The following is a 230686-nucleotide window of genomic DNA, read 5'->3' on the forward strand; positions in this document are numbered from 1 at the left end:
GGGGCAGATCTCACCACAATTACAGAATCTAGACAACTTGCCAACCTAGAGCAGTATGATTATATCCTTGTTGATGATGATTGCTTTGGGCTAGATTCACAAGCCTATACAGACGCACTCAAAGACAAGCGGAAATGCCTTATTTACAACAAACAAGTCAAAAGGATTGAAGGGTTTGATGACTATGTGCAAAAGCCCTTTTTACCAACGAGTATTTTGGATATTTTCACCGCACAGCTTAGCAAACAAGCCCCCGCACAAAACCCTGAAAAAACGCCTTTAGACTCAGTAGATTCGGCACTTGGAGCAGAGCTTGATGCGGCATTAAATGGGGAAAATTTAGATAGCACAGAGAATGCCCCTATTGAGCTTGATAACCTAGATAAAGGGCTAGAAGAGATTGACAACTTGCTTGATGATAACCTTGAAAGCTCTAGCAGTGGGGATTCTAATGTAGATTCTAGCAATGTAATAAAACAGGAATCTATTGAAACAGAAAGTGGGGATAGTGGGGATTCTCAAGCAGAAAATATAGAGACTGAAGAGCCGACACTTGATATAGAACAAGCGACCGATGAGCTAAACCCCGAAGCGACTTTAGATGAGGGGCTAGATATTAACCTTGATTTGAGTGGGCTTGATGAGTCGGAGGGCTTCAGTGATGATGAAAATACTGAATCTATGGCAGATTCAGTAGAGACGGAAAAGAAAGCAGAGGCGGTAAGTGAAGCTGGAGATACGGCGGATTTAGATAATTTAGGGGATCTAAGCGGTTTAGATGACTTGACACAAGATGAAAGTTTGACTGAAAGCACTGCAGATTCCATAACTGAAGAGAATTCTACCGACACACAAGATGAAACAGAATCTTTAAGCTTAGATGATGAGCTTAACCTTGATGAGCTGGATTTGGCAAACGAGACAAAAGAAGATTCTAAAGATTCAACACAAGAAAACATAAAGACAGAATCTCAAGGATTAGATGATTTGGAGAATTTGGACGATGAGATGGCACATCTAGATTCTGCACAAGAAATTGCAGAAACACAAAGTGCCGAATCTACACAAGATGAGCTGGGCGGTTTAGATGATTTGGAAAATCTCAATGATGACGCAGGGGAAAATGACAATCTAGGGGAAACAAAACAAACACAAAACGCTGATGATTTGGGCGAGTTAGATAACTTAGATGATTTGGATAGTTTGGGAGATTTGGCAGGGCTTGAAAATGAGCTAGGACAAACAGAGTTAGACGACATAGAATCTCAAAACGAAATAGAACACAATATAGAATCTGCAGATTCTGCTGATGAAAACTTAGGTGGAGAATCTTTGAGCGAAGAGAATGAAAAAAATTTGGAAGCAGAAAATACAGAATCTTTAAGCGATTTGGGCGATGAAACACTTAGCCTTGATGAGTTAGATGAGCTAGATTCCCTTGACACAAATGATGAAACACAACAGGACGCCACACAAGAAGCCGCAGATTCACATATACCACTTGATGATGAGTTTTCAAGTGAAGGCTTACTAGAAAATGACTTGCTTGATAATGTGGAAAAAGTGAGCTTAGCTGAGCCTGTGCTTGATAAAGAACAAGTGAGTGAAGTTAGCAAAGCCCTTCAAGCCCTTGATGAAGAAAGTGCTGATTTTACTTCACTTAAAGAGCCACAAATCGCAGAAGCACTCGGCGAGGAACTCCCTAAAGAGTTGTTATCCCTTGATGAATTAAGTGAATCTAATAATGAAGCCCTTGAAAATATGTCCCTAGATTCACAAGATACAATAGAATCTGCCCCAGAATCTGCCCCGGCACAAAGCACTCGGCAGGATACACAGCCCCAAGAGATTGTCAAAAATATGATAGCAAACTCCGTGCAAAGTAGCATTTCAAGCTTAAGCTCAAATAATCTTAAATCAATGCTTGATGGGCTTGAAGTAACCATAAACATTAGCTTTAAGGATAAGAGCAAATGAGTAGGGAAACTCTAGGGCAAACAGGAGCGGTGCTTATCATATCTGGACCAAGCGGTTGTGGTAAAAGCACACTTACAAAGGCGATTATGGATTCTATCCCTGATGTGTATTTTTCAATCTCCACCACCACGCGTCCTATCCGCGATGGTGAGATTGATGGGGTGCATTATCACTTTGTTGATAAAGACAAATTTTTAACTGATATAAAAAACAATGTCTTTTTGGAATGGGCGGAGGTGCATACAAACTTTTATGGCACTTCATTAGAGCCTGTTAAAGTTGCTCTAGCACAAGATAAAATCGTGCTTTTTGATGTAGATGTGCAAGGACATCACAGCATTAAGGAATATTTTGGCGATTTTGCTAAATCCGTGTTTATCACCACAAAAAATAAAGAGATTCTAAAACAAAGGCTTGTGGCTAGGCAAACTGATGACTTGCAAACCATTGAGTTTCGCTTGATACAAGCACATAATGAAATGCAGCATATTGATGATTTTGACTATCTTATTATTAATGATGATATACATACCGCCAAAGAGGCTATGCTTGCCATTACGCGTTCGCTTAAATATCAGCAGATTGAGCGTTTTTCACATATTATCCAAAAATGGCAAGACTAATGGCAATATTCGGTATAATATCTCAATTTAACACAAAGGAGTTCCTATGACACCACCTAATCTATGGCAGATTGTTTTAATTTTAGTTATTGTGTTGTTACTTTTTGGTGGCAAGAAGATTCCAGAGCTTGCTAAAGGCTTAGGCAGTGGGATAAAAAACTTTAAAAAAGCAGTCAAAGAAGATGATGAAAGCGCAACAAACAAAGAAGAAATCTCGCAAGTAGGGGAAACTTCACAAATCAAGCAAACCCAAGCTACTGAATCTACCACACAAAATAAAGCAGATTCTTAAAAGCAAGAAGCCTAATGTATCAGCACATTAAAGCTATTTTAGCTCAAGCTTGTGGGCTTGAGAATGAAAGTGAGATTGTTTTAGAAAAGCCTAAAAATAAGGATTTTGGGCATTTAGCCACACCTCTTGCTTTTAGCCTTGCGAAAATAAAAAGGCAAAATCCCAAGCTTTTAGCTGAAGAGCTTTCAGTATCCCTAGCCCAAAATCCTGCCTTTAGCAAGGTAGAAGCACTCAATGGCTTTATTAATTTAACCCTTTCTGCCGATTTTCTTTTTGATATAAGTAAAGCAGAATCTACCGCACCACAAAGTAAGCAAAACAAAGAGAGCATTTTGCTTGAGTTTGTCAGTGCCAACCCAACGGGACCTTTGCATATAGGACACGCACGGGGGGCTGTGTATGGTGATGTATTATCGCGTGTGGGTAGGCATTTGGGCTATGAGATTACCACAGAGTATTATATCAATGACGCAGGTTCGCAGATTCAAATGCTTGGACTATCCTTACTTCTTGCAGGGCAGGAGCATATTTTAAAGCGTGAAGTGAAGTATCCAGAGAGCTATTATCGTGGGGAATACATTGTAGATTTAGCAAAAGAATGTGAAAAACACTTTGGGAAAAGCATTTTTGAGAGTGAAGATTCTATCCCCGCACTTGCGGATTTTGGCAAAAATGCAATGCTCCAAGAGATTAAGGATAATCTTTTACAAGTTGGCATTAGCTTTGATAATTTTGTCAGTGAAAAGGCTTTGTATGAACGCTGGAATAGCACACTGCAGACTTTAAAGCAAAATAATGGAATCTACACTCAAGATTCTAAAGTGTGGATTGCATCTTCAAAGCTTAATGATGAAAAAGACCGCGTGATTGTGCGTGAGAGCGGTGAGCCAACCTATCTAGCAGGGGATATTATCTATCATCAGGATAAGTTTCAAAGAGGCTTTGAACGCTACATTAATATTTGGGGAGCTGATCATCACGGCTATATTCAAAGAGTAAAGGCGGCGATACACTTTCTAGGCTATGATGAGAATAAGCTTGAGGTGCTACTCTCTCAAATGGTAAGTCTCCTTAAAGGCGGACAACCCTATAAGATGAGTAAAAGGGCTGGGAATTTTATCCTTATGAAAGATGTGGCTAGTGAGATTGGCAGTGATGCCCTGCGATTTATCTTTCTTTCCAAAAAGCCCGATACACACCTTGAATTTGATGTAGATGAGCTAAAAAAGCAAGATTCAAGCAATCCTATCTACTACATCAACTACGCTAATGCGAGAATCCATACGCTTTTTGAAAAAGCAGGTGTAAATATGCAGGATTTGGAAAAAAATATCCAAAGCTTGAGCTTTGATTCTCACATTAAAGATTCTGCTACACATTTGCTTTTTGAATCTTTGTGTCTTTCACATATCTTAGAATCAAGCTTCCGCGATAGAGAAATGCAAAAAATATGCGAGTATCTTAAAAATCTTGCCGCAAGTCTGCATAGCTTCTACAACACGCATAAAATCCTGCAAACTCCAAATCAAAATGATATTTTATATGCGTTAAAAGTCGTTAGTCAAACGCTCACGCTCGGATTAGCCCTGCTTGGCATTACAGCAAAAACAAGAATGTAGTAATGCCTAAAAATGCCTTAAATGTATTGTGGGCGTTAAAAGACGCTTTTCCACATACTATTCCTATTTTGGTTGGCTATGTTTTTATGGGTATGGTGTTTGGAATCTTGCTCCAAAAGGCGGGATATGGGGCATTGTGGGCGTTTATTATGGCGGTAGTTATTTATGGTGGGACGACACAATTTATCGCTGTTGGACTTATGGCAAGTGGAGCTGGGCTGTGGGAATCTTTCGTGCTTGTTTCAATGATTAATGCAAGGCAGATTTTTTACTCTATCAGTATGCTAGAGCGTTTTAAGCAAATGGGCAAAAAGTCTTACTATATGATTTACTCACTTACTGATGAAACTCTAGCCCTGCTTAATCTCAAAAGCCCAAAGCCACATATTGATAAGCATTGGTTTGATTTTTTTATCGCGTTATTAAATCATAGCTATTGGATTATAGGCTGCACACTTGGGGCGATTGTGGGGAGTTTTGCAGACTTTGAGCCAAAGGGGCTTGATTTTGTAATGAGTGCGATTTTTGTGGTGATTTTCATAGAGCAATGGCGGAATAAAACAATGAGAACACCCGCACTTATTGGGATTCTTGTTAGCCTTGCGTGTTTGTATATTTTTAAAGCCGAGCATTTTTTACTCCCAGCCCTTGTTGGAATCTGTATCGTTCTTACACTACGGAGAAAGTCTCTTGAATCCTGAAATCTACCACTCTATACTGCTTGTTACACTCATTGCTATCAATACTTTTTTGAGTAGATTTTTACCCTTTATCATTTTTGCTAAATCCACACCTGCTTATATCATCTTTTTGGGTAAAGTGCTACCTAGTGCGATTATTGCGATGCTTATTGTGTATTGTTTGAAAGATACAAATTTTTCACAAACGCCTTATGGGCTGAATGAAATTATCGCTGTGTTTGTTGTGAGTAGCACACATATTTTATTTAAGATTCCTGTTGTGAGTATTGTGTGCGGGACGATTGGCTATATGGCATTGGTGCAGAGTGAGATTCTTAGCTCCATAATAAGCACAATGTAAAAAATTAAGATTCTAACGCCAAAGCAAATTGGCGTTTTTAAAATTTAAGCAAAAGCGTTTTTTAGGCTATCAATCCACGCTGCAATTCTTTGCTCTGTATTTTCTTCTTGATTGACTTCATCAATGACTAATCCCACAAACTTACCATCAACTACCGCTTCGCTATCATCAAAGGTATAACCATCTGTGCTTGTTTGCCCTACGATTTTGCCTTGCTTTGAAACTTTTTTATAAATATGGGCTATCCCATTGCAAAAAGTATCGCTATAAATATCTTGATCGCCTAGTCCCAAAAGAGCGATTGTCTTGCCGCTAAAGGCACTTTCATCAAGGCTAGATAAGAAGCTATCCCAATCATCTTGCAAATCTCCAGAGCCATAAGTTGGCGTAGCAAGGATAAGATTATCAAATCCAGCTATATCTTCAGCACTACAAGATGCTACATCAAACATTTGGCAATCACCAAGCTTATCTGCAACTTTCTGTGCGACTTCCTGTGTCACCCCGCCATCACTTCCATAAAATAAACCGACTTTTTTCATAAATGCTCCTTAGTGTTAAAATAAAAAGTCTAGCTTATAGCATAAAAGATAATAAAAGTAAAATATTAAAATAAGAATTGTTTTTATAATAGTTTTAGAATCTTTATCCTACAATCCGCATTTTAATTTTGGAGCATCAATAATGAAAACAAATATTATTTATATAAAAGGATTTTTCTTCCTCTGTGCGATATGCTTTGTAAGTAATCTAAGCCTATACGCTACGCAAGATTCTAGCCCCATAGAGCAAAGCCCACAGCATAGAAATGTCAAATTTTCCACTTCTATCGTTACCGCAACACCAACCACAACAACCTACCAAAGCGGTTCAAAACTCAATAAAACTATGCTAGATTCTACGCCAAGTGGCAATGGCGATATTACATCAATATTAAAAATAATTCCTAATGTTCAATTTGATAACGCACAGCTCAAGTCCTCTACACCCGGCGAGATTGACCCAGCAAATATAAGCATTAGTGGCGGACTTTTCTATCAAAATAATTTCCAGCTTGATGGCTTTAATATGAATAATGACCTAGACCCAAATGGCGGGGCTACAAATGGACCAAATGCGTTAAGAAGTGGGAGAAGTCAAGGTTTAGCAGTGGATACAAGCCTTCTAGAATCTATCCAAGTGCAAGATTCTAATATCTCGGCTGCTTATGGGGGATTTACCGGTGGAGTGGTAGAAGCAAATGTGCGAAAGCCACGAGCTGATAAGGGCGGCTTATTTGGGTGGCACGGAGGAGTGAGCTATCAATTCACCGGCAGTGATTTAACGCAATATTTCATAGATGAAAGCCAAGAGGCAAACTTCATTACAAGCTCAAATGAAAACTATCAGCCAAATTTCACAAAACATTTAATCCGTGCCAATCTTGAGGGCTATGCTACGCAGAATCTAGGCATTATCACAAGCTTTTCTACCACGCGGAGCTTTATCCCACTTAAAGGTTATTCATTTGACATCGGCACAGAGGCAAATGCTACAAGAGAGCAGCATCGCTATATTGATAACTACTATATTAAAACACATTATAATCCAAGCGAAAAGCTAACGCTTGAAGCAAGTCTCGCCTATATGCCTCAAGATAATACCTACTACAGTAGCGTAGCAAAACATAGCTTTTATAGTATGAAAAGTGGGGGGATTCAAAGTGGGCTTAAAGCCCTCTATGATAGCAACATAGGGCTATGGAGCAATACTTTGAGCTACTCTTTTATGCAGAACTCAAGGGAGAGTGAGAAAAACTACTTTATGTCGTGGTATTATTCACAAGGCGATAAGGACTGGGCAGGGACAAATAGCAAAAAAAGTCCAAGGGCTAGTGAAGGTGGATATGGCGATATGGAGCAGATTCAAAATACACTCAATTATAAGTCAAATATGAACTTTGAATCTTGGGATTTATGGAAAAGCGAGCATACGCTCAACATAGGCTTTGAGGCAAACTACACTCACGCTTATCGCAATCGTAAAAATCCCTACTATTCTTTTGGAAATCCTGCTGAACTTAAAAAAACTTGTGGCACGGATAGTATGTTTGACTTTGCTACCTGCTCTAATACACAAACGCAAGGCGATGGTAAAAAACCACCTTGGCAAGGACAATATTTTAATCAAGTTACAGAATCTAAGAGCGGTGAAATAGCCCTTGATAACCTTGCGTATGGAATCTATGCTGAAGATTCTATTTTGCTTGACTTGGAGCAAATAGGCAAGATTCAAACACGGCTAGGATTGCGACTAGATGGCGATACCTATATGCAAAAGCACACCTTAGCTCCACGATTTAGTCTTAACTACACTGCCCCTTGGGAAGAGTATAAAAGTGAGCTTATCTTTGGAGCAAATCGCTACTATGGACGGAATCTCTTAAGCTACCGCCTCTATGAGCTTGTGGCAAATAGCACACAGGAATACAAAAGGACAGATTCTAATTCTAGCTGGACTCCAACCACAGCAAAAGAAGGCAAGTCAAGCTATGCTTTCCATAAGCTCAATGTCCCTTATAGCGATGAGCTTATGGGAGGCATAATGCAGAATCTTGGGCTTTTTAGCTTAAGTGCTAAATACATCTATCGCCACGGACAAGATGAAGTAATGAAAAAAAGTATTAAGCAAAATAAAAGCTCTATAACCACTTGGACGAATGATGGGGAAAGTCAAAGCCATATCATCACCCTTAGCCTACAAAGCACCGAACCCTTAGAGATATATAGCGTGAAAAATCACATACTTTTTGCTTTTGATTATACTAAGGTAGCACGAAGCTACAATCTCTACTCCACTGATGATGCCTATCTTAACAATGATGACATTATTTATAATGGTATCCAGATCAAGTATAAGGATCGACCAACTGAAAACTTCGCACGACCTTTTACCTTGAGGCTTTCCACAACACATACTTTTAAACTATGGAGGACAAAATGGCTTTTTAATAATTTCTTCCGCTATCGTGGCGGATATGATGCAATGGTGCTTTTAAACAAAACAAGCCCGGGCTATAAATCCAGCTCAACTTTAAAGCAATATGGTAAAATGCACTTTGATGGAGCTTTTAGCTGGGATATGCGTCTAGGCTTTGAGATGAGTATATGGAAAGATAATGTTGTATTTGTGAATTTTGATATATATAATGTGCTAAACACTCGCAACAAAGCTGCCCTTAGCGGAACAAATGGTGCTGTGATACCCGGTATCCCTTCAAGTGCATCTGTGGCGGTGTATGAGATAGGACGACAATTTTGGATTCAAGGGGGGTATAAATTTTGAAAAACTTTTTACATAATAGCAGACACAAGACAATCGCAATCGTTTGTGTGCTTGGCATAAGCTCAGCCTATGCTATGCCAAAAAATATACAAGCCCTGCGAAAAATGTATCTCTCTCCCAAATCTCAATGGCAAAAGCCACAAGTAGATTCTAGTGTGTTGTGGGAAGAGCTATCCGCCCTGCCAGATACACCGCCCTATCCAGAATCTAATCCCTATTCATTAGCTAAAGCAAAGCTTGGGGAAAGGCTCTTTTTTGACCCTATCCTCTCTCAAAGCAAACAAATTGCTTGTGCCACTTGCCACGATAAAGAACTAGGCTTTGCCGATGGGCGAAGCGTAAGCTATGGACATAATCGCCAACTAGGCAAACGCAACGCACCAAGCGTTGTAATGTCAGCATTTGGAAAGGAAAAGTTTTGGGACGGGAGGGCAAAAGACTTAGAATCTCAAGCTCTTTTTCCCATAGCTGACCCAAAGGAAATGGCGTATTCCCCACAAAAAGCAGTCAAAAGATTGGCTAAAGATGCTAGTTATAAAGCGATGTTTAAAGAGGCTTTTGGGAGTGATGAGATTACCACGGAGCGTTTAGCCCAAGCTATCGCCACTTATGAGCGAACGCTTATGCCAAAAAATAGCCGTTTTGATAAATTTATGAAAGGGCAATCCCAAGCCCTAAGCGATAAGGAAGTATGGGGGCTACATCTCTTCCGCACTAAAGCTCGTTGTATGAACTGCCATTATGGAGCGAGTTTTAGCGATGAGAGTTTTCACAATCTGGGGCTCACCTACTATGGAAGAAAATATGAGGATTTAGGCTTGTTTCACACTACGGGCAACACAGAGGATATAGGCAAGTTTAAAACGCCAAGCCTTAGAAATGTAGTCAAAACAGCACCCTATATGCACAATGGGCTTTTTCCACATCTGCGTGGAGTGCTGAATGCCTATAATGGAGGAATGTTCCACCCAAATGCAAACACCAAAGAGCTAGAAGATAAAACAAGGAAAAATCTCCCCTACCCTAAGACAGATTTACTTCTAAAGCCGCTAAACTTAAGTAGTGATGAGATTCAAGCACTTGAGGCATTCTTAAAAACACTCTAATTTTTGCTTAGGCTTTCAAGCAGAGAGTTTGAAGTCTGCTCCAAACTACTTACACTTTGAATAATCTCTGTAGAATTACTTTGTGTAATCTCTTCACCAATAAATGAGGTTGCCTTGGCAGAATCTGTAGAAAGTCTTTGAGCTATCTCATCTGCCCTGCTTTGTGGTAAAAGTGTATGAATCACACTTTGTGCATCTTCATTGTCAAGCAAACGAGAGATAGGATTAAGCGAGACAAGATTCTCATTTTTCTCTTGCGTGTTAAGACAGAGATAAAGATTTGATTTAAACAAAATATGATCAAGCTTTGTTACTGATAGCACTAACTGCTTATAAAGCTGGGCGAATATCTCATCTAAAGACGCACTATTAGCTTCCATTTTGTCAAACACCTCATTAAATGTATGGAGCTTAGATTCAGACACAGAAGCAATTTTGCTTACCTCATCACCACCCTGTTCAATACTCCCTACTTCTTGTTGCATACTTTGGATAGAGATGGAAATCTCATTTGTAGCTTTTTGCGTATTTTCAGCAAGTTTTCTTACCTCATCAGCAACAACTGCAAATCCTCTGCCGTGTTCTCCAGCACGAGCAGCTTCAATAGCAGCATTCAATGCTAAAAGATTAGTTTGATTAGCTATATCATCAATAAGTGCGACAATATTGCCAATCTCGCGTGATTTTTCAGCAAGGCTTTGAATAGATTGATTATTTCTCTCAATCAATGAAAGCAACTCACTAATAGATTCTGTCAAATTACTCACATCTTCGCGACTTTCAATTGACGCATCACGAATATCGCGGACATTTAAATCCACCTTCTTCATATAAACAATATCATCATTCAGCGTATTTGCTATGCTATTAAGATTTGCATTTTGACTTTTTAGACTAAGATTCATCAAATTTTTAGACAATGCGTTGCGAATAGAATCTTTAGCGTTTTCTTCAATCGCACTTAGAGCCTTATTAATCCCTTCTATGTTTTGAGCCAATGTCCCATTTAGCCCACCTGCAAAGCCTTTACGATAGTATCGCCCTTCCTGCGAGCTTTCAATAGAGCTTTTCACTTCACGCAAAAAAGCTTCCAAATGATCAGCAAAATCATTCAAATGCTCACAAATCTCTACAACAGCACCGCTCCCCTTAATATGTGTGATGCGTGAATCAAACTTGCCTAAAGCATATTCTTTTGTCGTATGAGCCAAAGTTTTGAAAAGTCGCTCATCGTGCCTTGCCATATAGAATCTCACACACACAATTCCAGCAAGGAGTGCAAAAATAAGACTTGCTAAACTAAATCCATTACAATAGCCATCAACACCAATGCCCACCAAAAGAAGCAACAAAGAAACAATATTAATCTTACTCATAAGTCCCCTTACGCCTTATCTTGCATTGTCAAAATCAGCTGATTGTAATCCATCTTGCTTTTATCTAAAATCTTATGAAGCACGGCTAAACTCGCCTCCATAGATTGAGATTCTGCATTTTTCATCTCTCTATATACTCCAGCAATTTTCTCCACTGCCTTTGCATTTGGCTTTCTCCGCACGGAATAATACCCCACAATTTGATTATTTGTATCAAATGAAGGCGTAACATTAGCAAACACCCAATAATGTCCGCCACTTTTAGTTTTATTTTTCACAAAAGCAAAAATCTCCTCTCCCCTTTGCACATAATCCCACAAAAGCTTAAAAACCGCCCTAGGCATATCACTATGTCGCACGATACTATGAGGTTTGCCAAAAATCTCTTCTTCTTTATAGCCGCTGTATTGGATAAAATCCTTATTGCAATACACGACCTTGCCTTTTAAATCTGTCTTAGAGGTTATCAATGTAGAATTTTTCAGTTCCTTACCTAAATCAATCATTCCCTATCCTTGAAATTGCTATGTTATATATCTATTGAAATAAAGGCGGGATTGTAACAAATGTTAATTAACTGATAAACTTTTTAGTTTGAAAGCAGAGTGGCGTCTTGCAGAATCTACAAAAGATTCTGCAATGTTTTAAAATGCAGGAACTATTTCCCCTTTGTATTGTGTTTGGATAAAATCTTTTACCTTTTGGCTTTGCAGTGCATTTTTAAGCTTTTGCAAGGTCTCATCATTCACCCTAGATTCCTGCACGACAAGGATATTGGCATAAGGAGATTCTTTACCCTCTAGCACCAACGCATCACCGCTTTTAAGCCCAGCTTGCAACGCGTAGTTGCCATTGATTACAGCTGCATCAACATCATCAAGTGTGCGAGGCAAAAGTGCGGCTTCAACGGGCTTAATTTTAATGTCTTTAGCATTTTCTACAATATCAAGCTCTGTTGAGGTGAGATTGCTAGAATCTTTAAGCTTAATCAAACCCTTTGCCTCAAGCAACAATAATGCTCTACCACCATTGCTTGGATCATTTGGGATAGCTATACTAGCCCCCTGTGGCAATTCATCAATACTCTTAAGTTTGCGAGAATACAGCCCAATTGGCTCAATGTGGATTGTTGCAATAGATTCTAACTTTAAGCCCTTATCCGCTTTAAGAGAATCTAAAAATGGCTTATGTTGATGAAAATTCGCATCAAGTGAGCCATCATTAAGGCTAATATTAGGCAAAACATAATCTGTAAAAGACACAATTTGCAAATCAATACCCTGCTCTGCCAAATCAGGCTTTACAAACTCCAAAATCTCTGCGTGTGGCACAGGCGTAGCACCGACTTTTAGCACGACTTTTTCTTGCTCTTGTGTCTTTTTAGGATATGTTTCCTTATCCCTATCATCACCACAGCCAACAAAGGCTAAACCTGCTGCAAAAACTAAAGCAAGTAACTTTTTCATTTTTTTCTCCTTTTATTTTGGTTATTTAAATTTTAGAATCTTTAGAATCTCACTCCAAGATTCACTTACGCCGCTTCACTTCTATTCTGCCACACTCACAGGGATAATCTCGCCCTTATATTTTGAAAGGATAAACTCACGCGTTTCCTTGCTTAAAAGCACTTCTTTGAGTTTAGCTATACGCTCATCGTCCTTGTTATCTTCCCTTGCCACAAGCACATTCACATACGCACTTTTATCATTTTCGTGGAAAATGGCAGACTTTATGCTCATTTTTGCCTGCAAAGCATAGTTTGCATTAATCACTGCACCATCAACGCTATCAAGCACTAGTGGCAAAGACGCTGCTTCCATAGGCTTAAACACGATTTTTTTAGGATTTTCTATGACATCAAGCTCGGTTGTATTGAGATTGCTAGGTTCTTTGATTTTTATCACACCATTATCGTGGAGCAAAATAAACGCCCTTGCCATATTTGAAGCATCGCCGGGAATGGCAATACTCGCCCCTTGTGGAATCTCATCAACACTTTTTGCCTTTTGTGAATAAAAACCCAAAGGCACGACATACACAGGTGCAATTGCTGTAAGCTTATACCCCTTTTCTTCATTAGTCTTATCCATAAAAGGCTTATGCTGATACAAGTTTGCATCACTGCTTCCCTCTGCCAAAGAAGTATTAGGCACAACATAATCAGTAAAGTTTTGAATCTGAATCTCCACGCCCTTTGCTTGAAGTTGCGGTTTAATAAAATCCAAAATCTCCGCAGCTGGCACAGGTGTTGCCCCTACTCTCAAGGGATCAGACCTACTCACTTCATCTTTGCTTGATTTGGCTTTTTCATCTCCACAAGCCACAAATCCCGCACTTAAGGCTACTACAAAAGCCAAACTCACAATTTTTCTCATTCACTACCTCCTTTTTTATGGTTTAAATGTTTAGATTCTAACGATATTGACGCAAACGCTTGACAAACAAGTCGCCACTTGATTGAATACATTGCACCATAACGATGATACATATAACCGCATAGGTCAAAACATCAGGCTTAAAAGACTGAAAGCCAATGCGATAAGCTAAATCCCCTAACCCACCAGCCCCCACAACACCAGCCATTGCAGAAAAGCCAACAAGGCTAACTGAAGTAATTGTGATAGCATTAACAATGGAAGGCAGAGTTTCAGAAATCATCATAAAAATCACCACTTTCTTACTTGCTCCCATACTCATTGTAGCTTCTACCAGCCCCTTATCCACCTCATCAAACGCCCCTTCAAAAAGCCGTGCGATAAAAGGTGTAGCGGCTATCACAAGAGGGATAATCGCCGCCGTGCTACCGATACTTGTGCCGATAAGGAGTTTTGAAAGCGGCAAAAGCAAAAAGATAAGCACAATAAAAGGAAAGGAACGCACCACATTCACAATAGCACTTAAGATTCTATATAAACTTGGGGTTGCCATAATACCAGAGGGCTTAATCGCACTTAAAAGCACACCCAAAGGCAATCCAAAAAGCACAGCAAAGAATGTAGAGAAAAGCACCATATAGAGTGTTTCGCAACAGGATTTAACAAGGCTAAAGGCGATAGGATCTGTAAAAACATTTCCCAAAAATACCAAAAAATGCCTTTCCCACATATTTAAAAAATCAAGCATTTTATTCCCCCTTGCTAGAATCTATGTAAGCAGAATGATGAGCTAGAGATTCCACACTCACGCCTTGTTCTTGTAGCCATTTGAGCGAATCTTGCAGAAGAGAATCTTGTGCGATAAACTTTAACACCAAATGCCCAACTTCCCCTGTGGCAAGTTCATCAATATTACCACTTAAAATATTCACATCAATATCAAATTTACGAATCATCTGTGAGATAAGAGGGCTTTGCGCATAAGGTCCTGTGAAAATAATCTTATACACATTGTCTTTATTTTGCAAATGCGAGATAACACGCCCTTCATCTTGAGGCAAAAATGAAATCAGTTCCTTTGTAATAGCGTGTTTTGGTGAAGCAAACACAGAATCCACGCTGCCCCGCTCCACTATCTCACCACCACTCACCACACACATCTTATTGCAAATCTCCCGCACCACTTCAATTTGATGTGTGATAAGCACCACACTTAGCCCGAGCTTTTGTTGTATATCACGCAAAAGGGAAAGAATGGATTTTGTTGTTTTTGTATCAAGTGCGGAAGTTGCCTCATCGCATAAAAGCACCTTTGGGTGATTAGCCAATGCCCTAGCAATCGCCACTCTCTGCTTTTGCCCTCCACTGAGCTGACTAGGATAGAATCCCGCTCTATCGCTTAAGCCCACAAGCTCTAATAGTTCATTCACACGCGGCTTAATCTCGCTACTTTTCCACTTAGCGATACGCAGGGCAAAGGCGACATTATCAAAGACACTTTTCGCACTCAAAAGATTAAAATGCTGAAAAATCATACCGATTTTTTGACGCTCCTTTTGCAATGCCTTTTCCTTAAGGTTTAAGAGATTCACACCATCAATATGAATCTCTCCACTTGTTGGCTCTTCAAGGCGATTGATAATGCGAATAAGAGTGCTTTTTCCCGCACCAGAATAGCCGATAATCCCCATAATATCGCCCTTTTCCACACTCAAATCTATATTTTTCAGTGCCACAAAACCATTAGGATAAGTCTTATTAATGCCACGAAGCTCTATCACATACACTCCTTGTGCTGTTTCATAAAGGCGGTATTATATCACTTTTTTTAAAAATACAATATGTAATAAAATTTATGTTTAAATTTCTTAAGAATGTTTTACCTTAGAATCTCACAAATCATCAAGTCAAATTGATACCTATCTCTCTTTGCTTTATCTCACGAAGTGTGTTTGAGAATTTTCGGAATGCTCTTAGGTGTTTTTGAAACTCCCAACAGGGCTTGTTCTTTTAAAAATGTATGTAGGCTCTTGTATTCTTCTTTTGTAAAATATCGCTTTTTGCCACAAGGCAAAGCATTAAGATTCACAAAGCCATAAGCTATACGGCGTAAGTCTAGCACCTCTCTACCAAATACTCCAAAAAACCGCCTTAACTCTCTATTTTTTCCCTCTGTGATACTTACTTTGAGTTTTGAATGTCTCTTATCATTTTTAAGAATCTCATAGTGTGCAAATGGGGCAAACTCCATTGCCACAATGTTACTTTTAATGTGCCCACCAGCCCTCGCATCTTCGCTTACCAAGCCCTTTTCCATAGCCTCTATGATTTCTTTTGTAATCTCACCATTAATTTTTACAAGATAGACCCGCTCTAAATGAGATTCCATTAATGCCTTAGCAACAGGTGTGCTATCAGTCAAAATAAGCAGTCCCTCACTTGCAAAGTCCAATCGCCCCACATACATAAAATGCTTAAAGCGACTTTCAAGGCTATCATAAATCACCTTCCGCCCACGCTCATCGCTTTTACTCACAAGCTCACCTTTTTGCTTATGATAGACAATGCAGGTAAATTGCTCCTTTGGCACAATTCTTTTGCCATCTATAAAAACACTCATACCCTCTCGTAATACACTCTGCAAACTCGCCTTGCTTTTTTCAATATTTACTCGCCCAGATTCTATAAGCTTATCCGCCTCTCTGCGAGAATATTTTGTATGATGAGCGATATATTGATTAAGACGCATTACTTCAAGCCAAAGAAGTTATTATTCCCCGCACTGACACTCCCTCTTGTTCTCATAAGCGAATAGCTGTTGCAACCAGATTCTATGCCATAATCACACGCCAAGCCAAAAAGCTCAATAGCCTTGCGTTTATCCTGCCTTACGCCAAAGCCACCATCATATAGCACACCTAGATTATTACAGCTTTGAATATGTCCGCTATCACACGCAAGGGTAAAATATTTTGCCGCATTATAGTAGCTCTTTTCCGCTCCACTTGATCCTGTGGCATACATCCAGCCCAGATTCCCACAGCCCACAATATCGCCCTGCTGACAAGCTACATAGTTCATCTCCACATAGCTCATTTTATCCTTTGTCATACCATAGACATTATAGGTGTTACTCATAAGCCCAAGGTTATAACAACCCAAATCGCTCCCTAGCTGACACGCACTATTATAATACGCCAACGCCTTTTGGTAGTCCTTTTTCACACCAACACCATTAGCATACATCCAGCCGATATTTGTGCAGCCTAGAGAATCTCCACCTTGACACGCCACTTCATAAAGCTGTGCAGCCTGATCTTTATCCTCTTTGACACCTTGCCCATTGTCATATGCCATAGCTAGATTAGCACACGCCACCGCATCGCCACCCACACAAGCTTTGTAATAATAATCTACTGCTTTTTGAGGATTAGGCACACCAGAGTTTGCCCCATACATATAGATAAGCCCCGAGCCAAAGCACCCTGCCGCATTACCCTGATCGCAAGATTGCATAAAGAGCTGCAACGCACTCTCATAATCCCCCTGCTTTGCAAAGCTCATTGCCGATTTAAGTGCGGTATTTGATTCATTAACATTTTCAAGCATATCATCAAGTGGTGCACCTGTGATTTGATGAGAAGGGGTGAGAGGCTGTGAGCCTAGAAGTCCGCTAGGTGTGTTATCCTGCCGTGGCGGAGTTGGTGCATTGACATTAGGGATAGAATCTTCTTGTGTGCTAGGAGCTTTACTCATCTCTCCAGCAGTCTCTTGTGGCTCTGCAAGTAGCACACTCATCGTTATTGCTATACAAAAAAGCATACAAAGTTTTTTCATCGTATATCCTAGACTAAGAAATTACCTAAAACATTCAAAGCAAAAATAATGCCATATTAAAGACAAGATTCTATCTCACTTACCAGAATCCGATTCTGCGTCAGCTTTTTTGCTAGAATCGGAGCTTTACGAGCCGAGTGCAAGGAGTTTATTAAATATATGCGGTGGCAAATCCACACTTGCCAAATGACGAAGCACGAGACGAAGTAATCGCCGATTCTAGAATCTAACAAACTCCACAATGTCTACTGCGGAAGTATCTTGTGATGACTTTTTGGGTTGTGAAGCTTTTTTTGCGAGAAGCTACCTAAGCGGTAGTGCCGAAGCAAAAAAGCAAACTCCCAAAAAAGCGTGCAAGAGACAACGCAGATTAATGCAATGCACTATTTAGCTCAATCTTACGATTACTCCTAAAGGCTATCATTTTGCCACTTTGAGAATCACATCTAAAGTGGATTCCGTGTTTGCCAGATAGCTCTTTGCCTTTGTAGAGATTGCTCTCTTTGACAGCAAAAGTATCATTAATCTCTGCAATTTTTACCGCCTCTTCAGGCTTAATGTAAAACACTCCACCAGCTAACACCGCGATACCGCCATCTACAATACAGCCATCGCCTAGACTTATGCCTGTGGCACTATTCACACCCAGTAGGCAGTTTTTACCAATGCTAATAGGCTCACTATTACCCCCGCTTAGCACACCTAAGATACTAGCCCCTCCGCCAATATCCGTGCCTTCCCCCACAACCACACTTGAGCTAATGCGTCCTTCATTCATACACGCCCCCATAGCCCCAGCGTTAAAATTCACATAACTAGCTCCGGGCATTTGCGTATAGCCACCACTGCCAAGATACGCACCAAAGCGAGTTTTCGCAGAATCTAATAAGCGGATATTATCATATTGTGGAATGACTTGCATTAAATAGCGTGGGAATTTATCCACAAAGTCAATATGTGGAAACTCACCCTCCATTTTTAAAGCAATTTCATTCTCTCTAAGCCATTCTAGCTCATAGGGTTTATTCCCACTCCAAGCGACATTTTGCAATAGCCCAAAGATTCCATCAAGTTGCAAGGAACGCAATGGGGCTTTGCCAAGTGAAAGGGCTAGAAGTTTAAGATACGCAGATTCTACACTCTCGCATTTCTCATCTTTATAAATCACGCAGAATCTGTATCTCGCCCTACCGCCTTTTGTCTTTAGCTTACCTTTGTTGGCTTGTTTTTTAAGCTCTAATATTACTTGAATATTTTTGTGTGCTGACAGATCACTTAAAGCCTCGCTTAAAAACGGCTCATATAGCTCTAAAGCCTTATTAACAAACTCTTGATTAATGCCATACACCGCTTCATTTTCAGTTGCAGAGATTTGCTCCGCCTCCTTTGCACTTTGACATAGCACCGCATAAGTGCCGAGATTTTCACCTTTCCAATTCATTGTAGGATAAGTCGCACAAAGCACCGCTTTAGACTTTTTGCCAATCTCCACGCGTGAGATTCCAAAGCCTAGTGGCTCTTTGTATTCCCCACTTTTTTGATACTCATCAACAAACACCTTAAATCGCTCTACGCCCATAATCTACTCCTTCGTTTTTAGCTTGTTTTAGCATTGTATAGAATCTAAACTACATTTTGGTATATTTATAGGCTTTTACCGCAAACATACCCAGCCCCACAAGCACCACAAATGCCACGCATAGCCCCACAAAAAACCATAGAAGAGAAAAGAATCTATAATGCAATAAAAACAAAATAAGCCCGGTAAAAATAATATATCCTAGCATTCTTAAAAGCGAAAAACTCATCTGTGTGCCAAGCACAAAGCGAGTAGAAAAGCTTGAATTTTCCTGCTTTTCTTGATTGTGAGATTTTTTAGTTTCTTCTGCAAGTTGCGAATCTTGCGTAAGACTTTGCTGCATATCTAAATCCTGCCGTGAATCTAAGGATATAGAATCTTGCTCCTGTGCTTTCACTCTTTTTAGCACCCCCGCAAACGATCCTCCCACAATAGACACAAAACCCAAAAATGCCACTTCAAAACTCAATAACGCCTCCATACCAAAAAGCAATGCCACAAGCCCACCAATCAACGCTACTCCCAACACTACCCCTGTAATGCCTAGCCCAAGCTTGCAGACATAATTTTTAGTAGTATTTGCCATTTTCATCTTCATCATCGTCATTTTGGGCTTTTTTTGAATCCTGTGGCTTATAGGCATAGCGTGGATTTTTAGCGAGTTCTTGTGCGTCTCTTTGCTGACGCTGATAGGCTTTGTAGATATTTAAAATCGCCGCTCCAATGCCCCAAGCTACACCAAGCCAAAAGCTCCATCTAGCCCCGCTTAGATATTCTAGCCCAATGCCTATGCCAATGCCTAAAGCCACTGCCACCACAATGGATATGCCCAAACTTAGCTCATTTGCACCGCTAACTACCGCACTTAAACGCGGTTTTTGCGATTCTTGTGTGGCTTTTTGTGTAGAATCTTGTATAGATTCTTGTGTGGATTCTAGGCTAGATACTTTTGAATCTTGTGAGTGTGAATCTAGCGTTGAGTGAGTTGCTTCAAGCTTAATAGAATCTAGATTCTGCTTTTTATCTATATTTTCCACTTTTTAGCCTTCAAAATGTATCTCTTTAAAGCTCTCTCTTGCCTTTTGTATCACTTCTTCAATCATCGCTTCATTCATCGCAGAGCAAATAAAACCTGTCTCAAACTGCGAGCAGGCAAAATATACACCCTTTTCTAGCATTTTTTGATGAAACTTCGCATATATCGCTACATCACTCTTTTTCGCATCATCAAAATTTTTTACCGCCCCTGCGTTAAAGAAAAAGCCAAACATACTGCCACGATAATCCACCTGCAATGGAATCTTATACTCCTGTGCGGCAGATTTTAAGCCCTGTGTCAAAGTTTTTGCTAAAGATTCTAGCTCATCATATAAATTTGGCTTTGATTTGATAAGTGAGAGTGTGGCTATCCCCGCACTTACGGCAATGGGATTCCCGCTTAAAGTCCCGGCTTGATACACGCCTCCAACGGGGGATAATATATCCATAATTTCAGCCCTCCCACCAAAAGCCGCCAAAGGCAACCCACCGCCTATCACCTTACCATAAGTAACCAAATCCGCTTCAATATCATAGATTCCCAATGCCCCATTCAACCTAGCCCTAAAGCCACTCATCACTTCATCTATGATTAAAAGGGCGTTATGCTCATCACATAACTTTCGCAATGCGTGGAGAAACTCCCTATCAGCAGGGACAAAGCCCATATTCCCAGCCAACGGCTCAATAATCACACACGCCACATTCTTACTTTGCTCAAAACACGCCTTCACAGAATCTATATCGTTATACCTTGCTACTAAAGTATGCTTTGAAATATCGCTTGGCACACCCGGTGAGCTAGGAGTCCCAAATGTCGCACAGCCACTGCCTGCAGAAACTAGTAAGCTATCGCTATGCCCGTGATAGCAACCCTCAAACTTGATAATATCATCTTTATTAGTAAATGCTCTAGCCAATCGCAACGCACTCATAGTAGCTTCCGTCCCCGAGCTTACAAGTCGCATTTTCTCCACACTATTCGTAAGTGAGATAATCTGCTTTACAAGTGTTGTTTCTTTCTCCGTTGGCGCACCAAAGCTAAGTCCATCTTTGAGGGCTAGAGTAAGGGCAGATTCTATAAACTCATCAGCGTGTCCAAATATCAGCGGTCCCCAGCTTTGCACAAAATCAATATAGGCATTATCATCTTCATCATAGATATATGCTCCCTTGCCCCTAGCGATAAATCGCGGTGTCCCGCCCACAGAGCCAAATGCCCTAACAGGCGAATTTACCCCACCGGGAATAACCTGCTTTGCTTCATTAAAGTCATTAATACTATGTAAAATCTCCATATTTGTCCTTTACTTGCAGAATTTTTGACATTATAACAAGATTCTGCTTACATTATTTGTGAGAGCCAATTTATGATACCCGCTATCAAACTGCTTTATAATTTTTATCGTTACTTCATTACTCACAATACTTGAAGTTTAAATAACATTAGAAGGCTATTTGCATTTTTAATGGAAAATAAATATCGCAAGTATTGCAATAAACTTTTTCAAAGGAGACAAAAATGAAAAAAATCATCATGGGAATAGCTCTCATAGGTAGCATAGCGTGTGCGGCAACTATTGATGCACAAAAGGCAGAAGTTCAATGGACAGCATTTAAAACACCAGCTAAAATAGGTGTAAAAGGTAAATTTGATGATGTGCAGTTTAAATTTGGCACACCAAACAAAACTCAAAGCCTAGAATCTCAACTCAATAACGCCACAGCGACTATTGATATTATGAAAGTCAATACCAATGACGCGGGTAGAGATGAGACTTTACGCAAAAACTTTTTTGATAATTTCAACAAAAAAGAGCCTATTAAAGTAACTTTCAAAGATGTAATTGAAGGCAAAGATAAAGGCACGATTTTGGCAAATGTGCGAATGAATGGCAAAAGTCAAAAAGTGCCGATGCAATATGAGATTGTAAGCAAAAAGCTCGTCGCAAAAGGTGTGCTTGATTTAAGTGAGTTTGGACTTGAAAATGCGCGTACAAGCTTGCAAAAAGCAGTGGCAGATTTACACGAGAATCTTACTTGGTCGCAGGTGGAAATCGCCCTTGAAGCCCCACTCAAATAATCTCTCAAATAAAACACCCCCAAAGGCTACTTAAAATAAGTAGCCTTAGATACACTTAGATTCCACAACAAAACTAGAAAACGAAAAAACATAGTTAGGCATTTTATGAATAGGCTAAAAAATGTATGGTGTCAAAGGGGGGACTTGAACCCCCGACCTCCGGCTTATGAGACCAGCACTCTAAACCAGCTGAGCTACTTTGACCTCTAAATCAAGAATCTATAAAGATTAAGAATCTAACAGAAAGCATTGAAGAAACAAAAGTCGCAATTCTAAGCAAAAAGCAACAATAAGTCAAGCACTTTCCCACAAAAGCTACTTCACACGCTATCACACTTTGCTACAATTCCTTTTTTTCACATAGCACCCGCACCCAACACAAAAACTACAAAATTTCTCATCTCTCACAGAAAATCATTTGGCACGGCCCCTAAAACGCGTGAAGTATATTGAGATTCTAGCACTTTATCATAGGCATTTTTATAGCGATTGATAAAATCATCAATATTCTTCTGCTCCACGCCAAAAGCCCTTTGTGCTTGAATCTTTTGATTATCAAGCCCATTTTGCTCCATATTTTTAGAATCTCTGCCTTGATAAAACTCTGTGAAGCGATACAGACTTTGAGCCATAAGCATTTTTTCCATCTCACTCATTCCTTCACTCGCCCATAAAAACGCCTTATATTCCTCATCACTCATTAACTCTAGCACCTTTAGCCCATAGGTAATGCGATTTTTATGCCCCTCTAAATCCTCCATTTTTGGGGCATTTGGCTCAATCTCGCTTGATTGCTTTACTTCTTGTGTGGTGCTTTCACCCACATTTTGCGTGTCAATTTTAGCAGCCGTGCTTTTTTGATGATACTCTTTTGTTTTTTCTTCTTTTAAAGATTTAGAATCTGTGGCATAAGATTCATTATTGCTGATACTAAAATTATCTTTATTCCTTACATAGCTCGTGTTTATGGGCATTTGAGAATGATTGAGATTCTGAATCTGCATTAAAGTCCTTTGGTATTCTGTGGCGTATTTCGCACAAAGCATTAGCAAAAATCGCTCCACATATCACAAAAAATTTAAACTCTTAATGTAAAATCAACACCTTTCATATCTTTAGTAAATGGGGGCAAGGTAATGGAATTTTCACATATACAAGGGCTTGACGAAGAATTTGTATTGCACACTTATTCGCGTTTTAAAGTCGCTTTCACACACGGAGAAAATGCGACACTCTATGACACGCAAAATAGAGATTATATTGACTTTGGCTCGGGCATTGGCGTAGTGAGTGTGGGACACAATAATCCAAAGCTCACTCAAGCCATCACCAAACAAGCTGCAAAGCTTTTGCACACTTCAAATCTCTACTATATTCAAAATCAAGCTGCCCTAGCTCACAATCTCATCACACTTTATCGTGATAACGCCCCTTTGCCTATGCGTGCGTTTTTTGCCAACTCCGGAGCAGAAGCAAATGAATGTGCTATAAAAATAGCTAGAAAATATGGCAAACAACGCAATGCCTATAAAATTATCACGCTAGATTCTAGCTTCCACGGACGCACAATCACTTCGCTCAAAGCCACCGCACAAGAGAAAATGCACGAGCATTTTGGTCCATTCCCTGATGGTTTTGTGTATGCAAAAGATGTGAGTGATATTTATAATCTTATAGATTCAAGCACCTGTGCAGTTTTACTAGAGCTTGTGCAGGGAGAGGGGGGTGTATGCCCCTTAGATAAGACCCAGATTCAAGCCCTTGCCTCGCATTTAAAGCAAAAGCAGATTCTCCTTATGATAGATGAAGTGCAGAGTGGAATCTACCGCTGCGGCGAGATTTTTGCCTCAAAAGTTTATGGCATTAGCCCTGAAGTTATCACAACGGCTAAGGGCTTAGGCGGAGGCGTGCCTATCGGTGCAGTTTTAACCACACTCACTGGTATTTTTGCCCCAAGCGATCACGGCTCAACTTTTGGGGGCAATGCTTTAAGCTGTGCGGCGGGGCTTTGTGTGCTTGAGATTCTAAGTCAAATGCACGAAAATGGGACATTGAAAGAGACTATCAGTTACTTTGATACCAAGCTAGATTCTCTTGTGGCGGCATTCCCGCAGATTTTTAGCCATAAAGTGGGTTTAGGGCTAATGTGTGGAATCCACACGCAAAATCCTAATTTACTCCCTAACATTGTAGAATCTGCCCTAAACCAAGGCGTTTTGGTGCTGAAATCGGGCAAGGGCGTTTTGCGTTTGCTCCCACCTTTAAGTATAAATAAAGATGAGATTGACTTAGGATTCTCTCGTTTAGAATCTGCCCTAAAAACCTTGTGAAAGCAATGCTCACTTTTAGCGAATTTATGTCCCAAAGCCTTTATGGAGAGAGCGGCTATTACGCAGATTCTAGCAGGGTAAGCAAAACAGGGGATTTCTACACTTCTGTGAGTGTGAGTAAGTTTTTTGGCGGCTCAATTGCCTCTTATATCCTTTCACTTTTAGAATCTAATGCCCTAAGTCTGCCCTTAAGGATTGTAGAAATCGGGGCGGATAAGGGCTATCTGCTAGGCGATATTGCCTTATTCCTTGATGCCTTGAGCGAAGTTTTGCCCCAATGTGAGTTCATTATCATTGAGCCACTCTCCACCTTAGCACAAACACAAAAGGCGTATTTGAGAGGCTTAAAGTTTTCTTGTGTTTTGGACTTTAAGATTGTTGAAAGCTTTGAAGCACTCTCGCAAAATAAAGATTCAAACCTTTTTATCATCAGCAATGAGCTTTTTGATAGCTTCCCTTGCGATGTGTTAGATTCAGGCAAAATGCTTTGTGTAAGCCAAGATTCTAAATGGTGTGGAATCTGGCAGAACCTAAATGCCAAAAATCTCTCCACCCTTTTACCGCGACAAAGCCTTGAGATTTTAGACAAACTCAAATGCAAGCCTTTGGAGTTTTGCGGTGTCCTGCCACAATGGCAGGATTTTATTTGCAATCTCTCACGCTTTGCTAAAGCCCATAAAAATAGCTATTTTGTGAGCTTTGACTATGGCAGGGAGAATCTTAGCCAAACGCAGAATCCTAACGCCAAATACTACAATCCGCTACATCATAACCCAAGATTCTATAAATCCCATCAAGTGCTAAGTTTAAAAGACTTTTTAGAGCAAGGTGGGGATTTTCACACACTTTATCAAAATGCGGATATAACCTACGATGTGGATTTTACACTGCTAGATTCCCTCCTGTGTGAGAATGGATTTCAAAAAATCTTTTGCGATACACAAGCAAAAGTGTTGATTGAAAAAATGCAGATTCTAGAATTATTACAGACTTTTTCACAACAATGCGGATATAATACTTATCTTAAAGAAATTCACAAGCTTAAAACGCTCTTGCATACGCTAGGAGAGCGGTTTTTAGGTATATGCTACACATTCTCTCAATAGTCTCTCAAAACACGCAAAAATATAAACAAAACTTAAACTTCAAAAAGATAGAATCCCGCCTTACAAAAATCTTACAAACAACAAACCTCAAGGAGACATTATGTTTCGTTCATTAAGTGGAAAGCTTACTATCGGGGCAGTAGCGATATTCTCTATCATCATTATTATCATCAGTGCCTTTAATTTTAATAAGACAAAAAATGATGTAACAGAAATCTATCAAGGTATTCAAGCACAAACACTAGAATCAGCCTATCATAGCATTATGATAACAATGGGCGATGAAGCACAGGAGCATTTAAGGGTATTAGCAAGAGATATTGTCAATACTGATAAAAATAATGTCGTGCAGCAAAGAATTATTCTTAATTCAGCTTCATCACTCATCAAATATCCCTTAATGTTTATCGTATATGAAGATGATGGAAAGGTGATTTTGCAGGATTATAATCAACACGGCACAATGTCCTTTTCATCAAATTGGGAAGATGTGGGCGGTATAGATTTACGCAAACGCCCTTGGTATGTAGAAACAAAGGCAAAACAAGCTGGGATCATCACACCTGTATATGTCAGTGAAGTAGGTAAGCACAAGGGAGAATCTTTTGCGACCGCTACAATGCCTCTCATCAAAAATGGCAAGTTTGTTGGCGTTGTGGGATTTGACATTGGTGTGAGTGATTTTCAGGCAAGATTTAGCTCCTTTAAGAATCCAGAATTGCCCTCAATGAGTGTGTTTTTAACAGATTCAAATGGAGCGATTTTCTCACACGAGGATATGGATTTTGTGAAAAGTGGCTTGTCAAAAGAAGTAGAGAATGCACTTAAAGATGCACTTACAAAAGATAAAAAAGGCTTTATTGATTATAACTTAACCTTGAGAAATGGGCAGGTGGTTGATGAGTTTGGATATTATAAGCAATTCCCATTTGGCTGGACTATCGTTTCTACCGCCGATAAAGCTGACTACACAGAAGCTATCAATAAAATTCTTGTAGAAACAATTATCTTAGCCACGATAATGATCGTGCTAGGAGCAGTGGCGATTTTCTTCCTTATTAGGGTTTTCACAAATCCTATCAATACGATTAAAGAGTCCTTGGTGGCATTCTTTAAATACCTTAACCACGAAACTAAAACTGCCCCACAAGCCTTGAAAATCAACACACACGATGAAATAGGCATTATGGCTCACGCCATTAACGAAAACATAGAAAAAACAAAGCTAGGCTTAGAATCCGACCAAGCCCTTGTGGCACAATCTCTTCAAGTCATAGACAAAGCAAAACAAGGTTATATTGATAGCCTTATAGAATCTAAAGGCAGTAATCCACAGCTTAATAATCTAAGAGATTCTGTAAATGAACTGCTTAAACTCTTAATGACAGGTGTGGGGAAAAGATTTAAATGAGATTAATCGTGTATTTGAATCTTATGTAAGCTTAGACTTCACCACAGAAGTAAATAATGCAAGTGGTAGAGTAGAAGTAGTTACAAATACTCTAGGAGAAGAGATTAGAAAAATGCTTCATACAAGCTCTAACTTTGCTCAAAATCTAAGTGAAGAGGCAAAAGCATTAGCAGAAGCAGTAAATAATCTTACAAATCTTACTAACTCTCAAGCAAGTAGCCTAGAACAAACAGCTCAAGCCGTAGAAGAGATTACTTCATCTATGCAAAATGTTAGTGGCAAGACAAGTGAAGTTATACAGCAAAGTGAAGATATTAAAAATGTTATAGGCATTATTAGAGATATAGCAGACCAAACAAATCTACTAGCTCTTAATGCTGCTATTGAAGCAGCTCGTGCTGGAGAACACGGAAGAGGATTTGCTGTTGTTGCTGATGAAGTGAGAAAACTAGCGGAGAGAACACAAAAATCTTTAGGTGAGATTGAAGCTAATACGAATCTCTTAGTGCAAAGTATTAATGATATGGGTGAATCTATAAGAGAACAAACAACAGGTGTAACTCAAATCAATGAAGCCATATCTCATTTAGAATCTGTAACACAAGAAAATGTAGAGATAGCTAACTCTAGTGCTGAAATAAGTCAAAGAGTAGATAGAGTAGCTAAAGATATATTAGATGATGTGAATAAGAAGAGGTTTTAGGATTTAGATTAGGTAAGTGGATTTTACATCTTAAGGGGTATTGAATACTCCTTTCTTTTTTAATCTCGCATTTTTGATTTATACACTCATTGACAGGAACTTGTTTGTAGCATATATTGGGGGGTGGGGAGGCATAAAATCTAATACTTTATTACAAAAACTACCCGCCAAAGTGTAAAAATGTAATTTTTCTTTAATTTACAAAAGAGCTACAAAAACCCTAGCGATAAATAAGGCTTTTACCTTATGCCTTGTCTCAAACAGATATTCTACCCACGACTTTGCATTCCGTGCTATCAGCTTTGCAAATAATGCTTGTATATTTGGCATAGGTTACCTGTGCGTTTTGGGAGAGCTTTACAAATCGCCTTTTTGTATAATCCACCACAAAGTCTCCGACACCCTTTCGTGCGATATATAGCCCTACGAGAATCTCCGCACTCTTATGTAGCACTTCATTTGGCGGGGTGTTTTTCCCACAATGGATAATCAAATGAGAGCTTGGCACATCTTTGATATGAAACCACAAATCTTCAGCCCTAGCCACTTCTAAAAGCCTTTGATTTTCCTTTGCGTTACGCCCCACACTGATTTTATACCCATCAATAAAAAAGCTCTCAAACTCCGCTTTTTCCGCCTTTTGCTTCGCCCCAGCATTTTTTAGCTTAGGATTCTTAGAAAACAGCTCAACTTCCCCAAATCGCTCCACAAACGCCATTTCATCGCATATAAAATTGATTTTATATTCTAAATTCTCTTGCTGCAAATGCAAATGTTTAGCCTTTTTATTAAGCTTTTTACTCTGTGTGTAATAAAAATTCCCCGCTTCTGTGAAATCCCGCACATTTTGTGGCAGCGGCACAAGCACATTTTTGCCATTGAAATCTTTTACTTCAACTTCTGCATTTTGGCATTTATAAGGTGGCAAGGTATGTAAATGTGTAAAAAGCAGTTCCCCATATTTCGCATACAACGCCGCAGATTCTATTAAGCTTTCATATTGTGGCAAATCTGCTAAAACCTGCTCTAGCTTTGCTTTTTTCGCTTTTAGGCTCATAATGGCATTGTGCTTTTTCTGCTCCTGCTTTGAAAGATAATGCTTTTGATAGGCTGCAATAAGCTCTTCTTGCGTCTCACTCTCGCTTAAAGATTCTATTTTCTCCCCCGCCCTTTGCGGCAGAGATTCTAACAATGCACCGACTTTCACTTCACGCCAAGACTTGCTTTGTGGGATATGCCGCAAAGCCTCAATCACAATGAGCTTTTCATCGCAAATAATCATATTAGTATGTTTGCCTGTAAATTCACACATTAGCCAAAAGCTCTGCTTTTTATATTTGCCTTTTTGGGTGAGTAAAAACTGCAAGATTCTATTCTCCCCATCAACACGCACCTTTTGAATCTCCGCATTTGTGGTGCATTGCGTGAGCTTGGTATCAAAAGGGGCGTTAAACTCACGCGTTTGCAAAATCTCTTTTGGAGCGATGAAAATATGACTTTGAGCCTTACTCATATCAAAATACAAACTCTGCCTTGCCCCGCTTGTATCCCTAAACACAAATAAAAAAAGATTAGAATCTTTGCGTTTAGCCACAGCAATGCTTTGCATCCCTTGCAAATACCGCTCCACACCTTTCAGCAATGCTAGATTCAAAACTTATTCCTTTAATGCTTTTAAATGCTTCCTAGCAAACTCCATTGCTTCATTTGTGATATTTGCTCCACTTATCATACGCGCAATTTCTTTTACCCTACCTTCAAAATCAAGCTTTGTAATCACACTAGAATCTTGAGCCTTTTCCACAAGGTAGTGCGTATCCGCAAGGGAGGGCATATGGGTTTGATGAGAAATCGCAAAGATTTGATAATCTTTTGAAAGCATTTTTAGAATCTTGGCCACCCCCTCGCTCTCTTCCCCGCTTAAATTCGCATCAATCTCATCAAGCACCAAAATCCCACTTCTGGGTGTAAGCTCGGTATCAATACACATTATCGCTAAACGCAAACGATTATACTCCCCAGAAGAGAGCACAGACACATCGGCATCGCCTAGTTTTAATATAAGCTCACAATTCCCACTTTTTTGCATTGCCACTTCTTGAAGCTTCAATACACTAGCCTTAAGCCGCAGTCTCTCACAAAGCTCTGTGATTTTAGTATTCAACGCTTCAAGGGACTTGGAGCGGTTATTAAATAGCTCCTTAGCCATATTTTCACAAGATTTACTTAAAATTGTAATTTGCTTTTCTAGCTCCTGCTTATTAAAATCTAAATTTTCATATTCTTTGAGTTTTTGCTTTTGCTCCTCCATATATGCCAATGATTCTTTTACCCCGCCAAATCGGCGGTTTAGCTCGGCATAAGCAGCAATTTTATCAAGCATAGATTCAGGATTTAGCCCCTCTATCTCGCTTAAACGCTCTTCTTGTGTCTCAATAATGGCTTCAAACTCACTTAGCCCTTCAAGCAAGGTGGGGCATTTCTCATCAATAAGGCTTAAAAACTCTTCAAAATGCTGTGTCGCATTTAACGCTTCTCGCACCTTATACATCTGCTCTTTAATCCGCTCTTGTTTGGATAGCATTTTTTTTAGGGCTAAAAGCTCTTCATACTCGCCCTCTTTTGGCTGGAGTGATTGTATTTTTTGTATTTCAAAAGTGGCAAATTCCTTGAGTGTGGCGATATTTGCCTCCTTAGATTCTAGCTCTTTGAGCTGTTTTTGAGCCTCTTGCAGTGCTAAAAAATCTCTCTCATAGTTTGTAAGCAACTCTAAATGTGCCTTATGCGTTTTAGCAATAAAATGATCTAAAATCCTTAAAAGATTTTGCGGGCTTAGCTCATCGCCACTTTTGGTGCTGATATGTTTAGCAAAGCCGCAAACAAGCTCATTAAGGCGTTTTTTTGAGCTTGAAGTGTGATTAAGAAAGTAGCGTGTTTTATCCTTTTTTACAATGCTTAGCACAATCTCATTTTCTAAATCATTAGGAATGCCATAATTATCCCAATCAAGTGCAATGTGCGATACATCAATATTTGCCTCTATCAAGTCCGCATTGCTCTCTTTAATCCCAAAAATAGCAGTCAAAGATTCCATAAAGACAGACTTTCCGCTACCACTTGCCCCACTAAAGACATTAAAGCCCCCTTGCAGATATAGCTCTACATCTTTAAACGCAGGGGAGTTGTGGATTAAGATTCTACTCATCATTCTATTTCCTTTTGTGTGCTTGGGCTAAGAATCTAACACTCTTTTGATGATCTTGCTAAATTAATGCTCCTGCCCCCAGCTAAACTTTTCTTTCAAAACGCTAAAGTAATCCCTATTTGGCGGATAAATTAGCATAGCACTTTGGGGCAAAGCACGAATCTGCACCTTGTAATGTGGCAAAATATCTAGCATTTCTTGCCCATCAATAATCAGCTTTGCTCTCTGCTTGACATAAAATTCTAACACAAATTCATCACTTAACACCAAAGGGCGTTGCGTTAAGGAATGCGGAGCTATGGGAGTAAGCAGAATATTGCGACAATATGGATAGATGACAGAACCTCCCGCACTGATATTATACGCCGTAGAGCCTGTGGGTGTGCCGATAATCAAGCCATCACAACGATAGGAGTTAAAATACATCTCATCAATATGTGCGTCAATCTGCACCATACCGCTTAACTCGTGCTTGTTAATAAGAAACTCATTAATCGCTAGAATGCTGTGCAGTGGCGTTGTAGAATCTTTGCTTTCAAACACAAGGGCTTGCAACACAAGATGAGATTCTAAAGCGTAGCTGCCATTTTGCAAATGCGGGATAAATGCTTGTAATTGATCTGGCATAAAAGCGGTTAAAAAGCCTAGCCGTCCTGTATTTATCCCCATACAAGGCAGATTATAAGCAAAAGCTCGTCTTAGCATTGAAATGAGCGTCCCATCGCCCCCAAGACTCATAAAGCCATCGCATTGCGAGGCGATTTTGGCAAAATCTCGCCCTAAAAGCTCTATCATTCCTCCGCTTATGCTTTCAAGCATTACTTCAATGCCTGAATCTTCAAGCATTTCACGCGTTTGTAAAAATACGCCTTTAAGCTCGGGGCTACTTGGTCGTAGCACAATGCCGACTTTGCGTATGGGCTTATTTTGCGTATCCATTACACTTCCTCTATTATCGGGCGATGTTCTTAGGCGAGATTGTGCTTATTGTAGCAAATATGGACTTAATTCTCTACATAAAACGCACGGACGACAAAACCCCGCTGATTTGCCCTCTGTTGAGATAATCCCTCAAATGCCGCTACACTTGGCATTTGCCGAGTGGCTATCATAATGGCTTCTTTTGCACGAAAACTCGCTAATCCTTCTTGCTTTAGCTCTGGGCTACGCCCCGCATAAGGACGCGTATCCACAATGCCTGAAATCTCAAACGCCACAATCGTATTATCTTGCTTAATTATCTCATTTATGCCACTTTTTAGCGATTCGGTGCAGTTTTTAGGCATAGCATAGTGTCCTACTTTCATATTGACACAATGAGCTACGATTTTATCCTTTGGCTTAATGGAGTAGCGTAGCTTCATCGGTGCGTTATCCTGCTGTTTTTGTAGGCTCTCTTTTTGAGCCTTTAAAAGCTTGATTTGTGAATTTGCAGAATCTAGCTGGGATTGCTTAGCGATATTATCCTGCTCTAAAAGTTTAGATTCTATATTTTGGGTTACTTCTTCTAAAGAATGCGTTGAGAACTCCACCATATAGTAATACACCCCGCCAAGTGTAGCAAGAAGCAAGAGCGCAAAACCCATAAGATAAAACTTCGCCTTTGATGACTTCCTTTCCATTGCGATACTCCTTTATCAAACACGCACATTCCGTGCTTTGAAGTAGGATTTAGCAAAAAGCATTCCTTTCATCGCCCTTGTTGTATTTGCCCTTTTTCATCTTCAAGGCGACTTTACTTATTCCTGCTAGAATCTGCTAAAAATCATAAGAAGTAAAAATGTCAAAACCCGAGTTCCAAGCCCTTTTTAGCCATAGTGTTATTGCTGTGCTTTTTGCTATTTTTGCCTATGGTTGTGCGAATGCTAGCCCAGAATCTATAAGCTTTTCTCAAAGCAAACAGCAGCTCAAACAAGCCTATAAGCAGCATAATTTCCACATGGAGTTTTATTGCGGAGTGGAGTTTGATATAGACAGGCTAAAGATTCTAGAATCTCCGCAATACACCCAAAGGAAGCCTTTTACAAGCAAGGGCAAGGCAAATATACGGGCAAAACGCATTGAGTTTGAACACATTATGCCAGCCCATCGCTTTGGTGGGAATCTTGAATGTTGGCAAAAGGGCGGTAGAAAAGCGTGTGCGAATGATGAAAATTTTAGAAAAATGGAAGCAGAAAAAAGAAATCTCGTCCCCGCCATAGGCGAGATAAATGCCGATAGAAGCAACTTTGCCTATGCTGAATCTAAGCAAGTCCCACAAGGGCAGTATGGCAAATGCCAAGCCTACACGGACTTTAAAAACAAAAGATTCTATCCACGCGATGAAGTCAAGGGCATAATCGCTAGAATCTGTTTGTATATGGCAAAGCAGTATAAAATCACCCTTACACAAGAAGAGCAAAGCCTAATGGAATCGTGGAATAAAGCCTATCCACCGACAGAATATGAGATAAGATTGCTTCAAACGCAGGGTTTTTAGGAAGTTAAAGCATTTAATAACTTAGACTATAATTTTGCTTTTCATCAACAAAGGATTTCACTATGGATAATTACGCATTTATGCTCGCTCAACAATGGGCAAATAAGATTCCAGCAGAGACAGCCTTCTCACTTCAACAGCAGCTTGATAAGTTCCCAAATGATAAGATTTCTTCCCTTGGCTTTTTACCGCTGAAAGATCCTGTGATTGGCTTGGTGCTAGGCTTGTTTTTGGGACATTTTGGAGCGGATAGATTCTATAAAGGCGATATTGGACTTGGAATCTTAAAGATAATTCTTGGGATTTTAGGCTTTGTTTTCTTTGCAGTATTTATTGTAGTTGGGGCAAGTATCGGTAGGACTGATGGAGATGAGTATTTTTTCATAGGATTTTTTTTGGGGTTGTTAGCCTTACTTGTGCCATTTATCTGGGTAATTGCGGATTGGTTTTTTGTGTGGAAGGGCATTAAGCAGGATAATTTTAATAAAATCACAAAATGTCTGTCTATGTTAGAAGCTGGGGATTCTAGCGGGATAAGGTAACTACATATCACAAAATTTAGGAGGCTTTGAGATAGGTTTTAATCTTTTCATACGCTTCTTGAATCTTCCTAAACCTATCATTATAGCTCTCTACAATCTGTGAATCTTGCCCAAAGACATTATCAGGGTGATATTCTTTAGCAAGTTTGAGATAGTTTTTCTTTACCAAGGCAAAGTCATCTTGGTAATGACACTCTAGCGTCATATAGCACCCTCGCAAGATTCTCTCCTCATCAGTCAAAAATGAACTCTCAAAGCTCCCTAACCCCCCGCGATTTTTAAAGCTATCATAATCAAAGTCTAAAATGACATTATGTATCACTTTGAAACTAATAAGATTCATTATGCTTTCCCAAAAATAGGGCTTTGTAGAATCTAGATAAATCTCATCTCTATCGCAGCCCACATAATATTCCTCAAACATTTGTGCGATATAGCGTCTAGCGACAGAATTTGCCTTATCCATTTTTAGCATTATGCGTTTTGTGTTGAGTAATCGTAGGGAGACTTTCACGCGTTCAATAAGAGAGTTTTTCCCCACAATCTTAATGCGTATAGGGAGATAGGTAAAATCAAGCAGATATTTTAAATCCTGCAACGGCTCTTCTATGGGTTGTTGCAATTCATTAGATTCTAGAGATTCTAGTGTGGGATTCTCACGCCCTTGATACTCGCCAAGCTCACCTTTAGAATCTAGCAGATGATGAAGCTTTTGGTGCTTTTCGTCTTGCCCAAAGGCGTGATACGCCCAATTTACAAGATAATCTTTCTTAAATCGCTCCCCATCATCAAGGATAAGAATCGTGCGGGATAGACGATAGCTTTTGGAGAAGTATTTTTCGGCATAGGCAAGGGCTTTGTGTAGGAACTCATTATCTTCTTCAACCGTGATTTGAATATATTTTTGCAGTAGTGTTACATTCATAGCCCTTGTGCCTCACTCTTTGTAGAATCTGCCCTTTAGAAATTATGTAAGATTCTATACTATCGGCAAAATAAGCAAATAAAGTTCCTAAGATTAATTTTAAAGACTATTCAAACCACCCAGATTCAGTTAAATAGACCAAAGAAAACAAGGTAGAATCCAAATCTACTTCACAAGATTTGAGACCGCCTTAAAATGTTCGTGTTTAGAATCTCCTAGCATTCTAAACAAAATCGCCTCTGTGGGTAGGACATTCACACCAATGGTGCGGAAAAACTCTAAGGCAAGGTCGTGATTGAGAGCATTGCGTGAGCTAGAAGCATCAGCTACAAAGTAGCATTCGTAGCCTAGATTCCTAGCTTCTACTATGCTTTGAAGCATACAAATATGACTTTCAATGCCAAAAAACACTAAAGTCTTACATTTGCTTTTAGCAATATGATTTTTTATGCCCTCACTCCCAAAGATTCCAAAGCTCGTTTTTTCTAAAATAGGCGTATTTGCTGGAATCTTAATTGCACTATGCGTTTTGCCTAGCCCCTTTGGATACTGCTCTGTAACCAAAAGTGGCGCTTGTAAAATCTGTGTAGCTTGAAGCAAGATATTCGCATTTTTTACCACACTCTCTTTATGAGCCATAAGCTCCAAAAGTCGCTCCTGTATATCCACGCATACAAAAAGCATTTTCTTTGCTTTTAATACCGTACGCATTTTCCCCTCCTAAGTAAGATTTAGCTAGTCTTTAAGCTGTGAAACGATAGTCTTTGTATCCCGCGCAATGACAAGCTCTTCATTTGTGGGGACAACACACACCTTGACTTTAGAATTTGGTGTTGAGATAATCGCCTCTTGTCCGCAGATATTATTTGCCTCTTCATCAAGCTCTACACCCAAAAACTCAAGCTGTTTTACTATCATACCGCGGATAAACTTCGCATTCTCACCTACACCGGCACAAAAACTCACCGCATCAACGCCATTCATCGCCGCACAATATGCTCCCACATACTTCATCACACGATAGGCAAAGGCTAGACGAGCGAGTTTTGCCCTTTCATTACCGCCCAAATCCGCATCAAGCAAATCTCTAAAATCACTTGAAACGCCCGAGATTCCAAGCACACCAGATTTTTTATTCAGCATATTTAAAATGCTTTGTATATCTAAATCCTCTCGTTTTGAGATGTATTCCAAAATGGCAGGGTCTAAATCCCCACTGCGAGTCCCCATAATCAACCCCTCCAGCGGAGTAAGCCCCATACTTGTATCCACACATTTACCATTTTTAACTGCTGAAATTGATGAGCCATTCCCCAAATGGCATACGATGATTTTAGAATTATGATAATCTAGCCCCAAAAACTCCGCTGTTTTTTGCGATACATACTTATGACTTGTCCCGTGGAATCCATATCTCCGCACCTTGTGCTTCTCATACCACTCATAAGGCACACCATAGATATAAGCTTGTGGGGACATAGTTTGATGAAATGCTGTGTCAAAAACAGCCACCATAGGCGTATTTGGCATTTTCTGCCGACAAACATCAATCCCCATAAGATTAGCTGGATTATGCAATGGGGCTAAGTCTGCACATTCCTTAATATGAGCAATAACCGTATCATTAATAAGCACAGATTCTTTAAAAAATTCTCCCCCGTGCACCACACGATGCCCCACAGCACGAATATCAGCAAGTGAGCTAATCGCACCATTTTGCTTATCAGTCAAAGCTTCTAGCACCATTTCAATAGCTTTTGTATGATTTGGCATTGGCTCTTTTTTCTCACGCTTTTTACCCTCACTATCTTTGTAGTTTAGCACACTGCCTTCAATGCCGATTCTATCGCAGATTCCACTTGCTAAAACTTTTTCCGTATCAGCATTAAAAAGCTGAAATTTTAAAGATGAACTCCCACAATTAATCACTAAAACATTCATTTTCTCTCCTTTAGATTCTAAAATTATTTAATATTTATTTGGCTTGAAGTGCTGTTAAAGCCACTACGCCCACTATATCATCAGCACTGCACCCACGCGAAAGATCATTAATTGGCGCACCCATACCCTGCGTGATTGGTCCATAGGCTTCTGCACGAGCAAATCTCTGCACGAGTTTATAGCCGATATTCCCCGCATCTAAATCTGGGAAAACAAGCACATTTGCCTTTCCTGCGACACTTGAGCCTTTTGCCTTAGATTCTCCCACACTTGGCACAATCGCCGCATCAAGCTGCAACTCCCCATCAATCTTAAGCTTAGGTGCTAAACTTTTAGCTATTTTCGTAGCCTCTACCACTTTATCCACATCGGCGTGCTTAGCGCTCCCATAAGTAGAATGACTAAGCATTGCTACCATAGCTTCACTATGCATAACAGATTCAAAACTTTTTGCACTTGAGATAGCAATGTGGGCGAGTTCTTCAGCGGTAGGATTTTGACATAAACCGCAATCAGAAAAGACAAATGTCCCATTCAAGCCATAATCACAATGTGGAATATCCATAATAAAAAAGCTTGAAACAAGCTTTGAATCTGCCGCTGTGCCAACAATCTGCAATGCCGCACGCAACACATCGGCTGTGGCGTGTATCGCTCCTGCAACCATACCATCAGCCCTGCCACTTTTGACAAGTGCTGCACCAAAATATAAGTTATCATTGACAAGTAGCTCTCTAGCCTGTGTGCTATCCATTCCCTTATGAGCACGAAGCTTCACAAGCAAGGCTGTTAGGTCATCAAGCAATGCACTGTCTTTAGCATTAAGAAAAGTGGCGTTATTTAAAGCTTCTATAAGCGGCAGGTGAGCTTGGCTCAAGCCTTTAGCTTGAGTAAGAATCTCATCTTTTTGCCCAACAAGAACAATGTCTGCAAAGCCCTCGCTCAAAATCTTTACAGCCGCTTCAATCGTCCGCAAATCAGTCACTTCAGGCAGGACGATTTTCTTTTTATTTGCTCGTGCTTGAGCTTTAATCGTGTCAATAAAACCCATTTTCTCCTCCCAAGATTCTAAAATATTGTAAAACTCAATCATAAACTAAGTGTGTTAAAAATATACATTATTGTTAAAATAGCTTTTATAAAATGTGTAAGAATGATACATATTTTTATGAGTTTATACAAGATTTTTTTATCTTTTTTGAGAGAATCTGCCCTATCTTAATGATATATTATATCAATACATCAAATTTTAAAAGTGCCAATCATCTCATCAAGCTCTTTTGTCTGTGTGCCTAAATTTTTAGAACTTTCCTGCATTTTTTCATTAATATCTACAATCTCATCAACGCACACTGCTATTTTTGCACCATTATCTAGTATTGCACTTGTATTGGCATTGACCTTTTTTGCACCCTCCAAGCTTGAGAGAGATTTTTCCATAGCTTCTTGCACAAGATGTATAAGTGCTTCTATATTACTATGCATAACCTCTGATTGCTCGGCAAGATGTTGCATTGATTTAGAACTATTTTCCATATCTGTGGAAATCTCATCAATAGACTGCAAGATAGATTGAATAATGCTACTTGTCTCCGTGATGGAATGCTGTGTGCGTTCAGCCAACTTTCTCACCTCATCAGCCACAACCGCAAAGCCCCGTCCGTGTTCCCCAGCACGAGCAGCTTCAATGGCGGCATTTAAAGCTAGTAGGTTTGTTTGATCTGCAATATCAGTAATCACGACAAGCACACCTTGAATATTTTTTGCTTCATTGGCAAGAGAGAGAATCTTATCGGCATTTTGGCTTTCTTTTATGGCATCATCACGAATCTCTTGATTAGTAGATTCTATAATTTCCCGTGTATGCCCTACATTATCCAACACAGATTCTAAAGCTTCTTTTGTCGCATTAGAAAGGGTGATATTCTGCTCTATAATGCTGCGACTTTTTTCTCCTAAGCTTTTGTTGTCTGCCGAAATTTGAGAAATATGCTTTGTGTTGCTATCAAGTTTGCTTGAAACATTAACAAGAGCTTGTGTGATAGAGAGATTGTTTTTAGCCTGTTTGGCAAACTCTACAAACACATCGTGAATATAACGGATAAAGGCATTTACAGAACGCACCATTGTAGATATCTCATCATTTGCCAACACCTTTATCTGCTCTTTTAAATCGCGATGTTCGGTGATATAAGAAAGCTTTGTATTGACATTATTAAGTCGTGTAAGAATGCTTCGCAGCACAAGCACACATAAAATAAGTACCAAAAGAATCAGGATTCCACTCACAATAAGCCAAGTTTTTAGCTCACTATAAAGCTCATTAAGATAAGAATTTATAAAGGTATCAAGACGACGAGAGATAAAATCCTCAATCTCTTTAAGCGTGTCAATCTTTGTTGTAATAGTATCAAACCACTCTTTTGCCTCCACGCCAAAATCCCTGCTATGTCGCTTTGTATGAAGTATCTCTCGCATTTCTTGCACTTTAGCAAAGCTTGGATGTTTAATAGCATTAAAATAAAATCTAATACTCTCTTGCGAAGCAAGGGAAACAAAAAGTTTCATAAACGCTTCTTGTTCAGCAACAAGCGATACAAACTTGTTGTAGTTTGTATCGCTTGGCACAACATTACTCGCAAAGATTCCATTTGCTGTGGCTCGCTCTAACCCCGCTCGCTCCTTTGCATACAAAAAAATCACATAAGCAACCATTGATTTTGCCAAAGTTGCATCGTGGATAAGCTTTGTAGATTCCAACACACTATCAAGCAAAAATGCTATTGTCGTGGTGTAGTATCCTATGACTTGCGGCGTTACATTGCTATGGCTTAATAGAGAATCATCAGCCATAGTGCGTATTTGCGTAATTTTAGAAACAGATTCTAATCCTTGATTAAGTTGAGCTTGGTAACTTTGTGGTAAATCCTTGCTTTGTGCGAATAAATCACTCAAATTCTTATATGCTTTATCCGTAAGAAGTCGTTGGGCTTGAAGCTCACTTGCAAACTTCTTACCCTTACTTGCGAGAAATCCCGCACTCATACCGCGTTCTTTTTGCATTTCGTGCACAAGGGCAGAGAGTTGCTCGGAGATTCTAATCTGCTCTTTTAGAATTTCAGCTGATGAAATGGAATGTAAAGTTTGGGAAAGTTGTACAAAAAATAAACACACAAGTGCAATAATTAGGAATGGCACAAGAGCGAGAACTTGCCCTTTGATGCCCAAATGACGAAGAAAGAACAACATAGAGAACCTCCTAAAAACGATATGCAAATTATAACACTCTATAACCTAAACTCTTAAAAAGAAACCTAGCAATACTAGCAAAATTTGTCAAAATGTGTAAATTTTGCTAGTTTTACAACTACAAACGCTCCAATGCCCTAGCGAAAAGAAAATCCTGCTTCTGCTCCGTGATAAGGATACGATAATAGCCTTCATCTAAAGGGAGCATTTGCCCTAAATTATCGCAAATCTCACTATCATTTATAAGAATCTCCCCATCAATATCCTTGCCCCACGGCTGCAAACGAGCTTTGTAAAAATACTCACTTATCTCACTTTTGCCCTCGCAAATAGCGATAACTTCCTGTCCTAGTAAGGCTTTACTGTGAGCTTTAAACTGCGATTTGACAATGCGGTTAAGCTTGTTAATGCGTTCATTTGTAGTTTTAGCACTCACACTTTGGGGCATATCATAAGCAAATGTTCCAACCTGTGGCGAGTAAGCAAAGAGATTAATCCTATCAAAGTTAAAGCCCTCCACAAAATCGTGTAATTCCCTAAACTCCTTTTCACCCTCCCCCGGATGTCCTATCACAAAGCTTGTGCGGATAAAACTCTTTGGAATCTTCCGCATAGATTCTAGCAATTCTATGTGTTTAGCCCTATTTGCCCCACGCCGCATAAGTTTCAGCATAGAATCCGCGATATGCTGAATGGGCATATCAAAATAAGGCAAAAAGCAAGTGGAATTAGCAATAGTCTCTATAAGCTCCAAAGTTGTGGTGGTGGGATAGAGATATAAGATTCTACAACTTATGGGTAATTGCAGATTGTCAATAGCTTTTATAAGCTCTATTAGTCCATCTTTTTGCCCCAAATCCCGCAAATACGAGCTAGAATCTTGAGCGATAAAGCTAAAATCTCTAAAGCCCCTTTCATACAGGCTTTGCAATTCCTTGATTGTAGAATCCAGTGTGCGGGAGTGGAGCTTACCTTTAAATGAGGGAATCGCACAAAAGCTACAACTTTGATTGCATCCTTCACTTAGCTTAATATAAGCGTGAAAAGATGAGCCTATAATCACGCGTTCATTAGATTCGGTCGCTAAAAACACCCTTTGAGATTGGAGAGATTTTAGCTCCTTTACCATTACATCAATCTTGTCATAATCCCCCACACCCGTGATAATATCAATCTCTGGAATCTCCTTTTTCAATTCCTTGGCATACCGCTCACTTAAACAGCCACTCACCACAAGCACTGCCCCGATCTTACGCAAAGCAGAAGCTTCAAGGATAGTTTGGATACTCTCCTGCTTGGCAGATTCTATAAATCCACAAGTATTGACAATGATAATGTCAGCTTTTGTAATTTCAGGGGTAAGTTGATAGCTTTTTAACTTCCCTAGCATCACTTCAGAATCTACAAGATTCTTCGTGCAGCCAAGGGAAATGAGATGAAGATAATTTGTAGAAAATTGCAAAAAGCCTACCTTTTTATTTGTGTTGATTGTATGAGCTATTTGCGAGTGTTAGCTGTGAGTATATCCCATCGTGGCGTTACCTTACCATCAATGCTTTCAGTAGCACACATACCCATAATGTTATATCCCGCATCAACATAATGCACCTCACCCGTAACGCCACTTGCCAAATCACTCAAAAGATACATAGCCGAGTTCCCCACCTGCTCAATGCTAACATTTTTACACAATGGTGCATTTGCCTCATTCCACTTAAGCATAATGTTAAAATCACTTATCCCACTTGCTGCAAGTGTTTTGATGGGACCAGCGGAGATGGCATTCACACGCACACCTTGTTTGCCTAAATCATAGGCAAGATAACGCACACTAGATTCTAACGCTGCCTTTGCCACACCCATAACATTATAGTTTGTTACATACTTCACACTGCCTAGGTAAGTCAAAGTCAATATAGACGCTCCATTATTCAGTAATGGAACAAGTGTGCGGACAAGCTCAATAAGAGAATACACAGAAATTTCCATTGCTGTGTTAAAGGCTTCCTTGCTTGTTTGGATAAAATCCCCCTCTAATGCATCTTTTGGTGCAAACGCCACAGAATGCACGATAAAATCAAAAGAGCCAAAATCTTTTTTAAGACTTGAAGCAAGAGAGCTAAAATGTGCTTCCTTGCCCACATCAAGCTCATATACACGCTCCTTTGCTCCTAATTCCTCAGCAATAGGACGCACACGCTTCTCTAATGCTTCATTCAAAAATGTAAAAGCAAGCTCTGCTCCTTGCTCTCTACACGCCTTAGCTATGCCATAAGCGATAGAGCGATTATTTGCCACACCAACGATAAGTCCCTTTTTGCCTTTTAAGATCATATTTGCCCCTTCTACATAGATTTTTGCACGAATTTTACAAAGTGTTTTAAAAGTGCAAATTATACTTCTTTTGCATTAATATTTTTCAGGCTTTTACAAGACTTTTAAAGAAAAAACAAGGAGAGAAAAATGAAAAAAGTTGGTTTTACCTATTATCTTATCGGTTTATCTTATCGGTGCGGTCCTACACCTCAAGCGGAGCTAGAGCAAAACTCTCAAGAAAATATCTACACTTACACAAAACCGAGCATTGATGAGCTATACAAAAAGATATTGAATGAAAAAGAATGAGAAAACCTTAATGCTTGTGTAGCTAAAGAAATGACAAAAAGGCTTTCACAAGATGAGAAATTTTTCCTTGGCGGTAACGCTCAAGAAAAACTCCAAGCCAAATGCACTAAATTCACTCAAAGACAAAGCTAAGCCTACAAGCAAAGAGATAAAAGAATCTATTGGGCTTTGCAGTGTGTGAGTATAGAAAAAGCTATTAAAAAGCTTAAATAAAGTTTCCTACAAGCCCTTTTAGTCTATCTTTGCGGGGGCTTGTAGCTTCTTTTACTTGATAGCAAATCCCCTAAAGTGCAGATTTAATAATCTTAGCAAAGCTTTCCATTTCCAAACTTGCCGAGCCTACAAGCACACCACTTACATTTGGAATCTTTAGAATTTCCCCCGCATTATCCGCATTCACACTCCCGCCATACAGCAATGGAGCTTGTGTCATCTCCGCTAGAATCTTATGTGTTTTTGCAATCTGCTCCGCCTTTGCACTTACCCCCGTGCCAATCGCCCAAATAGGTTCATAGGCTACAACCAGTTTAGGATAACTTACATCAATGTTTGCAAGTTGTGCATTCAAAAAGTTCTTTAACGCTTCTTCGCCTTTTTCACGCGTTTGCAAATCCTCCCCTATGCAGTAATAAATCTCAAATCCCGCTTCAGCATAGAATCTAAACTTTTTGGCAATACATTCACTATTTTCACCAAGCAGATTCCTACGCTCACTATGCCCAATCAAAATACGATGAATCTCAAATTCTTGTAATTGTAAAAGCCCAATTTCGCCCGTAAAACCTCCAGATAGAGCAAAATAGCCATTTTGTGTGCCAATGTGAAAATGCTTAAAATTATCCTCAAGTAACGCCGTGTATGAGGGGAAAATATCCACTTGTAGCTTATGATTTTTAATAGAATCTGCACATTGAGATTCTAAAAACTTCTCTAATCCTTGCGTATAAGCCGCCACCTGCTTTCGCGTTAGATTTGCCTTAAAGTTCCCAGCAATAATTGTTTTCATATTACTCCTTTACATCGCTTATTGCTCAAACATAAAAAGCCCAAATTCTACCCTAAAACCCCCAATCATTCAAATTTATCATTTTCAGCTACAATTCCCATCATCTCACTTTATCTCACAAAAGGCATTGTATGAATACTCTTCAAGCACATATTTTATTCCAACAGCACATTGCAAACATTTTTAGAATCTAAGCATATCCACTTACAAGCGTGGAGTCCTTTAGCCTGTGGGAAAAATGGCATTTTTACAAATGAGACTTTGCAAAGTATAGCAAAAGCTCATCATAAAAGCACTGCACAAATTGCTTTGAAATTTTTGCTAGATAAAGGAATGAGTATTATCCCAAAGGCTTCAAGCTTAAAGCGACTGCAAGAAAATCTCACGCTTTTTGACTTTAGCTTAACGCAAAAAGAGAGAGATTCTATCACGCAACTTGATAGGAATAAAAGCCTTTTTGGCTGGGACTGCTAAGGCTATCTCTATACACAAACTGCCCACAAAACGCTAGATTTTAGTATAGATTGCCACGAATTTGTTAATGCAAAATCTCGCAATGACAAAAATTTAGATGTCTCCCCTTGTCATACCAAGCCTTGCGAAGTATCTAAAAATACAGAATCTAAAAGAGATTTTTCGTTTGCTACGCAAACTCAAAGCGAAGCTTCTTTAGAAAATGACAAGGGATATTTCGCTAACGCTCAATATGACAAGCAAAGTGCGGTTTCTTAAAAAAACAAGCAAAGCAAAGTTTCTTTGAGAGAACAAAGCGTAAGTTTTTTTAGACACACAAAGCCTAGTTTCTTTGAGAAAATCCTGCAATTATCAATCTTTGGCTACAATTTTATGCAGTAATTACCAAGCTTTTAAAGGATACACAATGCAAAAAGCAACACACAAAGAGCATAATCTACTACAAACCTTGCAAGAGAAGTTTCAAAGCATAGAGAATCTTCGCACTCTAGCCATAGATTCTAATAGAGAGCTTTTAAGCTTTTTGCTAGAAAATGCCGAGTTTAGAGAGCGGTTTTTCACTAGAGTTGATAGCGTAGCAGTCTTTGAAAAGGATAAGTTTTTAGACTTTTTAAAGCTTAGAATGCTTAATAAATCCTACACTGCTTTTAGTAATAAAATCGGTTTGCAGTTAGAATCTAGCTTTGAAAACACTTCAAAAGTCGTGCTAAACTTCCCCTTTAAAGACTGCGTTTTAAAGGGCGCACAAAGCAAAGATGAGCAAAAGAGCAAGGAAATATTTTTTAATGAAGTGTTGGCTAGAAGTGAGATTGATATTTTATTTTCTCCAAAAGCTTTGCAAAATTTTGAGCTTATAGGGCAAGGGGATTTAAAAGAAAATCTTAACAATGCTAATCTCTTAATCAAAGGCAATAACCTTTTAGCTCTGCACTCTTTAAAAAAGAAGTTTGCAAATCAAGTAAAACTTATTTATATTGACCCACCTTATAATACAGGCAATGATAGCTTTAATTATAATGACAACTTCAATCACTCCACTTGGCTTACTTTTATGAAAAATCGCCTTGAAATCGCAAAAGAGTTTTTAAGAGATGATGGCGTGATATTTATACAATGCGATGACAACGAACAGGCTTATTTAAAAGTGCTAATGGACGAGATTTTCGGGCGGGAGAATTTTGTCGGTTGTATTGTATGGCTTAAAGGTAACGCACAAAATGATGCCGATACAATGCAAAGAAACCAAGAATATATCCTATGCTATGCTAAAAATATAGAATCTAAACCCCTTTATAAAATCAAGCAAAAAGTCAATGTAAAAGCCTTTAAAGATGAAAAAACAGGTAGATTCTACTACGAGGGAGCGGGACTTACCACAGGTGGAGCAGGTGGAACACTAAATGCAAGACCAAATTTAGGATTTAGCATTTATTATAATCCGCAAACAAAAGATTTTTTTGCAAAAGATGATTATGATAGAGAATTAGCAAAAATTAGTAATGATGAAAATGAAGTTTATACCAGCGATTCCACTTTTTTGGAGGGCGGTTATGAAATAATCCGTCCTCCAAAAAAGGGTGTTGGACTTGGGTGTTGGACTTGGGCGTTGGACTTGGGCGTTGGACAAATTTAACACTTCTAAAAATGATATTCTTATTCGTAGAAATAATAATGGCTATATTGTTGTAAAAAAAGAGTGGCTAGATTCTAAACAAGTCAAACAAGATGAAAATGGCAACTACTATGCGATAATAGAAAAGGAAAATCCGCCCAAAAGCTTTGCTGACTTTGTGGGAAGTGGCGTAGGAAGCAAGGAAAATAAAGCCCTTTTTGATACAAAAGTGTTTAATAATCCAAAACCAGAAGCACTTATGAAATATATTATTGAAATATCTACAAGGGCGGTGGCGGAAGGATTTTGTGATGATTTTGTGGGTTGTCAAGGTGGAGGCGAAGGGAGTTTATTAAACATAAATGACCGAGCCGACAACGCAGACTCCCGCAAAAGCACACAAAAGCCAACGCCTGATTTAGTAATGGACTTTTTTGCTGGAAGCGGCACAACGCTAGCAGTAGCTATGAAAATGAATAGACGCTGGATAGGGATAGAGCAAATGGACTATATAGAATCTATCACAAAAGAGCGGCTTAAAAAGGTGGTAGCAGGGGAGCAAGGAGGGATTAGTAAAGCGGTAAATTGGCAAGGAGGTGGGAGCTTTATCTACTGCAAGTTAATGCCTTTGAATGTGGTGTATAAAGAGAAAATACAAAATTTAGCTTGTCATACTGCCCCTTGTCATACCAAGCCTTGCGAAGTATCTAAAAATGTAGAATCTACAAAAGATTTGCATAAAGATATTTCGCTATCGCTCAATATGACAAGTATAGAAAAAGAGCTAGAAAAAATCTACAACGATTTAGAATCTAAAGCCTTTGTAGATTATAGAGTGGATATACAAGCAATGCTAAAGGATAAAGAATTTTGCGCATTAAGCCTTGATGAGAAGCGAAAGGTTTTATATGCGATTTTAGATTCTAATATGGATTATGTTTTGTATGATGATATAGATGATAGTGAGTATGGGGTAAGTGATGAACTAAGGGAGCTAAATAAAATCTTTTATGGGGAAAATGATGAGTGAAAATACACAAAAGCTACAAGACCAAATTGCAAAAGAATATGGCGAAAGGCATTTGAAAAAGCTTGAAATCCCAAGCTATATCACAGATAATCTAAGCAAAGAGCTAAGAGAGTATCAAAAAGAAGCATTAAAGTATTATCTCGCACAAAGGGAACTTATCGCTGATAGTGAGAGTAGCATAGGCAAAAGTGAGAGTAATCACTATGGCAATCACTTAATGTTTAATATGGCAACAGGCAGTGGGAAAACGCTCATAATGGCGGCGTTAATGCTGGACTTGTATAAAAGGGGATATAGGGAGTTTGTGTTTTTTGTGAATTCTAATGCGATTGTGGAAAAGACTAGGGATAATTTTTGCGATAAAACAAGTAGCAAATATCTCTTTAGTGAGAGTATTATCATAGATTCTAAACGCGTGGAAGTAAGGAGTGTGGATAGCTTTAGTGCGTGTGATAGTGAAAGCATAAATATAAGCTTTAATACCATTCAAGGACTGCATTCACTTTTTACCCAAGAGAGAGAAAATAGCCTAACTTTAGCGGATTTAAAAGGGCGTAAAATCGTGCTTATCGCTGATGAAGCACATCATCTAAACACAGATACCAAAAGTAGGCTAACTAAAGCACAAGAAATAGAAAAGCAAAGCTGGGAGGGGACGATAAAAAGTGCTTTAGGGCAAAATAGCGAAAATCTCTTGCTAGAATTTAGCGCGACAATCCCAAATGATGAAAGCGTCCTAAACAAATATAGAGATAAAATCGTGTATGAATACGCATTGAAGCAGTTTTATAACGATAGATATAGTAAGAAAATCTTTTTAGTCAAATATGAGAGCAGGGAGCTAAAGGAGCTATTTTTAGGAGCGTGTATTTTGAGCCTTTTTCGGCAGTTTGTAGGCAGAGATTCTAGCGTGTATGTCAAGCCTGTGATACTCTTTAAAAGTGGGAGTATCGCTAAGTCAAAAGAGAATGAAAAGGACTTTTATGAGTTTTTAGAAAAGCTAGATTCTAGAGAGATTGAGAGATTTTTGCAAAATGTGGATTCTAGTGGAGATGAGCTACTGCAAAGGGCAAAGGGCTACTTTGAAAAGGCGTTTGAAAACTACGCGTTCAAAGTAGCGGAGCATATAAAGGCTAGTTTTGATAAAAGCTACTGCATAAATATGAATGATGAAAAAGACTTAGAAGCAAATCAAAAAAGGGTCAATACTCTAGAATCTAGAGATAATGCTTTGCGTGTGATATTTGCCGTAGATAGGCTAAATGAGGGCTGGGATGTGCTAAATCTCTATGACATCGTGCGACTTGATAATGCTAAGGATAATAATAAAACAACGAGCAATGCCCAGCTTATAGGGAGAGGGGCAAGGTATTATCCCTTTTACTATAAAGAGGGCTATGAAGTGGATAAAAGGAAGTTTGACAATGAGCAAAATGCCTTAGATGTGCTAGAGGCTTTAAGCTATCATTCCTTTAATGAGAGTAGCTATATCACTGCTTTACAAAAAGAGCTAGAAAATCAAGGCACACCCGCACAAGATACAAGGAAACGCTATATTCTAACCCCACAAGAAAAGGCACTCACACTTGCAAGGGAGTTTGCTAAAAATGCGACACAAGATTCTAAAGATGTTGCTAAAGATATTGCAAGACACGATGAGAATCTAAGCTTACCTATAATGAGCAATGATATAAGAAAGCTTAAGGAAAATGAGAGTTTGTTCTACAAAGCAAAAGAGATAGAAAATACTATAAGCACACTCTCTATACCGCTACTAGGAAGCAGGGAAAAATCACAAGTAGAAGCCTATAAAAAGCAAGAATTTAGCGAAGATGAATTTGCTATAAAGAGCTTAAAATCTATCAATAAAGCCGTGTTTTTAAAAGCGATGAATAAAGAGAACATAGGCTTTAATATGCTAAAAAATCTGCGTGAAGTGGGGAGTAAGAGGGAGTTTATAGAGAAGCATTTATATACGCTAGAAGTGCGATTTCACAAAAAGCAGGAATTTAGCAGAGCATCGCAACTGCATATCGCAACTTTCATAGTAAAAAGGCTAAAAGAGATTCTAAACGCTAAGGGTGCAAAGTGGGAGATAGAGCCATTTAGGATAAAGTATTTTACGCTAAGGGCTAGAGATCTATGGAGTGAAAAAGAGCTAGAAAAAAGCAAATATCAATGGCTAGTGTATGACAAAATGCTAAAAGCGGATTCTAGCTATGAAGGGGCGTTTTTAGACTTTATCAATGGCTATAAAGATAGGCTAGATGAAACATATCAGCACTGGTGCGTGATACGCAATGAATGCTTTAGCGAATTTAAGCTTTTTGGCAGGGATAATGTGGGGGAAGTGCGGGGGTTTAACCCGGATTTTGTGTTTTTTGGTGTGAGTGGGGATAATAAGGAAGTGCTATTTGAATGCGTGATAGAGGCTAAGGGGGAGCAACTAGAATCTAATGATAAGTGGAAAGAGAATCTTTTGCTAGATTTAGAGAGTGAGCTTGTAAGCGTGAGAGAGAGGGAGAAGAATGCTAAGAATCTAAGGCTAAGGGGACTTGGGTTTTTTAGTAAAGCAAAAGAAGAAGATTTTAAAAAAGAATTTAGAAAAGTGGTGCTAGGGGCGTAAAAGGAATGAGAATCTATAAGGGTATAAATTTAGCTTAAATCTTTATGCGATAAAAATGCTATAAAGGACAACAAATGGCATATACAATCATAGAAGTTGAGAGAGCGACAAATATCCCTTCAAGAAAGATAAGATTCTGGCTTGATAAGGGGCTATTCCCCTTTGTGGAACGCGATGAAAATGGGGTGCGTTATTTTGCAAAAAGTGATATTGTGTGGGTGGAATGGGTGGATTGTTTGCGGAGTTGCAGTATGAGTATAGATGACATTAAGCATTATATTAAGCTTACAATGGGTGGCATAGAGACTGCAAAAGAGAGAAAAGAGCTATTAGAGCGGCATTTTGATTTGTTAAACAAAGAGCTTGAAATCCTGCATATCGCCCGTAAAAAAATGAAGATGAAAATCGCCCTGTATAATGAGATGATAAAAACAGGCATTGACTATCTAAATCCAAACAACACGACATATCAATGGTCCCTAGATTCTAAGGGTAGGGCAAAATAAACACGCTTTAGATTCTATATGCAGAATCTAAAAAACCCACGCAGGCAATGCTTACGCAAATATTGTATAATTTTGCTTTGATAATCTTTGCTTAGAATCTTTTAAATTGAAAGGCTATAATGTTTTCTCTCTCAAATCGCCGCTATACAGGAGCTAAAACAAAGCTTTTAAATGCCATTGATGAAAGCATTTTGCAAGTGTTTGATTATAAAATTAAGAAAAATCTTAGCTTTTTTGATGTGTTTGGTGGCACAGGGGTTGTGAGTGAGTATTTTGCTAAAAAGAAAGAGTTCAGTCATATTATCATCAATGACTTTTTACACTCAAATTTCATCATTTATCAAGGATTTTTTACGCAAGATTCTGTGGTATAATCCCTACAAAACACAAAGGCAAACAATGAATCTCTATATTCTCACAGAAGAGCGACCAAAACAGGAAGTGTTGCATACTGTCATTACGAGATTTTTACAGGATAAAAAGTTTTGTGCTTTTATAGATACGCTTAAGATTTTGCCCATTGTTAAAGAGAATTGCTTTACCTTTAGTTATGAGATTCTAGGCGTGTCGTGCAATGGGCTTAAAAAAATCTATGTCAAAATTGTAAGTGGGACGAGTAGTTTTGTAGATTATCTTGTGTTTTTTCAAGAGAATGAGCCTACTCCTAAAGATATTCCACTTTATGCGATTGAAGAGACAAAGACAAATGATAGTGAAAGCCGAAATACAGGCGTATATCAACGCATTACTAAATTTGTCTATCTTAACAATTTTTATCCACAGACAACAAAAATTATGCTTTATAATCTTAAAACTGAACTCAAAAAACCCACACAAACTTCAATTTTTGGCACAAGGATTTTACGCACTTTAGGTGTGGAGATTATGGGAAAAGACTTTGGAGAAAATAATGAGATTTTAAAACCTTTTGAAAACATTGAAGAATTGGTAGCCTATAAAAACTCAATGAGAAAACCACCAAAAAATAATACTCCACTTAACATCCACAAAATTAAAGATATAATCTTTATAAGTGCAAGACTTTTTAAAGCAAATACCTTATCTCACGACCCAAATATTGGGGCGATAAGTGGTATTTGTGCAGCGTTACGAAAGCTGGGGTTTAAAGAGAATCTTACTATCACACATCACGGCTTAGAACAAAAACATCTTGGTAAAAATAATAAATTTATACCCAAGTTGTATTTTAAAGCGAACTCTAAGTTTTAGGAGAAATGGAGCAATGAATGTCTTACATTTCCACCAAAGACTTGAACTTGGCATTAAAACGAGAGTTTATTCTCGCAAAAACTTATAAACTCTTACTTCCTTACTTCAAAGCATATAAGAATCCAAAAATATTTTTGTTTCTTATGTGGTTAATTGAAAAATCTTCTCTAAGAAGCACACGAAGAGTAATTTTCAATATTTTAGATACTTCCTATGAGTTTGATATTTGCGAAAAAACAATCAAATCTTGGCTAAAGCAATTAGAGAATCTTAACTTGCTTAAAGTCCAATCTAAGAAAGGACAGCTTTATGCAGTAGAGATTTTTGATTATGGAGCTGCAATCTCTAAGGCAGAAAATGCAGAGACAGAGACAGAACAAAAACAAACTCAAAGCACTTCATCTTGTGGAATCAACATTCCAACCCCAACAGCAGAAATACCAACGAGATTCTACAAGAATATACAAAACATCATTAACAAGATAATCAAAACTCAAGGGCTGCAAGAGAAAAAATTTAAGCTTGATGAAGAGCAATGGAGATTAGCCCCAAGTCAAACAAAAACAAAAAGCTACAAAAACATCATCGTTGAGTTTGAAAACACACACAATTCACAATTTACAGCACTTCTTACCTACGAGCAAATCACAGGTAAGAGTCTTCCTAGTCTTTCACCCCTATCATCAACAGATCATCAGGGCGAATCTCAAAAAATCACTCAAGCTGATGGCAGCTTAATTTTAATTTCGAAGGAGAAAAAAAATGAGACCGATCACAATGCAAGGACAAGATAGAAAATCTTTAGTGTTTAAATTTTTAGTTATCACAGCAATTTCAATGCTGCTCCCAGAAGTTGCACTATGTGCTGACTTAAATAGTATGGTTACAAAAATCTTTAGCTGGGTTAAAACAGCTCTTGTTGCCATAGGCACACTTATCATTGTCATTGGCGAAAGCGGCACAATCTATACCTTTTATATCTTTTCAACCCATTTTACTAATAGAAGAGACCCAGCATTTACAGTATTTGTAAGCAAAGATAGAAGTATAAGCAAGATTGCTATGACAAATCTTGAAGAAGATGAACACAACAAAAAGAGTCCCAGATTCTAGGCTTTGAGATTAAGGACTTAAGCTTTGAAGCTTTAAATATTTTAAAACAAGAAGCTTTAAGCATTGGTGGGGATTGTGCCACACCGCGAGGCTAACCCCATACTTTATGATAAAGATGGGAACAGAATCTACCTTGATGAGCAAGGCAGACCCTATACCTTAGATGAGAATGGCAATAGAAAATATCTTAAACCTGAAGAAAAGATATATTCTCAAAGTGGCGTGGAAGTCAAACGAGATGAGCAAGGCAATCTAGTTTTCTATGATAAGGATGGGAATAAGGTTATTGTAGATGATGGCAAAAGAATTACCACCGATAAGAATGGTAACAAGATTATAGAAGATGAAAATGGCAATTTTACAACACAAGACAAAGATGGCAATGTTATAGGTAGGGGTAAAAGAGACCCATTTGGGAAAGATAAAGATAAGAATCTACAAGAAAATACAACCCAAAATGAAAATGGAGCAAATAATCAAAAAAATCCTTATTTATTCTATGATGAGGATGGAAACCTTATAGGCGATGCCGTAGCAGTTGAAAATCAAAAATTTGATAGTAAAAAAGCTTCGCTAAAACAACAAAAAATCAATGATTTACTTGCTTCACGCTTTGAGATTCCACAGCCTGAAGAACCGCAACAAAACAAAGAATATGGGGTAGATAGTTTTACAAACCTAGATGCCAAAGATGAGGGATCAAATGAACATAAATTATTGAGAACTATTACAGCGGATAGAATGATACCTGCATTCTTAGTGCGCCCTATTTCGTCTCAACTTGCGGGTAATGTAGTCGCACAAGTAGAAAGTAATATTTACGGAGCTATGGGGCGTGCAGTGCTTATCCCTAAAGGCTCAAGAGTTATTGGCTTTTACCAAAACAACAATAAGATAGGAGAATATCGCTTACAAGTTATTTGGACACGCATTATCACGCCGCAAGGCATTAACATTATGCTAACAGATGCCAAAGGTGCTGATGTGAAAGGTTATAATGGCTTAGTAGGAGAAGTGCATAGTCGCAATTTTGAACGCTATGGCATACCACTTAGCCTTTCTACCCTATCAAATGGGCTTCTTTTAGCGGTTAATGCTATGAATCAGAATCCAGACAACAAAACAAGCAATACAGACATTGCAAACGCATATATGCAAAGTCAAATCCTATCAGGTATGCGACAAGATGTTTCTTCAATCATTCAACGCATAATCCAAGAACAAATTAAGATTCAGCCCATTATCACAATTAGAGAGGGATCACGAATCTTTATTGCACCAAGTCAGGATATTTTTATCCCCATACCAAAAAATAATGAGACTCTCGCGAGATTCTTCAATGAAGTTAAAGTTAAAGAGGTAGAAAAACCAACTTTAGAAGAATATCCTTATGAAGATTCCATTAGATAAAAGGAGATATGAATGAAAAAGCTACTTCTAGTTTTAGTGTTAGTCCTAAGTTTAGCGTATGCTAAGATAGAAATTGCTCTTGAAGATGAAATAAGCTTTAGAAATGCAAGTGGCACATTGACTGCCAATATTACATACGATAATCAAAAAATGCAAGGCATAGGCACATATCGTGTAAATAACAAGAAAGTCATCTTTAGCATTGATAGATTAAGCCAAAATGGCAGACTTTTTACATTAAAACAACCTCCCAGCATAGTAAGGCAATTAAAAAGTGAAAATGCAAAGCTGCCAAAAGGCTCTCTTATTACATTAAAGGGCGAGAATCCTAATGAATTTAAAGAATTTGCAACAATATTGCAAAATGATGCTAAAGGGGAAAGCAATAATCAAGCAGCTAAAAAAGCTCAACAATCTCAAAGCTCAAGCTCTCAAGGTTCTCAAGGCTCAAGTGTAGGAAATATATCTGTGGGAGGGCAAACCACATCAGGACAGATTCCATATATTCCTATTAGTTCAAGCACAACGGGCGATGATGGCACACAAACTGATTCAAAGTGGAGTGCTCAATATTGTAAAGTGCCTGAATTTTTAGAAAATCAAATCAAATTATCAATCGTTGATAAAGATGGGAATTGTGTAGAGAAAATGGCAGTGCGAGATGACACAAAATGCGAGTATCGCTTTGATTTTGTAAATAGCAAAGCCATTAAACAAACACAATTCTACTATGTAGATAATGAAAACAAGGTGCAGACCGTGGGTGATTGCGTGGATTTAGTTGGAGATGAATACAGAGTGGATCTCTACAAAGATGACGCACGATGTGAGCTAGAAACAACAGATAAAGACTATGGAGGGGGAAAGGGAAGCTTTTTTGTAACGCAGATTCTCTTTCGTGGCATTGATGGACTAATCCACGAGGCAACAGATTGTATCGCCTATGGCAATATCAAAGAAGAGCTAGTGGATTATGAAAAAAATGACAAAACCAAAAAAGCAAGAAGAATAGTCAATCAATACTATATAGATCCATACACAAAAGAGCAACACTACATTACAAAAGGCGTAAAAACTGATGCGGAGTTTGACTATGTAGAAAAAGCTTGTGGCGATTGGGAAATGGATGATGTGCTTTTACAAGGTAAGAAAAGGACAGAAATTACATTTTATGACCAAGTAGATTATAAAGAAGTGCCTGTTACAAGCTGTGATTTTTCAGTGCAAGGGGGCAAAAAGAGTGAATACATAATGAAATATCAAGATTTAAGCTCTACTTATAAGGAAAAGGAAATCAGTAGAGAGCCTCCTAAAAATTTTGTAATTAATAAAAAGCAAAATACCACATACACTTACACAGAAAAATGTGGATTTTTGAATCTAGATAGATGTAATAGAACTGCTTGCGGACAAAATCATCTAGGAACTACCAAATGGACAACCACCTATGTTTTAAAAGATGTAACTTCATATAAGGTGTATTTGCGACCTGATGGCAGTGAATATAAACAAAATCAAGATCCAAGCGGAGCTACATTTAAAAAGACATTTAGAGAAGTAAAAATAGGAGAAAACACTCTAAATCTTGATGAAAAAGCCCTTAATTACTATGAACTCAATGAGGGATTCTACAAAGATGAGCAAACAAAATTGAGTAAAGATTTTAATGATTGGATTACAAACTTTTATCAAAAAGGAGCAAATTGCCAAAATTTTAGCTGCTGGACTTGCACAAGCGAATTAAATTATAAATTTTAAGGAGGACACAATGAAGCAAGAATCATAAATCATAGGTATCACAGGCACAACAATAGGCAAAAAAATCTAAAAAAGGAGTAACAAATGGAAGAGTTAAATAAAATACCAAACAACAGCGTATCCACAAATGAGATTAATGCTCTTATGGAGGATATTAATGTGAAAAAAAGCAAGTTTAGCACAATGATTGTGATAGAAAAGGAGGTCAAAGAGCTAAAGGCTTTACAGGACAAGGTTGAAAAAAAGTATGCACGCATTAAAAAGCTCAATGAGCAAATACAACTCTAAGGATAATTATGCGTTCAAAAATACTTGAAACCCTTTTGGGAAAGCTTGATAAATATTTATCAATGACATCAATGAAATTGCCTTTAATCAGGAAAAAGAGCTTTGGATTGCCAAAAATGGCGTGTGGGAAAAAATTGTAGATGAAGAGTTTGATGAGCGTTTCTTGCTTAACTTCTGCGAGCAACTTGCCACTGCTAGAAACTTATTTTTCAATATTGATGTGTCGCATTTATCTTGCTCTATCCAAATTCTAGGTATCGTGTCAATGCTTTGCACCCAAGCATTACAGCTAATAATTGCATAAGTATTAATATAAGAATCCCAAGTGATAAAAAATTCCCACTTGAGAATTTTAAGATTAATCCACTGATGACCTAAAAGGTTTCATACGAGATAGAAAAAACATACTCATAAGCGGAGGAACAGCAACAGGCAAAACAAGTTTTGCAAACTCTTTGCTTGATGAGATTCCACTTGAAGATAGGATAATCACGGTAGAAGATTCTCCTGAACTACACATTCATAATCTCAATAAAGTGCAAATCGTTGTTTCAAAAAACGAAGCCACAAACTACACTTATGAAAAAACCTTAAATGATTGTGTGCGTATGTCGCCTGATAGATTATTGCTAGGAGAGATTGATACAAGAAACACAATGCTATTTTTAAGGCTTAATAACACAGGGCATAGCGGCTCAATCAGCACACTTCACGCCAATAGTGTAGAAGATGCTATCCACGCTATTACGATGAATGCTAAGTTTAGTGGAGCAGAGGCAACAAATGAAGCGATAGTAGAATATTTTATTGCTGCTATTGATTATGTGATTCAAATTAAGAGAACGGAGCAAGGAAGAGAAGTCCATAATGTGCTTGATGTCAAAAAAAGATTTAGCAAATATTCTAAAAAATAGTAAATAAGGAAACATAATGAGAGAATCTACATTCAAATCAAAATACATTACAGGCAAAAGACTAAATATACTTACCAGTAAAGATGCGTATAAAGCATTAGAAAAACAGAAAAAACAAATTAACACAACACGATATATAGAGCATTTACTTATTAAAGCTGATGAGAATCCAGAGAGTATAGCACAAAGCTTTGATACTCAAAACAAATATCTAGATCAAATCACGCAGCTTATTAACTTCAATAAAAAACTCTATCTTGATATTAATGCCACATTTAGCAATCTTAATCAAATTGCTTATCGCTTAAATCTCGCAAATCTTAATGACCCTAACGAACTCAAAGCTCTAACAGACAACAAAGAGTTTTTACTTGATACCAAACAGAATCTCATAGATACCAAAGAAGAGGTAATAAGCCTTAAAGAACTTCTAAAAACTTTTCTTAAGACAATGGAGAGGACAAAAAAGAATGCTCAACCACTCTATCCTAAAGAGCAACCCATAGAACAAAAATGATTTTTGGGAGCTTATAGACTTTGCAGAACTCATTATTGATAATATTGGACAACGCAGTATGAAGTTTGATGTTTATCTCGCCATTGGAGTATCATTCTTCCCACCTATCTTTATTTTTATGTTTCTTAAACCCAAAAAGAGCCTTGATTCTCACGGCAAGGCAAGATGGGCTAATCAACACGACATAGAAAAAAGCGATTTTCATTTGAATAAGCTTATAAAAGACTTTTTTGGCTTACTCAATCCCTTAAATTTCACGCCACAAAAATATTGGAAAGCTTTTAGAAAATTCTTAGATTTTGGATTTGTAACAACCACGCCTATGCTTGATACAAACTTTAGTAGAGGCGGTTTTCTCTTAGGTATTTATAAAGACTTATGGAAGCAAAGAAAAGTCTATTATGATGCCCCTCTATCAGCACTTATTGTAGCACCACCCGGAGCTGGTAAATCAGCAGCTGTGGCAATACCCAATCTATTGAATTTACCTACAAGTTGTGTGGTGCTTGATATTAAAGGGGAGCTTTGCGATCTCACAGCAGGATATAGACAAAAGGCGTTTAATAATGAAATATATATCTTTAACCCACTAGGCAAGGATAATAACCTTAAATTTAATCCTTTTGATAATAAAATCGTAAAAAAACTAGATTTTAATGCTAAAAAACGCCTTGTAGATGAGATTGCAAATACAATATTTGTAGAAGAACAAGACAGCGATCCGCATTGGATTGCAAAAGCAAGGGAGCTTTTTACATTTTATGCCCTTTATGATATTTGCACCAAAAATGAAAGCAATTTTTTTGATATTGCCACAGCCCCTGTTAAAGACTATAAACCTCTCATAGAAGAAAAGTCGCCCTATTATTCAAAACTTTGGGATTTTAATGAAAAAACTCAAAAAAGAGAGTTAAACCTTGATGCCAATCCTGAAAAGCTTTTTTACTCGCAATGTGCTGACCAAAAATATGCAGATGTTAAGAATCCTTTAAATTGGGAATATGAAAGCTTTGAGCAAATACAAGCCAACAAAGAAAAAGGCATTGAAACACTTGATGAAGTTGTAAGAAACTATGCAAGAGCGTGGGCAAATGCTGCTGATGAAGAGTTTTCAAGTATCAAATCTACATTTAATCGTGTAATGAGCGTGTTTGCAAGTTATCAAGTAAGAGATGCTACAAATGCTATGAGCTTTGAATATGATGACTTAAGAAGCAAGAACATTACACTCTACATTAAAATCGCACAAACTGATATTGATACGCTTAAATCGCTTATCCGTGTGCTTTTAGAATCTATTGCCAAAAATCTAATGACAAAAGAAAGTAAAAAATTAGATGAGAGAATTTATCTCGTGCTTGATGAGTTTATACGCTTTGGAAAAATGCCATTTTTGTTAGAAATGCCAGCTCTTTGTAGAAGCTATGGCATTGTACCGCTCTATATCACACAATCTTATGGACTAATTAAAAAATACTACGGCGAAGATGATTTAAAAACAATGACTGACACCATTGCCTTTCAAATCCTTTTTAAAATGAATGATGCGGATTCTGCGGAAAATGTCTCAAAACAAATAGGCAAATACACAAGAGAAGCAAGAAGTCATAGCACCAAAGATGGAGCTATCGCATTTGGAGGGAACAGAGCTTATTACCGCTCAAGATATTTTAAATATCCCAAATGATGAAATTATTATCCTTGTATCAGGGCATAAGGCAAAGCCCATTAAGATTAAAGCTGCTTATTACTTTAAAGAAAAAGATTCCTTAAGAAAGCTAAATTGGAAGTTTGACCCCACAAATGGAAAACCTATTGAAATAGAAAACAAACAAACTCAAATCATTGATATGAAAGAGACACCACAAGAAGCCCAACCTACTCCACCAAATCCACAAACAATGCAAACCACACAAGAGCCACAACAACAGGCTCAAGAATCACAAGAACCACAAATTTCAGAGCAGGAACAACAAGATATAAAACAAGCCCAAGAGAAACAAGCTCTCTATGAGTATGAAAAAGCCCTGCAAGAGCAAGAAGCATTGAAAGATAAATCACAAGAGGATTCACGCAACAACCCAAAACTATTAGCATTCCTAGAAGCAGAGATTCCTCCACACATAATGGAAGAATTACTGAAATATTCAAAGGTGAGAGTAGAGAGAACCAAGAGAGAATCAGACGAAGCGGAGCGATTAGCCGATATGGCGGAAGCATTGGAAGAAGAAGTGAGGAATATAAGGCAATCTATCAAGAAGCGGATGGATTCACAACAGCAGAAGCTAATCAACTCTTAAAAAGCGAAGAAAAATCTCAACTTCTTCATAAGCAATACCAAGGTCTTACCGAGCTTATAGAAAAAAACTTAGAAAATAATAGAGAAATACCACAAGAAATCAAAAGACAACAAGGCATAAGGGCTTACAAAGAATCCCAAAGCCTTGAATCTACAAAAATCTCTCCCCAAGAATCACACACCCAAAATAACACTCCACAACAAGACAAAAAGCCAAACAAAAAACCTAAAATCCACACAAGATAAATGTTTTATTTTTTAAGGGATAAAATGCGTATTAATGCCGTATTTTAGGGGTTTGTGGGCTTTGCTTTGTAATATAATACATGCATAAAAACAAAAGGAGTAAAGCAATGTTAAGTAAATTTGCTAAATTTAATATCGCTGTGGGTAAAGGCAGGGGTTGGATTAAGGATAAGAGCGAGGCAAAGGCTGAATTTAAAGGTGTGAGTGATATGCTTATAGATGAAGCGTTTGTGGCAAGTAATGGTTTGTCAATAGCTTATAACAACCCTTTTGCTCTGTTAGGGCAATAAGGGCTAAGAATAGGAGATAAAAATGTCAAAAAATGTATGGGTGGAAGCTGAAATTGATTTGGGAGATTTGCAAACTCGTGATTTATTAAGTGAAATTGCAGATAGAGCGGAAAGAAATCCCTCTATCCTTGATGAGTTGGAAGATACTTTGTCTCGTAGAAATTCAAGCAAGATTCTAGAGACAATCTCAATTTTGCACTCTTGGAAGAATCAAGACTATGCAAGAGAAGTATTTGAAAGGTTGGTTTCTAGTTTGAATCTCAAAGAATGGATTCTAAAAAATTATGGAGGTAAAAAATGAATGAAACAACAAAAGCTCTCTTAGAGAAGCTAAATAAAGGCTTAGAAACAAGTGATAGAGTGCAAATTGCTGAAGCTTTATGTGGCTCTTTGAGATTTGATATTACAGAAGCAATGCACCAAGATAAAAAGCGATACTTCCTAGAAGTAACACAAGGAGAGATTTTAGGCATTACAGATGATGGATTAATGCTAGATTATGCCTCAAGCTTTTGTGAGCCTTGTATTGCTTTATGGGTTGAAAGCAAGGAAGAAGCGGTGGAAAAGGTATGGGGATTGATTAATTTTTTAAAGGAGCAACAATGAAACTACAAGACTTTGATTTTAGGATTTGGGACAAGGGAGAAGAAACGCTCACTTATGCGAGTAAGGATTGGAAACTAAACATAGGCTTTTCTAATCCACAACAAGACAATGGAGAGACTGAAAGTGTGCTACACGCATACTATGATGGCGAACCTATGTGTCCTAGTGATTGTGAGATTGAGCTATGGAGTAGCTTTTGTGATAAAAAAGGTAAAAGGATTTATGAGAATGATATTTTGCTAGATAGTCAAGGGATAGGTATGTCGTAAGTATTTGTGATGAATCTAGGAGCTGGATATTGCTAAAACTTGATTTATCCCCTTGTTGTAGCCTTATAGAGATTTTACAAGAGGGTTATGTTGAAATAATAGGTAATATCCACGAGAATGCGGAGTTGTTAATCTAAATGAACATTGAAAATGGGGCGTTTAAATAGGCTTTTAAGGAGAAAAAGCCTATTTAAAATGTATTATTTGAATAAAAAAGGGAGCATATGAAAACAGCGTATATTTTTGCAGGTGTGAATGGTGCAGGGAAAAGCACATTGTATTGGAATGAAGTTGAAAAAGGCGAACGACTAGGACAAAGGATTAATATTGATGAGATTGTAAGTAGTTTTGGGGATTGGCGTAATAGCAAAGACCAAGCAAGAGCAGCAAGAATTGCCCTAAAACTGCAAAAAAGCTTTATTGACAATAACGAATCCTTTAATCAAGAAACCACACTTTGTGGCAAAGGTATTGTAAGGCTTTTTGAGAGATTAAAAGAGCAAGGCTTTAGAATCTGCCTTTATTATGTCGGCGTAGATAGTGTGGATATTGCTAAAGAGCGAGTGAAGATGCGTGTAGCAAAAGGAGGGCATAATATTGATGAAGCCCTGATTGAAAAGCGATACACTGCCTCATTTGAGAATCTTAAGCAGATTCTGCCATTATGCGATAAAATCTCCTTGTATGACAACTCAAAGGAACTAAGAAAAATAGGACAGATTGTAGATGGTAAGCTAGAATATGAAAGCACTCAATGGCTAGATTCTCTATGTTTAGAAGAATGCAATGAGACAAAGGATGCAAACAAGGCAGAAAAAGCAAAGGCAAAACCTAAATTAAGAAGATAAACTAAAACTATTAAGTAAGGAAAACAAAATGGATTCAATCAAATATTTCTTTTTAAACATCACCGAAACAGAATGGCTGTTTTTAAGCTTTGTGGCTTTAGCATTGTTTATATGTATCTCTTATCAAAAGATCTACTTACATAAGAACAGCAAAGAAACAAAAAGGCTAGATTTCATATTGCAATGTGGAAGTGTATTTTTTGCCATAATGTTTGCAAGTATGGGAATGCTATTCACGGAAAGGGTAAGCAAAGACTATAAGCAAGAATTGCAATCTCATTATTCTAAAACAATGCTTGCTTATATACAAAACAATATGCAAGAGAGTGGCACATTTGGCTTTAAACTTTGCAATGCAACACATTATCAAGGCAAAGAATGCACAAATTATTTAAATTTCTTAGAAGCAAGTATGTAGGCAATCCGCATACTTTGCATAATGAAGAGATAATCCATAGAGGGCATTACTACCTTGCTACATTGCTCTTTGGCTTTATGGGCTTAGGAGCAATACTTTTTATATCTCTATTGAGATTCTATCCCACACCAAAGGAGTCTAAGATGTGAAAAATCCTTTTTAATTCCTTTAGGGAAAATGGTTGCAGCTTAAGCTTGTCAAAAAAAACACCATACTTAAATCTTTCATAAAATACGACATAAGGAGAAAAAATGAAAGTTTCAAAAGCGTTAGTGGCATTAAGTCTTATAGACAGTTTAGCAAGTTTAGCAATAGCAGATGATATAGATTCTGAAATTGCAAAGCTTAAAAAGGAAAATGAGCTTTTAGAATTACAAAAGAAAAATCAAAATCTTAAAAAAGGTAGTGGTAGCTCATCTAGCTCACAAGATGGATTAGCAAGTGAATTGACAGGGTGGTTTGTAGGAGCAGAGCTTGGATATAGTCCTAGTGTTACAAATTATGTCAATCAAACAAATAATCCTGCATTCCCACTTCTAACAAACACAACCTTTGCCTTACCTATCAATCTAGGTTTTGGGTATCAATGGTATCCTTGGGATAATGCAGGATTCAAGTTTAGAGGTTATGTAGGCTATGCAAATTATAATTCTAAAATATCGCTTGGCAATGAAAAAGGCAATCAAAACTCACAAGCTATCCATTATGGACTTGAAGCAGAATATCTTTATGACTTTATTGCAAGTCAAATGCACACTTTTGGACTAAATATAGGCACAGGATATGAGTTTGGAAGTTTTATGGGGCAAAATATTACATCAAATGGGAATGATATAAACTTTAAAGGTTATACTTCATCTAGCTGGACTTCAAGTATAGGAATCCACTACTTCTATAATGTCAATCATCAGTTTGAGTTAAAATACCGCTATCGCTCGGGCTATGGATATGATGATGGCGGAAAGGTAGATGTTGATTATGGCTCAACTAGCGGAACTTCAACATTTCAATACGCCTCTACACCTAAAGGCTCAATTATCTTTGCTTACAATTATAAATTTTAGAATCTAAGTAACCTACCTTATCCTTGTATGGTAGGTTTTACTCATTGTTTCACATACTATCGCAATTCTGCATAAAGTAGAATACTAGGACTTATTGACACATAAACAAAAAAAATATAGAATAATCGCCAAATGGAGAACAAGACAATGAAAGCACAACAGATAGCAGAAGCATTTTTAAATAAAATACCCATAGAAGCAGTAGAGAGTGGTGAGGGTATGCACAAGGTAAAATTGCAAAAACTCCTTTTTTTTGCACAAGAGGAGTTTTTATACAGACATAACGAACCCTTATTTGATGATAAAATAGAGGCGTGGGAACACGGACCAGTGATAAGAGAGGTGTGGAATGTATATGCTGAAATTCCATATTATATTATTAAAAGTGTCCCGCAAGTTGTAGAGTTGCCACAAGAAGCACAAGAAGTGGTAGATGAGATTTGGGCAAGATATGGTGAAAAAGACACTTGGTATCTTAGGGACTTAAGCCATTCTTATGAAATATGGACAAACAAGCGAGATTCGCAGTATGATGGGCGAGGTGAGATTACATTAGATGAGATTTTGCAATACAAAAAGAAATGCGAGGGGGAGAAAAAAGAGGCAGCAGAATATATTAAAAATTTAGCAAAAGAACTTGTATGTTAAAGAAGTTTCAAAAGCACGAGTTAGATTCATTAGAGTCAGCCCTAGCCCAAAGCATAGAACAAGCACATACTCTTTTGCGGTATGATTGTGAAAAGGTATGCTTGTGTGTTTGTCTTTTAGCAGGTTATTTTTCAAATAAATTAGAGAGAAAAATGCAAGATGAGATGCTTTGTAATCTTTTTTGGAAACATATCGTAGATGAATTTCATTTTGAGATTAAAGAAAACTTGCTCTTAGAGGTTACGCAACTTAGAGAAAAAAACTTAAAGATGACATTTGAAAATTTAAAGCAAAAGTATTGTGTAAGCTAAAACTTATCTTTGACTTTTATGCACCTTGTAAAAGTCCTATGATAAAAGTTATCCCATTTTGTATTCTTTGTTTTGAAGCATTGTAACCTACCTTGTATAGTAGGTTTTACTCATTACTTCACATTATTATCGCAATTTTATATCTTTAAGGTTTGGAAGCTTATAAAATAAAAAGCTAAGTAGGGGCTGGATAAGACTTACTCACGCCCCTTAGTCAAGCGTGAGTATTGGATAATCTAAAATCTTAGTAGCACTTGACTACTATAAAACATAGTAGTATAATGGCAACTAAGATTTGTAGGAAAATCTTATCCATAGCAACCTCCTTTATAAAGAAGTAGGTTGCGACTCAAGGGGGTGTTTGCCCCTTGAGGCAACCCCTATCGCTATTATATCTCACTTTTCTTAACTTCAAATTCCCTTGTTTGCTTGTTTGTATTGTTTTTTTTATGATTCTCATCTCTTATTCATACACATCTTTTTCTCCCTTATATTTATGCAGTTTCTTATGATTGTAAAAATAGCTAAGATATGTAAAACTTTACTTTACAAGGATTGCCAATGCCTCTTATCATCATAGAATCACCCAACAAAGTAGAAAAGATTAAAAAATCACAGGTTATGAAGTCATAGCTACCATAGGACATTTTATGGACTTAAAAAGCTTTGATATTGACAAAGACTATAAGCCAAACTTTGAATATGCAGAATCTAAAAAGAAACGCATAATGAATGCTATCCAAAAAGCTAAAGGACAAGAAGTGTATATCGCCTCTGACCCTGATAGAGAGGGATATGCCATAGGCTATATGTTTTTTGAGAAAATCAAAAATGTAGCAAGTAAAATCTATCGTGCAGAATTTCACAATATCACACCAAGTGGCATAAAGCAAGGGCTTGAGAATGCTAAATTATTTGTAGATACAAATTTTAATTATTATCAATCATTCCTTGCTCGTAGGGTGTCTGACCAACTCATAGGTTTCCTTTTAAGCCCATATCTTACAAAATCCTTGCAATATAATAAAATGCTAAGTGCTGGTAGAGTGCAAACCCCTGCTCTTGGACTTATCACAAAAAGAGAACAAGAGATTAAAGACTTTGCTGCTTTAAGTGAGGAGCAAAAACAAGAATTTGGTATTGTAGCTAATGCTAATATTGATAATAAGCTTATTAGCTTTAAACATATAAGCGATGATTTAAAAGAGCTACGATTCCAAACGCAACAAGAGGCGCAAAATGTGTGTGATGAAATTGCCTCTATGGATAAGGTTTTGATTGATAAGATTGAAATAAACAATACTTCAAGCAAACCTGCAAAACCTTTTACAACAAGTAAATTGCTTAAAGCTGCAAGTAAAACCCTATCTCTCCCCACAAAAGACATTCAAAATCTAGCCCAAGAGCTATTTGCAGCAGGACTTATAACTTATATCCGCACAGATTCTGAATACATCTCTCCTGAGTTTTTAAAAGAAATGCAAAGCTTTTATGCAAGCATATACCCTAACACATATCAATACACAGAGTATAAAGCAGGTAAAAACTCTCAAGCAGAAGCACACGAAGCTATAAGAATCACACATTGCCACCGCTTTGAAGAATGTGAGAGCTTGTGTCAAAAGGAGAATCTAAAAGATAATCATATCGCCCTTTATAAGCTCATCTTTCAAAACACTATCCTTTCACAATCTAAACCTGCCATTTATGAAACAATGAATGTAACACTACGTGTAAAGATGAAAATGTTTAAAACAAGTTTCAAAAAACTTATTGATGAAGGCTATTTGGGCGTATTTGGTAAAAATGAAGCTATCAATGAAAATGGGGATAGTGAGAATGATGAGAGTGAAGAATCTCTTCATTCATTCCCTTACAAGCAAGGCGATATGATAGCTTTGCAAGATATAAGCATTAAAAGCATTAAGAAATCCGCTCCAAAACGCTATTTAGAAGCAGACTTCATAGAAGTAATGGAAAAATCAGGCATAGGCAGACCAAGCACCTATGCGACATTTTTACCATTATTACTTAATAAGGAATATATTGAAATCAGCAAGGATAAGAAAAGAGAGATTATTCCTACAACACTAGGAATGTCAGTAACTCAATTCTTTTCAAAGGATAATAATGCGTGGCTTTTAGATATTGCCTTTACAAGAGATATGGAAAATGAGCTTGATGAAATTGCAAATAGCTCAAAGAAGTATCTTGATTTTATGAAAACCATTCATTCAAAAATGAATTTTATGCCCCTAAAAGCAGAATCCAAAGAGAAAAAAGACTATCCCCCAAGTGAAAAGCAAATAAAATTTTGTAAAGACATATCCACCACCCTTAATATCCCATTGCCTGATGGGCTTGAAAAGGATTATCGCATTGCAAGGAAGTTTATAGACGAGAATGCTTCAAAAATGCCAAAGAAAGAAAACAAAGGAAATCCAAATGAAAAGAACTAAAAATCAAAGTGAATTATCCTACCTTGCTTATAAACTTATTCCTATCCTTGAAAGAGAAAAGACTAAGAATAAGCAAGACTACCATTATCGCTATCTTGTAGGCACTTTGCGTTATATTCTTAACAACTTTAATGCGACACATAAAGAAAATAGATATAGAAGAAAACATAATGGCCCAAGATTTAACTAAGCTCCCACTTCACGAAATCCTTATAGCTAATGGATTTACACTTCATAGAAGCAAAAGCTCAATCAACTATCCTATGCTATGCCATAAGGAAAGTGATTTAAAGCTTGTTGTATCTAAAAAGGGTGAGAATTACCTTTATTTTAATCCTCACGATCCTTTAGATAAGGGTAATATCATCTCTTTTGCAAGAATCCACAATAAAGACATAAAAGAATTAGTAGCAAACTTTGATCAGTCTATCAAAACAGCCCCTACATACAATCACTTCTTTTCAGAATCTCAAGTCAAAATGAGTGAGATGAATGCAGCTAAGGCATATAAAAAGTTTGCTCCAGCTGAAGTGAAAGAAAACAAGCTTTTAGTAATGCGTGGCTTTGATAAAGACTTTATTGCCAAATATCAAGGCTGTATTAAAGAAGATTCTTATCACAACCTTATCATTCCAAATTATAAATTCCAACAAATTGAGAAAGAGCTTACAAACGGACAAACAAAAGAAATGTTAGCAATATGTGGCTACACCAAACGCTTGATATTGCCAATCACACAAGATAAAATGGGTAATGCCCTTGAAAAGCCACTTAAAAACATTCAATATGGCAGCAAAGGTATAGAGATACTTAATATTGCTAAAGATTCTAAAGATATAAAGCATATCATCATTACAGAATCTATATTTGATTCACTTGCCCTTGCACAAATCAAAGATTATAATGCAAATAAAACACTGCTCCTATCAACCGCAGGGGCTTTTGGAGATGGTATCAAACAAAGTTTAAAGCACTTACTAGAGCAAGTCCATAACGCTCAAATTATGCTTGGGTTTGATAATGATGAAAAAGGCAGGGATTTAAGTAAGAATATGTCAAATTTCATACTTGAGATAAAAAAGCAATTCCCTATCACTTACACACCTTTTAGCAAAGATTGTAATGATGATTTAAAATTACAAAATATCACTTCCCTTAAAGAGCTTAATAAACAAACTTATCACGATTGGATTGATTTACAAATAGTCAAATACAAAAGAGAGACAAATACACAAAAAAGGGCAGATATACTTCAAAAGATTAGAAAGGTTGATAATCTTATGCCTATTCCACAAGAGAAAAAAGATATTTTTAATAAAATTCCAAAACATAAAACTATCAAATCACTCTAGAATCTTATATAAGAAGCTCTCTGCTTAACTTCATTCTTATGAAAATCTCATCTATTGAAATAGAAAAAAAGCTTTTATTTTTTAAGGGATAAAATGCGTTTAAATGGCGTATTTTATGGGTTTGTGGGCTTTGCTTTGTAATATAATACACGCATAAAAACAAAAGGAGCAGAGATGGGAAATCGTTGTGTGATTACAAATAATGAAAAAACAAGGGCTATCTACCAGCATTGGAATGGTGGGAGAGATTCTATTGAACCTTTACTTAAGGTCGCAAAGGATTTAGGCAAAGGCTTTGATGGGCTTGTGGAAGTATCAGCTAAGGTTTTTGATGGTGAAGAGATAGACTATGTGGAAAGGGAATTTTTAAGAGGGAGTGAGCAAAAACATTACAACCCTTTGCGTATGGAGATTTTCATAAGGCTTACTTATGAGCTAGGAGCTATGAAAAAGGAAGAGATTGAAAAGATAATGTCGCTAGTAGATGACTTTGCGTTAAATACTCTAAAAGGAGAGTAAAGATGAGAAAAACAGAGCAAGAGCTAAGAATCAAGAGCTAATAGCAAGGCAAGTGATGGCTTTTCTAGCGTCACTTGAATGTAGAGATGAGTTTCTTATAAAAAAGATAAAAAGAACAAAGGAATTTAAAAGCTTTGTTTATCAAAAAGAAGTTTTGGATTGTATTCCGCAACTTCCATATTTTAAGTGTTTTTAAAAGGAATTTGAGATGATAAAGGCACATTTAGCAAAAGAATACAGCGTTAAGTATGGGAGTGAGTTTTATATCTCACTTGATGATTTTACATCAATGCTTGAAAAAATGGAGATTGATTATTTTCATAATGATGAAAGCCCATTTGTAGAGATTGTGCAACACGATTTGCTAAACCTTGTAGAAAATAAGCTCACAAAAGCAAATGAGAATGAAAGAGAAATGCTTAAAGATTTAATCCATATTGCAAAAACATCTCACTACACACAAGCAGATGGTTATGTAAGGATAGATTGGTTTTAAGGAATCACAAATGAAAGTTACAAAACAAGATTTAAAACAATGCGTTGCATTTTTATTGCAATGCGATATTATGGCTTATCATCATAATGGAAAGGTATTTGTGGATGTGGAGAATGACACAAGCAGCCTTAGCCTTGAGATTAGCAAAGATAACATTTTACACCTATATCAAGGCTATATGATGAGGGAAAATTGGCAAATTAAGCAAAGATTTGCCATAATAGATAGAATCTAAACTAAAGGAATTAAAATTCTGCAAGATATAGATAATGAAAAGACTCTTACAGCCAAATTTGAGACTTGAAATGGCAGAATGTAAATCAGGTATGATTAAATGGATTGTAGGCGTTGGTATATCGGCAGCTCTCATTTCAACAAGTGCAAATGCTACCCTTATAATGTTTTTACTCCAACAGCTTAAGCCCTAAATAATACAGGGCTTACACTCTCTTAATTGTTCTTTTGTTTTCTTAGATTCACGCTCTACTTGTTTTTACTCCGCTTTTATACACATCTTTTTATCCCTTATATTTATGCAGTTTCTTATGATTGTGTTTTGTTTTAGAATTGCGATATTTTGACAAAAGGACACAATATGGCAATTACACTTGATGAGATTCAAAGCGATGAAATGATTAATGAGTTTAAGCGTTTTATGCACTTTTTAACTCCAAAAGATAAGGATATTTTTCTTAAAAAACTTATGGAGGAAATAGAAGAAGCTAAAAAGCGTGATTTTGAAGAGCAGCTAGAAGCTCCAAGTGAGCAAAATGCTAAAGAGCAACAGCAAACAGATGAATTTATTACAGATATGCAGCAAACAATCATAGAAGAATCTCAAAATATCGCTAAAGATTCCACGCAGGAGATTAAAGAAGAAGTAAATCAACCTACGCAAACACAAGAAGCCCAAGAATTAATCCAAGAAGCTAACACAGACACAATAGAGCAAAATCATCAGCCATTAGAACATACACAAAATCTTAGCTTTGAAGATAAGATTCAAAATGCCATTGAGAATATTGCTGAATCTCATCATAAAGAATTTGAAGAAATGGGTATTGTGCAAAACATTAAGCAAGGCGATGAAGTGTATAAAGTATATGATAATGAATTTATTCTCCCCAAAGAAGAACAAGAGGGATTAAAGCAAGAATATGACAAAGCTCCAAACAAAGAGCAATGGCAGCCAAATATCGCCTTTGATATTACACAAGCCAAAGCAAAACGTCAAGATTCACAAAATTTTATTAATAGCTTTATGGAAGAAGTCAAAAATGAAATAAATCCAAATGCACGATCAATGGAGCAAGACAAGAAACTTAACCCCAATACTTACTTCACAGACCTTATAGATTGGTTTGATAAAAAGAAAATGGAAAACCTTAATATGCCTATTAGCAAGGAAGACTTTAAAAAAGAGTTTTATGAGTATTGCAAAAATGGTATGAGTGAAAATGAGATGAAGATTCTACTTATCTTGCAAAATAAAAAACCCTCAATCTTAAGCAAAGAACACAAAGATATGTTAGAACAAGGCTTAAAATATAATCTAAGCAATAATAAACTTTTAGACAAAGGCTTAGAAACAGCCATTACCGCAAGTGTAGGCGAAAATGTAACAAATAATGCAGTCAATGATTTTGTAAAGACAGCTATCAAAATGGAAAAATCAGACAACGCCCTAGATAAGCGTATGAGCGAGGGAGTAAATCAAAAAATCGCCCAAAAGATAAAAGAGCATTCCCCAAATCTCTTAACAGAGAATGCAAAAAAGCTAGATGCTATCACTAACAATAAGATAGATACCCTTACACAATCTCAATCACAAGGCAAGGCTAAAGGTAGATAATGCAAGAAAACAAAACATCTCAAAACACAAACCAACAAGATTCACAAAATCAAAATCATTCAGCCAAAGATGGCAATGATTTTGTTAGAATATTGATTGAACTTTCACAACAAAGACAGGAGAAAAACAATGAATATGCAAATGCAAACACAACAGCCACACAAGAACGCACACATTCCAATACCCACAGAGGAGGGATTGGAAATGCTAGTCAAACTGCTTTACCACAACCGCCACAACCCCGAACAATTAGCATTCCTAGAATCAGAGATACCTCCACATATAATGGAAGCGGCAGCAGAATACTCGGAGCGGAAAGCAGAAGAGGAGGAGCGATTAACGAACGAAGCGAAACAATTAACGAACGAAGTCAAGAACTTGCGAATACAAGTGCAGAACTTCAGGCAATCACTCAAGAAGTAGCAGGATTCACACTCGCTGAAGCTAATCAGTTTTTGGAGCTACAAGATAAGCTCCAACACTATAAAAAAATCCACACAAACCTTGATAAACAAAAAGCCCTGCAAACTTACATAGATAATCAAAATATACTATCCCCTTTGGCTAACTCTTCACAGCAGCAAAAACAAGAGGATAGTCAAATCAAAGACAATTCACAACACAATAAAAAATCTCAAAGCATAAAACATCGTAGGTAACATAAACACAAGGAGAAAAACAATGCCTAAAAAACACATCACTCTTATCTTATCAATCCTAACAGCATTTGGTATTATTGCTAGTCAATTCAGTGGCCATAATCTTGCTTATCTAAGCGGAGAAAGTATAGAAGCAAAGGTGCTTAAAATCTATGATGGGGACACGGCTACACTCTTACATAATGGCAATACGCTTAAAGTAAGACTTTATGGCATAGATGCCCCTGAACTTAAACAAAAATTTGGCGTAGAATCTAGAAATAATCTCAAAAAGCTCTGCCCCATACAATCCAACATACAACTTCAAATAAAAGACAAAGATAAATATGGGAGAATTGTAGGCATATTAAAATGTAATAATCAAGATGCTAATGCTATGCAAGTAGCTCAAGGCTATGCGTGGGCATATAAGGAATATTCTTTAGCTTATATGCACTTAGAATTGAAAGCAAAGCTAGAATCTAAAGGCTTATGGAGTGAAGAAAACCCAATAAAACCAAGTCTATACAGAAAGCAAACATCTCAATACAAACAATGGGCAACAGCTCATATTCCACCTGAAGATTTAGAATAAGTTTTTAATTTAAGGGAATTAATGCTTGTGAATGGCGTATTTTAGGGGTTTGTGTGCTTTGCTTTGTATTATAATGCCTCTTGTCTTTAAAAGACAGATTCACAAAAAAAAGGAGTAACAGATGGAAGTTAATCAACAAGATTTAGAAAAATGTGTGTCATTCTTATTGCAACGCAATATTATGGCTTATCATCATCAAGGCAAAGTGTTTGTGGATATACAAAGTGATTGTGATGGTATTAGTGTGCAAATCACAAATGATAATATCTTACACTTTGCGGAATTGTATGATGAATCACAAAAACACAAAACTTCAATTCTTGCAATCTAATTTATACACATCTTTTTTACACAAAAAAAGATGTGTAACAATAAAATCAGCAAAATAGCTATAATCCCAGCGGGATAGTAGTCCAAAAACAAATCCCCCCTACTATCTCACAAATCAAATAAGGAGCAATAGCTATGGTGCGTTTATTGATGATTTGCATCTTAAGCATTTTTCCTATGAGGGCTTATTGTTTAGGTGCTTCAATCGTGGAATCCCCCTCGCTTTTAGCCCAGCTTGTGACTCAATATCAAAAATATGTAGAAATGATAGAAAAAGCTCAGGCTCAAGTGGATAAGCTTAATGCAATAAATGATGTAATGAACAAAGCAAATTCTCTTATGGAAAAAGATGGTTTAAAAATTGCCAATCCTATGGAAGTTATAGAAAATCTTAATAGCACAATAGAATCTATTAAATACAATGCAGAGCGGTTAAAAAGAACAGCTCAAGATTGGGATATAAGTCAAAACATTAGAAGAAGAAATTTACAAGAAAAATGCCCCTTTTTAGATTTAGAAAGCATAGATCCTGAAAGCACAAAAATAGAACTCACAAAGGTAGGAGAAGAAACACCATTACAAGCCGATATAAATGCAATGCTTACAGAATTTACAGATATTACAGCACACGATATATCCTCAATTAACAACAGCATTAAAGGTTTGCCTTTAGCAATGCTTATGTGTGAGAGATTAAAAAATTATGAAAATGCTATTAAAACCGCAGAGATAGATAATAAAATGAAAGAATCTCTTTTAAATGGAGATTTTGAAGAGTATAAGAGACAAGAGCAAGAAAAAATTAAGCAAATCGTAGCACAAGATAAGAAAGATCAACAAGAGATGGAAAAGAAACTTGCCCCACTTAAAATAAGAATGGAGCAAATGAAGCTATCTTTAGGAGTAACAGATCCAAGCCTAGCTTCAAAACATAATGTGGAATATTGTAGAAAAACAAAAAGTGGCGGTTGTGATCCTATCTTACTAAGCCTTGATTATGTAAAGAATAAAGAAAAAGAGATGTTAGAAAAAGCCAAAAAGAACTCTAATGGCGATAAATCCCAATCCCAAGCCGATAGAGAATTTATTATGATTGATTATTTGCGTGAAATTGCCACTCACATATCTTTTCTTAATGAAACAATGGCAATGACAGCAAATGTTATAGCAGAGGAGCAAGAAAAAATGGCAATGCAAGGTAAGAACAAGCTTGATGATGAAAGATACAAGGATAAAACACAAATTTTGCAAGAGCAAATCAATCAAAATGCAAATGCGGTGCTATTAAGCGAAAAACAACCAAAACTTGATGAGTTTGGCTTCCCCACATTTTAGTGAGAAAAGATACAATGAATTGCTACTTAGGATTAAGCAAAAAGAATGATGAATACTACACCCCTGCGTATGCAGTTAAGGCATTATTGCCTTATATCAAAGAAAAAAGCACTATATGGTGTCCTTTTGACAAGCAATGGAGTGAATTTGTAAGAATCTTAACAGAACATAATCATAAAGTCATATTCTCTCATATAGATGAGGGAAAGGACTTTTTTCATTATGAACCACAAGAATCTTATGACTACATTATCTCAAACCCTCCATTTTCTAAGAAAAGAGAGATTTTACAAAGACTAAATACACTCAATAAACCCTACGCTATGCTTTTACCGATTAATTTGCTTAATGATAATTACAGCAATGTGCTAGATTCTAATCTTGATCTTATCATTTTTGATAGAAGAATGGAATTTAAAGGCAGGAGCAACAATAGTAATCACATAAGCTTTAAAACAATCTATTTTTGTAAAAACTTCCTTAATCTCCCTCACTCTATTGTCTTTGCTCCGCTTAATAGAAATAAAGAAGATGAGAATCTTAGCTAAGGCTTTATACACATCTTTTTCTCCCTTAAAATTATGCAGTTTCTTATGATTGTAAAAATAGCTACACTTCATTATCCCAATTTAAAAGGAGTTTCAAATGAATGAAGTTGTAGAACTAAGCCAAACAGATGCGGCACAGCTCTATGCGTATGGCGTTACTCAACTCAGTGATGATGAGTTAAGAGACAAAAAAGATGCAGAGAATCAAGCCTTGCTTGAAGAACTTAATCTTGATTAAAGGAGAATAGTATGAGTGCAGTATATGAACAACAAAGAGAAGCTATCGCTACAAATGCGGTAGCAACAATCGCTAAAAGTATTAAGGAGCAATATGCACCTTTTTTCAAACATCATAGTGCAGATTCCTTTCAAAGGGCGTATAATCCAAGCACAGGCAATAGCTTTGAGGGATTAAATTCTTTAATGCTAGATATTAAACAAGCAGAAAAGAAGTATCCAAGTAATGAGTGGATAAGCTTAAGTGATGCCAAGTTTTTAGGAGCAAAATTTGAAGAGATTAATGCCATTAAAGAAAATTGGCAAGACAAGGCTGTGAAAATTCAATATATTCAAAAAAATGAATATGTAAATGTATTGAAAAAAGATGAGCAAGGCAAACCTATTCCATTGTTTGATAAAGACAACAATCAAAGAATAGGTAAGAACGGAGAGCCGTTGTATCAATTTGAGATGATTACTCAAAAAGATGCAAAAGGCAATGTGGCTATTAATCCAAAAACCAATGAACCCTACCTTAAAATCAAAACCGAGCTTGTGCCACTTAAAGAGCCAAAACTGTAAGCAGAGCTTATGTATAACATTGCAGAGTTTCCTAGTCTAGCTCAAAAGCTTAGTCTTGTCAAAGAAGTATGGAATAAAATGGCTAATGGTGAGCAGGTTAATGGCAATAATATTGCAGGATTTAACAAGTTTAAAGAGCTTGATAAAGAAAAGGAGTTTTCTCACATATACAAGAATCTCAAAAATTATGAAGCAAAAGTTTCTAAAGTCATTTTACAAGACATAGAATCAAGACTTAATCCTGTAACCGCAGAGCAGATTCAACAATACTTTAAAGCACAGAATCTTAAAGTGGATTATCAAGTGCCTAAAGGATTGAATGAAAGGCAAAAACAAGAAGTGCAAAATCTCATTGATAATGGTGCAATTAAACTAGATTCAAAACAACAAGAGAATGCAAAAGAAGCTAAAAACACAGAGCAAAAAGAAAGTAAGGCTCAAGAGCATACACAAGAGAAAGCTCAAGAAAAGGCAAATAAACCAAAAAGCAAAGCAAGAGGCAGATAATGAATAACATCAGCATTAATGGACATCTCACAGCAGATGCCCAAATCAAATATATAGGTAGCAAAAACACACCTTGCGTGAGTTTTTTAATAGGAAAGAATAGAAGTTTTACCAATGAGCGTGGTAATATTGAAAAAAAGGCAATATTTTTTGAAGTCATTGTTTATGGCAATTACGCTCAAAAACTTTACCCCAGCCTTAAAAAAGGCTCAAATGCTTTTATACAAGTCTCTCTTAATTGGGAATCTTGGGAAAAAGATGGGCAAAAGCATTCTAAAGTCAATATCATCGCTCAAAAAATCTATGTCTTTCAAAAACTAGAAACCAAAGACACACAAACACCGCCAACATATATGCAAAACTCTCAAGATTCTAACAATGATAGCAATACTTCTGTTAGCAATCAAATTGTTATTGATGGAGAAGAGTTTCTGCAACAAATGAATGATACACAAAATCAAAATTAGCTCATATTAAGATAGGAATCCCTATCTTAATTATAAGGGATTTAATGCGTGTGAATGGCGTATTTTGCCCCCACTCTCACTCTCTTTGCCGATATAATAACTCCAATACATTACATAAGGAGTTAAAAAATGAAACACTCACAACAAAAATCACAAACACTAAGTGAAAAAGAAATCATTACCCTTTTAGGAGAATTTTTTGTGCTTAAGGCTAAAACATATTCACAAAATTCTGTTGCAGATAAGTATAAAATGGCAATTTATCTTTCAATGAAGCACTCCTTTAATTCATTTACACAGCTAGATAAATTTTGTAGTGATTGTGTGAGATTGGGACTAATAAGCACACAGAATCTTAAATGTATCACGCAATTTATAAAGCACTTTGTTACAAGGAACACGCACTTTCAGCCAACAATGCCAGAGCAAGAATATATTCATTACTTTTTTAATCTCACAAAGCGATTAAAAATTTCAACCATTAATCAACATTACAGAATGATTAGTCTATTTTTGCGGTTTTTAGCACAAAAAGGCATTAACACAATAAATCTTAAAGGGATTCATATGAGTTTCTTAAAAGATAAGAAACTCCCCTCATTTTTAAATGATTTTCAATATAAGCAATTCTTAAATGAAATCAAAATGCTTAAAGAGAATACTCTCAAAGATAAGATTCACAAACTCGCCCTTTTGTTTGTAGCCTACACAGGCATACGCAGGAGAGAGTTAGGACATATTTGCAAGAATGATATACAAGAAAACGCCACGCAATATATCATTAAGATTAAAGGTAAATGCTCCCAAGAGCGTTTTGTATCTATTAAAAAGAGTTTTGTGGGGAATTTGTTAAATGATCTTTTGGAGCATAGGGAGAATATGGGGCTAAATCATCAATATGTATTTAGTTATAAGAAAGATAAACCCAATTTGCATATTCAAACCCCAATGAAACCCATTTTACAAAAAATCAAAGCGGTGCAGATAAGGGGTAATAATCTCCATTTATTGCGACATAGCTTTGCTTCATTTGTGTATAGAGAATCTAGAGATATTCTTTTAACGCAAAAGGCACTAGGACACGCCTCACTGAATAACACACAGATTTATGTGCATATGAATGAAGATGTGCATAATCAGGTGTCTAATTTCTTTTAATATCTTAATTGTATTGTATTGCTTTGTATTATATTTTCATATTATTAAATAATAATATTATTTTTATTTTATGTTATTATATTATATTAGATTATTTATAATATAACATAATATTTTTATTTAAATATATTAATATTAATAATAATATGTTATAATACATATAATATAACAAAAGGAGTTTCATATGATAAACATAGATTTGCAAAATGACATTGCGGAAATCAAGCAGCCAACGAATAAAAAGGAGCTTTTCATTCTAGAATCTGAAATGATGTATATACTTGGCAATTATTTAAATGCAAAAGAAGAGTTTGAGAATAAAACTTTTGAGCCACAAGAAATAATGCAAATGCTCCAAACCAAGATAATAATGGCAAAGGCATTTTTTGCAGGAATAAAGTAATCACAAGAGAAGAAACAGCAAGCTAATTAATCAAAAAAAGGAGTGAAGCAATGATAATTACCATAGCAAACCAAAAAGGCGGAAGTGGCAAAAGCACAATCGCTATTAATGCCGCCACAAAACTTTTAGAACAATCACAAAAAGTTTTATTACTTGATACAGATTCACAAAAAAATTGCGAGGGATTTACTAATATTAGAGAATCCCAAGAAAGGATTTTAATAGCAACCTTGAAGTGTATGTCGTTATTAACAAGGTAAGTCCCAATCCCTTTTTAACAAAAGAGCTAGAAGACTTTAAAGAAGCCTTGCTTGATTTATGTAAGGAAAGCTCCTTAGATGATATTCATATTTGTAAAAATATCATTTATGATAGAATCGCATACAAAAGGGCTATAAGTGAGGGCTTAGGCATTAATGAGTATAATGATGAAAAAGCAAAAAATGGATTTGAAGCAATGTTTAAAGAAGTGCTAGACAACTAAAAAACACAAAGGCAAAACACGATGAAATACAATAGAAAAAACAAACTTGAGCAGATAAGTCAGCTAGAAAACAACCAAGAAGCACAGGCAATGACTACAAACACGCAAGATAATGATTTTAAAAGCTCTTTTACAAACTCTGCACCCACAAAAACACAACCCCAAATAGAACAAAAAGTAGAGCAAAAACAAAGTGGTAAAAAGAGAATCTTTACTTTTTCTATCAATGAAGAACTAATGGGCGAAATTGATGAGTTTTTAAATGAGTTTGGAGAAAGGGGAGAATCTAAGAGTAGCTTTACAGAAGAAGCCCTAAGAGCATATCTAGCAGTCAAAAAGGCAAATATCAAAGATCGCCTACTTGATAAAATAAAAAAGCTTAATTCTTAATGCTTTTTCTTATAAAGAAAGGGGGCTTTTCTTGGTGTGAGAGACATCTTTATCTATCCCTTTACTTGCCCCTTGCTTATCTTGCTTTATTGCTTGATTAGAATCTTGCGTGAGAGCATTATTTGTAGGCTTTATATGTTCTTGTGAAGTCTTAGCTTGTATTTGCTCTTTAGCTCGTGCTACATTTTGTTTCTCACTTATGGCAGCAGAAGAAACAAGCTCTATGCCATATCGCTTTTGAAAACGCATAATGGCTTTAAGTGAAGATTCATAAAAATTTATTTTCTTATTCAATCTTACAGCAGCACGAGCAAAACTCATACTATCAAGCGTTCTATCTTGTTTTAAAGATTCAAGTGCAAATAAAGAATCTTCAATTTGCTTTGGAAGTTTTTGCAAATGAATACGCATAAGCTCAATAATTTGTTTTTCAAGCATTGCTAAGTCATCTATGCTCTTTTGTTTCTTATCCCTTAAGCTTTGATTATGGCTAAAATCTATACTTGAGACAATGCCTTTATAAAAAATCAATTTTGAATAGCTAGAAGAAAGCTTAAAAACATTGCTTTTTTCATTAAAATTACTTAGCCCCTTTATGACCCCCTCATTAACATTAGAAAAATTGTTTTTAAGGCTATTCTCGCTTTTTGCAATAGCCTTTTGTGTATCTCTTAACTTTTGGCTTAATTCCACTGATAAATATTTCTCATATCCAACAAAAGACTTCACAAAAGCCTTTTGCTTCTCTTTCTCTTGAAAATTCTTTGAAAATGTATTGAAATTAGCTTCCCAATCTAAAAAATGTCTCAATGCAGAATCTAAATCCGCAAGAGCTTTTTTCAATCTTTCTTGCTCTTTAGTATCTTCTAAGATTTGTGTTTGTAAAAGTTGCTGTTTTTGGTGTAACAATGTGGGATTTATGTTTTGCAGCATTAAAGATTCAATCTTTCTTTCTATATGACCAAGATAAATGCTTTTATTTTTGAGAGATTTAGTAACAGCGTTTAACTTTTGAGAATAGCCCTTGTGTCTATTTGAAAAGTCAAAAATTGCTCTTTTGTAGTTTGCCATAAAGTCAAGCTCTTTATTTGACTCTTTGATTGCTTGGAGTTTCTCTAAATTATCTATCTTAGAATCCAGCATATCTTGTCTAAAACTCTTATCAAATCTCACTTCATTTGTATAATCAAGCTTCCCCCTTGAGTATGTAAAGAGATTGTATTTAAAGTCTTCTCTTAGCTCTTCATAAAATTGAGCTATATCATTCTTATTGCCAAAGTGAAGTTTCTTTTTTGTAAAGATGTCAGTCTTGTTTAGAATGATATGGATATGAGGCTTGTTTTGATGAGAGTGGGGTATCATTACCCATTTGTAAGTAGGAAAATAACTTTGCATAGTTTGTCGTGCAGATTCAGTGAGTGTATCAAGGACAGATTGAGAATGTGATTCATTCAAAGAGAAGACAAGATGCAAAGCTTCATTTGTGTTAGGATTTGATGAAAAGTCTTGCTCCCAATCTCGCATAATATCATTGACATTAACAAACTCTCCCAAATAATCAATCCCCACTTGGCTATCACTATGGCTAATAGTATATTCAAGGGCATTTTTTAAATGAGCCTTTTTCATATTGCCAATATTTTTGATAACAACATTTTTCTTTGCGAATGCGGAAGTAGATTGAGAAGAGAATAAAGGCTTGCCTTGTCTTATGTTTGAAACAAAAAAGCTTTTAACCTTAGAGCGATAAATCTCTCGTGTTTTTCTAGCCCTTCTAAAAGAAACATACTCAAAGAGTTTGCTCTCTTTGTAAGGATATTCAGGCGGTAATTCAAGCATTACCCTTTGAAACTCATCTGCCATTTTTTGTCCCTTATAAAAGAATAAAAGACCCCAAAGACATTTTTAATTTTTGTCGCTCCAAAAACATTAGAGATTTTATAGATAAAAGGCAAAAGAAAAGCAAATAAAATCAAAAGAAGTAAAGTCAAAAAGGCAAAAAAGTGCAGGATAATCCTAAGAATGTGTATAAATACTCATTCTGTCCGCACAGGGCGGAGTTTCAAGTCAATTTATCAAAAAATGATAAATTTTAGGGATACAAAGCAAAAAGTTTCCAAGCTTCACAAGCAAACTTTGCAACCAAACAATAAGAGAAAAACAATTTTACTTTGAGTTATTGAAATGAACTTAAGAGCAAAAATATTTTCTCTTTAAAGCAATCTCTCACTCACTTCAAATCATCTTTGTTTTATCTTTGAAAGCTATTATCTTATATTCACTCTCAAAACAAAACTCATCTCTCACTTCAAGTCAAAATATTGATAACTTAGAATCTAAAATGCTTTTCACTCATCACACAGCGGCGTTTGTGGATAGCTTTTGGGCGTTGCTTATCTGTCGTGCTATCCCTGCATTTTTTCACCCTATTTATATTGCCCTTGCCTTAAGTATGGCTGCTTCACTTGCTACAACCAAAGAAGAATCTCTTAAAAACACTGCTAAAGTGTTTGCGGGAGTTTCTGCTGGTATGGTTTTGGGTGTGCCTATTGCAAGTTTTTTAGGAGGGAATTATTCCTTTGCTTTTGCTATGGGGTTTTTCGCCCTTTGCACAAGCCTTGCATTTATTGCTACCCTACTTTTCGTGCCAAATATGACAAACAATGAAGCCCCCAAAATCACTACGCAATTAGAGATTCTCAAATTCCCATTTTTATGGGTGTCTATCTTTGCGGTTGTGTGCGTGAATGCTGGGGTTTTTGGATTTTATTCTTATTTTTCGGACTTTTTACATAGCATTACACAAGTGTCGTTTGATTTTATTAGCGTTGTGCTTGCGGTATATGGCAGTATGAATATCGTGGGTAATATCATCGCTGGAAAGGCACTAGCTAAAAATGCAAACGCTACCATTCTTGCGACTTTGCTTGGAATGATATGTTTGTATGCGTTGATATTTGTGTTTGCAAAGCAAGGGGTTGTGCTGCTTATATTTGCGGTGCTGCTTGGAATCTTAGCAGGTGTTGTCAATAATGCCACACATTATGTGATAACACACCCCTATCCACAAGCCCCTGATTTTACCAATGGTTTATTTCTCTCAATCGCAAATATCGGCTTAAGCACAGGCGTGGCTCTATGCGGACTTTGCATTTCACTGCTTAATACGCAATACACCGCCCTTTGTGCCATTGTGCTTTTATCTATGGGTGTAGCTACAATGCTATTTAGAATGCGATTAGAGAAGGCATAAGGGCTAAGGGGGATTTAACTTTTGCTAGATTCCCCCTTGACAGACACTAGGTGTCAGGTTTCATAATATCATTCAAAATTATGTAAAAGGATTCAATATGCAAGCATTACTTATAAATGGCAGTAAAAAGTTTGGCAATGATGGCACAAGGCTTAATAGCACTTTGCAAAGCGTGGCAAAGGAGTTTTTAGAATCTAAGGGCTATAAGGTGCTAGAGACTATCATCGATAAAGGCTACACACCACGAGAGGAAATAACAAAAATTAAAGAATCTAGCCTTATTATTTATCAAATGCCTGCGTGGTGGATGGGTGAGCCTTGGATTGTGAAAAAATATATTGATGAAGTGTATCTTAATGGTGCTTCTATTTTGTTTGCAAATGATGGGCGAAGTCGTGCGAATGAGAGCTTAAAATATGGCAGTGGCGGACTAGCACGGGATAAAAAAGTAATGCTTAGTGTAACTTGGAATGCTCCAAAAGAAGCTTTTACAGAATCTAATGGCTTTTTTGAAGGCGTGGGCGTGGAAGGTGTATATTTGCATTTACGCAAGGCACACGAGTTTTGTGCTTTTGCGTGGTTGCCGATTTTTATGTGTAATGATGTGGTGAAAAATCCGCAAATAGAGCGATACATAAGCGAGTATAAAGCACATTTGCAAAAGTATGTGAAAGGCTAGAATCTTAAAGCTTTGTAGAATCTAGCCCTTAAACACATAGCCTAAATACACGCATAAGATTCCACATATATTGGAAAATAGCATATAAAGCATTGTGGTAAGGATACAATGATTTTGCAGGAGTTTTAGCACTTCTAGGCTAAAGGTAGAAAATGTGCTAAATCCCCCAAGCAAACCGATAGTAAGAAATGCAAATAAGAGTGAATCTTGCCCTTTTATCATCGCCACACATAGCCCTATGCCAAAACACGCTAACATATTGATACAAAATGTCGCTATGAAGCTATAATGCAGATATTGACTTGGCAAAATAGATACAACACCATAGCCTATACAAAAGCGTAACGCCGCCCCTATGCCACCACCTAAGCTGATAAGCGCGAGTTTGGTTAGCATTTGTGTCCTTTTGTGAGAATTGTTTAGTATAGTTAGAGTAGCACGATAAACTGAAGGGGCTTTTAGATTTGTAATTTACTCATCTTCTATTTTCGCCTCTCTTTTGCGATAGATTAAGATTCCAAAGCTTAGAAAAAGTAAAAAGGGCAGTAGCTCACACATTGTTTTTAACGCACTAAGAAAATCTATGCCATAGTTTGCCACCTGCACATAGAGTTTCAAATAATGGCTAATAGGCAAAATGATATGCCAAAAACTCGCAAAATTCCCCATAGAATTTACCGGAAAAGTAAGCCCTGCAAACGCAAAGCTAGGCGCACAATAAATCGCTGCCACAGCTAAAGCTCTCGTATGGTCTCTTAAAATCGCATAGGCAAACACGCCCACACTAGAATACGCTAAAATCGTAAGCAAAGCCCCGATGTAGAGTGTGATATAACTCCCACGAAAGCTAAAGCCAAGGAGATGAAAAAACAGCATCATCACACCCCACCAAAATGAAAAGATTCCCGCATAGGCAAAGACTTTGGTAAGGATATATAATCGTGCGTGGATTCCATCTGGCATTTGGGATTTTTTACCTTTGACAAAGCCCACATCAGCTTCATCTCTAGCTAGAGAGTTAATCACACATAAAATCACAAGCATAATAAGTGAGCAAGGCAGAATCCCTGTCAGCAGGAATTGCGCGTAGCTATTATTGATATTATAAAGTGGGGTGATTTGCATAAGGATAGGAGAGCTTTTTGCTAAAGCCGCATCAATATTATGCGTTTGGATAAGGTTTTTGCCAAGCTTTGCTTTGACATTACTTGTTAAAATAAGTTGCTTAAAAGCTCCTTCAATAGACTTTGCCACAAGCATAAGCTGGGCATTATAATAGATTGGAATCTCCGTTAAAATACCCTTTTTGCTATGAGATTCTAAGCCTTTTGGAAACACAACAATCGCATAAATCTGTGTGCTACTCATATCATCTTTAGCTTCACTTAGGCTAGAGTAGCTCCGCGTAACGCTAATAGCAGGAATGGCGGAGAGATTGCGTGTAAGCTCTTGGCTTAAAGGTGTTTTATCTAAATCCACTACGCCAATGGGTGCAGAACGCACAAAGCTTTGCGAAAATACCGCCCATATAAAAAGCCCTAAAAGCAAAGGTGCGAGTGTGCAAAGAAAGAGTGAAAATCTATCATTTAAAAAGCCATAAAATTCCCGCTTAAAAAAGCCTAAAATCGGCTTAAAATGCTCTCTCATTACATATCCTTGCTTAATTGAGCGTTTTTCTCACATTGCAAAAGCCATACAAACACTTCCACCACGGCATTATACATTTCAGGTGGGATATGTGAATCTAGCGGGATTTGTAGTAGAGACTGCACAAGCAGAGGGTTAGAAAATAATGGCACATCAAATTCCTTTGCTTTAGCAATAATCTTTAAAGCAATATCATTTTGCCCCTTTGCCACCACACGCGGGGCATTATCAAACTCCGCATTATAGGCTAGAGCCACAGCTTTTTTGTTCTTCAACTCATATTCCTTAATAGTTTAGATTCATCATATCAATATCACGCCACGAGAGTGCATTTTTGCTATTTCCACTCATATTCCGCAGGGTGCTTACCACGCTACGCGTGATGATATCAGATTCTAGATTCACTCTTCTGCCGATTTGATATTCACCAAAAAGCGTGTTTTTAAGCGTGTGTGGGATAATGGTAAGCTTAAAACCCTTTGTATTTGAAGTTGCAACTGAATCTACAATCGTTAAGCTTATGCCATCAACACACACCGAGCCTTTGGGTATCATAAGCTCAAGCATTACTTCATCTGTTTGTATAAAAAAATCACTTGAATCTGCATTGTGCGTAATGTGGTTAATTGTGCCTATGCCATCAATATGCCCTTGCACGATATGCCCATCAAATCTATCTCCAAGGCTTAGAGCCGGCTCCAAATGCACCTTTGCATTGGGAGTAAAATTTTCAATAGCGATGTGTTGTTTGGTGTGATTACTTAGCTCCATTGTAAGCCCCCCTTGAAAAAATGCAATAGCCGTTAGACACGCCCCATTAATCGCAATAGAATCCCCAAGCTTTGCTTGATAGTCTGTATAAATCTCAAGCGTGTTGTTAGTAAAGCTTTTTACCCTTGCGATTTCACGCACAAGTCCGCTAAACATTAATCTCCTTATTGTTTGTAAAGATATTTATGCTAAAATCTCGCCTTTTATTCTAACATAAATCTAGCACAAATAAACAAATTACAGGGTTGCAGAATGAGTATTCCATATATGATAGACACGCATTGTCATTTAGATTCTACGCGGTTTGATGAAGATTTAGATTCTGTCATACAAAGGGCGTTTTCACATAATGTCAAAAAAATCATCATTCCCGGAGCGGATATTCACACCTTGCCAAAGGCTAGGGAAATAGCTCGTAAATATGAGGGCGTGTATTTTGCCACTGGGGTACATCCAAATGATATGGGCGGTTTTGACTTGCAAACATTACAAGAATATGCCAAAGACGAAAAGTGTATTGCCATCGGGGAATGTGGGCTAGATTATTACCGCTTGGCTGAATCTATTGAATCTGGTGAGGTGGGGCAGAATCTTGAAGAGATAAAGTTAAGGCAAAAAGAAGTCTTTATTGCTCAAATAGAGCTTGCCCTAAGCTTAGATAAGCCCCTTATCGTGCATATACGAGAGGCAAGTAATGATAGCTTTGAGATTTTACAAGGCTATGAAAACGCTAGGGGGGTGTTGCACTGCTATAATGCGGATAGAATCTTGCTAGGGCTTAGTCAAAGATTCTATTATGGCATTGGTGGGGTTTGCACCTTTAAAAATGCAAGGCGACTCATTGAAGCCCTGCCGCTTATCCCAAAGGAACGCATTGTGCTTGAAACTGACGCACCCTACCTTACCCCGCACCCACATCGTGGGGAACGCAATGAGCCTTATTTCATTCCATTGATTATGACAAAACTCGCAAATGTGCTTGATATGAGCGAAGATGAAGTGATTGCCACAAGCACGAGCAATGCAGAACATCTCTTTAGAGAACTAAAAGGAGTATAAATGCGATTTGTAAAGATTCTTATTCTTTACGTAATGCTCCCTTGCCTAGCCTTTGCCACAGAAGATGACTTTTACACAATGACTTACAATAAAAATACAAATATTTTAAACTCATTTGGTGTGCATACAAGCTTTATGACAAGCATTGCCGATGATGAAAAGGCTCAAAGGATTAGAGATAGGTGGCAGTATTTTGTGCAGCGGTTTGCCCAAAGCTATGAGTTTATTCCAACGCTTAGAAATATGATAGCTAAAGAGCAGATTCCACAGGAATTTTTATTTCTTGCTATGGCTGAATCTGAATTTACACTCAATGCTAAAAGCTCAAAAAAAGCCATAGGGATTTGGCAGATTATGCCAGCAACCGCAAGGGGCTTGGGGCTAGAGATAAATGAATATATTGATGAGCGTAAAGACCCCATTAAAAGCACACAAGCAGCGACAAAATACTTAAAATATCTCTATGAATCCACAGGGGAGTGGTATCTTGCGGCAATGGCGTATAATTGTGGTTTGGGGCGGTTAAAAAGGGGTATTGAAGAAGCTGGAGGGGATTCTCGCATTGAAACACTGCTTGATGATGAAGCTCAATATATCCCTGCTGAAACGCGTAACTATATCCGCACGATTTTGGCAATGAGCCTACTTTTTAATGATGTAGATTTTTTGAAAGCTCAAAATGCGGATTATCTGCTTAATCGCGGTGCGACAGATAGCATTGCAAGTGTTGATGTAAGGGGCGGTATATCGCTTAGTGCCATTGCTAAGAGTGCTAAGATTCCATTAAGTGAATTGCAAAAATATAATCGCCATTTTACCCGCTCTTTTCTCCCGCCGGGCAATAAACGCTACAATGTCTATCTCCCCTATGATAAGCTCCGCACATTTAAGCAAAATTTTGATGAAAAAAAGCACTCTGAATCTGTGTTTGTTACACATATTGTGCAAAAAGGCGAGAGCCTTAGCACCATTGCGAGTAACTACAAGATTCCATTAAGTGAGCTTAAAGCAGTCAATAATATCAAAGGCTCACATATAAGCATTAATCAAAAGCTCACTATCCCAAAGCTTAAGGGCAAAACCGCTACAATTGCTGATGGGCGGTAAAAATTGATGACAAACAAAAGGAGTAGTATGAAATTTTCTTATGCTGTATGGATTTGTATCTTTGCTGGATTGAGCTTTTTAGGCTGTGTGGAGAAAAGTGCAGAATGGAGTGAAAGCAGCACAAAAGCAAAAGGCTTTAATGATAGCTTTGATGACTTAGATGCCTTTAATCAAGGCATAACGCCAAATATCGGCGGCAACTCTATGCGAGAATCTCCAGCCATTCAAGAAGCCACAATGCGTCCTTATCAAGTCGCTGGGAAATGGTATTACCCCGAAAAGGTGAGCCTTGGGGATAAATTTGATGGGTATGCGAGCTGGTATGGGGCTGACTTTCACGCTAAAAAAACTTCTAATGGCGAAACTTACAATATGCACGCTCACACTGCTGCACACAAGACTTTCCCTATAAATACCGTTGTAAAAGTGCTCAATGTTGAAAATGGCAAAAGCACGATTGTGCGGATTAATGATAGAGGTCCTTTTGTGGAGGGGCGGATTATTGATTTAAGCAACGCTGCAGCAGAAGATATTGATATGGTGAAAGTTGGCACAGCAAAGGTGCGGTTAGAGATTATCGGCTTTGGCGGTGTGATTAACAAAGACAATAAGCAAGAAGCCCAAAATGTGCAAAGTGATGATGTGCTAAGCAATGAATTTAAAGTAGATAGCACGCCAAAATCTGTGAGTGGTGGGGCATTTGCTATCCAAGTTGGGGCATTTAGACGCAAAGAAGGCGCACAAGTTACCCAAGAGCGATTTTCACATATCCCACCTTATCAAAGCGTGATTCAGGAATTTGAGCTAGATAATGCACCTATTTATCGTGTGTTTTTGCGAGGATTCCAAAGTGAGCAGGAAGCCAGGGATTTTTTAAAGAAAAACACACAGATTCAGGGAGGCTTTTTTATCCGCGATTAGAATCTAGTGCATTGATACTTTAAAAGGAGTAAGGGCGTATGGAAACACAAATAGAATTAACACGAAAGACAAAAGAGACAGATATTACTCTCTCTTTAAATCTCTATGGTAGTGGGAATGCGGAGATAGAAACAAGCATAGGCTTTTTTAATCATATGCTTGAATCGCTGACCAAGCACAGCCTTATGGATATAAGGCTTCACTGCAAGGGCGATACAGAAGTTGATGGACATCATAGTGTGGAAGATTGTGGCATACTCTTAGGCAAGGCATTACATCGGGCAATTTATCCAGCTAGTGGCATTGAGCGATTTGGCAATGCGAGTGTGGTAATGGACGAATCTTGTGTGGAATGTGATATTGATGTAAGCAATCGTGGATTCTTACTTTTTGACACTCACGCATACAAATTGCCCTTTAAAGGAATGGTTGGGGGCTTTGATGTGGAGTTAGCAGAAGAGTTTTTTAGGGCGTTATGTTTGAATGCTGGACTAAGTGTGCATATCGTGCTAAAACGCGGGAAAAATCTACATCACATTGTAGAGGCGATGTTTAAGGCTTTTGCAGTGAGTTTTAGACGCGCTATAAGTCAAAATCCTAGAATCTTAACACCTTCAACAAAGGGGATATTATGATAAAGCTACTTGTATTTGATGTAGATGGGACATTAAGCGATGGTAAGGTGTATTACTCTCAATCAGGTGAGGAGATAAAAAGCTTTGATATACGCGATGGATTAGCCATTAATGTGTGGAATAGACGCTTAAACTATCAAAGTGCCATTATCACGGGAAGAGAATCTCAAATGGTGAGAAAACGCGCAGAGGAGCTAGGCATTGAGCATATTTTTATGGGGATAGAAAATAAGGGAGAAGTGCTTACAGAGCTTATAGCAAAGCTAAATCTCAAAGCGAGTGAAGTGGCGTGTATAGGCGATGATCTCAATGATTTAAGTATGTTTAGAATCTGCCAAAAAGCCTATATGCCAAAAAATGGGGCTAAGGCGTTAAAAAAATATGCCTACAAAGTTTTAAAATCTAATGGTGGCAATGGGGCGGTGCGTGAGATGATAGAAGATGTGCTTAAACTCAATGGAGATAAAAAGCTTGAAAAATATTTCTTATAGAATCTATGGCTTTTTTTTCGCACTTTTATGCTTTAGCTTAAGCAGTATGGTGCTTTTCACACAGGATAATGACCTGCATAAAGCCATAGGCAAAGAAGTGCCAAATATAGAGATGACAAATTTCACACTCTATATGCTGACACCACAATATTGCCAAGCCATATCGGAAGGGACTTTAGCAATGCGGTTTGAAAATAGAGAGGAACTCTATGAGCTTTTTATCCATCAAGTGAATAATAAGCTTAATGAATATCTCTACGCTCCTTATGTGCTAAGCAAAAATAGAATCTACACTTTTTCTCAAGGGGCAGATTATCTGCGACTAGATGGACTAAGCTTTTGGAGCAAATGGGGTGTGTATGACTATAATAAACGCATTTTTCAAGGCAAAGAGGACTTTATCCTGCGGCATAACACCACACAAGCCACAGGACAAAATATTTTTTATGATTCTGTGTTGGGGGAAGTGAAGGCAGATACATTTAAAGCAGATATTCTGCTAGGGGAAAAATTATGACACATACCTTGCTAAAACTTATGCCTATACTGCTTTTATGTGCTTTTGCGTGGGGAAAAGAAGAAGTTTTGCAAGTGAGTGCAAAAAACTTCCAAAGTGATATGAAAAAGGGCATTACAGAGCTGAATGGTGAAGTTGTCGTAACAAAGGGCGGAGATACGCTATGGGCGGATAAGGTCATCATAGAAACAGATAAAAAAAACCGCCCACAAAAATACACCGCCATAGGCAATGTGAGATTCCACACTAAAATGCCCGATAAAGAGATGAAAGGTAAGGCAAAAAAGGCAATTTATGATGTAGCCAAAGATGAATATCAGCTTATTGATAATGCGATGATTGAAGAGATAGGCAAACAAAACACCATAAAAGGCAATGTGATTGTGTTTAATCCACAAACCCAAGAAGCCTCAATCAAAGGCTCAAATCAAAAGCCCGGTGTGATTACTTTCATCATTGAAGATAAAAAGCAAGACCAATGACACAGAATCTAAAAGAGACAAAAAAGCAAGATTCACCAAAAAATCTTACGCAAAATGGAATAAAGATTCTAGAATCTGCCTTTATAACAAGTGCGACAAATCCCAAAAATGCCTCCGCTCCTAGCATTACCGAAATAGTCTTTTTAGGACGCAGTAATGTCGGCAAAAGCTCACTTATTAATGCCTTGCTTAACGCTCCATTAGCCAAAAGCTCTTCAACACCCGGGAAAACACAGCTCATTAATTTTTTTTCATCATTATGGCTTAAGGAGAATCAAAAAATACCGCTTTGTTTTGTGGATTTGCCCGGATTTGGCTATGCAAAAGTGAGTAAAAGCATTAAAAAAGAGTGGGGGAAGAATCTGCTTTCATTTTTGCTTTCACGCCAAAGCATTAAGCTGTTTTTACATTTAGTGGATTCTCGTCATACGGATTTAGAGATTGATAAAAGTGTGGAGGCGTTTTTACAAGAGATTTGCAAGGGCGATCAAAAAATCTTAAGAATCTACACAAAAGCTGATAAGCTTAAGCAAAACGCTCTTAGCTCTTTGCAATGTAAGCTCACTCAACAAAATATACTAGATTCACAAACGCAAAGCTATTTGTGTAGTATCACTGCCAAAAATCACAAAATTACTTCAATTCCTGCGTTGCGTGAGAAAATCTTAGATTTTACTTTGGGGGTAGAAAATGGCATTTGAGTTTATAAAGCCCACATTGGCTGATATTAAGGAAATGCGGAATCTTGTCAGCGTGGAAGTGAAAAATGGCGTGATACTAGATAGAAGCGAAGATGAAATGGCAAATACCATTCGCTCTTATATCGTGGCTAGAGATAAGGGTAGTGGGGAGATTGCAGGATTCTGTGCGTTGTATGTGTATTCTGTGGATTTAGCTGAAGTGCGATCTTTAGTAGTGAAAGATTCTTATCGTGGCTCTGGGCTAGGCAGTGAGCTGGTAACAAGGGCATTGCAAGAGGGAAAAGAGCTTGGGATTAAAGAAGTGCTTGTTTTGACCTATAAGGCAAAGTTGTTCCAAAGGCTAGGTTTTGCTATAATAGAAAAATCTCTTTTACCAAATCACAAAATATGGGTGGATTGTATTAAATGCAAACATTTTCCAATATGCGACGAAGTGGCTCTTATAAACAAACTCTCTTAGGCATTGCCCTTTTTATCGGGCTATATGCGTATGAAAGCTTAGCAAGTATGACGATATGGCTGCCCCCACTTATTGGCGTGTGCTTGGTGCTATTTATGAAGTTTGATAAAGAGGATAGATTCTATTCTTTTATAGCCTTGCTTTTTGGTGTAGCCCTTATAGAATCTGAAAACAATCTTCCTTTAGGTATGCTTTTAGGGTTATTTTTATTTTTAGCCCTTTTAGTTGTGCCAAGCATTCAAACACTCCTTAATACCCCCAAACTTGCCAAAGCAAGCTATGTCGCCCTAGCGTATTTGGGATTATATATTGTGGCTGTGATGATTGATATAGCCACAGACAGTAATGTTACACCGCCTTTTTTTATCGTGCTGTATTATTTAGTGATTGAAATTGTGATAGTGATGTTTTTATGATGAGTTTGCGTTATAAATTCCTTATCATCTTTTTTGTTGTTGTGTGGCTTATTATCTGTATGCGTTTATTTGTGATAAATGTCATCAATCACGAGTATTATGAAAAATTTGCCGAGAAAAATGCCATACGCACAGAAGTGCTTTTACCTATGCGAGGGCTTATCCTTGATAGGAATAATGAACCTTTAGCCATTAATGAGATAGGTTTTTCTATCTCGCTTATTCCTAAGATTCGCAATAAGCAAATTATAGAATCTGAAGTGGATAAAATTGTCTCTTTTCTCCCACATCTAGATAAAGATGAGCTTATAGATACATATAACAAAAACAACCACGCTTATAATCACGCCCCTGTGGAGCTAGTAGGCTTTGTCCCTTATGCACAAATGCTCAATATCTATGCGTATTTGAAACGCTCTTCAAATATCATTATTACCGCTAATAGCAAACGACTTTATCCCAATGAGAGTGCGGCTTCACATGTGATTGGCTATGTGGCAAAGGCAAATGATAATGATATACAGAAAAATCCCCTTTCGCAATACAGTAAAGTCATAGGCAAAGATGGCATTGAAAAAACCTATAATACATATTTGCAAGGTGAAGCGGGGTATAGAAAATCTCAAATCAACTCCTTGTATAAACAAGTGCAACTTTTACAAGAAGATGATGTGCTAAAACGCAATGATTTGCGTCTCTCGCTTGATTTAAAATTGCAAGAAAGCATTGATAGGGACTTTGAGTTTCACTCTGGAGCAGTGATTGTAATGAATGTGCATAATGGCGAGATTCTAGCTGCTGGAAGCTACCCGGAGTATAATATTAATCTTTTTGTTGATGGTATTAGCCATAAAAATTGGCAGGAGCTTACAGAAAATATTCATAAACCTTTGATTAATAAGCTTGTGTATGGACGCTATCCGCCCGGCTCGGTTATCAAAATGGGTATGGTTTTAGCATTTTTAGAGTTTGCTGGGATAACTGAGCATAGTGTCATTCAAACACCGCCTTATATTGAGTTTGGCAATCGTAAATTCCGCGATTGGAAGGCTTCTGGACACGGTAGCTCTGATGCAATAAAGGCAATTAGAGAATCTGTTGATGTGTATTTTTACACGCTTTCACAAAGAGCAGGTATTGAAAATATGGCAAGTGTGCTAAGCCAAATGGGTATAGGCGAACTCACCGGCATTGACATTCCAAATGAAGTTAAAGGCATTCTGCCAAGTCCGGAGTGGAAGCTCCGCCGATATGGGGAGCAATGGTATGGTGGCGATACGATTACCACTTCCATCGGGCAGGGCTATTTTCTCTCAACCCCTATGCAGATTGCAAGATATACCGCACTTATTGCTTCAGGCAAACTTGTAACGCCACATTTTGCAAAAGATTTTAATAATGAACCTGCAAGGTTTGAATCTAAAGATGTTTTGAATGAGTTTCAAAAATCAAAGCTTGATGTGCTAAAAAAAGGAATGTATCAAGTATGTTCTGTCCCGGGTGGAACGGCATATTTTCGCACACAAGGGACAAAAGTAAAACTTGCGTGTAAGACGGGCACGGCTCAAGTTGTTGGGATTCCACAAGATATTCAAAGACGCGTGAGAGAAGCAGATATGGAGTATTTTCATCGCTCTCATTCGTGGATTACCGCATTTTTACCCTATGAGAATCCACAATATGCGGTAACAATTCTTATAGAACACGGCGGAAGTGGGGGGAATGGCGGACCATTGCTTGTAAAAATCGCCAATAAACTTAAAGAGCTTGGCTATGTCAAATAAGGCAGACAAAATTATGCAAGGGGAGAATCTATGCTAGAGAATAAAGTCATTTTAATCACCGGAGGCACGGGGAGCTTTGGAAAAAAATTTGTTGAAAAAGTCTTAAAAAAGCATAATCCTAAAAAGATTATTGTATATAGTCGCGATGAGTTAAAGCAATATGAAATGGCACAAGTCTTTAATGATAAAAGAATGCGATATTTTATCGGCGATGTGCGGGATAAAAGTCGCCTTGAAGTGGCGTTAAATGGTGTGGATATTTGTATCCACGCTGCGGCGTTAAAGCACGTGCCAATTGCCGAATACAACCCTATGGAGTGTATTAAAACAAATATTGATGGGGCAAGTAATGTCATCAGTGCCTGTCTTAGCAATAATGTCAAACATATCATTGCTTTAAGCACAGATAAAGCGGCAAATCCCATTAATCTCTATGGTGCGACAAAGCTGTGTTCGGATAAGCTTTTTGTAACCGCAAACAATATCAAGGGGAGCAAAGATTCTAAATTTAGCGTTGTGCGTTATGGCAATGTTATCGGCTCTCGTGGATCTGTTGTGCCGTTTTTTCAAAAGCTCGTGTGTCAAGGGGCAAAGGAGCTGCCTATTACTGATGAGCGTATGACTAGATTTTTTATCACGCTAGAATCTGGCGTGGAATTTGTGCTGCAAAGTTTAGAGCGAATGCACGGGGGCGAGATTTTTATCCCTAAGATTCCAAGTGTGAAGATTAAGCAATTAGCTCAAGCACTAGCACCAAATCTCAAACAAAAAATCATCGGCATACGCCCGGGCGAAAAGCTCCACGAAGTAATGGTGCCAAAAGATGATTCTCATTTGTGTATTGAGTTTGATAAGTTCTTTATCATCGCACCAACGATTAATTTTCAAACGCCTGTTGATTATCACACAACACGCAAGGGTGAGGTTGGCAGGGCTGTGGAATCTAGCTTTGAGTATAGCAGTGAAAGCAATTCTTGGTGGCTTGAAAATGATGAAATTCTCAAAATAATTAAAAAATGATAAAATTTTAAGCCATTTATTAGAAAACAAAAAATATAATTCCGCGTTTTTAAATTCTCATTAAAGGAGTCAAAATGATTAAGACGGAAATTGTAAAAATGCTTAACGAGCAAATTGCAAAAGAAATGTATGCGGCAAATCTCTACTTGAGTATGAGTTCTTGGTGCTATGAAAATAGCTTTGATGGTGCGGGGTTATTCCTATTCCAACACGCTGATGAAGAAAGCGGACACGCAAAGCGTCTTATTACTTATCTTAATGAAACAGATTCTAAAGTGAGTATCGCTCAAATCACCGCTCCTGAATCTAGCTTTAGCGGATTGCTTGATGTGTTTGAAAAAACTTACGCACACGAACAAAAAATCACGCAATCCATTAACGAGCTTGTGGATTTTACATTACAGAGCAAGGACTATGCGACTTTCAACTTCTTGCAATGGTATGTGAGCGAACAACACGAGGAAGAAGCACTCTTTAGGGGCATTGTGGATAAGATTAAGCTCATTGGCTCAAATGGCGATGGTCCTTACCTTGCAGATAGATTCATTAAAGAACTCTCAAAATAACTAAAAAATAAGCTCTTCTGTGCTAGATTCTCTAGCACATAAAGGAGAGTGAATGCAACATATTTTCCACAATAAAAATGTCCTTATTCTCATAAGTGGCTCAATCGCCGCATACAAAATGCTTGATTGTATCTCACAGCTGAAAAAATATAATGCTAACATCAAGGTTGTAATGAGCAAAGAAGCTTGTAAATTTGTTAGCCCCTTAAGCTTTGAAGCAATGAGCGGGAATCTTGTCCTAACTGAACATAATCAATCGTGGGTTACTCAATCAAATGTAGTAAATGGGGCAAATCATATCGCTTATGCAAGGTGGGCGGATATTGTCCTTATAGCACCAGCCAGTGCCAATAGTATTGCTAAAATCGCTTGTGGCATAGCCGATAATGTCTTGCTTACCACACTCCTAGCTACAAGAGCAAAAAAGCTTATCGCCCCTGCGATGAATACGGCTATGCTAGAATCTCCGCAAACTCAAGCCAATCTCACTACACTTAAAAATCTAGGCTTTGAATGTATAGAATCTCGCTCAAGCCTTTTAGCCTGTGGGGAGATGGGAGATGGGGCGTTAGCGGAGATTGATGAGATTATTTTTAGACTTGCTCGTGGGCTACATACAAATGTATTTTGGCAGGGCAGAGATGTCATTATTAGCGGCGGTGGCTCAAAAGAGAGCATTGATGAGGTGCGATTTATCTCAAATCATAGCAGTGGCAAACAAGCAAGTGCCTTGGCTATCGCATTCTATACACTTGGAGCAAAGGTGAGTTTTGTTTCAAGCGTTTTCCCTTGTCCATTGCCAAAGCAGATTACGCAGATTGCAGCCCAAAGTGTTGCTGATTTTCACACGGAGATTCACAAACTTATTAAACAAGCAGAATCTAAGCCCTTTGTCTTTATGGCAGCAGCCTTGGCTGATTATGCTCCCAAGCCACAAAAAAGCAAACTTAAAAAAGAGCAGGTGGGCGAGACACTCACATTGCAATGCTTTCAAACACAAGATGTGTTATTCTCCATTTCGCTAGAATCTGCGTATAAAATAGGCTTTAAAGCCGAGATGGATAGGGCGAATGCCCCGCATTATGCGAAAACTATGCTAGATTCTAAGCAATGCGATATGGTGTGTCTTAATGTCATAGGGGAGCAAAATCCCTTTGGTGCGAATAGCAACACGATAAATATTTTCACACACGACTTTACTCAAGGTGCAAGTGGCTCAAAACTTGAAGTCGCCTTTAGCATAGCCAAAGCCTGTGAAAGCCTTACAAAGCCTAGCAATGATTCAAAAAATCGCTAATTTAGCTCAAAATCTTAAAGTCTCTAGCCCCACGACCTATAATGCCGCCCTGCCTATGCTGATTAAAGTCTTAGCACAAACAAAGGGGGACACCTATCTTTTACAAGTAGGTTCAAAGCAGATTCAAAGTAAAAGCCACAAAGAGCTTTTTATCGGGCAGAAGTATTGGGGCGAAATGGGGAAAAGCTCACTAGGGCATATCACTTTAAGAAATCTTATTCCGCAACCAAATCTTTTAGAATCTTTTAGCAAAGCCCCTTTGCAGTTTAGTTTGCAGGATTTGCAGGAATTAGGGGAGCAAAAGGACATATTTGAAGGATTTAAAGACTTTTTAAGTCAAAAATTAGCTACTTCTCAAAGCAAGGAAGAGTTTTTATTTTTAAGTAATCTCCTGCTTGGACTAAAAAGCGGGGTGCTAAGCCTTGCTATTGCTGAAAAAAATGAGATTTTACAAATGAAAAAGGTAGAGGCAAATACGATGCGATTTAGTGCGATAATGCATTCCCTTGGCATTATTGAAGGCGAGATAAGCATAACAAAGGGCGAAAATACTCTAAGTCTCAAAGTGATGTATGAAAGCACAAAGGTTTTGCTGGAAAAAAATCTTTCACTCCTTAAAGGCTTTAAGTTAAGTAAAATCACTCTAGATTCTAGTCTTAAGCCCTTGTATGAGTTTAAGGAAAGTTTGCTTGATGTGCGTGGCTAAAACAACTTAAAAGGAGTAAAAATGACAACACAATACAGAGACTTTGAAGGCTTTATAACAGAAGCAAGGGAAATATTTAAAGATAGAATCTACACGGATTATCTCCGCCGATTTGCTTATGGGATTGATGCCTCTTGCTATGCGTATGTGCCGCGTGTGGTGGTTAGAGCGGTGAATGAAAATGAAATCATCAATCTTTTTACACTTAGTCAAAAATATAATACCCCACTCACATTTAGAGCCGCAGGGACGAGTTTAAGCGGACAGGCTTGTAGTGATTCTGTGCTAGTGTTAGCCAATGCGTTTTGGCAGGATATTGAGATTATCGGCAATGCGGAGAGTATAAAATGTAGTTGTGGCGTGATTGGCATAGAAGCAAATGAAACCTTAAAGCCCTATGGCAAAAAGATAGGACCAGATCCAGCGACTATTAATAATGCAATGATTGGTGGAATCTTTTCAAACAACTCTAGCGGTATGTGCTGTGGCGTAAAGCAAAATAGCTATAACACCATAAAATCCGCACGATTTATCCTGCATAATGGCACGATCCTTGATACAAGTGAGAATGCTAAACCAAATGAAAGCATAGAATCCTTTTTACAAACGCATAAAGATAAGGCAGATTCACTTCTAGCCTTGCGTAAAGAAATATTGCAAGACACGGAGCTTTGTGAGCTTATCAAAAGAAAATTTGCTATCAAAAATACCACCGGTTATAGTATCAACGCCCTGCTAGATTTTAGTGAAATTAAAGACATCATCAATCATCTTTTTATCGGTGCGGAGGGGACTTTGGGTTTTGTGTCTTTGGTGGAATATGAATGCGTAGAAGACTATGCTTACAAAGCGTGTGCCTTGCTTTTTTATGAAAATTTAGCTCTTGGGGCAAAGGCGGTTGAGATTCTAGCAGGGAATGAAAGCCTTGTGAGTGCGGCGGAGATTATGGACTATGCGTGTTTAGATTCTGCTAGGGGCTTGGAAAACGCACCGCGTGAGTTAGAGAGAATAGAGAGTGGGGCTTGTGCGATTTTGGTGCAGTTAGAATCTAGCACACAAAAGGAGCTAGTTTCTAAAATCGCTCATATAAGCAAGGAGTTAGAATCTGTGCCAAGCCTTTTTGGCGTACATTTTAGCAGTGATGAAAAGCTTATGGCGTCTTGGTGGAAAATCCGCAAAGCCCTTTTGCCCTTAGCAGCGGGGAGTCGCCCAAGTGGGAGTATCGTCATCACTGAAGATATTTGCTTCCCTATATCCACTTTCGCACAAGGCATAGATTCTATAACTAAGCTTTTTGATAGATTTAACTTTCAAGGTATTATCTTTGGACACGCTTTAAGTGGGAATGTGCATTTTATCATCACGCCTAATCTTAACGATGAAAAGGAGAGCCAAGCGTTTGGGGAGTTTATGGAAGCGATGGTAGATTCTGTCATTGCCTTGCAGGGTAGCACAAAGGCAGAGCACGGCACAGGGCGTATGATCGCCCCCTTTGTGGAAAAAGAGTGGGGTGCGAAAGCGTATGCTATAAATCGCAGGATAAAAGAGATTTTTGACCCACATAGCCTTATCAATCCTGATGTTATTATTAGCGATAATCCCCAAATCCACACGCAAAATCTCAAGCAAAGCAGCGAGGTAGAGGACTTTATCGATCAATGTATGGAATGTGGATTCTGTGAGAAAGTCTGCCCTAGTAGAAATCTTACTTTGACGCCAAGGCAGAGAATAGCGGTGCGAAAAGAAATCGCAAGGCTAGAGGCTTTGCTTGGCGTGGATTCTATGGATTCTAAAAGTGTTATGGAATCTGGTGCAGAGACACGAAGCGAAGCAATCGCTGATTTAAGAGCCAAGCCACAAAAATCAATCACTACAAATGCGGAAGGATTTTGCGATGATTTTGGGAGTTTTCAAGGTGGAGGCGAAGGGAGTTTGCTAAAGGCAAATGACCGAGCCGACACCGCAGAATCTGCCAAAAGCACGCAAAAGCCAACGCATATAAAAGCAATACTAAAAGAGTTAAAACAGGGCTATCAATACTTTGGCATCGACACCTGTGCCACCTGCTCTATGTGCTCTCTCTCCTGCCCCCTAGAAATTGATAGCGGTAAAATCGCCTCCAAACTTAGCCCTGCCACAAAAGGCATATTTTCACGCTTTGTTGCTACACAGAGTGCCGAGCATTTTAGCACCACTCTTAGCCTTGCTAAAGGGGGCTTACGCATAGCAAACTTTAGCTCTAATATGTTGGGCAAAAATACACTAAGCAATTTAAGCAAAAAGATAAAGTTTCTGCCCTATATCCCAAGCTCACTGCCTAGGGCAAATGCCTATCGCCTAGAATCCAAGCTAGATTTTACAAGCAACGCACAATCCCAAGTGGCAATTATATATTTTAGCACTTGTATCAATCGCTCCTTTGCCCCGCAATCAAGCTTGAAAGATACAAGAGCCTTGCAAGAAGTCTTTGAATCTTTGTGCAAAAAAGCCGGTGTGAGTGTGGTGTATCCGCATAATCTTAGTAATCTCTGCTGTGGCAAGGCGTATAAAGACTATCCACAAAGTGCAGAAGCCAAACGCAAGGAAGTGTATAAGGCATTAGATTCTACTATGAGAGAATTACAAAGCAAAGGTGTAGAGCAAATCCATATCGTGTGCGATCATAGTGCGTGTAGCTATGAGCTAAAAAATGGGCTAAAAGAGCTAGATTCTACTCTCACCATTTTAGATATGCCCGAATGCATAGAATCTACTCTTTTGCCTCGCCTACATATCACGCCTTTAGATGAGGATATTGCCCTTTATGCGATGTGTGCTACAAGAAAGGGCAAATGGGATAAGTCTCTAAAATCTATTGCCAAAACCTGCACGAATGGCGAAGCTATAGTGCATTCTAAAACGCAGTGTTGTGGCTTTGCAGGAAACAAGGGCTTTATTTGCAGTGAGTTAAATGCTTCAGCTTTGCGGGAGTTAAGTGAGTTTTATGCAGATAAGCAAAAAGGGTATTTGGCTTGTGGGCTAGAATCCCAAATAGAGAGTGAAAAAATGGATTCTAGCGTAGAATCTACAAAAAAATCCGCCACGCACAATAACACCCAAAGCAACAAAACACAAAGGCATAGAAAACTACGACTTGGCTTTTCAAGCTCTAGCACTTGTGAAATAGGACTCAATGACAAAACAAATATTATTTGGCAGAATCTACTCTATCTTGTAGATTCTGTGAGTGAAAGCAAAAATATGTAAGCAAGGCAAAAGGCTTTAACTTAAGCTCTGCCTTTAATGATAGACATTTTGCTATTTGCTTAAAGCTTGATACATATTTTATATACAAAGCGGTTACTTTAACTCCGCCCAGTTTGTGCCAATGGCAATACCGCATTTAAGCGGCACTTCAAGCTTATAAATGCTATTCATAATATCCGCCACTTCCTTAGCATAGTTTTCTGCCCTTTCACTTGGGGCTTCAAAAATCAGCTCATCGTGCACCTGCAAAAGCATTTTTAAATCGCTTTTTGCATACCGCTTGTGAATCTCACACATTGAAAGCTTGATTAAGTCCGCCGCACTGCCTTGAAAGATAGAGTTTATCCCCTCACGCAAGAAGTTTGCTTTCATAAAATCAGTAGCCCTTTTAAAGTCAAAATACCGCCTATGCCCCAAAAGCGTTTGGGAATAGCCATTTTCAAGCAAAAATTCCTCCTGTGCGTTCAAAAAGTCCTTAATCGTGGGGAATAGGGCAAAATAGCTTTCAATATACTCTTTAGCCTGTTTGAGTGGAATCTGCAGGGTTTGAGAGAGCTTTTTACTCCCCATACCATAGATAAGCCCAAAGTTAATGCTTTTGGCAATAAAGCGTTTTTGCATAGCTTCCTGCTCCCCAAAAAGCCTAGCTGCTGTTTCAAAATGAATATCCTTATCCTGCATAAAAGATTCCACAAGTGAAGGGTCTTTGCAAAAATGCGCTAAAAGTCGCAACTCAATCTGTGAATAATCAATGCTAATAAGGCTGTGTCCTTCTTTGCTAATGAATGCTTGGCGGATTTTACGCCCTTCTTCACGGCGGACGGGGATATTTTGTAGATTTGGCGATTTAGAGCTAAGGCGTCCTGTGGCAGTGCCATTTTGCAAAAATGAAGTATGGATTCTATGCGTCTCATTTGTCCTGCCAAGCCGCAAAAGTGGCTCAATGTAGGTGCTTTTTAGTTTATTGCTCTCTCTATAATCTAAAATCAGATCAATCACAGGGTGGCTATCAATAATGGCTAGAAGTGTCTTTTCATCAGTGCTTAAGCCCCCCTTCACACTTCGCCCGGGCTTCAGTCCAAGATTCTCAAATAAGATATGAGCGAGTTGCTGGGGGGAGTTAAGGTTAAAAGTCTCTCCGCATAAATCATAGATTTTTTGACTAAGCTCGGCGATGTGTTCGCTTGATTTATCTTTTAGAATCTCTAAAAGCCCTATATCTACCCGAATCCCTTCTAGCTCCATATCCATAAGCACCTTAATAAAGGGATATTCAAGATTTTGGGCTAGCTCCAATATCCCACCCCATTCTCTTTTGTGAAACTCATCTTCCAAACGATGATAGAGCTTAAAGGTTGCCGCAGCATCTTCAGCGGCGTATTGCGTAGCAGTAATGATATTCACTTGTGAGAAATTTTCCCCCTTTGGCACAACACTATCAAAGCTAATCATTGTGTGATTAAACCATTTTAGCATTTGCTTATCAAGTCCCACAGGTGCGATACTATCATAAAGCCAACTTAGAATCATACTATCATAAATCTTGCCAATGTGTTCTAGCCCAAGTGTGCGGTAGATAAGACTAAAGTCAAACTTGAGATTATGCCCGATAAGCGGGTGAGTGAATATTCTGCTTATGGCACTTTTGGCTTCTTGTAGGTTAAGCTGATTGCCCACACCTAAATATCTATGCCCCACAGGTACATAATAAGCATTTTTTCCATCAAAGCAAAATGAGAATCCCACAAGCTGGGCTTCCTGCAAATTAAGGCCATCACTCTCGCAGTCAAAGCCCACTCTCACCCCTTGTGGAATAGAATCTAGCACGAATTCTACGGATTCTAAAGTATCAAGCAAATGGGGGGTAAAGCTAAAGGCTTCATCTTTTTTACTCTCTATATTTTGGGGTGATTGTGTGCCTTGAAGTGAGCCAATGCCCCTTTGAGCGGATTTTTTCTGTGTGTATCGCTCATAAGGGGATTGAATCTTGGAGATGATATTTTTTAGCTCATATTTTTCTAACTCATCAAAAATCTTAAGCATAGGGTTAGATTCAGGCATTAGACATTTATTTAAATCAATATTTTCAAGCAGATTATCATAGAGTGTAACAAGCTTTTTGCTTAAAAAGGCATTGTCCTTGCCCTCTTTAATAAGCTTAGCAATTCTTGGTGTGGTGGCAGATTCTACCTCATCAATACGAGCGTATAAAGATTCTATACTCCCAAAGCGTTGGATAAGCTTTTGAGCGGATTTTGCTCCTATGCCCTTTACTCCCATTACATTATCACTACTATCGCCTACAAGACTTTGATAATCAATAAAATTCTTGGGATATACGCCATATTTTTGCAAACATTGTGCTTCTTTAATGTCCTTTTTGCCGATAGGATCGTAGATATAAGTATTCTCATCAATGAGCTGGTATAAGTCTTTATCGTGGCTTATGATTCTTACCGCGATATTTTGTGCGTTAGCGACTTTGTTGATTGAAGCGACAACATCATCAGCCTCATAGCCTTCAATGCTGATATTTAAAAAGCCCATTTTAGCAATCCACTCAATCGCAATGGGGAGTTGCAAACGCAACTCTTCTGGGGCGGCTTGGCGATTGGCTTTATACTCACTATAAATATCTCGTCTTTTATTTCTCCCCCCACCTTCTAAAGCAAAGGCAATATAGGTGCAAGAGGGATCTTTGTATAAAGACTGCAAAAGGTTGCAAAAGCCCACAAGCAATCCTGTGGGGAATCCTTGTGAATTTTTAAGCGGAGGGAGAGCATAAAAACTACGAAAGAAAAATCCAAAAGTATCAATGACGCTAAGAGTATTCATACAATGCCTTTTGTGAGATAAAGTGAGATGATGGGAAGTCAAAGGTTGCTAAGAAAAGTTTGTAATTTTCACTTTTCAAACCTGCCAACTTCCTTGCTGTGCTTAACTATATCTTTTTTTCTTAAATGCTTTTGAAACTTTGGAGATTTATTTGACACTCTAGCTTGTGAGAAAGGTTTAGAATCTTAAGGCACAAGAATATAACGCCTTGTGATACGCACAAGATTATTACTCGCTGGGTGGGTAACTTTGCCGTGAATATCAAGCAAAATAGTGCTACTATTAAGAGGCGTGAGATGGGCATAAAAATGATAATGTGAAAAGATAAACTCCTGCCTATCACATTGAGCCATATCCTTTTGCCTTAGGCACATTAGAGCCATTTGCTTCACACTTCTTGCGTGGAGCTGGAGCTGGGTTTTGGCATAGACTTGAGAGAGTGCAAAGGAGCTGTGATAATGCTGCTGGAGATAAAACGCACACGCTAACCCAATGAAGACAATAAACAACACCGCATAAAGCATATAAAATCCGCTATGTTTCATCGTCCTGCCTTTACAAAAATTCCACGATAGAATCTAGCCAAATGCCACGAGTCTGGCAGAAAGGCTTATTTGGTGTTTTGACACATAACTGAATCTCTAGCAAGATTCCCTGTGAAAAGCTTAAAGGTGTGATTTCAAAAGATTCTACATCATAGGCAATAGGCACAGAATCTAGCCACAAGGCATTATCATACACACTTAAAGTATGATGAGTGATAGGCAAAATGGCTAAAGGCGTGTGAGTTATGGGCTTATCAAGCGTGAGTGTATTGCCTGTTGTAGCAGTAATGGCAAAAGGAGTAAAATCGCCCTGTGGCTTTGAGATAAGATAAGCAGACATTCCATTAGACCAACCAGTGCTGTTATGATTGCTTGGGTTATTTGTGAGTTGGGCAAGATTCAGTGTGTTTTGATGAGAGTGTAAAATCTCTATGGAAAGTTTAGGCAGAAGCGTGTTGCCTTGCATAAGGGACTGAACATTTTTATCCCCACCGCCAAAAAGCAAATCCTGCTGAATGGTGTAAAAGGAAATATGTGAGCTTGGGGCGGAGAGTGCCTTGCCATTTGAATCTTGTAAAGATTCTATAATGGCGGATTCTAAAAGATTTTCAATCTTTAGCAATGCAGTGAGTGCTGTGCTGTCGTTTTTAGCCTGTGTGTAGGCGATATGCTTACTTATATCTAAAAGCATAGAGCTACAAACAAGTCCTATTATGCCTAAAATCACAACCCCCACGCTCACTTCAAAAAGCGAAAAAGCGGAGCGTTTGGACTTAAAAAACATTAGCGAATATGTGTGGGAGCAAAAAATGAGAGATTAGATTCTGTGCTGCGGTGGATATTGCCTTGATAAATAAGCGTGGGCGTGGAGTGGGTGCTAAGCTGTGTTTGTGTGAGCTGTGGGCTTAAAAGTAGCTGTTTGTAATATGTATAACTGCTTATCTGCTGGGGATTTTGTAGTGATAGAAAACTAAAAGCAAGGCTAAAGCCTAACGCACAGATAAAAATCCCCATTACCGCATCAAGTAGCACAAATGCACGATGAGTGGTGTGTATTCTGGGGCTGTTGGCTATCGTGGAATTAGGCGGATTTTTCATATAGATTCTTGTGTCTTAGGTGTAGGAGTAGAATCTTTGGCGTGAAGCTCACCGATAAACACTTCGGATTCTAAATAGGCTTTTTTGGTTGTAGAATCTTGTGAATCTGCAGTAAAGCTTAGCTCAAGGATAAACTTCCACCGCCCATTTGGGAGATTATCAAGCATTTGACTCATAAATGTGTGAGAATCATTTGTGCTAAACTCGCCTAGATTCACTAGATCCACGGCTTGGATAGGGGAATCCAAAAAGAGAGTAATACTTTTTAATTGTGTCGTGGGCTTATCTAGTTTAAAAGTTAGGCGGACATTATCTGCTGGGATTTCAACAATCTCGCCCCTCTTAATATCTGGGCGGTGAGATGGTGCGTAATAAGGAAAGACAAAATCAAGCTTTTTAGCTGTGTTGGCATTTAAACTTATGGTGTAAGAAAAGAGATTATTAAAAAGATTTTGATTTGCAATAATCTCGTTAATGCGTTCATCAACATTGCGTTTTGTGTCAAAATAGGTGCTTTCATCTTGAATGGGGTTTTTTAACGCAATGGTGATTGACACACTCACCATAAATACACCAAACAACAAAACGCCAATAATGCCTAGGGGCCAATAGTTTTTCTCCTGCATACACTCTCCTTATTTTTACCTTATGTCTTTTTGCGTGTAAGATAAATCACGCCGATAATGCCAAACATCACAAGCAACATTACATACATACTAAACCGCACAAACTCCCGCCCACCGCTTTCATCAACAGGCATATTATTCTCTAATTTTACATCAAAATAATGAGCTATCATATCCGCAGCTTGAGCATAGCCATTTAGCACAATAGCAGAAATAAGCTGTGGGGTTAGAATCTCATCTTTTTGCTTTGGCAGAAGCGGCACCATATATTCATAATACACTTTTTCTTCATCAAAATATTTTTTAGGCTCTGAACTGATAATATCAATCTTTTCATCTTCTTTCATAAAAACAATAAGGGTGTAGGGCTTTTGAAGTTTTTCTAAAAGCATATTTTTATAGGCTAGACGCTTTTGTTTTGGGGTAAGCTTTAAAGTGGAATCTTGTGGGGATTCTAAAAATAAATCTTCCATAGGCACAGAATCCACAACCGCCACATAAAGATAATAGCCGGTTTTTGCTTGCAATTCAGTTGATAGGGTTTCAACAAAATCTACACTTTTTGGTATCAAAAGCTTATGTGTGTTATCAACAACATGAGTAGGGCTGGTTTGTGCCAATGATATATCTGCATAAAGCATCACCGCCCATAAGAAGCTAGAATACACTAGCCCCTTTAGAGAAAAAGGCATTTTAAACCAAATGCAGGAATAAATTAGGGATAAAAGGAATGACGATTGTCATAACAATGGTGATTATAAGCAATGCTCCAAGGAGCTTTTCAATCGGTGTGAGTTTCATTAGATTCTCCTTATTGTGCAGTTGTGTGGTGTTTAGCATTATCCGTGCTGATTTGCTTAATCGCACTTGCATCTTCAATCTTATAATAACTTGTAGCCACTTCTTTTTGTGTAAGGACAGCACAAGTGCCAAGCACACCAACTACACTCAGCAAAAGCACAACGGCAACAAAATATCCTGTCAAACCATTAATACCAAATAAACCATTCATACGCTACTCCTTAGTCTGCTTGAGATTCCAAAGAACGGATAAACACATTCAATGCTTCTTTTTGGCTTGTCGCAAAATTTGCATAATTAAATGAAGGCATTACACCAATCATTCCTTTTTTACCTTTTTGCAACACTTCTGTTAAAAATTCTGTCGTGCCATACTTGCTTAAATCCGGTGCAAAGCCATCAACGCCACCGCCATTGCCTTTACCCTCATCGCCGTGGCAAGCCGCACATTGCATTGCAAATACTTCCTTGCCTTTAGCCACTTCAAGCGGATATTTTGTGCTTTTCACACTTGAAATATCTTGCATAACATAAGCTGCTACCGCTTTTGCTTCATCATCACTAAGCTCAACAGGCACCATCTCACCTGCCATATACTCTAAGCCTTTACTTCCATCTCTAATCACTTCAATAATACCCTCTTCCTTGCCCCATTTTGTAAGATCTTTTGCCTTACCATTCATACCTTCAGCGGTAACGCCGTGGCATTGAGAACATTGCACCAAAAATATACCCTGCCCCATTTTTGTAAGCCCATCTTCATCAAGCTTATCCCAAGTGGCTGCATACTTTTGATTATAACTTTGCACTTCTTGGTTATATTCGCCAATTTGTGAATATGCATTGAGTGGATATCCTAAGAATAAATACCAAAAGCCCCAAATAATCACACCCAAAAAGCAAGCTGCCCAACCAATAGGAATATTATTTGTCTGCTCCCCTATGCCGTCCCAGCTCTCGTGTGTGAGTTCGCCATCAGCCTTGCTATCTTTGATTTTTTTGAGATACACACCCATTACAAAAATAGTGAGTATTAAGATAACAAAAGCACCTAATAGCCCGAGTGTCGTTATATTATCTGACCAATTCATTTGCTCTTTCCCCTTTATTGATTTTGTTGTTTATGGATAACTTCCCTTGGCTCAATAAGCTCATCATCAAGGTTATCTTTCAATGCAAGATTCGCATACTTCTCATAGTCTTTTACACCTTTGCGTTGTGAGGAATACAGATGATACACATATCCATACAAAAACGCTACAAGCAAAAGTGTAACGATGAGATAAATCTCTTTTTGATGTATAATGATGAACTGCATAAGAGCCTCCGGTATCATTACTGTCCTGCCTGTGATACCTGTGTCGCTGCTCGGCGAGATTGCCCAAGGCTATTCATATATGCAATAAGTGCTACAATCTGTTTCACTTCGCCCTTTTCAAAAGCATCTTTCACATCTTGGCTTATCATATCATCAACAACTGCTTTTGCTTCTTGCATAAAGATTTCTTTTGCCTTTGCCAAAGATTCTGTATTGCCTTTTTGATAGCCTTCGGCACCGATTTGCACACCACCTTCAACATCATAAGGCACACCAAATACAACCTTTTGTGTATAGGCTTCAGCAAATGCGGTTTCAAAATCAGCATTTTTTGTAAAAAGATGTTCATACGCTGGCATAATGGAGCCGGGCACACGCGATTTTGGATCTCTCATATGCCCATCGTGCCAATCCGCCGCATTACGGCTATCGCCAACCCTATGCAAATCTGGTCCAGTGCGTTTTGAACCCCACAAGAAAGGTCTATCATAGGCATACTCCCCGCTTAAGCTATATGCACCATATCTATCTGTCTCTGCTTTGAATGGGCGGATAAGCTGCGAGTGGCAATTATAGCAACCCTCAGCAATATACACTTGTCGCCCAGCTGTTTCAAGCAATGAATAAGGCTTTAACCCCTCAATAGGTTGAGCCTTTTTAGCAAAGCCGGGCAGAATCTCAACAAGCCCAGCAATAGAAAACACTAATAAAAACGCAACCGTGAAAAAGAATGGATTTTTTTCTAAAAAACTAAACATCTTTCACTCCTTTATGCTGCCATTGGTGTGGCATTTTGTGGCTCTTTGTCAAGCACTCTACCTGATGAGATTGTCATCATAATGTTGTAAATAAACATAATGAATCCCATCAAATACATCAAGCCACCAATCGCACGGATAAGATAATAAGGGAATAGTGCCGTAACAGTGTCAATAAAGCTATACACAAGACTTCCATTCTCATCTACATCTCTCCACATCATACCTTGTGTGATACCTGCAATCCACATACTTGAGAAATACAAGATAATTCCTGTTGTCATGATCCAGAATTGCGCGTCCATAAGCTTTTTAGAGTAAATCTCACGCTTAAAGATTCTAGGCACCATATGGAAGCACGCAGCAATCACCATAAAGCCAACCCAGCCAAGAGCCGCATCGTGAACATGCCCGATAATCCAATCTGTGAAGTGTGCCAAGCCATTTACCGAGCGGATAGACTGAATCGGTCCTTCAAGTGTGGTGAGCATATACCAAGTAGAAGCAAGGATTAAGAATTTAATCATTGGCGATTCTTTGATTTGATGCCACTGCCCTCGCATTGTAAGAAGCATATTAATCGCCGTTCCCCAAGAAGGCAAAATAAGAATAACAGAGAAAACAGATCCAAGAGTCTGAATCCAATCAGGCGTAGTTGAGTAAATAAGGTGATGCCCACCCGCCCAAATATAAATAAACATAAGTCCCCAGAATGAGAATAGCGTGAGCTTATAAGAGAAAATAGGCTGTCCAGATTCTTTAGGAAGGAAGTAATAGATTAACCCGATGATACCTGAAGTAAAGACGAATGCAACGGCATTATGCCCCCACCACCATTGCACCATCGCATCATTTGTCCCTGCATAGAATGAAATTGAATGCAGCACACTCCCCACACCTGCGACAAAATAAGTAGGAATAGCAAGGTTATTAAAGATATAAAGTGCAGAGATTCCCACAAATGTAGCGATAAAATACCACAACGAAATGTAAATAGTCTGCTCACGCCTTACACCCATACTTCCAAAAAGGCTAACTCCCCACAATACCCACACAACAACCACGATAATATCAAGAGGCCAAATAAGCTCGGAGTATTCTTTTGATTGTGTTAAACCAGCAAAAAGCGAGATAACAGCAAGTGCCATAAGCACGATATAAATCCAAAAATGTGCTAAACCAACCGTACGCAAAAATGGATGCTCTTTGTAAGTAATCTTTAGCACTCTTTGTCCTAAATAATACCACGAAGCCCAAATCCCACTAAGAGTAAAACCATAGATAATACCATTAGTATGAAGCGGTCTAAGTCGCCCAAAAGTCCCGTATTCTGAAGCTAGATAGTTTAAATCTGGGAATGCCATTTGAAATGCGATAACTACCCCAATGAGTAGTCCCACAAAGCCAAATGCCATCGCAGAAAAAACAAATAACTTAGCAATTGAGTAATCATACTCGAGCGTATTTGTCTGCATGCAATCTCCTTGTTCGTGTTTTGAAAAATACGAGATTTATTCTAATGCCTTTGAAGTTATAGCTACCTTAAAAAGTTAATATAAAAATAACAAAACGCTTTCAAATGGCAAAAAAGTGGCTGATTTTTTTCATAAATTGCTTAAAATCGGCTTGTTTTTCTTTATTTTTTGATAGATTAGGATTTTTTTCATCATCTGCTTTTTGATGAGATTCTAATAGACAAAGCTCCGCAAAGAGCAGTTTTCTAAGCCTTGGTGGAATTTTTGATTTTTGACAAAAAGTTTTAAAATCCCTTGTCATCGGTGGAATCGTTACATTTTTATACATATCAAATATATCCACTGCCACAAAGAGAGCCGATTCACTATGTGTAACCATCAAATAATGAATCTTAACGCAAAATCCACCCTTCACAATCTCTTTGCGTTGAGCAAAACTTAGCACATAGCCGCAAAGCTTTGCTATCTTATCGCAGCCTTGCAAAAGCCTATTTTGCTCTATTCCCCTGCTTATGCTGTCGTTTTCACCCATATTTTCACGCTTGTTTTCCCACCACAAAGTAGATTCTAGCTTAAAAATCACTCCGCCCTGACTACATATACAATCCTTAGAATCTTGCGTAAGCCTTGCCACACACTCTAGCCTTAGCCTTTTTACACTTGGCGTATTTAGGCGTTGCTTATCCTGCTTAAGATATTCTAGGCTTTTAGCAATCCCCCTGCCATACTCCCTTGTTAGCTCATTAGCAAATCTCACCCGAAAAGCATTCCGCTTAAAGCCTAAATCCGCATTGCTAGAATCTTCAAAATACTTTAGCCCTTTCTCCTTGCAGTAGGTATAAATCTCATCTTTGCTTATAGATTCTAAAGGTCGCACGATAGGGTAGCTTATTTTAGCATTCCGCCAAGATTCAAAACCCAGCAGATTTTCCAGCCCAGCCCCACGCGTAAGCTGCATAAGCAACCACTCAAAGCGGTCATTAAGCTGATGAGCTAAAATCAACGCCCCATAGCCATACGATTGCATAATCTCATCAAAAAAGGAGAATCTAAACGCCCTTGCTTGAGATTCAAAGTTTTGAGAAAATTGCGGTGCGTGGGAGATGAAGCAGTGTTTCTTATAGAGTTTAGCCAAATGCTGTGCGTGGGATAGCTCATCATCAGCTTCCTTGCGTGTGTGATAATGCACAATGGCTATATCAAAGGGAATCTCATATTCCACAAGCAAAAAAAATAACGCCGTAGAATCCACCCCACCAGAAAAGCCAAGCAGATTCTTAGAATCTGCTAAAGGCAAAATCTTTTCTTTCAAGCGAAGTGCTAAAGGCGATAAAAATGGGGGCATAGGCTAACCTTAAAGTAAATTACTAAAACGCCCCGAATTATAGCAGAATCTACTCTATGTAGAGATTCTAAAAACCTAGCTATCCTTTATAAAATCATCATTTATCTTTAATGTATGTTGGTAATTTTATCATTATGTGAAGCGGTAAGAAACTCGCTCATTTTCTCACCAAAATATTTTTTAAAGTTCTCCGCATTTATCATATCGCTCTTGGCATTGTTGCATAACGCACACGCAAAAACGCAATTATTAGGCTCATACCCAAGATTGGGATTAAGCCTATCAATATGAAGTGTCCCTGTGAAAGAGGGCTTTTTAGATTCTATTTTATGGGTTTTTACATTTTGTGTTTTATCGGTATTCTGCTGATTATCTTCATCTTTTTTAGGGAAAAGCTCCTTTAGCACTTCCTCTGTCGTGCCACAATAATAACAACTTTTTTCTTGCTCATTATACCACTCATAAAATTCTTTAAATTCAAACCCACCGTTCTTTTTAATCCGAGACTTAAGGGAGCTGTATCTCCGTTTAGCGTCCCTTATTTCATTATTAATCTCATCTTGATTCTTTTCCAAAAATTGTTTTATTTCATCTCTACTAGCTGATAGCCCTGCTAGGTTAAGTTGCTTTTCTACGCTGTTTATCGTATTGACAAAGCAATTCCCAACACATATAAGAAACTTAGCCATAATATCCATTTTCACTCCTTATTTTGATTTTGAATCTCTTTTGTGAGATTTTCTACTTGCTCCTCTAAAGCTTAAGACTTTATTGAAACAAACACACAAATTGCACTCACTTATGAAAACGAGTGCTTCCTAAAGCTGAGCAATCTCAGCTAATACCAAAACTCCCTATTTATAGTCTAATAGGCTAATACTCAACCTAAGACTCAAAGTATCTTACAAAAAAACGCTGATTAAATTAATCTCTAAGGCTCCAGCATACAGCTAACATTGCAAACAATTTTTGGCTCAAGAAGCGAGAGTTTTGCTAAAAACTTCGCTTGTTTTCTTGCTTTGAAACTAACAAATAATCAAAAGAAGTGAATAATCCCCAAAGAAGCACCACAGCTTAAACATATCAATGAAACTCCCCAAACCCAAAAGAAACTTTTGCTGATGTGTTCTTTAATACTAACACCGCTAAGTCCGCACCCTAGCAGTGTTGCTGGGACAACAGGAGAAATAAAAGTGGCACAATTTCGTGCGACAACCATAATGATTGCAATACTCATAGGATCTATGCCTAAACTTTGGGTAATTCCAACCACGATGGGCATAATGCCAAAGAAGTAAGAATCCGTGCAAAAAATTAATGCCATAGGCACAGCACTCAAGCCAACGATTAAAGGGATTAAAACCAATGCCCAATGGGGTAGAATCTCCAAAATTACACTTGCCATAACTTTCATAATCCCAGATTTGTCAAATACCCCAATCAAGATTCCAGCGGCAAAAAGTGTAGTGGCCATCATAATAGCACTTTTAGAGTATTTGTCTATAAGTTTTTGAGCTATCTCCAACTTGGGATAATTAATAAATAAGATAAGACAGAACCCTAACATAAATAAAAAATAGCTAGGCAGGACATTTACAATGAGTAGCACCAAAATCCCCAAAAGCACAATGAGATTCAAGAAGAAGGACTTATCTCTTGTATATTCCCCTTTTTCTAGCTCGTGATGGCTTATGCTTATCTCAATCTTCCCAGCTCCTAGTGCTATTTCCCTTCGTGCCAAGATAAAGGCAACTCCAAATGCACAAAGCAGCCCGATTGCTTGAATGGGGATAAGGTTATACCAAATGTCATTTGCCTCTGCACCAATAATCGTAGCAGCCCTGAGTGTAGGACCACCCCAAGGAAGGAGATTCATAACACCCAAAGAAATCGCCATAATCGTCATTAAGGTTGTTTTACGCATTCCCAATTTTTCATAAATAGGCAACATTGCCGGAATTACTATTAAGAAGCTAGAAGCCCCAGAACCGTCTAAATGTGCAATAACCGAGATAAGCACGGTTAAAAAGCAGATACCATACACATTTTTTTTGCTAAATTTTAATAGATGATTGATGATTTTGTTAAATACTCCTGCTTCATTCAACAATCCAAAAAATAAGATAGCAAAGATAAATAACACTGCCGTGGAGCTAACGCTGCTAATCCCTTGTTTGATGAAAAAACTCAACGCCTTAAAGTCAAAAACGGGATTTTCTATTTTTGCGAAATAAGCAATTTCAAATTTATCCTTTAACAAGCCTCCAATGCCCAGCTGCAAGTTTATATCCAGCAAGGCAAGTCCAATAGCACTACAACCTGATACGATTATGAACGCCACGGCAGGATTTGTCTTTTCTGTTAGCAGTAAATACACAATGAGAATGAGCGAACCAAATCCAACAAATGCTAAGAAAAATTCCATTTGAACACCTTTGTAAGTATAGAAATAGGGAAAGAAATAAGGTAATGTAAAAATTTTTTTAAAATATTAATACGGTGAGAAAAGCAACCCAGATTTACTAAAATGTTACATAAAGTAATCTAGGAGATAGTAGCACATAAACAAGGTGTGAAGCCACCCTGCAAAAACAGAATCTTAGCTTAAAGTCTAAGCTTTGTGGGGATTGTGTGGGCTATGGGGATTCCCGTGTGGATTCCCACTACCGCCAACTTGCTTAATCTCACCATTTGGCAGAATATCATACGCCGCACCAAATCCCTTGACAAACCGCCCAAGACCAAGCTCTAGCCTGATAAGATGAAAATCACTCATTTTGCGTATGGTCTTTATGCCACCAGCTCCGCCCATAGCAGATTCTAAACTATCCAGTGCCTTTTCAAACTCGCTAGAATCTCGCTCAATAAACACCGCATTGACACGATATTTAAGCCGCTTACGCAAAATCACAGACTTTGCCTTGCTCTCATCTTCTAAAAACATCACCTCTACTTTGCTAGGATTTGCCGATATGCTTTCAAAATGCTCCGCCACTTCGCTAATGTAGATATACAACGCCCCATCAACCTGTATAAGCGGAGAATATGAAGATATGGCATTGCCCTGCTTATCAATACTTGCGATGATGATTGAGCCAAACTCTTTTTTAAAAGATTCTATCTCATCGGCTATACCGCTGACATCGGTGGCTTTAGCCGCCTGACACAAGGAAATAATAGAATCTTTAATGCTCTTTTCATCTGCCTTTTGTGGAAACTCCACACGCAAGGACAGATTCTCGTTATACACAATATCTAACCCCACAAAATCCACGCCTACAAGCTTGGCATTTTGCACTTCAACCTGTGGATTGCCATATTTTTTACACAACGCAATAAGTTCGCTTTGATGATGCTCATTCATATGGGCTAAAATACTTTCAAAACTCATAAAAACTCCTTTGATAATAAACTAAAGAGGGTTGCATAGAGGCTACCTTAAGGAGATAAGATAGCCTATTTATGCAATCAAACAACAAATAAGGAAGGAAAAGATGCTTTGCTAACCCGCCCAGCCCTACCAAACCATACTTTAGATTCTAGATTTTGCATTGTCTTTTTTGCAGTGTTCTTATCAGTCCTGTCGGCGTCTTTTAAGATTCCCTATCCCCTTCAAATGGGGTATGCCTTAAGCTTGGTAAATCAATCGCACATTTAAGACTCCAAAATCTCGTATGATTTCGTTAGCAATTTTAAAAACAAGTCTCATTTTAATATATAAAAGCTTAAAGACAAATTAATAACCATTATTATTTTAGTAGATTCAATATAGATTCTAGAATCTTACCGCCCCACACTCAACAAACACATTGAAACATTTTTAAAGTATTTGCCAAAATGCCCTACACAAGCCCTAGATTCTCAAACACTTTCCATAGTGTCAGCAGAATAGAAAAGGCATAGATTCCAATCAGCGCATAGCGGTGATTACTCAAAGTAACCTTGCTTATAAGGTAGATTCCAAGCCCCACGCCAACAGATGAGCTAAGCCCTACGATAAGCCCAGAGTGAAAGTCAATCAGCCCGTGTGAGCCAAGCGAGATACTCCCTGAAATTGAAGCAAAGATAATGAAAAAAAGCGAGATAGGCACGACTTTTTTAGAGTTAAACCCCAAGTAATACGCCAAAATGGGCGCGAGTATCAGCCCACCGCCCACGCCCAAACTCACGGCGAAAATCCCCGTAACAAGCCCAGCTAGAATCATCACAGCCTTTTGCCTGACAGAATCTGTGATAGGTGGCGTGGGGTTGGCATTTGTTTTGACATCAAAGACATATTTGTAAAAACTCACTAAAGAAAGAAGCAAAAAGGCTAAAAGCAAGGTAAAAGAAGAGAGAGAAGCCACGATTACCCCGCTAAATGCCGCCCCCATAAGCCCACCTAATCCCACAAATACGCCATCTCGCACATCTAGCTTTTTGTGATAGATATTAATCATTGAACCTACACTTGAAGAGAATATCATCTGCATAATGGATATGCCAATGGCAGATTCCATATCCACACCACAAAGCAAAAGCACAGGTACGATAATCACTCCGCCCCCTATGCCAAAAAACCCAGCCGCCGCTCCACTCACAACGCCCAAAATCACCAAAAACCACGCACTTAATGCCACTTCCATTTACAAATCCTTATATTTGATTTTCTTACACTTTTACACATACAAACGCGATAAAGCCCTACTCTAGCCTAAGCAATACAATCTCACTAGGGGCTAGAAAACGAATAGCTGGTCCACAAAAGCCCACACCGCTACTGACATAGAGTTGCGTTTTGCCTGAATCTGCACACATAGAATCCTGAATAAGTCGCTTAGATTCCATATTCTTATGCGTAATGTCATATAACCCATAGACATAATGCTGATCTAGCCACACAAACAAAGAGAGAGGAAACACCTGTCCAGCGTGTGTATGTCCGCATAAGACTAAGTCAAAATCACTCACATCATTTTGATACACAAACTTTGGCTGATGGGAAAGTAGAATACTAGGCTTTTGCGGATTTAAGCCCTTTTTAGCAGATTCTAAATTTGGCTCTAGATTCTTAAATCTAACCCCTGCTAAATCACTCACTCCCGCAAGATTAAAGCCTTCAAGTTCAATGTTGGTATTATGTAAAATAGTAAGATTTAATGTGTGTAAATATTCTAAAATAGAATCTAGCCCGTGATAATACTCGTGATTCCCACAGACATAATACACACCCTCTTTGCTTTTTAGCCACTTTAAAGGCTCCAAATCATCTTTAATATTTTCAATCTTATCATCTGCTAAATCCCCCACAATCACCACAATATCCGCTTCCAAAGCATTAATCTTTTCTACAATCCCCTCCAAAAACGCCCTGCCTAGATTCTTGCCAATATGCACATCGCTTATCATCGCAATGCTTTTTTTAGCCTTTAAATGCGGAATCTTTATGCGAACTTCTTTAATGGGTGGCAAAGTAAGGGCAGCAGAAAAGCCCTTAAAAGTGAATAGCAAAAATAATCCAGCCACCGCATAGTCTTTGCATTTACTCAAAAATGTGCGTCTGCTTATGTTTGTGTCATTGTGCTTTGAATCTTGTTGTGTAGCTAAGGGGCTTGGTTTTTTAGATTCTCTATGTTGAATCTTGCTAGAAAATTTAAGGCTTAAATTTACCCCAAATCTTAGTATATCCACCGCCACACACGCCATAAAAAGTGTGAGTGTCAAAACCAAGCACGAGCTAATCATAAGATATTGCCAATGGCTAAAACGCACATCTTTTAGCACAAGCAAGGCTATCTCGCCCAAAGCCAAAGCCACTAAAATCCCAATCCCCGCCCATTTTGGCAAAAGCACACTATGGCGAAAAAATCGCATATACACATACACTTTCATCGCATTGAGAACAACAAACACAACACCCACAAAAACTAAAATCATTCTATCCCCACACTCAATCTATGACTAATATAGAATCTATCACTATACGCAACGCAAAATACAAAATTTATTATATATTGCAAATAATTAACGCCATTATTACGCTTCAACTACTTTCATTATATATAATTGAAAATAATTGACTTTCATCGTGGAGAGGTGTGTTATAGATCCCTATTTTGTTATCCTTTGCGTTTTAGCAATGGCGGTTGTCTCGGGCATTGTGCTAAGTTGGCTCAAAATCCCAACAATCATCGGCTATATCATTACAGGTGTGCTTACAGCGTATATTTTTGGCTTTAGGCTTGAAGATTCTGAAAGTCTTAATAACATTGCTGAGTTTGGTATCGTCTTTTTGATGTTTATGATTGGGCTTGATTTTAGTTTTAAGAGTATCACGGCAATGAAGCAAGAAGTGCTTGTGTTTGGTGGTATGCAGATTGGAATCTCCATTGCCTTTTTCTTTGTTGTGTGCTATTACTTCCTAGGTTTTAATTTCTCCACTTCTATCATTGTAGCAAGTGCAGTAAGCCTATCATCTACGGCGATTGTGCTGAAATTCCTTAATGAAAGTGGGCAAACTAAAACGCCCTATGGAATGTCATCTGTGGGGATTCTTATCTTTCAAGATATTGCTGTTATTCCTATTTTGCTGATGATTAAGCTTTTAAGCGATAAAGATTCAGAAGTTGTAGCCCTGCTTCTTACCACGCTTTTTTCGGCTATCATTGTGCTTGTGGTGCTTGTGCTTCCGGGTAGAATCTTGGCTAAAGTGTTTTTGCGTTTTTCAGCAAATATGAAAACCGATGAAATCTTTGTAGGGGCGGTGTTTTTAATCGTGCTAGGGGCTGCGTATATCAGCAAAGCTTTTGGCTTTTCACTTACACTTGGGGCGTTTTTGGCAGGTATGATTATCTCAAATACACCTTATAAATATCAAGTCTCATCCGTGCTGGTGCATTTCCGCGACATACTTTTGGGTGTGTTTTTTATCACGGTGGGAATGCAGGTAGATATTCTCTTTTTGCTTGAATATTTTATTGTCATCATCATTTTAGTAGCATTGATGATGGGAGCAAAAACGCTACTTATGTATCTCTTTTTGTGCTTCTTTAGGGGTGAGCGTGTGGGTATGCGTGTGGCGTTATCACTCGCACAGATCGGGGAGTTTAGCTTTGCGATTTTTCTCCTTGCAAGTCAGCACAAGATTCTAAATCTTACACTTGATGGTGGAATCTTGGGTGTTATTTTTGGCAATGCGTTCTTTGCGGGTATTACTCCACAAGAGATTTATCAATTCCTAACACTTATGGTGATTTTCTCAATGATTGCCACACCTTTTATCCTTGATAGACTTGATAAGGTTACGGACTTTTTCTTACGATATATGCGACCTTTTAGCTTTTTACAGAAAAAAATCATAGAAAGTCAGCAAGATTCACAAGAAGAATGGGAAGGGGGGAAAGCAGATATTGAGGGGCATATTGTTGTATGTGGCTATGGGGAGCTTGGCAAGGCGATTTTGGAATATTTCAAGGGCTGCAATGTGCGTTATGTCGCTGTGGATAAAAACTACAAAAAAGTAGAAGAAGGAATGAAAAAAGATGAGCCTGTTATCTATGGGGACATTACACATAGAAAGATTTTAGAGGAGCTTGGGATTAGCCAGTGTGCGGCGGTGATTATTGCCATAGATTCTATTGAAACTGCACAGAGGGCATACCAAGATATTCACTCTCTCTCACCTTTGTGTAAGATTATTCTTAAAACCAAAAGTTCCGCTTTTGCCCTGCAAATTCAATCGCAAGGGGCGTATGCTGTGGTGCAGGAACGCAGGGAAGTGGCTAAGATTCTAAGTGATTTGGCTCTCCAAGCAGTGGAAGAAGATATACAACATAAGCAGGAGTAGAATCTGCTTGTGCTATATGGTGTAGAGTTAAATCTCTAGTCAAACCAATCAAGCATATTTAATCAAATCTGCCCCAATCAATAGGGCTTTTAGAGCATTCTTGCAAATACACATTAGCATTCACAAAGACATTGCTCCCCACAAAACCTTGTGCCAGTGGGCTAGGGTGCGGAGCGGTGATAATCTTATGTTTAGTAGAATCTATCAAAACCGCCTTTTTCTTAGCATAGTTCCCCCATAGCATAAAGACAAGATTCTGCTTGTTTTGCGATAATGCCCTAATCACACCATCGGTAAAATCTTCCCAACCAAAATGCTTATGTGAAGCCGGAGAATGTGCCTTGACACTCAAAATGCTATTAAGCAATAAAACACCTTGCTTTGCCCAAGCACTTAAATCCCCGTGCAAGGGTGGCGTGATATGCAAAGTCTGTGCGAGTTCTTTATAAATATTTTTAAGCGAAGGTGGGATAGGCACTCCACGCGGCACACTAAAGCTTAAGCCCATAGCTTGTGGGACACACTCTCCATTCACCATAGCATAGCCGTGATAGGGATCTTGCCCAAGTATAATGACTTTGAGATTTTCAAGTGAGGTAAGGCAAAAGGCAGCAAAAATATCTTTTGGCAGTGGATAGACAAGTTCGCCTCTAGCAAGGGCGTCCATATAATGAGATTTAATCTCGGCAAAATACGGGCTTAAAAGCTCATCTTTAAGGAGATTTTTCCAATCCTGTGGAATCTTTACTTTATCTAACTCAATACTCATTCAATAATTTTTGGAACGATAAAAAAGTTATCCTGTGCGTTTGGTGCGTGATTTAGCACATCTTGGGCAATACCAGAATCTTTTGGCTCATCGGCTCTTAATGGTGTTTTAAGATTCTCTACAAAGCAGTTATTTTCCACCTCAACAGAAGCAATATTTTCAACAAATCCTAGAATCTCGCTTAGCTGCTCCTTGGTAGATTCACGCTTATTCTCATCTAGCTTTAGCATACTCAATCGCTCAAGCTTATTTAAAAGTGTATCATCAATAGTCATTTTCAATCCTTTATCAAAAAACTCGGCGATTATAGCATAAATATAGTCGTTATAAAACCTCGCCCATTATCTTTGCAATCTCACTTGGAGCAAGGGGGCATTCCTTGATAAAAAGGGCTAAGGCTAGGGCTGCTTGATAGATAAGCATTTCCCTGCCGTCCTTGCATTCTAAGCCAGATTCTCTAGCTAGGGCTAAAAATGGCGTTTGCTTCCCATAAATCAAATCAAAGGCATAACAAGAGTGTGTAAAAATCTCTTGTAGCTTCTGCTTTACAAGGGGCAAAGATTCATCATTTAGCCCAGCACTTGTGGTGTTAATCACAATGCTATATGCCCCATCCGCCCTAAATTCATCACTCACAAAGCATTCAAAGCCCTTGTTAGCAAAAAATTCTAGCTTTTCTTGTGAGCGATTGATGATTGTCGTAGAAATATTATGCGTTTTTAGAATCGTCGCTACTGCCTTAGCCGAGCCACCAGCACCTAAAATCAACGCATTTGACATCTTAAAATCTTTCACAGATTCATAAAAACCCTGTGCGTCTGTATTGTAGCCGATGATTTTTTCATTTTCACGCACCCAAGTGTTACACGCACCAATCTCTTTAGCAATACCGCATACCTCATCACACTGCCTATACGCCGTTTCTTTGAAAGGAATGGTGATATTTGCCCCACTTAAACGATGAGCCTTAAAACTTTTCCGCAAATCTTTGCCATTTTCCAAAAGCAAACGCCCATAAAAAGCGTTTATAGCACAGCGTGAAAAAGCGTGATTATGCAAAAGTGGGGATTTAGAATGTGCGATAGGATTGCCATAGACAGCAAAAAAACGCAGCATTACTGCACGCTTTTGCTGATGTGATTAAGCGAGATGTAGCCATACTGCTTATTAGGGAGCTGAATCTTTGCCCAATCCCCTTGTGTCTCAAGCACATAAACTCGCATATTATGACTTAGTCTGCCTATAACTGCCCCTTGAGAATCCGCCTTTGCACGCACATTAAGCGCATTAGCCACAACAACATAAGGCTCACCATTTTGCAAATCTAGATTCTGAGTTAAAAGCCTAGAGGCGACATAGCCCTCAACACCAAAGCGACTTTTTACCTTGCTCCAACCATCTTGCTCATCACTTAGAATCTCCAACGCCTCACCCACCGCTGCACGAGAGATAATAGCAGATTCCGAACTTGGGGTTTGACGGATATTAATGCGATATTTTGCATAGCCATACTTTTGACTTGAAGCTTGACTTGGTGGAAGTTGGCTTGGCAGCACTTGACTTGGTAGCTCTTGCTCTGGTGGTGTGGTAGCTTGAGTATTATCTACAACAGCTTGGGGATTTGTCTCTTGCGGTTCTACAACCTGTGGGGTAGATTCTATATCTGTGGTAGGCAAAGCAGGGGCTGGATCTTCAATCAGTGGCTCCATAGTAGAATCTACTTCTTTACTAGGTTCATTTTGGGCTATTTGCACAGGCTCTCGTGGTGCGTTTAAAGGATCATTTTTAACAATATGCGAACCACTTGGACTGCGTTTGCTGATAATCAAATTTTTTTGATCCATTAGCATAATCACAGCCACATACACCCCTATCCCTAACGCAACAATCAAAAAAGGAAGCGAGTAAAGTTTAAAAAATTTCCGTGTATCCAATCTTAGCCTTTATTTTCAAATAAGCTTAACCCCGCTACCCTCGCAAACTTCACCGATAACATAAGCATTAAAAGACTTCGCAAGGTGCAGGATTTCATCTGCTTTACCACTCTCCACAGCAAGAATCATTCCAACTCCCATATTGAATGTGCGATACATCTCCTCTTTCTCCACATACCGACTGAGTAAATCAAATATAGGAGGCGTTTTTATAGCATTGAGTGAGATTTTTGCTCCTAAGTTATGTGAAAAGATTCTAGGAATATTTTCCACAATCCCACCGCCTGTAATATGTGCCAAGCCGTGCAAAGAAGGACGCAGAGATGAAGCATATATCTCTTTAAAAAGCGGGACATAAATCCTTGTAGGCTCTAAAAGTGTGTCAATTAACGCTCTACCTTCAAACTCTTCATCAAAAGACATACCTAGTTTATCAAACAGCACTTTCCTTACTAGAGAATAGCCATTGCTATGAATCCCGCTACTTGGCAGGGCAATCAGCACATCGCCCTTTTGCACCTTTTGAGATTCCACCTCTTCACGCTCGGCTATCCCCACAGCAAACCCCGCCAAATCAAAGTCATCTTTGCTATACATTCCGGGCATTTCTGCACTTTCCCCACCGATTAAAGCACATTGTGCGATTTTACAGCCCTTAGCAATGCCACCAATCACTTCTAACGCATTTGTCTTATCAAGTTTGCCCGTAGCATAATAGTCCAAAAAAAACATAGGCGTAGCAAAGTTACAAATCAAATCATTTACACACATCGCCACAAGATCAATCCCCACGCCTTGAAGCCTTTTGGCATCAATAGCAAGGCGGAGCTTTGTGCCAACGCCATCAGTTGCTCCTAAAATCACAGGATTCTTATAGCCACTCGGCAGAGCATATGCCCCAGCAAACGAGCCAATCCCACCAATCACATTGCTATCAAAAGTAGATTTCACTAAAGGCTTTAGCCCCTCTACAAGTGCATTGCCTTCATCAATATCAACGCCAGAATCTTTGTAGCTTATCATTAGGTTTCCTTTTGTTTAATGCTTATTAGGTTTGTGAAGTGGCGGATTGTAACATATTCAAAATAACATTTTGTCCGTTCTCGTGTTTTGACACTCGCACTTGCAAATCGTGTTTATTGTTTTTTTTGATAGAATGTGAGCCACAACATAGAATCAAGGAGGCATACAATGAAGTTTTACATTATCGCAATATCAACCGCAATGCTTCTAAGTGGCTGTATGACACACAGCACACTTAAAAAACGCACCGCAAGTGTCATAGGCTGCCAACCACAAAACATAACTATCAAAAATAGCAAGCTTGATTTTATGGGAGGGCAACATTATACCGCCCTTTGCAATGGACAAACTTTTTCCTGCACCGCTCAAGAAGGCTCTATCACTCAATGCGCCCCTGCGAGATGATTCTCTTTAGGGGTTTAGATTCTGCAATATCCCTTTTAATATTTTAGCTAAGGTAGCGTTTTACGCAATTTATTTTACACACTTCAACTCGTGTTTTAAGCTAACTCGCCCACAATGTGTTTTTAAGGGGAATTGTGTAGTTGATTCTGCAATCTCCCCTGCTAATTGCTCGTTCGGTAGCGGAACTGCCCATTTTTAAACACAAGCTTTGCTCCACCTATGCCATACAGCCATTTATTTTCAATAAAGTTTTTCAAAAATGCCGCAAACTCCCCGCCGATACTTTTTTTATAAATAATCCCCACACCATCGGTATGCCCGATAGAACACACCGTGCCTCTGTGCTGAAACTTAAAAGGCTTCTTTTGCGTTGTGCCATTTAGAATCTTAATCAAGCTTTTCCCCACATAATCCCCCATTTGTGCGGCAAGCTGTGCGGTTGGTGCGTGGATAGCGTCCCTTGAAGCATACAAAGCACAATCCCCCACCACATAGATATTCTTATACTGCGGACATCGCAAATACTCATCAACCTTAATCCGCCCCTTTGTCGTCTCAAAGCTTGAGTTTTCAAGGCTATCATTGCCTTTCACTCCCGCACTCCATAAAATTGTATTGCCCTTTATGTGTCGTTCTTCCCCATTTTGCTTAATCACAACGCCATTCTCCTTGCACTCCACCACCTCGCCATCACAAATCACATCAACGCCAAAAGCTTCAAGCTTTTTCTTTGCTAATGCACTTGCTTTTTTACTAAACATCGGCAGGATTCTTTCACTCCGCCCAATGCAAGTAACCTTTGGCACTTCCCGTGGAATCCCACCAATCAAACATAGCTCATCTAGCCTAGAGCCAAGCTCAGCAGCAAACTCAATGCCTGTAAATCCCGTACCACAGACAATCACGCTTAAATCTTCATCATTTTTCGTATGACAATATTCTTTGAATCTATACTCTATAAGTTTATCAAGCTTTAAGGCAGCATTGAGCGATGAAAGCTTGTGAGTGTATTCTGCCACGCCTTTAATGCCAAAATCATCAGGCTTAAAGCCAAGGGCAATAACCAAATAATCATACTCATACGCCCCACCATTACCAAAGACGCGTTTATTTTCTGGGTCAAAAGAGAGAATCTTATCTTTTATAAAATGCACTTTGTCTAGATTTAGAATCTTGCGGAAGTAGATTCTAGCTTTTCTCGCGCTCAATGTGCCAATGGCGACTTTATGCAGGAGTGTAGTTTGGTAGTGATAATCGTGTTTGCTAATGAGTGTAATCTCTGCTTGAGTTTTAAGCTGCTCTTGCAGTGTGATAGCCGCACGCAGTCCCCCATACCCACCGCCAAGAATAAGAATCTTTGGAGCTTTCATAGAAGTCTTATGCTCTCCCATTTTTCACCTCCGCTTGAAGTTGTTTTTAGAATCTACAATCCGCTAAATCCTAGAATCCAAAGCTAAAAGCACAAACTAAAACTGCAATGCTATCGCTTTTGTCCTAAAATCTCCACACTTTCAACAGCAAAAAGTAAAAAAATAATTTATTTTTGCGTTTTTACTCATCTTGTGTTTTTTAGCTATACTTGCCTTTATGAATACAAATTCCGCACACAAAGCAAAAGGCATTGCTAAACAATACCAGATTCAACTCTTAGAATGGTATGCGATACAGGGCAGAACTTCTCTTCCTTGGCGAACCCTAAAAGGTGAAAATGCCCCTTATGGCGTGTATGTAAGTGAGATAATGTTGCAACAAACGCAAGTAAAAAGAGTGCAAGAACACTATTTCACCCCATTTTTAAACGCCTTTCCCACACTAGAATCCTTAGCAAAAGCAAGTCTAGATTCTATACTCAAGCAATGGGAGGGCTTAGGCTATTACACTCGTGCGAGAAATATGCAAAAAGCGGCGATTCTTTGCTGTGAAAAATATAATGCTACTTTGCCTAATACACGCAAAGATTTGCTTAAACTGCCCGGAATTGGGGCATATACTTCAGGGGCGATTTTATGCTTTGGTTTTCATCAAAGTGTGAGTTTTGTAGATGGGAATATTAGACGGGTTTTGTGTAGAATCTTTGCATTACGCGAACCTAACCAAAAGCTTTTAGACGGGCTTGCATTTTTGCTTTTAGACACAAAACACAGCTTTGATTATAATCAAGCCTTGCTTGATTTGGGTGCGATGATTTGCACGCCAAAATCGCCTAATTGCCTTATCTGCCCTATGCAAAATCTCTGCAATGGCAAGGTAAATCCTACGCTCTATCCAACTCCAAAAACTTCTTCTTCAACCCCACTTACACTGCATCTTTTGTTATATAAAGATTCTAAAGGCAGGATTGCCTTTGTGTATGAAAAAGGGGATAAAGGTGGCTTGTATCAAGGCTTATACAATCTCCCACAACTTAAGCTAGAAGCACTTGCAAATAAGCAAAGATTCTATAAATGCGGCAGTTTCAAGCACCACTACACAAAATACGCTATCACCGCAAATGTATATAAACTAGATTCTAAACACTTAAATCTATTAACGCAATCCCTGCCACACACAAAACTATATTTCTTTTCACAAAAAGAGCTAGAATCTAGACCACTTTCATCACTCTGCAAAAAGGCATTGGAGTTTGTGTAGATTCTAAGTAGAATAAGAATCTACAAAAGCGATTAATTGCTTTCTTACATTTTGCTTACGAGCATATCTCTAGCTTCCTGCATATCTGCAAGCTCCTTTTTTAGCTTTTTGACACCTGTTAGCATAAATATCAAATACACTATTGGGAAAAATATGCCTCTAAGCAACCAGCCAATAACCTTACCTATCATAGAACCTAACAAGTAGCTACCATCAGTCTCCATTCTATGACGAGCCAATGCGTTATAATGAGCGTCTTCTGCGGATTGATTAGCTCTTGCTAACATTCTATCGCTAAACCCAGCACAACTCCACACCAAGATACCAATGATAATATACATAACAGAATCAGAAAAATACCCAAGCATACCTAAAGCCAATCCAATTACAAGTATGACAGACCAAATAATGCGTTTTTGAGCGATTTGACCTAATGCTGTTTGCAAATACGCAATGTGCGGGTCTATCACCACATCTAGTGTGCATTTTTGACACATCGGCTTATTGTCATCATCTCGCATAGCATCATTTATGCACTCCATGCAAAGCCCTACATTGCATTTGCCACAAGAACCAACAGCTACCACATCATTATGTTTAATACAATTCATTTTTACCCCTTTTGTTTTGAGTTTAAAATGTGCGTGGCATAATGAGAATCCACCACTTCAAAGCTCCACGGATTCATACTTGCATTTTGTGCCATTTCTAGCTCGTCTTACTGCCACACCACCGGCATTTGCCTTGCGTTTATCGCCTATGAATTATACGCATTCTCGCCGTGCAGTCTAGAATCCAGCCCGTGTTTCTCCACTTCCTCATCTACACGCAAATCTGTAAAAAACGCTATGGCTTTGAAAATCACATAGCTTACCACAGCCGATAGAGCGATACAAATCCCGATTGCATAAAGCTGCTCAATAAGCAGCTCAAACTCCCCGCTTATAAACAAGCCCTCACCTAACGCCCCTTGTGCTACTACTGCTGGATTCACCGCACCATTTGCAAAAAGACCTGTGGCGATTCCACCCCAAATCCCACCAATGCCGTGCAAACTAAAGGCATCAAGCGAATCATCAAGCTTAAGCTTATCTTTGATAAAACTTAGCCCAAAGTAGCAGATACAAGCACCCAAAGCACCGATAAGCACACTTGAGCCAACACTCACAAAACCACAACAGGGCGTTATACTCACAAGCCCAGCTACAAGCCCACTAAGTGAGCCTAGAATCGTGGGGCGTCTGTGTATGACCCACTCTAATAGCACCCACATAAAATAGCCACTTGCAGCAGAGATAATGCTAACAACAAAAGCATTGACAGCAATAGAATCTACTTTTCCAGCACTCCCAGAGTTAAACCCAAGCCAACCGATGAAAAGCAGTATCGCACCCAAAAACGCATACGGCACAGAATGCGCACCTTGCGTATAGGGGATATTCTCTTTTCTCGCACCTACAATCAGCACTCCCACAAGCCCAGCCACACCAGAGCTAATATGCACCACACCGCCACCAGCGAAGTCTAAGCCACCTCGTGCAAGTAAAAAGCCATTTTCACTCCAAATCATATGTGCCAAAACATCATACACAAAAGTGCTCCACAGAAGCAAAAACACCACAAGCACACCAAGCTTGATACGCCCTACAAGTGAGCCTGTGATAATTGCCGTAGCGATGAGAGCAAACATCATTTGAAAGATGACAAACAAAATATTTGGGATTCCATTTTCATTGACACTAGTAGTGTTTGCGACAAACAAATGTTCCAAGCTCCCCACAATCCCAAACCAGCTATCCGTCCCAAAACTCAAGCTATACCCCACAACAATCCATTGCAGAGAAATTGCTCCAAAGCCAATGAAGCAATTCATAATAGTATTAAGCGTGTTTTTGGACTTCACCATTCCAGCATAAAACATCGCAAGAGATGGCGTCATAAGTAGCACTAGAAGTGAGCAAAGCATAAGGAACAAAGTATGAATAGGATTGATTGTCTCAATAAAAGCCATTTAATACTCCTTATCTTAAAAATCTTAAAAGCGGAGATAGATTCCAAACCTAACGATTTGGAATCTACTTAGAATCTACAAGCAGGGGTTAAATCACGCCTTGATCAATCATCGCTCCAGCAACCTTTCTAAATCCTGCGATATTTGCACCAAGCACAAGGTTTGTAGGATCGCCAAACTCTTTTGCTGTCTCACTCGCATTTGTAAAAATGCTTTCCATAATTTTATGCAAATGAGAATCCACCACTTCAAAGCTCCACGGATTCATACTTGCATTTTGTGCCATTTCTAGCCCACTCACTGCCACACCACCAGCATTTGCAGCCTTGCCCGGTCCGTAGCAGATTTTCGCGTTGATAAACTGATGCACAGCCTCAATAGTTGAAGGCATATTCGCCCCTTCACTCACACATTTACAGCCATTAGCAAGGAGAATCTTAGCGTCATTGCCATTAAGCTCATTTTGCGTCGCACTTGGGAATGCCGCAAAGCAAGGCACAGCCCACACCGGATTACTATCTTTTGGATACTGGCTAATTGGCGTATAAACCGCTTGTGGTCGCTCTTTGGCATACTCGCTTAAAGAAGTTCTTCTTGCTTCCTTAATCTCTTTTAACAACACCAAATCAATGCCATCTTTATCATAAATCATACCTTGAGAATCGCTTGCCGTTACAGGCTTTGCCCCAAGTTGATAAAGCTTTTCAATCGTGTAAATGGCTACATTTCCAGCACCAGATACGCTACAAATTTTACCCTCCAAGCTTTCGCCTCGTGCTTTTAGCATTTCTTGTGCAAAATACACACAGCCATAGCCTGTCGCCTCCGTCCTTACAAGGCTTCCACCCCACGGAATCGCCTTGCCTGTAAGCACGCCCTCAAAGCAGTTTGTGAGTTTTCTATATTGCCCAAAGAGATAGCCTATCTCTCGCCCACCTACGCCAATATCACCTGCTGGGACATCAGTAGTCGCACCGATATGGCGATACAGCTCATTCATAAAGCTTTGACAAAACCGCATAATTTCACCTTCGCTTTTACCCTTTGGATCAAAGTCGCTTCCACCCTTACCACCGCCCATAGCAAGTGTTGTAAGGGAGTTTTTTAGAATCTGCTCAAAGCCCAAAAACTTAATCACACCATCATTCACGCTTGGGTGGAATCTTAGTCCACCTTTGTATGGTCCAATAGCGGAGTTAAACTCAATGCGGTAGGCACGATTTGTTTGAATCTTGCCCTTATCATCAACCCAACTTACACGAAAATGAATCTCTCTATCAGGAATCGTAAGACGCTCAAGTATGGCATAAGATTCATACCTCTTATCCTTTTGAAGTGCCGGTTCAAGGGACTCAAAAACTTCCTCCACAGCTTGATGAAAAAGTGTCTGTGAAGGATATTGCTCTTTTAATTTGTTGAGAACATTACTTGCGTATGACATAAGTAACTCCTTATAGATAGTATATGCGTTAAACGCTCTGCAATTATAAGTCAATTATTCTTGTATATTCTTAATTAAGTTTAATTAAAGCTAAATTTTATAGCCCTAGTCCCAAAATTTCCCACAAATGATCCACTTCATCATCTTCAAGTAAAATCGTGCTTTGAGTTTGTAAAAATGAACTCATTTTTTCTAGTATAAATGCCCTGCCACCAATACATTCCTTGTGAGCAAGTAAAAACGCTCTGCCTAATGCCGCAGAATCTGCTAAGCGTTGCTGACACACAAAGCATTGCATTTGATTATTCATATCAATAAACGCTCTGCCCTCGTGATTAAGCAAAGCCGCATACATCTCTAACACTACGCGTTTGGGATTTTGCAACATAAGCTTATCCGCCCCAGAATCTAGCAATTCAAAATAAAAGCTATCAATCTCATACACATCGGCTAAATGCTTATATAAAAGCTTAATAAAATGCTGCCAAATATAATACCTATCGTGCCGAGATTCCCACCTATACCCAAGATGCACGATATGTTTGAGTTTGGGCAAAAAGCCTAGCTGGGTTTGCTCCTCAAAGTCAATCTTTCGCCCAATATTAATAATGCTATGCCTTGCCCCATAGAATCTATACAGCGTTTTTATATCCCTTTGAGTAAGAATCTTGACAATCATATCTTCTGTGCGTGTTTTTTGCATTTGGAGAATATAACCTTGCACTTGATTCCTTAATTTAAGAAGTTCTAACGCATAATTCTAGCTTAAAGTTTCTAAAAAATAAGGGCAAATATGAGTGCATTTTTACATCAAGCCTTAAAGGCTTCTTCAGTCATTATCGCTACATTACAACGGCAAGATTCATCGCTGTATGAAAAGCATACAAGAGGTGCAGGGGGCGATATTAGCATTGGTGTGGATTTATATAGTGAGAGAATCTACAAAGAGCATTTACTCACATTAGCAAGTATAGAATCCGAAGAGAGCGGGTTTATACAAGGTGCGGGGAGTGATTACATTGTGCTTGACCCACTTGATGGGAGTGATAACTTTCTCTCACATATCCCTTATTACGGAGCGAGTCTAGCCCTATGTGATAAAAATGACAAATGCAAGGAAGCTCTTATTATTAATTTCTGCTCCAAAGAATGCGTGATAAGACAAGATTCTCAATGTTTTAGATTCTATCTCTATGAGTATGAATCTAAGCAAGACAAGGCATTTATGCCACTAGATTCTACACCCATAAGCAAATGTGGAATCTTTGAAAAAGCATATAGCAACCCACATATTGCCAAGCTTTTGTATGAAAATGGCTTAAAATTCCGCTCTTTGGGGGCAAGTGCGTTATCTATGGCAAAGGCGTATGAAGTCAATTTTATGCTTTTTATGGGGGAAATAAGGAAGTTTGATAGCAAAGCAGGATTATTTTTGTGTGAGAATTTGCACCACATTTCTTCAAAGAATTGGACACTTATAAGCAAAGATAAGCATATTTTTGATATTATTCTCAACTTTTTAGATAACTCAAAAGGATAATTATGGGTCTTGGCGATTTTTTCAAAGGGAAAAAAGAAGAGGCAATGGAAAAGCAAAAAAACGATGCACCTAATCATTGGCTCAAATGCCCCGGTTGCAATGCTTTGATGTATTATAAAGAGGTTTTCTCACAATCCCATATCTGCCCTAAATGCAACTATCATTTTAGAATCTCAACACAAGAACGCCTAGAAATGCTATGTGATAAAGACACTTTTATTGAAATTGATAAAGATTTACGCCCTATTGACCCTTTGGAATTTGTGGATAAAAAAAGCTATAAAAAGCGGATTGCTGAAGGGGAGGAGAAAACAGGCAGGGCAAGTTCAGTCATCGCAGGAGAAGCACTTTTAAATGGTATTGAAATGCAAATTGTGCTATTTGACTTTGCCTTTATGGGCGGCTCTCTCGGCTCTGTGGAGGGGGAAAAGATTGTCCGTGCTATTGATAGAGCGGTGGCTAAAAAGCAGACTTTAGTCATTCTATCCACAAGTGGCGGAGCAAGAATGCAGGAATCCACCTTTTCACTTATGCAAATGGCAAAAACTTCCGCTGCGTTAAATAAACTCGCCGATGCAAAGCTCCCTTTCATCTCCGTGCTACTTGATCCCACTTTTGGTGGGGTGAGTGCGAGTTTTGCGTTTTTAGGTGATATTATCATTGCTGAACCCGGTGCGATTATAGGCTTTGCTGGTCCTAGAGTGATTAAGCAAACTATCGGTGCGGATTTACCAGAAGGATTCCAAACCGCGGAGTTTTTGCTAGAACATGGGCTTATTGATATGGTCGTAGATCGCAAAGATTTGAAAAAAACTTTAAGTGATTTAAGTAAAATGCTTAACCCAAGCTATGCAAATCAACATCTATTCTATAGCTAAAAAAGACATAAAATACCAAGCGGTGCAAGAGGAGCTATGTATGCAGTGTAGGCAGTTTGGTGCTTATATAGAAAGCTTTGAGCTTATGCCCCAAAATGTGCTTAAAGCCCAAAAGATTTCAGCCACTTACGCTAAAAATGCTTACACACAGGCTTTTTTGCCATATATTAAGCCAAATGCCCTTAATCTCGCCCTGCACCCACAAGGGAAAAGCTATGATTCGCAAGGCTTTTCACGCCTTTTAGATTCCCAAAATATCATTCAATTTTTTATCGGTGGAGCGTATGGCTTTGAAAAAGAATTTTTGAATCTATGTCAAAGCATTAGTCTTAGCACCCTAACCCTTAGCCATAAAATCGCTAAACTTGTGCTGTGTGAGCAAATCTATCGGGCATTGAGTATTTTGCAATCTCACCCTTACCATAAATAGAGATACATAGGAGGACACAATGATTGATTATCAATTTTTTGAAACACTTCTTAATGAACGACTTGACAAGCTCAGTGAAAGTATCAGCCACAAAAATACGCAGATAAAAAATATCCAAGATACGCATCATAAAGATGAGGGTGATATTGTCCGGGCTGGACTGCAGGGGAATTTAGAAATGGGTATGATTGATTTGTATCATAATGAAATGCGTGATATTCGCAACTCCTTGCAAAAGCTTAAAGATGGTATCTTTGGAATCTGTGAAATGTGCGATGATGAAATTGATGTAGAGCGTCTCAAAGTCAAGCCTCACGCAAAGTATTGCATTAACTGCCGTGAGCTTTATGAAAAATCTCAAAAAAAGGAGCGATAGATGAAACTCAAATATTATGTTATTTTCTCATTTGTCTTTATGTTTATTATGGGGCTATATGTGTATAGTTTGGAATCTAGCACTTATACTTATGATTTGCCCTTTAGCACAACACAGCTAACATTACCTGTGGCGGTTTGGATTCTAGGGATTGTGCTTGTGTTTTTTATAATGACTTTGATTTTCTTTGCTTCAGCGTGGGCGAAAGAAATGCTAGAAGATTATCATCGTAAAAGTGACTATGACAAGCTCCTTACGCAAATCAACGAACAAGCACTCAATCAACCCATTAAAGACCGCGTATATAAACGCAAAGCCTTTGGGGATTTATCAAAAATTTTGCAAAGATTCTATCTTAAGCCTAGACTTGATTCTATGGAGAGTTTTAACCGAAAAATTGATAGCCTATTTGAAACCTACAAAGATGTGATGAGCGGCAAAGTTGTGGATTTGAAAAAATATCATTTAAGCAAGGACAATAAGTTTAATCTCCAAAATCTCAAAAATAAGATTAAAGCCGATTATAAAAATGGCTTTTCACTTTTAGATAAAGAATGCCCAGATGAGCTGAAAAGCTACGCAGCACTTGAGATTCTAAAAAATGGTGATTCAAAAGATTTAGATAAGCTTGTAGCCCAGCTACCAAACCTTACCCTTGATAAAGCTTTGGTGCAGGAATTATTGCAGGTGTATTTGAAATATCCAAACACGATTGAAACTAAGCATTTAAGTGAAAGCTTCAAAAGTGCGGGGTGTGATGCGTTTGAATATATCCAATACGCCAAGGAAAGCAAAGGTATATTAAACCCTGATGAATGGATTAGATTCTTTGAAGAATGTGCGGATAATGATGAAAATGCGGAAATGGCGTTTTTCTATGTGCTGTTTGAACTAGAGATGATTGATAAGGCAAAAGAGCGACACAAATCCCACGCTAAGGGCGAATATACAGCTATTGATGCGTATTTAGACTTAAAAGCTAGTGGCAAAAACTATCCATTTGATATTTTTGTTTTATCATAAGCCACGGATTTTAGGATTACTTGCCTTTGGCTAAAGCCTTGAGTGAGTGTTTGCGTAGCTCTAGGCTTATCTCCCCTAGCCCCAAAAGCTTTGCCTTAGGCTTGGTAAAGCCATAATTCCAACTCAAAACTTCCATAAATGATTTTGTTTTATGTCTTTAGGCAAATTTAGAATCTTTCCAAATCTACCAAAGCAAGATTTACCCCCTCAAACTACGCAAGAAAGCCGAGTAGATTCTATCTAGTTCTTCTTTTTCATTTTGGTGTTTTTGTGATGTAGCATTTTCAGCAGAATCTGACATAGATTCTACAATCTGTGATTCTAAAATCTGTATGCGTTTTAAAAGATATTCAAACAATGCTCTATCAATATCAGGTAGCTTATTTATCGCACTTGCTTCTTTTGCCCTGCCTTTGACTATTACCCGTGCGGGAATCCCAACTGCCGTGCAGTCTTTAGGTACATCTTTTATCACCACAGAATTTGCCCCAATCTTAGCATTCTCCCCAACGCGTATATTCCCTAGAATCTTAGCCCCCGCTCCAATCACCACGCCATCTTCAATAGTAGGGTGTCTTTTGACTTTATCAAGGCTTGTCCCTCCAAGCGTTACTCCTTGATAAATCATCACATCATTGCCAACTTCTGCCGTCTCGCCTATCACCACACCAATGGCGTGGTCAATAAACACTCGCCTACCTATCTTTGCAGCAGGGTGAATATCTACATTTGTAATAAAACCTGTAAGTCCCATAATGATTCTAGCCACAACCTTGAATCCAGCCCTATGCAAACGATGTGCGATACGATAATGCACCAATGCAATAAGCCCGGGATAATTAAAAAATAGCTCTATACTGCTATTAATCGCAGGGTCTTTTTGCCGCACTATGCAAAAATCCTCTTTTATCATCTGCCACAAGCTAACTTTTTGCTCTTCTGCTTTTTGTGTTTCCATATCTCAAACTAGCCTATTGCTTTTTAGTCGTAATGGTGCGGAGATAGCCATTCTCACTTAGCATTACATATAATCGCCCTAGCATTTCCTTTTTGCCCTCACTATCAAGATTTTGATTTTCTTCAATATGTTGCTTTAGCCGCCGCTCAATATCCTTTGTATCATAATCTAAATCATCTAGCACATCTAAAATCGTCTGTGCCTCAATGAGATTTTCTAGCTCATAGCCTTTATTTAAATCATCATCAAACTCAACGCTAAATTCCGTTGGGTGCGTAAAAAGATTATGTCGCATTCCCAGCACCTCTTGATACGCCCCCACAAGGAAGAATCCTAAGAAATACTCCTCCTTTGTTACATCTACATCGTGTAAAAATAGGGGCGAACTCGCATTAAAAGCAATCTCACCATCACTATCACAAGTAATATCCCATAAACTAGCAGAACGGTTTGGGCGGCGATTAAGCCTATCAAGTGGCATAACAGGGAAGTTTTGTGCCAAGCCCCAATAATCAGGTAAACTTTGAAAAAAGCTACAATTAAGCAAATACCGCTCTTGCACCTGCTCTTGAATCTGCAAAATCTCATTATAGTTTTTATGCTTCAAAAGCTTTATAACTTTTTTGATAATCAAATGCACCAACACTTCGGTATTGCTCCTATCTTGCAAATCAATATAGCCCAAGTCAAAAAGTGTGAGTAAAGATTCCATATGATCAAGGCTATCGTGCAAATACTCAATGGCGTTTTTCTCAACCACGCTATTATACAAGTCAAAAAGCTCCTCTATAAGCGGTGGGTTGCTCTTTTTAAGACGCAGGGCTTTTTCATCGTATTCTTGTGAGAAAAGCTCTAGCACCGGTGCCACAAGCACGGCGTGGCTTGCGGCAATAAAACGACCAGATTCTATAAAAATATCCGGCTCTGGCTCTTTTTTATTTTTCGCAATTTCTCGTAGTGAAAACACCACATCACCGCTAAACTCACTTAATGTATAGTTGCGATTATTCTTGCCCTCGTGCTGGGTGTATTCCACCGCTAAGCCTCCGCCGATATTCACACATTGCAGGTTTTTTGCCCCCTTTTTTCTTAGCTCGGCATAGATGTTTCCTGCCTCTCGTATGGCTTTTTTAAGCGGTGAAATATCGCTGATTTGACTGCCGATGTGGAAGTGAATCATCGTAAATTTATGCAGTAATTGCTCTTTTTCAAGCATTTTAATGGCTTCTAGCAATTCTGTGCTTGTTAGCCCAAACTTTGAGTTTATACCCCCGCTTTTTGCCCAGATTCCCACACCTGTGCTGTGAAGGCGTATTCTAAGCCCTATATTTGGATAAGGCTCTCCTAGTTCGTGTGCCACTTCAATAATTGTCTCTAACTCATTTAGCCCTTCAATCGTTAGCGTAATGTCGTGTCCCATATTCGCCGCTGAAAAACCTAGAGAAATCATCTCCTTATCTTTAAATCCATTTACCGTGATGGGCGAGTTCTTATTCGTATAAGCCATAGCTAGGATAAGCTCGGATTTGCTCCCTGCTTCTAGTCCATAGCATTTATCTTGGCTTTGCTCCACAAGGGGCAAAACAAAATTTGGCATTTGATTAACCTTCAAAGGAAAAACCGCCTTAAACTTGCCCTTGTAGGAATACTCCTTAATCGCCCCTTCAAAAGCCTTAAACACCTTATCCACTTGATTTTTGATTAAATGTGGAAAACGCAAAAGCAAAGGTCCTTTATACCCCCGCTCTCTTGCGTCTTGAACGATATCAATAAGAGCTGGTCTATGCTTGTAATTCACCTTAACCTTGCCTTCAGAAATAATAAAGTCATTATTGCCCCAAAAGTTAATCCCATAATCCACCATAGCGATTCCTTGCTTACAAAAAATGAGTTTGCATTATAGCAAGTTGTGAGTTTTTATCAAGCTACAAGATTCTAAATAAGAGATTGTAAAAAGGGATTCTAAACTTGAGATAAATCCCATAAAAATGTATAATCCACACCAAAACGCCACACAAAATACAATCAATACAATGGAGATAACTTTGCAAACACGATACACTGAATCTAGCCCTATGCCACAGCTTGAGATAGATGAGAGTAGCCCTTATAAAAATGAGCTAGAGAAGCTTTTGCTTGAGATAGGGAATCTTGGGCTAATCAAGGGGGATTTTTCACATTGCAGTCTTGAAGTGGTTTTTGTAGATTCCAAAACAATGAGAGAGATTAACCGCACACATCGGGGCAAGCTTAGCACAACAGATGTGCTAAGCTTCCCTTTAGAATGTGATTTTATGGCGTGTGATTTTGCGGAGGGCAATTTTATGGAAAGCGATTTTGACTTTAGCCCCTTAGATAGCACCGCCCCATTTGAACGCCTTTTAGGAAGCATTGTGATAAACACCGAGCTTGCCAAAGCAATGAGTGAAAGCTACAATCATACCCTGATAGATGAGATAAGTTTGCTTTTTATCCACGGCTTTTTGCATATCTTAGGCTTTGATCACGAAGTGGATAATGGGGAGCAAAGAGCCTTAGAACAGTGTATTATAGAATCTATCGGGCTAAAACAAAGCTTGATTGTAAGGGCAGAGGCGGATTCTAGCAACGACAGCAAAAAAACACCCTTTCTCCGTCATTGCGAAGCTCTTTAGGACTGAAGCAATCCACAAAAACCGCAGAATCTTATCACGACTAAAGCGAAGCGAAGTATCTATTCTAAGATTCTAAGTTTTTTATTTTTTAAGGGGAGTATGGATTCCAAAACAACAGAATCTATCTATCAAGATTCACAAATATAAAAAATATTCTCTACCACTTCCGCAAAAAGAAAAAAGGTTTATCCCTCTTCGTTCGCAATCGTGTCGCTCACCCCTTAGCCCCGAAAAAGTCTCCGCTTTTTACCCTTACGGGATTTGCGAGACTACATCGGCAATCAAGGGGAGAGCCTCGCTATTCCTTCTACTAGCATAAAATCGGCAGAGGGACACTTCTGTCCGCCTTGAATCCGATTTTATACACCACAAAGCAGGCGAGAGTAATGGTTGCACACTTTGTGTGCAACCATTAATTCTATGGATTCTGTTAGCGCAGAATCTCAAGTAGATTCTAAAACTATAGCAGTGGCAAGGCACGACTTTGCCACATAAAATTAAATCGCGTGAAATGCAAACCTATAAAAGCGTTGTAGGGGTGAGCGACACGATTGCGAACGATATATAAGGGGGAGCGAGTGGCACGACTACGAGCCGACTTCGCGCACAGTAGCGAAGCTACAAACCCACACTTGCAAATTCAAGCCCCCTCCCCCCCTTATGAAAAGAAAGAAAGAAAAGAAAAACTCTAAAAATCAAAATGTTTCAAGCAGGGATACTTCGCTTACACTCAGTATGACAAAGGATAGAATCGGTTTTGGATTCTGTGGTTTGGTTTGGGGGCTAGATTCTAAAAGACACTACACGACACACAGCACTTCACGCACAACACGCTCTCCGCTATCGTATCTCTCGCCACACGGCAAGAAACTCCGCACTTATCTCTTCATCAATCACGCTTAAGCCCACACCCTCGCACATTATCCGCAAATGCCGCACTTTATAGGTGTATTCCATTTGATTCAAAGGATACAACGCATTATCAAGCCATATATGCACACCCCACACGAGCATTTCACTCGCTGCCTTTGGATAGGCTACATTCAGTGAGCCATCGCTATTGCCCTCTTCTATCATAGATTCTACAATGGGCGTAAGATGTGTTTGTATGTGCTGTTGCTTATAGGCTAATGTCTGCATAGAACGCAAAAGCGATAATGAGCTTTTAATAATCTCCTTGTGCGTCAAAATATGCTTAAGATGAAGCAGGATAAGAGCTTTTAGCTTATCGCGTCCATTGATTTGAGAGCGTTCAATCTCCCAAATCTTTTCATTCTGCTCATCATACCGCCCCAAAATCGCATACAAAATATCCTCTTTATTTTTGAAATGATGATAAATTGCCCCCTTTGTGTATCCACTCAATGCTAACTTATCAATAATATCCTGCATTTTGACATTTTCAAAGCCATAAGTGCTAAAGAGTTTGAGTGAAATATCTAGAATCTTATTTGTCGTTTTTATAGGGGTTTTCAAAGCCATAACCTGCCTTTAATATCTCAATATAGAGTGCAAAAATCACGCCAAGATTCTAACATACTTTTTACAAACAAAAGTATGTTTATGTTATTAAAATAACGCCTATAAAGGATTATTAGATTCTAAAAATCTTTCTAAAATCAAAGTCGCACTAAGAGAATCTAGCCGCCCATCTTTTTGAATCTTAAGCCGATTTTGCACTCCCATATACGCACTTGATTGCAAAGCCTCTAGGCTTGTATAATCTTCATCAATATAGGCTATCTCCCCGCCAAATGCAACAAGCCCCACAAAATGCAAGATTCTTTTACGCGTATCACTATGCCCCGCTTCCCCACCGCTTGGCAGTCCAACGACTAGAATCTCAATCTCACGCGTTTTTAATATCTCGCTTAGTTCCTTAGAGGCTTGATTGCGATTTTTGCGTATGATTGGCTCTATTGGCAGGATAATGCCAAGTTGTGTAACCGCTAAACCTATCCTTTTTAGCCCCACATCACAGGCTAGAATCTTTTTGTTTTCCATTAAAGCACCCGTATGCTTCCAGATTCACGCACGATTTTGCCTTCAAGCTCGTATTCATAAATCTTTTCACCAAATTTTAAATACGCCTCCTCAAAGCTAGGATTCTTCATACAAAATGCCAAAACCTCATCATTTTCTTGCAATTTCACGCCAAAAATCCCTTCCAAAAACGCATTTATATCATAAATACATTGTGCCTTGCCCTTGGCTAAAAGCTCTTGTGTCCCATCACTCTCCCCCAAACGATGAGGCAGGACAAAAAGCTCTTTTTTAAGCTCACAGGCGATTCTAGCACTCTGCATTGAGCCACTTTGCTTATCTGCTTGGGGGATAATCACCACATCACTTAGGGCAATCACAAGCCGATTGCGTTCTAAAAAGCTAAATCTATGGGGCATATATGGGCTTTCATACTCGCTTATTACCGCACATTCTTGCATCATTTTTTCAATCATTGTTTTATTTGAACGCGGATAGTAAATATCTAGGCTTGAGGGGGAGAACATTATCGTGCGTGGAAAAGCGTGAATATGTGCGATAATATCCACACCAATCGCCCCTCCGCTCACCACTACACCTTGAAGCTTTGCGATATTTGAAGCGAGTTTAGCAACAAAGGACTTTGTGTAAGGATTAGGCTTTCTTGTGCCGACAATGGCGATTTTAGGCTGTGCTTGAAGCAGTGAATCTAATGCCCCACCCTTATAAAAAAGCTTTTTTGGTGGATTTTTTAATGCTTTAAGATTTAAAGGGATAGATTCTAAAGATTGTATATCTGCTTTCATCTTGCACCCCTTGAGATTTTTAACGCACATTAGAATCTAGAAAAATGGCGAACGCACATAGGACAAAGTGTTATTTTCACGCAAAAAGTTTTCTAACTCACTGGGTGAAACAAGCTCTAAGTTAGCATTTAGCTCCTTTTGCATTTGTGCTAACGCCTTAAAAGTGCTAGGGTGCGGGTGGCAAATGGCTATGGCATAGCCCTTTTTCTTTGCTTTTTGGATAAGTGATTGAAGTTGCTTTTTGGTATAAGCGATATTTGTTTGATTATCTAAAAATATATCCCTTTGCATTATGAGCCGCTTTTGCTCTTTAGCGAGAATCTCACTTGCGGGATTAGGAATTGTAACACTATCAATAAACTTCAAATCAAGCTCATCAAAGACTTCTAACAGGTTTTTCATATCCGTTTTGCTTTGGGTAAATTTTGATCCGGTGTGATTATTAAGATACACAAGCTGTGGGAAGTCCTGCTTAATCTGCAGAATCTGCTCTTTTAAACTCTGCTTATCAATGCCAACTTTTAAAGGCTCTAGCTCTTTTTGCATAAAATTTTGTGCCTCTAGGGGCAGGTGAATCATAAAAATTTTGCCATTTTGAATAACGCGTTTAGCGAGATTTGGCGTTATACCATTATGGCGAGTTTTAGGAAAAATGGAGGGTGTGATATTAAGGGGCAAAGATTCTAAAGCCTTAATTTGAGAGAGCTTTGAAAGGTCGTCCATTATCAGTAAAACCTTTGGCTTTGAAGCAAGGGGCAGATTCTGCGAATTTTGCGTGTCGAGATTTTGTGGATTCTGTGGATTCTGTGATGTGGTCTTATTGTCAATCGTTGAACCTTGCGTGGGGCTTTGCGTATCGTTTTGATTAAAGTCATTAGAATCTGCAGATTCTGTGTTATTCTCTCGTGTAGGCTTATTGTGTTTCATCTCATCAAGCTCTATAAAATTATCCGAATGCAGTCTGTGAAATATTTGACTAAAGCCCCGAATCAAAGGGTGGGCGATAACCTTAGAATCGCTCTTAGATTCTGCAAGGTTTGAGATAGAATCCGCCCTGCATAATGTAGCAGGTGTAAAAAGCGTAAAAACCCCACAAAGCACAAAAAGGCAAAATCTCACTTATACATTCCTTGTCGTGATTTGTCCTAGCGTGATCTGTACTTCAAGGGTGGATATGTGGCTATTGCTATTTGTGCTAAAATGTATGTCGGTTGCTTTTGTGTATTTCTGCACCACTTGCAGAATCTCTTTTTGCATATCCTCAAGGTAGGGGATATTTGCGGTGCGTTCGTGGGATAGCACAAGTTTAAGCCGCTCCCTTGCGTTTGTCGCACTTTTTTTAGAGCCACCAAACATACCAAACAAATTCATTTAAATATCCTTTTTAATGCCCCTAGCATTCCCTCACTCTCTAAGCTCTCAAAAGGCACATCTACTCCAAGAATCCGCTTTGCGATATTTGCGTATGATTTGGCACTTGGGGCTTGTGTATAGATAACCGGTTCACCATTATTTGTCGCACTCACAATCTTACTATCTTCAGGGATTAGCCCAATAAGTGGCAATGCCAAAATCCCAAGCACATCTTCCACGCTTAACATCTCGCCCTTTTTCACAAGCTCTGGCTTAATGCGGTTAATGATGATATGCTTTTGCACCTCTTCATTATTTTGTGCCTTATGGCTTTTTGCATCAATTATGCCTATCACCCTATCGCTATCCCGCACGGAGCTAACCTCTGGCGTTACCACGATTAATGCCCTATCCGCCCATAAAATCGCGTGTTCAAATCCCCCTTCAATCCCCGCTGGAGAATCTATCAGCACAAAATCAAACTTCTGCCTTAGCTCATCAATCAATACGCCAACCTTATCCTTATCAAGTATCGTCTTATCCTTTGTTTGCGAAGCGGGGAGAAAGTAGAGATTTTTTGTCTTTTTATGATTAATAAGGGCTTGGGAGAGATTACACTTGCCTTCCATTACATCAATCACATCATACACAATGCGATTTTCAAGCCCCAGAAGCATATCAAGATTCCTAAGCCCTATGTCAAAATCAACCGCCACAACCTTTTTATTCTCTTTTTCTATCTCTTGGGCTAGTCCCACGGCTAAGTTTGCCGTAGCGGTGGATTTCCCCACGCCGCCCTTGCCTGAAGTAATGGTAATAACCTGCGACACTCTCTCTCCTTAAAAATATTTAAAAACGAAAACGCTTATTGTAAGCATAAAAACTTTACAACCCACTTATACCAAAAAAATATCTCTTAACTCATCAGCAAAATTTGCAATCGGCTTTAATTCTTTTAGATTCAATGTCAGCTTAAGATTGACCTGATTGCCCGGATTCATCATTACAGGTTGCTTGTCTTTGTCATTAACTTCAATATATTCTTTTCTTAAGGTGTGATTATAGTGATAATCTTGCTTTTTATTCACAATATAATAATGCACACTTTGCGTTGTAATACCTAGTAAAATAATATAGTCATAATTGTATTTTGGATTAATTCCATTAAATTGAAAAGTATTGTTATTTAAGCCTTTTCTTGCGGTTTTAATCTCCACTTTTTTACCACGAGAAAGCAGGTCAAACTCATCGTGGACAATTTCTTGTGGCAATTCATCAAGCGGTAGATTTAAGGCTTTAAACACTTCCTTAACAAATTTTTCTCCAATCTGCCCTATGGCATTGCCCTCAAAGTGCAAAATATTCTCAAAAATTCCGCTTTTTTGCTTCTTTTGCACTTCTTTATATTTTTGCTCTATAAGTTCTAATAAAAGTTTTTCTAAGTCCATCAAAACCCCGCTTCAGCTAAAAGTTGAAAAATATGTGATTTGCCAATATGCCTACAACCATTTGTAGCAAGTGAGCTATACTTTATCCAATCTGCGTTCAAAAACAACTCATTAAGCTTTTCTTTTGGTGCATTGTCGTTATAAATAATCGCCACTCCGCTTTTATATTTAACCCCAAAAAAATCCTTTACCACTGCATTTTCTTTAAAAAAAGTGCTAGAGAGATAAAAATTAGCTTTTTTGTTAAAAATCCACTCCTTTCCACACTCTCTATTTTTCGCTAAAGATACCGTTACTACTTTTAGAATCTTACTAAAAGGTTCTTGCTTTTCTTTTTGAGCATACCAGCTAAATTCTTGCCTCTCACTTTTATAATCTTTACTCCAAATTTGAAAGCAACATTTTACATCTTTTTCCCTACCACTTTCAAGATAAAAAGAATTATGTGGCAAAGCTTCTTCATAGAGTAAATGAAAATCTTTTATGCGGTAACGCACTGAGCCTTTGCCCAAGCTTTGAAAAAACATCGGCAAAATAAAACACACAAAATCCGCATTTTTAGAATGCTTAATAAACTCTAAGGCTAACACTCCACGATGCCCAAAAGGCGGATTTCCTATCACAATAAGGGGCTTTTTAGGCAACTCAAATTGCAAATAATCGCCTTGTAAAATATCAAATTTACTTGCATTTATATCAATACCGATTCTATTTTCAGGCAAAAGCGAATAAAAACACCCATCACCAACACTTGGTTCTAGCCAAGTGTATTTATCTAAATTTTCATACTTTGCTATGATTTTTTTAGTTTTTTCAAAAAGCATTTTGGCAATCTCTGGCTTTGTAAAATAGGCGTCAAAGTGATTATTGAGATTCTTTCTCATCACTCTGCCATTGACATAATGCAGAGTCATTGCTCCTACCTCCTGCTTTTCCCAGCGATGATAAAACGCAAGGCATTGAGTTTAATAAACCCTGCGGCGTCCTTTTGATTATATACAGAATCTTCCTCAAAGGTGCTGTATGCGGCGTTAAAGAGTGAGTTTTTAGACATTCTTCCTACGACAATCACATTGCCTTTATACAGCTTTAAAGACACCACGCCACTCACACGCTCTTGTGTCTTATCAATCAATGCTTGAAGTGCCTCTCGCTCCGGGCTAAACCAGTAGCCATTGTAGATTAACTCCGCATAGCGAGGCATAATAGAATCTTTTAAATGCGCTTCCTCTCTATCAAGGCATAGTGATTCTATCGCACGATGCGCCTTTAGATATATCGTGCCACCGGGCGTTTCATAGCAGCCACGAGACTTCATACCCACATAGCGATTTTCTACTAAATCAAGCCGCCCTATGCCGTGTTTGCCCCCTAGCTCATTGAGTTTCGCCCAGAATCTTGCCGGGCTTAATCTCTCTCCATTAATCGCCACGCCATCGCCCTTTTCAAACTCAAGCTTGATAGATTCAGGCTCATTTGGTGCGTTCATCGGTGAGACACTCCAACGCCACATATCCTCTTCAGGCTCAGCATTTGGATCTTCTAGAATCTGCCCTTCATAGCTGATATGAAGCAGGTTTGCGTCCATTGAGTATGGCGATTTATTAGGCTTTTTCTCAATGCTAATACCAGCAGATTCCGCATAGGCTAAAAGCTTTTCTCGGCTGTTTAGGTCCCACTCACGCCAAGGGGCGATGACTTTTATATCAGGGTTTAGCGCATACGCTCCAAGCTCAAATCGCACTTGATCATTGCCCTTGCCCGTTGCGCCATGTGCTACTGCGTCCGCTCCAACGGCTTTTGCTATCTCTACAAGCCGCTTTGCTATCAAAGGTCGCGCGATACTTGTGCCTAGCAGATATTCGCCCTCATAAATGGTATTTGCCCGAAACATAGGAAACACAAAGTCCTTGATAAACTCTTCTCTCAAGTCCTCAATGAAAATATTCTCACTCTTAATGCCAAGCTTTAAAGCCTTAGCCCTTGCGGGCTCTACTTCCTCTCCCTGCCCAATATCTGCGGTGAAAGTTACCACCTCGCAGTTGTAATTATCCCCAAGCCACTTTAAAATCACGCTTGTATCAAGCCCACCGCTGTATGCCAAAACGACTTTTTTAATTGCCATAATTCTCTCCCTTTGATGTGATGTGAATACAGAATCTAAACCACGCATTATAATGAAAATTTTGCCTTTTGTGTGAAAAATCTATCCCAACGCCTTTAATCCCACGCTAGAAGCGATAATCACACATACGCAAAAAAGCTTCAAAAATGACTTATCCTCTTTAAAAAACACAATCCCCACAAGCACACCACCAGCCGCACCAATGCCCGTCCATATCGCATACGCCACGCCCATAGAAATCTCTTGCATAGCAATAGATAGGCAGGTAAAGCTCCCTGCAAAAATCAGTGCAAGACATAAGATATAGATTTTATTTTTGGTATCGATGAGCTTTTTCATCGTCCATACACCAGCGATTTCAAACACCCCAGCAATAAAAAGTAAAATCCAAGATAGCATTATTTATCCTTTGTAGAATCTGTATTAGAAGCCCTAGATTCAGCTTTTTTTGAACCATTTTTAGAATCTTGCTTAATATTGTGTTGAAAATCCTGCGTATCGCTAGATTCTATAAACAAAGATTCTAGCTCTTGGGGTAAATGATCGTGTATGTCTTGTGCGGTTTTACTCTCTTTGACGCTACATTTTAGCCCCAACACTCCAAGCATAAGCGTTGAGATAAGAGCGATTTTTATGAGTGATGCCTCCTCGCCAAATAGCACAATTTCAGCGATCACCACACCACCCGTGCCAATGCCAACAAACACACTATACACAATGCTAACCTCTAGCCTTTTCATCGCTAGAACCGCACAAGTAAAGGAAAAAGCAATGCCAACACCGGTCAAAGCTTTTAGCGGTAGTGTGTCGGCATACTTTAGCCCACTCACCCACGCTACTTCACAAATCCCACCAATAAGGATTAAAAGCCACGCTAGATTTTTACCCATAGTGATTTTTGTGTTGATTTTTTGAATCATTTTTACCCTTTCAACTCCCAAAATACACCCGCAATTCTAGCCTTTGCGTATTAATCATTTTTAATCATAATCATTTGTAAGAATACTAACCCACAAGGCTACATAATGACTACACAGCAAGATACATCATACAACCACCGCTCTTATGGCACAAGTGTGCGGAAATACAAAAAAGATTCTAAGCCAGATTCACTAAATCACACAGAATCTAAACACCCCGCAATACAGAATCAAGACAAGCATAAAGCACAGATTCTAGCCTTAAAACACGCCCTTAAGACAGATTCTAAAAAAGCCGCACAAAAAGAGCAGTTTGTCCTTAAAGTCTCAATGTATAGTGCGTTAATCCTAGCGATTTTTGGCATTAGCTTTGGAATCTTTGTCAAATCTATGGCGGTGATTTTTGATGGCTTTGTAGCGTTAATTAGCGTGGGGCTTGGGGCATTAAGCGTGATTACTTCTCGCTACATTTACAAAGAAGATGATGATATTTTTCAATACGGCTATGTCCGCTTTGAGCCTATGGTAAATCTCTTTAAATCCCTTGTGCTAGTCTTTGTATGCGTGTATGCTTTTATCAACGCTTTGCAGAGTATCATTCACGGCGGCTATGCAGTGGAGCTTGGCGGGGCGGTGGCGTATAGTCTGTGTGCGTTTGTGTTTTGTGCGATTTTGTTTATTTATACGCTGTTTTATACGCGACTTTTAGAATCTGATTTGATTAAAGTGGATAATACGGAGTGGAAGATTGACTGCGTGCTGTATTTGGGGGCGTTGGGGGCGTTTGGTGTGATTTATTTCTTACTTAGTCCTAAGAGTGCTTTGGCGATGTATGTTGATCCTTTGCTGTTGGCGGTGCTATCGTTAATGCTGTGTGTCTCGCCTATCCGTATAGCCATTGCGAATTTTAAAGATTTGATTATGGTTGCCCCAAGTGAGATTGATTCTAAAATCACGCAGATTATGGAATCTTTGAGTAAGGATTTTGGCTTTAGCGATTATGATACGCATGTGGCGAAATCGGGGCGATTCTATATGGTGGAAGTGAATATCTTAGTAGATAAAAATTGCAAGATTAGCTCGGTAGCGGAGTTTGATTGCGTGCGAGATAGGATTGAAAAATCCCTTGATATTCCAAGCTATAAGATTTGGCTATCTGTAAGCTTTACAGGGAATGCGAAGTGGTTGTAAGCTACTCATAAAGCTTTACACCAAACACTCGTTTTGGGCTACTTGCACTATCTAGCTTGATTAGCATATCGCCTTTACCACTCAGTTTTTCAGCCCCACTTTCACCAAGTATCACTCTAGAGTTTTCTGCCTTAGCTACACATAAAGCTATGCGACTAGCACTATTTCGTAAATCGCTACTTAGATTCTTAGAATCTGGATTTTGCATACCAAGTATGATGTGAATCCCTGCTTGACGCACGATAAACATATTTTTTGCAAGTTTTTTCTCAATCTCTTTATTATCCCTAATCACAAAATTTAGCTCTTCAACAAAAACAATCTTATATGCTAAGTCAAGCGATTCTATATCACTTACTTTTGCTGTTACCATACGCTCATTTCGCTCTTTCATCTCTTCTATCAAATCATCTAAAAACTCACACGCTTCTTCACTCTCTGTAATAAGCCTTATTTTATCGCCAAAGATTTGATAATCAATGCCTAGTTTTGGGTCTATCACCACAATTTCTGCTTTATTACTCAATAAAAGAGAATGTATTATGCTTTGCAAAAATATCGTTTTCCCACTACCTGTTTTCCCTGCGACAATCAAATGCACTGCTTTTACTAAGTCAAAATAAAAGGGCTTTTTCTCTATATCAAATCCCGCAAAAATAGGCAGTTTATATCCTTGCGATGGCAATAAAGAGAGAGCATTTTCAATCTCTGTTTTGCTAGGATAGCTCCACTCAGAATCTTTTTTTTCTACTTCAATATTATAAGTCCTTGCTAAACCCTTACAAGAAGTGATTTTCACATTAGATAATGTAGTCGTTTTATCAAGGTATTTTGCCTGTGTTTCAAAGCTTTGTATTTTAAGCGGGTCTTTTACCTCAACCTTGCAAATTCTATGTCTATAAGAATTGAGTGTTTCTAAATGTGTAAGGGCAATATTATGTTTCGCAAAATAAGATTCTATCTCTGTAAAAAGTGTGGAATCTTGTGTATTTGTAGAATCTTGACGAGATTGCATAAAGTCTTCTTTTTGTAAATGAAAGCCTAAATTATCCTTGCACCATTGATAAAAGCAGTCATTATTTTTCCACGAGTGATATATCTCAAAAAGTCCCCTTTGTATATTTTTGCCAAGCAAAGCAGTATAAGCCTTATCATCGCTAAATAAATCGACTTGTAAATAGGCGTGAAATTTCTCTGTAAGCAAAGCCCGATATAAAAGATCCATATCTTCATTTTCACCTTTATCTTTGCCGCTGAGTTGCTCTAAATGATATTCTTTACCCCTGCTTCCGCTTAATTGCCTTTCCTGCCAAAGAGTAGAATCTAGTGGCAAAGGCTTTAATCGCAACGCTAAGGCTAGGGCTAAACGCAAGATAAGATATTTTGGAATCTCATTTTCAGACTCAAAGCCTAAGCCCTCTTTTATCACACGATAGATGAGATTTTCTTCAGTTTGATTTGTGTAAAAATCTGCCATATTCACTCCTAAAATAATTCACTAGAATCTTGCACACTTTTAATTTTTGCGTGTCCTCTATCTTCACTATTATCAATCTTATAAAGTCCAGCGATATAGGGCTTTGCATACTCATATTCTTTTAATCCCATTTCGCCATTATGAGGCAGGACTATCACTTGATGACCTTTAGCATAATAGTTTTGTATAATCCTTTGACGATTTGTAGCATCAATCCTTGCTAGTGGTGTGTCAATAATGAGTGGTATTGTAGAGTGAGATAGCTTACTTAGCGTCCAAAAGATAGCAATAGCTAGAATCTGCTTTTGTCCGCTACTCTGATTTGCTACGCTAATCTCATTACCATCAACATCTTTTAGTGTAATGTCAAAATCCTGCCCCATCTCCACAGATACAACATTATCATTTGGCAATAATGTCTTATAGCTTTCCTTTATGCCACGACACAGCTCTTCTCTTAGCGTTTCTATAAGCTGCTCTTTATACTCTGTGATAATATGTTGTAAGGATTCTAAAACTTTAAGCTTTTTGTTAATTCGCTCGGTATTTATCCTTGCATAAAGCAGGGACTTTTCTTTCTCTAAAGATTCTATTTTGTTATTAAGCTCTAGCCGTATTTGCTGCTTTTCTATAAGCTCTTTATTTTTCTGTGCTAACTCCTCTTTATATGCCTTAATTTCTTCTTGCAAACTTTCTTGCTGGATTTTCTTATCTTCATCAATATTTAGCTCATTTAATATATCAACAATAGCTTTTATCTCTTTTTTCAAATCCTTTGCTTCATATATGTCTTTTATAAGTGTAGTATGTTTTGTGTAAGTGATAGAAGTCTCAATGTTATGGATTCTATTGTATGGGATATAGGATTTTGGGAGATTATGCGTGGTTGCGGCTTCTTTCATCTTATTTAGGAGATTAAGCGTAAGTCTATATACAATCTCTCTTTGACTTTCTTTTACCATTGTATCATTAGCTATAATGTTTTTTAGAATCTCACCGCCTGTCATTTTAACAATCTTATCAAATCCGCCTATATCATCATTACGCACAGATTCTTGCAAGGTTTGCATATGTTGCTGAAGTGATTGTATAAGATCACTATTAGCTGTGCTTACAACATATTTTAAACTCTCTTTGAGATTATTTTTTGTTTTAGCAAGATTATTTTCAGCATTATCTTTACTGCTAATATGAAGTTTTCTTTCACTATCTGTATTTGCGATAAGTGTGTGCAGTGTAGTTTGGGCTTGTTCTATATTCTCTTGTAGTTCTTGTATTTTAGTGGATAAGGTATGAATGTGTTTTTCTGTAACTTCTAAGTCCTTTTGTGCGTCATCTAACTTTCTTGCATTAGAATCTAGCTGTTCTTTATTCTGCTCATTTTTCTCTTCATTTTCTATTAATTCCTTGCGGGTTTTCTGCATTTGCTCTAATAAGATTTTAATGGGTGTTATTTGTAAAATCACTTCCATTTTCTCTCTTAAACCCGTGCGTATATTACCTGAAATACTCCCTATCTCTTCGCCATCAAAAAAGAAAAATTCCACAAATAAAGGTGGCAGAATCGTAGCTAATTTATCTTGGGCTTCATCATTTTTATACACCATATCATCAAGCTTTAATGTGAGAATTTCTTGCACATCATTTATTAAAACATTGACAAATCGCCTTTCTATATAGAATCTTTTTCCTTGAAAACTCCCTGAAAATGCTACATAATATTCACTTTGCCCTTCACTTTTAGCATATTTATTAAGAATCCCACTAAAGCCTTGAGTGCCTAATATAAGTGGTTTAGGTGATAATCTTTTTTCTTTCCAAAATTGTGAGATAAGATATGGGGCTTTTCCCTCATTTAAACCCGTGCCAAGAAAAAGTAGTTTTGCACAACGGATAAAGCTTGTTTTCCCAAAGCCATTATTACCATAAAGGCAATAAAGATTCTTATCACTAATCTGCCTAAATGCAACGCTTACCTTTCCATAATAGGCAAAAAGATTGCAAATACTAACCTCTTCTATAAACATTCTTGCTCCTCTTTTGTGCTTTTATCATTCAGCAGTTTTTCAATCTCTTCTTTTATTTTTGCTGGTGCACTATTTACTCCCCTTCGTCCGTAAGTATTGCAAATATCAAGGCTTTTTTGCACCAAAGACTTCACATCTTCAAGCCCTACTTCTGTGTTTTCAGCATTTGCCACAATGTCTTCTAGAATCTCTTCGTGCAAAATCTTTTGCTTTTTATCTTGCATACAAACTCCTTTCTTATTAAATTTCATCGCTATTTGCAATGCGGTGTTTTCAAAGTCAAAGTCCTTGTCCCATTCCTTTTGTATCTCTAGAATCTGGGCAGAATTAATGAGTTCTTTCTCTCCACCAAGACTTAGAAATTCTTTTTCAGTTTCTAAAAGCTTTGTAAAAATCTCTATGCGTGTTTTGCTTAAAAATGGTCCAAGCCCTCCATTTTTATACACCGCTCTGCCGTCCCTTTTATAATCTGCTCTAGCTAATTTATCTTCTCGCAAACGCTTTATATAGTTTCTAAAATCATTCAGCGGCTTTAAATGATTTTCCCCTATGTCTATAAAGCCTTGCAAGGATTTATCCTCACTCACCACAGTGCAAACCCAGCAGCCAAACCTACTCCCACCACAACTACTTTGAGCTAAATGCGTGATAAACTGACACTCATCGCCACTTGCCTTTGCATAGAGTTTAAAAAGCTCACTATGATCCTTGTCCCATAAGGGCTTATGTGTGCTTAAATACGCCCATACATCATCAGTGCTCCATTTGCTAAGGGGTGCATAAGTCATTGTATTTGGAAAATCATCGTGTTTTGAGAAGCCTTGATTGTTTAGAATCCGCTTTTGCATAGACTTTTTTCTATTTATAGATTCTTGCTCTCTTGTGCCTAAAACAAGCAGGGCAGAACCAGCCTGTTTTGTTATATTTGCTACCTCTATTCTACTTGGCGTGATTTTTAACCTGTCAGTACACCAGCGAAATGTCCTTGTAGGACTTGGATAGCCTTTGCCGATAAGATTTACCCAAAAGTCATCTTGCAAACTTGGCGAGACTTGCAAAATGCTAAATGGAATATCATTGTTTTTTGCGTGAGTGTTTATAGAATCTAGCACATTATGTAAGAATGTATCAATATGTGGGGCTTCTACAAGCGTATTTGACGCGATAGCATAGCTTTGCCTTTGTAAATGCTTTGGCAAACTTACAAGCATTTCATAAAATAACTGCAAAATACAAGTAGAATCTTTCCCACCACTAAAAGCGATAATCCACGCACGAGTCGTGCTTAAAAACTGCCTTTTTAACTCATTTTTTGTTTGCGTGATAATGTCATTTAGCGATGTTTCTTTTGTATGTTTATTCGCTGTATTCTCAACAAAGCTAAACCCAAAGTCATATAGCTCCATAACCCCAGATTCTAAATAATACACTTCATTAAAAGGATAGTGCGTATTCTCTAATAACTCTAGAGAAAACTTTGCAAATTCCTTTGCCCTTTTGGCTGAAAAGCAGAGAAATAAAAGCGGCTTAACATATACATTGTGTGTTTGGATAAAATCCTTTAGAGAATCTTTTGTTGCTAAATTTATAGAATCTTTTAAATGTGCGGCATTATAAGCATTTGCATTGCGTGTATCAATGATGGCAAACTCATCGCATCGCTTCACAAAAGATTCTATTCCTAGGGATACCATATCCAAAACTTCGCTCCATTAACCAAGCATACTATTCTCGAGACGATTCTACCATAGAATCACAAACTTTTATTCATAGTCTAGCTCATACAGCCTAGATTTAAGCACAATCTCATTGCGATTTGTCTCAATTAGCCCTTGTGTTTTTAGCTCTTTTATCACTCTTGTAACTGCTTCTCTCGCACTGCCGATATTATTTGCTATGCTTTCTTGACTTGCTTCTACGCGGTTATTTTTAGCGTTACTTAGCAGAAACTTTATTATGCGATTTTTGAGACTTTTAAAGGTTACATCATTAATGGTGTCAAAGGCTTGTTTTAGGCGTTTAGAGACTAAAGAGAGATTAAAACGCATAATAGATTCATTACTCTGTGTGAGTGTCTCAAAAATCTTATTTGGCAGGATAAACACGCTAGAATCTTCCATAAACTCAAGCACCACATCAGCCTTAATGTTTGATAAAATACAGCTTGTAGAGATGATACAGCTTTCCTTATCGCTTATGGTAAAAATGGTGATTTCCTTAGCATTGCTTGATACGCTAAAAAAGCGGATTTTCCCGCTTAAAACATACAAAAAGCCTAGCATTCATCGCTATCTGGGTAGATTCTATATCCTTTTGTGTAGGCTTTTACAATGCCTTTCTTCTGCAATACTTCAAGGCTTCTCTCATCGCCGCATATTGTAGTATTGATTTGCGTTAAACTCTCTTTAGTTAGTGGTTGCATATTTCCCTTTTGTGATAAAGTTAAATTTTTTCTAGTATTTCAAAGTGGTTGTGAAATTCCTTAAAGCATTCGTAGCTATATTTTTTGCCATTATTTAGAATTTCACCTTGCTTGTTAATACGCAGGGTTGTCTTTTGATTATCAGTGATTTGATAGGTAGGCAAACTCATATCATCAAACCTGCTTACATCGCTTGAGTGAAAAATATAATAATGGATAATGGATTGTTCTAAGTTTTCATTTTCTGCAAAGACAGCTATCCACACATAAAATACGCAATTATCTATGTCATAGCGGATTTTAGGGTGGAAGCTAAATTCTCGTGCATTTGGCTTTTTACTAGGCTTACCCTCACTCGTCTTAACTTGCAAATATTTTGTAACAATATCTAGCTTCGTTTTTTTGCAAAATTCGCATAGATTTGTTACACATTTTGCTTTTTGCCCCTGCCAAGATTCTTGCCTAATAAATTGATTACTAAATTTCTCACACACTTTGCAATAATATTTTGAAATCACAAAGTCAATCCCTTCATCAATGTAGCCCCTATGCACTTGCCATCCTAAGCCATGTAGCTTCATCGCTAGTTGCATTTCGCCATAAAGTCCTATGACTTGCTTTTTCTTTTCATCTTCTAAACTTAATTCTATATTTTTCTTACTCATAGCTCATACTCCCCTAAATTTTTCTTACCCAAAAATTTATATACACTCTCTTTTAAACTTATATCTCGCTCTATGCCTATACCAATTCGCCCTAGTTTATCTGCTACTTTCACACTTGTGCCAAGCCCCATAAATGGGTCCAATACTCGCTCTCCCTTGTAGCTAAACATTTTTATCGCAAATTCTGGAATCTCTTTTGGAAAAGGTGCGGTATGTCCTAGTGTATTTTGCCCTTTAGAATTTATCTTTATCACAGGATTTATTGCCTTTATATCCCTACGCCACGCATAAATGAAGTCCTTATCTATCTCATTGCCACGATTAAACGCTTCGTTTTGCGTGAAATAAGTTTTTGCACTAAATCGCTTCCCACGATTTGCCTTGCTTCGCTCAAAGCAGTCCAGATTCTTACACTCCCAGCTTCTAAGCCCTTTTTCTGTATAAGCATTACCATTGACTTGTAAGCAGCCGCACACAGGGCAGGGGTAACGCGTCTCATCGCTTCTGTGTTTATGAAAGATTAAGATATGCTCATAGCAATTCATAGGGTATTGATAATAGGGATAGGGCTTATCGCCATTTTTATGCCTTTGGCTTTGCACTTGACCTTTATCCCAAATAATATCATCTACAAAGCTAAAGCCTACTTTTTCAAAAAGCAGTATAAAATATGCCCCCAAAGGTAGCCGTCTCTTACCCCAAGTGGAACGAGTGAAAAGGTTATCGTTATCAAAAATATCGCCCACATTAAAGACAAATACGCGGTGATTATCAAGCACCCTATAACACTCTCTTAAAATCGCTTCCATATCACTCATATACGCATTTAAATCACTCCATTGTGCGTAAGCTCTAGCATTATAGTAAGGTGGGCTTGTTACCATTGCCCCCACTGATTCACTTTTCATCTGCTTTAAACCTTGCAGGCAATCCCCCCACAAAATCTTTTTAGAATCTTTATTTTGTAGGAAAGATTCTAGGCTTGCATCGTGTTTATAGCGTGATTGATAGCATTCTTTTACAAAATCATAATAGCTTTTTTCAAAAGCTTTTATAATCTCTTTTGTATCATTTAGGGCATATAGGGGCTTAATTCTTGCGTGAAATTCCATAAGCTCACTTTCACTAAAAGTTTGCTCCAAATACTTTTGCGATTTTTGCAAGATAGTATGTAAGTAGCTATCATTTAATACCATATCATTATGTTTGCGTAGTATTTGTGTCAAAGCCGTCCTTTAGGACATATTGTCATTTAGAATCCTTTTTGTATTTTAATCAATCCTGCCTTAAAAGCCATTTCCCTTTTGTGATAAAGTTACACGCAAAGCGTTCAAACTTGCATACAATGCTAGAAAATTATATCTCAAAAAGGTTAGTTCTATGCAAAGACGCAACTTTTTAAAATCCCTAGCACTTACCCCCGTGATGGTCGCTGGAGCAAATGCTAAGTCTAGCGATTCTACAAAAGATGGCAAAAAAGAGAAAATATCACTTATAGATTCAAGTGAGTTTAGCAAAACAAAAGGCAAGGCAAGTATTATAAACCTTGATAAATGCGATGGCTGCAAAGGCTATGAAATGCCACAATGTGTGAGTGCGTGTAAAGAGAAAAATGCCCCTAGATTCCCCGAGCCGATAAAAGACATTCCGCAATATTTCCCGCGTAAAATCTATGAAGATTATTCTAAAAATAGAGATGATATTTTCCGCTTAAGCCCGTATAACTGGACTTTTGTAGAAGAGCTAGAGATAGATTCTAAAAAGGTGTTTGTCCCACGCCGCTGTATGCATTGCGATGATCCTACTTGTCAAAAGATTTGCCCTTTTGGGATTATCGGTAAAGATGATAATAATGCTGTAAATATTGATGAGCATTACTGCTTTGGCGGGGCAAAGTGTCGCGATGTCTGCCCGTGGGGGATACCGCAGAGACAAGCTGGAGTTGGAATCTATCTTAAAATCGCCCCAAAGCTTGCTGGTGGTGGAACGATGTCTAAATGCGATATGTGTGCGGATTTACTCGCACAAGGTAAAAAACCTGCGTGAAAGAGTGAAAAATATCTACCTGAACAAAGACTAGCATATTTTTTCATCGGGCTTGTGCTTTTGCTTTTAATCATTACCGGCTTAATTAAAACGCTTAAAAACCTTGCTGGGTGGAATATAAGCGATAGTATGTATCTATGGAGTGCGCAACTGCATAATCTTGGAATGTTTCTCATCATACTTGGAATCATCGGGCATTTAATGGCGTTTGTGTTTAAGGCAAATCGCCCACTTTTAAGGGCAATGTTTAGTGGCAAGGTAGATTCTCACTATATTGTGGAGCGACATAGCTTGTGGCAAGAGAGTGTTGAAATGGCTAGGGATAAAGTAGCAGAAAACAATATAGATTCTAAAACAACCGCTTGTCATATTGAGCCTTTAGGCGAAGTATCTAAAGTTTAGAATCTACAAGAGATATTTCGCCTTTTTCGTAATGCTCAATATGACAAGAATCTAGAATCTAAACAAAATAAGGACTAAGCTATGCAAAATGTAAATACAGAATCTAGCCTAGATTCTACAAGCCAAACACAAGGCAAAGCAGAATCTAATATTAAAGAGCCACACAATGCCATATTGGCAGAATCTAAACTTGCCGACTCTCCTGTTGCTATCTCGCCCATTGCAAATTTGCCTATCGCATTATTTGCTTCAGTTATGGGGATAGGCGGACTTAGCCTTGTGTTAAAAAAAGCAAGTGTGATTTTTGGTAGCGTAGCACTTGCAAATGCGTCCTTTAATAGCACAACACTTCATAGCGGAGCAAACGCACTAGAATCTAGCCTAGATTCTAGCCCATCTTGGCAAAGGGCAGTCGCACCATTTCTATGGTGGGGAGCGTATGGCTTTGCGGTGTTAGCAGTGGTTATTTTCGCCCTTTTGCTTGTGTGCTATGGTGCGAAAATACTCTATCATTTCAATGCGTTTAAGGCGGATTTAAAACACCAAGTAAAGATTAACTTCCTATCAAGCATTCCTATCAGTATGCTTATCATCGTGGCGTTTTGGAGTGATTTAAGTAGTGGGGTAGATTTGCTATGGCAAGGGATTTTGGGGCTTTTTTTATGTAGCAAATGCCTTGCAACTTATACTTAGCCTTTATGTGATGTCTTTTTGGTTTAAAGAGAGTATGAAGAGTGCTTTGCTATCCCCTGCGTGGTTTATACCTATTGTAGGGAATCTAATCGTGCCTTTAAGCGGTGGTTTAATCAACGCACCAAAGGAATTATTACTCTTTTTTTTCTCAATCGGTTGCTTTTTTTGGATTCTGCCCAGTGCGATGATTATGCAGCGATTAATCTTTGAGCAGAGTTTGGAATCTAAATTTATCCTTACACTTTTTATTTTTATCGCACCACCTAGCATTTTTGTGGTGGATTTTCATAGCCTTTTTGGATTCCATAATGCGTTGAGTTTTATGGGCTTTAATGTGGCGTTGTTTTTCGTGCTATTGCTTTTAAGTTTGGGTAATATCTTTACTAAGCTAAACTTTGCGCCATCGTGGTGGGCTTTTACCTTTCCGCTGTGTGCCTTTGGGATAGCGAGTTTTGATTTATATATGATTGATTTTAAGTGTTTTTACGGGCTTTTGGGGATTTTAGGGCTTGTGATGGCATTTTTTGCGGTGGTGTTTATCTCATATAAGACTTTAAGGGCTGTTGCAAGTGGAGCTATTTTTAAAGAGTAAATAAAAAATAGCTAAATGTATTGGAATTTGTAGATTCTAGCTTAATTTCCATTGACACAAGCATAATTGACTATCCGTTTTTTTTTTTTTTTTTGTAAATTGCGGATCTATTTTAGAATCTGCAAGGATACACTATGCTAAAACGAGCCATTAGATACGCTTACAAAAAAGTGCCAAATCGTTTAAAATCTAAGCTTTACAACCTTATGGATACCGATTCTTTTTACACGAACAAGATTCAGAATCTTATAGATTCTATCACTATGCTAAGCACACCTATCACAGATAGAGAATCTCAAAAAAGAATCTTGAAGCAATTTTTACAAGCAGTGGAGATAGAAATCGCAAGTTTTTGTAACCGCACTTGTTACTTTTGCCCAAACTCACATATTGATAGGAAAAGCATAGAGCTAGATGAGGTTGTGTTTTTAAAGCTTATTGATAACCTAAGCGAGATTGACTATGATAAATTTTTGAATTTTCATAGATTTAATGAGCCTTTAGCCAATAGAGAGCTGATTTTAAAGCGTGTGAGGCAAGCAAGACAAAAGCTTCCAAAGGCAAAGTTTTGTATTTTTACAAATGGCGATTACGCAGAAAAAGCGTATTTTGAAGAGCTAAGGGAAGCTGGGGTAACTCATATATTAATGTCATATTACCCTACAAATAAGGATTATGACAGAGAGAAAATTATAAAAGCAATGGAGAAAATGCAACAAAAGCTAAGCTTAGAATCTAAGCTTATGTATAATACTTTAGAAGAATATCGTGTGTGTTTTATGATGGAAGGTTTAGAGATAGAGTATCGCTCGTGGAATCCAAATGTTACGGGACAAAGTCGGGGTGGCTCACTGGATTTTATGAAGCAAAAACGCGATATTCAATCTGGCTGTTTTCAGTCTGCAATGAGTTTTTATGTGGATTACAATGGGCTTGTGATGCCCTGCTGTCATACACGAAGCGATGAAGAAGCACATAAGCCTTTTATTCTTGGTGATTGCAATAAAAATGATATGTTTGAGATATTTTTCTCCACCACCTCTACAGATCTCCGCAAAGAGCTATTTGCCAACACCGCTAAAACCTGCAATAAGAATATACAAAAGATTTGCCAAGATTGCACAGATAGGCGTAGGGAAATGTTTTTTCAAGCCTCAAATAGTTAAATAGCAATTATTCTGTACAAATAAGCTATAATGCCTTGAATTTCTATGTTTAGTTTCTATCTTAAGGAGGTATTATGCTTATTATCCATACCACAACACCCACAAAAAAGGAAGCAAAAAATCTTATTAAGATTCTTTTAGAATCTCGCCTTATTGCCTGTGGGCAGTATTTTAAAATAAAAAGTCATTATGTTTGGAAAGATTCTAAAGGTAAAAGGAAGCTTTGCAAAGACAAGGAATATTTACTGATTTTAAAAACGCTGTCAGAGTGCTATGAAAGAATAGAATCTACAATTCTCTCTCATCATAGCTACGAAGCCCCAGAGATACTATCCTTTGAAGCAAAGGCTGAAAATGCGTATAATGCGTGGTTAGAGCAGAATCTTGCCTAACTCTTATCTAGCCCAACACTTACCCAATCTCACCTATTTGATCCTATCTAACTCTAAAGTTGTTCTTGCCCACTTTTTTGTATTTTATTGCTTTTTATTTTACAAACATGCTTTCCCACTCTTTTCATTCTTTGAACCTGAATCTTACTCCATCATCATAATTTTGAGTAAAAAAGTAACTCTAAATTACATATTTTTGTGATTACATATTGTATTTTTAAAAATATGTGTGTATGATAACAGCTGTTGCAACACAAGATTCTAAAACGGAGAACAATATGGGATTAACAAAACAAATTAGCTTTAATGCTTTTGAGATGAATTGTATTTCGCATTTAAGTCCGGGGCTATGGCGATACCCTAACGATCAAGCCCTAAAATATAAAGACATTGAATATTGGCAGAATATCGCACAAATCGCTGAAAAAGGGCTGTTTGATGCGGTGTTTATCGCTGATGTTTTGGGCGTGTATGATGTGTATGGGGGCAATGATTGTGGGGCGTTAAAGACGGCGTTGCAAGTGCCTGTCAATGATCCCGCTCAACTTGCTGTGATTGGTGCGGCGGTTACCAAGCACATAGGCTTTGGAGTTACTGCTGGTGTGCCTTTTGAGCATCCTTATCCATTTGCTAGACGCCTTAGCACACTAGATCATCTTACAAAGGGGCGGATCGGCTGGAATATCGTTACAGGCTATCTGCCAAGTGCGAATAAAAATATGGGCTCAAGTGAGTTGCCGCATAATGAACGCTACGATGTGGCCGATGAATATATGGAAGTGATTTATAAATTGCTAGAGGGGAGTTGGGAAGATTCTGCGGTGATTTTAGATAGAGAGAGTGGGGACTTTGCCGATCCAAATAAAATCCATCACATAGGACACCACGGCAAATATTTTGATGTCCCGGGTATTCATCTGTGTGAGCCAAGTATCCAACGCACACCGGTGCTATTCCAAGCGGGGAATTCTACGCGTGGTAGGCAGTTTGCCGCTACTCACGCAGAGGCTATTTTCATCGCCCCTCCTACAAAGGAATACGCTAAAATCGCCGTAAAACAAGTGCGAGATGCTTTAATACAAGCCGGACGCGATCCATATAGTGCCAAAATCTACATTCTAGCTACCATTATCACTGATGAGAGTGAATCTCTAGCACAGGCTAAATATAATGATTTACTTAGTTATTCTAGCAAGGAAGGCTCTTTGGTTATCAATTCTGGTTGGCTGGGCGTGGATTTAAGCCGCTATGACTTAGAAGATCCATTAAGCAACATTAAATCAAACGCCATGCTCGCACAAGTAGAAGCCTTGAATAACTCCACAACAGAATCTGGCAGGGAGTGGCGACTAAAAGACTTACTCAAGCTCACAGGGCTAGGCTGTCAAGGACCAAAGTTTGTAGGCTCACCTACGCAAGTTTGCGATATTTTACAAGAAGTGATTGCATATAGCGATGCTGATGGCTTTAATCTAGCCTATGCGACGACGCCCGGGAGCTTTGAAGATGTCGTGCGATTTATCGTGCCAGAGCTTCAAAATCGCGGTGTGTATAAAAGAGAATACACGCAAGGCTCACTGCGGCATAAACTCTTTGGCAAGGGCGATAGGCTAGATTCTAGTCATATCGCTTCACGCTATCGTGTGGGCGGGGCAAAAAGCACAATCAATGATTATGCGAACACAGGGCGATTTAAACACAATAAGGAGCAAGACTATGTTATATGATTCACTGCCACAGGGCATTTACATAATCCACGAAAATCCCGAGTGGATACCGCCTTTTAAGGAGGCATTTGATAGGGCTGGGGTGAGTTTTAGCGAAATCCTTCTCACACAAGGGGGGATTAGTTTAGATTCTATCCCACCAAATGGGGTGTTTTGGAGTAGGCTTAGTGCCTCAAGTCATACGCGTGATAATGCCTTTTCTAAAGAATATGGTCGTGCGTTGTTAGCGTGGCTAGAAAGCTATGGGCGAAAAGTGATAAATGGCAGCTCTGTGCTAGAGCTTGAAGTCAGCAAGGTTAAACAGGCTTTACTTTTAGAATCTTTTTTTAAAGCAAAAGGCTGTGAGTTTAAAACGCCACAAACACTTGCGGTATTTGGGAAAACTGATTTAATCAATGCGGCAAGTAGCTTTGCTAAAGATAACAAGCCATTTATCACAAAACATAATCAAGGCGGCAAGGGCTTAGGCGTACGACTTTTTGAAAATGTTGATGAGTTTAGGGGCTATGTGGAATCAGCTGAGTTTGAGCTACCCATTGATGGTATTACACTTTTACAAGAGTATGTAGAATCTAGGGAAGCTTTTATTACGCGATGTGAGTTTATCGGCGGGAAGTTTCACTATGCGGTGCGAGTGGATACGAGTAATGGGGCGTTTGAGCTATGCCCTGCTGATGCGTGTCAAATAGATTCTTTAGATTCTAAAGTGGATTCTAGTAGGGATTCTAAGTTGGTGGATTCTAAAGCAGAATCTACAAAACGCCCCGCTCTTGCTGGGGCGGCGTGTGAAGTGGGAGCTGGGGATAAATTTAGCCTAAGAAAAGAGATAGATCCTAAAAGCCCTATTGTGCGGTGTTTAGAGCAGTTTTTAGCACTGCATAATATCGCTGTGGCGGGGATTGAATTTATTGAAGGTGTGAGCGGGGATATTGTGGTCTATGATATAAACACAAACACAAATTATAACTCCACACTAGAATCTAAAATCCGCTCTAGTGGCGGAGTGGCGGCGGCGGATAGGTTGGTTAGCTTTTTAAAAGAGCAGTTTGACAAACAATAAAGGAGTGAAAATGAAGTTTGGGTATTGGAGTCCGGTATTTGGCAGTTGGCTTAGGAATGTAGATGATGATAGTACGCAGTGTTCTTGGGAGTATATCCGCGATTTAGCCATAAAAGCGGAGAATCTAGGCTATACGCTCACCCTTGTGCCAGAGCTGTATCTCAATGACATTAAGGGTGAAAAAGCCCCAGCTCTTGATGCGTGGGCTATTGCCAATGGTTTAGCGGCGGTTACACAAAGCATTGAGATTCTAGCCGCTTTGCGTCCACAGTATCATCAAGTAGCTTTGACTGCCAAGCAGATTGCTACCATTGCACAAATTTGTAATGGGCGATTTTCTATCAATATGGTATCAGCGTGGTGGGAAGAGGAGGCTAGGCAGTATAGTATAAACTTTGACGCACACGATGATAGATATACGCTCACACACGAATACACCGATGTTTTGCGAGGATTTTGGAGTAAAAGCCCATTTCATCACAAGGGCAAGTATTTTAGCTTTGAAAATTCCTATAATGAGCCAAAACCACCCAAGATTCCGCTTGTGTATGCCGGAGGTGAGAGTGAGATAGGCAGAAATGCTATCACACAATTTGCGGATTTTTATCTCTTGCACGGCGGCACACTTGAAGAAGCGCAAACAAAAATAGCGGATATGAAAGAGCGAAAGAAAAGAGCGGGATTGCCTCCATTTAAGGGCTTTGGTATGGCGGTGTATATGATTGTGCGTGATAGTGAAGAAGAGGCACAAAATGAGCTAAAGCGGATTACCACCATTAAAAATTACGCTGATTATGAAAACTCCTATAAGAATTTCACAGGCAATTCACAGCTTGATGTAGAGATTAGCAAACAGGAATACAGCGTGTCTAATCGCGGACTGCGACCAAATCTAGTTGGCACACCCGAAAGCGTGGCACAAAAGATTAGGGCGTATAAAGAAGCAGGGCTAGATTTGCTTATCATTCAGTGTGCTAATATGCAAAAGGAGCTAGAATATATCGCTAAAAAGGTTATGCCGTTGGTGTGTGAGAAAAAATGATTTTTTCTCACACACCAACTTAACTGTAGAACATCTACGGAAACTTCCACAGTATATAATGTGTTTATTGCTTTGCTCTACAGCCTTGATAATCATCTTTAACAACTAAAACGGCATTATTAAACTCCAAAATACAATAACTATTTGTGATATTGTGTTCCGCAAGATATCCACGAATATTGCTAAAGTCTTGTGCTACATCATCAATATCTGTTACACTCAATAATATCAAATCACACCCATCTTGCAATAACGGCCTCTCAACGACCTCAAAGTTTGGTAAATATCTTGCATAACTTATCCAACCCACAGGAAGCCTACACTCATTCCTATTAAAATGTCTTTCAACATAAACGGAAGCTGTGCGTATATCTTCTTTCTCATAAGTTTTACTCAAAAAGAAACTATGCCCAATTAAACAAACAACAATTAAAAATACGAATGGCACAATTCGCTTTCCTCCAACATTTAATATAAGCGCAATAAATAGATAGGCAAAAGGATAAAGCTCCATAAAATAACGAGTAGTCATTGTCTTGGTAAAAAAAAGAAAAATTATCGCAACAATCATCATCTCAAAAATAATAGGCAGACACAAACCAAAATAAAATTTTATGCATTGTTTTAAGGATTCAAAATACATCAAAACTACATATAATAGTGCAAACAAAATGGCCCCCCAGCCATATTTACCCAACATAGAAAGCACTATACTCAACAAAAGCACGGTAAGTCCTCTGTCGTATGTCCAAGAATTTCCATTTGATGCATCAGCTATACGCAAATGAAAGTCGCCCATATAGCAATGCAACAATAACCATACGATGCCAACAACACCAATAAAAACAAAACTGCCCAGCGTGATTAAAAAAAGTTTCTTTTTTACAAAGCTTTCAAGCAATAAAATACAGCCTGATGAAAATAAGAATATATACGCATAGTAATGTGTGAGGATAAGAGCCACTCCGACACATACTACGGCAAAAAAATATGCCCAAATATGCTGTGTCTCAAAACGATTGTAGATATATTCTCGTATAAGGAAATACAGGATACAAAAAATGCTTGAAAGTCCAAGTATCATTCCATAATTGCGTAATTCTTGTGCGTAATATATGGTATTTGGTGTAAGCATATAAAAAAGCAAATAAAGTAGAGAAAGCCCCCCCCCCGCATGTCGTCTCAAAAGTAAATAGCCAACAACACCACCCACGCAAATCCACAACGCACTAAAAAATCTCAGCACCCCATCAGAATAACCAAACACTTTCGCATAAAAATAGAGTAAAAAGTTATATAAAAAAGGGTGGTTGTCCGCCATAATAAGATTCCAAAAATTTTCCATAGAAGCCTTTATACCATTTCCTCCACCGATTGTCATAACGCTAAAACCCTCATCACCCCAAACTGATGTGCGAGTAATGTTAAGCAAAACAATGCAAAAGAAAATAGTAAAAATTGCACAAATAATCAATACTCTTTGTGTCCTATGAGAAAAAAACTCAATACAAAAGTGCTTTTTCATTAGTTCTTATCCTTATCCACAAGTTTATTTGCGCCAATCCAAGGCATCATCGCCCTTAGCCTACCGCCGACTTTTTCAATCTTGTGAGCGTTTAGATTCTTTCTCTCTGCATTCATTCTCGCATACCCAGCCTTTCGCTCCAAAATAAAGTCTTTAGCAAAGCGTCCCTCTTGTATATCTGCTAGAATCTCTTTCATCGCCTTTTTAGATTCAGCATTTATCACTCTAGGACCACTTACCATATCGCCATATTCTGCGGTATTTGAGATAGAGTATCGCATATTTGCTAAGCCGCCTTCATAGATTAAATCCACAATGAGCTTTAGCTCGTGCAAACACTCAAAATATGCCATCTCTTCAGGGTATCCCGCTTCTACGAGCGTTTCAAACCCCGCTTTTACAAGGCTAGTTACCCCGCCGCAAAGCACAGCTTGTTCGCCAAAAAGATCTGTTTCTGTCTCGTCTTTAAAAGTTGTTTCTATAATGCCACTTCTGCCACCGCCAATCGCACTTGCATAGCTTAGGGCAATCGCTTTAGCATCACCCCTGCTAGTATCTTGCTCTACTGCGATTAGATCTGGGATTCCACCACCTTTTACAAACTCGCTTCTAACCGTGTGTCCGGGAGCTTTGGGTGCTACCATTATCACGCCTACACCTTTTGGAGCTTGAATCTGCCCGAAATGGATATTAAAGCCGTGTCCAAAGGCGATGATTTTATCTTCACTCAAATTTGGCTTAATATCTTGTGTGAATACATCAGCTTGCAATTCATCTGGGATTAGAATCATAATCACATCGGCTTCTTTTGTCGCTGCAGCTACTTCTAGCACCTTAAAGCCCTTTGCTTCAGCCTTAGCCCAGCTAGATCCGCCCTTATACAGCCCGATGATGACTTCTACGCCTGAATCTCGCAAGTTTTCCGCGTGTGCGTGCCCCTGACTCCCAAAGCCAATCACGGCTACCTTTTTCTTTTGAATAAGTCCTAAATCGCAATCTTTATCGTAATATACTTGTAATGCCATAATCAATCCTTTCGTGGTAAGCCACTTTTAAAGTTTAAGACTCAATTGTAGTTAAAACAAACTTAGTTATAATTAATCCCGCAGTAAGTAAGCAAAGCCAAAACTCACAAGGGGGTAAATATGCAACACTCTAGCACGACACATACCATATCACAAGATTCCACAACAGCTCATCACGCACATTCTGCCGCATTACAATCTAGCCAAATGGACTTTGTATCAAGTATGATTTTACAGCTCCTTGAAAGTGTAGATAAAGAGCTAAAAGACGCATTTATCACTATCAAGCACAGCCTTGAAAATGCCGATTCTGCCACACTCACACAGACGCTTTCTCATATTTCTAGCCAAGATAAAACACTATCCATTATCAAGGCTTTTACGCTTTATCATATGCTTTTAAATATCATTGAAGAGCTAAATTTAAGCGATTCTGCCACACTTAATGCCTTGCCCCAAACTTTGCTAGATTTAAAAAATGAGGGCTATGATAAGCAAGATATTCTAAAGGTTTTACAAAATATCGCCTTTTATCCCGTTTTCACCGCTCACCCCACTGAATCTCGCCGCCGCACATTCCTTGAAGCCCATCACAAAATGAGCAAAAACATTAGAGATATTTTTACTCATAATGATTCTCAAGCACGATTTGAGCTTCTCTATCGCTTAAATCTATTATGGCACACACATTTGGTAAGAAGCGAAAAAATGGAGATTCTTTTTGAACTTGATAACCTACTTTATATTATTGAAAGCTCCATTGTAGAATCTGCCACGCAAGTGCTTAGTGATATTCAAACCCTTATAGGTACAAGCTTGAAGCACTCTCCTATTATTCTAGGCAGCTGGGTAGGGGGCGATAGAGACGGGAATCCTTATGTCAGCAATGAGATTATGACAAAGGTGATGAAAACCGCCCATAGAGCGATTATAGAGATGTATATCAAAAAATGTGAAAAACTTATCCGTGAGTTATCGCTTTCAAGTGATTTAAAAGAGCCTAGTGCCGAGCTTTTGCAGTCATTACAATTAGAAAAAGAGCAGCTCCCAAGCACAGAATCCACACTCTATGCCAAGGAGCCTTTCCGTGCGAAGCTCTACCTTATCAAAAAGAAGCTCCAAAACCGCCTTATCGCCATTAACACCACAGATTCTGTGGACTTTACTTATAGCAACTCTAAAGAGCTTTTAGGCGATATTGATATGCTGATACGCTCTTTAGATTCTCTTTCAGCAAGTGGCTTGGTGGAGTTTTATAATCTCGTGCTTTTAGGTGGATTTCATCTTTTAAGGCTTGATTTTAGAGAGCATCGCGATGTGATTTTGAGTGCTACGAGTGAGATTTTTTGCCTGATTGGACTATGTGATAGCGATTTTAAGGATATGAGTGAGCAGAAAAAATGCGAGATTCTAAACCTTGCTTTGAGTGCCAAAAAGCTTGATTTAAACACGATATTAGAAGAGCTTTCAGATTCTACAAGGCGGTTTGTGGGAGCGTTTCTAAGAATCGCGTGGGCAAAAAAGCATATTTCGGAATCTATCCTGCAAAGCTTTATTATCTCTATGAGCAGTGAGCCTAGCGATTTGCTCTGTGTGCTGTGGTTTGCTAAACAAAGTGGCTTGTGGAAGCCGGGCAAGAAAAAGGAATCTAAAAAAGGCAGGGCGAAAATCTCCATTGCTCCGCTTTTTGAGACAATTGATGATTTACAACACGCTAAACACACCATCAAAACACTCTATGCTAACGCCCATTATCAGCAATATTTACTTGATAATGACAATATACAAGAAATTATGGTGGGCTATTCGGATTCAAGTAAAGATGGAGGGATTTTTGCAAGTAATTACAATCTCTACTTTGCAATTGCGGATTTAATCAAACTCCAAAATGAGCTACCGCTTACCATCGCCTTTTTCCACGGACGCGGTGGGAGTGTGAGTCGCGGAGGAGGAAGCCTTGAAGAAGCCTTGCTTTCTGCTACTCCACAAAGTGTGTGTGGGGTGCTTAAAACAACGGAACAGGGTGAGATGATAAGTGCGAAATATTTAAATAAAAACATTGCTACAAAAAACCTTTCGAGTACGATAAGTGCGTTACTCAAAAAAAGTATGAATGATACATTTTGCATAGGCGGAGCTTGTGAGATAGACCCGCAGATGATGAAGCTCCTTGAGCCTATCTCACAAGTCTCTTGTGTGGCGTATCGTAAGCTTGTGTATGAAGACAAGGGCTTTATGACATATTTTAAACACGCCACGCCTATTGAATTTATACAGAATCTTAATCTTGGCTCACGCCCTAGCAAACGCAAGGATACACAGAGTGTGGAGGATTTACGCGCTATTCCTTGGGTGTTTGCTTGGACGCAAAATCGCTCCATTCTCCCGGCGTGGTATGGGCTAGGCAGTGCATTAGCCAGCGGGGATAAAAACGCACTCAAAGACTGCTATGCTAACTCGCTATTTTTCAAAACCACGATTGATAATATCTCTCAAGCTTTTTTGAAAGTAGATGTAGAGATAGCTAAGCTATATAATGAGTTTGTGCCAGATAAAACGATAGGGGATAGAATCTGGGAGCTTATCTATACGCAGTATCAGCTGACACTAGAGCATTTGCTCTATCTTAGAGGGGAGAATGCCCTGCTTGATTCTGAAAGTGAGATTAGGGAATCTATCCTGCTACGCAAACCATATTTAAGTGTGCTTAATCTCACGCAGATTGAGCTGATTAAGAAATACCAAACCTGCCATTATCCACAAGCACAAGAGCGACTGATGGAGCAGATTCACGCTACCATTGTAGGCATAGCTCAAGGCTTACGCAACACGGGGTGAAAGGATTATTTCCACATATCCCCAAACTTTTTATCCCATTCTTGTGGTGTGAATCTGCCCGTGCCACTTTCTGGGGTAAAAGTAAGTTCCCCAACCACAATTCTACCTTGGATATTATACAAATCAACTCTTAGATAAGGCGACATTATTAACATACGGGCAATCTCAAGCATAATGTTAAGGTGTTCGGGCTTATTTGGAATGATATTTGGAGGCTGATAAAGATATTTTATCGGCATAACATTCCAATTCTCATCAAAAATACTTCTTGTATGCTCCACAAATCTATCGGTATCCACTTGTATGTATTGTGTTTTACCAAAGCAGTGGATTTTATAATCACTTGGCACTTTAGCTTCCCCATCTGCGTTAGTCTCCAACAACATCTCCTCCACAAAGATTCTAGGCTCTATGTCTTTATAATGCCATTCTCTATAAAGTGTGTAAAAGTTTGTGTTTAAATGTGTTGTGAGTTTAGTCATAGCTTCATTAAAGCTTTTAGAATCTTTTAGAAAAGCAACTTTATCTTTGACTAAGACTACACCACCGCTATCGTGATTTGTCTTTAATACAAAGCTTTGTGGAAGTTTAGAGAAATCAATCTCATCTACACTTTTATAGATTCCATAGAGTTTTGGTAAGTATTGACATTCATTTGTATTAAAGAGTTCTTGTGTGAGTGTGTCAATAGGTTGGAAAAGCAGAGAATCTTTAGCAAGAAGTGAGTTTAGAATCTGTGTTGCTTGGTTAGGTATAGGATTTTCTGGTGTGTTTTGTGTGGTTTCTAGAATCTTGTCATATTGAGTGTGTAAGCACGAAATATCTTTGCTTGAATCTTGTTTGGATTCTAAAGTTTTAGATACTTCACCTAAAGGCTCAGCATGACAAATGGAAGTAGAATTTATGTTTTCATTTTCTTTATATTGTGTTGCTTGTGAAGTTTTATTGCTAGATTCTGTGTTATTTTGATTTGGATTGTAACATTCTTTATTTTGTGTTTGTGGGGAAATAGAAGTTGTTGTGTTTAAAGTAGGATCATTTTGTAAATCTATATTGTTTTGATTTAGGCTATAAGGTTGCCCCCCCCCCCCATAGTATAAGTAGTATTATCCTGTGTATTGTGAGTTGGATTAAAGTGTTGTAATGTGGTGGCAATGTAGATTCTAGCTTTGAGTTTATCTGCTAGGGCTGTATATATTGGATTTCTATCAAACAAGATTCTATGAATGATTTTTTCATTATTTTAAAATCTGGTGTATAGCCAAATATTTTTTATGTCTTTTTATAAAGTAACTTTCATCATCTAGTTTAGCTAAAGCTTTTTCTTTTAACTTAACACGCATAGGGTGGATAAAGTCTTTATAAAGTGGATTGTTTTTAATAAGCTGTTTGAGTGTAGATTTTATTTGCATAGGGGGACTCCTTCGGGTGTGAAGTTGTGGAATGATATAGACTCTGTGCCCCATAAGGGAGACAGAATCTTGCAGCCAAAAAAGGGTTGGGGGGATTACATCATTCCGCCCATACCTCCCATTCCACCCATATCAGGCATTGCAGGGACTGGCTTATCTTCTTTAATCTCATTAATTGTCGCCTCTGTTGTCAAAAGCAGACTTGAGACAGAAACCGCATTTTGCAGCGCTATACGAGTAACTTTCAATGGATCAATAATGCCTTCTTTAAACATACTATCCACATGCTCACCCTTACTTGCATCAAAGCCATAGATACCGCCACTACCTTCCACTTCTTGCACTTTATTGACTACCACGCCCGCATCATATCCTGCGTTTGTAGCGATTTGTGCCAATGGAGCTTTAATCGCGCGTTTGATAATATCATAGCCAATCGCCTCATCGCCGCTAAGCTTTAGATTCACTTTCTTAGCCGCATGGATAAGGGCTACACCGCCTCCTGCTACAATGCCTTCTTCAACCGCTGCTTTTGTCGCTGCAAGCGCGTCATCTACGCGATCTTTTTTCTCTTTCATCTCTACTTCACTTGGTGCACCTACCTTAATAACAGCCACACCACCGCTAAGCTTTGCCAAACGCTCTTGGAGTTTTTCTCTATCATAATCACTTGTTGTGTTTTCAATCTCCATTTTGATTTGTGCGATTCTATCTTTGACATCTTTTGCTTTGCCTTTGCCATCAACGATTGTCGTATTATCTTTATCAATCACGATTCTTGCCGCACTTCCTAAATCAGCGATAGTAGCAGCCTCCAGCGTTTTGCCAAGCTCTTCGCTAATCACTTGCCCACCTGTAAGGATAGCAATATCTTGTAGCATTGCCTTTCTTCTATCGCCAAAGCCCGGAGCCTTAACTGCTGATACATTCAGCACACCACGGAGTTTATTGACTACCAAAGTTGTAAGTGCTTCGCCCTCAATATCTTCAGCAATGATAAGAAGTGGTTTGCCACTTTGCATAGTCGCTTCAAGCAAAGGCAAAATCTCTTTCATATTTGAGATTTTTTTATCTGTTAAAAGCACATAGGCATTTTCAAGCTGTGCTGTCATTTTATCTGTATTTGTTACAAAATATGCCGAAAGATAGCCCCTATCAAACTGCATACCCTCAACAACACTTAGCTCATCATTAATACCCTTAGCTTCTTCAACAGTGATGACACCATCTTTGCCGACTTTTTCCATTGCTTCTGCGATAAGTGAGCCAATGTTTTCATCAGAGTTTGCGGAGATTGTCGCTACTTGTGCGATGTCGCTTTTGCCACCAACTTTTTTGCTAATCTTTTTCAGCTCATCAATAATCGCCGCCACCGCCTTATCCATACCGCGTTTTACGGCAATAGGATTAGCCCCAGCTGTAATATTTCTTAAACCCTCTTTGTAAATGCTGTATGCAAGCACGGTTGCCGTAGTCGTCCCATCACCTGCCGCATCGGCGGTTTTACTCGCTACTTCTTTTACAAGCTGTGCACCCATATTTGCAATAGGATCAGCTAACTCTACTTCTTTTGCCACAGACACGCCATCTTTTGTAATTGTAGGCGCACCATAGCTTTTTTGAATAAGGACATTTCGCCCTTTTGGTCCCATTGTTACCTTAACGGCATCGCTTAACTGCTTAATCCCTTCATACAATTTGTTTCTCGCTGAATCTGAAAAGTGAATTTCTTTTGCCATTTGCTACTCCTTATGTGTGATTTATTTTTCAATAACGCCCAAAATATCTTCTAGCTCTAAAACGATATATTCTTTAGAATCTAGCTTGATTTCAGTGCCTTTATATTTGCCAAACACGATTGTGTCATTCTCTTTCAATGCCTTGTCATCTTTGACTTTCGCACTTACAGCCCTTACAAGACCCATAAGCGGCTTTTCCTTAGCATTATCAGGAATGATAATACCTGAACTTGTCTTTGTATCTTCCTCGAGACGCTCTACAAGCACCCTTTCACCTAGAGGTTTAAACTTCATATCAAACTCCTTGTCATTATAAAATTATCAAAAATTTAGCACTCAATTTTTGAAGCGCGATAATTTTATATTAACTTGTTAAACAAGTCAATACTTTATATCATTTTTATAAAAAAACTTTAGTCTATTAAACTAAATTTAGTTATCATAGATTCTATAAACTATCACTTGTAAATCCCCAATCTCAACATAAAATTAAGAACTTAATAGCAAATATTCCTGTGCTTTTTCCCGTTCAAGCGGTGTGAGTGTATGCACCATAGAGCCGATTTTAACTTGATAGGATTTGTGAGATTCTGTTCTAGCATAGCTTAAGGCAATGCGTCCAGCTAGAATCTTATCTTCCGCACTTGCATTGCTCTCCACAATCCCAAGCGGTCCTACGCAATCAAGCAAAGTAATCTGCTCCATTTGCGGATTTGGCGTGGCAAGTTTAGCATTTTCCTCTTCATTCCTTGCAATGACACATCTCGCACCATTTTCCAGCACGAGATACCGCCCAACCTTTACCATCTCTATATCTTCAAACTGCATTTGACGATGCGAGATGAGATCCTTAATCTTTAACGCCACAGAATCTTGAGTGAGCAGACAGCCACCTCCGGGCTTTTCAAAATACTCAAACCCATACGCCTTAATCATTTCTAGCTGCCTTGTGCGTCCCCGCCCACTCACATCAAGCAATCTCTCTCTATCCACCCAGCCCATTTTTTCAGGGAAACTTGGCTCCAAAAGTTTGGCACTCATAGGACGCAAAAGCAGCTCATCAAGGGTTTGTGGCTTACTCTTATCGCTCCCATCACGGCTTAAGATTCTATCAAATTTAGAATCTAGCCCTATTTTTCGCACAAGAGACCTAACTTGATCTAAGGCTTCCTTGCGTTGGGATTTTGGACGCTGTCCTAGCACCTCACCACTAATGACAAAGTCCGCATTAACCTTAAGTAGATAATCAAAGGCATTGGCAAACATATTGGCGTGGCAATCAATGCAGGGGTTAAAATACTTGCCATAGCCGTATTTTGGCTTAAACAACACATCATTAAAAAACTGCTGCCTTATATCAAGGACTTGTAGTTTCACATCAATCTGTGCTGTGGCGTTTTGAAAATATTCTAGCTTATCCTTATTCCCGCCAAAGCCGATGTTAAAATGCAGTGCAATCACATCAATGCCTTGATCTTTTAATAGTTTCATAGAGATGAGGCTATCACAACCTCCGCTAAAAAGTGCTAAAGCTAACATAGGGCAATAATTCTCCTTTTTTAAGTTGTAAGATTTTGGTTTTTACTTCCTTGATGAGTGTGCCTTTTTCCTGCAAACTCATCGCTTCAAAACGCGGTATTTGAGACAAAAACTGCGTATAAGCTTGAATAATGAATAATCTCAAATGTTCTTTAAGGGAGGGTAAATCATTTAAAGGCTTAATTTTTTCATTAATGGCAATGGCAATAAGCAGTGGGTGTTCTACCTCTTGTTGCAAAAGCTTGGCAAACTCTTCTCTTTTGTAAGCAAACAACGATATATCAATATATTCTAATGTAAAATCAATCCATTCAGGCTTTTCAAGCAAGGTTTTCACAAGCACAGATTCAGCAATCTCTTGCGTTGGGGCGGTAAAAGCAGGGGGAGTATGCAACACACGGCGTTTTGAGCCGATAAGATGTGTAGGCAAAGATAGCAAATGTGCGAGTGTGGGCTTATACTCCTCTTGCAACACTGGGCTAAGTGTGTGAATAAACTGCGTAGATTCAGTTAATGCCTTCTCTTTCTCCAAAGGATTATTGAGATCATAACTTTTAGCAATATGGCTTAGGATAAAATCCACAAAACGCATAGGGTTAGCAAACATATCGCTAAGTTCATTCACCTGCTTATTTGCCACCATATCAGCAGGGTCAGCTCCATTAGCAAAAATCACAACACCCCCATCTTTGCCACTTGCGGCTAGAATCTTAGCTGCTTTAAAAGCTGCATTTATCCCTGCCTTATCGCCATCATAGCTTAAAATCACCTTTGGCTCCCCCTTGCTTAAGAGTGGCAAATGATCCTTTGTCAAAGCCGTGCCAAGTGTCGCCACGGCGTAGTCAAACCCCACTTGATGCAACATAATCACATCAAGATACCCCTCACATACAATGATTTTCTTTTGCTTATAAATCTTATCCTTTGCGATGTAGTAGCCATAAAGCAGTTTTGATTTATTGAAAATCTTGCTTTGTGGGGAGTTTATATATTTCGCATTTGCCCCACTCATCGTGCGTCCGCCAAAGCCCACAACCTTGCCACTAGGGGAATGAATGGGAAAAATAATCCTATCGCTAAACCTCGCATACTCCCTTGTAGAATCTTTGCCAATCACGCCATATTCCAAGGCTTCAGCCTTATTCAGCATTTTAGCATTAAGAAATTTGAGCGTTTCAAAGCTCGCCCCACAATAGCCCAAAGCAAACTTTTCAATGCTTGAGTTTGCCACACAGCGAGAGCTAAGATATTCTAACGATGGCTTATGATTTAAGAGATTCTTTTGATAAAAGCGTGTTATCTCATCAAGCAAAGTAAAATCGGGTTTTTTCTCATAGCTCTTTTCGTATTCAAGCGTGAAGTTCATAATCGCTGCGATTTTTTCCACACTCTCTACAAAACTTAGCTTTTCATACTCCATAAGAAACTTTATACTATCACCGCCCACACCACAGCCATAGCAGTGATAGAATCCTTTTGCTGGGCTCACCACAAAGCTAGGTGTTTTCTCATCGTGGAATGGACAACACGCCACATAATTGCTTCCAACTTTTTTTAACTCCACAACCGAGCCGATAACATCAAGAATATCTATTGTTTGTTTGAGCGTTTCAATGGAATGTTTGCTAATCATTTTAGTGCTTTTCCTTAGAATCTTATAAATGCCAAAATCAGCAAAATTGTATAGAAAAAAGGCTTAGATTCTAAATTTTTTGAGCCAAATTTACAAGGCAAACATAATATCAAGTTATAAAATAAATGCTACCTATCCGCCCTTATCACACCAAAAGTTTAAAAAAATCTTGCCTATTATTCCAAAAATAATGATTTTTGCTATACTAAAGACACTTTTAATTTCACGACAAAAGGACACACAATGAAAATCACTTACACACTCACAGATGAATCCCCAGCCCTAGCGACCTACTCATTTCTGCCTATCGCAAAGGCTTTTCTTAATCACGCAGATATTCAAGTAGAGACTGCTGACATTTCGCTAAGTGCTAGAATCTTAGCGCAATTCCCGGAGAATCTAGCTCTAAATCAACGCGTAGAAGACGCCCTAAGTCAGCTTGGTGAGCTTGTCAAAACGCCAAATGCAAATCTCATTAAAACCCCAAATATCTCCGCTTCAATTCCACAGCTTAAAAACGCCATTAAAGAGCTTCAAGCAAAGGGCTATAATGTGCCAGATTTCCCCGATGAGCCAAGCAACGAGCAAGAAAAGGCAGTGAAAGAGAAATACCAAAAAGTGCTAGGCTCAGCAGTCAATCCTGTTTTACGACAGGGCAATTCCGATCGCCGTAGCACCAATGCGGTCAAATCCTACGCACAGAAAAATCCTTACCGCGTAACACCCTTTGATAAAAACTCAAAAAGCTGTGTGAGCTATATGAAAGAGGGCGATTTCTTTGATAATGAAAAGGCGGTGCTAATCGAATCTCCCACGACTGCTAAGATTATTTTCAAAGATTCTAGCGGGCAAAAGGTGCTAAAAGATGGGCTAAAGCTAGAGGCAAATGAGATTTTGGACGCCACCTTTATGGACGCACAAAAGCTAGGTGAGTTTTACACAGAGCAGATTGAATCTTGCAAAAAGCAAGGCATACTCTTTTCACTGCATTTAAAAGCTACGATGATGAAAGTAAGCGATCCAATCCTTTTTGGCTATGCGGTGAAAGCGTATTTTAAGGAGCTTTTTGATGAGTTTAAGGACGAGCTAGAAGCACTAGGTGTGAATGCCAATAATGGCGTGAATGAGTTGCTTACAAAGATAGAATCTAGCCCCAAAAAAGCGGCAATTCTAGCTAAATACAATGAGATTTTAGAGAGAAGTGCCAAAATTTCTATGGTAAATTCCGACAAAGGCATTACAAATCTACATATCCCAAGCGATGTGATTGTAGATGCCTCAATGCCTGCTATGCTAAAAAATGGTGCGAGATTATGGGATAAAGACGGCAAGGAATGCGATGCGAATGCTGTGATTCCTGATAAAACTTATGCGACTATTTATGAAGCCGTGATTGAAGATTTAAAGGCTAATGGAGTGCTAAACCCCGCTACGCTAGGCAGTGTTAGCAATGTAGGCTTAATGGCGAAAAAAGCCCAAGAATATGGCTCACACGACAAAACCTTTGTAGCCCCAAATGATGGCGAGTTTATTATTGTGGATTCTAATGACACAACTTTGCTTTCTCATAGCGTGAAAAAGGGCGATATTTATCGTGCTAATCAGGCAAAATTTGATGCGGTGCAAAACTGGATTGATTTAGGGATTGAAAGAGCGGATTTGACAGGGGATAAGGCGATTTTCTGGCTTGATGAAAAGAGGGCTAGTAATAAAATTATGATTGATTTAGTCAAAAAAAGGCTACAAGAAAAGGGCAAGGACATAGCTATTTTAGCCCCAAAAGAAGCGTGTTTAGAATCTTTACGCCTTATCCGCGCTGGTAAAAATGCCATCTCTATCACAGGCAATGTTTTGCGTGATTATTTGACTGATCTTTTCCCCATTTTGGAGCTTGGCACAAGTGCGAAAATGCTCTCAGTCGTGCCTATGCTAAATGGTGGGGCGATGTTTGAAACCGGAGCTGGAGGCAGTGCGCCAAAGCAGGTAGAACAGCTTGTGGAAGAAAATCATTTGCGTTGGGATAGCTTGGGCGAGTTTTTAGCCTTGCAAGCAAGCCTAGAGTTTTACGCACAAAAGCAAAATAGCCCTAAGGCAAAGGTGTTAGCAGACGCGCTAGACTCGGCTACTTCACAATGGCTTGATAACAACAAAGCCCCTTCACGCAAAGTGGGCGAAGATGACAACCGCACAAGCCATTTTTACTTGGCGATGTATTTTGCTAGAGCGTTGGCAAATCAAAGCACAGATTCTAGTATTGCAGCATTCTTTACGCCTATTGCTAATGAGCTAGAATCTAAGCAAGATTCTATTAGGACTGAATTTAACTCCGCTCAAGGTGTGAAAGTAGATCTAGGCGGATATTATAAATTTAATGACAGTAAGGCTGAAAGCGTTATGCGACCAAGCAAGAGCTTTAATGCGGTGATTGAAAGGATTGCTAAAAAATAGTTTTTTGTAGCTAAAAAGCAATGCTAGATTTTACCTTGTTTGGTGCGTATTTGGGTGCTGTTATTACACTCATCATCACGCCCGGACCGGTTGTTGCCCTTGTGCTAAAAAATACGCTAAAAGGGCAAGATTCTAAAAGCAAAAGCACACAAGCCCTAAAGACAATCTGCGGGACAAATCTAGGCTCACTCATACTTATCGCTGTAAGCATTGCGGTGATTTTAGGTGTAGCTAAAGTTTCAGAATCTATGCTTGGGATTGTGAGTATTGTGGGTTCTTGCTTTATTTTTTATCTACCACACTTTTAAAGCAAAAAAGGCACAAAAACATTCCCAAACAACAAAACATAACAATAATTCTTCACACACAAATAATCGCTTAAATACAAATTCTAAAAGCAAACAATACTTTTTGCAAGGACTACTTCTAAGCCTATCAAACCCCAAAGATATTTTATTTTTATCGCCTTTTTTCCGCAGTTTTTGGGTATAACACACTCCATTTATCTTAGCCTTACAATCCTTACACTATCGTGGATAACCCTTGATTTTAGTTTGCTTCTTCTTATAAGCTACATTTCTCAAAAGATACAACTAGAGCGATTTGAAACACTCATAACAAAGCTTAACGACATCGTGCTTATAATGGTTGGAATCTTTGGTATTGTGTATGGAGTAATATCTTTGCAAAACTAGCATAAGCCCTAATCTCTATTTGTTTTACGCCAAAATATCAAGCAAATGCACCTCATCGCCCACACACGCAATATCATCAGCCACATCATATTCTACCACTGCCAAGCTCTCGCTCTCTTTAACAGATTCAGAATCTTTATGCGATTCTTGCTCGTTTTTTTTCTCCTGTTTATCATCAGGATCAATGGCTTTTGTCTCTTGTGCGGGGGCGACTTCTTGCACAGCTTTAAGTTTATCTACAAACTCTTGCATATTTGCATTGAGTGCAAAATCCACCTTTTGCATCGCATTTGCGTGTTGCATAGAGCCAACTTGGGAGTTTTGATTGATATAAGTAACATTTCCAATGGGACTAAGTGCCATATCCTCCTCCTTAGCTTTAAGCTATACATATCGTCTTTATGTCCTAACACATTAGCATTTATACGGCTTTTAAGCAAGGGTTATGCTAAGCATTCTTATTTTTCCTTGCAAATATGCACAAAAACGCTTATAATACCACTTCAAATTGAGCATATTTTAAGATTCTAAGAGGATAGAATGGCAAAAGATTCTAATGGCACAGAGCTAAACGCTGGAGATAATGTAAGCGTTATTAAAGATTTAAAAGTCAAAGGGGCTTCAAGCACCATTAAACGCGGCACGACAATTAAAAACATCAGGCTCACAAACAAAGATGATGAGATTGAAGCTAAGGTTGATAAATGCGGTGTGGTCGTGCTAAAAACCTGCTTTCTTAAAAAGATATGATTGAAAAATTCACTCTATGACTCCCGCCACCCACCACAGCACAAAAGCCACAATACAATCTTTGTGTCTTTTTTTGTGTATAGGCTTATTATGTTTTGCTTTTCTTGGCTGTGATTTACACAAATCCCCGCGAGAAAAGGCTCAACAAGACGCGATAGAAGGCTATATGCAAGGGCTATTTGGTGGAGATTTAGACAAATATCTACATTATTCTAGCTATGGCTTTGCCCTTCAATCTATGGGAAATGCCAACCTAGCCAATCTCTTTGTCGCAGCAGAATCCACGCGTGCAAAAATGCTAGGTGGTTATAAGCGTGTGGAGATTTTACACATTACACCAGATGAGATTGAGACGCAAGATTCTAAAGCTCAAAACCCCCAAGATTCTAGCTCCATAATGCCTACCGCAACCGCCCTTGTGAAAATCCACTTTGACAAAGTAGTAGTAGAATCTCAACTTCATCTTGTGAATTATGAACAAAATAGATGGATTATAAACTCCCAACTTAGCCTTGCTGATACCATAAGCTCACAGCTTCAACATTAAGATTGCTTCCCAACCTCCCACTTTAAACCCCTACTTTCTCATCAATTTGGGATTTTCTAAAGAAACTTCGCTTTGCTTGTTAAAATTCAAAATCCCCTAAAATCTCCCAGCAAGTGAGACAAAAAACGCCCTGCCACTCGCACGATAGTAGCTATAATAAGTGTGGTTAAAAAGGTTTGTGATATTTGAGCTTACATCAAAATGCTTATTTATCCGCCACCCTAAACGCAAATCCGCAATAGCATAGCTATCTGTCGCTCCATATACACCACTTGGCGTAGGTGTATTGTTTGCGTTTTTATAGGGCTTACTTGCATATTCCACGCCAAAAGAGCCATAAAAAGCCTCCTTATCATAGTTAATCGCCCCATACGCTAAATGCGATGGAATCCCAGCGACCTTGTTACCAATCGTGGCAGATTCCACACTTTTTAAAATCTTAGAATCCATAAAAGTATAGGTTAAATGCACACTCAAACCATAGCCAAAAAGCAACATAAGAGAGCTTTCAATCCCTTGTATGCGATTTTTTCCAAGATTATCATACATTCCTTGCAAATTTTTATCCGCATAAGTGGTAGAATACTGCATAATCGCATTTGTCGTTGTATTATTAAAATAATACATTTTAAACGCTCCATAATCTTCACCCAAAACAATGTCCTGCTCAAAGCCCACATCAAAACTTATGACATTTTCAGGCTTTAAGCGTGCATTTCCCTTCACAGGTGTGCCATCCGTCAGTGTTCTATTACTAAACATTTGTGAGAAAGTCGGTGCTTTAAAAGCCTGCCCAAATGATGTCTTAAACCGCGTTATATCGCTTGGAGCGTAGTTTAAAGATACCTTAGGGCTAAAGCTTTGCTTGGTATTTGTAGCGTAATTATCTGCATCTTTATATATGCCATAGCCCCTCCAATAGTCATATCTCGCCCCGATATTTGTGCTAAAATGCTCCCCAAAGCTCCCTTGCCACTCGCTAAATACTCCCACGCTTGCACTTTTTCCACCTTGAGCATAGCCCGAAGTCGCCCTGCCCTGAAGTGCGGAGTTAAAATCTTTCCAATTTACTATGTAGTCTTTTGTCTGTGTGTAGTTATTATGCCGATACTGCACACCGCTTAAGATTCTGTGATTTTCACTCACACTTGCTAGATAGAGTAAATCAAGGTTGTTTGTCTCATATCGGTGATTTGTTTGTGAGCCTACACCGCCATTTATGCTTGTATTCGCACTGACATGGGTTTGACCGCCATCGGGATTATTAAACTTATCCCACCCATCAATGCGTGAAAACTTCACTTCTATATGACTATCATTTGGTAGATAATGCTTATAGCCCACCGCACTCACTAGCTGATGATACTGCTCTTTGCCGATATGTCGCCCATAGAGAATGGGGGCTGGTTTATTGGCATCCACATCGCTATTTTCCCCATAGCTTGGCTTGCCATCTTTGGTTAGAAATGTGCGTTGATTTTTATGATTATAGCTATACATATTCCACCGCACATAGCCACTCAATGTCCCCACATCGCCAATGTCATACTCCGCTTTCAAAGCACTATCATAAGTTTGATACGCCTGATTTCCCATATCGCCGATATTATACTTCACCTCTCCTGTGTTAGAATCTAGCGTAGGCTTCCCACCTTGATAGTCATTTATATCACTGACCACGACAGAATCTGCCGCGTAGCCTTGTGAATTTGTCGTGCCAAAAGAGAGTTTCACTCGTAGTTTTTTCTCTAAAAACGCATCGCCCACACTCGCATATCCACGAAATGTATTCTTTGGGGCAAACTCCGTGCCTAGTGCACTCCCATAGCCAAAACTCGCCCTTGTCTCAAAGGCTGTTGGCATACTTGTGATGAAGTTAATCGCCCCAGCAACCGCACCACTGCCATAAATATTTGAAAATGCCCCTCGCACCACCTCCACCTGCTCTATATCATCAGCACTCATCGCTGTTAGCATTTTGGTGTTGTTATTTATGTCATTGAGCATAATGCCATCAACCATTATCGCCGCACCGCTTAATCCGCGAATCTTCACGCCATCAAAGGTATCCATACCACGCGATTTACTCTGCTGTAGCCCCTCAAATCCACGCAATGTATCGCTAAATTTGTAATTTGGACGAAGATTGATTTGCCTTTGTGTAACCACGCTGACATTGCCCGGAGCCTCGTTAATAGGCGTATCCACACGCGAAGCACTCACTATGCTTTTTTCTAGTTTTACAGGGATTTCATCTTGTGCTAAAGATACACCTATCACGCTTAGTATCACAAATACTTTTAACTTCATCGTAATATCCTTTATGTAAAAACTAAAAAAGATATTACCATAATCATACTTTATTTACAATAGTAATACTAAAATGAGTGAGATTCCGCGGTAGCAATGACTAAAACACAATGTGTTAAATAATAAAATCTTAAATCACAAATTTGAAAAGATTCAAATTTTTTAAAAATTTTTAGGGCGAAAATGGCGGAGGATTAAAAATCCCACAAACGCACAAGAAAGCACCACAACAATTCCGCTAAAAGCCTCAAAATACCCAAATGGCTCACTCAAATTCCACACCTTTAAGCCAAAAAACTCAAATCCCATTACAAGCCCCCAAAGCCTATCACACTTTAAAGTGTCGCCACCACAGCAGAGCAACGCTCGCACAACTCCCCACTTTCCACCACAAACTGCCAACACCGCTCACACTTAGCCATTTGTGCCTTGCGTATAGCAAAGCTATGTCCCTGCACTTCAAACTTCCCTAGCACATTCACATCTGCTCCATCTACACACCCCGCATATACACGTGAAACAATCAGCCACTTATCAAGCAGGGCAAAATCTTTTGGCAAAATAGGATCTCTACAATACACAATCTCCACTTCAAGCGAAGACTTAATACTTTTTTGCTTTTTAAGATTATCAAGCACTTCCCCAAAGCTCTCTCGCACATTTAAAAGCAAGGCAAAATCCACATCTAGATTCAAATCATACATATCTTTACACGCAAATCTTTTTAACTCAAAAATATCCTTGCATTCGCCCCCCAAATGATTATGTTTGATAGCTAAACTCGCGTGGCTAAAGGCTTCATTTGCCGTGTATGTCAGCACAGGGGCGATAAAATGTAGTAGCCTTTGAGAAAGTAGCACCATAGAGCTTAAAATCGCTCTCCTACGCACAGAATCTGCCCTGTCACAATACAAAATATCCTTACACAAATCTAAGTAGATTCCACTTAACTCATTGCTTAAAAAGTTCATCACCACTTGAAATGCCTTAGCAAAGTCATAGGTATCAAAGTAGCTATATGCGTCTTCAAACACGCTATCACAAGTTTGTAAAATCCATCTATCAATCGCCCCTAGCTCATCAAAACCCACCATTACACTTGGCTCAATGTCCGCATTAGCAAGTAAAAAGCGGATAGTATTGCGAATCTTGCGATACTGCTCTCCTACTTGCTTTAAAATCTCATCGCTTATATTTTGATCGCTTTGATACTGACTTAAAGCTACCCATAGACGCAAAATCTCACTGCCCTGCGTTTTTATAATCTCACTTGGGGCGATGACATTCCCCTTACTCTTACTCATTTTTTCGCCATTTCTATCAAAGGTAAAACCGTGGGTTAGAATCTGCTTGTAAGGTGCGATTTTACTCACCGCACAAGAGAGTAACAAAGAGCTTTGAAACCACCCTCTGTGCTGATCACTCCCCTCAAGATACATATCCGCTGGGTGTTCCCCCGCGTCATAAGCATTCTTAGTTTGATAATTATTTTTCAATACCGCACTCCAAGTGCTACCGCTATCAAACCACACATCAAGGATATGTTTGCTTTTGCTTAAGTTTTGTGCTAAATGCTTATGGCTCTGCGGGAGTAAGTCTTTAATCTCATAGCTCCACCACGCATCACAGCCCTGCTTTTCAAAAATCTCTGCCATAAACTCAAGCACTTCTATATCAAGCAAAGGTGCGTTTGTGTCCTTATCTACCAAAAAGGCAATAGGCACACCCCAATCTCTCTGCCGAGAGATACACCAATCGGGGCGATTTTCAATCATAGAGTAGATTCTATTTTTGCCATTTTGCGGATAGAATCTTACCTTGTCAAGCTCGCTTAAGGCTAATTCTTTTAATGTTTTACCTTGATAAAAAGGCTTATCAAGCAAAATAAACCACTGCGTTGTCGCGCGATAAATCACAGGCTTGTGCATACGCCAACAATGCGGATAGCTATGCGTAATCACACTTTTTTTCAAAAGATTTGAACCTAGAATCTTAAAAATGCTCTCGTGTGTTTCAAAGATATTTTTCCCTACAAACTCTCCCGCATATTCCTTTGGCACAAGTCCCATAGATTCAACAAGTGGGCTAAAATTTCCCTTATCATCAACAGGCATAATCACAGGCAGATTATATTTTAGCCCGATATAGTAGTCATCTTCGCCGTGCCCGGGGGCTGTATGCACCGCTCCACTGCCCTCACTCATACTCACGTGTTCGCCTAAAATCACAAGTGAAGTCCTGCCATTTAGCGGATTAATGGCTTCAAGGTTTTCAAAAGCTTTAGCACTAAATTCTTGTGCGATTTCGCCAATACCTAGATTCTCCTTGCATTTGCTATGCAGGGCTTTTGCCACGATATAGCCATCAAGAGTAAGCACATAAGATTCATTTGGATTAAGCGAGATAGCCACATTTGCTGGGAGTGTCCAAGGTGTAGTCGTCCAAATGATAAGTTTGCCCTGTGGGATTCCAAGCTGGGATAATGCTGAATCTGCCAAGTTAAAAGATACAAAAATAGAATCTGATTGCTTCTCTTGGTATTCCACCTCTGCATCGGCTAAGGCACTCTCACAAGCCCAGCTCCAATAAATAGGCTTAGATCGTTCTGCCAAAAGCCCCTCTTTCACAAGGGCTATAAGCAAACGATAAATCTGTGCTTCAAAGGCAAAGTCCATTGTCTTGTAAGGATTGCTAAAATCCCCCAAAACACCCAAAGCTTGAAACTCTTCACTTTGAATCTCAATAAATTTTTGTGCGTGATTCCTGCATAGCTCTCGCAATTTCGTTTTTTCTAAATTATCTTTTTTAGTCTTGCCTATTTTTTGCTCCACTTGCTGCTCAATAGGCAGCCCGTGGCAGTCCCAGCCGGGCGTATAGCGGATATTTTCGCCCTTAAAATAATGATATTTCACAATAATATCTTTGAGAATCTTGTTTAATGCGTGTCCTATGTGAAGATGTCCGTTTGCATAAGGTGGTCCATCGTGAAGAGTAAAGCTTTTTGCACCCTTATTGGCATTTTTTAATCGCTCATAGAGATTATTCTCTTTCCATTGTGCGTAAGTTTGTGGCTCATTTTGAGGGAGATTCCCTCGCATTGGAAAAGTCGTTTGGGGTAAAATTAAAGTCTCTTTGTAGTCCATTGCTACTCCCTATTCATAAAAATACAAAAAGTAAAAATAAAGCTAGGATTGTAGCAAAAAATCCTAATTTTTGCCCCCTTTGTGTTAGAATATGCCACTTGCCGATGCTAGATTCTGCACTAGATTCTAAAAATATTAAGAGAAAGGATTAAAAATGAAATTTGTAAGCTTTGTGCCTTATGTGTGTGATTTGTATGCTAAAGATTCTGCCCTAGATGCGTTTGCCCTTTTTACCCAACCTTGTGAGCTTGGACTACTCATAGAAGATAGTAAAAATGGCGATAGAATCTACCCCTTTTCTAAACTCTTTGTGAGCGATATTCCTAGAATCTACACTGATATGCTGACATTTATTCAGTTTCACACACAAGAAATGCTAGATTCTATGCGGGAATATCACACCTGCCCTTATGCGTTTTCTATGTCGCAAGTTACACTTCTAGCCCCCATTCCTATGCCTAGACAAGATGTGATTTGCCTTGGCATAAACTACCTTGATCACGCTAGAGAATCAGCAGCTTTTAAAAAGGAGGTTTTTGATGAAAAGCGTGAAAATGCGGTGTATTTTAGCAAACGCGTGAATTACACCACGCCTCATAATGCCCCCATTGCAGCCCATAGCCATTTAACCCAAAAGCTTGATTATGAAGTAGAACTAGGTGTGATTTTAAAATCCCATCTCTATCAGCCTAAAACCAAGCAAGAAGCACTAGATTCTATCTTTGGCTACACAATTATTAATGATATTTCTGCTAGAGATATTCAACAAAGGCATAAGCAATGGTATATGGGTAAATCCCTGCAAGGCTCTCTGCCTATGGGACCTTGTGTGCTTTATGCTAAAGATGTGAATCCGCAGAATCTCACCATAAAAAGCTATGTCAATAATGAACTAAGGCAGGATTCTCACACTTCATTGATGATATGCGATGTAGCAAGTGCGTTGTATGAGCTATCGCATTATTGCCTATTACAAGCGGGAAGTATTATCTCTATGGGGACGCCAAGCGGTGTGGGTATGGGCTTTAACCCGCCAAGATTCTTACAAAAGGGCGATGAAGTGGTATGTGAGATAGAATCTGTCGGGAGTCTTAGAAATGTTATTGTATAGTGCAAGGCTCTTTTTGAAGTGGCATTTGCTCTAAAAGCTCTATGAGCGTATCGCGGATTTTTTGGACATTTTGATTGAGATTTAGCTCCAAAGCAGCGATGTGGGAATTTTGCTTCTTTGTGCTTATCTCTTCTGTGCTTAGGGCATTTAGGGCGTGAGCCATAGAATCTAGGCTAAAATCACTTGAGATAATGGCGTTATCATATTTTTCCGTAATGCTTTGCAAACTCTCAATGGGTGGCAAAAACAAGGCTAAACGCGATTGAATATATTCAAAAAATTTATTTGGGATTGTGGCAAAGAGATTGTGATTGTGCTGTGGAATGTATATAAAACCTATGTCATAATCATTCCCAAATGGCACTATTTGCTCCAAACTCACCGCGGGCAATACCCTGACATTACACCCCTGCTTTTGTAGCCTTAAAATGGCAGATTCTATCTTTTTACGATAAGGCTTTGTCCCACCTGTGAAAATAAAGTCCATACAAAACCGCTTATCAAGCTTTTGACACAAATAAATAATCTTATGAATATCGCGGTTTTTGTTTAACGCTCCGTGGTAGAGAATCTTAACCTTTTGGGGATTTGTGGGTGTGGGCTTAAGCTCATAATATGGGGGCAGTGAGAGTAAAAGCTCGGCTTTTAAGCCAAAATGTGTGCTGTATAGCTCACAAAATCGTGGCGATACGCTAAAGATTCTATCCGCCCTTTTAGCATAAGTTTCGCATAAATAAGTGTTAAATGCCTTAAAAAGTAGCCGCCAACGCAGTGAGCTTGTATTTTGCAATGGATAAAACTCCCTTGCGTCAAAGATAACGCGTGTAGATTGTGCTTCCTGCCTGTTGCTTTTAGAATCTAGCCGTTTAGAATCTTCTCGCTTAGAATCTAGTCCCGCAAACAGCACCGGCAAAAGTAATAAATCGTGGCAGATAATCACATCATACCTATGCGTTTTGATATGCTCCTTTACCACAAGGCGATTTTTGATAAAGCTTAGTCTATCCCACCGCCCACACATCACATCAAGCCATAATCGTAGCTCACCAAAAAAATTTCGCTTTTTATAGTAAGGATAGCTAAAGGTCGCAATATGTGGAATCTTAGGCATAGCACTGCCATCTTCATTATCAATCCCCATAACGCTTACTTCATACTTGCCCTGCTTTATCTCATCTTTGAGTGCTTCTAAGATTCTCATAGGACGCGGACAGGTTGAGATATTTGCCGCCGCTAGAATGAGAATATGCCTTTTCATATATTTTTGGTTTTGCTTATCGCTTTAGCTTTGAGTTTGCGTAATGGCGTCCATAAATGCCAAGATTCCTTCATACTCTCTCATCTCATCGCCCACTGCCCTAGCCTTTGCCCCAAGCTCTCTAAGATTCTCAATATATGCCCTATCCCCTGATACAAAATGCTCTAAAAGTGCTGTTGCTTTTTCTACATACTCTTTGAGCGAAAAGGCAAGGAGAGGGAGTTGGGATTCTTTAATAAGTGCAAATGCATTATCAAAGTCCGCCCGTGTTTTAAGTGAGCCATCTTTATTAGGGATACTCTGCCAAGCTTTAAGTGAGGTTTGAATGCCTTCAATGCGTTGCTCTTGTGGAATCTTACTTAAAGTGATACTTAGCCCACCTTTTGCCACATATTCTATGCGACTTTCGCCCTGTTCAAGCGGAAAGCTATCAAGCCATATATCAATGATATGCCCATAGATTCCACTATCTATATAGCCTGTGAAATGCACCCTTTGTAAAAATGCTTGAGCCTCTGCCTCTTGTGTAAAACAGCTTGTGATACACTCACTTATAAGGCTTTCATTCCCCCCACCACAGGCTAGATAAATGCTTTGCGGATAGCGTTGCATTATCTCAATCACGCATTGCCAATATTCCTTAGAGTTGAGCTTTGTTAATCGCCCGATACTCCCTAAAATCACGCTATCTTGTGGAAACTCACTGCGGATTTGAGCGATTTTTTCTTTAGCTTGTGAATCTAGCTCGGGATTATAGAATCGCTCTAGCATTTTCACCGGCACACCATAAAACTCATAGCCCTCGTGAGAAATATGGCGTTTATTTTGACAAATATGTGTCATTTTAGAATCTACACAAGGCACATCATAGACAAAATTCCCGTGGGAATAATAAATCTGGCTCTTTGCACTGCGTGAAGCAAGGATAAAATCGCTTATACCATAGCCATTATTTGGGCTAAGGAGAATACTGATATTATCGGTATTTAACGCCTCTTTGATAGCAAGGGCTTTTTGCAAGTGGGAGTTATAAAAGCCTTGCGTATGAAAGCCTGATACTACATCAATCACAGGAATGCCAAGATTCTCATAAGATTGCACGATTTTTTCATCATCTACGCTTTTTTCAAATAGCTTCATCGCATAGATTCTTATCTCATAACGCTCCCTAAAGGCTTGATTGCTTAAAAGGTTGCTTAAAAGGCTAAATTCCACTTTATAAGGGGAATTTGCAACCAGCCTATCACGCAAGATTCCTATGCGGATTTTATCCGTTGGCTGATGATTTGATACACCATAAATGCCTTGATTTTTGGCAAAACGCTCATAATGCCTAACTGCCACCCTATCAATATCCTTACAAAATCTAGCCCATTGCTCCTGCGTGTGAAAGTTATTCCCACATAGATGATACATAAAAAACTGCATATACATCGCCTCATCAATGCCCTCTATGCTACCTTTCTCAAGCATAGTATAAAACAGCTCTTTCCACACTTCATAGAGTTCTAGCCACGCGTGATGATTAAAAAAATGTGAAACATTCCAAAAACAATGCAGTTGCCAATTTAAAATACTGCGTCTGCGTTGGCTAGGGTAGGCAAAATATACTTCTTTGTTAAGTTGATTTTTTAGGGCATTAAGCATTATTGACATATCTACACCTAGATTCTCAAAATGCTTGATTATAAAATTTGCGTGTTCTAGTGAAAGCGGAAGGTTTATATCCACAAGGCAGATAAGTGAAATATATTCAAGTATAAGCCTATCAAAATTGCCCATATCTCGCAGAATTTTCGCCACCATATACAGCTCAATAAACAAAAGATTTTCAACATCGCTATTACCATCAACAAATAGGCTTTTTTGTGCCATTGTGATAAACACATCAAAACGCGTATCTTGTGATATATTCTCAAACTTTGTATATGTAGAAATATGCGTAAAAAGCAAAAGAGAGAGATACTCCACCCCACACAACACCCCCTGTGTCAGCAAAGTATAGATTCTCTCCCGCAAAAGCGTGATAAGCTCGGCTAATACAATCCTGCCATTTGAATGATTTGCAAGGAGCTTTATATCTGTATGCGTAAGGGAGCTAAATTCTTGCATAAGGGAATCTAAATGGGCTTTTGTAGAATCTTGCTGTATTGAAGCGATAATGATATGCAAAAACTCCATAAGCCTATCAAGCCGCTCTGTCTCATTTTGCTGTGTTTGGCGTGGCTCTATATTACTTGGCGTGGAATGTGGGGAGCTAGAATCTTGTGTTGCAAAATGGGCTTTTGTAGATTCTGCGGAATTGTGAGAGATGTGCTTTTTCATTCTTTAGCCCCTATGTCTTAAAATCCTTGCTCTTTATCGACACTTGATATTGTAAAGTTTTGCTTTATGTATCCGTGCCTTCATTGCTACATGTTAGATTCTATATTTTCTTGTGGCTCTTTTTGTGAATCTTGGGGCTGATTGCTGTGAATCTCATCTTGTAAGAGATGAAGCTGTGGAGTTTCCCTATCAATAATCCACACATAAGAAAGCTCACCCAAACTTGCATAGGGCTTAACCTCAACGCTCAAATATCCATAATTTTCACGCACATTTTCCACCACACCCACAGGAATATTTTCCAAAAAGATTCCATCAAGTCCGCTTGTAAAGACCCTATCCCCTTTATGAATCTCAGTCCAGGGGATATAATCCACAAGCAAATTTCCACCTGAAGAGCCAGAGACTATCCCCATAACCCGATTCTGCCCAATATACACATCATAGTTACAATTCGCATTGCCGTTCAAAAAGCCCTCAACGCGTCCATTCTGCACCACTGCTACACCAAGGGCTGCATTATCTTTTACTATGCCAAAGATTCTATCTTCCAACGCCTCGCTCTTGCGATAGTTTGAGAGATTTGTATCAAGCCATACTCTATCTTTTTCCCCAAGCGTGGCAAAGGATATAATTCTAGCTAAGTGAAAATCACTCAAGCCGTGGGTAAAGCCATCTTGTCCCACAATTTTTTGATATTTAACAAGTTCGTTTTTGAGATTTTGATTTTCAAGGGAAAGTTTGTCGTAGTCTTGAAGCTTTTGATTTAAAGATTCTATCTGTGCGGCTTGATCAAAATGCCTATTGTAGGTATCAGCTATGCTCTCCCCTGTGTTTAAAAAGAAAGTTTTAATATAATCGCTCACACCTAAAATCTTTGCCTGAATCCCCCTATCCACCTCCATAAGCACCAAAATAGAAGCAATAAAGATAATCCCAAAGACAAGGATTTTATACCGCATAATCCGCCTTAGTCAAAAGCAAGTTGCGTAAGTAGGTCTAAATCCTCCATTGCCTTACCTGTGCCTTTTGCCACACAAAGCAAAGGCTCTTCGCCCACATACACAGGCAATCGCACAATGTCTGAAAGATACTTATCAAGTCCGCGTATCAACGCACCGCCACCGGTTAGCACAATGCCATTTTCCACAATATCTCCTGCCAAGTCTGGCGGCATAGATTCAAGCACAGATTTAAGTGCATTGCTTATCTCTCGCAATTGATCTTTCATCGCCTCTCTCACATCTTCGCTTGTTAGCTCAATAGTGTTGAGTAAGCCACTCACCTGATCGCGTCCTCTCACCTGCATTACAAGGGGCTTTTCCATAGGGGAAGCAGAGCCAATTTCAATTTTTATCTCTTCACCCGTTCGCTCCCCAATTAAGAGATTAAATTTCTTTCTCACATAATCCATTACCGCCACATCAAGCTTATCTCCGGCAACCTTGATTGACTTGCTTATCACCAAACCACCAAGTGAGATAACGCCAATTTCTGTTGTCCCACCGCCGATGTCAATCACCAAATTCCCTTTAGATTCTTGAATCTGCAATCCCGCTCCAATAGCCGCTGCCATAGGCTCTTCTATCAAAAATACTTCTCTAGCCCCAGCACTCATTGCCGATTCTTTTACCGCCTTTTTTTCCACACCGGTTAAGCCATAAGGGACACAGACCATAATGCGAGGACGGATAAGGCTTTTTCTTTTATGAGCTTTCTCAATAAAATAGCGAATCATCTTTTCTGTCATATCAAAATCCGCTATAACGCCATCTTTCATCGGGCGAATGGCTTGGATTCCATCTGGCGTTTTCCCTAGCATATCCTTAGCCTCTTTTCCCACAGCAAGAATCTTGCCTGTGCTAAACCTGTCTGCCTGCACCGCAACCACAGAGGGTTCATTGATGATGATACCCTCTCCCTTAACCAAAACCAAAGTGTTTGCTGTCCCTAAATCAATTGCAATGTCTTTGGAAAAAGTCCCAATGAGTCTGTCCATCAACATAAAAACTCCTTAAAATTTTGCAAAATTTTGTGGCGATTATACTCTTTAACACCTTTGCTTAAGCTTTTATTTTTCTTAATTTAAGCTCCTTTTTGCAGATTCTTTCTTTTTTTTACCATAAGTGGGGCTTGTTTATCTGTAATACACTCTTTTGAAATGCTAATCTCATAGCCCTCAAGCTCTGGCAATTCATACATTAAATCAATCATCGCTTCTTCCATAATCGCTCTTAAGCCCCTAGCTCCCGTTTTCCTACTGATAGCAAGCTCCGCAATCGCCTCAATCGCCCCTTTGTCAAATTTCAAATTCGCACCATCAAGCTCAAAAATCTTTTGATACTGCTTCACAAGTGCATTTTTTGGCTTTGTGAGAATCTCAACCATTGCTTCTTTGGTAATAGGGGATAATGTGCTTATCATATGCAATCGTCCAATGAGTTCAGGAATAAGCCCATAGCTTATAAGATCATCAGGCTCAACATACTCTAATAATGCACTCTCTTCACTCTTACCCTTTTTCTCCCCGTGGAATCCAAGCACATTGCCACCTAAACGCCTTTTAATAATATCGCTCAAGCCATCAAATGCCCCGCCACACACAAACAAAATATCTTTTGTATCAATTTGTATAAAATCTTGATTTGGGTGCTTTCTACCCCCTTTTGGTGGAATATTCACCACACTACCTTCTATAATCTTAAGCAATGCCTGCTGCACACCTTCACCAGAAACATCACGCGTAATAGAGCGATTTTCTGAAAGCCTTGAAATCTTATCAATCTCATCAATAAACACAATACCTTTTTCTGCTTTTTTCACATCGCCATCAGCGGCTTGAAGCAAGCGTGTAAGGATATTTTCCACATCTTCGCCCACATATCCAGCTTCCGTCAAACTTGTAGCATCTGAAATAGCGATAGGAATATCTAAAAACTTTGCCAAAGTCTGTGCCATTAGCGTTTTTCCACTCCCTGTGGGACCGATGAGTAGAATATTTGATTTTGACAACTCTACTTCACGCAGAGCATTGCTTATTTGCTTTTCTCCTTGCAAGATACGCTTATAATGATTATATACCGCCACAGAAAAGACCTTCTTAGCAGAATCCTGTCCTATCACATATTCATCAAGCCTTGCCTTTAGCTCTTTGGGACTTGGAGCCACCACATCAAAGCCCTTGTCCTCGCCATTTTGCCCATCATTTTGGGTATTTTCTGCCATATATTCATTGATGATTGTGTTGCCTGTTATCAAGCAGTTCTTACAAATATACACTTCAGGTGTAACACCAGAGGCTATAACCGGATTATTAATGCTTTCTTTTGCTTTACAAAAACTACATTCTTTTACATTCATATCACTCACTTTGTGTTCCTTTATTAAGAGGGATACCGCGTGTATTTGAGAGGATAAACTCACAAATAGAGCGGCTTATTGGGTTTGGATTCTTATCTAGCTCCTGCTGGGCTAGTTCGCGTATTGGGGCAGTATGTGAAAATAGAATCTTATACAAATGGCTAATCTCATCAATCTCTTCACGAGTAAAAAGCTTACGCATACGATGTTTGTTTAATCCTCTAATATAAGCCCTATTTCCTTCTGCAAGGCAATAAGGTGGCAAATCCTGCGTCAAAACAGAGCCTCCTGCAACCATACAGCCAGAGCCGATTTTAACAAACTGATGCACAGGTGTTAGTCCGCCAATATTCACATAGTCTCCAAGCTCCACGTGTCCACCGAGCGTAGCATTATTTGCCAAAATGCATTCATTTCCAATCACGCAGTCGTGTGCAATATGCACATACGCCATAAAGAGATTCTTGTTGCCGATGATTGTTTTGCTATGTCCGCCGATCGTGCCGGGATTGAGCGTAGTAAATTCACGGATAAGATTCTCATCGCCAATAATGAGCTCTGTTTTTTCCCCTGCATATTTTAAATCTTGTGGTGGGACACCAACAGCGGCATTGTTAAAGACCTTATTGCCCCTGCCTAAAGTCGTCCAACCCGCAATATGCACATAATTGCCTATCACGCAATCATCGCCAATAACGACATTTTCATCAATAATGCAAAACTCGCCAATAACGACATTTTTGCCTATTTTTGCACCCTCTTTTATAATGCTCGTTTTACCAATGTTACTCATCTCTTCACCTCTTAGCTTTGGGCATCTGCAATCATCGCCTTGAGTTCGGCTTCAGATACAAGCTTATCATCAACAAAGGCTTTCGCTCCAAGCTGCCACACACTCCCTTTGTGCTTCAGCACTTTGAGTTCATACACAAGTCTATCACCGGGCACCACGGGAATGCGGAATTTTACATTATCAATTGTCATAAAATATACAATCTTATTTTCAGCTTCAGCAACATTATCGCCAAACATACTTACAAATGCAAGTAGTCCACCCGCTTGAGCCATTCCCTCAATCTGCATAACACCCGGGTAAATGGGTTTGCTTGGAAAATGCCCCAAAAATACCTCTTCATTAATCGTTACATTCTTATAAGCTTTAATGTAGCCATCTGACTTTGTGTCGTTACTGTTGCGGACAAGCTCCACCACCCTATCTACAAGCAGCATTGGATAGCGATGGGGCAGAATCTGACGGATCTTTTCAACATCCATTATTGGATTTTGTGTTTGCATTGACACTCCTTTTTGTGAAAAATTATTCGCTATTCTACCAAATTTTTTTAATATGTGGCGATAGCAAAAATACTACTTTCTTGAAAATACGCATCAATAAAAAGCTTCAAACTCCGCTCTATATGAGAATCAATCACAATAATGGGATTAAGACTATCCGCTCCACATAGCAGCCCACGCAACATAAGCTCATCTTCATAAGGTGGCGGATTATACACCATTTCTTGCGTGTTGGCATAGCTTGTTTTTAGTAAAAGATTGAGCGTTTGGATACTGATAAACACGCTATCATCGCGTTTAGCATAGCCCATTTGTATGCTTTGCATTTGAGAATGTATATCTTTGACATTTTGTTTGATATAAGTAATTGCCGCGGTTTTCACCATATTTTTGCCCCGAGATTGTGTAATCACATAAGAGCTTATGACTTTATCTCCATCAATACACACACTTCGCAAATTACGCCAAATAATCTTAGACTGCTTGTATAACGCATATTCCCTGCCCTGTGCTTCGCACTCATCACGGATTTCAAATACACGCTTTCTTTGCTCATTGCTCCCGGGGGCGATTTGTTTGCCAATATTACTCATCAGTTCAAGGGCGATTTGTTTTTGTGAATCTCGCTGTTTTATCAACGCATACTGACAGCCACAATATGTTTGTTTATACAATCTATCTTTGTTTGCCAACTCACTTTGGGCTTGTGTGCCGCCATTACTCCGCACATCAACCTTGATAAAATCCAGCCCATACCGCGAAGCAATCTCATCACCCTCTGCATAGAGAATCTGCTGCTCTTTTAATGGACTTGAAAGCAAGGTAGAAGTGAAAGATTCTATATTCATTTTATGAGCGACTTGAGCAGTTTTTTCTAATCGCATATCAAAACATTTCACACATCGCTCCCCTTTTTCTGGCTCATTTTCAAGCCCCTTAATATCAACAAACCACTTCTTTATCTCATATTCCCCTTCCAAAAGCGGAATATTGAGCATTTTACAGCTCCGCTCCACATCAAGCAAACGCAAATCATACTCACTTTTTGGGTGGATATTTGGATTATAAAAATACCCAACCATTTCGTGTTGCGGATAAATCTTTCTTAGCTCACTCAAAAAATAATGACTATCAACAGAACAGCAAATATGCACGAGCATTTTTTGAAGCACACTCATTTTCTATCCTTTGCCAAATACCAAAATGTCCCCACACCAACAACCGCCACAACAGCCAAAAATAATATCAAAATAATATCAAGCTCCATTTCTATCCTTTATCAAAAGTTTCATCATAAATCTAAGGGCGTATTATAGAATCTCAAGCGACAAAACGCCATTCCACCACTTAGATTCTAAATGTTTCATATGAAACATTTAGAATCTAAGTATCCACACACAACTTTTCAAATCCTACCTATAACAAACCATCTCAAACTTTCGCTTTTTTAGACTTTTGCGTTATCTCGCCATTTTCACGCTTGATTTTCTCTCGTAATTGTCCGCACGCCGCACTAATATCAATCCCCTTAGATTCTCGTATCGTGCAGAGCAATCCTTTTTTGACTAAAAAATCAGCAAAAGCCCTTACATCTTCCATAAGTGGGCGTTCAAATTCACTTCCCTCGTGCGGATTAAACAAAATAAGATTCACCTTTGCCTTAATCCCATTCAACAAAGCAAGGAGTTTTTTTGCAGCCTTTATATCATCATTCACACCCTTTATCATCAGGTATTCAAACATCACCCGCTTCCTGCTATCCACAGGAAAGGCTCTTACTTCATTCAAAACTTCAGCGATATTATATGCCTTGTTAATAGGCATAAGCTTGGAGCGGAGTTCATCGCTCACAGCGTGAAGAGAAATGGCAAGTTGCACACCAAGATTCAGCTCTCCTAGCTCTTTAATCTTTGGGGCGATGCCACTTGTAGAAATCGTCTGCCGCCTAGCAGAGATACTTAGCCCATCTAGCTCGGCTAGAATCTTGATAGCTTGAGACACATTAGCAAGGTTATGCAGCGGTTCTCCCATTCCCATATACACGATATTTACTCGCTTATTTGGGGCAATGTTTGAATCTCTTTTCATCATCACCACCTGCTCTACTATCTCCCCCGCATTCAAATTCCGCACAAACCCGCCCTTTGCGGTAAAGCAAAACGCACAGCCCACCTTACAGCCAATTTGACTAGAAAGGCACATTGTCCATTTTTCACCTTTCACAATTTCGCCACTCTCATCAAGCTCTTTACTCTTCATTTGGATAAGCACAGATTCAAAGGTATGCCCATCTTTTGTTTGAAACAAATATTTCTTACTCCCATCGCTACTTTTTTCAATTTGCACAGGTGTGATTTGTGAGATAATAAAATGCGATTGCAAATGCTCCTGCATAGCCTTAGAAATATTATCCATTAGAGCGATATTATTTTCATAGCGATGATAGAGCCAGTGATACACTTGCTTGGCACGAAACGAGGGGGAAAGCAAAGATTTTAGCTCATTAAGCGTATAAGCATAAAGACTTGGCTTAGATTCTAGAATCCCCACTACAGCCCCTTATGTTTAGCAAGATTTATAGAGATTTGTTGGATTAGCTCACTATGATGGGATAAAATCTCCTTGACTTTGTGATGATTTGCCATAAACTCATTATGTGCATTTTGATGTGTGTAATTACTCACGCAAAACACACCCAAACAAGGAATATTAAAATATTGAGCGACTTTCATAATGCTAAAAAACTCCATATTTTCAAGCAAGATTCCAGCTTTAGCAAATCGCAGGGCAAGATTCTCATCTGTGGTGATGTAATTTGAGCTATTGATAATGGCTTTGTTTGCAAATGTTTCATATGAAACATTTTCCTGCAAGATTCCACTTTGGATATGATTATCTAGCGGCGTGTAAGCTTTATCCTGCAAAAAGCTCAACTCGATTTGTGTCGCACTATCAGCAATATACAAATCAAAAAGCTTCACTTCCTTGCTATACGCCCCAGCACTGCCTATAAACACGAGAGAATCTACACTTTCCTTTTGACAGATTTGCATTAGCCCTATGGCACTCTCCACAAGCCCAACGCCTAATGACTTCGCAAAGCTAAAATCTTCTCCATTTCCAGCACAGACTATCATACGCCCACCCCCTATACTCTCACAGGAATCTTGCATTCAACAAGATATTGTTTCAAATCTGCTATGGCAATTTCTTTGTAATGAAACACACTTGCAGCTAATGCCGCACTTGCTCCAGATTCAAACACATCGGCAAAGTCCTGCATCTTCCCCGCTCCGCCACTTGCGATTAACGGCACGGGGATACTATCCGCCACAGCTTCTATCATCAATCTATCATAGCCATTTTTTGTCCCATCAGCGTCCATACTTGTAAGCAGAATCTCCCCTGCTCCCCTATCGCACACTTCTTTTATCCATTCAAGCAAGTTTTTTCCGCTATCTATCCGCCCACCATTAAGATAGACATTCCACGAGCCACTTGGCGATTTTTTCGCATCAATAGCCACCACGATACATTGAGAGCCAAACTTCTTAGCCCCTTCATTAATAAGAGCAGGATTCTTAATCGCCGCACTATTTAAGCTAACCTTATCACACCCCGCATACAACAAAGCCGATATATCCTCAAGCGATCCCACTCCGCCACCAACGCTAAAAGGGATAAATGTAACTTGAGCGATTTTCTCCACCACATCAAGCATTGTTTTGCGTTTTTCATAACTCGCAGAAATATCAAGCAGCACCAGCTCATCAGCACCCTCATCATTATATGCTTTTGCAATCTCCACAGGATCGCCCGCATCTTTTAAATCCACAAAATTCACACCCTTCACCACGCGTCCATCTTTGACATCAAGGCAGGGGATAATTCTTTTCGCAAGGCTCATTAAATTTAACTCCATTATCAATCAAAGAAATAATCAAATAGCAGATTCACATCTCACATAAAATCTTAAAATGTAGCATTTAGCGTGTATCATAGCCAAATACTCCTTAATAAAATAAAATATTTGCATATTTTTACTATAATTGATTTTTCTAAAATAAAGGTTAGGGCTTTGAGCAAATGCAGAATCTTGCACATCACGCCAAAAAGCGTTTAGGACAGAACTTTTTGCAAGATTCTCACTATATTCATAAGATTGTCCAATCCATTCCCACTTTGCCTATTCAGTGCGTTGAAATTGGGGTTGGCTTGGGTGATTTGACACAAGAGCTATTGAAAATAGAATCCTTGATAGCCTATGAAGTCGATTTAGACTTATGTTCTTTACTTAATGAAAAATTTTCTAAGCAAATAGAGAGTGGGCGATTACACATCATTTATGAAGATGTTTTAAATCGCCCATCACAACAAGCGTGGTTACACACACAAGAGTATAAGGTTGTCTCAAATCTTCCTTATTACATCGCCACACATATTATCGTGCGTCTTTTGCATGATAGATTCTGTCGTGGCTTTATCGTAATGACACAAAAGGAAGTCGCACAAAAGTTCTGTGCCAAAAGTGGTGAAAAAGAGTTTTGTGCTTTAAGCGTTTTAGTTGAGAGTTTAGGCACAGCAGAATTGCTTTTTGATGTGCCAAAGGAAGCATTCTCCCCTATACCCAAAGTAACCTCATCAGTCTTTGTGATACATAAAAATCCATTACAGGGAAATGCGGATTTCTCTCTCTGTGATTTGGAAGCTTTTTTAAAACTTGCCTTTTGCTCACCACGCAAAACACTTGCTAAAAATCTTTCTTTATCCTTTGATAAAAAAAGCGTTGAGTTAGCTTTAGAATCTGCAAATGTGAAGCCAAATGCAAGAGCACACGAAGTAAAGACAGAAAGTTTTCACCATATTTTAAACACTCTCAAAAAAGGAAATGATAATGGAGGACAAGAAAATGCAGGAGAAAGAAACAATGGAAAAAAAAACACCAGAGCAGAGCAGCCAAGTCAGCAGATTCAGTAAATTCACAGATAGATTCAAGAAAAAAAGCCCAGAGGAACAAGCCAATGATATGACTTCGGATTCTACAGAATCTAGCCAAAATCAAGCAAAGAATTTTCACAATCGCTTCAAGCAAAGAGATTCTAAAAATTACGCAAACACGCAGGGCAATGCACAAACTGACACGCAAAGCAATACAAATCAAGGGCAAAAAAACTTTGAAAAAAGACGATGGCAAGGCAAAAATCCCCACGCTCAACACAACAAAGCCCAAAATGATGAAAGCATAAATGGAATCCGCGAAGTAAGAGATGTAAATGAAAAAGGCAATCTAGGCTTACACAAAGATTTAAAAAGGGGTGTGGAAGCAAATGAGAAAATCCAACGCCAAAGCCTTAATGCCCACAACAAGCTTAATCTCAACACAAAAGCAAGTGTGCGTATCACACCACTTGGTGGGCTTGGCGAAATTGGTGGAAATATCACCGTGATTGAAACACAAGATTCAGCTATCGTCATTGATGTGGGTATGAGCTTCCCTAATGAAGATATGCACGGCGTGGATATTCTCGTGCCAGATTTTAGCTATCTTTTTGCGATTAAAGACAAAATTGCTGGAGTTATCATCACTCACGCACACGAAGACCATATAGGTGCTGTGCCTTATCTTTTTAAACTCTTACAATTCCCTATCTATGGCACACCACTGCCACTTGGTATGATAGGCAGCAAGTTTGATGAGCACGGGCTAAAAAAATTCCGCTCATTTTTCAAAATTGTTGAAAAACGCAAACCCATAAAGATCGGTGCATTTGAAGTAGAGTGGATTAATATCACGCATTCCATTATTGATGCTTCCGCCCTTGCCATACGCACAGAAGCAGGTGTGATTATCCACACCGGCGATTTTAAGATAGACCACACCCCTGTGGATAATCTCCCCACCGATTTACACCGCCTAGCTCATTATGGAGAAGAAGGCGTTATGCTCTTACTTAGCGATTCTACAAACTCCCACCGCAGCGGAGTAACGCCCAGCGAAGCAAGTGTAGGACCGACATTTGAAACATTATTCAAACAAGCCCAAGGGCGTGTGATTATGAGCACATTCTCTTCAAATATTCATCGCGTGTATCAAGCCATAACTCACGGGCTAAAATACAACCGCAAAGTCGCCGTCATTGGGCGATCAATGGAGAAGAATCTTGAACTTGCTAGAGAGCTAGGCTACATTGACTTGCCGCAAAATATTTTTATTGAAGCACACGAAGTGGAAAAATACCCCGATGAAGAAGTATTGATTGTAACAACAGGCTCTCAAGGCGAGACAATGAGTGCGTTATATCGTATGGCGACAGATGAGCATAGGCATATTAAAATTAAGCCAAGCGATATGGTGATTATCTCTGCTAAAGCCATTCCGGGCAACGAAGGCTCTGTTTCCACCGTGCTTAATTTCCTTATGAAAGCCGGAGCGAAAGTGGCTTACCAAGACTTTAGCGAGATTCACGTAAGCGGACACGCCGCACAAGAAGAACAAAAGCTAATGCTACGACTTGTGAAGCCAAAATTCTTTCTGCCAGTGCACGGAGAATACAATCACATCGCTAGACATAAGCAAACTGCCATTGCTTGTGGGGTAATGGAGAAAAATATCCTGCTTATGGAAGATGGCGATCAAATAGAAGTCAATCCCAACTATATGAAAAAAATCCGCAGTGTCAAAAATGGCAAAACATTTATTGATAATCAAATCAACCGCCAAATTGAAAATGATGTCGTGCTTGACAGACAGGCTTTAGCAAGTGATGGCATTGTGATTATTTCAGCTAAAATTAGCAAAGATCGCAAGATTTTGGAGACAAAAATCACAAGCTACGGACTTGTAGCGGACAAGGAAGATAAAGGCTTTGAAAAAGAGATGAATGACACACTTGAATTTGTGGTGAAAAACTTCAAGGTAGAAGGCTTTAATGCGAAGAATCTTGAAAATGAAGTGCATAACACATTCAAGCGACATATTTTCAAAAAAGTCAAAAAATATCCAACCATTGTGCCGATGATTTATGTCATCTAAATCCTTGAAATACTTAAAGGACGCATAATGAAAAGTCTCAATTACGCAGAGATTGCAAAAGAAGTGCTAGAGATAGAATCTCAAGCCCTGCTTGAAGCTATAAAACGCATAAATGGAGCGGAACTTGAAGCGATTGTAGAAAAGATTTTTCATTCTCGTGGGAAGCTTGTCGTATGCGGTGTAGGCAAAAGTGGGCTTATTGGTGTAAAAATCTCTGCCACGCTTTCAAGCACAGGCACACCAAGCGTTTTCTTACACCCCACAGAAGCACTGCACGGGGATTTGGGAATGTTACAAAAAGATGACATTCTCCTTGCCATTAGTTATAGTGGGAAAAGTGAAGAACTCCTTAGCATTATTCCGCATATCAAACGCTTTGGTAATACTATCATCACAATGAGCAGAGACAAGCTCTCGCCCTTATCCGCTTTGGGCGATTATTTTTTAGACATTAGCATTAAGCGTGAAGCCTGTCCACTTAATATCGCCCCTACAAGCTCCACAACGCTTACCCTTGCCCTTGGCGATGTGTTAGCCGTGTGCCTTATGAAAAGACGAGCATTTAAGGCGGAAAATTTTGCCTCTTTTCACCCCGGCGGAGCGTTAGGCAAACAGCTTTTTGTCAAGCTTAAAGACTTAATGCAAACGCAAGATTTGCCTATTATCCCGCCAGAAATGCCCCTATCTCAAGCTATTATCATTATGAGCCAAAAGCGACTTGGCAATGCCATTATTGCTAAAGATAATGTGATTTGGGGGATTTTAAGCGATGGGGATTTAAGACGCGCAATGATGAAGCAAGACTTTAGCTTAGAATCTCAAGTCGGTGCTTACGCTACACAAAATCCAAAAGTATGCGATACGCCCGATATTCTAGCCTATGATGCACTCAAAATGATGGAAGATAATAAGATTCAGCTCCTTGTCATCACAGATAAGCACAAACACATACAAGGTGCGATACACTTGCATACGCTCATCAGTGCAGGACTGAAATAAGCCTAAACCAACAAAAAGGAGTGAAAATGTGGGAAAAAATAGATGAAATTTTTAAAAGCATAGAAGATATACGCGATGACATTAATATCTTGCTTAATATTGCTAAAATCTCGCTTGTGGATTATATTATGATTAAACGCGGCTCACAGGATATGCCCGAACATCTTAGCTTTGATTTACTCGCACAAATTGATGTTGAGATTGATAAACTTAAGGCACAAATTGATTCTCTTAACCGCTTAAAACGCGAACTGCTTGTATTCTAGATTCTAGGCTTTTAGGATTTGCAATACCCACAAAAACACCACTGCGAAAGTATTTTTGAGCTAGAATCGGGGCTTTGCGAGACTTGTGCGAGAAGCTTACTTTAAGTAAGTGCCGAAACACAAGGTGAAGCAATCGCCGATTCTAGCCAAAAGACAACGCAGAATCTAACACAAAGATTCTATAAAACTCATCGGCAGCATTACTGAACTCCTTTGCGTGTAGAATCTATGTGGCACATACAAATGCTTCCATTGCAGATTCAAAGTATTAAATAAAATCAAATCCACATCTAATGTGCGGGGTGCGTTTTTAAATGCCCTTTTACGCTCACGCCCAAAGCGTCTTTCCATATAAAACATAAGCCCAAATATTTCTACCAAACTTAAATTACTCTCACACAGCAACACTACATTATAAAAGTCATTTTGCAGGGCAAAGCCAAAGGGCGGATTACGCCAAATAGGAGAGCTTTGCAAAACACGAATGCGTGAGTGTGAATCTAGCCAAGCAAAAGCAGATTCTAAAATCTCCACACTGCCCCTATTTTTCAAAGCCATATTTGAGCCAAGCCCCAAGACAAATACATTTCGACACGCCTTGTAAGAGCTAGATTTAAAATTTTTGTGTTTAAAAAACTTATATGTATAAGGATAGTGCTTTGAGCTTAGAATCTTCACGCCTTTCGTTACACCTTTCATTTCTTTACGCCTTGCCTTTGTATTTGTGAAAACATTATAGAATCTTAGCCCAAATTTACTTCACAAAGGATATAGATGAAAAAGATTCTTCTCTCTCTTAGCCTTATCTCTAGCTTTGTTTCTAGTCTTGCTTTGGCGGCGAATTTTGAGCAAACCCTGCAAGAGACAATCAAATATAGCACCAAACAAAACGCAAAAATCCTAAAAATCCAAGATCTTAAATCCACGCCAAACATTAAACTCGTGCTGATTGAAGTAGGCAAAATGCAAGTGCCGATTTTTGCAAGTGGCGATGGACGGGCGGTTATAGGTGTGTCAAATGTCTTTTTCTCTAGCAATAATGAGGATATGGGAGCGGTAGGCTCACTCATTAAGCAAACACAAAACGACACCCCCGATGATGAAAAGCTAAGCAAATTTTTTAAGCAGATTCCAAAAGATGACTACATCATTTTAGAATCTAAAAACAAAAATAGTAAAAAAATCACCTACATTATCTCCGATCCCAACTGCCCAAGCTGTCAAAAAGAGCTAAAAAACATTGATAAACACCTAGCAGATTCTAATGTCTATATGCTGATTGTGGGCTTTGTGGGTAAAGATTCACCTTTGAAGGCAAGTATGCTACGAGAAAGGGCAGCTGATATGAAAGATAATAAGCAAAAACTCGCCCTTTTGCAAGAAGTCTATACACCAAATTCCAAAGTGCCTTCAAGCTTTATTAATATTGATATCAAAGACACAATGCGTCTTAATCAAAAGACTATGGAAGCAGGCATTAAAAGTGTGCCTTTTATTTTTGAGAGTGAAAAATAAGGCTTAAAGCCCCAAAAACTCACCCCTACAAGATTCTATGCTTTTCACATTTCTTAGATTCTAAACTAGAATCTAAGCTTTTTGCCACAAACTTACCCTTGCTTTACACTTTTTATTCCAAGATTTAAAAGTTGTTTTTTGTAGGATTGATTTACCTTTCTACCAAAGGAATTTACACAAAAAAGACACTTATGAGAAAGTTATTCGTCAGTTTATTGATGATTGCAGGAATCAGTGTGAGCTGCTACGCTTTTGGCTCTGTGTTTGCTAATTTAAATCAAAACAATACTATAGATGGGTATGATGAGTTTGTTAAGATAGCTGAAGGTGGATATGAAGGGCGAGGTGATGGTCAAAGAGTGTTTGATGAGTGATATAGCAAATCGCTTAAAAAAATGAAAACTAAAGATTTTATCAAACTCATCAACGAACTAACAGCCACATACACGGAAAATATGGGAGCAAAAGCAGGGGAAGAAGCTTGCAATATTGTAGCGATGAAATATGTAAAAAAAGAATATGCTTACTACTTTGAACAATTTGATCATGAGCCTGATTCGTGGGCTTATACTATCTGCGATGGAAAAGACCCAATTGCAAAGTATATAACTGGCGAAGATGTTGATGAGTAAGTAACTGGTCTAATATCTTGTGATTCTAGCTTTTTCAAGCATAGAATCACAACCCTTTAGCTTTAAAATCGCGTAAAAATAAAATGGCAATATTACATAAAATTTTATGGGAGAATCTTATGCGGTATAAATTGATGATGTGCGGATTTAGCGCAATGTGTGAGGATATGCAGGAAATAAAAGATAGGCTTAAAGTCATTCCGGTAGAGCGAAGCAGACTTGAAAGCAGTGAATGCTATGTCTTTGACTTACACACTGCGGAGCGATATGCCATACTTCCAAGTGAAAAAGGGTGGATTATCAAAAAGGCAGAATCTAGCCAAGAAAGCTAATAAACCTAAGCAAGATTCTATAAAAACTCGCTAGAAAGATTCCAAATTTTCTATTCTTTGCAACTTTTGCTGATTTTGTAGAAAATTTTTATTATTTTTGTATTTTTTATTGCTACAATCAAAGGGCTTTTTAAGCCTTTGCAGCATTTTTTACAAGGAGTTTTTATGAATCATACAAAATACAAACGAGGCTACTTTATGCCCCCAGATTCTAACAAAGATTCTAAATCGTATTTAGAATGGAGCAAAAAAGAGCATATACAATCCGCACCTTTGTGGTGTAGCGTGGATTTACGCGATGGGAATCAAGCCCTAATCACCCCTATGAATTTAGAAGAAAAAATCACATTCTTTAAACTCCTGCTGCAAATTGGCTTTAAAGATATTGAGGTTGGATTCCCCGCAGCAAGTGAGACTGAATACCGCTTTTTACGCACCTTAATAGAGCAGAATCTCATTCCAAAAGATGTGCGTTTGCAAGTCCTTACTCAAGCAAGGGAACACATCATCAAACGCACTTTTGAAGCATTACAAGGCTGTCCTAATGCGGTGGTGCATTTTTATAACTCAACTTCCTACGCACAAAGGGAGCAAGTCTTTAGAAAGTCAAAAGAAGATGTGAAAAAGATAGCCATTGATGGGGCGTTGTGCGTGAAGCAAATCGCACAAGAGACAAAGGGCAACTTTGCCTTTGAATACTCGCCGGAGAGCTTTAGTGGCACGGAGATTGACTACGCCCTTGAAGTCAGCAATGCTGTGATTGATATTTTTAAGCCCACAAAAGAGCAAAAGTTTATTTTGAATCTTCCTGCCACAGTTGAGATGAGCCTGCCCCATATCTACGCACAACAAGTGGAGTTTATGAGTAAGAATCTTTTACATAGGGAAAATGTGCTTATATCCTTGCACCCGCATAATGACAGGGGCTGTGCGGTGGCGAGTGCGGAGCTTGGAATCTTAGCAGGGGCGGATAGGATTGAAGGCACACTTTTTGGTAATGGCGAACGCACAGGCAATGTGGATATTATCACCCTAGCGTTAAATCTCACCACACACGGGATAGATTCTAAGCTTGATTTTAGCAATCTCCCCAAAATTTGCGATGTGTATGAATCTGTAACCAAAATGCAAGTGTATGAACGCCAACCCTATGCCGGAAAGCTTGTCTTTGCTGCCTTTTCTGGCTCTCATCAAGATGCTATTGCAAAAGGTATGGCGTATCACAGAGAGAAAAATCTTAGCACTTGGAGTGTGCCTTATCTCCCGCTTGATCCGCAAGATGTGGGGCGAGTGTATGAAAGCGATGTGATACGCATAAACTCACAGAGTGGCAAGGGCGGCATTGCCTACATTTTGCACGAGCATTATGGGGCGAACTTACCGCCACTTTTTAGAGAGGAATTTTCCTACTATATTAAGGACATTTCGGATAAAGCACATAAAGAGCTTAGCCCAAGTGAGATATGTGCGATTTTTGAAAAGGATTTTGTGAATGTTGCGGAGTTTTTAGAGATAGGCGAGTTTGCTTTTGAGACAAAAGAGAGCGAATGTGAAGTGCGTATAGAGCTAATAAAACCGCAAAAAATGAGTATAGATTCTAAAGGGAATGGGCGGCTTGATAGCGTGGCAAATGCGTTAAGAGAGCATTTAAATCTAAGCTTTGATATATTAGATTACAGCGAACACGCTTTGAAAAATGGCTCAAATGCTAAGGCGATAGCCTATGTGCAGATTGAATCTAATAGCAAGAAATACTTTGGCACAGGGATTGATAATGATATTATCAAAGCTTCAGTGTATGCGTTAGTCAGTGCGTTAAATCGTGCGTATAAATCAAATCAACTTTAAAAAAAGGAGTTTCTATGCAAACACTACTTATTTTTTCACACACATTTTGGAAAGATTCTAAAGTCAATAGGGCGTTATTAGAATCTGCGAAGACACTTTCAAATGTGAAGATTCACAATCTCAATGAGACTTATAAAGATGGCGTGATAAATGCCGAAAATGAAGTGGCATTACTCAAAGATTCACAAAAAATCATCTTTCAATTTCCGCTATTTTGGTTTAGCACACCTGCGCTTATGAAAGAGTGGCAGGATAGGGTTTTAACACATATTTTATATGGTAAAGATTCTAAGCTACTGCAGGGCAAGAAGTTTCAAGTCATTACGACTTTGGGTGGGGCAAAAGAGAGCTATGATGGGCATCACGGATATAGCCTTAATACGATTTTAAGTCCGCTTACAAGTGCGTTTAAGTATTGTGGCTGCGAGATTCTAGAATCTTTTGCTATCTTTAGTGCGAAGGTAGATACACTGCCTATGCAAGAGTATTTAGAGACATTACAAAATGACAAACAACAATCAGTAAGGAGCAAAATATGGGAATGACAATGAGTCAAAAAATCTTAGCTGATAGAGCGAGATTAGAATCTGTCAAGGCAAATGATTTAATAAGAGCCAAGCTAGATATGGTGCTAGGCAACGACATCACCACGCCTGTGGCAATCAACGCCTTTAAACAAGCAAAATTCACGCAAGTTTTTGATAAAAATAAAATCTCACTTGTAATGGATCACTTCGCACCAAATAAGGACATAAAAGCCGCCACGCAAAGTCAGCAATGCCGCTGTTTTGCCAATGACTTTGATATTAAGCATTACTATGATGTGGGAAATATGGGGGTAGAACACGCCCTTTTGCCTGAACAAGGCATTGTAACAATCGGTGATTTGATTATAGGCGCAGATTCTCACACTTGCACTTATGGGGCGTTGGGTGCGTTTAGCACGGGTGTGGGCAGCACGGATATGGCTGTGGGTATGGCAACAGGCGAGGCGTGGTTTAAAGTCCCAAAGGCGATGAAGTTTAATCTCAAGGGCAAACTCCGCCCTTATGTGAGTGGCAAAGATGTGATTTTGCATATTATTGGTAAAATCGGCGTTGATGGGGCGTTGTATAAAAGTATGGAGTTTAGCGGAGAGGGGCTAAAAAATCTAACCATTGATGATAGGCTTTGCATTGCGAATATGGCGATTGAAGCGGGGGCGAAAAATGGCATTTTTGAAGTAGATGACATTACGATTGAATACGCTAAGGGACGCACGAGCAAGGAGTTTAGAATCTACAAGGCTGATGAAGATGCCGAGTATGAAGAAGTCTTTGATATTGAGCTAGATTCTATAGATCACACCGTGGCGTTTCCGCATTTGCCTGAAAATACCAAAGAAAGAGAGCAGTGGGGCGAGATAAAGATAGATCAAGTTGTCATCGGCTCTTGCACGAATGGTAGGCTAAGTGATATGGAAGTAGCAGCAAATATTCTAAAGGATAAAACAATAGCAAAAAATACGCGTTGCATTATCATTCCTGCTACGCAAAATATCTATTTAGAGTGCATTAATCGTGGGTATTTAGAGACTTTTATTAAAGCTGGAGCGGTGGTATCTACGCCTACTTGTGGTCCTTGCCTTGGCGGACATATGGGAATCTTAGCAGCAAATGAAAAATGTGTCTCTACTACAAATCGCAACTTTGTAGGCAGAATGGGACACACCACAAGCGAAGTGTATCTTAGCTCCCCTGAAGTGGCAGCAGCAAGTGCGGTAAGGGGGATTCTAAGCTCCCCACAAGATGTTATGTAATGTGGATTACTCGCAAAAGGAGATTAAGAAAATGAAAGCACAAGGATTTATCCATAAATATGGCGATAATGTAGATACTGATGTGATTATTCCCGCAAGGTATCTAAACACCGCAGATCATAGGGAGCTTGCAAGTCATTGTATGGAGGATATTGATAAGGATTTTGTGAAAAAGGTAAAAGTCGGCAATATTATGGTCGGCGGGTGGAACTTTGGCTGTGGGAGCAGCAGGGAACACGCACCTATTGCGATTAAGGCAAGTGGGATAAGCTGCATTATCGCAAAAAGCTTTGCTAGAATCTTTTATCGCAATGCGATTAATATCGGCTTAGCAATTATTGAATCTCAAGAGATAGCAGACTTCCTGCAAGAAGGCGATAGTGTAAGCATTGACTTTGATAAAGGTGAGATTATAGAATCTAAAAGCCAAAAAAGCTTTAGCACAACGCCCTTTCCGCCTTTTATACAAGAGATTATCAATGCAAATGGGTATTTGAACTGGATAGCGAAGAATAAGAAGTAGGGTTTGGGTTTTGTGGGTAAATTAGAATCTAGATTCTCAAGCAAATTCCGCACTTTGTCATTTTTGCAAGTGTGGGCAAGAGCTTCACTCGTGTGAGCCGTAGGCGAAAAATCTTTTTAGATTCTAATATTTTAGATACTTCAGCTAACGCCTCAGTATGACAATTTATAGATTCTAGATTCTAGTAATTGCTGTTAGGCTTTGTGAGTTTTTTATATTTTTTAAGGCAGGAGTTAGTTTTTTTAAGCACACAAAAATACCAATGCGGAAGTATCTTGTGATGATTTTGTGGGTTGTCAAAGTGGAGGCGAAGGGAGTTTGCTGAACGCAAATGACCGAGCCAACACTGCAGACTCCCGCAAAAGCACACAAGAGACAACGCAGCAACAAAGGAGAGAGAATGAAAAAACAAATAGCAGTAATACAGGGCGATGGTATCGGTAGAGAAGTCATCACACAAGCCCTAAAGGTGTTAGATTCTATATCAAAAGTGTATAAGCACGAGTTTGTGTATAAGGAAGTCTTAGCGGGTGGCTGTGCGATTGATGCTTGTGGGGAGTGTTTGCCTAAGGAGAGTTTGGAAGTTTGTAAGAGTAGTGATAGCGTTTTGCTAGGGGCGGTTGGCGGTCCAAAATGGGATAAAGAGCCAAGCCATAACCGCCCAGAATCTGCCCTTTTAAGACTTAGAAAAGAGCTAGGTGTATTTGCTAATATCCGCCCAGCCACACTTCTGCCGGAGCTAAAAAATGCTAGTCCGCTAAAAAGCGAAATATTGCAAAAAGGCATTGATTTTGTTATCGTGCGTGAGCTTGTGGGTGGAGCGTATTTTGGTAGGCATTTGTGTGAGGAGAAAAATGGCGAAAAAGTCGCTATTGATGAGATGAGCTATACGCAATCTCAAATTGAATCTATCGCAAGAGTGGCGTTTCAAATCGCACAAAAACGCAAGAAAAACCTTGTGTCCGTGGATAAGGCAAATGTGTTGAGCTCATCGCGTTTATGGCGTGAAGTGGTGGAAAATGTGGCAAAAGACTATCCCGATGTAAGTCTAAGCCATATGTATGTGGATAATGCAGCAATGCAGATTTGCCGTGTCCCTAGTGCGTTTGATGTGATTTTAACGGAGAATATGTTTGGGGATATTTTGAGCGATGAAGCAAGTGTCATCACAGGCACCATTGGCGTAATCCCCTCTGCCTCACTCTCTCAAGACACTTTAGGGCTATATGAGCCAATCCACGGCAGCGCACCGGATATTGCCGGGACAGACAAGGCAAACCCCATCGGCACGATTTTATCCGTGGCGATGATGTTAGAGCTTTCATTTGGACTAAAGCAAGAGGCACAAGCGGTGCGGAATGCGGTGAATCTTGCTTTGAAAGAAGGCTATCGCACAGGCGATATGATGGATAAAGATTCAAAGCTGATAGGCTGTGAAAAAATGGGAGATATTATCAGCGGGTTTGTGGGCTAAATGAAACTTGATAGAGAATCTTAAACGCAAGAATCTTCCTTTTTGGGATTTAAGATTCTGCAAGTTTAGTCCAAAGCCTTATCTTGTATGGCCTTATATATCATCGTATTTGTCTTATGTGTGAAAAATGTATCATTACCCTTATGCGTATCGCTTAAAATCGCTAGAATCTTGCCCGGATAGGTCAAATCATCGCGTTGATAAAACATCTCTAAAAACTTCCCCTTGCTGACTTTGATATTACCTAAACTCGGATCAGCCAAATACACATAATGAGAATCTGCCCCTTTATACACGCTAAAATGCTCCATATCTCGCACATTGACATAAATAATCACTGGAATTTGCAATTTTGTCAATGTTTCAAAGTCTAAAGCCAAGCCCTGTGTGCGAAACCCCTTGCTTTGTGCAAAAAGTGCCAAATCGCTAAAAGAAAGATGAGCTTTTTCCCTTAGCTCATTATCTACTTCAATCTCACGCTTTTTATCTACGCTAATGCCCTTATGCGAAAGTAAAAAGTCCAAAATCTCACGCTCACTTACCTTAACATCATAAAAATAACTCATAACACTTGAGAGTGAAGCCGCCCCGCAACTATAATCATACTTTTGACGCGTGAGATTTTCATCTCTTAGTTCAATCCAAGAATGCAAAGGCTTTGTGATATAAAAGGGTTCATTATAGAGTGAGTGAGCCTTTGCCCCACTTGCAAAAAGCCACAAAAACAGCAAGATTCTAAAGTAATACATTAGATTCTATATGAAAGCATAAGCAAAAGCGTATCGCTTGAATAAAACGCACTCTTAAAACTCTCCGCACTTGCAAAAAGAATAAGACGGGATTTTATCTCATACGCCACACCAAAAATATAGCCCACAGATGAGCTTTGAGCTTGGATTCTATCATTGGCATAAGCTCTTGTGCTATATTGATACCGCACTCCAGCATTAAGCGACACAAAGGGATTTATCGCAAAATACACCATTGGACTAAGAGAATACATATCAGCAAGGTTGAAATGAATATTTTCAAAATCTTGTGGAAGATTGAATCTTGCATTAGCTTGGAGCAAAAATACAAGCGGGTCAATCGTGTAAAAGCTAAGGGCAAAAGCCGAATATCCCTTGCCATACTGCCACATATTTTGTGTTTGGGATAAGTATGTTTTGTTTGCTACATCAGCACTTCCTCCAAGAAGTAAGGCGGGAAACTTTCCTTCTTGCTTTGCTTGAATGATAAAACCTAGTGCAAATGAGTTAAAATCTGCCCTTTGCTGTGTGCTAAAGCTATGATTTATTTCAAAAAGACTTTGCTGCCAAAAAGCATTTAAAGTGCTAAAAATTTCTACTCTTTTCATAATGCCATAACGAGCTTGAAGCGAAAAATTTAAATAATCTTGATGTAGTTTGCTATGAATAGGCACACTAATGACACTGCTATTTTGCTGTGGTATTTGCACGACATCAAGCTGTGAATGATGAATATTAATATAGCTAAGATTCCCTAGAATCTTAAATTGCGAAGTTTTGGTAAAAATTTCATCAACACTCACTGGCTTGGCACAAAGCAGCAATGGAGCAAAGCCAAAAGAGACGATACTCCCTATAACACGCCTAAAGTCAAGCATAGACATTTTATAATCCCCTAAAGCCAAACTCCAGCATTCCTACAATATTACTAGAGCTTGGATAGCCCTGTGTGCCATCGCTATAATATGCACCATTAAGATTTTGATACTTGCCGATGAGTTTAGTGTAAAAGCTTATGCTATCGCTTAGATTCCGCACAAAGCCCACACTCGCACTTAACACATAGCTTTGAGAAGGGTCTTTCTTAATGTATGAGATTTTCTCCGCAATGGAATATGATGAATCCCCTGTACTAAAAGCATAACCCACAGAATACTCTAGCTTTGCGACATTTCCTAATGGCAATGCCCCTTCAATCTCCGCTCCAAGCAAACTAAGATTACGACTTAAGCCACTTTTGCTGTTGTGATTATTTTGCTCTGTGAGAAGATTCACATAAAGTGGTGCATTCACTCCTGCGATATTTATACCAACCTTAACATATTGATCAGAAATCACAAAACCAGCAGATTCTGCAACGCCAAGCACTTGCGATGCTTTGCTCTGCCCTCCACCAAGGCGAACGCCAAAGGTCGTATGCACACGATTGAAAAACTCCCAGCCAAATTCACCGCCTAGATACGCTCCAAAACTGCTGATATTCTCGCCCCAAAAGTCATAATACACCCCGCCAATACCCGCCTGTCCAAAGAATTTAGAATCTTGAGAATCTGCAAGGGCTATATTATGAGTGCAAACAAATACGCTTGTAAGAAACAAAATCTTAGCTACTCGCATTTGTTATGACTCCTTATGATTTGATAGTTATTTGATAAACGCATTAAAGCCAAATATCACGCCCCAAATACAGCTAGAAATTAAATTTAAGATATATTTAGGGCTTTGAGAAAAGAAATTCTAAAACTCCCTGCCATAAGCTAAGGACATTAACTAAAACCCCAGCCCTAGCTCAACTCCAGCGATGTATTGCTCCTGTGTTTTTTGGGTAAGTAATGGGGCGGATTCAAAGTTTTGAATCTTGCCTTGAATCTTCATATAATATGAAAGCTTCTCATTCAAAGCATACACATAGCCTACACTCGCCCTGATTGTAGAGCCATTATCAAACTTTGCTTTCCCTTGAGATGTTTTATACCCTCCGCTAAAGATATAATCATACCCCGCACTATATGTAAGCCTAAGCTTTGGATTTATAAAGATTAATCCCTCTAACTCCCCACCTACTGAATGATACAAAAGCTTGTATAAATCATATCGTGAATCGCCAACATTAGGATTATAGCCCTCAAATGTATAGGCGAGATTCAAAAAAAGTGGGAGATTTTGGCTTAAAATATTTACTCCCACCTTTGGACGAAGCTCAAAAAATACACTTGCTGTGGGATTTTGTGTCGCAAAAAGAGCTTGTGGATTTGAAGTGTGTTGTGCCGCTCCAAGCAGTATGTTAAGCGTGAAATTAAAGCGTTGCTTTGGTGAAAACTCACTAAAGGCAAATCTCACATATCCACCAGAATCTTTAGAATCAAAATCCTTAGATTGATTAAGGTAGATTCCACCTATGCCTAGAGTGTATTGCGTCTTAGGACAGGTTTTGCAAAAGCTACAATCATCACTCTTTAAACAATGATAATACAAAGCACCATTTGTTGCTGCCACATAAGCACCAACTCCCGCAAAAGCGGGAGCAGTAAATAAGACTAATAAAGCAATTTGTCGTAAAAATAGCATATTAAGTCCTAATCAAACCAACTTTTAACACGATCATATACTTCAAATCCGGCTGCTACACCTCCAATAATGGTAGCTGTCAATACCAATCCATCAACAAACTCTCCCTTAGTCTCCTTCATCTCATTTTCACTTAACACTGCTACATTAACATTTTGTGCTGTGCCAAAAAGAAGTTTAGAATCTGTTTTATTTAATGTGCTAGATTCTGCGATAAGAGAGCTTATACTCAAACTAGAAACTAAAGCCAATGAAACCAAAAACTTGTTCATAAGAACTCCTTTAATGAAAGATTTTCGTTATATTAAAAATAAATATAACGAAGTTCATTGTAAGTATTGAAAGTAAATTATGTTTTGTATAAGTTTTTTTGTTATGGATAGAAAGGTAACAAGAAGATTCTAAAAAGCGTGAAAATAGAATCTTAATCGCTCTTTTTGTGGTTTTTCTTAGATTCTAAAGCGAGGATTCCATAGGCGATAAAGCCTTTTTAGCGGTTTTGAGATGTAAATCACACATCTAAGTGTTTTACATCTTTGGCATGTTCTTGGATATAGGCTCGTCTTGGCTCTACCTCATCGCCCATAAAAAGTGTGAAAATCTCATCAGTATCCGCATCATTATCAATCTTCACACGCAAAAGTGTGCGGTTTGCCGGTGTCATTGTAGTCTCCCACAGCTGATCTGGATTCATCTCTCCTAAGCCTTTGTAGCGTTGGATATAGGCATCTTTTTTCGCACTTTCTTCAATCTTTTCTAAAAACGCAATAAGATTTTTGCCTTTTAAAAAGTCTAAATCCCTATCGGCGATTTTTTGATAAATAAATCGTGCTTCTTGGAAGAAATTATCCATAAACAAGCTATCATTAATGCCCAGCTCCACAAGCCCTACTTTTGTTTGCACATACAGCGTGATTTGCTCTTCACTTGTAATTTTATTTAAAATATTGCATTCTTTGGCTTGGAGATAAGATTCTATATTTTGACTAAGTTCATTTAAAGTGAGATTATCAAAACTATCATTTTCCACAAGATAACGCACCACATCAATCATAGGGTAGCGTTTCTCAAGCTCTTTTAGGATAGAGCGATAATGGGCGATGAATTTCAGCACTTCTAAAAGCTCTTTATTCCCAATGCCCTCAAAGCTAAAATTCCCAATACCATTTTCTACAAGATATTCACTCAACGCCCTTTCATCTTTGAGATAAATTTCTGTCTTGCCCTTTTTGTAGCGATAAAGTGGTGGCTGGGCGATATAGATATGTCCATTTTCTACTAAAGGTTTCAAATAGCGATAGAAAAATGTCATTAAAAGCGTTTGGATATGGCTACCATCTACATCAGCATCAGTCATAATAATGATTTTATGATAGCGGAGCTTTTCTATATTAAACTCATCTCCTATACCACAGCCAAAAGCAGTAATCATATTTTTAATTTCATCACTTTTTAGAATCTTATCAAGGCGAGATTTTTCCACATTGAGAATCTTCCCACGCAATGGCAAAATCGCTTGAAACGCTCTATCTCGCCCTTGTTTCGCACTACCACCCGCACTATCGCCCTCAACTAAATAAATCTCAGATTCACTAGGATCTTTACTTTGACAATCTGCTAATTTGCCCGGCAATGTCCCCACTGAAAAGCTTTCTTTCTTGCGTGTAAGATCTCGTGCTTTTTTTGCCGCTTCTCGCCCACGAGCTGCCATAATGGCTTTTTGCATAATGATTCTAGCTTCCGTTGGGTTTTCTTCAAAGAATTTAGCGAGTTTTTCATAAGTGAGCTTTTGGACAATAGGTTTTACAAACGCACTACCTAGCTTTCCTTTTGTCTGCCCCTCAAACTGCGGATCAATGACTTTTGTAGAGATAATGGCTACAAGCCCCTCACGGACATCATCACCTGTAACTTTAGAATCTTTCTCTCGTGCGTTGGCGTTGGCTTCAATATAATTCATAATCGCACGGCTTAGCCCCGCTCTAAATCCCGCTTCGTGTGTCCCACCATCAGGTGTTCTAATATTATTCACAAAGCTTAATACTTTCTCATCATAGCCCTCATTATAAGCTAGGGCAATTTCTACTTCAGTTTCCTGCTCTAGGGCTTCAAAGCTAATGATTAAAGAGACTAAGGGCTTTGTATTCACATCTTGGATAAATTGCTTTAAGCCCCCATCAAAATGATAAGATTCTTCTTGTCCTGTGCGTTCATCTTTAAAATAAATTGTAATGTTGTGATTGAGATAAGCCATTTCTTTAAATCTACGAGTAAGGATTTGTGAATCAAACTCTAGCACTTCCATTACCTCATCATCGGGGTAAAATTCTATAATCGTGCCGTGCTCTTTTGTCTCACCGATAATCTCTAGCTCACTTTGTGGAATCCCTTGTGCAAACTCTTGGCGGTAGATATGCCCATTTTTCTTAATCGTCATAATAAGCTTTTTAGATAAGGCATTTACCACAGATACACCTACCCCGTGTAACCCTCCAGAGACTTTATAAGTATCTTGGTCAAACTTCCCTCCAGCGTGAAGTGTTGTAAGCACAAGTGTGGCAGCAGGGAGATTTTCAGTTGGGTGAATATCTACGGGAATCCCGCGTCCATTATCCTCAATAATGGCACTACCTTCCATTGTGAGTGTAATATTGATTCTATCGCAATGCCCTGCCATAGCTTCATCTACGGAGTTATCCACCACTTCATAAATCATATGGTGCAAACCACCAGAGTTTGTATCGCCTATATACATTCCGGGGCGTTTTCGCACCGCTTCTAAGCCTTTTAAAACTTTAATATTACTTGCTTGATATTCTTTTTTTTCCATAATAAACTCCAAAGACAGATAAAAGTTGAGCTGTGTTCTTAGAGAATCACAGGCATAATCACAGTTGAGAAGTTTTCACTCATTACGATAAATGGGGTGTTTGACTCATTGATACAAAAGGTAAATTCATTTCCATCAATTTGTGAGAGAAAATCAAGGATATACTTAGAGTTAATCCCCAAAGTTAAAGATTCTATGCCTGTTTGTGCTTCAATCTGTGTGGAAGCTTCACCGCTTTCTTCATTCAAAGATTCAAAAAGCACTTCATTTGGTGAAAGTGTGATTTTGATGTTATTTGCAAGGGATTTGACAAATTGCAGGGCATCAACAAATTTATCTTTTGGTAAAAGAATCTTATACTTAAATTCTTTAGGAATAATTTTCTCATAATCAGGGAATTTTCCATTAATGAGCTTTGTGTAGAAAGTGTATTCATTGTTTTTCAAAATAAGATGTGTAGGGTTGTGATAAATCTCAAGATGATCTATAAAGAGCCTAGAAATTTCACTGATTGCCTTTTTAGGAATGATAAGAGAAAGGGCGTTAATAGATTGACTTTTATATTCAATCACAGCTAGGCGGCGTGTGTCAGTGGCGACAAAATTAAATCCATATTCTTTAATATCAAGCAAAGAGCCATTAAGCTCGTATTTTGGATTATTTGTATCTACTGCGGGATTAATCCTTTTTAGCGAAGTCAGGAATTTTTGAGCTTCTATGTTGATTTGTGCGTTATTATCATATTCTGGGAATCTAGGGAATTCATCGGCATTAAACATAGGGAGTTTTGTGCGTGAGCGTCCTTGTGAAATGTGAAGTGTGTCTTCTTTTGCTTCAAGGTTTATATCACCATCTTTTAATCGTTTAATAATATCTAGAATCTGCTTCCCATTTGCTGTGGCATTCCCTTGAGCTTGAGGCTGGATATTAATATGAGATTCAAGCCAAATCTCATAATCAGTGGCTTTAAGGATAAGCTTATCATCTTTTGCTTCAAAGCAGATGTGAGATGTGATTTGTGATCTATCTCTTTTATCAAGGAAATTTTGGCAATTTGTGAGTGCTGTTTCAAGCAAACTTTTGGGAAGTGAGATTTTCATAAAATGTCCTTTAAAATATAGATTTAAAAGTAGGGGTAGTAGTAGAAGTGAAAATGTGAAAAAGCACTTCTAAACCGCCTAGAGCTTTATTTGAATGTGTGAATAATGCGTGTAGCTATATCACAAAATTTCCCGTTGATTATAGCTAAAAATCCTTATTTTTGCCTAATTTTTCATACTTTTGGCGTTTTTGGTGTGGATAAAGGAGCAGATTCTTATTTTGTGTAACCCAACATTACAAGCTTTTGTTATAATCTCTGGTTCAACTTAAGAGAGATTAAAGGGAAAGTATGGATTTTAAAGTGAGCTTTGTAAGTGGTAGAATGCTTATAAAGTTTCAAGGGGCGTGCGATTACTCACTTGATAAGAAGTCTAAAGATTTTCTTTCTAAACTCATTAGTGCAAATGAAAGAATCACCCTTGATTTTTTGGAGATTACAAAGGTAGATTTTGTATTTTGTGCTTTTATTTATGGGCTTTTAGAGGGGAAAGATTATGAGATTCTAAATGCAGATAGTCAAGTGAAAGAAATTTTTCAAAGTATGGTTGAATCTCTGCCAAAGCTTGAAAATTCTAAGTCTAAATCACATTCTATGTTTTATGGTGCTTTATTTGATTTTGGAAAATTTTGTGAGAGATCCTACCAAAGTAGCCTTGATTTTTTAAATTTTTTCGGAATGTGTTCATTTTACTTTTTTCGCTCTTGTTGGAATCTTAGGCATTTTAAGCTTGGCTCTATAATGTATCATATTAATGAATCTGGCTTTAAAGCTTTGCCTGTGGCATTACTCACAGCTTTTATTGTGAGCTATGCTATTGCGTTACAAGGGGTGTTGCAACTAGAAAAAATGGGTGTACCTTTAATGAGCGTGGAGATTGTGGCAAAGCTCTCTTTGCGTGAAATGGGACCTTTTATCTTAGCTATTGTAATAGCTGGGAGAAGCTCATCATCTTTTGCCGCTCAAATAGGTGTGATGAATCTCACTGAAGAAAATGACGCGTTAAAAACGATGAATCTTAGCCTGTTTGATTATATCATATTACCTAGAATCTTAGCTCTAGTCATTATTATGCCTTTGCTTGTGTTTTTAGCTGATGCGGTAAGTTTATTTGCGTGTTTTCTTGCGATTAATATGCAAACAGGTTTAGATTTTATGCAGTATTTGGAGCGATTTTATGAGTATGTGGGGATTAATAATTTTTGGGTTGGTGTGATAAAAGCTCCATTTTTTGGTGCGGCAGTGGCACTTGTAGGGTGCTTTCGTGGGCTATATGTCAAGGGTGATACGGAATCTGTGGGGATTGAGACGACTAAGAGTGTAGTCAATGCGATTTTTTGGGTGATTTTAATTAATGCGATTTTTTCAATTATCACCACGGGGCTAAATATATGAATATTATTCGTGTTGAAGAGCTTTATACGCAGTATGGGGAGAATATTATTCACAATGGGATTAGCTTTGCTGTGAAAAAAGGTGAAATCTTTGGAATCTTAGGCGGTAGTGGCAGTGGCAAAAGCACCTTATTAAAAAATATGCTTTTTTTGGAGAAGCCTAGAAGTGGTAAAATTGAATTTTTTAATGAAAATATTTTGGACATAGCAGAATCTAAACGCGATAGAATCTTAAATCGCTGTGGCGTGATGTTCCAGTTTGGGGCGTTGTTTTCTTCTATGAATGTTTTAGATAATGTCGGCTTTTTACTTACTCAGAAAAGTCATTATGATAATGCCACAATAGAGCGTTTATCAAGAATGTGGCTTGATTTAGTAGGATTAGATTCTAAAGTAGTGGATAAATACCCCTATGAGCTATCTGGCGGAATGAAAAAGCGTGTAGCTCTCGCTCGGGCATTGGCATTAAGCCCTGATATTTTATTTTTAGATGAGCCTACAAGTGGGCTTGATTTACAAAGTGCGGAGCGGTTTGATAGGCTGATTTTAAAGCTCAAGGAAATTTTAAAGATCACCATTGTGATGGTAACGCACGATTTAGATTCTATAAAAGATAGTGTGGATAGGCTAATTTTGTTAGAAGATAAGGCAATAGTGTTTGAGGGAAGTTTAGATGAGCTTTACACCCAAAAGAAGCAGGGCTTTACTCAAGCTAAAATATTCTCTGGCAAAAGGGGAGAGCGATTTTGGCAGGATTTTGATGAGCGGAATTTGCATAAGACTAAGTTAAACTAGGAGTGAGATATGGAAAGAAATGTGCGGTATGTGTGGATTGGAGCGATATTTTTTATAATTTTAATCTTAATGATTCTCTTTGTGCTGTGGCTTAATCGCTTTGAGCTAGATTCAGCAAAATATACGCGATATTACGCATATAGTGCTGATGAGGTAAGCGGAGTAGGCACAAATACGCCTATTCACTATAAGGGTATAAGTGTCGGCAGAGTGCAGTCTGTGGGCTTTAAAGATATAAAAAGTGGGGTTATTGCTATTGCTATGCTTATAGATTCAAAGCTTGAGATAAAGCAAAATGCTAAAGTCATCGTGGCTTCACAGGGACTAGCAGGGGCAAATTATCTTTCACTCATTCAGGGTGAAGGTGAGACATTACAAGCTAATGAGCAAGGAGATAGGGTGATTATGCTTGATAAGGGAGGGTTGGATAAGATTCTAGGTAAGGCTGGGGAGATTAGTGAAGATATGACCGCCCTACTTGCTAATCTTAATCGCACTTTTAATGAAGAAAATCTTAATAATCTTACAGAGATGATAAAGGAGCTAAGAAGTAGCACAAGCTCCCTAGTAAGTCTTAGCGCACAAATGGATAAAAATATGAAAAATGGCGAATATAATGTGCGTGAAATTCTCACTCCTACGCTGTTGCAGTTGCAGGGGAGTTTGCAAGATATGAGTAGGTTTTTTAACACAGCCACGCGTTTTGTGGATAAGGTGGATAAAAATCCTTATGATAGCCTTTTTGGCAAACAAAATGACAAATCTAAATAAGGGGATTAAATGAGTAAAAAATATAGAATCTTAGGGCTTGGAATAGTAACTATACTTATGCTTAGTAGCTGTGTAGATGTGAAAATCGCCTCACAGATTCCAAAGGTAACATACTTTAGTTTGCAAAAGCTTCAAACTCAAGCAAATGACGCAAAGTGCAAGGCTAATAAAGGCAAAATCGGGCTATTGCAAGTGAATGCTAATGCACCTTTTAATGATACGGCTATTATTTTACACAACACACAAACACTGCAAATAAGTGAATTAGAGCATAAAAAGTGGGTAGATTCCCCAAACAAAATGTTAGAATCTAATCTCTTACAAGCCTTAGAGCAAAACTGCTTTCAAGTGGCAATCTCGCCCTTTGGCACACAAAAATTAAATAAGATTCTAAAACTTTCTTTGCTTGGCTTACAAGTGGTAGAAGATGGCGGTAAATACAAGGCACAAATGAGTGTGTTTTATGAAGTGCTGAATACTTCAACGACACAAAGTAGCAAAAGTGGCATTATCACGCAAGAAGTGGCATTGCAAAGCCTAGAAGATGAAAGCTTTGCTAAAAATTTTGTGAAAGCAAATGAGCTTGTGATAGACAAGCTCTTAAAGCAACTCTAAGAGCTTTCACATAGAATCTAGCTTATAGATTCTGCCCTTTGCCTATTCAAGAATAGAATCTTAGCTATCTCCCATAACATACCAAAAAAGAGCAGGATAAAAAATACACTTAATCTTGGGAAAAATATAAAATCTGCTATTAAGCCCACAAAGCTTAGGGCAAATAAAACATTATACTGCCAAAATAGCCCCAAAAGCATAAGGCTAAAAAGAATGATAAAAAACACGCGGATTTCCATTGCCTCCCAATCCCGAATAGCAATGCCATAAACAATGCTATGAAGATAACCATTTAGGGTTATATCGAGATATTTTATACAAAATACAATCATAGCACTAAAACAAAGCACAAGACAAAGTCTAAGATGTGTAAGGCTTTGATACTTAGAATCTGCCCCCGTGAGCTTTGAGAGAGCAAACAAAAAAAGCAAAATAAAAGAGATAACAAAATAGCTAGATAGAAGTGTCGTGTAGTTAGCATTATATGCAGACTCGCCCCAAAAGTGCAAATAAGATAAAAAAGGATAAATGCCCATAAATATGTTAAATAATACAAGCAAAAGCAAGGAAAAATACTCCATTTTGAGCCTTTGTAAGCTTAAGCTAAGAAAGAAGCCAAGTAACGACGCTACAACAGCCTTGACTAACGCAAATGTAATGTCATTAAAGAAAAGAATGAGAAAGATTAGCCCACTGATACTTCCGCATATCCATAGTTTAGAAAATAGCCTTATAAACTTCCCAAAGAAGCTTTCACTCTCACCAAAAAATCTCACGCAATAAAAGCCAATCATCGCAAAAATATAAAATGTAGCAGCATCTAAATACATAGCAAAATGGCCATTCACCAAATAACTCACTAAATAACATATCCATATTATGCCAAGAACCCCCGCAAACGCCCTTTGCCTTATATGCCATATTAAAAGCGGCAAAAAACAGAACAGGGCAGGTATGAGCGTTGCCTCTTTTTCAATATTTTTAAGGCGATAAAAGCGATCTGGAGATACACTTAAAACTATAATCAAATATGTCAAAACAATATACGCCGCTACAACAAGCCAGATTTTCATATATGTCCCGCTATATTGCCATAACCCCAAAAGTAGTAGCCCCATTCCACCATAAAACATATAAAGAAAGCAAACAAAATCTTCATAAGTATAGAAGAGAGTACCTATTACCATAGAACTAAAGCCTACAAGCAAAAATCCCGCACAGAAAAGCACAATGCTTAAAAGCATTGTTTTAAAATCTAGGCTAAATTGCTTTATATCCAAAATTTTTGTGAGATTTGGCACAAGGATAATGCTATAAAACAAGCTTATAAAAGTCCCCACCACAACAAGAAAAATGACAACAGATTTTACTTCATATTTTACTTCATACTCTATATTTTCAAACATTACCCGCACACACGCCATAATGATGACAAGAATCACAAGAGAGATGTAAAAATATTTTGGCGTAATAAAGCGGATAAAAAAGCTTGAAAAGTAAGAGAAGTTAGAATCTACGGAATGAGCAGATTCTTCTATCAATTCCTTATGCAAAGTCTTTAGCCTTTTAGCTGTGATTCTTACATTGAGTGCAAAAAGCACAAAGCCACCTATAAGGACAATAATTGCCATTATGATAACAATGCCATTGACAATGTTAGAATCTATAAAGCCAATCCATGGCAATATCGCCCCTAAGCTCCCGCCTAAAAACGCCACCAAAATGACTTGTGCAAAAATCACCCGCCAATATCTTTCACTCTCCATTAAGCTAAGGCTTTTAAATCTTATAAGATCATCTAGCTCAAATCTTAGCTCTCTAAAAAGCGTTGCCAAAGCCCTAAAAGGCGAAAGGATAGATTGTTTTAATGCCGACATAAGAGTTCCTTAAAAATGTGAAATGTTTAAGATATAGGGTGTGGATTATACATTAAGTGTTTAAATCTTTTTGTTGTTGCATAACTCTTAGAATCCCAATTATAAAGCGAGATTCTAGAATTTTACTTAGAATAAATGATTGAAAGTCCTACGCTTAAAGTATATCTTTAAGCGTGTAAAAATTAATCGCACGCAGTGCCACCTCTTAAAGCGTTGTAGGGGGTGAGCGGCACGACTGCGAACGATTTTTAAGGGGGAGGGAGCGACTTCGCGTGCAGTAGCGAAGCTACAAACCCACACTTGCAAATATGACAAGATTCTAAAACTTTAAAAAGAGAGAAAATAAGAAACAAGATTAAAAAAGAAACAGATTCTAGAATCTAAGATTACCCTTATTCCCCTTGCTGTATTAAGCAAAATAAAGACTAGATTCTAATGCGTGGGGGGTTGGGCTATGCAGTCTTTGAAAATAAACTTATGCTCTTCTGGCAAAGATTCAAATATCGCTAAAGCCAAAGCCCGAATCTCCCAAAGGGCGGATTTTGAGCTTCTAAGGGATAGGAAATTTTGCAAACTTCTAGCATTGATAGAAAAGCTAAGCTCCGTGCGGTAAGATTCAGGCATAGCAAATTTAGCGATGTCATTGCTGATGTTTTCACTTAGAATCTGGCGTAAATTTTCTAGGGCGTGAATGGAGGCGTGATTCACCCTTTCACTACTTGTAAAAACGATAAACTTTTCCGCCCTTTGTGTGTTTATCTCATTTATAGGTAAAAAGCTAGGCTCATCTTTTAGCTCTTTTAGCGTGTAGCGGGAGCTTTTCACACTAAAGCTTGCCATACGATGTCGTGCGAGCTCTTGCAGACACGCCCTTGAAATGCCCTTGATATAAAAATTATAAGTTAAATGCTCTAAGGTGCTTGCGTGTTTAAATTTATTCCCTACTCTATCAATGAGTTCTATATCTTTCTCTCCGCCACAATCGCCCTTATCAAAGCTCTGCCAACAAGTGCGAATAGCATTACTACAAATATGCAGGGGCGTGTGGTGCAAAAGTGTGATGTCAATCTTACACGAGATTTTTTCTACCATTATGAATCTCCTTAAAATATTTCAACTTGTGCTAGAATCTTAACGCATTTTTAACTACACAAATACAACATCAAACAAAACACAAGGGCAAAAGATGATTTGGCTTGATATTATTGATCCAAAATATGTGCTGTTTTTTAAGTCTATTTTGCCAAGGCTCAAGGCTTTAGATTCAGTGATTGTTACCACGCGTGAGAGTAAGGACTATGATGAGTGCATTAGGCTTTTAAGGCTTTTTAAGATAGAGCATCATTGTATCGGTGGCTATGGTGGGGCGAGTAAGCTAGGTAAATTTGAATCTAGGCTTAATCGGCAAAAAGGCTTTTTGGAGCTATTTGCTAGATTAAACGAGATTCCAAAGGTTTTTATCACCGGAGCGAGTGTTGATGGGGTGCAGTGTGCGTATGGGCTAGGGATACCGGTGGTGCATTTTGCCGATACGCCAGTGGCTAATGAAAAATTCTCTTTAGAATCTATAACGATTTTATCCCGCCTGACACTTCCGCTTTCTCATCTTGTATTCCGCCCTTTTATCGTGCCAGAGATTTGCTATACAAGCTTGGGGCTAAGCCCCGCTCAAGTGGTGGAATATGACTTTATTGATGTGGCGTTATGGCTAGATTCTATTCCTTTACATTATGATTTGGAATCGCCACAAAGGAGGGCGTTTTGCGAGAAGTTGGGGCTAGATTCTGCCTTGCCTATTATTTTGGTGCGTGAGGAAGAGTATAAGGCACATTATGTCAAGCACAAACTGCCCATTATTTATGAGAGCTTTGCCCTTTTAGCTAGGAGACTTAAGGCTAATGTGCTATGTATGCCTCGCTATGGCAAAGATGAGCTAGAATCTTGTCTCTCACAGCTCCCACAAGATTCAAAAAGTCGCTTTAAGATTTTACATCATAAGCTAGAGCCAAAGGATTTTTATCCCTTTGTTGATGTGCTTTTAGGCGGTGGTGGGACTATGAATCTAGAGGCGTGTTATCTTGGGATTCCTGTGATTTCTACTCGCTCACTTTTGCTTTTTCACGATAGATTTTTGCTTGATAATGCTTTGATGAAACACGCTAAAAGCACCACTGAAGCGGTGGATAAGATTATAGAGATTTTATCTAAGCCCCATTTATATGAAAGGCAAGATTCCCTTTTTGTTAAAAATGGTGTGGATACGGATATGTTTATCTCGCATATCAAAGCACTCGTGGAATCCCCTAAGCCTTCAAAATTTTAAATGCGTAACATACAATCTCCTTTCGTTTTAAAGTATGACAGGGAGAGTGTAGAAAATTATGTATGTAAAATCATTTTTGTCTCCTTATATTTGTATGGATTACAAATATAAGGATTAGTGAGAAATAATTGCCATTGTTGGATTTATTAGTTTTCCTTAATAGTGTAAAAATGGTGCGGATTGTATCAAAACTTTTTGATTTTCAAGCCCCAAAGGCATACACGCTCATATCCCACATCGGCACAAAAATCCCTAATGCCAAAAAGAGCAGTAAAATCCCCATAGTAAGGCTAAGGCTTGGCTCTATAAGGGATATAAGCATATCGGTTTTTTCAGTGGCGATTTCTTCAAAATGTTTAGCACATACTTCAAGCATTTCTGCTAGATTTCCGCTTTGCTCCCCGGCGTTAATAAGGGCTAGGGCAATATCATCAAGGGCGTTTTGCTCTTTTAAACTCACTGATAATGCTTTGCCATTTTTTACAGATTCTAGGGCGGATTCAAACTTTGCTTTAAGGGCAAGATTGCTTATGTCTTTGCTTAAAGCTAGGGCTAAGTCCATAGGCGTGGCGGATTTAAGCTGGATATAGAGCGAAAAGCTGTATTGATAATAAAAATGTGCTTTTATAATTGCTCCAACAAGCGGGATATGTAAGATATAGGCGTGAATCTTAGCCTTAAAATGCAAAGTATTTTTATACGCATACCCAAATAGAGCCACAGCACAAAGCACACATAGTGCAAAAATCAGCCCAAAGTCTATAAAAAATGTTTGCATAAAAAGCAGAATCCGCGTATAGATAGGCAGCTCAATTTGCATAGAGAGAAACATTTCTAAAAACTGCGGCAGCACAAACGCTACAAGCACCATAAATGCCCCCATAATGCTAAGAAACACGAGAATGGGGTAGAAAAGGGTGCGTTTGAGTTTATTTTTATTCTTATATTCCTTTGTGAGATGAGAACTCAGCATACTAAAAATTTCTTTCAATTCTCCGCTTTTTTCCCCTAAAGTTATCATTTGATAGCTCATATCGCCAAACACATTTCTATACTTTTTGAATCCAAAAGAGAGATTCTGCCCTAGTTGTAAGTGGTAGGCAATATCTTGTAAAATTTCTTTAAGCCTTGTATTTTTAGCATTATCCGCACATATTTGTATGATATGTAAAAGTGGCAGATGAGATTGTAGCATTGTGGATATTTGTAAAAACAGCATACTTATATCTTTTGTGGAGATATACCCCTGAAGCGAAAAAAATGCCGTGTGTTTGAATGTGTTCTTAAATGCGTTTTGTGTCTCACTCATAGCCGACATACCCTATATATCTCTTCAAAAGAGCTTAAGCCTTGAGCCAAAAGCTTTATGCCAACTTCAAACATACTTTCAAACCCGCCCTTTTTAAGCTCTTGTATAATCATCTCTTTATTCTGTGGGGCGGCAATGTGGCGTTGCAAAAGGCTAGAGTTTTCTAAACATTCAGCAATCAACAATCGCCCATCATAGCCCTGCATATAGCAATGCTGACAGCCACAAGCGGTGTAAAAACACGCCTTTTCATAAGGCTTTAGAATCTGCGTTTCAAGCTTGTAAGATTCAAATTTTTCATACATTTGCTTGAGTGAGAGTGGAATCTTACAATGAGGGCAGAGCTTTCGCACAAGCCTTTGAGAGATAAGCAGCCGCAAAGTAGAGCTTACAAGATAGTCCTTTGCACCCATATCAAGCAATCGCTCAATCACGCTTAGAGAATCATTAGCGTGAATGGTGGAAAGCACCAAATGCCCCGTTAAAGACGCACGCAAAGCAATATCAAGGCTATTTTCATCGCGTATCTCGCCAATCATCAAAATATCCGGATCGTGTCGCAGCAGGGCTTTGAGCGCATTAGCAAAGCCAAAATTATGCTTATCATTTATTAGCACCTGCGTTGTGTTATGTATGCGGTATTCTATGGGATCTTCAAGGGTGATGATTTTTTTCTGCGGGGATTTTATGGATTCTAAAATCGCATAAAGCGTGGTTGATTTCCCACTGCCTGTGGGACCTGAAAGCAAAATTAGCCCACTTGGGTAGTTAGCACAATGCGTGATAATCTCCATTTACTTTTTTTGGAATCCTAGCTTTTCAAGTGTGGTAAGTGTGGCATTTTTATGCAAGATTCTAAGCACAAGGGATTCTCCGCTAAAAGAGGGCAGGACGGATAACCTTAAGTCAAAAGCCTTATTATCAAAAACTCGGCTAAAGCGTCCATCTTGGGCTTGTCGCTTTTGGTTTATATCAAGTTTGCACTCTAGCTTGAGACACGCAATGAGCGATTCAAAGACTATTTTTTGTAATGTCAAAATCTCTCGCAGCATTCCATCTGTGCGGATTCTAACGCAATGGATAGAATCTTGAGATTCAAAATGTATATCACTCGCCCTATGCTTAATACAAAGCTCTAAAATATAATCTAACAACGCAATAGCCGCCCTTTCATCATCATTATGCTGACTATGGCTTTTTAGCAAGGTAAGCAGATTTTGCTCAAGTTTATAAAAGCCTTGAAAGTCTGTGATGGATTCTAGCTGTGCTACAAAACTCTCGCTTGAAGCAAGGAAAAACTTTAAACTTTTATGCGGAAAAATGGAGCTAATATGATTTGTAATCAGCCCAAGCGGTGCGTTTTCACACGATATGGCGATAGACACGCTAGAATCTTGCATATCAAAAATAAGACATTGATGCTTTGCTATAAATTTAGAATCTAGTGCGAGTAGGCAAGACTCATTTAGTGTAATAGTGTGGAGATTAATAGATTCAAATGTGGAGGGATTCATATATGGGCTTTGTGTGGGGGTATGGGGCTATCTGTCTTGTAGGCTAAGGGCTGTAAAAGTGTGGAGTCTTGCTTGTTGGGCTTAGATTCTAATGGAGATTCTAAGCTTTGTGTAGAATCTTGCTTTTCTTGGGGAGTGGAATTTGTGTCGGTATCTGTTGAAGAGTCTTGCTTTGTGGAATCTTGTGGGGCAGAATCTTTTGTAGTATCTTTTGAATCTTGTGGCTTCAAATCAGATTCCTTTGTAAAGTTTATAATTTCTTCAATTTTATCTTGTTCTTGCTCTCTTGCGTCTAATCGCACGATATGCGGAGATATGATAATCACCATTTCTTGGGTTTCTTTAATATTTTTCTTATAGCTAAAGAGATATTTGATAAGCGGTATATCGCCTAAAATGGGGAGTTTGCGTAAAATCTGCCCTTCAGTTTTATCTATCAAGCCACCAAGGACTATTTTTTCGCCATCTTTAACCTGCACGAGAGATGAGAGCTGTTTGGTGGAGAGATTTGGCGGGGATTCTAGGGCGGTGGTTTGATTTTCAATAGAGATGTCTTTGGTTTTGGTGATTGATGGGTTAATCTTTAAAATGATTTTGTCATTTTTCACACTTGGCGTTACATCAAGCAAGATTCCTGCAAAGACAGAAGGGAAGGTTTGAGAAAGGTTTTGGATAGAAGTGCCTTGCGTGGTGGTTTGATAAGTGGTGTTTTGAAAGTAGCGAAGCACACTGCCAACGGATATAATGGCAGGTTGGTTATTGAGCGTCAAAACTTTTGGGTTAGAGACAGACTGCACCTTGCCATAGGTTTGTAAAAACTCAACAATGCGGTTAATGCTTACTCCTTGTGAAAAAATGCTTATAGCAAAATCGCCATTATTCACACCTGTAAGGGCATTATTAGAGCCTTCCGCATTTGGCGGGAGAGTTAAAAGATTGCCAAGTTTATAAAATTCATTCCAGTCTATGCCATAGGTTTGGTTATTGCTATGCTGAATATTAAAGATATATACATCAATCAGCACCTGCTTTTGAATCTTGTTATTAAGTGTGGCAAGGTAAGATTCCACGCGTTTAATCTGCTTTGGCGTGGCGGTGATGGTAAGCAGTCCTGCGGCTTTATTAATGATGATGTCTTTTTTATTTTTTAGCTCACTTGTTGTGGGTTGATAGCTATCGCCCGGAGTGTAGGCTACCCCGGCGATTTCATTTTGTAATTCGCCCCAAAAGTCAATCTCATCAATGCTATAAATTTTCGTCCCGCTTTTTCCCATAGTTTGTGTGTTTGATGTGGCTTTATTCATCGCCATTTTGTGGGCTTGAGATTCTATCTCAAAGTTTGAAAAGCCAAGCGGTGCGTTTGTGTGGGTATTATAAGGGGAGTGGGTTTGATTATCCTGTGAAAAGATGATGTCAGTATTGCTTGAGCCAACGCGTGTTGTGGCGATGTAGCTAATCTCAAAAGTCTTTGTGAGTAAAAAGCCAACTTGCAAGGTGTCTTTTTGCAAAGTGTAGTGAAAGTCATTGCTTTTTAAAAGGCTATCAAGGACTTGGATTAGCGGTTTATTGTTGATATGAATGGAAGTTTTCTTGCTATCAAGCATAGCTTTTGTTTGCTCTTGGAGATAGATGACATTAAGATGACAGATTGAGGCGATTTCTTCTAGGATTTTGCTTAAAGCGACATTGCTACCGGAGTGGATATTAATGGGGGTGCTACAAGCTAGGCTAGTTTGTAAAAATAAAAGCAGAATCCCGCATATCCGCAGAAGCACAGGGATTTGGTAAGGTTTTGATTGTTTCATATTCCCCACTTTTTGAATCTAGATTCTCTCAATGTTATTCCTTAGCGTAGCAAAATGTTTTTTTAGAATTTGGATTCTTTTTTCTTTAAGGGGGAGGGGCTTAAATTTGCAAGTGTAGCTTCGCTACTGCACGCGAAATCGCTCCCTCCCCCTTAAAAATCGTTCGCAGTCGTGCCGCTCACCCCTTACAACGCTTTAAGAGGTGGCACTGCGTACGATTTTATTTTATACGCTTAAGGTCGTGCCTTAAGCGTAAAAGCACTCACGAGTCTTTAGAATCTAGATTCTTAATTCTTAAGGCATTCCTTGATTTTACAATTTTACGCAAGATTGTAAATAATCACTTGCTACTTTTAAGCCTTTTATGTGGAATCTTGTAACTTTTTATGCTTGTGATTTTATGGCTCTAGCTGTTCTAGTGTGCCATTTAACGATAAGGCAAAGCGAGTGCTTGACTTTTGCAGGACAATGCCTTGAGAGTGCAGGGCGGTAATGGTGTAGCCATCTATCACATCGCCAAGCTTGTGCCACTGCCCATTCAGCAATGCTTTATTATTGATAATGGCTTGAAGCTCTAGATTCTGTGTTGAGTTGTGTTTGAAGGGGTTTGTTAGGGTTGGAATGGATTCTATCACGCTTTGTTTGGGGTTTTGCTCGGCATAGCTTGTGGTATAGCCTACAAGTAAAAGCACAAAAATGAGCCTATATTTTTTCATATTTATTCCTTTATTTGCTGTTGTGGCTTATGTGGTAAGGCTTGGCGAATATCCATAATCAGCAAATGAAAGTGGATTTGATTGTGTTCTTGTGAAGAGAGTTCTAAAGATTCTAGGCTTACAAAGTGGAGATTTTCTAAAAAGCTAAGCAAGTTTAGAATCTGCCAAAACTCCCCACTGCCCTCTATAACAAGGGCATTAAGTGTGGGGTGTGGGTGAAAGGCATTTAAGGTAAGATTTTCATTTTTAGCAAAATTGATAAGACTAGGGATAAGGGTAAAGGGATTTAAAAGCGGCTCAAGTGTAGTTGTGTGGCTAAGGCTTTGTTGCAATGAAAAGATTTCTTCTTG

The 230686-nt window shown here is 38.6% G+C and carries 243 protein-coding genes, 1 tRNA gene and 4 pseudogenes (2 of these 248 only partly in view); 131 read left to right on the forward strand and 117 right to left on the reverse strand.

Annotated features, from left to right (window positions below; all coding sequences use genetic code 11):
• The 6 genes in view from HCN_RS09345 to HCN_RS09370 are tightly spaced (at most 46 nt apart) and all read left to right on the forward strand, a layout consistent with a single transcriptional unit that may run on beyond the window.
• On the forward strand, positions 1 to 1977 hold the 3' portion of the coding sequence (locus tag HCN_RS09345) for a hypothetical protein (RefSeq protein ID WP_232501863.1). It extends 69 nt beyond the left edge of the window; 1977 of the gene's 2046 nt are visible here — the last part of the coding sequence; its start codon lies off the left edge, out of view; the stop codon is at positions 1975 to 1977.
• Positions 1974 to 2600, forward strand: a complete 627-nt coding sequence (gene gmk, locus HCN_RS09350) for a guanylate kinase (RefSeq protein WP_014667340.1) — start codon at positions 1974 to 1976, stop codon at positions 2598 to 2600. Before HCN_RS09345 ends, gmk begins: the two co-directional genes overlap by 4 nt.
• A gap of 46 nt (positions 2601 to 2646) precedes the next feature.
• Positions 2647 to 2892 carry a twin-arginine translocase TatA/TatE family subunit gene (tatA, locus tag HCN_RS09355; RefSeq protein ID WP_014667341.1) on the forward strand — a complete coding sequence of 82 codons (246 nt, stop codon included), beginning with the start codon at positions 2647 to 2649 and terminating at the stop codon, positions 2890 to 2892.
• Between the two features lie 14 nt (positions 2893 to 2906).
• Positions 2907 to 4511, forward strand: coding sequence for an arginine--tRNA ligase (gene argS, locus HCN_RS09360; RefSeq protein ID WP_014667342.1), 1605 nt, complete (start codon positions 2907 to 2909; stop codon positions 4509 to 4511).
• Between the two features lie 2 nt (positions 4512 to 4513).
• Positions 4514 to 5212 carry an AzlC family ABC transporter permease gene (locus tag HCN_RS09365; protein WP_002955845.1) on the forward strand — a complete coding sequence of 233 codons (699 nt, stop codon included), beginning with the start codon at positions 4514 to 4516 and terminating at the stop codon, positions 5210 to 5212.
• Positions 5202 to 5552: a branched-chain amino acid transporter permease gene (locus HCN_RS09370; protein WP_002955846.1), complete on the forward strand. Its 351-nt coding sequence runs from the start codon at positions 5202 to 5204 to the stop codon at positions 5550 to 5552. Before HCN_RS09365 ends, HCN_RS09370 begins: the two co-directional genes overlap by 11 nt.
• A 44-nt stretch (positions 5553 to 5596) precedes the next feature.
• Here the strand turns inward: HCN_RS09370 and HCN_RS09375 are convergent, their stop codons facing one another.
• Positions 5597 to 6094 carry a flavodoxin gene (locus HCN_RS09375; protein WP_002955847.1) on the reverse strand — a complete coding sequence of 166 codons (498 nt, stop codon included), beginning with the start codon at positions 6092 to 6094 and terminating at the stop codon, positions 5597 to 5599.
• A gap of 142 nt (positions 6095 to 6236) precedes the next feature.
• Between HCN_RS09375 and HCN_RS09380 the strand changes: the two genes are divergently transcribed.
• A complete protein-coding gene (locus tag HCN_RS09380; RefSeq protein WP_014667343.1) occupies positions 6237 to 8876 on the forward strand; it encodes a TonB-dependent receptor in 2640 nt (879 codons plus the stop codon).
• Positions 8873 to 9982: a cytochrome-c peroxidase gene (locus tag HCN_RS09385; RefSeq protein ID WP_014667344.1), complete on the forward strand. Its 1110-nt coding sequence runs from the start codon at positions 8873 to 8875 to the stop codon at positions 9980 to 9982. The genes HCN_RS09380 and HCN_RS09385 overlap by 4 nt, the downstream gene beginning before the upstream one ends.
• Here the strand turns inward: HCN_RS09385 and HCN_RS09390 are convergent.
• From HCN_RS09390 to hemL, 12 genes are all read right to left on the reverse strand, one after another.
• The gene (locus HCN_RS09390; protein ID WP_002955850.1) at positions 9979 to 11358 is read right to left on the reverse strand and encodes a methyl-accepting chemotaxis protein; all 1380 of its coding nucleotides are present in this window, start codon (positions 11356 to 11358) and stop codon (positions 9979 to 9981) included. The genes HCN_RS09385 and HCN_RS09390 overlap by 4 nt on opposite strands.
• An 8-nt stretch (positions 11359 to 11366) precedes the next feature.
• The gene (locus HCN_RS09395) at positions 11367 to 11864 is read right to left on the reverse strand and encodes a PAS domain-containing protein (RefSeq protein WP_002955851.1); all 498 of its coding nucleotides are present in this window, start codon (positions 11862 to 11864) and stop codon (positions 11367 to 11369) included.
• A gap of 138 nt (positions 11865 to 12002) precedes the next feature.
• Positions 12003 to 12824, reverse strand: coding sequence for a MetQ/NlpA family ABC transporter substrate-binding protein (locus tag HCN_RS09400; protein ID WP_002955854.1), 822 nt, complete (start codon positions 12822 to 12824; stop codon positions 12003 to 12005).
• 81 nt (positions 12825 to 12905) lie between these two features.
• Positions 12906 to 13733, reverse strand: a complete 828-nt coding sequence (locus tag HCN_RS09405) for a MetQ/NlpA family ABC transporter substrate-binding protein (RefSeq protein ID WP_002955856.1) — start codon at positions 13731 to 13733, stop codon at positions 12906 to 12908.
• A gap of 37 nt (positions 13734 to 13770) precedes the next feature.
• A complete protein-coding gene (locus HCN_RS09410; protein ID WP_172580142.1) occupies positions 13771 to 14463 on the reverse strand; it encodes a methionine ABC transporter permease in 693 nt (230 codons plus the stop codon).
• Between the two features lie 19 nt (positions 14464 to 14482).
• Positions 14483 to 15514 (reverse strand): methionine ABC transporter ATP-binding protein, encoded by a 1032-nt coding sequence (locus tag HCN_RS09415; protein ID WP_002955858.1) that lies wholly within the window; start codon positions 15512 to 15514, stop codon positions 14483 to 14485.
• A 158-nt stretch (positions 15515 to 15672) separates the two neighbouring features.
• Complete coding sequence (locus tag HCN_RS09420) at positions 15673 to 16482, reverse strand: pseudouridine synthase (RefSeq protein WP_014667345.1); 810 nt, start codon at positions 16480 to 16482, stop codon at positions 15673 to 15675.
• Complete coding sequence (locus HCN_RS12445) at positions 16482 to 17570, reverse strand: tetratricopeptide repeat protein (protein WP_014667346.1); 1089 nt, start codon at positions 17568 to 17570, stop codon at positions 16482 to 16484. Before HCN_RS12445 ends, HCN_RS09420 begins: the two co-directional genes overlap by 1 nt.
• 370 nt (positions 17571 to 17940) lie before the next feature.
• Positions 17941 to 19149: a 2,3,4,5-tetrahydropyridine-2,6-carboxylate N-succinyltransferase gene (locus tag HCN_RS09430; protein ID WP_014667616.1), complete on the reverse strand. Its 1209-nt coding sequence runs from the start codon at positions 19147 to 19149 to the stop codon at positions 17941 to 17943.
• A gap of 49 nt (positions 19150 to 19198) precedes the next feature.
• Positions 19199 to 19750 carry a hypothetical protein gene (locus tag HCN_RS09435; protein WP_232501864.1) on the reverse strand — a complete coding sequence of 184 codons (552 nt, stop codon included), beginning with the start codon at positions 19748 to 19750 and terminating at the stop codon, positions 19199 to 19201.
• Positions 19719 to 20186 (reverse strand): AtpZ/AtpI family protein, encoded by a 468-nt coding sequence (locus HCN_RS09440; RefSeq protein WP_014667348.1) that lies wholly within the window; start codon positions 20184 to 20186, stop codon positions 19719 to 19721. The genes HCN_RS09435 and HCN_RS09440 overlap by 32 nt, the downstream gene beginning before the upstream one ends.
• A 3-nt stretch (positions 20187 to 20189) precedes the next feature.
• Positions 20190 to 21485, reverse strand: a complete 1296-nt coding sequence (hemL, locus tag HCN_RS09445) for a glutamate-1-semialdehyde 2,1-aminomutase (protein ID WP_002955864.1) — start codon at positions 21483 to 21485, stop codon at positions 20190 to 20192.
• A gap of 224 nt (positions 21486 to 21709) precedes the next feature.
• Between hemL and HCN_RS09450 the strand changes: the two genes are divergently transcribed.
• A complete protein-coding gene (locus tag HCN_RS09450; protein ID WP_002955865.1) occupies positions 21710 to 22270 on the forward strand; it encodes a YceI family protein in 561 nt (186 codons plus the stop codon).
• A 126-nt stretch (positions 22271 to 22396) separates the two neighbouring features.
• On the opposite strand, the gene HCN_RS09455 is transcribed toward HCN_RS09450, so the two are convergent.
• Together HCN_RS09455 and HCN_RS10780 are read right to left on the reverse strand one after the other, a co-directional pair.
• Positions 22397 to 22474 (reverse strand) — tRNA-Met (locus HCN_RS09455).
• Positions 22475 to 22674: 200 nt separating this feature from the next.
• Positions 22675 to 23322 (reverse strand): hypothetical protein, encoded by a 648-nt coding sequence (locus HCN_RS10780; RefSeq protein WP_133246297.1) that lies wholly within the window; start codon positions 23320 to 23322, stop codon positions 22675 to 22677.
• Positions 23323 to 23406: 84 nt separating this feature from the next.
• On the opposite strand from HCN_RS10780, the gene HCN_RS09465 reads away from it, so the two are divergent.
• The 4 genes from HCN_RS09465 to HCN_RS12625 all read left to right on the forward strand — a co-directional run bounded on the left by HCN_RS09465 (position 23407) and on the right by HCN_RS12625 (position 27820).
• Positions 23407 to 24600 carry an aspartate aminotransferase family protein gene (locus HCN_RS09465; protein WP_014667350.1) on the forward strand — a complete coding sequence of 398 codons (1194 nt, stop codon included), beginning with the start codon at positions 23407 to 23409 and terminating at the stop codon, positions 24598 to 24600.
• 26 nt (positions 24601 to 24626) lie between these two features.
• Positions 24627 to 25706, forward strand: a complete 1080-nt coding sequence (locus HCN_RS09470; protein ID WP_231998076.1) for an SAM-dependent methyltransferase — start codon at positions 24627 to 24629, stop codon at positions 25704 to 25706.
• A 100-nt stretch (positions 25707 to 25806) separates the two neighbouring features.
• Positions 25807 to 27117: a hybrid sensor histidine kinase/response regulator gene (locus tag HCN_RS11690; RefSeq protein ID WP_014667352.1), complete on the forward strand. Its 1311-nt coding sequence runs from the start codon at positions 25807 to 25809 to the stop codon at positions 27115 to 27117.
• A 262-nt stretch (positions 27118 to 27379) separates the two neighbouring features.
• Positions 27380 to 27820 carry a methyl-accepting chemotaxis protein gene (locus HCN_RS12625; RefSeq protein ID WP_014666767.1) on the forward strand — a complete coding sequence of 147 codons (441 nt, stop codon included), beginning with the start codon at positions 27380 to 27382 and terminating at the stop codon, positions 27818 to 27820.
• A gap of 256 nt (positions 27821 to 28076) precedes the next feature.
• On the opposite strand, the gene HCN_RS09480 is transcribed toward HCN_RS12625, so the two are convergent.
• From HCN_RS09480 to HCN_RS09495, 4 genes are all read right to left on the reverse strand, one after another.
• Positions 28077 to 29474: an NFACT family protein gene (locus HCN_RS09480; protein ID WP_014667354.1), complete on the reverse strand. Its 1398-nt coding sequence runs from the start codon at positions 29472 to 29474 to the stop codon at positions 28077 to 28079.
• A gap of 3 nt (positions 29475 to 29477) precedes the next feature.
• Positions 29478 to 31028 (reverse strand): AAA family ATPase, encoded by a 1551-nt coding sequence (locus HCN_RS09485; protein ID WP_014667355.1) that lies wholly within the window; start codon positions 31026 to 31028, stop codon positions 29478 to 29480.
• A 60-nt stretch (positions 31029 to 31088) separates the two neighbouring features.
• The gene (locus tag HCN_RS09490; protein WP_014667356.1) at positions 31089 to 31964 is read right to left on the reverse strand and encodes an NAD(+)/NADH kinase; all 876 of its coding nucleotides are present in this window, start codon (positions 31962 to 31964) and stop codon (positions 31089 to 31091) included.
• Between the two features lie 65 nt (positions 31965 to 32029).
• Positions 32030 to 32647, reverse strand: coding sequence for a hypothetical protein (locus HCN_RS09495; RefSeq protein ID WP_014667357.1), 618 nt, complete (start codon positions 32645 to 32647; stop codon positions 32030 to 32032).
• Between the two features lie 158 nt (positions 32648 to 32805).
• Between HCN_RS09495 and HCN_RS09500 the strand changes: the two genes are divergently transcribed.
• Together HCN_RS09500 and HCN_RS09505 are read left to right on the forward strand one after the other, a co-directional pair.
• The gene (locus tag HCN_RS09500; protein WP_014667358.1) at positions 32806 to 33504 is read left to right on the forward strand and encodes an endonuclease; all 699 of its coding nucleotides are present in this window, start codon (positions 32806 to 32808) and stop codon (positions 33502 to 33504) included.
• A 62-nt stretch (positions 33505 to 33566) separates the two neighbouring features.
• A complete protein-coding gene (locus HCN_RS09505) occupies positions 33567 to 34046 on the forward strand; it encodes a TM2 domain-containing protein (protein WP_014667359.1) in 480 nt (159 codons plus the stop codon).
• A gap of 16 nt (positions 34047 to 34062) precedes the next feature.
• On the opposite strand, the gene HCN_RS09510 is transcribed toward HCN_RS09505, so the two are convergent.
• From HCN_RS09510 to fabI, 7 genes are all read right to left on the reverse strand, one after another.
• Positions 34063 to 34971: a J domain-containing protein gene (locus HCN_RS09510; RefSeq protein ID WP_014667617.1), complete on the reverse strand. Its 909-nt coding sequence runs from the start codon at positions 34969 to 34971 to the stop codon at positions 34063 to 34065.
• Between the two features lie 165 nt (positions 34972 to 35136).
• On the reverse strand, positions 35137 to 35682 hold the full coding sequence (locus HCN_RS09515) for an isochorismatase family protein (RefSeq protein WP_002955881.1): 546 nt from the start codon (positions 35680 to 35682) through the stop codon (positions 35137 to 35139).
• A gap of 24 nt (positions 35683 to 35706) precedes the next feature.
• A complete protein-coding gene (locus HCN_RS09520) occupies positions 35707 to 36912 on the reverse strand; it encodes an acetate/propionate family kinase (RefSeq protein WP_002955882.1) in 1206 nt (401 codons plus the stop codon).
• A 34-nt stretch (positions 36913 to 36946) separates the two neighbouring features.
• Positions 36947 to 37963 (reverse strand): phosphate acetyltransferase, encoded by a 1017-nt coding sequence (gene pta, locus HCN_RS09525; RefSeq protein WP_041309561.1) that lies wholly within the window; start codon positions 37961 to 37963, stop codon positions 36947 to 36949.
• Between the two features lie 191 nt (positions 37964 to 38154).
• On the reverse strand, positions 38155 to 40161 hold the full coding sequence (locus HCN_RS09530) for a methyl-accepting chemotaxis protein (RefSeq protein ID WP_014667361.1): 2007 nt from the start codon (positions 40159 to 40161) through the stop codon (positions 38155 to 38157).
• Between the two features lie 118 nt (positions 40162 to 40279).
• Positions 40280 to 41623, reverse strand: a complete 1344-nt coding sequence (rimO, locus tag HCN_RS09535) for a 30S ribosomal protein S12 methylthiotransferase RimO (protein ID WP_014667362.1) — start codon at positions 41621 to 41623, stop codon at positions 40280 to 40282.
• Positions 41624 to 41658: 35 nt separating this feature from the next.
• On the reverse strand, positions 41659 to 42495 hold the full coding sequence (gene fabI / locus HCN_RS09540) for an enoyl-ACP reductase FabI (protein ID WP_002955887.1): 837 nt from the start codon (positions 42493 to 42495) through the stop codon (positions 41659 to 41661).
• Between the two features lie 129 nt (positions 42496 to 42624).
• Here fabI and HCN_RS11695 point away from each other — a divergent pair, with 129 nt between their 5' ends.
• Positions 42625 to 42786 (forward strand): hypothetical protein, encoded by a 162-nt coding sequence (locus HCN_RS11695; RefSeq protein ID WP_002955888.1) that lies wholly within the window; start codon positions 42625 to 42627, stop codon positions 42784 to 42786.
• Between the two features lie 52 nt (positions 42787 to 42838).
• Positions 42839 to 42967, forward strand: a complete 129-nt coding sequence (locus HCN_RS12450) for a hypothetical protein (protein ID WP_267891763.1) — start codon at positions 42839 to 42841, stop codon at positions 42965 to 42967.
• Between the two features lie 102 nt (positions 42968 to 43069).
• Here HCN_RS12450 and HCN_RS09545 read toward each other — a convergent pair whose 3' ends face one another.
• A complete protein-coding gene (locus tag HCN_RS09545; RefSeq protein WP_002955889.1) occupies positions 43070 to 43792 on the reverse strand; it encodes a triose-phosphate isomerase in 723 nt (240 codons plus the stop codon).
• A 171-nt stretch (positions 43793 to 43963) separates the two neighbouring features.
• On the opposite strand from HCN_RS09545, the gene HCN_RS09550 reads away from it, so the two are divergent.
• The 49 genes from HCN_RS09550 to HCN_RS09765 all read left to right on the forward strand — a co-directional run bounded on the left by HCN_RS09550 (position 43964) and on the right by HCN_RS09765 (position 78603).
• On the forward strand, positions 43964 to 44266 hold the full coding sequence (locus HCN_RS09550; RefSeq protein ID WP_002955890.1) for an aldo/keto reductase: 303 nt from the start codon (positions 43964 to 43966) through the stop codon (positions 44264 to 44266).
• Positions 44267 to 44672: 406 nt separating this feature from the next.
• Positions 44673 to 45899, forward strand: coding sequence for a DNA methyltransferase (locus tag HCN_RS12630; protein WP_014667618.1), 1227 nt, complete (start codon positions 44673 to 44675; stop codon positions 45897 to 45899).
• Positions 45844 to 46908 carry a DNA methyltransferase gene (locus HCN_RS10875; RefSeq protein ID WP_232501865.1) on the forward strand — a complete coding sequence of 355 codons (1065 nt, stop codon included), beginning with the start codon at positions 45844 to 45846 and terminating at the stop codon, positions 46906 to 46908. Before HCN_RS12630 ends, HCN_RS10875 begins: the two co-directional genes overlap by 56 nt.
• Positions 46901 to 49534 (forward strand): DEAD/DEAH box helicase family protein, encoded by a 2634-nt coding sequence (locus tag HCN_RS09570; protein WP_014667620.1) that lies wholly within the window; start codon positions 46901 to 46903, stop codon positions 49532 to 49534. Before HCN_RS10875 ends, HCN_RS09570 begins: the two co-directional genes overlap by 8 nt.
• Before the next feature lie 74 nt (positions 49535 to 49608).
• A complete protein-coding gene (locus HCN_RS09575; protein ID WP_002955893.1) occupies positions 49609 to 50040 on the forward strand; it encodes a MerR family transcriptional regulator in 432 nt (143 codons plus the stop codon).
• Positions 50041 to 50159: 119 nt separating this feature from the next.
• On the forward strand, positions 50160 to 50414 hold the full coding sequence (locus HCN_RS09580; protein WP_002955894.1) for a DNA adenine methylase: 255 nt from the start codon (positions 50160 to 50162) through the stop codon (positions 50412 to 50414).
• A 25-nt stretch (positions 50415 to 50439) separates the two neighbouring features.
• Positions 50440 to 51270, forward strand: a complete 831-nt coding sequence (locus HCN_RS09585; protein ID WP_014667363.1) for a hypothetical protein — start codon at positions 50440 to 50442, stop codon at positions 51268 to 51270.
• Between the two features lie 17 nt (positions 51271 to 51287).
• The gene (locus HCN_RS09590) at positions 51288 to 52064 is read left to right on the forward strand and encodes a hypothetical protein (protein ID WP_014667364.1); all 777 of its coding nucleotides are present in this window, start codon (positions 51288 to 51290) and stop codon (positions 52062 to 52064) included.
• On the forward strand, positions 52033 to 52383 hold the full coding sequence (locus HCN_RS12205) for a hypothetical protein (RefSeq protein ID WP_014667365.1): 351 nt from the start codon (positions 52033 to 52035) through the stop codon (positions 52381 to 52383). The genes HCN_RS09590 and HCN_RS12205 overlap by 32 nt, the downstream gene beginning before the upstream one ends.
• Positions 52384 to 52458: 75 nt before the next feature.
• The gene (locus HCN_RS09600; RefSeq protein ID WP_232501866.1) at positions 52459 to 53793 is read left to right on the forward strand and encodes a DNA type IV secretion system protein ComB10; all 1335 of its coding nucleotides are present in this window, start codon (positions 52459 to 52461) and stop codon (positions 53791 to 53793) included.
• A 12-nt stretch (positions 53794 to 53805) separates the two neighbouring features.
• A complete protein-coding gene (locus HCN_RS09605) occupies positions 53806 to 55551 on the forward strand; it encodes a hypothetical protein (RefSeq protein ID WP_014667367.1) in 1746 nt (581 codons plus the stop codon).
• Between the two features lie 84 nt (positions 55552 to 55635).
• The gene (locus HCN_RS09610) at positions 55636 to 55839 is read left to right on the forward strand and encodes a hypothetical protein (protein WP_014667368.1); all 204 of its coding nucleotides are present in this window, start codon (positions 55636 to 55638) and stop codon (positions 55837 to 55839) included.
• Between the two features lie 121 nt (positions 55840 to 55960).
• Entirely contained in the window at positions 55961 to 56143 is a 183-nt protein-coding gene (locus HCN_RS12210; protein WP_231997559.1) for a hypothetical protein, read from the forward strand.
• Between the two features lie 106 nt (positions 56144 to 56249).
• Positions 56250 to 56753, forward strand: a complete 504-nt coding sequence (locus tag HCN_RS12215; RefSeq protein WP_231997629.1) for a CpaF/VirB11 family protein — start codon at positions 56250 to 56252, stop codon at positions 56751 to 56753.
• Between the two features lie 16 nt (positions 56754 to 56769).
• A complete protein-coding gene (locus HCN_RS09620) occupies positions 56770 to 57270 on the forward strand; it encodes a hypothetical protein (RefSeq protein ID WP_014667370.1) in 501 nt (166 codons plus the stop codon).
• 58 nt (positions 57271 to 57328) lie between these two features.
• Positions 57329 to 58957, forward strand: coding sequence for a type IV secretory system conjugative DNA transfer family protein (locus HCN_RS10880; RefSeq protein WP_232501867.1), 1629 nt, complete (start codon positions 57329 to 57331; stop codon positions 58955 to 58957).
• Positions 58905 to 59570: a hypothetical protein gene (locus HCN_RS12220; protein ID WP_014667372.1), complete on the forward strand. Its 666-nt coding sequence runs from the start codon at positions 58905 to 58907 to the stop codon at positions 59568 to 59570. Before HCN_RS10880 ends, HCN_RS12220 begins: the two co-directional genes overlap by 53 nt.
• 352 nt (positions 59571 to 59922) lie before the next feature.
• Entirely contained in the window at positions 59923 to 60105 is a 183-nt protein-coding gene (locus tag HCN_RS09630) for a hypothetical protein (RefSeq protein ID WP_014667373.1), read from the forward strand.
• A gap of 22 nt (positions 60106 to 60127) precedes the next feature.
• The gene (locus HCN_RS09635; protein WP_014667374.1) at positions 60128 to 60406 is read left to right on the forward strand and encodes a hypothetical protein; all 279 of its coding nucleotides are present in this window, start codon (positions 60128 to 60130) and stop codon (positions 60404 to 60406) included.
• Positions 60403 to 60711 (forward strand): hypothetical protein, encoded by a 309-nt coding sequence (locus HCN_RS09640; RefSeq protein WP_014667375.1) that lies wholly within the window; start codon positions 60403 to 60405, stop codon positions 60709 to 60711. Before HCN_RS09635 ends, HCN_RS09640 begins: the two co-directional genes overlap by 4 nt.
• Positions 60708 to 60980 carry a hypothetical protein gene (locus HCN_RS09645; RefSeq protein WP_014667376.1) on the forward strand — a complete coding sequence of 91 codons (273 nt, stop codon included), beginning with the start codon at positions 60708 to 60710 and terminating at the stop codon, positions 60978 to 60980. The genes HCN_RS09640 and HCN_RS09645 overlap by 4 nt, the downstream gene beginning before the upstream one ends.
• A 224-nt stretch (positions 60981 to 61204) precedes the next feature.
• Entirely contained in the window at positions 61205 to 61828 is a 624-nt protein-coding gene (locus HCN_RS09650) for a zeta toxin family protein (protein WP_014667377.1), read from the forward strand.
• Positions 61829 to 61856: 28 nt separating this feature from the next.
• Positions 61857 to 62246, forward strand: coding sequence for a hypothetical protein (locus HCN_RS09655; RefSeq protein WP_014667378.1), 390 nt, complete (start codon positions 61857 to 61859; stop codon positions 62244 to 62246).
• Positions 62207 to 62395, forward strand: coding sequence for a hypothetical protein (locus HCN_RS11355; RefSeq protein ID WP_133246290.1), 189 nt, complete (start codon positions 62207 to 62209; stop codon positions 62393 to 62395). Before HCN_RS09655 ends, HCN_RS11355 begins: the two co-directional genes overlap by 40 nt.
• A gap of 102 nt (positions 62396 to 62497) precedes the next feature.
• Positions 62498 to 63310 carry an outer membrane beta-barrel protein gene (locus HCN_RS12225; protein ID WP_014667255.1) on the forward strand — a complete coding sequence of 271 codons (813 nt, stop codon included), beginning with the start codon at positions 62498 to 62500 and terminating at the stop codon, positions 63308 to 63310.
• Positions 63311 to 63457: 147 nt separating this feature from the next.
• Complete coding sequence (locus HCN_RS10785) at positions 63458 to 63958, forward strand: Panacea domain-containing protein (RefSeq protein ID WP_014667379.1); 501 nt, start codon at positions 63458 to 63460, stop codon at positions 63956 to 63958.
• Positions 63952 to 64269, forward strand: coding sequence for a hypothetical protein (locus HCN_RS09675; RefSeq protein WP_014667380.1), 318 nt, complete (start codon positions 63952 to 63954; stop codon positions 64267 to 64269). Before HCN_RS10785 ends, HCN_RS09675 begins: the two co-directional genes overlap by 7 nt.
• A 650-nt stretch (positions 64270 to 64919) precedes the next feature.
• Positions 64920 to 66728, forward strand: coding sequence for a type IA DNA topoisomerase (locus tag HCN_RS09680; RefSeq protein WP_014667381.1), 1809 nt, complete (start codon positions 64920 to 64922; stop codon positions 66726 to 66728).
• Positions 66715 to 66918, forward strand: coding sequence for a hypothetical protein (locus HCN_RS09685; protein ID WP_002955724.1), 204 nt, complete (start codon positions 66715 to 66717; stop codon positions 66916 to 66918). Before HCN_RS09680 ends, HCN_RS09685 begins: the two co-directional genes overlap by 14 nt.
• Positions 66899 to 68080: a toprim domain-containing protein gene (locus tag HCN_RS09690; RefSeq protein WP_014667382.1), complete on the forward strand. Its 1182-nt coding sequence runs from the start codon at positions 66899 to 66901 to the stop codon at positions 68078 to 68080. Before HCN_RS09685 ends, HCN_RS09690 begins: the two co-directional genes overlap by 20 nt.
• A gap of 174 nt (positions 68081 to 68254) precedes the next feature.
• A complete protein-coding gene (locus HCN_RS09695; RefSeq protein ID WP_014667383.1) occupies positions 68255 to 68599 on the forward strand; it encodes a hypothetical protein in 345 nt (114 codons plus the stop codon).
• Positions 68600 to 68807: 208 nt separating this feature from the next.
• Positions 68808 to 69095: a hypothetical protein gene (locus HCN_RS09700; protein WP_014667384.1), complete on the forward strand. Its 288-nt coding sequence runs from the start codon at positions 68808 to 68810 to the stop codon at positions 69093 to 69095.
• Positions 69096 to 69105: 10 nt separating this feature from the next.
• On the forward strand, positions 69106 to 69330 hold the full coding sequence (locus HCN_RS09705; RefSeq protein WP_014667385.1) for a hypothetical protein: 225 nt from the start codon (positions 69106 to 69108) through the stop codon (positions 69328 to 69330).
• 34 nt (positions 69331 to 69364) lie between these two features.
• Positions 69365 to 69523: a hypothetical protein gene (locus HCN_RS11130; RefSeq protein WP_231997561.1), complete on the forward strand. Its 159-nt coding sequence runs from the start codon at positions 69365 to 69367 to the stop codon at positions 69521 to 69523.
• Between the two features lie 167 nt (positions 69524 to 69690).
• Positions 69691 to 70947 carry a hypothetical protein gene (locus HCN_RS09710; protein ID WP_014667386.1) on the forward strand — a complete coding sequence of 419 codons (1257 nt, stop codon included), beginning with the start codon at positions 69691 to 69693 and terminating at the stop codon, positions 70945 to 70947.
• A complete protein-coding gene (locus tag HCN_RS09715; RefSeq protein ID WP_014667387.1) occupies positions 70947 to 71606 on the forward strand; it encodes a hypothetical protein in 660 nt (219 codons plus the stop codon). The genes HCN_RS09710 and HCN_RS09715 overlap by 1 nt, the downstream gene beginning before the upstream one ends.
• Positions 71607 to 71628: 22 nt before the next feature.
• Positions 71629 to 72180, forward strand: a complete 552-nt coding sequence (locus HCN_RS09720) for a thermonuclease family protein (RefSeq protein ID WP_014667388.1) — start codon at positions 71629 to 71631, stop codon at positions 72178 to 72180.
• 121 nt (positions 72181 to 72301) lie between these two features.
• Positions 72302 to 72511 carry a hypothetical protein gene (locus HCN_RS09725; RefSeq protein WP_014667389.1) on the forward strand — a complete coding sequence of 70 codons (210 nt, stop codon included), beginning with the start codon at positions 72302 to 72304 and terminating at the stop codon, positions 72509 to 72511.
• Between the two features lie 176 nt (positions 72512 to 72687).
• Positions 72688 to 73845: a hypothetical protein gene (locus HCN_RS09730; RefSeq protein ID WP_231997562.1), complete on the forward strand. Its 1158-nt coding sequence runs from the start codon at positions 72688 to 72690 to the stop codon at positions 73843 to 73845.
• 14 nt (positions 73846 to 73859) lie between these two features.
• Positions 73860 to 74393: a hypothetical protein gene (locus HCN_RS09735; protein ID WP_014667391.1), complete on the forward strand. Its 534-nt coding sequence runs from the start codon at positions 73860 to 73862 to the stop codon at positions 74391 to 74393.
• A 97-nt stretch (positions 74394 to 74490) separates the two neighbouring features.
• The gene (locus HCN_RS11700; protein ID WP_014667392.1) at positions 74491 to 74631 is read left to right on the forward strand and encodes a hypothetical protein; all 141 of its coding nucleotides are present in this window, start codon (positions 74491 to 74493) and stop codon (positions 74629 to 74631) included.
• 11 nt (positions 74632 to 74642) lie between these two features.
• On the forward strand, positions 74643 to 75194 hold the full coding sequence (locus tag HCN_RS12230; protein WP_014667393.1) for an ArdC-like ssDNA-binding domain-containing protein: 552 nt from the start codon (positions 74643 to 74645) through the stop codon (positions 75192 to 75194).
• A 9-nt stretch (positions 75195 to 75203) separates the two neighbouring features.
• Positions 75204 to 75701, forward strand: coding sequence for a hypothetical protein (locus HCN_RS12235; protein ID WP_014667394.1), 498 nt, complete (start codon positions 75204 to 75206; stop codon positions 75699 to 75701).
• Entirely contained in the window at positions 75701 to 76168 is a 468-nt protein-coding gene (locus tag HCN_RS09745; protein ID WP_014667395.1) for a single-stranded DNA-binding protein, read from the forward strand. Before HCN_RS12235 ends, HCN_RS09745 begins: the two co-directional genes overlap by 1 nt.
• A gap of 129 nt (positions 76169 to 76297) precedes the next feature.
• Complete coding sequence (locus HCN_RS12240; protein WP_014667396.1) at positions 76298 to 77326, forward strand: tyrosine-type recombinase/integrase; 1029 nt, start codon at positions 76298 to 76300, stop codon at positions 77324 to 77326.
• A gap of 184 nt (positions 77327 to 77510) precedes the next feature.
• Positions 77511 to 77729: a hypothetical protein gene (locus HCN_RS09755; protein WP_014667397.1), complete on the forward strand. Its 219-nt coding sequence runs from the start codon at positions 77511 to 77513 to the stop codon at positions 77727 to 77729.
• 50 nt (positions 77730 to 77779) lie between these two features.
• Complete coding sequence (locus HCN_RS12245; RefSeq protein WP_014667398.1) at positions 77780 to 77989, forward strand: ParA family protein; 210 nt, start codon at positions 77780 to 77782, stop codon at positions 77987 to 77989.
• Entirely contained in the window at positions 77965 to 78213 is a 249-nt protein-coding gene (locus tag HCN_RS12250) for a hypothetical protein (protein ID WP_014667399.1), read from the forward strand. Before HCN_RS12245 ends, HCN_RS12250 begins: the two co-directional genes overlap by 25 nt.
• A gap of 21 nt (positions 78214 to 78234) precedes the next feature.
• On the forward strand, positions 78235 to 78603 hold the full coding sequence (locus HCN_RS09765) for a ribbon-helix-helix domain-containing protein (RefSeq protein WP_002955702.1): 369 nt from the start codon (positions 78235 to 78237) through the stop codon (positions 78601 to 78603).
• 9 nt (positions 78604 to 78612) lie between these two features.
• Here HCN_RS09765 and HCN_RS09770 read toward each other — a convergent pair whose 3' ends face one another.
• The gene (locus HCN_RS09770; RefSeq protein WP_014667621.1) at positions 78613 to 80466 is read right to left on the reverse strand and encodes a relaxase/mobilization nuclease domain-containing protein; all 1854 of its coding nucleotides are present in this window, start codon (positions 80464 to 80466) and stop codon (positions 78613 to 78615) included.
• A gap of 394 nt (positions 80467 to 80860) precedes the next feature.
• On the opposite strand from HCN_RS09770, the gene HCN_RS09775 reads away from it, so the two are divergent.
• The gene (locus HCN_RS09775; protein ID WP_014667400.1) at positions 80861 to 81856 is read left to right on the forward strand and encodes an MFS transporter; all 996 of its coding nucleotides are present in this window, start codon (positions 80861 to 80863) and stop codon (positions 81854 to 81856) included.
• A 97-nt stretch (positions 81857 to 81953) separates the two neighbouring features.
• On the forward strand, positions 81954 to 82535 hold the full coding sequence (locus tag HCN_RS09780; RefSeq protein WP_002955902.1) for an NAD(P)H-dependent oxidoreductase: 582 nt from the start codon (positions 81954 to 81956) through the stop codon (positions 82533 to 82535).
• Positions 82536 to 82556: 21 nt separating this feature from the next.
• On the opposite strand, the gene HCN_RS09785 is transcribed toward HCN_RS09780, so the two are convergent.
• The 4 genes from HCN_RS09785 to ribE all read right to left on the reverse strand — a co-directional run bounded on the left by HCN_RS09785 (position 82557) and on the right by ribE (position 85109).
• The gene (locus tag HCN_RS09785) at positions 82557 to 82931 is read right to left on the reverse strand and encodes a fluoride efflux transporter FluC (RefSeq protein ID WP_002955903.1); all 375 of its coding nucleotides are present in this window, start codon (positions 82929 to 82931) and stop codon (positions 82557 to 82559) included.
• A 75-nt stretch (positions 82932 to 83006) separates the two neighbouring features.
• Entirely contained in the window at positions 83007 to 84182 is a 1176-nt protein-coding gene (locus HCN_RS09790; protein ID WP_002955904.1) for an ABC transporter permease, read from the reverse strand.
• A complete protein-coding gene (locus tag HCN_RS09795) occupies positions 84182 to 84457 on the reverse strand; it encodes an EscU/YscU/HrcU family type III secretion system export apparatus switch protein (RefSeq protein WP_002955905.1) in 276 nt (91 codons plus the stop codon). The genes HCN_RS09790 and HCN_RS09795 overlap by 1 nt, the downstream gene beginning before the upstream one ends.
• Before the next feature lie 10 nt (positions 84458 to 84467).
• The gene (ribE, locus tag HCN_RS09800; RefSeq protein ID WP_002955906.1) at positions 84468 to 85109 is read right to left on the reverse strand and encodes a riboflavin synthase; all 642 of its coding nucleotides are present in this window, start codon (positions 85107 to 85109) and stop codon (positions 84468 to 84470) included.
• Positions 85110 to 85220: 111 nt separating this feature from the next.
• Between ribE and HCN_RS09805 the strand changes: the two genes are divergently transcribed.
• From HCN_RS09805 to HCN_RS09880, 16 genes are all read left to right on the forward strand, one after another.
• Positions 85221 to 86012 (forward strand): TatD family hydrolase, encoded by a 792-nt coding sequence (locus tag HCN_RS09805; RefSeq protein WP_014667401.1) that lies wholly within the window; start codon positions 85221 to 85223, stop codon positions 86010 to 86012.
• Complete coding sequence (locus HCN_RS09810) at positions 86013 to 87119, forward strand: lytic transglycosylase domain-containing protein (RefSeq protein WP_014667402.1); 1107 nt, start codon at positions 86013 to 86015, stop codon at positions 87117 to 87119. It begins immediately after the preceding gene.
• Between the two features lie 27 nt (positions 87120 to 87146).
• Entirely contained in the window at positions 87147 to 88040 is an 894-nt protein-coding gene (locus HCN_RS09815; protein ID WP_014667403.1) for a septal ring lytic transglycosylase RlpA family protein, read from the forward strand.
• 38 nt (positions 88041 to 88078) lie between these two features.
• Positions 88079 to 88675, forward strand: a complete 597-nt coding sequence (gene hisB / locus HCN_RS09820) for an imidazoleglycerol-phosphate dehydratase HisB (protein WP_014667404.1) — start codon at positions 88079 to 88081, stop codon at positions 88673 to 88675.
• Positions 88672 to 89166 carry a KdsC family phosphatase gene (locus HCN_RS09825; protein ID WP_002955911.1) on the forward strand — a complete coding sequence of 165 codons (495 nt, stop codon included), beginning with the start codon at positions 88672 to 88674 and terminating at the stop codon, positions 89164 to 89166. The genes hisB and HCN_RS09825 overlap by 4 nt, the downstream gene beginning before the upstream one ends.
• Positions 89147 to 89683, forward strand: a complete 537-nt coding sequence (locus tag HCN_RS09830) for a hypothetical protein (protein ID WP_014667405.1) — start codon at positions 89147 to 89149, stop codon at positions 89681 to 89683. The genes HCN_RS09825 and HCN_RS09830 overlap by 20 nt, the downstream gene beginning before the upstream one ends.
• A complete protein-coding gene (gene lptA / locus HCN_RS09835) occupies positions 89680 to 90165 on the forward strand; it encodes a lipopolysaccharide transport periplasmic protein LptA (RefSeq protein ID WP_002955913.1) in 486 nt (161 codons plus the stop codon). The genes HCN_RS09830 and lptA overlap by 4 nt, the downstream gene beginning before the upstream one ends.
• Entirely contained in the window at positions 90162 to 90866 is a 705-nt protein-coding gene (gene yihA / locus HCN_RS09840) for a ribosome biogenesis GTP-binding protein YihA/YsxC (RefSeq protein ID WP_014667406.1), read from the forward strand. Before lptA ends, yihA begins: the two co-directional genes overlap by 4 nt.
• Positions 90856 to 91326 carry an N-acetyltransferase gene (locus HCN_RS09845; protein ID WP_002955915.1) on the forward strand — a complete coding sequence of 157 codons (471 nt, stop codon included), beginning with the start codon at positions 90856 to 90858 and terminating at the stop codon, positions 91324 to 91326. The genes yihA and HCN_RS09845 overlap by 11 nt, the downstream gene beginning before the upstream one ends.
• Positions 91272 to 91742, forward strand: a complete 471-nt coding sequence (locus tag HCN_RS09850) for a Ycf66 family protein (RefSeq protein ID WP_015453869.1) — start codon at positions 91272 to 91274, stop codon at positions 91740 to 91742. The genes HCN_RS09845 and HCN_RS09850 overlap by 55 nt, the downstream gene beginning before the upstream one ends.
• Positions 91739 to 93526 carry a penicillin-binding protein 2 gene (gene mrdA, locus HCN_RS09855; protein ID WP_002955917.1) on the forward strand — a complete coding sequence of 596 codons (1788 nt, stop codon included), beginning with the start codon at positions 91739 to 91741 and terminating at the stop codon, positions 93524 to 93526. The genes HCN_RS09850 and mrdA overlap by 4 nt, the downstream gene beginning before the upstream one ends.
• A 30-nt stretch (positions 93527 to 93556) precedes the next feature.
• The gene (pseB, locus tag HCN_RS09860; protein WP_002955918.1) at positions 93557 to 94546 is read left to right on the forward strand and encodes a UDP-N-acetylglucosamine 4,6-dehydratase (inverting); all 990 of its coding nucleotides are present in this window, start codon (positions 93557 to 93559) and stop codon (positions 94544 to 94546) included.
• Between the two features lie 74 nt (positions 94547 to 94620).
• Positions 94621 to 95112, forward strand: a complete 492-nt coding sequence (ftnA, locus tag HCN_RS09865; RefSeq protein WP_002955919.1) for a non-heme ferritin — start codon at positions 94621 to 94623, stop codon at positions 95110 to 95112.
• Between the two features lie 52 nt (positions 95113 to 95164).
• Entirely contained in the window at positions 95165 to 96409 is a 1245-nt protein-coding gene (gene coaBC, locus HCN_RS09870; protein WP_014667622.1) for a bifunctional phosphopantothenoylcysteine decarboxylase/phosphopantothenate--cysteine ligase CoaBC, read from the forward strand.
• A complete protein-coding gene (locus HCN_RS09875) occupies positions 96390 to 97115 on the forward strand; it encodes a hypothetical protein (protein ID WP_014667407.1) in 726 nt (241 codons plus the stop codon). The genes coaBC and HCN_RS09875 overlap by 20 nt, the downstream gene beginning before the upstream one ends.
• A 21-nt stretch (positions 97116 to 97136) precedes the next feature.
• A complete protein-coding gene (locus HCN_RS09880) occupies positions 97137 to 100361 on the forward strand; it encodes an FAD-binding and (Fe-S)-binding domain-containing protein (protein WP_014667408.1) in 3225 nt (1074 codons plus the stop codon).
• Positions 100362 to 100454: 93 nt separating this feature from the next.
• On the opposite strand, the gene polA is transcribed toward HCN_RS09880, so the two are convergent.
• From polA to HCN_RS09965, 17 genes are all read right to left on the reverse strand, one after another.
• Positions 100455 to 103196 (reverse strand): DNA polymerase I, encoded by a 2742-nt coding sequence (gene polA, locus HCN_RS09885; protein ID WP_014667409.1) that lies wholly within the window; start codon positions 103194 to 103196, stop codon positions 100455 to 100457.
• Positions 103197 to 103381: 185 nt separating this feature from the next.
• The gene (locus tag HCN_RS09890) at positions 103382 to 103741 is read right to left on the reverse strand and encodes a hypothetical protein (protein ID WP_014667410.1); all 360 of its coding nucleotides are present in this window, start codon (positions 103739 to 103741) and stop codon (positions 103382 to 103384) included.
• A 10-nt stretch (positions 103742 to 103751) separates the two neighbouring features.
• Complete coding sequence (locus HCN_RS09895) at positions 103752 to 104525, reverse strand: hypothetical protein (RefSeq protein ID WP_014667411.1); 774 nt, start codon at positions 104523 to 104525, stop codon at positions 103752 to 103754.
• Positions 104525 to 104839: a hypothetical protein gene (locus HCN_RS09900; RefSeq protein ID WP_002955931.1), complete on the reverse strand. Its 315-nt coding sequence runs from the start codon at positions 104837 to 104839 to the stop codon at positions 104525 to 104527. The genes HCN_RS09895 and HCN_RS09900 overlap by 1 nt, the downstream gene beginning before the upstream one ends.
• Positions 104836 to 105465 carry a hypothetical protein gene (locus HCN_RS09905; protein ID WP_014667412.1) on the reverse strand — a complete coding sequence of 210 codons (630 nt, stop codon included), beginning with the start codon at positions 105463 to 105465 and terminating at the stop codon, positions 104836 to 104838. Before HCN_RS09905 ends, HCN_RS09900 begins: the two co-directional genes overlap by 4 nt.
• Before the next feature lie 20 nt (positions 105466 to 105485).
• Entirely contained in the window at positions 105486 to 106157 is a 672-nt protein-coding gene (locus HCN_RS09910) for a hypothetical protein (protein WP_231997564.1), read from the reverse strand.
• A gap of 119 nt (positions 106158 to 106276) precedes the next feature.
• Positions 106277 to 106477, reverse strand: coding sequence for a DUF4006 family protein (locus HCN_RS09915; RefSeq protein ID WP_002955935.1), 201 nt, complete (start codon positions 106475 to 106477; stop codon positions 106277 to 106279).
• Positions 106478 to 106487: 10 nt separating this feature from the next.
• On the reverse strand, positions 106488 to 107357 hold the full coding sequence (gene ccoP / locus HCN_RS09920; protein ID WP_002955936.1) for a cytochrome-c oxidase, cbb3-type subunit III: 870 nt from the start codon (positions 107355 to 107357) through the stop codon (positions 106488 to 106490).
• Positions 107358 to 107371: 14 nt separating this feature from the next.
• Complete coding sequence (locus tag HCN_RS09925) at positions 107372 to 107602, reverse strand: cytochrome c oxidase, cbb3-type, CcoQ subunit (protein WP_002955937.1); 231 nt, start codon at positions 107600 to 107602, stop codon at positions 107372 to 107374.
• On the reverse strand, positions 107602 to 108342 hold the full coding sequence (gene ccoO / locus HCN_RS09930; RefSeq protein ID WP_002955938.1) for a cytochrome-c oxidase, cbb3-type subunit II: 741 nt from the start codon (positions 108340 to 108342) through the stop codon (positions 107602 to 107604). The genes HCN_RS09925 and ccoO overlap by 1 nt, the downstream gene beginning before the upstream one ends.
• A gap of 11 nt (positions 108343 to 108353) precedes the next feature.
• Entirely contained in the window at positions 108354 to 109817 is a 1464-nt protein-coding gene (ccoN, locus tag HCN_RS09935) for a cytochrome-c oxidase, cbb3-type subunit I (protein ID WP_014667414.1), read from the reverse strand.
• Between the two features lie 100 nt (positions 109818 to 109917).
• Complete coding sequence (gene tilS / locus HCN_RS09940) at positions 109918 to 111162, reverse strand: tRNA lysidine(34) synthetase TilS (RefSeq protein WP_014667415.1); 1245 nt, start codon at positions 111160 to 111162, stop codon at positions 109918 to 109920.
• 107 nt (positions 111163 to 111269) lie between these two features.
• Positions 111270 to 111860: a hypothetical protein gene (locus tag HCN_RS09945; RefSeq protein ID WP_014667416.1), complete on the reverse strand. Its 591-nt coding sequence runs from the start codon at positions 111858 to 111860 to the stop codon at positions 111270 to 111272.
• A gap of 338 nt (positions 111861 to 112198) precedes the next feature.
• Positions 112199 to 113587: a CitMHS family transporter gene (locus HCN_RS09950; protein ID WP_014667417.1), complete on the reverse strand. Its 1389-nt coding sequence runs from the start codon at positions 113585 to 113587 to the stop codon at positions 112199 to 112201.
• A 186-nt stretch (positions 113588 to 113773) separates the two neighbouring features.
• Entirely contained in the window at positions 113774 to 114553 is a 780-nt protein-coding gene (locus tag HCN_RS09955; protein WP_002955944.1) for a HugZ family heme oxygenase, read from the reverse strand.
• Positions 114554 to 115004: 451 nt separating this feature from the next.
• On the reverse strand, positions 115005 to 115787 hold the full coding sequence (locus HCN_RS09960; RefSeq protein WP_002955946.1) for a sulfite exporter TauE/SafE family protein: 783 nt from the start codon (positions 115785 to 115787) through the stop codon (positions 115005 to 115007).
• A 58-nt stretch (positions 115788 to 115845) separates the two neighbouring features.
• Entirely contained in the window at positions 115846 to 117078 is a 1233-nt protein-coding gene (locus HCN_RS09965; protein ID WP_014667418.1) for a metallophosphoesterase, read from the reverse strand.
• 202 nt (positions 117079 to 117280) lie between these two features.
• Between HCN_RS09965 and HCN_RS09970 the strand changes: the two genes are divergently transcribed.
• Positions 117281 to 118987, forward strand: a complete 1707-nt coding sequence (locus HCN_RS09970; RefSeq protein WP_014667623.1) for a cation:proton antiporter — start codon at positions 117281 to 117283, stop codon at positions 118985 to 118987.
• Between the two features lie 58 nt (positions 118988 to 119045).
• Here HCN_RS09970 and ung read toward each other — a convergent pair whose 3' ends face one another.
• From ung to purM, 5 genes are read right to left on the reverse strand one after another with little or no spacing between them, the layout of a single operon-like run.
• Positions 119046 to 119756, reverse strand: a complete 711-nt coding sequence (ung, locus tag HCN_RS09975) for a uracil-DNA glycosylase (RefSeq protein ID WP_002955949.1) — start codon at positions 119754 to 119756, stop codon at positions 119046 to 119048.
• Positions 119753 to 120031, reverse strand: a complete 279-nt coding sequence (gene gatC, locus HCN_RS09980) for an Asp-tRNA(Asn)/Glu-tRNA(Gln) amidotransferase subunit GatC (RefSeq protein ID WP_002955950.1) — start codon at positions 120029 to 120031, stop codon at positions 119753 to 119755. Before gatC ends, ung begins: the two co-directional genes overlap by 4 nt.
• A 49-nt stretch (positions 120032 to 120080) precedes the next feature.
• Complete coding sequence (locus tag HCN_RS09985; RefSeq protein ID WP_014667419.1) at positions 120081 to 120872, reverse strand: shikimate dehydrogenase; 792 nt, start codon at positions 120870 to 120872, stop codon at positions 120081 to 120083.
• Positions 120872 to 121690: an SH3 domain-containing protein gene (locus tag HCN_RS09990; RefSeq protein ID WP_014667420.1), complete on the reverse strand. Its 819-nt coding sequence runs from the start codon at positions 121688 to 121690 to the stop codon at positions 120872 to 120874. The genes HCN_RS09985 and HCN_RS09990 overlap by 1 nt, the downstream gene beginning before the upstream one ends.
• A gap of 15 nt (positions 121691 to 121705) precedes the next feature.
• The gene (gene purM / locus HCN_RS09995; protein WP_014667421.1) at positions 121706 to 122713 is read right to left on the reverse strand and encodes a phosphoribosylformylglycinamidine cyclo-ligase; all 1008 of its coding nucleotides are present in this window, start codon (positions 122711 to 122713) and stop codon (positions 121706 to 121708) included.
• A gap of 168 nt (positions 122714 to 122881) precedes the next feature.
• Between purM and HCN_RS10000 the strand changes: the two genes are divergently transcribed.
• Entirely contained in the window at positions 122882 to 123118 is a 237-nt protein-coding gene (locus tag HCN_RS10000; protein ID WP_041309568.1) for a hypothetical protein, read from the forward strand.
• A gap of 161 nt (positions 123119 to 123279) precedes the next feature.
• On the opposite strand, the gene HCN_RS10005 is transcribed toward HCN_RS10000, so the two are convergent.
• A complete protein-coding gene (locus tag HCN_RS10005; RefSeq protein WP_014667422.1) occupies positions 123280 to 124509 on the reverse strand; it encodes an NAD(P)/FAD-dependent oxidoreductase in 1230 nt (409 codons plus the stop codon).
• A 196-nt stretch (positions 124510 to 124705) separates the two neighbouring features.
• On the opposite strand from HCN_RS10005, the gene mutY reads away from it, so the two are divergent.
• Complete coding sequence (mutY, locus tag HCN_RS10010; protein ID WP_014667423.1) at positions 124706 to 125749, forward strand: A/G-specific adenine glycosylase; 1044 nt, start codon at positions 124706 to 124708, stop codon at positions 125747 to 125749.
• 44 nt (positions 125750 to 125793) lie between these two features.
• Here mutY and HCN_RS10015 read toward each other — a convergent pair whose 3' ends face one another.
• The 4 genes from HCN_RS10015 to recO all read right to left on the reverse strand — a co-directional run bounded on the left by HCN_RS10015 (position 125794) and on the right by recO (position 129925).
• The gene (locus tag HCN_RS10015; RefSeq protein WP_014667424.1) at positions 125794 to 126360 is read right to left on the reverse strand and encodes a hypothetical protein; all 567 of its coding nucleotides are present in this window, start codon (positions 126358 to 126360) and stop codon (positions 125794 to 125796) included.
• Between the two features lie 146 nt (positions 126361 to 126506).
• Entirely contained in the window at positions 126507 to 127742 is a 1236-nt protein-coding gene (locus tag HCN_RS10020; RefSeq protein ID WP_172580143.1) for an ammonium transporter, read from the reverse strand.
• A gap of 106 nt (positions 127743 to 127848) precedes the next feature.
• A complete protein-coding gene (gene gdhA / locus HCN_RS10025) occupies positions 127849 to 129201 on the reverse strand; it encodes an NADP-specific glutamate dehydrogenase (RefSeq protein ID WP_014667426.1) in 1353 nt (450 codons plus the stop codon).
• A gap of 97 nt (positions 129202 to 129298) precedes the next feature.
• A complete protein-coding gene (gene recO / locus HCN_RS10030) occupies positions 129299 to 129925 on the reverse strand; it encodes a recombination protein RecO (RefSeq protein WP_014667427.1) in 627 nt (208 codons plus the stop codon).
• A 69-nt stretch (positions 129926 to 129994) separates the two neighbouring features.
• Here recO and HCN_RS10035 point away from each other — a divergent pair, with 69 nt between their 5' ends.
• The 5 genes from HCN_RS10035 to HCN_RS10055 are packed head-to-tail and all read left to right on the forward strand — an operon-like array spanning position 129995 to position 133448.
• Complete coding sequence (locus tag HCN_RS10035) at positions 129995 to 130741, forward strand: inositol monophosphatase family protein (RefSeq protein ID WP_014667428.1); 747 nt, start codon at positions 129995 to 129997, stop codon at positions 130739 to 130741.
• A 2-nt stretch (positions 130742 to 130743) separates the two neighbouring features.
• Entirely contained in the window at positions 130744 to 131619 is an 876-nt protein-coding gene (accD, locus tag HCN_RS10040; RefSeq protein WP_014667429.1) for an acetyl-CoA carboxylase, carboxyltransferase subunit beta, read from the forward strand.
• A complete protein-coding gene (rlmH, locus tag HCN_RS10045; protein ID WP_002955964.1) occupies positions 131591 to 132049 on the forward strand; it encodes a 23S rRNA (pseudouridine(1915)-N(3))-methyltransferase RlmH in 459 nt (152 codons plus the stop codon). Before accD ends, rlmH begins: the two co-directional genes overlap by 29 nt.
• A gap of 19 nt (positions 132050 to 132068) precedes the next feature.
• Positions 132069 to 132425, forward strand: a complete 357-nt coding sequence (dksA, locus tag HCN_RS10050; protein WP_002955965.1) for an RNA polymerase-binding protein DksA — start codon at positions 132069 to 132071, stop codon at positions 132423 to 132425.
• On the forward strand, positions 132426 to 133448 hold the full coding sequence (locus HCN_RS10055) for a hypothetical protein (RefSeq protein ID WP_014667431.1): 1023 nt from the start codon (positions 132426 to 132428) through the stop codon (positions 133446 to 133448).
• Positions 133449 to 133647: 199 nt separating this feature from the next.
• Here HCN_RS10055 and cysE read toward each other — a convergent pair whose 3' ends face one another.
• On the reverse strand, positions 133648 to 134406 hold the full coding sequence (gene cysE, locus HCN_RS10060) for a serine O-acetyltransferase (RefSeq protein WP_014667432.1): 759 nt from the start codon (positions 134404 to 134406) through the stop codon (positions 133648 to 133650).
• Between the two features lie 13 nt (positions 134407 to 134419).
• The gene (gene speA, locus HCN_RS10065) at positions 134420 to 136270 is read right to left on the reverse strand and encodes a biosynthetic arginine decarboxylase (protein ID WP_002955968.1); all 1851 of its coding nucleotides are present in this window, start codon (positions 136268 to 136270) and stop codon (positions 134420 to 134422) included.
• 124 nt (positions 136271 to 136394) lie between these two features.
• On the opposite strand from speA, the gene ybeY reads away from it, so the two are divergent.
• Both ybeY and HCN_RS11365 read left to right on the forward strand, forming a co-directional pair.
• Positions 136395 to 137060, forward strand: a complete 666-nt coding sequence (ybeY, locus tag HCN_RS10070; protein ID WP_231997565.1) for an rRNA maturation RNase YbeY — start codon at positions 136395 to 136397, stop codon at positions 137058 to 137060.
• Positions 137061 to 137720: 660 nt separating this feature from the next.
• Positions 137721 to 137963, forward strand: coding sequence for a hypothetical protein (locus HCN_RS11365; RefSeq protein WP_133246272.1), 243 nt, complete (start codon positions 137721 to 137723; stop codon positions 137961 to 137963).
• Here HCN_RS11365 and HCN_RS10075 read toward each other — a convergent pair.
• The 11 genes from HCN_RS10075 to HCN_RS10125 all read right to left on the reverse strand — a co-directional run bounded on the left by HCN_RS10075 (position 137901) and on the right by HCN_RS10125 (position 145695).
• On the reverse strand, positions 137901 to 138542 hold the full coding sequence (locus HCN_RS10075; RefSeq protein ID WP_014667434.1) for a TetR/AcrR family transcriptional regulator: 642 nt from the start codon (positions 138540 to 138542) through the stop codon (positions 137901 to 137903). The genes HCN_RS11365 and HCN_RS10075 overlap by 63 nt on opposite strands.
• 99 nt (positions 138543 to 138641) lie before the next feature.
• Entirely contained in the window at positions 138642 to 139064 is a 423-nt protein-coding gene (gene ruvX, locus HCN_RS10080; protein WP_002955972.1) for a Holliday junction resolvase RuvX, read from the reverse strand.
• Positions 139064 to 139849 (reverse strand): DNA-processing protein DprA, encoded by a 786-nt coding sequence (locus tag HCN_RS10085; RefSeq protein ID WP_014667435.1) that lies wholly within the window; start codon positions 139847 to 139849, stop codon positions 139064 to 139066. The genes ruvX and HCN_RS10085 overlap by 1 nt, the downstream gene beginning before the upstream one ends.
• Before the next feature lie 36 nt (positions 139850 to 139885).
• Positions 139886 to 140968, reverse strand: a complete 1083-nt coding sequence (locus HCN_RS10090) for a divergent polysaccharide deacetylase family protein (protein ID WP_014667624.1) — start codon at positions 140966 to 140968, stop codon at positions 139886 to 139888.
• A complete protein-coding gene (gene minE / locus HCN_RS10095; RefSeq protein WP_014667625.1) occupies positions 140969 to 141220 on the reverse strand; it encodes a cell division topological specificity factor MinE in 252 nt (83 codons plus the stop codon). It lies immediately after the preceding gene.
• A complete protein-coding gene (gene minD, locus HCN_RS10100) occupies positions 141217 to 142032 on the reverse strand; it encodes a septum site-determining protein MinD (RefSeq protein WP_014667436.1) in 816 nt (271 codons plus the stop codon). The genes minE and minD overlap by 4 nt, the downstream gene beginning before the upstream one ends.
• A 66-nt stretch (positions 142033 to 142098) precedes the next feature.
• On the reverse strand, positions 142099 to 142650 hold the full coding sequence (locus tag HCN_RS10105; RefSeq protein ID WP_014667437.1) for a hypothetical protein: 552 nt from the start codon (positions 142648 to 142650) through the stop codon (positions 142099 to 142101).
• Positions 142650 to 143564, reverse strand: a complete 915-nt coding sequence (locus HCN_RS10110) for a type II restriction endonuclease (protein WP_014667438.1) — start codon at positions 143562 to 143564, stop codon at positions 142650 to 142652. Before HCN_RS10110 ends, HCN_RS10105 begins: the two co-directional genes overlap by 1 nt.
• Positions 143565 to 143569: 5 nt before the next feature.
• Positions 143570 to 144775 carry an argininosuccinate synthase gene (locus HCN_RS10115; protein ID WP_014667439.1) on the reverse strand — a complete coding sequence of 402 codons (1206 nt, stop codon included), beginning with the start codon at positions 144773 to 144775 and terminating at the stop codon, positions 143570 to 143572.
• Between the two features lie 81 nt (positions 144776 to 144856).
• The gene (locus HCN_RS10120) at positions 144857 to 145174 is read right to left on the reverse strand and encodes a DMT family transporter (RefSeq protein ID WP_014667440.1); all 318 of its coding nucleotides are present in this window, start codon (positions 145172 to 145174) and stop codon (positions 144857 to 144859) included.
• Entirely contained in the window at positions 145174 to 145695 is a 522-nt protein-coding gene (locus HCN_RS10125) for a DMT family transporter (protein ID WP_014667441.1), read from the reverse strand. The genes HCN_RS10120 and HCN_RS10125 overlap by 1 nt, the downstream gene beginning before the upstream one ends.
• Positions 145696 to 145800: 105 nt before the next feature.
• On the opposite strand from HCN_RS10125, the gene HCN_RS10130 reads away from it, so the two are divergent.
• A complete protein-coding gene (locus tag HCN_RS10130) occupies positions 145801 to 146886 on the forward strand; it encodes a cation diffusion facilitator family transporter (protein ID WP_014667442.1) in 1086 nt (361 codons plus the stop codon).
• A 1-nt stretch (position 146887) separates the two neighbouring features.
• Here HCN_RS10130 and HCN_RS10135 read toward each other — a convergent pair whose 3' ends face one another.
• The 7 genes from HCN_RS10135 to HCN_RS10160 all read right to left on the reverse strand — a co-directional run bounded on the left by HCN_RS10135 (position 146888) and on the right by HCN_RS10160 (position 154703).
• Positions 146888 to 148363, reverse strand: a complete 1476-nt coding sequence (locus HCN_RS10135) for an FtsK/SpoIIIE domain-containing protein (RefSeq protein ID WP_014667443.1) — start codon at positions 148361 to 148363, stop codon at positions 146888 to 146890.
• An 8-nt stretch (positions 148364 to 148371) separates the two neighbouring features.
• A complete protein-coding gene (locus tag HCN_RS10140) occupies positions 148372 to 150390 on the reverse strand; it encodes an AAA family ATPase (protein ID WP_014667444.1) in 2019 nt (672 codons plus the stop codon).
• Positions 150381 to 152084: a DNA phosphorothioation system sulfurtransferase DndC gene (dndC, locus tag HCN_RS10145; RefSeq protein ID WP_133246271.1), complete on the reverse strand. Its 1704-nt coding sequence runs from the start codon at positions 152082 to 152084 to the stop codon at positions 150381 to 150383. The genes HCN_RS10140 and dndC overlap by 10 nt, the downstream gene beginning before the upstream one ends.
• Before the next feature lie 69 nt (positions 152085 to 152153).
• Complete coding sequence (locus tag HCN_RS10150) at positions 152154 to 152672, reverse strand: Crp/Fnr family transcriptional regulator (RefSeq protein ID WP_014667627.1); 519 nt, start codon at positions 152670 to 152672, stop codon at positions 152154 to 152156.
• Positions 152666 to 152812: a hypothetical protein gene (locus HCN_RS12255; protein WP_002955988.1), complete on the reverse strand. Its 147-nt coding sequence runs from the start codon at positions 152810 to 152812 to the stop codon at positions 152666 to 152668. The genes HCN_RS10150 and HCN_RS12255 overlap by 7 nt, the downstream gene beginning before the upstream one ends.
• A 20-nt stretch (positions 152813 to 152832) precedes the next feature.
• Complete coding sequence (locus tag HCN_RS10155; RefSeq protein WP_002955989.1) at positions 152833 to 153477, reverse strand: hypothetical protein; 645 nt, start codon at positions 153475 to 153477, stop codon at positions 152833 to 152835.
• A complete protein-coding gene (locus HCN_RS10160; protein ID WP_014667445.1) occupies positions 153474 to 154703 on the reverse strand; it encodes a DNA-methyltransferase in 1230 nt (409 codons plus the stop codon). Before HCN_RS10160 ends, HCN_RS10155 begins: the two co-directional genes overlap by 4 nt.
• Positions 154704 to 154857: 154 nt before the next feature.
• Here HCN_RS10160 and HCN_RS10165 point away from each other — a divergent pair, with 154 nt between their 5' ends.
• From HCN_RS10165 to HCN_RS10205, 8 genes and pseudogenes are all read left to right on the forward strand, one after another.
• On the forward strand, positions 154858 to 155523 hold the full coding sequence (locus HCN_RS10165) for a 4Fe-4S dicluster domain-containing protein (RefSeq protein ID WP_014667446.1): 666 nt from the start codon (positions 154858 to 154860) through the stop codon (positions 155521 to 155523).
• A gap of 54 nt (positions 155524 to 155577) precedes the next feature.
• Positions 155578 to 155925: a cytochrome b/b6 domain-containing protein gene (locus HCN_RS10170; protein WP_014667447.1), complete on the forward strand. Its 348-nt coding sequence runs from the start codon at positions 155578 to 155580 to the stop codon at positions 155923 to 155925.
• A gap of 255 nt (positions 155926 to 156180) precedes the next feature.
• Positions 156181 to 157210, forward strand: a pseudogene (locus tag HCN_RS12520) (SLAC1 family transporter).
• A 134-nt stretch (positions 157211 to 157344) separates the two neighbouring features.
• Positions 157345 to 158376, forward strand: a complete 1032-nt coding sequence (locus HCN_RS10185; protein ID WP_014667448.1) for a radical SAM/SPASM domain-containing protein — start codon at positions 157345 to 157347, stop codon at positions 158374 to 158376.
• Between the two features lie 74 nt (positions 158377 to 158450).
• A complete protein-coding gene (gene cutA, locus HCN_RS10190; RefSeq protein WP_014667449.1) occupies positions 158451 to 158768 on the forward strand; it encodes a divalent-cation tolerance protein CutA in 318 nt (105 codons plus the stop codon).
• A gap of 278 nt (positions 158769 to 159046) precedes the next feature.
• Positions 159047 to 160495: an LLM class flavin-dependent oxidoreductase gene (locus HCN_RS10195; RefSeq protein WP_014667450.1), complete on the forward strand. Its 1449-nt coding sequence runs from the start codon at positions 159047 to 159049 to the stop codon at positions 160493 to 160495.
• The gene (locus HCN_RS10200) at positions 160485 to 161555 is read left to right on the forward strand and encodes an ATP-grasp domain-containing protein (RefSeq protein WP_014667451.1); all 1071 of its coding nucleotides are present in this window, start codon (positions 160485 to 160487) and stop codon (positions 161553 to 161555) included. Before HCN_RS10195 ends, HCN_RS10200 begins: the two co-directional genes overlap by 11 nt.
• A gap of 10 nt (positions 161556 to 161565) precedes the next feature.
• A complete protein-coding gene (locus HCN_RS10205) occupies positions 161566 to 162597 on the forward strand; it encodes an LLM class flavin-dependent oxidoreductase (RefSeq protein ID WP_014667452.1) in 1032 nt (343 codons plus the stop codon).
• Between the two features lie 64 nt (positions 162598 to 162661).
• Here the strand turns inward: HCN_RS10205 and HCN_RS10210 are convergent, their stop codons facing one another.
• Together HCN_RS10210 and ilvC are read right to left on the reverse strand one after the other, a co-directional pair.
• On the reverse strand, positions 162662 to 164122 hold the full coding sequence (locus HCN_RS10210) for a glycosyltransferase family 39 protein (RefSeq protein WP_014667453.1): 1461 nt from the start codon (positions 164120 to 164122) through the stop codon (positions 162662 to 162664).
• On the reverse strand, positions 164122 to 165147 hold the full coding sequence (gene ilvC / locus HCN_RS10215) for a ketol-acid reductoisomerase (RefSeq protein ID WP_014667454.1): 1026 nt from the start codon (positions 165145 to 165147) through the stop codon (positions 164122 to 164124). Before ilvC ends, HCN_RS10210 begins: the two co-directional genes overlap by 1 nt.
• A gap of 120 nt (positions 165148 to 165267) precedes the next feature.
• Here ilvC and HCN_RS10220 point away from each other — a divergent pair, with 120 nt between their 5' ends.
• Positions 165268 to 167985, forward strand: a complete 2718-nt coding sequence (locus HCN_RS10220; RefSeq protein ID WP_014667455.1) for a phosphoenolpyruvate carboxylase — start codon at positions 165268 to 165270, stop codon at positions 167983 to 167985.
• 5 nt (positions 167986 to 167990) lie between these two features.
• Here the strand turns inward: HCN_RS10220 and HCN_RS10225 are convergent, their stop codons facing one another.
• Entirely contained in the window at positions 167991 to 168719 is a 729-nt protein-coding gene (locus HCN_RS10225; RefSeq protein ID WP_306304882.1) for an ATP-grasp fold amidoligase family protein, read from the reverse strand.
• Between HCN_RS10225 and HCN_RS12465 the strand changes: the two genes are divergently transcribed.
• Positions 168661 to 168789, forward strand: coding sequence for a hypothetical protein (locus HCN_RS12465; protein WP_269461163.1), 129 nt, complete (start codon positions 168661 to 168663; stop codon positions 168787 to 168789). The genes HCN_RS10225 and HCN_RS12465 overlap by 59 nt on opposite strands.
• 434 nt (positions 168790 to 169223) lie before the next feature.
• Here the strand turns inward: HCN_RS12465 and HCN_RS10230 are convergent, their stop codons facing one another.
• The 5 genes and pseudogenes from HCN_RS10230 to dnaG all read right to left on the reverse strand — a co-directional run bounded on the left by HCN_RS10230 (position 169224) and on the right by dnaG (position 174308).
• The gene (locus HCN_RS10230) at positions 169224 to 169397 is read right to left on the reverse strand and encodes a hypothetical protein (protein ID WP_014667457.1); all 174 of its coding nucleotides are present in this window, start codon (positions 169395 to 169397) and stop codon (positions 169224 to 169226) included.
• A gap of 95 nt (positions 169398 to 169492) precedes the next feature.
• Positions 169493 to 171136: a chaperonin GroEL gene (gene groL, locus HCN_RS10235; RefSeq protein WP_002956012.1), complete on the reverse strand. Its 1644-nt coding sequence runs from the start codon at positions 171134 to 171136 to the stop codon at positions 169493 to 169495.
• A gap of 30 nt (positions 171137 to 171166) precedes the next feature.
• Positions 171167 to 171430: pseudogene (groES, locus tag HCN_RS10240) on the reverse strand (co-chaperone GroES); the annotation flags it as partial.
• A gap of 195 nt (positions 171431 to 171625) precedes the next feature.
• Entirely contained in the window at positions 171626 to 172675 is a 1050-nt protein-coding gene (locus tag HCN_RS10245) for an argininosuccinate synthase domain-containing protein (protein WP_014667459.1), read from the reverse strand.
• Positions 172653 to 174308, reverse strand: coding sequence for a DNA primase (gene dnaG, locus HCN_RS10250; protein WP_014667460.1), 1656 nt, complete (start codon positions 174306 to 174308; stop codon positions 172653 to 172655). The genes HCN_RS10245 and dnaG overlap by 23 nt, the downstream gene beginning before the upstream one ends.
• Positions 174309 to 174551: 243 nt before the next feature.
• Here dnaG and HCN_RS10255 point away from each other — a divergent pair, with 243 nt between their 5' ends.
• From HCN_RS10255 to HCN_RS12275, 4 genes are read left to right on the forward strand one after another with little or no spacing between them, the layout of a single operon-like run.
• Positions 174552 to 176756, forward strand: a complete 2205-nt coding sequence (locus HCN_RS10255) for an NADP-dependent isocitrate dehydrogenase (RefSeq protein WP_014667461.1) — start codon at positions 174552 to 174554, stop codon at positions 176754 to 176756.
• 20 nt (positions 176757 to 176776) lie between these two features.
• Entirely contained in the window at positions 176777 to 177064 is a 288-nt protein-coding gene (locus HCN_RS12265) for a hypothetical protein (RefSeq protein ID WP_014667462.1), read from the forward strand.
• Positions 177024 to 177248: a LysE family transporter gene (locus HCN_RS12270; protein WP_081495241.1), complete on the forward strand. Its 225-nt coding sequence runs from the start codon at positions 177024 to 177026 to the stop codon at positions 177246 to 177248. Before HCN_RS12265 ends, HCN_RS12270 begins: the two co-directional genes overlap by 41 nt.
• The gene (locus HCN_RS12275; RefSeq protein WP_014667463.1) at positions 177239 to 177451 is read left to right on the forward strand and encodes a hypothetical protein; all 213 of its coding nucleotides are present in this window, start codon (positions 177239 to 177241) and stop codon (positions 177449 to 177451) included. The genes HCN_RS12270 and HCN_RS12275 overlap by 10 nt, the downstream gene beginning before the upstream one ends.
• 24 nt (positions 177452 to 177475) lie before the next feature.
• Here the strand turns inward: HCN_RS12275 and HCN_RS10270 are convergent, their stop codons facing one another.
• Positions 177476 to 177814, reverse strand: a complete 339-nt coding sequence (locus HCN_RS10270; RefSeq protein WP_002956019.1) for a hypothetical protein — start codon at positions 177812 to 177814, stop codon at positions 177476 to 177478.
• Positions 177815 to 177991: 177 nt separating this feature from the next.
• Between HCN_RS10270 and HCN_RS10275 the strand changes: the two genes are divergently transcribed.
• Both HCN_RS10275 and HCN_RS10280 read left to right on the forward strand, forming a co-directional pair.
• Entirely contained in the window at positions 177992 to 178201 is a 210-nt protein-coding gene (locus HCN_RS10275) for an alkylphosphonate utilization protein (RefSeq protein WP_014667630.1), read from the forward strand.
• A gap of 16 nt (positions 178202 to 178217) precedes the next feature.
• Entirely contained in the window at positions 178218 to 178748 is a 531-nt protein-coding gene (locus tag HCN_RS10280) for a hypothetical protein (protein ID WP_232501868.1), read from the forward strand.
• Positions 178749 to 178844: 96 nt separating this feature from the next.
• On the opposite strand, the gene HCN_RS10285 is transcribed toward HCN_RS10280, so the two are convergent.
• From HCN_RS10285 to ileS, 3 genes are all read right to left on the reverse strand, one after another.
• On the reverse strand, positions 178845 to 181058 hold the full coding sequence (locus HCN_RS10285; protein ID WP_014667465.1) for a TonB-dependent receptor: 2214 nt from the start codon (positions 181056 to 181058) through the stop codon (positions 178845 to 178847).
• Between the two features lie 162 nt (positions 181059 to 181220).
• Entirely contained in the window at positions 181221 to 181367 is a 147-nt protein-coding gene (locus HCN_RS11705; RefSeq protein WP_165815292.1) for a hypothetical protein, read from the reverse strand.
• A gap of 26 nt (positions 181368 to 181393) precedes the next feature.
• Positions 181394 to 184201: an isoleucine--tRNA ligase gene (gene ileS / locus HCN_RS10290; RefSeq protein ID WP_014667466.1), complete on the reverse strand. Its 2808-nt coding sequence runs from the start codon at positions 184199 to 184201 to the stop codon at positions 181394 to 181396.
• A gap of 154 nt (positions 184202 to 184355) precedes the next feature.
• Between ileS and HCN_RS10295 the strand changes: the two genes are divergently transcribed.
• Positions 184356 to 185312 (forward strand): fumarylacetoacetate hydrolase family protein, encoded by a 957-nt coding sequence (locus HCN_RS10295; protein ID WP_014667631.1) that lies wholly within the window; start codon positions 184356 to 184358, stop codon positions 185310 to 185312.
• On the opposite strand, the gene HCN_RS10300 is transcribed toward HCN_RS10295, so the two are convergent.
• The 11 genes from HCN_RS10300 to hisF form a co-directional block, all read right to left on the reverse strand.
• Complete coding sequence (locus HCN_RS10300) at positions 185302 to 186570, reverse strand: glycosyltransferase family protein (RefSeq protein WP_002956026.1); 1269 nt, start codon at positions 186568 to 186570, stop codon at positions 185302 to 185304. The genes HCN_RS10295 and HCN_RS10300 overlap by 11 nt on opposite strands.
• Positions 186571 to 186594: 24 nt before the next feature.
• The gene (locus HCN_RS10305) at positions 186595 to 188895 is read right to left on the reverse strand and encodes a hypothetical protein (protein WP_014667467.1); all 2301 of its coding nucleotides are present in this window, start codon (positions 188893 to 188895) and stop codon (positions 186595 to 186597) included.
• Positions 188896 to 188981: 86 nt separating this feature from the next.
• Positions 188982 to 189857, reverse strand: coding sequence for a rod shape-determining protein MreC (mreC, locus tag HCN_RS10310; protein ID WP_014667468.1), 876 nt, complete (start codon positions 189855 to 189857; stop codon positions 188982 to 188984).
• Between the two features lie 8 nt (positions 189858 to 189865).
• Complete coding sequence (locus HCN_RS10315) at positions 189866 to 190900, reverse strand: rod shape-determining protein (RefSeq protein ID WP_002956029.1); 1035 nt, start codon at positions 190898 to 190900, stop codon at positions 189866 to 189868.
• 80 nt (positions 190901 to 190980) lie between these two features.
• On the reverse strand, positions 190981 to 192255 hold the full coding sequence (gene clpX / locus HCN_RS10320; RefSeq protein WP_002956030.1) for an ATP-dependent protease ATP-binding subunit ClpX: 1275 nt from the start codon (positions 192253 to 192255) through the stop codon (positions 190981 to 190983).
• Between the two features lies 1 nt (position 192256).
• A complete protein-coding gene (gene lpxA / locus HCN_RS10325; protein WP_002956031.1) occupies positions 192257 to 193048 on the reverse strand; it encodes an acyl-ACP--UDP-N-acetylglucosamine O-acyltransferase in 792 nt (263 codons plus the stop codon).
• 11 nt (positions 193049 to 193059) lie between these two features.
• Complete coding sequence (gene fabZ, locus HCN_RS10330; protein ID WP_014667470.1) at positions 193060 to 193551, reverse strand: 3-hydroxyacyl-ACP dehydratase FabZ; 492 nt, start codon at positions 193549 to 193551, stop codon at positions 193060 to 193062.
• Positions 193552 to 193598: 47 nt separating this feature from the next.
• Positions 193599 to 194729, reverse strand: a complete 1131-nt coding sequence (locus tag HCN_RS10335; RefSeq protein WP_014667471.1) for an epoxyqueuosine reductase QueH — start codon at positions 194727 to 194729, stop codon at positions 193599 to 193601.
• A gap of 253 nt (positions 194730 to 194982) precedes the next feature.
• Complete coding sequence (gene rlmN, locus HCN_RS10340) at positions 194983 to 196101, reverse strand: dual-specificity RNA methyltransferase RlmN (protein WP_002956035.1); 1119 nt, start codon at positions 196099 to 196101, stop codon at positions 194983 to 194985.
• Positions 196101 to 196688 carry a 5'-methylthioadenosine/S-adenosylhomocysteine nucleosidase family protein gene (locus HCN_RS10345; RefSeq protein WP_014667472.1) on the reverse strand — a complete coding sequence of 196 codons (588 nt, stop codon included), beginning with the start codon at positions 196686 to 196688 and terminating at the stop codon, positions 196101 to 196103. Before HCN_RS10345 ends, rlmN begins: the two co-directional genes overlap by 1 nt.
• Before the next feature lie 11 nt (positions 196689 to 196699).
• Positions 196700 to 197458, reverse strand: a complete 759-nt coding sequence (hisF, locus tag HCN_RS10350) for an imidazole glycerol phosphate synthase subunit HisF (protein WP_002956037.1) — start codon at positions 197456 to 197458, stop codon at positions 196700 to 196702.
• A gap of 179 nt (positions 197459 to 197637) precedes the next feature.
• On the opposite strand from hisF, the gene rsmA reads away from it, so the two are divergent.
• Genes rsmA through HCN_RS10370 form a run of 4 tightly spaced genes read left to right on the forward strand, consistent with a single transcriptional unit; the run spans position 197638 to position 201849 of the window.
• Positions 197638 to 198528 (forward strand): 16S rRNA (adenine(1518)-N(6)/adenine(1519)-N(6))-dimethyltransferase RsmA, encoded by an 891-nt coding sequence (rsmA, locus tag HCN_RS10355; protein ID WP_002956039.1) that lies wholly within the window; start codon positions 197638 to 197640, stop codon positions 198526 to 198528.
• A complete protein-coding gene (locus HCN_RS10360; protein WP_014667473.1) occupies positions 198446 to 200584 on the forward strand; it encodes a ribonuclease J in 2139 nt (712 codons plus the stop codon). Before rsmA ends, HCN_RS10360 begins: the two co-directional genes overlap by 83 nt.
• Positions 200585 to 200611: 27 nt before the next feature.
• Entirely contained in the window at positions 200612 to 201583 is a 972-nt protein-coding gene (locus HCN_RS10365; protein WP_014667474.1) for a KpsF/GutQ family sugar-phosphate isomerase, read from the forward strand.
• Between the two features lie 26 nt (positions 201584 to 201609).
• Positions 201610 to 201849 carry a DUF2443 family protein gene (locus HCN_RS10370; RefSeq protein ID WP_002956042.1) on the forward strand — a complete coding sequence of 80 codons (240 nt, stop codon included), beginning with the start codon at positions 201610 to 201612 and terminating at the stop codon, positions 201847 to 201849.
• 165 nt (positions 201850 to 202014) lie between these two features.
• Here HCN_RS10370 and folK read toward each other — a convergent pair whose 3' ends face one another.
• Positions 202015 to 202548, reverse strand: a complete 534-nt coding sequence (folK, locus tag HCN_RS10375; RefSeq protein ID WP_014667632.1) for a 2-amino-4-hydroxy-6-hydroxymethyldihydropteridine diphosphokinase — start codon at positions 202546 to 202548, stop codon at positions 202015 to 202017.
• A 75-nt stretch (positions 202549 to 202623) separates the two neighbouring features.
• Between folK and HCN_RS10380 the strand changes: the two genes are divergently transcribed.
• The 10 genes and pseudogenes from HCN_RS10380 to leuB all read left to right on the forward strand — a co-directional run bounded on the left by HCN_RS10380 (position 202624) and on the right by leuB (position 209971).
• Positions 202624 to 203364, forward strand: coding sequence for a DsbA family protein (locus HCN_RS10380; protein ID WP_014667475.1), 741 nt, complete (start codon positions 202624 to 202626; stop codon positions 203362 to 203364).
• 191 nt (positions 203365 to 203555) lie between these two features.
• Positions 203556 to 203738 (forward strand): hypothetical protein, encoded by a 183-nt coding sequence (locus tag HCN_RS10385; protein WP_002956045.1) that lies wholly within the window; start codon positions 203556 to 203558, stop codon positions 203736 to 203738.
• Between the two features lie 21 nt (positions 203739 to 203759).
• Positions 203760 to 203996, forward strand: coding sequence for a hypothetical protein (locus HCN_RS10390; RefSeq protein WP_002956046.1), 237 nt, complete (start codon positions 203760 to 203762; stop codon positions 203994 to 203996).
• Positions 203997 to 204115: 119 nt separating this feature from the next.
• Positions 204116 to 204328, forward strand: a complete 213-nt coding sequence (locus HCN_RS10395) for a hypothetical protein (protein ID WP_002956047.1) — start codon at positions 204116 to 204118, stop codon at positions 204326 to 204328.
• A 165-nt stretch (positions 204329 to 204493) separates the two neighbouring features.
• On the forward strand, positions 204494 to 206176 hold the full coding sequence (locus HCN_RS10400) for a 2-isopropylmalate synthase (protein WP_014667476.1): 1683 nt from the start codon (positions 204494 to 204496) through the stop codon (positions 206174 to 206176).
• Between the two features lie 14 nt (positions 206177 to 206190).
• Positions 206191 to 206721 (forward strand): NAD(P)H-dependent oxidoreductase, encoded by a 531-nt coding sequence (locus tag HCN_RS10405; protein ID WP_014667477.1) that lies wholly within the window; start codon positions 206191 to 206193, stop codon positions 206719 to 206721.
• Positions 206712 to 207974 (forward strand): 3-isopropylmalate dehydratase large subunit, encoded by a 1263-nt coding sequence (gene leuC / locus HCN_RS10410; protein WP_002956050.1) that lies wholly within the window; start codon positions 206712 to 206714, stop codon positions 207972 to 207974. The genes HCN_RS10405 and leuC overlap by 10 nt, the downstream gene beginning before the upstream one ends.
• 31 nt (positions 207975 to 208005) lie before the next feature.
• Positions 208006 to 208497, forward strand: a complete 492-nt coding sequence (gene leuD / locus HCN_RS10415; RefSeq protein ID WP_014667478.1) for a 3-isopropylmalate dehydratase small subunit — start codon at positions 208006 to 208008, stop codon at positions 208495 to 208497.
• A gap of 258 nt (positions 208498 to 208755) precedes the next feature.
• Positions 208756 to 208881, forward strand: a pseudogene (locus HCN_RS12635) (cysteine synthase family protein); the annotation flags it as partial.
• Positions 208882 to 208897: 16 nt separating this feature from the next.
• A complete protein-coding gene (gene leuB / locus HCN_RS10420) occupies positions 208898 to 209971 on the forward strand; it encodes a 3-isopropylmalate dehydrogenase (RefSeq protein WP_014667479.1) in 1074 nt (357 codons plus the stop codon).
• A gap of 65 nt (positions 209972 to 210036) precedes the next feature.
• Here leuB and HCN_RS10425 read toward each other — a convergent pair whose 3' ends face one another.
• The 7 genes from HCN_RS10425 to dnaN all read right to left on the reverse strand — a co-directional run bounded on the left by HCN_RS10425 (position 210037) and on the right by dnaN (position 217218).
• Positions 210037 to 210720, reverse strand: coding sequence for a C39 family peptidase (locus tag HCN_RS10425; protein WP_014667480.1), 684 nt, complete (start codon positions 210718 to 210720; stop codon positions 210037 to 210039).
• Positions 210720 to 211604 carry a hypothetical protein gene (locus HCN_RS10430; RefSeq protein WP_014667481.1) on the reverse strand — a complete coding sequence of 295 codons (885 nt, stop codon included), beginning with the start codon at positions 211602 to 211604 and terminating at the stop codon, positions 210720 to 210722. Before HCN_RS10430 ends, HCN_RS10425 begins: the two co-directional genes overlap by 1 nt.
• Position 211605: 1 nt before the next feature.
• Complete coding sequence (locus HCN_RS10435) at positions 211606 to 212337, reverse strand: hypothetical protein (RefSeq protein ID WP_014667482.1); 732 nt, start codon at positions 212335 to 212337, stop codon at positions 211606 to 211608.
• Positions 212338 to 212490: 153 nt separating this feature from the next.
• The gene (locus tag HCN_RS10440) at positions 212491 to 213288 is read right to left on the reverse strand and encodes a hypothetical protein (protein WP_002956057.1); all 798 of its coding nucleotides are present in this window, start codon (positions 213286 to 213288) and stop codon (positions 212491 to 212493) included.
• Positions 213289 to 213296: 8 nt separating this feature from the next.
• Positions 213297 to 213560, reverse strand: coding sequence for a hypothetical protein (locus HCN_RS10445; protein WP_002956058.1), 264 nt, complete (start codon positions 213558 to 213560; stop codon positions 213297 to 213299).
• A gap of 239 nt (positions 213561 to 213799) precedes the next feature.
• Complete coding sequence (gyrB, locus tag HCN_RS10450; protein ID WP_014667483.1) at positions 213800 to 216118, reverse strand: DNA topoisomerase (ATP-hydrolyzing) subunit B; 2319 nt, start codon at positions 216116 to 216118, stop codon at positions 213800 to 213802.
• A 38-nt stretch (positions 216119 to 216156) separates the two neighbouring features.
• Positions 216157 to 217218 (reverse strand): DNA polymerase III subunit beta, encoded by a 1062-nt coding sequence (dnaN, locus tag HCN_RS10455; protein WP_002956060.1) that lies wholly within the window; start codon positions 217216 to 217218, stop codon positions 216157 to 216159.
• A gap of 290 nt (positions 217219 to 217508) precedes the next feature.
• Here dnaN and HCN_RS10460 point away from each other — a divergent pair, with 290 nt between their 5' ends.
• The 4 genes from HCN_RS10460 to HCN_RS10475 are packed head-to-tail and all read left to right on the forward strand — an operon-like array spanning position 217509 to position 220792.
• Positions 217509 to 218612, forward strand: a complete 1104-nt coding sequence (locus HCN_RS10460) for an MlaE family ABC transporter permease (protein ID WP_002956061.1) — start codon at positions 217509 to 217511, stop codon at positions 218610 to 218612.
• Complete coding sequence (locus HCN_RS10465) at positions 218609 to 219406, forward strand: ABC transporter ATP-binding protein (RefSeq protein WP_002956062.1); 798 nt, start codon at positions 218609 to 218611, stop codon at positions 219404 to 219406. The genes HCN_RS10460 and HCN_RS10465 overlap by 4 nt, the downstream gene beginning before the upstream one ends.
• Before the next feature lie 9 nt (positions 219407 to 219415).
• Positions 219416 to 220177, forward strand: coding sequence for an MlaD family protein (locus HCN_RS10470; protein ID WP_014667484.1), 762 nt, complete (start codon positions 219416 to 219418; stop codon positions 220175 to 220177).
• A 9-nt stretch (positions 220178 to 220186) separates the two neighbouring features.
• On the forward strand, positions 220187 to 220792 hold the full coding sequence (locus HCN_RS10475) for an ABC-type transport auxiliary lipoprotein family protein (RefSeq protein ID WP_014667485.1): 606 nt from the start codon (positions 220187 to 220189) through the stop codon (positions 220790 to 220792).
• 17 nt (positions 220793 to 220809) lie between these two features.
• Here the strand turns inward: HCN_RS10475 and HCN_RS10480 are convergent, their stop codons facing one another.
• Both HCN_RS10480 and thyX read right to left on the reverse strand, forming a co-directional pair.
• Complete coding sequence (locus HCN_RS10480) at positions 220810 to 222669, reverse strand: hypothetical protein (RefSeq protein ID WP_002956066.1); 1860 nt, start codon at positions 222667 to 222669, stop codon at positions 220810 to 220812.
• 432 nt (positions 222670 to 223101) lie between these two features.
• A complete protein-coding gene (gene thyX / locus HCN_RS10485; protein WP_014667486.1) occupies positions 223102 to 223761 on the reverse strand; it encodes an FAD-dependent thymidylate synthase in 660 nt (219 codons plus the stop codon).
• A 94-nt stretch (positions 223762 to 223855) separates the two neighbouring features.
• On the opposite strand from thyX, the gene HCN_RS10490 reads away from it, so the two are divergent.
• Positions 223856 to 224992 (forward strand): DUF354 domain-containing protein, encoded by a 1137-nt coding sequence (locus tag HCN_RS10490; RefSeq protein WP_014667487.1) that lies wholly within the window; start codon positions 223856 to 223858, stop codon positions 224990 to 224992.
• Positions 224993 to 225194: 202 nt separating this feature from the next.
• Here the strand turns inward: HCN_RS10490 and HCN_RS10495 are convergent, their stop codons facing one another.
• The 5 genes and pseudogenes from HCN_RS10495 to HCN_RS10515 all read right to left on the reverse strand — a co-directional run.
• The gene (locus HCN_RS10495; protein WP_014667488.1) at positions 225195 to 226301 is read right to left on the reverse strand and encodes a type II secretion system F family protein; all 1107 of its coding nucleotides are present in this window, start codon (positions 226299 to 226301) and stop codon (positions 225195 to 225197) included.
• Positions 226298 to 227815: pseudogene (locus tag HCN_RS10500) on the reverse strand (GspE/PulE family protein). Before HCN_RS10500 ends, HCN_RS10495 begins: the two are co-directional and overlap by 4 nt.
• Complete coding sequence (gene mshL, locus HCN_RS10505) at positions 227812 to 229620, reverse strand: pilus (MSHA type) biogenesis protein MshL (RefSeq protein ID WP_014667491.1); 1809 nt, start codon at positions 229618 to 229620, stop codon at positions 227812 to 227814. The pseudogene HCN_RS10500 and the gene mshL overlap by 4 nt, the downstream one beginning before the upstream one ends.
• Positions 229621 to 230018: 398 nt before the next feature.
• A complete protein-coding gene (locus HCN_RS10510; protein ID WP_002956072.1) occupies positions 230019 to 230336 on the reverse strand; it encodes a hypothetical protein in 318 nt (105 codons plus the stop codon).
• Positions 230337 to 230338: 2 nt separating this feature from the next.
• A protein-coding gene (locus HCN_RS10515; protein ID WP_231997569.1) for a hypothetical protein crosses the window boundary here: on the reverse strand, positions 230339 to 230686 show its 3' portion. The gene runs 288 nt beyond the window's last position; 348 of the gene's 636 nt are visible here — the last part of the coding sequence; the start codon falls outside the window, past its right edge; its stop codon occupies positions 230339 to 230341.

It is taken from the genome of Helicobacter cinaedi PAGU611 (assembly GCF_000284635.1).
GTDB lineage: Bacteria > Campylobacterota > Campylobacteria > Campylobacterales > Helicobacteraceae > Helicobacter_C > Helicobacter_C cinaedi.

Bases quoted from the DNA above. Each gene is read 5' to 3' on its own strand.
- gmk (WP_014667340.1), top strand. From the start codon at position 1,974: ATGAGTAGGGAAACTCTAGGGCAAACAGGAGCGGTGCTTATCATATCT.
- tatA (WP_014667341.1), top strand. From the start codon at position 2,647: ATGACACCACCTAATCTATGGCAGATTGTTTTAATTTTAGTTATTGTG.
- argS (WP_014667342.1), top strand. From the start codon at position 2,907: ATGTATCAGCACATTAAAGCTATTTTAGCTCAAGCTTGTGGGCTTGAG.
- HCN_RS09365 (WP_002955845.1), top strand. From the start codon at position 4,514: ATGCCTAAAAATGCCTTAAATGTATTGTGGGCGTTAAAAGACGCTTTT.
- HCN_RS09375 (WP_002955847.1), bottom strand. From the start codon at position 6,094: ATGAAAAAAGTCGGTTTATTTTATGGAAGTGATGGCGGGGTGACACAG.
- HCN_RS09380 (WP_014667343.1), top strand. From the start codon at position 6,237: ATGAAAACAAATATTATTTATATAAAAGGATTTTTCTTCCTCTGTGCG.
- HCN_RS09390 (WP_002955850.1), bottom strand. From the start codon at position 11,358: ATGAGTAAGATTAATATTGTTTCTTTGTTGCTTCTTTTGGTGGGCATT.
- HCN_RS09395 (WP_002955851.1), bottom strand. From the start codon at position 11,864: ATGATTGATTTAGGTAAGGAACTGAAAAATTCTACATTGATAACCTCT.
- HCN_RS09400 (WP_002955854.1), bottom strand. From the start codon at position 12,824: ATGAAAAAGTTACTTGCTTTAGTTTTTGCAGCAGGTTTAGCCTTTGTT.
- HCN_RS09405 (WP_002955856.1), bottom strand. From the start codon at position 13,733: ATGAGAAAAATTGTGAGTTTGGCTTTTGTAGTAGCCTTAAGTGCGGGA.
- HCN_RS09410 (WP_172580142.1), bottom strand. From the start codon at position 14,463: ATGTGGGAAAGGCATTTTTTGGTATTTTTGGGAAATGTTTTTACAGAT.
- HCN_RS09420 (WP_014667345.1), bottom strand. From the start codon at position 16,482: ATGCGTCTTAATCAATATATCGCTCATCATACAAAATATTCTCGCAGA.
- HCN_RS12445 (WP_014667346.1), bottom strand. From the start codon at position 17,570: ATGAAAAAACTTTGTATGCTTTTTTGTATAGCAATAACGATGAGTGTG.
- HCN_RS09430 (WP_014667616.1), bottom strand. From the start codon at position 19,149: ATGGGCGTAGAGCGATTTAAGGTGTTTGTTGATGAGTATCAAAAAAGT.
- HCN_RS09435 (WP_232501864.1), bottom strand. From the start codon at position 19,750: ATGATGAAGATGAAAATGGCAAATACTACTAAAAATTATGTCTGCAAG.
- hemL (WP_002955864.1), bottom strand. From the start codon at position 21,485: ATGGAGATTTTACATAGTATTAATGACTTTAATGAAGCAAAGCAGGTT.
- HCN_RS09450 (WP_002955865.1), top strand. From the start codon at position 21,710: ATGAAAAAAATCATCATGGGAATAGCTCTCATAGGTAGCATAGCGTGT.
- HCN_RS09465 (WP_014667350.1), top strand. From the start codon at position 23,407: ATGGAATTTTCACATATACAAGGGCTTGACGAAGAATTTGTATTGCAC.
- HCN_RS09470 (WP_231998076.1), top strand. From the start codon at position 24,627: ATGTCCCAAAGCCTTTATGGAGAGAGCGGCTATTACGCAGATTCTAGC.
- HCN_RS11690 (WP_014667352.1), top strand. From the start codon at position 25,807: ATGTTTCGTTCATTAAGTGGAAAGCTTACTATCGGGGCAGTAGCGATA.
- HCN_RS12625 (WP_014666767.1), top strand. From the start codon at position 27,380: ATGCAAAATGTTAGTGGCAAGACAAGTGAAGTTATACAGCAAAGTGAA.
- HCN_RS09485 (WP_014667355.1), bottom strand. From the start codon at position 31,028: ATGATGAGTAGAATCTTAATCCACAACTCCCCTGCGTTTAAAGATGTA.
- HCN_RS09490 (WP_014667356.1), bottom strand. From the start codon at position 31,964: ATGGATACGCAAAATAAGCCCATACGCAAAGTCGGCATTGTGCTACGA.
- HCN_RS09495 (WP_014667357.1), bottom strand. From the start codon at position 32,647: ATGGAAAGGAAGTCATCAAAGGCGAAGTTTTATCTTATGGGTTTTGCG.
- HCN_RS09500 (WP_014667358.1), top strand. From the start codon at position 32,806: ATGTCAAAACCCGAGTTCCAAGCCCTTTTTAGCCATAGTGTTATTGCT.
- HCN_RS09505 (WP_014667359.1), top strand. From the start codon at position 33,567: ATGGATAATTACGCATTTATGCTCGCTCAACAATGGGCAAATAAGATT.
- HCN_RS09510 (WP_014667617.1), bottom strand. From the start codon at position 34,971: ATGAATGTAACACTACTGCAAAAATATATTCAAATCACGGTTGAAGAA.
- HCN_RS09515 (WP_002955881.1), bottom strand. From the start codon at position 35,682: ATGCGTACGGTATTAAAAGCAAAGAAAATGCTTTTTGTATGCGTGGAT.
- HCN_RS09520 (WP_002955882.1), bottom strand. From the start codon at position 36,912: ATGAATGTTTTAGTGATTAATTGTGGGAGTTCATCTTTAAAATTTCAG.
- pta (WP_041309561.1), bottom strand. From the start codon at position 37,963: ATGGGTTTTATTGACACGATTAAAGCTCAAGCACGAGCAAATAAAAAG.
- HCN_RS09530 (WP_014667361.1), bottom strand. From the start codon at position 40,161: ATGTTGTTCTTTCTTCGTCATTTGGGCATCAAAGGGCAAGTTCTCGCT.
- fabI (WP_002955887.1), bottom strand. From the start codon at position 42,495: ATGATCTTAAAAGGCAAAAAGGGACTTATCGTTGGTGTGGCAAATAAT.
- HCN_RS11695 (WP_002955888.1), top strand. From the start codon at position 42,625: ATGAAAAAAGTTGGTTTTACCTATTATCTTATCGGTTTATCTTATCGG.
- HCN_RS12450 (WP_267891763.1), top strand. From the start codon at position 42,839: ATGAGAAATTTTTCCTTGGCGGTAACGCTCAAGAAAAACTCCAAGCCA.
- HCN_RS09545 (WP_002955889.1), bottom strand. From the start codon at position 43,792: ATGAAAACAATTATTGCTGGGAACTTTAAGGCAAATCTAACGCGAAAG.
- HCN_RS12630 (WP_014667618.1), top strand. From the start codon at position 44,673: ATGCAAAAAGCAACACACAAAGAGCATAATCTACTACAAACCTTGCAA.
- HCN_RS09570 (WP_014667620.1), top strand. From the start codon at position 46,901: ATGAGTGAAAATACACAAAAGCTACAAGACCAAATTGCAAAAGAATAT.
- HCN_RS09575 (WP_002955893.1), top strand. From the start codon at position 49,609: ATGGCATATACAATCATAGAAGTTGAGAGAGCGACAAATATCCCTTCA.
- HCN_RS09580 (WP_002955894.1), top strand. From the start codon at position 50,160: ATGTTTTCTCTCTCAAATCGCCGCTATACAGGAGCTAAAACAAAGCTT.
- HCN_RS09585 (WP_014667363.1), top strand. From the start codon at position 50,440: ATGAATCTCTATATTCTCACAGAAGAGCGACCAAAACAGGAAGTGTTG.
- HCN_RS09590 (WP_014667364.1), top strand. From the start codon at position 51,288: ATGTCTTACATTTCCACCAAAGACTTGAACTTGGCATTAAAACGAGAG.
- HCN_RS12205 (WP_014667365.1), top strand. From the start codon at position 52,033: ATGAGACCGATCACAATGCAAGGACAAGATAGAAAATCTTTAGTGTTT.
- HCN_RS09605 (WP_014667367.1), top strand. From the start codon at position 53,806: ATGAAAAAGCTACTTCTAGTTTTAGTGTTAGTCCTAAGTTTAGCGTAT.
- HCN_RS09610 (WP_014667368.1), top strand. From the start codon at position 55,636: ATGGAAGAGTTAAATAAAATACCAAACAACAGCGTATCCACAAATGAG.
- HCN_RS09620 (WP_014667370.1), top strand. From the start codon at position 56,770: ATGAGAGAATCTACATTCAAATCAAAATACATTACAGGCAAAAGACTA.
- HCN_RS10880 (WP_232501867.1), top strand. From the start codon at position 57,329: ATGAAGTTTGATGTTTATCTCGCCATTGGAGTATCATTCTTCCCACCT.
- HCN_RS09630 (WP_014667373.1), top strand. From the start codon at position 59,923: ATGTTAAGTAAATTTGCTAAATTTAATATCGCTGTGGGTAAAGGCAGG.
- HCN_RS09635 (WP_014667374.1), top strand. From the start codon at position 60,128: ATGTCAAAAAATGTATGGGTGGAAGCTGAAATTGATTTGGGAGATTTG.
- HCN_RS09640 (WP_014667375.1), top strand. From the start codon at position 60,403: ATGAATGAAACAACAAAAGCTCTCTTAGAGAAGCTAAATAAAGGCTTA.
- HCN_RS09645 (WP_014667376.1), top strand. From the start codon at position 60,708: ATGAAACTACAAGACTTTGATTTTAGGATTTGGGACAAGGGAGAAGAA.
- HCN_RS09650 (WP_014667377.1), top strand. From the start codon at position 61,205: ATGAAAACAGCGTATATTTTTGCAGGTGTGAATGGTGCAGGGAAAAGC.
- HCN_RS09655 (WP_014667378.1), top strand. From the start codon at position 61,857: ATGGATTCAATCAAATATTTCTTTTTAAACATCACCGAAACAGAATGG.
- HCN_RS11355 (WP_133246290.1), top strand. From the start codon at position 62,207: ATGCACAAATTATTTAAATTTCTTAGAAGCAAGTATGTAGGCAATCCG.
- HCN_RS12225 (WP_014667255.1), top strand. From the start codon at position 62,498: ATGAAAGTTTCAAAAGCGTTAGTGGCATTAAGTCTTATAGACAGTTTA.
- HCN_RS10785 (WP_014667379.1), top strand. From the start codon at position 63,458: ATGAAAGCACAACAGATAGCAGAAGCATTTTTAAATAAAATACCCATA.
- HCN_RS09675 (WP_014667380.1), top strand. From the start codon at position 63,952: ATGTTAAAGAAGTTTCAAAAGCACGAGTTAGATTCATTAGAGTCAGCC.
- HCN_RS09680 (WP_014667381.1), top strand. From the start codon at position 64,920: ATGGACTTAAAAAGCTTTGATATTGACAAAGACTATAAGCCAAACTTT.
- HCN_RS09685 (WP_002955724.1), top strand. From the start codon at position 66,715: ATGAAAAGAACTAAAAATCAAAGTGAATTATCCTACCTTGCTTATAAA.
- HCN_RS09690 (WP_014667382.1), top strand. From the start codon at position 66,899: ATGGCCCAAGATTTAACTAAGCTCCCACTTCACGAAATCCTTATAGCT.
- HCN_RS09695 (WP_014667383.1), top strand. From the start codon at position 68,255: ATGGGAAATCGTTGTGTGATTACAAATAATGAAAAAACAAGGGCTATC.
- HCN_RS09700 (WP_014667384.1), top strand. From the start codon at position 68,808: ATGATAAAGGCACATTTAGCAAAAGAATACAGCGTTAAGTATGGGAGT.
- HCN_RS09705 (WP_014667385.1), top strand. From the start codon at position 69,106: ATGAAAGTTACAAAACAAGATTTAAAACAATGCGTTGCATTTTTATTG.
- HCN_RS11130 (WP_231997561.1), top strand. From the start codon at position 69,365: ATGAAAAGACTCTTACAGCCAAATTTGAGACTTGAAATGGCAGAATGT.
- HCN_RS09710 (WP_014667386.1), top strand. From the start codon at position 69,691: ATGGCAATTACACTTGATGAGATTCAAAGCGATGAAATGATTAATGAG.
- HCN_RS09715 (WP_014667387.1), top strand. From the start codon at position 70,947: ATGCAAGAAAACAAAACATCTCAAAACACAAACCAACAAGATTCACAA.
- HCN_RS09720 (WP_014667388.1), top strand. From the start codon at position 71,629: ATGCCTAAAAAACACATCACTCTTATCTTATCAATCCTAACAGCATTT.
- HCN_RS09725 (WP_014667389.1), top strand. From the start codon at position 72,302: ATGGAAGTTAATCAACAAGATTTAGAAAAATGTGTGTCATTCTTATTG.
- HCN_RS09730 (WP_231997562.1), top strand. From the start codon at position 72,688: ATGAGGGCTTATTGTTTAGGTGCTTCAATCGTGGAATCCCCCTCGCTT.
- HCN_RS09735 (WP_014667391.1), top strand. From the start codon at position 73,860: ATGAATTGCTACTTAGGATTAAGCAAAAAGAATGATGAATACTACACC.
- HCN_RS11700 (WP_014667392.1), top strand. From the start codon at position 74,491: ATGAATGAAGTTGTAGAACTAAGCCAAACAGATGCGGCACAGCTCTAT.
- HCN_RS12230 (WP_014667393.1), top strand. From the start codon at position 74,643: ATGAGTGCAGTATATGAACAACAAAGAGAAGCTATCGCTACAAATGCG.
- HCN_RS12235 (WP_014667394.1), top strand. From the start codon at position 75,204: ATGTATAACATTGCAGAGTTTCCTAGTCTAGCTCAAAAGCTTAGTCTT.
- HCN_RS09745 (WP_014667395.1), top strand. From the start codon at position 75,701: ATGAATAACATCAGCATTAATGGACATCTCACAGCAGATGCCCAAATC.
- HCN_RS12240 (WP_014667396.1), top strand. From the start codon at position 76,298: ATGAAACACTCACAACAAAAATCACAAACACTAAGTGAAAAAGAAATC.
- HCN_RS09755 (WP_014667397.1), top strand. From the start codon at position 77,511: ATGATAAACATAGATTTGCAAAATGACATTGCGGAAATCAAGCAGCCA.
- HCN_RS12245 (WP_014667398.1), top strand. From the start codon at position 77,780: ATGATAATTACCATAGCAAACCAAAAAGGCGGAAGTGGCAAAAGCACA.
- HCN_RS09765 (WP_002955702.1), top strand. From the start codon at position 78,235: ATGAAATACAATAGAAAAAACAAACTTGAGCAGATAAGTCAGCTAGAA.
- HCN_RS09770 (WP_014667621.1), bottom strand. From the start codon at position 80,466: ATGGCAGATGAGTTTCAAAGGGTAATGCTTGAATTACCGCCTGAATAT.
- HCN_RS09780 (WP_002955902.1), top strand. From the start codon at position 81,954: ATGCAAGCATTACTTATAAATGGCAGTAAAAAGTTTGGCAATGATGGC.
- HCN_RS09785 (WP_002955903.1), bottom strand. From the start codon at position 82,931: ATGCTAACCAAACTCGCGCTTATCAGCTTAGGTGGTGGCATAGGGGCG.
- HCN_RS09790 (WP_002955904.1), bottom strand. From the start codon at position 84,182: ATGAGAGAGCATTTTAAGCCGATTTTAGGCTTTTTTAAGCGGGAATTT.
- ribE (WP_002955906.1), bottom strand. From the start codon at position 85,109: ATGTTTAGCGGACTTGTGCGTGAAATCGCAAGGGTAAAAAGCTTTACT.
- HCN_RS09805 (WP_014667401.1), top strand. From the start codon at position 85,221: ATGATAGACACGCATTGTCATTTAGATTCTACGCGGTTTGATGAAGAT.
- HCN_RS09810 (WP_014667402.1), top strand. From the start codon at position 86,013: ATGCGATTTGTAAAGATTCTTATTCTTTACGTAATGCTCCCTTGCCTA.
- HCN_RS09815 (WP_014667403.1), top strand. From the start codon at position 87,147: ATGAAATTTTCTTATGCTGTATGGATTTGTATCTTTGCTGGATTGAGC.
- hisB (WP_014667404.1), top strand. From the start codon at position 88,079: ATGGAAACACAAATAGAATTAACACGAAAGACAAAAGAGACAGATATT.
- HCN_RS09825 (WP_002955911.1), top strand. From the start codon at position 88,672: ATGATAAAGCTACTTGTATTTGATGTAGATGGGACATTAAGCGATGGT.
- lptA (WP_002955913.1), top strand. From the start codon at position 89,680: ATGACACATACCTTGCTAAAACTTATGCCTATACTGCTTTTATGTGCT.
- yihA (WP_014667406.1), top strand. From the start codon at position 90,162: ATGACACAGAATCTAAAAGAGACAAAAAAGCAAGATTCACCAAAAAAT.
- HCN_RS09845 (WP_002955915.1), top strand. From the start codon at position 90,856: ATGGCATTTGAGTTTATAAAGCCCACATTGGCTGATATTAAGGAAATG.
- HCN_RS09850 (WP_015453869.1), top strand. From the start codon at position 91,272: ATGCAAACATTTTCCAATATGCGACGAAGTGGCTCTTATAAACAAACT.
- mrdA (WP_002955917.1), top strand. From the start codon at position 91,739: ATGATGAGTTTGCGTTATAAATTCCTTATCATCTTTTTTGTTGTTGTG.
- pseB (WP_002955918.1), top strand. From the start codon at position 93,557: ATGCTAGAGAATAAAGTCATTTTAATCACCGGAGGCACGGGGAGCTTT.
- ftnA (WP_002955919.1), top strand. From the start codon at position 94,621: ATGATTAAGACGGAAATTGTAAAAATGCTTAACGAGCAAATTGCAAAA.
- coaBC (WP_014667622.1), top strand. From the start codon at position 95,165: ATGCAACATATTTTCCACAATAAAAATGTCCTTATTCTCATAAGTGGC.
- HCN_RS09875 (WP_014667407.1), top strand. From the start codon at position 96,390: ATGATTCAAAAAATCGCTAATTTAGCTCAAAATCTTAAAGTCTCTAGC.
- HCN_RS09880 (WP_014667408.1), top strand. From the start codon at position 97,137: ATGACAACACAATACAGAGACTTTGAAGGCTTTATAACAGAAGCAAGG.
- polA (WP_014667409.1), bottom strand. From the start codon at position 103,196: ATGAATACTCTTAGCGTCATTGATACTTTTGGATTTTTCTTTCGTAGT.
- HCN_RS09890 (WP_014667410.1), bottom strand. From the start codon at position 103,741: ATGAAACATAGCGGATTTTATATGCTTTATGCGGTGTTGTTTATTGTC.
- HCN_RS09895 (WP_014667411.1), bottom strand. From the start codon at position 104,525: ATGTTTTTTAAGTCCAAACGCTCCGCTTTTTCGCTTTTTGAAGTGAGC.
- HCN_RS09900 (WP_002955931.1), bottom strand. From the start codon at position 104,839: ATGAAAAATCCGCCTAATTCCACGATAGCCAACAGCCCCAGAATACAC.
- HCN_RS09905 (WP_014667412.1), bottom strand. From the start codon at position 105,465: ATGCAGGAGAAAAACTATTGGCCCCTAGGCATTATTGGCGTTTTGTTG.
- HCN_RS09910 (WP_231997564.1), bottom strand. From the start codon at position 106,157: ATGCCTTTTTCTCTAAAGGGGCTAGTGTATTCTAGCTTCTTATGGGCG.
- HCN_RS09915 (WP_002955935.1), bottom strand. From the start codon at position 106,477: ATGAATGGTTTATTTGGTATTAATGGTTTGACAGGATATTTTGTTGCC.
- ccoP (WP_002955936.1), bottom strand. From the start codon at position 107,357: ATGAATTGGTCAGATAATATAACGACACTCGGGCTATTAGGTGCTTTT.
- HCN_RS09925 (WP_002955937.1), bottom strand. From the start codon at position 107,602: ATGATACCGGAGGCTCTTATGCAGTTCATCATTATACATCAAAAAGAG.
- ccoO (WP_002955938.1), bottom strand. From the start codon at position 108,342: ATGTTTAGTTTTTTAGAAAAAAATCCATTCTTTTTCACGGTTGCGTTT.
- ccoN (WP_014667414.1), bottom strand. From the start codon at position 109,817: ATGCAGACAAATACGCTCGAGTATGATTACTCAATTGCTAAGTTATTT.
- tilS (WP_014667415.1), bottom strand. From the start codon at position 111,162: ATGCCCCCATTTTTATCGCCTTTAGCACTTCGCTTGAAAGAAAAGATT.
- HCN_RS09945 (WP_014667416.1), bottom strand. From the start codon at position 111,860: ATGGATATTATGGCTAAGTTTCTTATATGTGTTGGGAATTGCTTTGTC.
- HCN_RS09950 (WP_014667417.1), bottom strand. From the start codon at position 113,587: ATGGAATTTTTCTTAGCATTTGTTGGATTTGGTTCGCTCATTCTCATT.
- HCN_RS09955 (WP_002955944.1), bottom strand. From the start codon at position 114,553: ATGAGTTTTGAAAGTATTTTAGCCCATATGAATGAGCATCATCAAAGC.
- HCN_RS09960 (WP_002955946.1), bottom strand. From the start codon at position 115,787: ATGGAAGTGGCATTAAGTGCGTGGTTTTTGGTGATTTTGGGCGTTGTG.
- HCN_RS09965 (WP_014667418.1), bottom strand. From the start codon at position 117,078: ATGATTTTAGTTTTTGTGGGTGTTGTGTTTGTTGTTCTCAATGCGATG.
- HCN_RS09970 (WP_014667623.1), top strand. From the start codon at position 117,281: ATGGCGGTTGTCTCGGGCATTGTGCTAAGTTGGCTCAAAATCCCAACA.
- ung (WP_002955949.1), bottom strand. From the start codon at position 119,756: ATGAGTATTGAGTTAGATAAAGTAAAGATTCCACAGGATTGGAAAAAT.
- gatC (WP_002955950.1), bottom strand. From the start codon at position 120,031: ATGACTATTGATGATACACTTTTAAATAAGCTTGAGCGATTGAGTATG.
- HCN_RS09985 (WP_014667419.1), bottom strand. From the start codon at position 120,872: ATGCTGCGTTTTTTTGCTGTCTATGGCAATCCTATCGCACATTCTAAA.
- purM (WP_014667421.1), bottom strand. From the start codon at position 122,713: ATGATAAGCTACAAAGATTCTGGCGTTGATATTGATGAAGGCAATGCA.
- HCN_RS10000 (WP_041309568.1), top strand. From the start codon at position 122,882: ATGAAGTTTTACATTATCGCAATATCAACCGCAATGCTTCTAAGTGGC.
- HCN_RS10005 (WP_014667422.1), bottom strand. From the start codon at position 124,509: ATGGGAGAGCATAAGACTTCTATGAAAGCTCCAAAGATTCTTATTCTT.
- mutY (WP_014667423.1), top strand. From the start codon at position 124,706: ATGAATACAAATTCCGCACACAAAGCAAAAGGCATTGCTAAACAATAC.
- HCN_RS10015 (WP_014667424.1), bottom strand. From the start codon at position 126,360: ATGAATTGTATTAAACATAATGATGTGGTAGCTGTTGGTTCTTGTGGC.
- gdhA (WP_014667426.1), bottom strand. From the start codon at position 129,201: ATGTCATACGCAAGTAATGTTCTCAACAAATTAAAAGAGCAATATCCT.
- HCN_RS10035 (WP_014667428.1), top strand. From the start codon at position 129,995: ATGAGTGCATTTTTACATCAAGCCTTAAAGGCTTCTTCAGTCATTATC.
- accD (WP_014667429.1), top strand. From the start codon at position 130,744: ATGGGTCTTGGCGATTTTTTCAAAGGGAAAAAAGAAGAGGCAATGGAA.
- rlmH (WP_002955964.1), top strand. From the start codon at position 131,591: ATGCAAATCAACATCTATTCTATAGCTAAAAAAGACATAAAATACCAA.
- dksA (WP_002955965.1), top strand. From the start codon at position 132,069: ATGATTGATTATCAATTTTTTGAAACACTTCTTAATGAACGACTTGAC.
- HCN_RS10055 (WP_014667431.1), top strand. From the start codon at position 132,426: ATGAAACTCAAATATTATGTTATTTTCTCATTTGTCTTTATGTTTATT.
- cysE (WP_014667432.1), bottom strand. From the start codon at position 134,406: ATGGAAACACAAAAAGCAGAAGAGCAAAAAGTTAGCTTGTGGCAGATG.
- speA (WP_002955968.1), bottom strand. From the start codon at position 136,270: ATGGTGGATTATGGGATTAACTTTTGGGGCAATAATGACTTTATTATT.
- ybeY (WP_231997565.1), top strand. From the start codon at position 136,395: ATGTATAATCCACACCAAAACGCCACACAAAATACAATCAATACAATG.
- HCN_RS11365 (WP_133246272.1), top strand. From the start codon at position 137,721: ATGAAAAGAAAGAAAGAAAAGAAAAACTCTAAAAATCAAAATGTTTCA.
- HCN_RS10075 (WP_014667434.1), bottom strand. From the start codon at position 138,542: ATGGCTTTGAAAACCCCTATAAAAACGACAAATAAGATTCTAGATATT.
- ruvX (WP_002955972.1), bottom strand. From the start codon at position 139,064: ATGGAAAACAAAAAGATTCTAGCCTGTGATGTGGGGCTAAAAAGGATA.
- HCN_RS10085 (WP_014667435.1), bottom strand. From the start codon at position 139,849: ATGAAAGCAGATATACAATCTTTAGAATCTATCCCTTTAAATCTTAAA.
- minE (WP_014667625.1), bottom strand. From the start codon at position 141,220: ATGAATTTGTTTGGTATGTTTGGTGGCTCTAAAAAAAGTGCGACAAAC.
- HCN_RS10105 (WP_014667437.1), bottom strand. From the start codon at position 142,650: ATGGACTTAGAAAAACTTTTATTAGAACTTATAGAGCAAAAATATAAA.
- HCN_RS10110 (WP_014667438.1), bottom strand. From the start codon at position 143,564: ATGACTCTGCATTATGTCAATGGCAGAGTGATGAGAAAGAATCTCAAT.
- HCN_RS10115 (WP_014667439.1), bottom strand. From the start codon at position 144,775: ATGGCAATTAAAAAAGTCGTTTTGGCATACAGCGGTGGGCTTGATACA.
- HCN_RS10120 (WP_014667440.1), bottom strand. From the start codon at position 145,174: ATGCTATCTTGGATTTTACTTTTTATTGCTGGGGTGTTTGAAATCGCT.
- HCN_RS10125 (WP_014667441.1), bottom strand. From the start codon at position 145,695: ATGATTCAAAAAATCAACACAAAAATCACTATGGGTAAAAATCTAGCG.
- HCN_RS10130 (WP_014667442.1), top strand. From the start codon at position 145,801: ATGACTACACAGCAAGATACATCATACAACCACCGCTCTTATGGCACA.
- HCN_RS10135 (WP_014667443.1), bottom strand. From the start codon at position 148,363: ATGGCAGATTTTTACACAAATCAAACTGAAGAAAATCTCATCTATCGT.
- HCN_RS10140 (WP_014667444.1), bottom strand. From the start codon at position 150,390: ATGTTTATAGAAGAGGTTAGTATTTGCAATCTTTTTGCCTATTATGGA.
- dndC (WP_133246271.1), bottom strand. From the start codon at position 152,084: ATGGTATCCCTAGGAATAGAATCTTTTGTGAAGCGATGCGATGAGTTT.
- HCN_RS10150 (WP_014667627.1), bottom strand. From the start codon at position 152,672: ATGCTAGGCTTTTTGTATGTTTTAAGCGGGAAAATCCGCTTTTTTAGC.
- HCN_RS12255 (WP_002955988.1), bottom strand. From the start codon at position 152,812: ATGCAACCACTAACTAAAGAGAGTTTAACGCAAATCAATACTACAATA.
- HCN_RS10155 (WP_002955989.1), bottom strand. From the start codon at position 153,477: ATGAGTAAGAAAAATATAGAATTAAGTTTAGAAGATGAAAAGAAAAAG.
- HCN_RS10165 (WP_014667446.1), top strand. From the start codon at position 154,858: ATGCAAAGACGCAACTTTTTAAAATCCCTAGCACTTACCCCCGTGATG.
- HCN_RS10185 (WP_014667448.1), top strand. From the start codon at position 157,345: ATGCTAAAACGAGCCATTAGATACGCTTACAAAAAAGTGCCAAATCGT.
- cutA (WP_014667449.1), top strand. From the start codon at position 158,451: ATGCTTATTATCCATACCACAACACCCACAAAAAAGGAAGCAAAAAAT.
- HCN_RS10195 (WP_014667450.1), top strand. From the start codon at position 159,047: ATGGGATTAACAAAACAAATTAGCTTTAATGCTTTTGAGATGAATTGT.
- HCN_RS10200 (WP_014667451.1), top strand. From the start codon at position 160,485: ATGTTATATGATTCACTGCCACAGGGCATTTACATAATCCACGAAAAT.
- HCN_RS10205 (WP_014667452.1), top strand. From the start codon at position 161,566: ATGAAGTTTGGGTATTGGAGTCCGGTATTTGGCAGTTGGCTTAGGAAT.
- HCN_RS10210 (WP_014667453.1), bottom strand. From the start codon at position 164,122: ATGAAAAAGCACTTTTGTATTGAGTTTTTTTCTCATAGGACACAAAGA.
- ilvC (WP_014667454.1), bottom strand. From the start codon at position 165,147: ATGGCATTACAAGTATATTACGATAAAGATTGCGATTTAGGACTTATT.
- HCN_RS10220 (WP_014667455.1), top strand. From the start codon at position 165,268: ATGCAACACTCTAGCACGACACATACCATATCACAAGATTCCACAACA.
- HCN_RS10230 (WP_014667457.1), bottom strand. From the start codon at position 169,397: ATGCAAATAAAATCTACACTCAAACAGCTTATTAAAAACAATCCACTT.
- groL (WP_002956012.1), bottom strand. From the start codon at position 171,136: ATGGCAAAAGAAATTCACTTTTCAGATTCAGCGAGAAACAAATTGTAT.
- HCN_RS10245 (WP_014667459.1), bottom strand. From the start codon at position 172,675: ATGTTAGCTTTAGCACTTTTTAGCGGAGGTTGTGATAGCCTCATCTCT.
- dnaG (WP_014667460.1), bottom strand. From the start codon at position 174,308: ATGATTAGCAAACATTCCATTGAAACGCTCAAACAAACAATAGATATT.
- HCN_RS10255 (WP_014667461.1), top strand. From the start codon at position 174,552: ATGAAAATCACTTACACACTCACAGATGAATCCCCAGCCCTAGCGACC.
- HCN_RS12265 (WP_014667462.1), top strand. From the start codon at position 176,777: ATGCTAGATTTTACCTTGTTTGGTGCGTATTTGGGTGCTGTTATTACA.
- HCN_RS10270 (WP_002956019.1), bottom strand. From the start codon at position 177,814: ATGGCACTTAGTCCCATTGGAAATGTTACTTATATCAATCAAAACTCC.
- HCN_RS10275 (WP_014667630.1), top strand. From the start codon at position 177,992: ATGGCAAAAGATTCTAATGGCACAGAGCTAAACGCTGGAGATAATGTA.
- HCN_RS10280 (WP_232501868.1), top strand. From the start codon at position 178,218: ATGACTCCCGCCACCCACCACAGCACAAAAGCCACAATACAATCTTTG.
- HCN_RS10285 (WP_014667465.1), bottom strand. From the start codon at position 181,058: ATGAAGTTAAAAGTATTTGTGATACTAAGCGTGATAGGTGTATCTTTA.
- HCN_RS11705 (WP_165815292.1), bottom strand. From the start codon at position 181,367: ATGGGATTTGAGTTTTTTGGCTTAAAGGTGTGGAATTTGAGTGAGCCA.
- ileS (WP_014667466.1), bottom strand. From the start codon at position 184,201: ATGGACTACAAAGAGACTTTAATTTTACCCCAAACGACTTTTCCAATG.
- HCN_RS10295 (WP_014667631.1), top strand. From the start codon at position 184,356: ATGAAATTTGTAAGCTTTGTGCCTTATGTGTGTGATTTGTATGCTAAA.
- HCN_RS10300 (WP_002956026.1), bottom strand. From the start codon at position 186,570: ATGAAAAGGCATATTCTCATTCTAGCGGCGGCAAATATCTCAACCTGT.
- HCN_RS10305 (WP_014667467.1), bottom strand. From the start codon at position 188,895: ATGAAAAAGCACATCTCTCACAATTCCGCAGAATCTACAAAAGCCCAT.
- mreC (WP_014667468.1), bottom strand. From the start codon at position 189,857: ATGCGGTATAAAATCCTTGTCTTTGGGATTATCTTTATTGCTTCTATT.
- HCN_RS10315 (WP_002956029.1), bottom strand. From the start codon at position 190,900: ATGTTGATGGACAGACTCATTGGGACTTTTTCCAAAGACATTGCAATT.
- clpX (WP_002956030.1), bottom strand. From the start codon at position 192,255: ATGAATGTAAAAGAATGTAGTTTTTGTAAAGCAAAAGAAAGCATTAAT.
- lpxA (WP_002956031.1), bottom strand. From the start codon at position 193,048: ATGAGTAACATTGGTAAAACGAGCATTATAAAAGAGGGTGCAAAAATA.
- fabZ (WP_014667470.1), bottom strand. From the start codon at position 193,551: ATGCAAACACAAAATCCAATAATGGATGTTGAAAAGATCCGTCAGATT.
- HCN_RS10335 (WP_014667471.1), bottom strand. From the start codon at position 194,729: ATGAGTGTGCTTCAAAAAATGCTCGTGCATATTTGCTGTTCTGTTGAT.
- HCN_RS10345 (WP_014667472.1), bottom strand. From the start codon at position 196,688: ATGATAGTCTGTGCTGGAAATGGAGAAGATTTTAGCTTTGCGAAGTCA.
- hisF (WP_002956037.1), bottom strand. From the start codon at position 197,458: ATGAGCCTTGCGAAAAGAATTATCCCCTGCCTTGATGTCAAAGATGGA.
- rsmA (WP_002956039.1), top strand. From the start codon at position 197,638: ATGCAGAATCTTGCACATCACGCCAAAAAGCGTTTAGGACAGAACTTT.
- HCN_RS10360 (WP_014667473.1), top strand. From the start codon at position 198,446: ATGGAGGACAAGAAAATGCAGGAGAAAGAAACAATGGAAAAAAAAACA.
- HCN_RS10365 (WP_014667474.1), top strand. From the start codon at position 200,612: ATGAAAAGTCTCAATTACGCAGAGATTGCAAAAGAAGTGCTAGAGATA.
- HCN_RS10370 (WP_002956042.1), top strand. From the start codon at position 201,610: ATGTGGGAAAAAATAGATGAAATTTTTAAAAGCATAGAAGATATACGC.
- folK (WP_014667632.1), bottom strand. From the start codon at position 202,548: ATGAAAGGTGTAACGAAAGGCGTGAAGATTCTAAGCTCAAAGCACTAT.
- HCN_RS10380 (WP_014667475.1), top strand. From the start codon at position 202,624: ATGAAAAAGATTCTTCTCTCTCTTAGCCTTATCTCTAGCTTTGTTTCT.
- HCN_RS10385 (WP_002956045.1), top strand. From the start codon at position 203,556: ATGAGAAAGTTATTCGTCAGTTTATTGATGATTGCAGGAATCAGTGTG.
- HCN_RS10390 (WP_002956046.1), top strand. From the start codon at position 203,760: ATGAAAACTAAAGATTTTATCAAACTCATCAACGAACTAACAGCCACA.
- HCN_RS10395 (WP_002956047.1), top strand. From the start codon at position 204,116: ATGCGGTATAAATTGATGATGTGCGGATTTAGCGCAATGTGTGAGGAT.
- HCN_RS10400 (WP_014667476.1), top strand. From the start codon at position 204,494: ATGAATCATACAAAATACAAACGAGGCTACTTTATGCCCCCAGATTCT.
- HCN_RS10405 (WP_014667477.1), top strand. From the start codon at position 206,191: ATGCAAACACTACTTATTTTTTCACACACATTTTGGAAAGATTCTAAA.
- leuC (WP_002956050.1), top strand. From the start codon at position 206,712: ATGGGAATGACAATGAGTCAAAAAATCTTAGCTGATAGAGCGAGATTA.
- leuD (WP_014667478.1), top strand. From the start codon at position 208,006: ATGAAAGCACAAGGATTTATCCATAAATATGGCGATAATGTAGATACT.
- leuB (WP_014667479.1), top strand. From the start codon at position 208,898: ATGAAAAAACAAATAGCAGTAATACAGGGCGATGGTATCGGTAGAGAA.
- HCN_RS10425 (WP_014667480.1), bottom strand. From the start codon at position 210,720: ATGTATTACTTTAGAATCTTGCTGTTTTTGTGGCTTTTTGCAAGTGGG.
- HCN_RS10430 (WP_014667481.1), bottom strand. From the start codon at position 211,604: ATGTCTATGCTTGACTTTAGGCGTGTTATAGGGAGTATCGTCTCTTTT.
- HCN_RS10435 (WP_014667482.1), bottom strand. From the start codon at position 212,337: ATGCGAGTAGCTAAGATTTTGTTTCTTACAAGCGTATTTGTTTGCACT.
- HCN_RS10440 (WP_002956057.1), bottom strand. From the start codon at position 213,288: ATGCTATTTTTACGACAAATTGCTTTATTAGTCTTATTTACTGCTCCC.
- HCN_RS10445 (WP_002956058.1), bottom strand. From the start codon at position 213,560: ATGAACAAGTTTTTGGTTTCATTGGCTTTAGTTTCTAGTTTGAGTATA.
- gyrB (WP_014667483.1), bottom strand. From the start codon at position 216,118: ATGGAAAAAAAAGAATATCAAGCAAGTAATATTAAAGTTTTAAAAGGC.
- dnaN (WP_002956060.1), bottom strand. From the start codon at position 217,218: ATGAAAATCTCACTTCCCAAAAGTTTGCTTGAAACAGCACTCACAAAT.
- HCN_RS10460 (WP_002956061.1), top strand. From the start codon at position 217,509: ATGGATTTTAAAGTGAGCTTTGTAAGTGGTAGAATGCTTATAAAGTTT.
- HCN_RS10465 (WP_002956062.1), top strand. From the start codon at position 218,609: ATGAATATTATTCGTGTTGAAGAGCTTTATACGCAGTATGGGGAGAAT.
- HCN_RS10470 (WP_014667484.1), top strand. From the start codon at position 219,416: ATGGAAAGAAATGTGCGGTATGTGTGGATTGGAGCGATATTTTTTATA.
- HCN_RS10475 (WP_014667485.1), top strand. From the start codon at position 220,187: ATGAGTAAAAAATATAGAATCTTAGGGCTTGGAATAGTAACTATACTT.
- HCN_RS10480 (WP_002956066.1), bottom strand. From the start codon at position 222,669: ATGTCGGCATTAAAACAATCTATCCTTTCGCCTTTTAGGGCTTTGGCA.
- thyX (WP_014667486.1), bottom strand. From the start codon at position 223,761: ATGGTAGAAAAAATCTCGTGTAAGATTGACATCACACTTTTGCACCAC.
- HCN_RS10490 (WP_014667487.1), top strand. From the start codon at position 223,856: ATGATTTGGCTTGATATTATTGATCCAAAATATGTGCTGTTTTTTAAG.
- HCN_RS10495 (WP_014667488.1), bottom strand. From the start codon at position 226,301: ATGAGTGAGACACAAAACGCATTTAAGAACACATTCAAACACACGGCA.
- mshL (WP_014667491.1), bottom strand. From the start codon at position 229,620: ATGAAACAATCAAAACCTTACCAAATCCCTGTGCTTCTGCGGATATGC.
- HCN_RS10510 (WP_002956072.1), bottom strand. From the start codon at position 230,336: ATGAAAAAATATAGGCTCATTTTTGTGCTTTTACTTGTAGGCTATACC.